This is a genomic window from Ruegeria sp. CE9 (assembly GCF_056537425.1).
The window spans coordinates 1-191340 of the sequence record NZ_JBQFRO010000010.1; the positions used below are offsets into that span (position 1 = coordinate 1).

Below are 191340 nucleotides of genomic sequence, written 5' to 3' on the forward strand. Positions count from 1 at the left end.
CTGCGGTCAGCGTGGTCTTACCATGGTCAACGTGGCCAATCGTGCCGATGTTGACGTGCGGTTTTGTACGCTCAAACTTTTCCTTTGCCATGATGGCCTCCTTTTTCGGTAATGAAGGGAGCCCCTGACCGGAGCTCCCTCAAATCTTCGCTTATGCGTATTTCGCCTGGATCTCGTCCGAGATGTTCTGCGGAACCGGATCGTAGTGGTCGAACTGCATGGTGAACTGGGCACGGCCCGACGACATCGAACGCAAAGTGTTGATGTAGCCGAACATGTTCGCCAGCGGAACGAACGCGTCGATCGCGATCGCGTTGCCGCGCGGTTCCTGACCAGACACCTGGCCACGACGCGAGGTCAGGTCGCCGATGATACCGCCGGTATATTCTTCCGGGGTGATCACTTCGACCTTCATGATCGGTTCCAGCAGCTTCGCGCCAGCTTTGCGCATACCTTCACGCATACACATACGGGCCGCGATTTCGAACGCCAGAACGCTCGAGTCAACGTCGTGGAACTTACCGTCCAGCAGGGCAACCTTGAAGTCGATCACGGGGAAGCCAGCCAGAGGGCCGCTGTCCATGACAGACTGGATGCCTTTTTCAACACCCGGGATGTATTCCTTCGGAACGGCACCACCAACGATGCGGCTTTCGAACGAATACCCTTCGCCCGGCTCGGTCGGAGTGATCTCAAGCTTGACCTCACCGAACTGACCCGAACCACCCGACTGTTTCTTGTGGGTGTAGGTGTGCTCGACCGGCATCGAGATGGTTTCGCGATAGGCCACCTGCGGAGCACCGATGTTCGCTTCAACCTTGAACTCGCGCTTCAGACGGTCAACCAGGATGTCCAGGTGAAGTTCGCCCATGCCCTTCATGATGGTTTGACCGGATTCCAGGTCAGTTTCCACGCGGAAGGACGGGTCTTCAGCGGCCAGACGGGCCAGACCCTGAGACATCTTCTCCTGGTCGCCTTTGGTTTTGGGCTCAACCGCGATCTCGATCACCGGATCAGGGAAGGTCATGGTTTCCAGAACTACCGGATCCTTCGCGTCACACAGGGTGTCACCGGTGGTGGTGTCTTTCAGACCCGCCAGCGCGATGATGTCGCCTGCAAACGCTTCTTCGATCTCTTCCCGGTTGTTCGAGTGCATCATCATCATACGACCGATGCGCTCTTTCTTACCTTTGGTCGAGTTCAGGATCGAGTCACCCTTGTTCATGGTGCCCGAGTAGATCCGGGTAAAGGTCAGCGAGCCAACGAAGGGGTCGTTCATGATTTTGAACGCCAGACCCGAGAAGGCCATGTCGTCATCGGCACGACGTGCGATGTCACGAACTTCTTCCTCGTCGCCGGGTTTGAAGCCCATGTAATCAACAACGTCCAGCGGGCTGGGCAGATAGTCGATCACAGCGTTGAGCAGAGGCTGAACGCCTTTGTTCTTGAACGCCGAACCACCCAGAACCGGTACGAACGCGATTTCCAGAGTACCTTTACGCAGCAGGGCGCGCAGGGTTGGAACGTCGGGCTCATTGCCTTCCAGGTATTCCATCATCGCGTCGTCGTCCATTTCGACGGCCGCTTCGATCATCTTGCCGCGCCATTCGTCAGCCATGTCTTTCAGGCTGTCGCGGATAGGCGCTTTGATCCAGCTTGCGCCCAGATCTTCGCCCTGCCACAGCCACTCTTCCATGGTGACCAGGTCGATCAGGCCTTCAAGCTCGGTCTCTGCACCGATCGGAATACCAACCGGAACGGCGCGTGCGCCGGTGCGGTCTTCGATCATGTTGACGCAGTTGAAGAAGTCAGCGCCGATCTTGTCCATCTTGTTGACGAAAACCATACGCGGAACCTTGTAGCGGTCAGCCTGACGCCACACGGTTTCGGTCTGGGGCTCAACACCGGCGTTTGCGTCCAGAACGCAGACGGCACCGTCGAGAACCGCCAACGAGCGCTCAACTTCGATGGTGAAGTCAACGTGGCCGGGGGTGTCGATGATGTTCAGGCGATGCTTTGGGGTATCGGCGGTCTGACCGTCTTCGGTGCGTTCCCAGAAAGTGGTGGTCGCAGCCGAAGTGATGGTGATACCGCGTTCCTGCTCCTGCTCCATCCAGTCCATGGTGGCTGCACCATCGTGCACCTCACCGATGTTGTGGGATTTACCAGTGTAATACAGGATACGCTCCGAGCAGGTGGTCTTACCTGCGTCGATGTGCGCCATGATACCGAAGTTACGGTATAGTTCGAGCGGATATTCGCGTGCCATTTTTGATAAGCCTCTGGATTACCAACGGTAGTGGCTGAAGGCTTTGTTCGCCTCGGCCATCTTGTGGGTGTCTTCGCGCTTCTTCACGGCCGTACCGCGGGACTGTACAGCGTCCAGCAGTTCGCCGGCGAGGCGTTCTTCCATGGTGTTTTCGTTGCGGCCACGCGCAGCAGTGATCAGCCAGCGGATGGCCAGTGCTTCGCGGCGCTCGGGGCGCACTTCGACCGGAACCTGATAGGTTGCACCACCAACCCGGCGCGAGCGAACCTCGACCGACGGCTTGATGTTGTCGAGCGCTTCGTGGAACACTTCGACAGGAGCGCGCTTTACCTTGTTCTCAACGCGGTCAAATGCGTTGTAAACGATGCGCTCTGCGACCGACTTCTTGCCGTCGATCATCAGGTTGTTCATGAATTTGGTCAGTACCTTGTCGCCAAATTTGGCGTCAGGCAGGACTTCGCGTTTTTCGGCGGCGTGACGACGTGACATATCAGCCTCTCCTTCTTACTTGGGACGCTTCGCGCCGTATTTCGAACGGCGTTGCTTACGGTCTTTGACGCCCTGAGTATCCAGAACACCGCGCAGGATGTGGTAACGCACACCGGGAAGGTCTTTCACACGGCCGCCACGGATCAGAACAACCGAGTGTTCCTGCAGGTTGTGGCTTTCACCGGGGATGTACGAGATGACCTCGAACCCGTTGGTCAGGCGTACCTTGGCAACCTTACGCATCGCCGAGTTCGGCTTTTTCGGTGTGGTGGTGTACACGCGGGTGCAGACGCCGCGTTTCTGCGGGCACTGCTCCAGGTGCATGGACTTCGAGCGTTTTACTTTGGGCTGCCGCGGTTTGCGGATCAGCTGTTGAATAGTTGGCATTCCGGTTTCTTCCCCGTTTTGCAACACACATGACATGCACGCGCGTTGCGTGCGGTTAAATTCGCTGCACTCATGCGTCCACAAGCGCAAAACCCGCGAGCGTTCCCATTCCGAGGTAAACGTCGCGGTTTGTTATCAGAGGGCGCGAACGATAAAAGTGTCCGGGCCTTGACCAGTTCATTACTGAAATCGGTTATGGGGCGGCCCCCGGTACCGAGATGTCGCGCGTATTAAGGGGAGTCGGGCCAAGTGTCAACAGCCCTGCGGGAAAGGCGCGTTGCACATCAAGATATCAGCCGTCTATCAGGATCGGATATCGTATTCCATGGCGCACTTGCATTGCGGCAGGCCTGCTCCGGGTGCATAGTGGCCGCGCTCTGCAATTCATTGGATGACCCATGCAAGTCATTGGCCTGTGCCGATTTTCATTCCCTGCCCTGGGCGATTTCCAGATCGAACATGAGACGATCGAAGACCGGCGCCGCCATTTATACAACCCTGCCCGTCTGGAAGAGCGGTTTCATCTGTTTGAATCCGTAACCCTGCCCAGCTTTCGCGCACAGACCGATGAGGACTTTCTGCTTCTGATCGCCGTCGGAGACTGTCTTCCGAAGGCGGCGTTTGATCGGCTCAAGGACCTGACTGCTGACATCAAGCAGGTTCAGATCATCCAAAGACCCGTCGAACCGAACCAAAAACATCGACAAGTCATGAAGCGTATTTTGCAGGATGCGCGTTTGAGCCCGGATCGGCCCTGTCTTCAGTTTCGCCATGACGACGATGATAGTGTTTCCATTGATTTCGTAGAACGCTTACGTGAGGCTGCAGGTGATGGGGTTGGGTTGATCAGAAAAAACCAGGCCGTCGGCATCGATTTCAACAACGGATATCAGGCCAGTTTTGGACCCGGCGGAGTTCAGGCGGCGCAAGTCTACAAATCTCTGCTTGGGGTGGGTTTGGGCATGCTCATCGCAGGTGGGTGCAGCCATACGATCATAAGTTTCACCCACAACCGGATCGGACGCTTCATGCCGGTTGTCAGCTATCCGGATTGCCCGATGTGGATCAGGTCATTGAACAGTTCAAACGACTCGCCGCGTGCTGAAAAGCAAAAAGCGCAGCTAGCACCGATTACATCCGAGATCAGAAAAGAGTTTGAGACGCGTTTCGCGGTCACCCCGGAATTCTTGCATCACGGTTCATCTTCTGCGTGACGCGACCGCTCTCGAAACAGAGTGAACAGCCCTGCCCCTACAACCAGTGCCGCTCCCAACATGGTGATCGCGTCCGGCCAGTCGCCGAATACCACCCATCCCAGTCCCAACGCCCAAAGCAGGCTGGAATAGCGAAATGGCGCGACAAAGCCGACTTCGCCCACGCGCATTACCATGACACTGAACAGATAGCCCATCAGAACAAACACCGCGGCGCTGGCGACCAGCGCGCCGGACGCGGTCGAGACCGGTACCCATCCCTCAAACGTGGAGGCGATTGTCGCGGCCAACGTGATGGAAAGGGATGTTGCCAGTGTTACCACCATCGAAGGCACTTCGGCTGACATGCGGCGGGTAATCAGGTCGCGAACTGTGACCGAGGCAACCGCAACCAGCGCGTAAATCGCATAGATGCTGAACCCGTCAGGACCGGGCCGAACGATCAGCAACATCCCGACGAACCCCAGTGCGATCGCGGCGATCCGTCTCCATCCAATCACCTCACCAAAGAACAGGGCAGCGCCCAGGGTCACGGTCAACGGCAGTGCCTGCAGAACGGCCGTGACGTTGGCAAGCGGCATGTGCATCAAGGCCGTTAAAAAGAAGAAGGTCGCCGCCAACTCGGCCAGGCAACGGAACGCGATCAGCCATTTGTCATGGCGCGGAAAATTCAGATGGAGCGCCCCGAGGTGACGGGCCAGAATGAACACCAGAACTGTCGCCAAAGCCCCGCGTATGGCAACAAGTTGGAACAGAGGCATATCTTGCCCCACCACCTTCACCAACGCATCATTAACGGTAAAGGCCGCCATGCTACCCATCATCAGCAGCGCGCCTTTCATATTAGGGGTCATCTCGAATTGGTCCGGTCAATAACTTTCAAACATTGGCTTCGTCAGTGGCACGAATGTCAATTGGAAATGGCTGCAAAAGAACTCGAAACACCCGGGACCAGCCGGGTATTGACCGGGCGTCAGAAGCATCCCATGTTTGGCGCATGTCGGTTACGCGCGCGCAAACGAATTTCTACTATTTCCGTTCCTAGTCAGAGCGGCCGATGAATTGAGATTAAATGATGCCGCCACAGTGCGGCATTTGTTTTGCTCCTATGGCCTTTACAGGAGAAAATCAATGCCAGTCAAAGGAACGCCCCCCGCCGTTGAAATACGGGCAGCGGTGCGCTCAGACGCCCCAAGAATTTTGTCGATGGTCGAGGCGCTTGCGCATCACCACAAGGACATCCCGTCTGCCAGCCTTGCATCAATCGAGCGCGATATGTTCGGCGATATACCATGGGTCTACACTCTGGTTGCGAGCATTGCAGGCCGCGCAGTCGGCTATGCTGCGCTATGCCCACTGGTACAGCTTCAGACCGGTCTGCGCGGAATCGATATGCATCATCTATTTGTTGATCAACACTTTCGGGGGGCCGGTATCGGGCGGCAATTGATCAAAGCCTCGATAGAAAAAGCGTGCGACCTGTCATGTTCCTACCTGATGGTTGGAACGCACCCTGAAAATTCTGAAGCACAAGCCGCCTATCTCGCTTGCGGATTTGAACGTCGGGACGGAAGCCAACCAAGGTTTCGTATTTCTGTGTAGGCGCAGACCCAGTCTCGGTCTGCCGCGCACATAAACTTTGCGCGCCCTCGCGCTCGACAAAAAAAGGCCCCGCAAATCTGCGAGGCCTGATTTTTGGTTATGTAAAGTCGCTTACTCGCGGCTTTCCGGTGTTTCCACCAGAACGTCAAGCTCATCACCAACCATGTCGTCGTCGAATGTCGGAGCAGCCAGAGCAGCGGCCGCTTCGGCCTCTTCCCGGCGTGCTTCGATGACCACATTATCACGCGACTGCGCGATGTGGCGGACGGCCTGAGTTGCGCCACCGGTACCGGCAGGGATCAGGCGACCAACGATGACGTTCTCTTTCAGGCCAACCAGTTTGTCCTTCTTGCCCTGAACCGAAGCCTCGGTCAGAACACGGGTGGTTTCCTGGAACGACGCCGCCGAGATGAACGAACGTGTCTGCAGCGAGGCTTTGGTGATCCCCAAGAGGATCGGTTCGCCCTGAGCCGGACGACCGCCGCGCGAGATGGTTTTCTCGTTGGCTGCGTCGAACTCTTGCTTGTCGACATGCTCGCCTTTCAGCAGGGTGGTGTCGCCTGAATCCAGGATCTCCCACTTCTGCAGCATCTGGCGCACGATGACTTCGATGTGCTTGTCGTTGATCTTCACGCCCTGCAGACGATAGACATCCTGCACCTCGTCGATCATGTAATCCGCCAGCGCTTCGACACCCATGATGGACAGGATGTCATGCGGAGCCGGGTTACCGTCCATCAGGTATTCACCCTTCTGGATGAAATCCCCTTCGGCGACCGGGATGTGCTTGCCCTTGGGCACCATGTACTCGATGGTCTCCATGGACTCGTCAGCCGGTTCGATGCTGATGCGGCGCTTGTTCTTATAGTCGCGGCCAAAGCGCACGTAACCATCAGCTTCTGCGATGATCGCGTGGTCTTTCGGACGGCGGGCTTCGAACAGTTCGGCCACACGCGGCAGACCACCGGTGATATCCTTGGTCTTGGCACCTTCACGCGGGATACGCGCAACAACGTCACCAGCTTCGATGGTCTGACCATCTTCGACCGACAGGATCGCGTCCACCGACATCGGATAGTGAACCGGGTTGCCCGCATCGTTGCGGACCGGCTCACCATCTTCGCCGACCAGAATGATCTCGGGCTTGAGGTCGCTGCCTTTGGGGGCCGCGCGCCAGTCGATCACGATCTTCTGGGTCATACCGGTTGCATCGTCGGTCTCATCCCGGACCGCAAGGCCCGAAACAAGGTCGACATATTTCGCGGTACCGGCTTTCTCGGCGATGATCGGCAGGGTGTACGGGTCCCATTCGAACAGCTTGTCGCCACGAGCAACCTTGGTGCCGTCCTTGACGAACAGCTTGGAGCCATAGCCCAGCTTGTGGCTGGCACGCTCTTCGCCGTGTTCGTCGCTGATCACCAGCTTCATGTTCCGGCCCATAACGAGGCTTTCGCCTGCGGCATTGACCAGAATCTGCGGGTTCTCGAAGGAAACGACGCCTTCCTGGCTGGCTTCCTGGAACGACTGCTGACCACCTTGCGCAACACCACCGATGTGGAAAGTACGCATCGTCAGCTGCGTACCAGGTTCACCGATGGACTGGGCGGCGATGATACCGACAGCCTCACCTGTGTTCACCATGGTGCCGCGCGCAAGGTCACGACCGTAGCAGGTGGCGCAGACGCCTTCCTCGGACTCACAGGTCAGAGGCGAGCGGATGCGCATCGACGCAACACCAGCTTCGTCAATGGTGTCCGCCATGCGTTCGTCGATCAGCTGACCAGCGGCCACGATCACCTCATCGGTGCCCGGACGCAGAACATCGTCAGCCGCCACACGGCCCAGCACACGTTCGGCCAGCGAGGCAACAACCTCACCGTCATTCACGGCGGCTTCGGCTGTGATCGCACGCTCAGTACCACAGTCGATCTCGCGAACGATGCAGTCCTGTGCGACGTCCACCAGACGACGGGTCAGGTAACCCGAGTTCGCCGTCTTCAGAGCGGTATCCGACAGACCCTTACGGGCACCGTGGGTCGAGTTGAAGTACTCGAGAACGGTCAGACCTTCTTTAAAGTTCGAGATAATCGGTGTCTCGATGATGTCACCGTTCGGCTTGGCCATCAGGCCACGCATACCGCCCAGCTGTTTCATCTGAGTGACCGAGCCACGCGCACCCGAGTGGGCCATCATGTAGACCGAGTTCGGTTCCTGATCCGACCCGTCTTCGGCCTTGGCAACGTCCGAGATGGTGCTCATCATCGCTTCGGTGACGCGGTCGTTACACTTCGACCAGGCATCGACAACTTTGTTGTACTTTTCGCCCTGAGTGATCAGGCCGTCCATGTACTGCTGTTCAAAGTCCTTCACCTGACCGCGGGTGTCATCAACGATGCCCCACTTGTCATCCGGGATGACCATATCGTCCTTACCGAACGAGATGCCCGCCTTGAACGCTTCTTTGAAGCCCATCGACATGATCTGGTCACAGAAGATAACCGACTCTTTCTGACCGCAGTAACGGTAGACGGTGTCGATCACCTGCTGCACTTCTTTCTTCCGCAGCAGGCGGTTGACCAGCTCGAACGGGGCTTTGTTGTTCATCGGCAGCAATGCACCCAGACGCAGACGGCCCGGAGTGGTTTCATAGCGCTTCTGAACTTCGTTGCCTTCGTCGTCGATCTGCGTGATCCGCGCGGTGATTTTGGTGTGCAGATGCACTTCACCCGCGTCCAGCGCATGCTGAACTTCTTCGATAGATCCAAAGACCTTGCCTTCGCCGGGCATGCCTTCGCGTTCCAGGGTCACATAGTAGAGACCCAGGATCATATCCTGCGACGGAACAATAATGGGCGCGCCGTTTGCAGGCGACAGAACGTTGTTCGTCGACATCATCAGGACACGGGCTTCCAGCTGGGCCTCAAGGCTCAGCGGGACGTGAACGGCCATCTGGTCACCGTCGAAGTCGGCGTTAAAGGCCGAACAGACCAGCGGGTGCAGCTGGATGGCTTTACCTTCGATCAGGACCGGCTCGAACGCCTGAATGCCGAGACGGTGCAGCGTCGGCGCACGGTTCAGCATGACGGGGTGTTCGCGGATCACCTCGTCGAGGATATCCCACACTTCAGGACGCTCTTTCTCGACCAGTTTCTTCGCCTGTTTCACGGTCGAAGACAGACCCTTGGCTTCAAGGCGCGAGTAGATGAACGGCTTGAACAGCTCCAGCGCCATCTTCTTGGGCAGACCACACTGGTGCAGCTTGAGTTCCGGACCAGTCACGATGACCGAACGGCCCGAGAAGTCGACGCGTTTACCCAGAAGGTTCTGACGGAAGCGACCCTGCTTACCTTTCAGCATGTCAGACAGCGATTTCAGCGGACGCTTGTTGGCACCGGTGATCACGCGGCCACGACGGCCGTTGTCGAACAGAGCGTCCACGGATTCCTGCAGCATCCGCTTTTCGTTGCGGACGATGATGTCAGGCGCGCGCAGCTCGATCAGACGCTTCAGACGGTTGTTCCGGTTGATGACGCGGCGATACAGATCGTTCAGATCCGAAGTCGCGAAACGGCCGCCATCCAGCGGAACAAGCGGGCGCAGTTCCGGCGGAATGACCGGGATCACGGTCATAACCATCCACTCAGGGCGGTTGCCCGACTCGAGGAAGCTCTCAACAACCTTCAGACGCTTGATGATCTTCTTGGGCTTCAGTTCGCCTGTTGCTTCGGCCAGATCAGCGCGCAGCTGCTCGGCTTCGGCTTCCAGATCGATCTGGGCCAGCATCTCACGGATGGCTTCGGCACCGATATTCGCGGTGAACGCGTCCATGCCATAGGCATCCTGCGCATCCATGTACTCTTCTTCGGTCAGCATCTGGCCGTAGGTCAGGTCAGTCAGACCGGGCTCGATGACAACGTAGTTTTCAAAGTACAGAACGCGTTCCAGATCGCGCAGCGTCATGTCCAGCATCAGACCGATGCGGGACGGCAGCGATTTCAGGAACCAGATGTGCGCAACGGGTGCGGCCAGTTCGATGTGGCCCATACGCTCGCGGCGGACTTTCTGCAGGGTGACTTCCACACCGCATTTCTCGCAGACAACGCCGCGATATTTCATCCGCTTATATTTGCCGCACAGGCATTCGTAATCTTTGATCGGGCCAAAGATACGCGCGCAGAACAGGCCGTCACGTTCGGGCTTGAACGTCCGGTAGTTGATGGTTTCGGGTTTCTTGATCTCACCATAGGACCAAGACAGGATCCGCTCGGGCGACGCCAGCGCGACCTTGATCTCGTCGAAAACCTTCGGGGGCGTCAGCGGGTTGAACGGGTTGTTGGTGATTTCCTGGTTCATTTGTTACCTCAAATCTTGCGGAAGGGGGGAGAGGGGAGCGGAAACTTCAAAAGTTTCCGCCCAAGAATTTCTTCAAAATTCTTATTCCTCAACCTCCGCATCCAGGAGTTCCATATTCAGGCCGAGGCCACGGACTTCTTTAACCAGAACGTTGAACGATTCAGGTACGCCCGCTTCAAAGTTATCCTCGCCCTTGACGATCGACTCATAGACCTTGGTCCGGCCGGCGACGTCATCCGATTTCACGGTGAGCATCTCCTGCAAGGTATAGGCGGCGCCGTAAGCTTCCAGAGCCCAGACTTCCATCTCACCAAAGCGCTGACCACCGAACTGCGCCTTACCACCCAGCGGCTGCTGGGTAACCAGGCTGTACGGCCCGGTCGAACGCGCGTGGATCTTGTCATCCACCAGGTGATGCAGTTTCAGCAGGTACTTGATGCCCACGGTGACCGGGCGCGCGAATTGCTCGCCGGTGCGACCGTCGAACAGAACCGACTGACCGCTTTCCGAGAAGCCCGCACGCACCAGCGCGTCGTTGACGTCAGCCTCTTTGGCACCGTCAAAGACCGGGGTTGCGATCGGAACACCGCGGGTCACGTTGCCCGCAGCCTCGATCAGGCCATCCTCGTCCAGACCGGTGATGCCTTCTTCGTAGACATTCTCGCCATAGGCCAGCTTCATCGCTTCGCGCACCGGGGTCAGATCGCCGGACCGGTGGTATTCACCCAGAGCGTCGTCGATGTTCAGACCCAGACCGCGCGCGGCCCAACCCATATGGGTTTCAAGAATCTGACCAACGTTCATACGCGAAGGCACACCCAGCGGGTTCAGACAGAAGTCAACCGGCGTACCATCAGCCAGGAACGGCATGTCTTCCATAGGTACAACCTTGGAGATCACACCTTTGTTCCCGTGACGACCGGCCATCTTGTCACCCGGCTGCAGCTTGCGCTTCACGGCGATGAAGACTTTGACCATCTTCATCACGCCCGGCGGCAGGTCGTCGCCACGGCGGACTTTCTCGACCTTGTCTTCAAAACGGGCGTCCAGAGCACGCTTTTGCACTTCGTATTGCTCGTTCAGAGCCTCGACGATCTGTGCGTCCTGCTCGCCCTCCAGCGCCAGCTGCCACCACTGACCACGGGTCAGGGTTTCCAGCAGCTCCTCGGTGATCACCGACCCCGGCTTGACGCCTTTCGGGCCTTTGACAGCGGTTTTACCCAGGATCAGGCCTTGCAGACGCGCATAGATGTTGCGGTCGAGGATCGCCAACTCGTCGTCCCGGTCACGGGCCAGACGTTCGACTTCCTCACGCTCGATCTGCAGCGCACGCTCATCTTTTTCGACGCCGTGACGGTTGAAGACGCGGACCTCAACGACCGTACCGTAGTCACCCGGCTTCACGCGCAGCGAGGTGTCGCGCACGTCAGACGCTTTCTCGCCAAAGATGGCGCGCAGCAGCTTTTCTTCCGGGGTCATCGGGCTTTCGCCCTTCGGAGTGATCTTGCCGACCAGAATATCGCCCGGCTCAACATCCGCGCCGATGTAAACGATGCCCGCCTCGTCGAGGTTGCGCAGCGCTTCTTCACCGACATTCGGGATGTCGCGGGTGATCTCTTCCGGGCCCAGCTTGGTGTCACGGGCGGCGACTTCAAATTCCTCGATATGGACCGAGGTGAATACGTCGTCACGCGCGATACGTTCCGAGATCAGGATCGAGTCTTCGTAGTTGTAACCGTTCCACGGCATGAACGCGACCACCACGTTCTTACCAAGGGCCAATTCACCCATATCGGTCGACGGACCATCGGCAATGACTTCGCCCTTTTGGACGGTGTCACCCACCTTGATCAGCGGACGCTGGTTGATGCAGGTGTTCTGGTTCGAACGCTGGAATTTGCGCAGACGGTAGATGTCAACGCCAGCGTCGCCCAGTTCCAGGTCTTCGGTGGCGCGGATAACGATACGCTGGGCATCGACCTGGTCGATGATACCGGCACGTTTCGCCTGAATCGCTGCGCCCGAGTCGATCGCGACCTTTTCCTCGATCCCGGTACCAACCAGCGGTGCCTCGGCCCGCAGCAGCGGAACCGCCTGACGTTGCATGTTCGAGCCCATCAGAGCGCGGTTTGCGTCGTCATTTTCAAGGAACGGGATCAGCGATGCAGCGACCGATACCAGCTGTTTTGGGCTTACGTCGATCAGATCCACATTCTCGCGCGGGGCGAGGGTGTAGTCACCAGCCTGACGGGTCGATACCAGATCGTTGATGAACTTGCCATCGGCATCCAGCGTTGCGTTCGCCTGCGCCACGGTGTGACGCATTTCCTCGGTCGCGGACATGTAGTGGACCTCATCGGTCACCTCGGCGTCTTTGACGACGCGGTAGGGTGTTTCAATGAAGCCATACTTGTTCACACGAGCAAAGGTGGCCAGCGAGTTGATCAGACCGATGTTCGGACCTTCCGGCGTTTCAATCGGGCACATCCGACCATAGTGGGTCGGGTGTACGTCGCGCACCTCAAAGCCCGCACGCTCACGCGTCAGACCACCCGGGCCAAGCGCCGAAAGACGGCGTTTGTGGGTAACTTCCGACAGCGGGTTGGTCTGGTCCATGAACTGTGACAGCTGCGAGCTGCCGAAGAATTCGCGGACAGCAGCCGCAGCCGGTTTCGCGTTGATCAGGTCTTGCGGCATAACGGTGTCGATCTCGACAGACGACATACGCTCTTTGATCGCGCGCTCCATGCGCAGCAGGCCAACGCGGTATTGGTTTTCCATCAGTTCGCCAACCGAACGCACACGACGGTTGCCGAGGTGGTCGATATCGTCCACGTCGCCTTTGCCGTCACGCAGTTCCACCAGCGCCTTGATGCAGGCCACGATGTCTTCACGGCGCAGGGTGCGCAGGGTGTCCGGCGCGTCCAGAGCCAGACGCATGTTCATCTTCACGCGGCCAACAGCGGACAGGTCGTAACGCTCGCTGTCGAAGAACAGCGTGTCGAACAGGGCAGATGCAGCCTCGACCGTGGGCGGCTCGCCCGGGCGCATGACGCGGTAGATGTCCATCAGCGCGCTTTCGCGGTTCAGGTTTTTGTCCTGAGCCATGGTGTTGCGCATGTAGGGCCCGACATTGACGTTGTCGATGTCCAGAACCGGAATATCGGTGATGCCCGCATCGATCAGCTCTTTTGCGGTGCCGCCGATCAGGTCGCCGTCTTTGTCATATTCCAAGGTCAGCTCATCACCGGCTTCGACATAGATCGCGCCGTTTTCCTCGTTGATGATGTCCTTGGCAACGTACTTGCCGACGATGTTGTCGAACGGAACCAGCAGGTCGGTAACGCTGCCCTCGTCGATCAGTTTTTTGACCGCGCGCGGCGTGACTTTCTTGCCCGCTTCGGCAATCACTTCGCCCGATTTGGCGTCGATCAGATCGTATGTCGGACGGGTGCCGCGCACACGCTCGGGGAAGAATGGAGTGACCCAGCCTTTCTTCTTGTCCAGCTTGTAGGACACGGTGTTGTAATACGCGTCCATGATCGCTTCCTGATCCAGACCCAGCGCATACAGCAGGGTGGTGACAGGCAGTTTGCGGCGACGGTCGATGCGGGCGAACACGATGTCTTTGGCGTCGAACTCAAAGTCCAGCCAGCTGCCGCGATACGGGATGATGCGGCAGGCAAACAGCAGTTTGCCCGAGGAATGGGTCTTGCCCTTGTCGTGATCAAAGAACACACCGGGCGAGCGGTGCATCTGGGACACGATCACACGCTCGGTGCCGTTCACGATGAACGTCCCGTTCGGTGTCATCAGGGGCATATCGCCCATGAACACGTCCTGTTCCTTGATGTCTTTGACCGATTTGGCGCCGGTGTCCTCATCGACATCAAACACGATCAGACGTAGTGTAACCTTCAGCGGCGCGCTGTAGGTCATATCGCGCTGCATGCACTCTTCGACGTCGTATTTGGGTTTTTCCAGATCATATTTCACGAACTCCAGAACGGAGGTTTCGTTGAAATCCTTGATCGGGAAAACCGACTGGAACACACCTTTGATGCCTTCGCCGTCTGTGGGCTGTTCTGCATCGCCGGAGCGCAGGAAAAGATCATAAGAAGATTTCTGGACCTCAATGAGGTTCGGCATCTCCAGCACTTCGCGGATTTTGCCGTAATATTTCCGAAGACGTTTCTGGCCAAGGAACGATTGAGCCATGTCAGATGTCACCTTTCGATGTTCTCAGCGGGCAAAGACACCGTCGGGCCCCGGCATCTTGCACATTCGAGACGACACGTCCGGATCAATTCGTGGCCACCGTCCCGAAGGTGGCCTCCCGATCCGAAAACCGTGTCTTAGAAAACGCCCCTATGGATGAGGCCCTTTCTAAGACAGGTTCGGCTGGACCCGGATTTCTCCGGGCCCAGCCAAATTTTGCGGCGCATCAGCGATGCACCTGTCGGTTGGCTTAGGCCAGCTCGACTTCGGCGCCAGCTGCTTCCAGCTTGGCTTTGACTTCTTCGGCTTCGGCTTTGTCAACGCCTTCTTTGATCTTGCCGCCAGCTTCGACCAGCTCTTTGGCTTCTTTCAGGCCCAGACCGGTGATGCCGCGAACTTCTTTGATCACGTTGATTTTCGAAGCGCCGGCGTTCTTCAGAACGACGTCGAATTCGGTTTTCTCTTCCTCAGCTGCGCCACCGGCGTCGCCACCAGCTGCAACCATTACGGCGCCGCCAGCTGCGGGCTCGATGCCGTATTCGTCTTTGAGGATGGTTTTCAGTTCTTGTGCTTCCAGCAGGGTCAGACCCACGATGCTTTCTGCGAGTGCTTTCAGATCAGCCATTGTATTAGCTCTTTCCGTTTTACAGTGTGTGTTCCAACGTCAGGGTAGATACCCTACGCAGATCATTCAGTGCCAACCGCTTACGCAGCTTCCGCCTTCTCTTCGATGGTGGAAAGGATGCTTGCGATATTGCTTGCAGGTGCGCCAATCGCGCCGGCGATATTCGAAGCAGGTGCGCCAATGCAGCCCACGATCGAAGCAATAAGCTCCTCGCGAGACGGCATTTTCGAAACTGTTTCGACGCCTTTGCGGTCCAGAGCGTTCTCACCCATTGCACCGCCAAGAATTTCGAACTTTTGGTTCTCTTTGGCGTAGTCCTCGGCCACTTTGGCGGCTGCCACAGGGTCTTCGGAATAGGTTAGAACGGTCATCCCTGTCAGCAGGTCGGCCATGCTTTCACACGGCTTACCCTCAAGGGCGATTTTGGCGAGCCTGTTCTTGGCAACACGCACAGACCCACCCGCTTCGCGTGCACGCGCGCGCAGGTCTTGCATTTCGGCAACTGTCAGACCGGCGTAATGGGCAACCACTACGACGCCAGAGCTTTCGAAGATTTGGCCGAGTTCCTCGACCACTTTCTCTTTCTGGGCTCTATCCACAGTTCTCTCCAAGTTTGGGGCGATACCTCACCCCGGCTCATATTTGCCGCAGCTTGCGCTCCGGCGTTCAGGTCCGTTGTTACGGGATGGGCCAAAATTCGCCCGAGGGTGGGACCCCTCAGAATTCTTTGGTCTTACCCGTCTCAGGCAGGGAATTAAGGGGCCAGATGGCACCACCCACCGTCTTGGACGAAACAAAATAAAGCGCACGACGAATCGCACGCTTTATTCCGTGGGTTTACTTAGGACAGATGAGCAGGGTTTCCAAGGGGTAAATTGCGGTTTTCGGCTCGCAAGTAAACAATAGAAACTTGGATATCAGCCGATGGTATTCATGATTTCATGTGCCGCGCATTGCTGAACGCTTTGGTCGATATTCGTCAACATTGAGCGGAAGTCTCGGCCCCACAAGTGCAAGCCAAAGGTCGTCGGCGCCACAAAGTCCGACAATTTAGTCCCTTCCTGCGCCAAGTCGGGCATTTGACGACTGCTAATGTTGTAAAATGCAGTGTTGTCGTGTGCGTAAACACTTTCTCCTGAGATGCTCAAAGCAGCCGTCAAAGCTCGCGGCCCAGTGGAACCCCACCGAAGATGTCCAAATGGCTTTTCCCTTTGTTGTTCAACCGATGCGTTTAGCGCCAATAGAGAACTGGAACTCTCCCATGCAACGGACACTTCTCGGCCCTCTTCAAAGACTTCTTCCATCAGTTCAAGCGCTTTGCTATCAGATGGAAGCCCAAATACCGCGTTGTTAATAAGAGAGTGATAGGATCGGTTCCTCGGTAGATCGGGCAATACACGACCAACACAAAATCCGGCGTGTTCCCGAATGGATTCCCGCAGATCGGCAGCCGGAGCGATCATGTACATATCCGTGTCCAACCAGATCATGCCAGCGTGCTTGACCAAATGGTATCTGAAGACATCTGCATGGATCGCAGGACTTTTGTGCCTAATGTGGCGAATTACCCTGTTTGGCTCATACACCTCTCTTGCATCAACTACCTCCAAACCTTCCGGCAAGTTCTGGATTGGTTCGTAGGTAAACACGACCGGATCGTAACCATTCTCTTGCATGGATTTCAGACAAGCACGCTCGAGCAACCCAGGTGCGCCTCCTAACCAGAGCGTACCAAACCTTTGCTGGTCTTGTTCATCAGCCTGTTTTTTGGAAGGCAGGGAAACGGTGGGCGTTTTCCGCGGCGTTAGGTGCATCCAACGCATCGGATATCCACGACCTTCGGAGGCAAAAAGCCAAGTCAAATCGTCTGGCAGCGCCAATTCAGAACGAAGCTGCAGAAGATCGCGTTTTGTATCGTCGACAAAAGCTACGTCAAACAGCAACTCAGCGTCACGGAGAAGGCGCTCTTCCTTTTCTGCGCCCAACCAAACGCCGTCCGTATGAAGTTCAATCAAAAACTCTGCGGACCTGAATTCGGAAAAGAAATTGAAATCAAGAAGCTCAAACTCACCGCCCTCAATATCGATCAGAAAGAAGAGGTCTTCTGGGCTATGTTCAGACAATACTTTCCGTCGAACTGTCGACGCAGTTGCCAAACCGTTGACAGATACCTTCTCCCTGACACCATTGGACTGCGCAGTCCTTTTGATTACCTGCCGGCCGCCGCGCTTTTGCTCAAAGCACACGCTTCTTTCAAAATACCCGGCCTGAACCAAACCGACGCCCCAATAGCCATCTGCGGCACCCAGATCAACTAATGTGGTTTTTTTGCTCTTAGCAAATATCGAATGGTTTTGTTGCTCATAGATACCGAGAAGTTTGGTAAATACATCTGCCTGCCCCCAACTATTCTCGTCGATCAGGGTAAAACCACGCAAACATCCGCCCTGGACCACACCATTTGTTTCCTGGAAATATTGGCGGCTGGCATCTCTGCGTAGCTGTGAAATCCGACGCCGCAGATCCATCAGGTCCTTCCGAGAGGTATTAAGTTGCATCTGAATTCTCTGACAGCGTTCGACTAATGCCTTTGTTAAGAGATGAAATTTGATTGTGGAACCCATTTGGGAGTTCGTGTGAGCTTGATTGCTACACCAATACAACGCTGAACATATTGAAACCCCGTAAAATGAAAAACCCGGGCGGCAAAAGCCGTCCGGGTCCATAGCTTTTGGCAATCAATTGGGGGCTTATTCGCCCGCAGCAGCCGCCACGTCTAAAGTCACGCCAGGGCCCATGGTCGAGCTCAGCGCGATTTTCTTCATGTAGGTGCCTTTCGCGCCTGTCGGCTTGGCTTTGGCAACAGCCGAAATAAAGGCGCGGACGTTTTCGACCAGTTTGGCTTCGTCGAACGACGCTTTGCCAACACCGGCGTGTACAACACCACCTTTTTCCGCTTTGAACTGAACTTCACCGCCCTTGGCTGCTTCCACGGCCGCTTTCACGTCCATGGTCACGGTGCCAACTTTGGGGTTCGGCATCAGGTTACGGGGGCCCAGGACTTTACCCAGACGGCCAACGATGGGCATCATGTCCGGGGTGGCAATGCAGCGATCGAATTCGATGGTGCCGCCCTGAATGGTTTCCATCAGGTCTTCTGCGCCAACAATATCTGCGCCTGCTTCTTTTGCTTCGTCGGCTTTGGGGCCACGTGCAAAAACAGCAACGCGCATCGCTTTGCCGGTGCCGTTTGGCAGACCGACAACGCCACGAACCATCTGGTCCGCGTGACGGGTGTCAACGCCCAGGTTCAGAGCAATCTCGATGGTCTCATCGAATTTCGAGGTTGCGTTGCCTTTGACCAGGGAAACAGCTTCTTCGACCGACAGGTTTTCCTTGCCGGCGACAGCTTCGCGCGCAGCGCGGGTACGTTTACCGAGTTTTGCCATCTTATTTCACCTCGATGCCCATAGAGCGGGCCGAGCCCAGGATGATCTGCATTGCGCCTTCGACGTCGTTGGCGTTCAGATCTTTCATTTTGGCTTCGGCGATTTCGCGAACCTGCTTCGAGGTCACGGTTGCCACGGTCTCGCGACCTGGGTTTTCCGCGCCACGGGGGCGGTTACGCTTGCCAACCGGCTTCAGACCAGCTGCTTTTTTCAGGTAATAAGACGCGGGCGGCGTCTTGATGTCCATGGTGAAGGACTTGTCCTGATAATAGGTGATCACGGTCGGGCACGGAGCGCCAGGCTCCATGTCTGCAGTCTTGGCGTTGAACGCCTTGCAGAATTCCATGATGTTGATGCCGCGCTGACCCAGCGCCGGACCAACTGGCGGCGACGGGTTCGCCTGACCTGCAGGAACCTGCAGCTTCATTGTACCAGCAAGCTTCTTGGCCATTTGGTTTTCCTTTCAACTCAGTCAGAGCGCGCCCTGACTAGATTATGTTGCGTGGTCCGATCCGGGTTCGCGATCCCTGCAACCTCCCACGAGAGACTCTCGCCCGAAGACGATAGAGGCGGCATGTACAGGGGAACGGTGGTGTTGGCAAGTGGCCTGATCCTCACACGTTCATCGAATCAATGCCGAATGGGTCTCTCGTCGGATCAATGCGCGCAGATCACCATGGTTGGGGCTAGCTGTAAGCCTCTAAGGGACTAATAAAAATGATTATTCTTTTCAGCTTCTTCGTGATGCTCATGTTTCCGCCAACCGCCCCACCACAATGCAAGCAGCTATGCTATACTCCGGAAGATTAGTTGTATTGGTGGAGGTTGATTATGATCATTCGTTTAATTCTTACACTTGGAATCGCGCTGTCTCTTGCCGCGACTTCGCCCCAGACCGCGCGGGCCGACGCGGGTGAGATTTTGGGCGGCGCAGTCGTTGGCGGCGTGATCGGATACGCGATCGGTCGAGATCAGGAGAGGAAACAACAGGCCCGGACAAGATCAACAACAACACGCACGTATCGTCCCGGCATCCCGTCAACCACAGAAGGTGCCCAGACCCAAACCGCGCTAAACTATTTCGGTTACAATGCCGGACGGGTTGATGGACAGGTTGGTCGCGGCACGCGTTCAGCGATCGAGCGCTATCAGGTCTCGATGGGCTATCCGGTGAATGGCCGTGATTTTCAGCCTTATCAGCGCGACTTCCTGATGCAGGCCTATTATTGGGCAACCAGTGGTGGTCAGAACGCAACGCGTCTTTCGGGCCAACCGCTATTGATGGAATACCGGCGGCAGATTCAAACCGGTTCAACTTTGGCTGCCGCACCTCAGGCACCTTTGGTCGCGACACCGCAGGCTCCAGCACAAGCGCAAGCACCGGCCATTCCAGTTGTGGTTCCTCAAGCTGCGGAACCAGCGCCTGAAGCCACCACAGAAACAGCCTCTGCCAGCCTGCCAAGCCTGTTCTCTGGCGGGACCGGTGGCCCATCATTGGCCAATCGCTGTAGTGGGGTGATGCTGCAAACCTCGACCAATGGGGGCTACACGACGTTGTCGAATATGACGGACGCCGATTTCGCCCTTAGCGAACAGTTCTGCCTTGCGCGCAGCTATGCCATGGCGCGCGGTGAGGATCTGATGCAGGACATCCAAGGGCTGACCCCGGATCAGGTGAGCGCCCAGTGCGCCGCGTTTGGCGAAATGCTGGCACCACAGGTTGATGCGCTGTCAATCAGTTCAAAAACCGAGGCTGAAACCCAGGTTCGCAAGCTTGCGCTGGACTCGGGTCTCAGCCCCGCAGATCTTGCCGCGACAAGCAAGGTCTGTCTGGCGATGGGCTACCGTCAGGACGATATGGACACCGCAGTTGGCTCTGCCTTGATGCTGGTCGCAATGGGCGAGCCTGCTTATGGAGAACTGGTTGGCCATCACCTTCGCGAAGGCTTCGGTGTGCAAGAACGCCGTGACCTTGCAATGCAGTGGTATGATGCCAGCCTTTCGGCTTTAGATGCCGGCTCGCAAGCTGTCTTCCTGCCGTCGCAAACCGACCGGCCGCAACTGTTGCGCGCAGCCATGGTGCAAGCGCAGTAGGTCGGAACACACAACAATCTCAGTCCCTACGAGGCTGATCCAAACAACGCCGCGGTGCCCGTTTGCATCGCGGCGTTCTACTACGAGGGTGCCAATATGCCGACCCCTTCGGAACCGTTCTCGGAACAAGATAAGGTCGATGCTTTGATCGAGTGGATGGTTGATGGCGCCCGCCCGGCGGCAAATGCGGTCGACATCATCGAGGGTATATGTACCCGCCTGCTGGACGCAGGTGTGGCCATTGATCGGTTTGGATTGTTCATCTGGACCTTGCACCCCAACCTAACGGGCCGGCGTTTCATTTGGAAAGCAGGCGCAGGTGTTGATCGGTTCGATGCGCCGTCACAACTGTTTTCTACAGCAATCTACACCGATAATCCCCTGCCCCATGTTATAGAGCGTCAGCAATCCATCCGCCGTCATCTGGAAGACCCCAACTGCCCCGAGGACTATATCATCGTGGGCGAGTTGCGCGAACAGGGGTTCACCGACTATCTGGCGCAGCCGCTGATCTATATCAACGACGATACCCATGTTTGTACTTGGTCATGTACCACGCCTGGCGGGTTTTCGGACCGGGATCTGGAAATCCTGAACCGGGTTCGCGGACCGCTGGCGCGCCTGACCGAGACCTACATGCTGCGACTTGATGCGACATACCTTCTGTCAACATATGTTGGCCGCAACAGCGGCGCGCAAATACTGGATGGTAAGGTCCATCGCGGCGACGGCAGCACAATCGATGCCGTTATTCTTTTTGCAGACCTCAAGGGATTCACACATCTTTCAAATTCTGTATCCGGCGATGCACTGGTTGGGCTGCTGAATGACAGCTTTGACTGCCTTGCCCCTTCGGTCATGGACCACGGCGGAGAGATCCTGAAATTCATGGGCGACGGCTTTTTAGCCATCTTCCCTACCAGTAAAGACCTTCCACCACAGGAACAAATCAAAGCCGCCATCGCGGCAGTGTGCGAGGGATTGGCATCGCTGGCCGAAGCCGATTTCCAGCACAAGCTGGGCGTACGGACTGCGATCCATCACGGTCGCTTCCACTATGGCAATATAGGCGGCGGAGACCGGTTGGATTTCACCGCCATAGGTCCGGACGTGAACTTAACGGCCAGACTGGTATCGGCAGCTACAGAGTTGGATTGCGACCATGTCCTGTCCGAAACCGCAGCGGCGTTTTTGCCAGAACTCTGCGAACCGGTCGGAACTGTGGCGCTCAAGGGGTTTGGCGAAGATCAAACCGTTTGGCAGCTGAGCAAACCCCCAACGTAAAAAGGGTGCCCATAGGCACCCAATCAGATCGTTCGATGGAAACCGATTAGCTCTGTTTGGTGACCTGTGTGAAGTCCAACTCGACCGGGGTCTCGCGACCGAAGATCGAAACCGAAACCTTCAGTTTCTGGGCTTCGTCGTCCACACCTTCGACCATGCCGTCGAAATCCTCGAACGGGCCGTCGTTGACCTTGACCTTCTCGCCAACCTCGAAGGTGATCATCAGCTTGGGCGCTTCTTCACCTTCCTGAACGCGGTTGAGGATCTGGTTCACCTCGGCATCGCGCATCGGCATCGGGCGTCCCTGAGGGCCCAGGAAGCCGGTGACGCGGTTGATTGAGTTGATCAGGTGATAGCCCTGATCCGACATTTCCATGTGTACCAGCACGTAACCCGGCATAAAGCGACGTTCGGTGGTGACTTTCTTGCCCCGGCGCACTTCGATCACCTCTTCGGTGGGCACCAGTACCTCGTCGATATCGTCTTCAAGGCCCTGCTCAGCCACCGACGTGCGGATCTGCTCTGCGATCTTCTTTTCGAAATTCGAAAGAACGCTGACCGAATACCACCGTTTCGCCATGAACCTGTCGTCCTTGTTTGCCTTTGGGCTGCGACGCATCGCGCCCTTCGTTGAAATCCTATTGCGTCACCCGGAATAAAAAGCGGCGCGCAGCCCGATTCGCCGCACGCCCATTCCGAATAGTCATGTCACCTACTCTGACACGCCGTGCTGTGCAAGGGGGCAGTCGCGTTTCAGCTTGCCCAAACCGGCTTAGCTGAACGCGCCAAGTACCAGTTGCAGACCGCCGCGAATGCCCAGATCAACCAGCGCAAAGAACACAGCCGTCAGCGCCGCCATGATGAACACCATGACCGTGGTCAACAGAACCTCACGACGGGTCGGCCAGACAACCTTTGCGACTTCGGCGCGGACCTGCTGAATGAACTGGATCGGGTTTAACGTTGCCATGAGGCTTCAATCTCTCTGCTAGCGGATGGGCCGGACATAGCCGGGCATTGCGGCAATTTCAAGGGCTGTTGACGCCCCTGTCAGGGCTTGGGCTTGTCATCCCATTCGTCACTGAGGATACGGCGCGCGTCGCCTTCGGGATCCTCATACTGGTTCGAGCGGACCGTGTAGACAAAGGCAACCAAGCCAACCCCACCTAAAAGCAGGGAAATCGGGATCAGATAGGCAAGCACTTCCATCAGAGTTACCTCAGCCGCAAGGCGTTCAGGGATACCGTAATCGAGGAGGTCGACATCGCCAAGGCCGCGATCAGCGGGGTCGCCAACCCGGCCACAGCAAGCGGGACCGCGATGATGTTATAGACGGTGGCGATGCGGAAATTCTCGCGAATCCGACGCGTCGCTTTAACGGCAGTATCGCAGGCCTCAGCGATCGGGGACAAGTCATAGCCCAGCAGCACGATATCCGATGCCACCCGCGCAGCATCCAAGGCGCTGGCCGGAGAGATCGATACATGCGCCGCCGCCAAGGCCGCTGTGTCGTTCAGACCGTCGCCAACCATCAAGACCTTTCGACCTTGATCGTTAAGCTCTTGCACCTTGGCAGCTTTTTCTTGCGGCAAGGCTTGGGCGATCCAATTTTCAATGCCGAGCTTGCCCGCCAAGGCCTGAACCGCACCTTGCGTATCACCGGAAATTAGAATCACGTCTTTGCCCGCATCACGGAACGCAGCAACGGCTTCGGCGGCGCCTGTACGCAGGCTGTCCGTAAAGGTGAAGCGTGACGGCTGTTGCGATCCGATCGCGAGCCAGGCTGCAGTCTGGTCGCCATCCTCGCCGCCGACCCACGCAGCGCGGCCCAGCCGGACGCGCTGATCACGATAATACCCCTCAGTGCCGTATCCCGGCACTTCGACAATATCGTGCAAAGTGGCAGGTTTGATCCCAGCCTCGCGCGCCGCCTTTGCTAGCGCAACCGACAGTGGGTGCGACGAGGCCTCGGCCAAAGTCAAAGCAATGGCTAGATCAGCGCGTGCATGATCGCCAAGATTGGTCAATTCAGGCGCACCGGATGTGAGCGTGCCGGTTTTGTCGAACACCACCGTATCCACTTCGGCCAAACGCTCCAGCGCGGTCGCGTGTTTGATCAGCATCCCGCTGCGGAACAATCGACCCGAGGCTGCTGTGGTCACTGCCGGAACAGCCAAACCCAACGCGCAGGGGCAGGTGATGATGAGCACAGCCGCTGCGATATTCAGCGCCGTTCGTAGATCGCCGGAATAGATATACCACCCAAGAAAGCTGAGCGCCGACAAGATATGAACCCCCGGCGCGTAGAGCTTGGCCGCCTTGTCCGCAAGCGAGGTATAGCGTGACCGGCCCGATTCCGCGATCGCCACCAAATCCGCCATACGGTGCAGCGAGGTATCCTCACCCACTGCCGTGGCTCGGATGGTCAGCGGGCCGGTCAGGTTGACCTCACCGGCACTGACGCTAAGCCCGGCCTCGGCAAAGACAGGGAGCGTTTCACCGGTTAGCAGTGAGCGGTCCAGCTCGGACAGACCCGAGACAATTTCACCGTCCACAGGCATGCGCCCACCGGGGCGCACCAATACCAGATCGCCGACGCTCAGGCTGGCGACGGCCACTTCCTCCTCGACGCCGTTAACAAGTCGAATAGCCCGGGGAACTTCCAGCGCAGTCAGTTCTTCGGCGGCAGATCGAGCAGCGGCGCGTGTGCGATAATCAAGGTAGCGGCCCGCCAAGAGAAAGAATGTCAGCGTCAGCGCGGCATCGAAATACGCGTGTTCACCGCTGAGCGCGGTTTCCCAAAGCGATGTGATCAGCGCCAGCAGGATCGCCAGAACAATCGGCACATCCATGTTCAAGCGGCGCACGCGCAAGGCGCTCCAGGCATTGGCAAAGAAAGGTTGGGCCGAAAATGCAATCGCAGGCAACGCAATGGCGGCAGAAATCCAATGGAACATGTCACGCGTTGCATCGGTGGCCCCGGACCAGACCGACACCGACAGCAGCATCACATTCATTGACGCAAAGCCCGCAACGGCCAACCGCATCAAAAGATCGCGCCCGGCCTTGTCCGTTTGCGTGGCCGATAACGAACCCGGGTCCAGCTCATGCGCTTCAAAGCCAGCGCTTTCCAACACCGGGATCAAATCAGCGGCACGCGTCTCAGGCGCTGCTTTGATCATCGCGCGCTTGAGCGTCAGGTTGACCCGGGCATCCTCAACACCAGGATGGGCGTTCAACTCACGCTCGACCGTGGCGATACAGGCGGAACAGTGAATTCCTGGTAGGGATAGCGCAATCTGCACATCCTCGGGAATGGGCCGCGCCGGTTCGGTAGGGGCGGCGATGCATCCGGGACAGGCCGCTCTGGCCGGAGTCGCTTGCGCGGTCATGGCATCAACCCTTCACATACAGCGGCACACGCTGCGCAAATTCTGCACCATCCTTGGCCTTGGCCACCAGCCGGATGTTCCAATTGCCCTTACCCAGCGCAGCCGGGGCAGCATAGGCGATACCGTCAAAGGTGAAGTCAGGCGAAAAGTCTTCTTTCACATGGGTGGCACGTCCGACAATCGCCTGTAACTCGGCCACTTCAACAGGTGAGCCGGTCTGATCGGTGATGCGCAACACCAGCAGCCCTCCGGTGAGTTCTGCCGCGATTTCCCAGCCCAGCGCCTGCTGTTCCTTCAAACGCTCGTTGAACTCCTGACTGGCGACATAGGAGTTTTTCACCTCCAACCCCGGGAAGGTCTTAACGGCGTTGTAGGCCAGAACAAGGTTCACCGTGATGATCACACCAAAGGCCGCAACAAATACCGCAAGCGCATGTTTACCTGTGAATTGACGCTCTGCCATTCTCAGTTTCCTCGTCCGTTGAACGTGGTGTCCTTGTAGGCCCGCTCACCGCTTTCCAGATCTTCGACCCAGATGCGGACGGATGTGCTGTCCACAGCAGCAGGCCCGGTGTCTTTAGCAGCAGTGATGTACACCCGCGTTAATTGTGCCGTATCTGCGGTGACATTAACAGTGTCGCCTTCGACGCCCTCGATTTCGACCTGAAGCGACGGATCACCTGCGAGCGTCAGCTTGAAGGGCCGCTCTTCGCCATGCTTGTTGCGCAGGCGCACGTCATAAGTGTTCCGGATGGAGCCATCGGAAAGCGTCACAAATGTCGGGTTGCGGACCGGAGCAACGGTCAGGTCGATATCCGAGCGAATGAACAAGGCAAACAGAAGCGCAAAACCGACCAGCGCCCAAAGTGAGGTATAGAGGATCGTGCGCGGGCGCAGTATATGCTTCCAAATATTTTTGGGTGGATGACCTTCACGCTCACGCGTTTCATCACTCAGCGCCATATAGTCGATCAAACCACGAGGTTTGCCGATCTTGGCCATCATGTCATCACAGGCATCAATGCACAGCGCGCAGGTGATGCATTCCAGTTGCTGACCGTCTCGGATGTCGATGCCAACCGGGCACACATTCACGCAGGCCATACAATCGATGCAATCCCCCAGCTCGCTATCCGCTGTACGTTTACCCTTTCCGCGCGGCTCACCCCGCCATTCGCGATAGCCCACGACCAGAGTATCCTCATCCATCATCGCGGCCTGAATGCGCGGCCACGGACAGGCATAGATACATATCTGCTCGCGCGCGAAACCGCCGAAAAAGAAGGTTGTCGCAGTCAGGATCAGCATTGTGGTGTAGGCCACGGGATGGGCGTTGCCGGTAACCAGATCCCGCGCCAGCGTCGGGGCATCCGCAAAATAGAATACCCAGGCACCGCCGGTTGCCAGCCCGATAAAGAACCAGACCACCCATTTGGTCAGTCGCAGACGTACCTTGCGAAAATCCAGCTTCTTCTGATGGTGCAGGCGCAGGCGCGCGTTGCGGTCGCCTTCGATCCAGCGCTCAACAAGGATATATAGGTCGGTCCATACGGTCTGCGGGCAAGCATATCCGCACCAAACCCGGCCCAACGCCGAGGTGAACAGGAACAGACCAAGCCCGGCCATGATCAGCAGCCCGGCAACGAAATAGAACTCGTGCGGCCATATCTCGATCCAGAAGAAGTAAAAACGCCGGTTCGCCAGATCCAGCAGCACCGCCTGATCCGGCAGGCTTGGGCCCCGATCCCATCTGATCCATGGCGTCACATAATAGATACCCAGCGTTACCGCCATGATGATCCACTTCAGATTCCGGAACGGACCGGATACCCGTCTTGGAAAAATCGGCTCTCGGGCGGCATAGAGGCTGGGGGTCGGGTTGGAATCGCTCACAGGCTGGCTCCGGTACTGGCTCTTCTGAGTGTGTCTTTTTCCAGATCACACGCATAGGAACTTTGACATGGGTCAAAACGCGCATCACACAGACACCTTTTATCAGATTTCGCGCGCCTGTTGCTTAAGCCATTTGATAAACGTCTTCGCGGCAGGTCTAAGTGCTGAATTTCCCGTCACAATATGGTATCCGCGCGTATCGGGTTCGACAAAAAGCTCGACAATGCGACCAGCCGCGATGTCCGCTTCGACGAATTGTCGCACGGTGACAGTGACCCCCTGCCCCGAGCGCAAACCATCCAACATCAGATTGCCCGGCAGTTGGGTACTCCCGGCACCGCGTTCCGGTCCAACCCCACGTTCGGTCAGCCATGTGGTGGCCTCGGTCGTGCCAATTTCTTCCAGCCACGGCAGTTGAGCCAGCTCGGACGGCGACCAATCCGTCTTGTCGCCCAGCAGTGCCGGAGAGGCGACGATCACCATTGGCGTTTGCAACAGCATCTCGGACTGCACACCGGGCCACCCACCCGCGCCGTATCGAATGGCGAGGTCCACGCCGCCGGGGCGCAGCTCGACAACCTCAAAGGTCGGATCAAGGATCAGATTTATCTGGGGATGCGTCGCGCGAAACGTGGGAAGGCGTGGCATCAGCCACGAGGCCGCAAAGGATGACGTCAGCGATACGTGCACCGGGCGATCCCGGCCGGACTTGGCCAAATCGCTGACGGCGACCTCGATCGCGCCGAAACCAAGCAGCAATGCGCGCGCCAGATGCTCTCCTTCAGCGGTCAGTGTCAGCGCTTTGCCTGAACGATCCAACAGGGCTGCACCCAGATGGTTCTCAAGCACACGCAATTGCTGACTGATCGCAGCGTGACTGACATTCAGGGCTGCTCCGGCTTCGACAACATTCCGCTTTTCCGCGAAGGCGGCAAAGGCCTTGAGCGACGCCATAGGAGGCAGGGAAAGCCAATCCATATGTAATCCTGACTTACACAACAGAATGGTAATTGAGTCGCATTCTGCGCGTCAAAGATCAATCTTTATCAGTAGAAGCAACGCTGCACAGGAGCACACCCATGCTGACAATATTTGCCAAATCCTTCATGAACGCAACTCGCATCAATGAGCCCCATGTCTACGAAGCGGCAAAGCCTAAGCATCGCAAGCGCCGCTGGTTACCTGAGAGTCATTGGTGGAGAGAAAGCCCGCGCGACGTGGATCTGAACAATCTTTGATACAGCTTGATGGCCGTATCTGGACCGCCACCCGACGTGGCCCTATTGTTAAAAATCGGCACCGGCTGTTCTGGAAACGCGCGAACAGATGGAACAGCCGGTGCCTCAGCCTTCGGGCGGGAGACCGCCCGGAGGTGTTCTTTGACCGCTATTGACCGCCACCCAACTGGTGAACATAAGCCGTGACGGCGCGGATTTGCGCATCGGTCAGGCGGTTCTCCCACGGAGGCATAACACCAAAGCGGCTGTTGGTGACTGTCTCGATCAATGCTTCTTCGCTGCCGCCATAAAGCCAGATCGCATCAGTCAGGTTGGGCGCGCCTTGTGTGACATCACCCTGACCTTCATCGCCATGGCACACGGCACAGTTATCTTCGAACACAACCTTGCCCGCTTGCGCGGCTGCATCGTCGGTCTGCGCATTGGTCAGCGACATGACGTATTGAACCACCTGAGTGATCTCGTCCTGCTCAAGGATGTCGCCAAAGGCTGGCATCTCGGAATAGCGCGCATCGTCGCTTTCCTCGTTTCGGATGCCATAGGCGACCGAATACTCGATATCCTCAAGTGTACCGCCCCACAGCCATGCGTCGTCGAGCAGGTTCGGGAAACCCGGCGCACCTTGCGCACCCGAACCGTGGCATTGCGCGCACCAGGTCCGGAACACCGCACCACCCGAATTCACAGCATATTGCTGCAACTCGGCATCCGCTGAAATCTGTTCCAGCGGAGTTTCCACCAGCTTGGCATTCCACGGCGCGTTCGCTTCTTCAAACGCCACCAGTTCCTGCTGCACCAGCTCGCGCGAGGACCAGCCCAGCACACCAGCGGTTGCCGATTGAACCAACGGCCATGCTGGATACATGATCGTATAGATCACGCCCCAGAAGATCGTGGCGTAGAAGGTCCACAGCCACCAGCGCGGCATCGGGTTATCGAACTCTTCGATACCGTCCCAGCTGTGACCCGTGGTGTTTGGATCGCCCGGCTGTTTGTCAGGTGTCTTGCTCATTGCCGCGCCTCCTTGGATGTGGCGGGTTTGTCTTCATGACGGAACGGGATGTTGGCTGTGTCCTTGTATTCCTTGCTGGCACCGGGTCGGAAAACCCAGATGACGATGCCGACAAAGAAGGTGAACAACAGCAGTAGCATCCAGCTATCCGCAAACTGTCTGAGGAGAGTGTATTCTTCCATCTTGTCCCTCCTTAGCGGCTTGCATCAGGCGTGAAGGTCGAAAAGTCGACCAACGTGCCCAGCATCTGCAGATAGGCGATCATCGCGTCAGCTTCGGTCAGTTCGGGCTGACCATCGAAGTTCCGCACATTGACCTTCTCGCCGTAGCGTTCCAGCAGACCGTCATAGTCGCTGTCCGGATCGGCCTGCGCGCGGAAGTCCGCGACGGCGTTCTCCAGCATCTCGTCGGTATAGGGTGTTCCGACCAGAGCATTCGCAGCCATGATATCGCCGATATACTCGCCATCGATCTTACGGTTTTCGAGGAAGCCATATTTCGGCATCACCGATTCCGGCACAACCGATTGCGGATCGCGCATGTGATCCACGTGCCACTGATCCGAATAGCGGCCTCCGACGCGCGCCAGATCAGGTCCGGTACGTTTCGATCCCCACTGGAACGGGTGGTCATACATGGACTCTGCCGCCAGCGAGTAATGGCCATAGCGTTCGACCTCGTCCCGCATAGGGCGGATCATCTGGCTGTGGCAGACATAGCAGCCTTCGCGCAGATAGATCTCACGCCCCGCCATCTCGAGTGGGGTGTAGGGCCTCATGCCCTCCACCTTTTCGATGGTGTTCTCAAGGTAGAACAGCGGGGTGATCTGAACGATGCCACCGATGGTTACGACCAGAAAGCTGAAGATCAGCAGGAGGGTCGCGTTGGTCTCGAGGATCTTGTGTTTGTCGAGAATTGCCATTGCTCCGGCCCTCCTTATTCAGCCGGGACCGCAACGGTCAGGCTGGCCTCTTTGGCCGGCGCTTTCCGTACAGTCATCCACAGGTTGTAGCACATGATCACCGAGCCAGCGAGAAACAGAACCCCACCCAGACCGCGCACCACGTACATCGGGAACTTGGCGGCGACGGTGTCGGCGAACGAGTTCACCAAGAAGCCGTTGGCATCCACTTCGCGCCACATCAGGCCTTCCATGATACCGGTGACCCACATCGACGCGGCGTAGAGCACGATGCCGATGGTCGCGAGCCAGAAGTGCCAGCTGACCATTTGCAGTGAGTACAGACGCTCGCGCTTCCACAGGACGGGCACCAGGAAGTACAACGCACCAAAGGTGATCATGCCGTTCCAGCCCAGCGCGCCCGAATGAACGTGGCCAATGGTCCAGTCGGTATAGTGGCTGAGCGAGTTCACAGCGCGGATCGACATCATCGGACCTTCGAATGTGGACATGCCGTAGAAGCCGACCGAGATGACCATCATACGGATGATCGGATCGGTGCGCAGCTTGTCCCAAGCGCCCGACAGGGTCATCAGACCGTTGATCATACCACCCCACGAAGGCATCCAGAGCACGACCGAGAACACCATGCCCAGTGTCGAGGCCCAATCCGGCAGCGCGGTGTAGTGCAGGTGGTGCGGACCGGCCCAGATATACAGGAAGATCAACGCCCAAAAGTGGATAATCGACAGCTTATAGCTAAACACCGGACGTTCGGCCTGTTTCGGGATGAAATAGTACATCATGCCCAGGAAACCCGCAGTGAGGAAGAAGCCCACAGCGTTGTGGCCATACCACCACTGGATCATGGCATCTTGGACGCCCGACCAGACGATGACCGATTTCGAGCCCCAGATGCTGACCGGGATGGTCATGTTGTTGACCAGGTGCAGCATGGCAACGGTCACAATGAACGCCAGATAGAACCAGTTGGCCACATAGATATGAGGTTCTTTCCGTTTGATGATCGTGCCGAGGTAAACGGCCAGATAGGCCACCCAGACAACGGTCAGCCACAGGTCGACATACCACTCGGGCTCTGCGTATTCTTTCGATTGGGTCCCGCCCAGAACATACCCAGTGGCCGCCAATACGATGAACAGCTGGTAGCCCCAGAACACGAACCAGGCCAGATTACCTCCCCACAGACGCGCGGCGCTGGTGCGTTGCACGACATAGAACGAAGTTGCAATCAGGGCGTTGCCGCCAAAGGCAAAGATAACAGCCGATGTGTGCAACGGCCGCAGACGCCCGAAATTCAGATAGCCCTGCGCCCACTCGAAATTCAGCGAAGGAAAGGCCAGCTGGAACGCAATAAAGGTTCCCGCAAGGAACCCGACCACGCCCCAAAAGGCGGTCGCAATCACGCCAAAGCGGATCACGTCATCCATGTATTCCGCCGAGCGATCTACGAGTATATCTGGCTCTTCGGTGTTTCTTAGCGTCCAGATGAACAATCCGGCGGCGATGATCATCACCAGTATTGCGTGCACCTGATACGCCAAATCCCGTGCATAGTTGGACCCGATGGCTGCGAATATCACAACCAGCCCAAGCACGATCAGCTTGATGTAATTTGACATATTGCGTCCCTTTGCCATGCCCCACGCGATTCTTCATGCCACGCGAAACCCTTTTGACTGCTTGTCGTAATGCAGCGATGCCAATTCTACTGCTTTGATCTGCATCAAGACAGGCCTGTGTTTTCTGTGACAGATTTTTTGAAGACTGAGGTGTGCGTTGAGCGCGATGCAGGGCCAGAAACATGAGGGCGATATGGCATATAAATCCCTACTCACCGTAATGACGGAAACCAACTTGGCGCAGAGCGCACTCGAACAGATGGTTGCATTGGCAGAGGGTCAGGATGCACATGCCGAAGCCTTATGCCTTGGTGTTGATCGCAGTCAGACCGGTTACTACTACGCCGGTGCCAATGCATTGATTCTGCAAGAAACGCTGAGCCGCGCCAATGCCGAGGCTGATGAAATTCTCGCCTACGCTAAGGACTATCTGGGCAAGTCCGGTGTGCGCTGGTCGGCCGAGAACGGTGTGGCCCAGATCGCCGACATAGGGCGGCATGTCGCGCGTCGCGCACGGTTTTCAGATCTTGTGATATTGCCTAGACCTTATGGCAAGGATCGTGACGCCGAGGCCGAGCCAATTGTCGAAGCCGCCATGTTTGAAGGCCACGCCCCAGTTTTGCTGGTGCCAGATGAGAATAAACCCATATCTGCCCCCAAAACAGTCATGGTTGGCTGGAACGAAAGTGTCGAAGCAATGCGCGCAATCCGCCGTGCGCTACCATTTCTGAAGCAGGCCGAGCTCACGAGGATTGTGGTGATAGACCCGCCCCGTCATGGGCCAGATCGCTCAGACCCGGGCGGGCTGTTGTCTCAGATGCTGGTACGGCATGGGGTGAAATGCGAAATCGACGTGCTGAGCAAGACCATGACCCGTGTATCAGATATTTTGAACCGGCATGCAGCCGACACCGAAGCCGATATGATCGTGATGGGTGCCTACGGTCACTCGCGTTTTCGCGAAGCGATTTTGGGCGGTGCGACACGAAACATGCTGGAGCAATCAGAGGTGCCGGTTTTTCTGGCCCACTGACATAAACAAAAAGCCGCCTCAGCAGGCGGCTTTTTTTCTAGGCTTTGCGGATCAAGCCGATCAGGAACAGCAAAATCACCGCGCCAATCGTCGCAAAGAAAATCGAGGAAATCAGCCCTCCGCCTATGGCAAAACCCAATGCCGGGAAGATCGTGCCCGCAAGAAACGCACCGACGATTCCAACAATTATGTTTCCGATCAGGCCAAACCCTCGGCCTTCCATGATCTTTCCTGAAAGCCATCCCGCGATTGCGCCGATGAACAACATGGCAAGTACACCGCTGAAACCCATTGTGAACTCCTGATAGTTAGAGGTCGACGCCGCAGAAATCAGGCGTCAGACCAGAAATCCGCCATCCGTATCATCACCCGCCTCTTCCATGAGGCGCCCCATATCGGGGATTGTTACGTGACGTTTGCCTTCCAGCGTAATGACTTGATCTTTCTTAAGGGCAGAGATTTGTCGGCTGACTGTTTCCAACGTCAAGCCAAGATAGTCGGCCATCGCTTCTCGCGTGAGCGGGAGATCAAAGACGATCGGCCCTGCCATACCGGATTGGTGGATCGACGCATCCCTGCGCGCGATGATCGACAACAGGCTTGCAATCTTTTCCCTCGCCGTCTTGCGCCCAAGCACCAACATCCATTCACGGGCTGCATCCAGTTCATCCAGCGTCATTTCCAATAGGCGCTGCGCGATATGCGGCGTTGTGACCATCATCTCTTCGAACGGCTTCTTGCGGAAACAACACATCACCAGATCAGTGGTCGCCACTACGTCGTAGGGTGCGTTTTCTCTCCCGGGTCGGCCCACAAAATCGCTGGGCAGCAACAGGCCCACCATCTGGGTACGCCCGTCTTCCATCGTCTGGGTTAAAGAGGCGATTCCCGATACGACCGAACCGACAAAATTCATCGGATCGCCAGACCATATGATCGTCTGCCCGGCCTCGAAGCTGCGATAGAACTTGATGTTCTCAAGTTCATCCAACTCGTCTTTTTCACAATGCGCGCACACAGCGCGATGCCGGATGGGGCATTCAGCGCAATTGGTGTGATCGAATTGGACCCTGATTGTCATTCGCGTTCCCAATTTGATTTCGGTCAAAGTAACCTGAGACGTCTGATCATAGTCATATCGTTATGACACTGAAACCACAATTGGCACGGCTCGGGCTTTTTGACGCGAAGGTACCGCGTTACACAAGCTATCCAACCGCCCCTCACTTCAGCAATGACGTCAGGGCCGATCTGTTTGGCGACTGGATATCCGGCATTGCTCCGGGCAGTTCCATCTCACTTTACATCCATGTTCCGTTTTGTCGTAGGTTATGCTGGTTCTGCGCCTGTCGGACCCAAGGCACCCAGACGGACAACCCGGTTATCGCCTATGTGGACGTGCTGAAGGCCGAGTTGGACTTACTAGCGGCACGCCTGCCTGAGGGTGTTACTTTGTCGCGGCTTCATTGGGGTGGCGGCACGCCTACTCTGCTGAATGCAGAGCTGATGCGAGATCTGGCCGGACGCATCCTCGAGACTGTCCCGCTGGGACCAAATGCCGAGTTCTCGGTTGAGATCGACCCCAATGAGGTCGACGAAGCGCGACTGGACGCGCTGGCCGAGGCCGGAATGAACCGGGCCTCAATCGGTGTTCAGGACTTCGACGATGAAATTCAAAAAACCATCGGTCGCATTCAAAGCTATGACACCACCAGAGAAGTCGCTGAGATGATCCGCGCGCGCGGCATCTCAAGCCTGAATGCAGATATTCTGTACGGCCTGCCCCATCAGACCAAAGCGCGCATGACTGAAAGCGTGCAGAAGCTGCTGTCGCTGAACCCCGATCGCGTAGCGCTGTACGGATATGCCCACGTACCCTGGATGGCCAAGCGGCAGCAATTAATCCCATCAGATGCCCTGCCCACGCCCGAACAGCGGTTGGCCCTGTTCGAAACCGCGCGTCGGCTGTTCTTGTGGGACAACTACGCCGAGATCGGGATCGACCACTTCGCGACTCAGGATGATGGGCTCACGCACGCGCTGCGTGCCGGTCGCCTGAAACGGAATTTCCAAGGCTACACGGACGATCAGGCTCCGATCCTGATTGGTTTGGGCGCAAGCTCAATTTCGCGCTTCCCACAAGGCTACGCACAGAACGCCCCGGCGACTTCGGCCCATACCAAGGCCATTCGTGAAGGCCGGTTCTCAACCACGCGCGGGCATCTTTTCAAAGGGCAAGATGTTCTGCGGTCCCGCCTGATCGAGGCACTGATGTGCGATTTCCAAATCAATTCGAACGAAATCCTGCGCGACCACGATATCTCTGCAGCTGAGCTTCAGCAGATGTACGCAACGGCGAACGCGGCGTTCGACGGATTACTACGCGTCGACGAAAATGGGTTGTTCATACCACCTGAAGCGCGCGCTTTGACCCGCATGATCGCACGCAGCTTTGACGCGTATGACCTCAGCAAAGCCGGGCACAGTTCGGCGATCTAAGCACTCGTCGGTAGGTCGTTTTCCGCGACTTGCCGTTCCAAACCTGCACGGGGGCTTGACGCATGCCTTCGGTTTTCTCCACACTCTAGGGGTGGAGAGGCCCGCCTCTTCGCAGCCTGAGGCAGGCAAACGCAGACAGTTCTTGCCGACGCGCATGCGTTCGACAACCCTTTTCGTGCAGCCACGTTGCAACTGAAAGAGGGACAGCACTCATGCGCGTTTTCACCGTCCTCGGCCCTAGCCAATCGGGCAAATCTACCCTGGTCGAGGCTATTAGCCGCCTCGACGGGCGGCCAACCACATTTGATATTGCCGGAACCGTGCACATGCACGGTTTTTCTTACTTAGACGAGCCCTGGTGCGCCGTGGACGTGGACGGGGGCAGTGATGCGCTGGCCTATGTCGGCCCCGCCATGGCGATCTCGGATGCAGCGGTTGTCGTCGTGCCGCCCGATCCGGATGCTGCCGTGCTGTGTGCCCCATATCTAAGGTTGGTCGAAGATGCGGGTATTCCTTGTTTCCTCTTCATCAACCGCATGGACAGCCCGAATGGCCGCATCCGCGACATCGTTGCAGCGTTACAAACCTACTGCACCCATCACATCGCTCTGCGGCAAGTTCCGATCCGGGACGGTGACACCATCATCGGCGCGGTCGATCTAATTTCGGAGCGCGCGTGGAAATATCAGGAAGGCCAGCCCTCGGCCCTGATCGAACTGCCGCAGTCGGTTGAGGATCGCGAGCAAGAAGCGCGCACCGAATTGTTGGAGACACTCTCAGATTTCGATGACAAGCTGCTAGAGCAGCTGATCGAAGACAAACAGCCGCCCAGCGAAGAGGTCTATGATCTGGCCGCGCAGGTTCTGCAGAACCATCAGCTTATCCCGGCCTGCCTGGGCGCGGCGAGCCATGGCAACGGCCTGACCCGGCTGATGAAGGCGTTGCGCCATGAGGCACCCGAATTCAACATTGCAGCCGACCGCGATGAGGCCGAAGAAAACGCGCGCGCCATTGCGGGCTTTGCGGATGTGAAGAAACATATCGGCAAGATCACCGTGCTGCGCGGCTTGGGCGACGGGGTCAAAGCGCATGAACCTTTGGGCGGGGAGACCGTTGGAAATCTGACCGGTTTAGATGCCAAGACTCAGATCGGAGCGCTTGAGGCCGGACAGATTGGACTAGCCGTCAAATCCGATCACCTCAATCCCGGTTTCATCTATGACAGTGCGTCGGCAACACCGCTGCCGGAATGGGCCTCATCACACCCTGCCGCGCATCGTCAGGTCGTTTCCCCTGCGCACGAGCGTGACGATGTGCGCCTGTCAAACGCGCTGACCCGGTTGGTAGAAATCGACCCCGGCCTGCATCTGGAACAGGACGATCTGAGTGGCCATTCGATCCTGGGTTCGCAAGGCCCGCAGCACATGCGCCGTGTGTCCGCCAAACTGGCCGAAGATTTCGGGATTGAGATTGAAGCCGAGGCTGCCGGAACAGCCTATCGCGAAACCATCCGTTCAAAGGTCGAACACCGCCACCGCCACCGCAAGCAATCCGGTGGTGCAGGTCAATTTGCAGATGTGGTGATCTCGATCGCGCCGCTGCCGCGCGGATCCGGGTTCCAGTTCGAAGAAATCGTCAAAGGCGGTGCCGTGCCTCGGAACTACATCCCTTCTGTCGAGCATGGGGCCAAAGACGCGCTTGTCGAAGGCCCCGAGGGGTTCCCTGTTGTGGACGTCAAGGTGACGCTAAGCGACGGGAAGCACCACAATGTCGATAGTTCCGACTATGCTTTCCGCACCGCTGGCAAGAACGCAGTACGCGAAGCGCTGCCAGAGGCGAAACCGGTTGTGCTGCAACCGATCCTGAATGCCGAGATCCACCTGCCGTCGACCTTTGTCGGCGACCTCGTCCCGACGATCAGTTCACTGCAAGGGCAGGTTCTGGGCTTTGAGGGCAACCCAAACGCCTCGGGCTGGGAAATCTTCAACGCCCAACTTCCGGCCGTCGCCGAGGATGAACTGCATCGGACACTTGCCAGCGCAACACGCGGCACCGGATGGGTCAAACTGCAATTCGATCACTATGAAGAGTTACGCGGCCCAGTGCCCGCTTCAGCCAAGAACAGAGAAATGGCCTGAGGCCGCAGCTGCGGGCTGGTCCTCAGCCCGCAGCCGCAATCAGTTCGCGGGTATAGTCGGTCTGCGCGTGTTCGAACAGGTCCTCAGCCGCGCCCATCTCGATCACGTCCCCGTTGCGCATGACGATGACGTTATGAGACATTGCGCGCACGACCTTCAGGTCGTGGCTGATGAACAGATAAGCCAGCCCGTATTTCCGTTGCAGGTCGCGAAGCAGGTCCACGATCTGCACCTGCACCGTCATGTCCAGCGCGCTGGTCGGTTCGTCCAGCACCAGCAGCTTAGGCCGCAACACCATGGCCCGCGCGATGGCGATCCGTTGGCGCTGACCGCCTGAGAACTCATGCGGATACCGATCCATGGCCGCGGGATCCAACCCAACCTCTACCATCACTTCGGCCACCAATTCGCGCGGGGCACGATGGGGGTCGACCTTGTGGATGGCCAGCCCCTCGGCAATGATCTGCATACAGGTCATCCGAGGGCTAAGGCTGCCAAACGGGTCCTGAAACACGATCTGCATGTCCTTGCGCAGCCGTCTGAGTTCTCGGGTGGACCAGCGACGCACATCTTGATCGCGGAAAGTGATCCCGCCCTCGGATGCGATCAGACGCATGATGGCCAACGCAAGCGTCGTCTTGCCCGAGCCGCTTTCGCCTACGATCCCAAGTGTTTCACCGGCCCGGACACTAAGCGTGGCGTCATTGACAGCTTTAACATAGCCCACGGTCCGCTTGAGAAATCCGCGCTGGATCGGGAACCAGACCTTCAGGTGATCGGTGCGCGCGACCTCTTCTGCATCGGATGCCACCGGGTCGGGGTGCCCCGACGGTTCAGCCGCCAAAAGCTTGCGCGTATAGGGGTGCTGCGGATTGTCAAAAATCTCGGTTGTCACACCGGCCTCGACAATCTCCCCATCCTTCATCACACAAACCCGGTCGGCGATGCGGCGCACGATGCCCAGATCATGGGTGATGAACAGCATTCCCATATTCTCAGACTTCTGCAACTCAGCCAGCAGCTCCAGAATCTGCGCCTGAATGGTCACGTCCAGCGCGGTCGTCGGTTCATCCGCGATCAGAATGTCTGGCTTGTTGGCCAAGGCCATCGCGATCATCACGCGCTGACGCTGTCCTCCGGACAATTGATGCGGATAACTGTCCAACCGCTCTTCGGGGTCGCGGATGCCGACCTTGTTCAAAAGTTCCACAATCCGCGTGCGCGCCGCGTCGCCCGTAACGCCCTGATGCAGCGCCAGAGATTCCGCCATCTGCTTCTGGATCGTATGCAGCGGGTTGAGCGAGGTCATCGGTTCTTGAAAGATAAAACTGATGTCATTGCCGCGCACATCCATCAGCTTGTCTTCGGGCGCGCCGATCATCTCCTGCCCGTCATAGGTGACCGAGCCTTCGACAATTGCACTGTCACCCAGAAGCGACACGGTGCTGAGTGCGGTTACGGACTTACCCGAGCCAGACTCGCCCACCAACGCTACGGTTTCGCCCCGGTCGACCGTAAAGGACACACCCTTGACCGCCGCGCTCACCTGCCCGTCCTGCCGGAACGAGACCTTGAGGTTGTTCACATCCAGCAGGCTCATGAGAAGGTCTTTCTGGGATCAAACGCATCGCGCACGCCTTCAAAAATGAAGACCAGCAGCGACAGCATGATGGCAAAAGTAAAGAAGGCGGTGAAGGCCAGCCAAGGTGCCTGCAGATTCTGTTTCGCCTGCAAGGTCAACTCGCCCAGCGACGGGGCCGAGGAGGGCAGGCCAAAGCCAAGGAAATCCAGCGAGGCCAGCCCGCCAATTGTTCCGGTTACGATGAACGGCATGAAGGTCAATGTGGCGACCATCGCATTGGGCAACATGTGGCGGAACATGATCGTCATGTTACCCACGCCCAACGCGCGGGCGGCACGGACATATTCCAGATTGCGCGCCCGCAGGAATTCGGCGCGCACAACGCCAACCAAGCCGGTCCAACCAAACAAAATCATCAAAGCGACAAGCAGCCAGAAACTTCGCCCGAGAATGGCGAACATGATGATAATCACATAGAGCGATGGAGTGGACGACCAGATCTCAATAATCCGTTGGAAGATCAGATCGAGCCAGCCGCCGAAAAAGCCCTGAATGGCCCCGGCGAAAATACCGATCAGGCTGGCGGCGCCGGTAACGATCAACGTAAACAGGATCGACAAGCGGAAGCCATAGATCACACGCGCCAACACGTCGCGTTTGGTGTCATCCGTGCCCAGCAGGTTCTGGCCGTTTGGCGGCAAAGGTGCGGCGCCCGGACGGTCCACGCTGGTGTTGAACGAATAAGGGATCAGCGGCCAGATGGCCCAGCCGCGTTCAAAGCCTTCGGCCTCAAACGTGCCGGCCTTGATCTCGTCAATGATCCCTTCGGGGTCGTCAAAGCATTGATCCAGCCCACCGCTGTCGATCAAGCACATGACCTCGGGGTCGCGATAGATCGCTTCGGTCTGGAAATCACCGCCGAATTCGGTTTCGGCATAGAAGTTGAAGACTGGCGTGTAGAACTCGCCGCGGTATTTCACGAGGATCGGTTTGTCATTTGCGATAAATTCGGCGAACAGCGACAGGCCGAACAGCACTGAGAAGATAATCAGCGACCAGAACGCCCGGCCATTACGCCGAAAGTTGCGCCACCGGCGCTGGTTAAGGGGGGAAAGCGCCATTTACCCCTCCCGCTTTTCGAAATCGATGCGCGGGTCGACCAGCACATACATCAAATCGCTGATGATGCCGACGACCAGACCCATCAGACCGAAGATGAAAAGCGTTCCAAAAATCACCGGATAGTCGCGCGCTACGGCGGCTTCAAATCCCAAGCGGCCCAGACCATCCAGCGAGAAGATGGTCTCGATAATGATCGAGCCACCAAAGAACACACCGATGAACACGGCAGGGAAGCCCGCAATCACGATCAGCATCGCGTTGCGGAAGACATGGCCATACAGCACTTTGCGTTCGCTCAGCCCCTTGGCCCGGGCGGTCATGACGTATTGCTTTTTGATCTCATCCAGAAACGAGTTCTTGGTCAGCAACGTCAGCGTCGCAAAGGCCGAGATGGTCAGCGCAATGATCGGCAATGTGATGTGCCAGAAATAGTCGGTGATCTTGCCAAACAGGCTGAGGCTTTCCCAGTTGTCCGAGGTCAGCCCCCGCAGCGGGAAAATCTGCCAGTAGGAGCCACCGGCAAAGAGCACCAGCAGCAAAATAGCGAACAGGAAGCCGGGGATCGCATAAGCCACGATGATTGCACCGCTGGTCCATGTATCGAAACTCGACCCGTCCTTGATTGCCTTGCGGATACCCAGCGGGATCGACACCAGATAAGCGATCAGAGTCGACCACAAGCCCAGTGAGATCGACACCGGCATCTTTTCCAGCACCAGATCAATCACGCTGATCGAGCGGAAATAGCTCTCGCCAAAATCGAGGGTCAGGTAGTTGCCCATCATCGTCAGAAAACGCTCAACGGGAGGCTTGTCGAAGCCAAACTCCTTTTCCAGTTCCTCAATAAATTCCTTGGGTAGCCCGCGCGCGCCGATATAGTCGCTATCCGATCCGAACGTCTCTTCGGCTGGGGCACCATCGCCACCGGCAAACCCGGCAAATACGTCGCCTTCGCCTTGCATCTGGGCGAGAATTTGTTCGATAGGACCACCCGGCACGAATTGAACAAGGGTGAAATTCACCACCATGATGCCAAGCAATGTCGGGATCACCAGCAAAAGCCGGCGAAGAATATATGCGCCCAAAGCTTGTTACCTCACCGCGCCCGCTGCTTTTAGTTTCTGGTACTTCTCATCATTAAACCACCAGAAGTCAAACTGCCCGACAGCCAGCGGGGGCAATTCTTCGGGGTGTTCGAACATATCGTAATAAGCGACCCATGTATCCGATACATAACCAGTTGGAACCTGGATACGCAGATACCGCAGCACGCGGTCTAGAGACTTTAAAGCGGCGACTTCTTCTTCGCGTGATTTCGTTTCCAAAGACGCATCGATAATCGCATCGACCAGCGGGCTCTGCAAAGATTGCGGGTTGTAGGACGACACAACCGCCGTCTCTGCACCATAGGCCTGTTTGAGACCGGTCCCTGCCTCAAGGAAAGGCTGGTTGCGGAAAAAGATCATGTCGAAATCTTTGTCATAATAGCGCTGAATCCATTGCGCACTGTCGATCTTTTCGACTGTCACAGCGATCCCAAAGCTTTCCAGATTTGAGGCGTAGGTCGTCACAATGGCTTCTGCGGTATCAGACGACGACGCATTGAGCATGATCGTGATTGCAAGCGGTTTACCCTCGGCATCTTCTAGCTTGCCGCTGCTTGAAACTGTCCATCCAGCCTCTTCGAACAATTTCAGCGCGGTGCGTTTGTTTCGGCGGTCAACCGTCCTGCTCGGGTTAGAGGTATGGGCGCGCACCGCCTCCTGAGTGAAAATTTCTTCGGGCACCAAATCGCCAAGTGACCGCAAAAAGGCTGTTTCCATCTCATCGGGTAGGCCATCGGCTGCCACCTCTGAGTTCTCAGAGAAGGAATGTCGCTGCTCGGTCAAGTCAAACTGCAGCGATTCAGAGGTCCATTCAAAGTTGAATGCCAGACCCAATGCCTCGCGAACCTTGATGTCGTCAAAGGGCGCGCGCTGCATGTTGAAGATGAAACCGGAAGGCGATGGCGGGGTCATCACGGGAATGCTCTCACGCTTTACATACCCGTTCTGAACAGCGGGGAAATCATAGCCCGTCGCCCATTTCTTAGTGCTTCCTTCTGCGCGGAACGTGTAAATCCCCGCCTTGAACGCTTCGAACTCGGCCGCATCGTCGGCAAAATACTCGACCCGGACCGTTTCAAAATTGTGGCGGCCAACATTGATCGGTAAATGCCAGCCCCAATAATCCGGGTTGCGGCGGTAGACGATGTAGCGGTTTATCTCATAGTCATCCAAGACATATGGGCCACTCCCCATCGGGGTCACAAGGCTTTGCTTGTCCAAGCGTTCGCCGGTCTTTTCGTACCAGGCTTTGGAGAATACGGGCGTCCCGCCGACCTGCGAGATGAGTGACCTGCGCGAGATACCATCAACGAAATTGTACTTGATCGTATGATCATCGATAATCTCATAGCCTTCGATGCGCTGCTTGACGGCGCGGGCGTAGCTTCGGATTCCCTGCTCAAGAAACAGATCATGGGTGAAGGCGGCATCATGAGCTGTAAGAGGCGTTCCATCCGCAAACTGCGCCTCGGGGCGCATGTAGAAAATGCACCATTCCTTGGTGCTTGGGTATTCAACGGATTTCGCAAGCAAACCGTAGGATTCGGTGATTGAATCCGCCGGAGAAGCCGAGCCAAAGGGACTATCGCCGAACATACTTTCCGCGATCAAGCCTGAGTATAACCCCGCTTTGCCCTGCCAGTTAAAGCGATTCATTCCATCAAAGGTTCCGCGCGACGATACCGATATCTCACCGCCAACCGGTGCGTTTGGATTCACATAGGCAAAATGTTTGAAGTCGGGTGGATACTTGAGATCCCCAAAGAACGAGTAACCGTGCGCTTTGATGATTTTACCATTCGCGTCGCCCGCTGCCATCGCACCATTTAGGGGGGGAGCCACCGCGGCTAGCGCGCTTCCGCCTAACAACTGCAGAGCTGTTCTTCGCTTCATACTCGTCAGCGACGATTTGGTGCGGTTATTAGGCATGCCTACCTCTCCTTGAGACCTTCGGACGTCTTAATGTGCGCAAGCCTTGCTAAAAGACCAACACTTACTGTTGCAAGTTTAGAATGCGTGAACGCTTTGTGAAGTTCTTCTCAGACAAAAAATTAAAGCCGCTGCACGAGGCAACGGCTTGAAATCTTGCAAATCTGATCAACAGATCAGTTGCCGATGGTCTGCAGATACGCAATCAGATCGGCGCGTTCTTCTGGTTTTCTCAGCCCGGCAAAGCTCATCGATGTGCCCGAAATATAGGCGTTGGGGCGTTCAAGGAAGGCATCCAGTGCTTCTGGTGTCCAGTTGCCACCATGCGCTTGCATGGCCGGTGAGTAGCCTGTGAATCCCTTAGCTGATGCAACGGGGCGGTCTACAATAGCGTATAGATAAGGGCCCGTGCCGTTTGCACCATCTTCCAGCTTGTGGCAGGCTGTGCATTTGCGGAATACGCGTGCGCCTTTTTCGGGGTCGGCTGCGGCCAACATATCTTCAAAGACCACTTCTTCACCGTCAGCGCTTTCACCCGAGCTTTCGGTTTCGATAATGTAAGAAGCTTCGGCATGGTGGCTATCGCTGCTATACAGGATATCCGCCCCCCATTTTGCCAGAAGCAGCACAAGGAAGGTGCCAAACAGGCCGGCTGCGGCCTTGGTAACTGTCATCGTGTCGAACATTTTGATCGCGAGTCCACTTTAGCTGTCTTGGGGGTGTCTAAGGCTTCCCCTAAGAAGAGGCAAGGTATAGACACCGCGACGAAACGCCCAATTCAAGAACTTGTTGCACGGAAACGACCAAATGACCAATCGCATAGCATTTCAGGGGGAACCCGGCGCTTATAGTCACGAGGCCTGCCGCAATGCGCGCCCGGATATGGATGCCCTACCCTGCCGCACTTTCGAAGATGTGATCGAATCGGTGCGATCCGGCGACGCTGATCTGGCAATGCTTCCGGTGGAAAACACCACTTATGGCCGTGTCGCAGATATTCATCGCCTGCTGCCACACAGCGGGCTGCATATTATCGACGAAGCCTTTGTGCGCGTGCATATCAACCTGCTGGGAGTACCTGGCGCCACGCTGGATGACATCACAGAGGCGCACTCTCACCTTGTCCTTTTGCCGCAATGCGCGGGTTTTTTGAAACAGCACGGCATTCGGGGCCGCGTAAGCCCAGACAACGCCCGTGCGGCGCGTGAAGTGGCCGAAATTGGTGACAAAAATTCCGCAGCTTTGGCGAGCGAACTGGCGGGAGAAATCTATGGCCTGAATGTACTGGCCCGCCACATTGAAGATCATGGTGATAACACAACGCGCTTTCTGGTGATGTCGCGCGAGGCCGATCAAACGCGACGTGGCGAGCACGGCATGATCACCAGCTTTGTTTTTCAGGTGCGGAACATTCCGGCGGCCCTGTACAAGGCGATGGGTGGGTTTGCCACCAACGGTATCAACATGACAAAGCTGGAAAGCTATATGGTTGATGGTTCGTTCACTGCGACCCAGTTTTATGCCGACATCGTAGGCCATCCGGATGATCGAAACGTAAAGCTGGCGATGGACGAGCTTGAGCATTTCACGACCAATGTCGAAGTTCTTGGGGTGTATCCGGCTGCGCAGCCTCGGGGCTAGAGTGTGCAATTGGTTAGCCGCCTCAAGAGAGTGGCCCAGAAAGACTTTACCGCTGTGCTTTTTCTGTGGTGAGATGATCCGCGACCTTTAGAAGGCCTTTTCAGATCGCGTCGGGCTAGAGGCAGATCTAACTGTTCCCCATGCGAAAAACTTTGCAGACCGCGCCGTCCATCCGTCGGTGTCCCTGAAACCCATGGCCTCGTAATAACCAAGCCCCTCTTCGTTTTCGTCCCCGATCGTCGCGTCAATGGCCGGCAATTCCTTTTGCCGAGCTGCCTGCAGAGAGACGTCAAACAACGCGCGGCCAACCCCGCGCCGGGCCGCGGCGGGTTTTATATGTGTCCCAATGATGCCCCAACCGACGGCGACACCGTAAAGGTCGTTTTCGGTGGCAAGTTTCAGGGATTGAAATCCCAACACCTCTCCGTTCGGAGCAACAGCGACGCAGCACCGAATACGTTCGGGATCACTGATGTAGTGCGCCAAAGCAAATGCAGCATCGCTGGGTTTGGTCCGCTTTCCGGCGGCGGCAAGAGTGCTTAGAACCTCGGATATGCCTTCGGCATCTGATTCGACAACATTTCGTATGATAGGTTTCTCAAAGCTGCTCATCAATTAGATCGCTGTTAGACACCGTGCAGGTGCCGCTCTTCCATATCCCGTGCGAATTCGCTGAGACGGGTTTGAAACTGACGCCGAAACCGGGATTGACCCAACTTCAAGGATTGAAGCAATAACCGTGCGGGTAGCGTTTTAGCACCCATTGACGTCTCTATTCGCAAGCGGGTCCGGCGCTGCGACAGGGCCAAAAGCTCGATCACTGTGTCTCCGTTCATTCCCTTGCTGCTTGACTGAAACCGCATCAGGGAAGGCTGATCACATTCTGTCATTTCGATCGTGATCTGGCGAGGTTTCCCGCGTATTTTGAACTCGGTCTCCCAGGTGTTTCCAACCTGCGGCAAAGCAGAGCCCACCACACGCCGCACATCAACCCCGCGCCGCAAGGCCATGCGTTCAAAGCGCTCAAAATCTGACACCATCGCAAAAACCGAGTCGATTGGAACTTCGATATCTTCCTGCGCTGAAAACTGCATGTTTGTATTTCTCTGCCCTAGATGGGGTTCAGTTTCTCGTCAGTCCAATGTGTCTGCAAGCCAGTGTTGCAACAAAAAATGCGCAATCGCACCTTTCCGAGCGGGCAGCAATTTTGGATGATCACCCGCAAAGGCCTGCATCATCTCGGTCCGGGTGACCCACATCGCATCCTCGATCTCTACGGGATCAATCTGAATATCCCGTGAAAGCGCCTCACCAGCACAGCCAAACATCAGCGATGCGGGGAAAGGCCAAGGTTGGCTGGCGAGATAGTGTACTTGGCCCACTGGCACCCCGGCCTCTTCCATCACCTCGCGGCGAACGGCGGCCTCAAGCGTTTCGCCGGGTTCCACAAACCCAGCCAGCAGCGAATACATACCTTCCGGCCAACCCGGAGAGCGCCCCATCAGCACTGAATTACCATGTGTGATCAGCATAATGACCACAGGATCAGTACGTGGGAAATGCTGCCCACCGCACGCCGGACAACTTCGTTGCCACCCACCCTGAGTCATCTCGCTGCGGGCACCGCACCGGGCGCAAAACTTGTGTGTCTCATGCCAGCCGATTACCGCCTTGGCGGTCGCGGCAAACTCCGCATCCCGCGGGCTCAGCCGCGTCATGATGCGCCGCAACTCGGCAAACACATGGCCTTTGGGCAGATCGGGGTGTTGTTGTTCGGTTTGATCCACGAAATTCCCGACGCCGGACAGATCCAACCCCTCAGCCGTCCAATCCGAGATGTCCATCGCGAAAACCGGCGATCCATCCTCGGAGTTTCCAAGCAGAATCGGCGTGCTGATCACGCCCGTCAGGCCCTGCTGAAAGATTCTGTGCTTGAGGGGCAGCAATGCAAGCTTGTCCAGCGCATCGCCCTCAACCAACAGTTTGCCGCGCCAAAGCAACAGACACGTGGCCGCAGGATCGCTGCGGGCCTGTTCCAATTTGTCCGAATCGCCCCGCAACAACCCTGCCCGATCCAATCCCGAGCCACCAAATGTCACCTGTTCTGCGCGTATCATGCCTGTCGTTCCTGAGTGCTGGGCAAAGGGCTGCCACGTCAATCCCGAGGGCGCAACGGGTATTGCTTAAATATTTTTTCCCCTTGCCGCGGAATGACCGCAGCATTGCCCCGGAAAATGCACTAAGTCCACCACATGGTGAAACCGTTACTTCAAAGACTGCCAGAAGTTGAAAATATTGAATTCCAAGCAATTAATGCACCAAAATCTTGATCCCGATGCCGTCACACAGGTTCGGATTCTTGCAACCTCAGACCTACACATGCATCTGACGTCACATGATTACTATTCAGATCGCCCTGCCCCGGCCCTTGGATTGGCGTGCACCGCCAGTCTGATCCACGAGGCACGCAATCAGGCCCAGCGAGAAGGCAAGCTCGTGCTGTTGTTCGACAATGGCGACAGCCTTCAAGGCACACCATTCGGTGAGTGGGCAGCCGAGGCTGCATCTGATGCCCATCCATTGCCTCAGGCGTTCAATGCTTTGGGCTATGACGCGGTTGGATTGGGCAACCACGATTTCGGATTTGGGCTGGACCTCGTCAATAGCGTCGCGAGCCAGAGCATCTGCCCAGTGGTCTGCAGCAATTTGCGGACCCTGGACCTAGCTCAGGGCTGGGAAGCATATTCAATCTTGCAAAGAACCGTCTCGCTGAATGGCCGGAAAGTCCCGATCCGCATCGGGGTATTGTCTGTCTTGCCACCCCAGACAGCTCAATGGGAAGCACATATGCTGCAAGGTCAGGTCGATGTGACCGACATTCTGATCGCGGCAAAACACGCTGCACAGGAGCTTCGCAAAACGGGTTGTGATCTGATCATCGCGCTTGCGCATACCGGATTGGGTTCGGCAAAGGCTGAGCCAGAAATGGAAAACGCGATCATCCCACTTGCCGAGATGCAAGAGATTGATGCGATCGTTGCAGGCCACACCCATTTGACACTCCCCGGCAAGGCGCACGCGGGATATCCGTTTGTCGACAGCGAACAGGGGCTTGTTCATGGGACGCCCGTTGTCATGCCCGGTTGGGCCGGCTCCCATCTGGGAGTCATCGATCTGATGCTTGCGCGGAACAATGAGGATTCATGGCACATCACTTCCAGCCATGTCGAAGCGCGGGCGGTCAAGCAATCAGAAGCGGCAGCGCCCGAATGCCCAAACATCGCAGGTCTTTTTAACAAAGGCCATATCGCGACGCTCAAAAGAGTTGCCAAACCTGTGGGATCAATCCCGCACGCGTTGCACAGCTATCTCTCGTACTGCGTTCCCGATCGGGGGTTGGCGCTGATCGCCGCAGCACAGGCGGCAGCTGTGCGCCCCCATTTGGTCGATACTGATTGGGCAAATCTGCCCGTCCTGTCCGCAGCGGCCCCGGCGAAGTTTGGAGGTCGAGCCGGAAACAAGTATTACACCGACATCCCGGCGGGAGAGATTTCGGTTCGTCACATCGCTGATCTAAGCCTCTTTCCCAATGAACTACGTGCGGTGTTGGCAACGGGTGCTCAGATTCGCGACTGGCTTGAAATGTCAGCTGGGGTATTCAAGCAGCTTTCCTCTGAGCACCTGGTCAATCTTGCTGATGCTCAACGTCCTGGCTTTAACTTCGATGTTTTGCATGGGGTGACGTACCAGATCGATCTTTCTCAATCTGCCCGTTTCGATGTGATTGGGCGGTTGATTGATCCGGCGCATTTCCGGATTCGAAATCTGAACTTTGATGGGCAACCGATCAAGTCAGACCAAAGATTTGTTGTGGCCACCAACAACTATCGTGCCAACGGTGGTGGCCATTTCGCGATCGCTAAAGAGGCCCGAATTATAGACCTGCCACCGCTGAGCATACAAGACATCCTGTGCCAATACGTGGCGGACACCGCACCACCTGATCCTTTGGAAAATGCGCCGCGCCCCTTTACCTTCGCGCCAAATCAAGGGCGAGGTGCGATTTTGACCACGGGACCGGGTGCACGAAACTATCTTGATGAGCTTGCAGAGTATCAACCTCGCGTTCTGCCTGACGATTCGGATGGATTTATGCGTATCCAGTTGGCTTTCTGACGGGTTGCCATTTTCAAGCACTACACCTATATGAGCGGTGAGAGGTTGGCGCGGGCGAGCGCCTCGCCAACCTGGTCAGGTCCGGAAGGAAGCAGCCACAACGAGCCCCGCTTGGGTCGATGTCCAACCTCTCACTTGGAACCTATCAGCCGCAGGAGGGCGTTTATGAGTGTAGCAATGACCCTTCGGGCAGACCGGTTCTGATCCTTTCAGATCGACTGACTGCCTGAACACATCACCAGCGGATGCGCGACCGCCATCCGGTGGGATTGCTGTTTCTGATCACAGGCAGACCTATGTTTCTTTCCTTATCGGACCTCGGATGGTCCTCTCACTTTGCGGCTCAGCACGCGGCTGATCCGTCACTCTTGCCGTTCCGCGTTGCAAGCGTACATCGCGATCGGCTTGTCGGGCTGCGCCCAGAAGGCGAAACGCTGTTGTTATCACCCGATCACTCAACCGGAGCCTATGCTGTCGGAGATTGGGTTTTAGCGGATGAAAGCGCGCGTATAATCCGCACTCTGGACCGGCGCAGCCTTTTGCAGCGTCGAGCCGCAGGCACGGGTGCCTCTGCGCAGCTGATCGCGGCGAATGTCGATGTGCTATTCATCGTCAGTTCGTGTAACGCCGACTTCAGCCTGCCCCGGCTGGAACGCTATCTTGCCTTGGCCCATCAGGCAGGCTGTTATCCGGTGATCGTGCTGACCAAGTCAGACATTTGCGACGATGCGCGTGTTTATGTTGATCAGGCCCAATCGCTTGGCCAATTCCTGACGGTTTTGGCGATCAACGCCTTGGATCGCGCTGATATCGAACAGGTGTTATCCTGGTGCCCGAAGGGGCAAACCAGCGCGTTGGTCGGATCGTCCGGCGTTGGGAAAACGACACTTGCCAACGGCATGACAGGCCGGGATGAGGCGACCGCGGGCATTCGTGAAGATGACGCGCGCGGCAGGCACACGACAACCGCGCGCGCTTTGCACCAAATGCGCAACGGTGGCTGGCTGATCGATACGCCCGGAATGCGCGCGCTGCGATTGCTGGACGCGCAGGAGGGCGTGGACGAGGTGTTCTCGGACATCACGGATCTTAGCCGGAACTGCCGTTTCTCGGATTGTCAGCACGATTCTGAACCCGGCTGCGCGGTACAATCTGCAATCGAAACCGGTGAACTCAATCCCGCGCGGCTAGACCGCTGGCGCAAGCTGCGACGCGAAGACCAGCACAATTCAGCGACCGTCGCTCAGGCGCGCGCACGTGACAAAGCGTTCGGCAAGATGGTTCGCAGCGTGATGACCGAAAAGAAGTCTCGCAAAGGGCTTTGAAAGTCTGGGCACCGGCCTCCGGTGCCCAGTACATTCAGGCGATCAGCCGGGGCCAGACCGCCGCATTGCGCCGTGCGAAGGCGCCGATATGACCAACCTGAGACAGTCCAAATTCACTTGGTGAGAGCAGATGCCGCTGCGCATCGGTCCCGTACAGGTCAGCAAGCCACCAGACCGCTTTGGGCGGCACGACCTGATCATCTACAAAGGCAAACAGATCAACCTGCTTTCCGTATTCTGCCCAACGGTTTGCGGGCAGAGTCGTTCCGATTTCTGGCACATAGCTCTGAGGCGCGGTGCACCACTTGCGCCATTGCCAGTACACTTGCGCTGGCAGGTTTGGGCCAAAACCCACGGCCTTTCCCGGAAGATACCCAAGTGCCTTGACCGCCAAGGGTGCGTGCCCATACCAGAACAGCGCTGCCAACGCGCGGTATGGCCAGGGATGATCCTTGAACGTCACCAGACCAGAACATACACAGATCATCCTGTCGACCTGTTCGATATCGGATTGGAGCGGGCCAAACATACCGCCCAATGAATGACCAATGCTCCAAAGCTTTGCCCGAGGAAACCTGCGCCGCATCTCAGCCCGGGCAGCGGGAATATCGATCAACGCCCAATCGGCCATGGTAACATCCGATCGCTTCTGCGATCCCGATAGCGAGTTTCCGAAATCCCGATAATCATACGTCAGGCACGCCATGGCGTGCTCTTCCGCAAGCCATCGCGCGAAGTGTTGATAGTATTCCCTGGGCACTCCGGTCGCGCTGTTGATGACAACTGCCGTTTCAGGTTCGGCCATCGGGCGGTAAAGCCGAGCCGACAGCATTGCCGGTCCGGACCGAAACTCGAAATCTTCGGTCGCAATTGCCTGCTGAGTGTCCAACATGGTGCCCTCCGAAATCATCTGAACTGATCAGTTCAGCATGAGCCGCCCAAGTCAAGGTTGACGTAGCTGGACCCTGCGTCATGTGCCGGATGCAATCTTCTTGACTCGGGCCCGGCACAGCCGCTAGCGATGACATGATGGTTCTCGCGCCCATTCGGGCCGGGATGAAAAGGGAACACGGTGCGGTTCTGCCCGGAATAACCGGAATGAACCAAGGCCGAGACTGCCCCCGCAACTGTAAGCGGCGAGCGATGTCGAAATGCCACTGGCCATTAAGGCTGGGAAGGTCGGCAAAGCAATGACCCGCAAGTCAGGAGACCTGCCATCAAATGAAACTGAAACTCGGGCGGGGTGTCCGGGCAGGGCCAGACTGCATAATTGCCGTCCCTCCTGACCGTCGCCCCGACCAGCGCGGAGGGCGCATAATGATCTGGAAGACCAACACGCACGAATTCTCGGCAACAATTTGCCAACGGACCGGTAAAAACTGCCCTGCCCTGGCACAAATGGCGCGGGCACTGGCGGCTTCAATGGCAAAAGTCGGTCCAACAACAACGGCAGGATTCGAAATCGAAGGAAGCTGTGATCTGGCACATTGCGCGGGCGGGTGCACGGCGCGTTTTCGCGCTTGTCCAGACGAAATTCGGGTATTCTGCGACGCGGATGCAGACACCTCAATCAAATGTCTTGATGACTATGCTGATTTGCTTTTTGGCAGTGACATCGACTCGGTTCCCGCAAGCCTCATGTCGCACCCACCATGCGCAATGCTTGAGGCGATTGCCCTCACGAATGGGACCCGCGCGCCAGAGGAATTCCGCCCATCGGCCTGAGCGCTAATCGCCCGCCAATACGCTGGCTGGCGCAGTCGCCCAGCGCATCTGCGCGTCCGTCTCAACGGCACATGGACGCAACGCACGAAGCCTTTTTAGTGCTGTATCAGGGTGTTCCCCACACTCGACCATTATGCGCAGTACAGCCATACCCGACCGGCCGCATCCGCCCTTGCAATGAACCAATACCCGCCCGCCGCCAGACAGTGCGTGGCGGGCCGATTTACTGGCCTGTTCCCATCGTTCGCTTACGTCCTGAGTCGGAATACCGTAATCCTCGACCGGCAAGTGAACCCAGCGGCAAGCGCGATCGCGAACATCCGAGCCAAAATCCCGAGCGCCATCAAGGATCATCTCGACCTCGGTCGCCATTGACAGGATCAGACCCGGTTTCCATCCGGCCACAGCATCCAAATCGCCGATATAATCTCCGCCCCGTCCGGGCATTGAGGTTAGCGCAAGAGATCCGCCACCAACCTGTAGTGCATGGATAACCAATTCAGACATTCTACGCTCCCCCCGAAACGCGGATCAGAAAATCTTTTTTGCTGGTCTCAGACCGTACGATATTAACCGGGTCCGCCGACAATCCAAAATGAAAATCGCCTCGGCTTGCTGTGGACGCGGGCGGCGGGGGCCTCTACGCTGCGTCGGAACACGAATCCGACAGAGCAGACATGACCGAAACGCCCAGCCCCGCCTACCAGGTTCTTGCCCGCAAATATCGCCCTGAAACATTCGCCGATCTGGTCGGTCAGGACGCGATGGTGCGCACGCTCAAAAACGCGTTCGAGGCGGACCGGATCGCGCAAGCCTTCATCATGACCGGCATTCGGGGCACCGGTAAGACCACCACTGCCCGGATCATCGCCAAGGGTATGAATTGCATCGGTCCGGACGGAAATGGCAACCCGACAACCGAGCCCTGCGGCCAATGCGAACACTGTGTTTCAATCATGGAAGGCCGCCATGTCGACGTGATGGAGATGGACGCCGCCAGCCGGACCGGCGTAAATGATATCCGCGAGATCATCGATAGCGTCCGCTACCGCGCCGCCTCGGCCCGCTACAAGATTTACATCATCGACGAGGTTCACATGCTCTCGACCAGCGCTTTCAACGCGCTGCTCAAGACGCTGGAAGAACCACCCGAACATGTGAAGTTCATCTTCGCGACCACCGAGATCCGCAAGGTGCCGGTGACCGTCCTGTCGCGCTGTCAGCGCTTCGACCTGCGCCGGATCGAGCCCGAGGATATGATCGGCCTCTTGCGCAAGATCGCCGAGTCGGAAAAAGCTCAGATCGCCGACGACGCACTGGCTCTGATCACCCGCGCCGCCGAAGGATCTGCGCGGGATGCAACGTCACTGCTGGATCAGGCGATCAGTCACGGGGCGGGTGAAACCAGCGCCGATCAGGTGCGCGCTATGTTGGGTCTGGCCGACCGGGGCCGTGTTCTGGATCTGATGGATATGATCCTGCGTGGTGACGCGGCAGGAGCCTTGACCGAGCTTAGCGGGCAATATGCCGAAGGGGCAGACCCATTGGCGGTCCTGCGCGATCTGGCTGAGATCACCCATTGGGTCTCGGTCGTCAAAATCACCCCGAATGCTGCCGAAGACCCTACCGTTTCCCCGGACGAACGCGCCCGGGGTCAGCAAATGGCCGAAGCCCTACCGATGCGCGTTCTGACCCGCATGTGGCAGATGCTGCTAAAGGCTCTGGAAGAGGTCTCGGCCGCGCCAAACGCAATGATGGCTGCAGAAATGGCAGTGATCCGACTGACCCATGTCGCTGATCTGCCTAGCCCGGAAGAGCTGATCAAACGCCTGCAGGATACACCACAGCCACCCGGTGGTGGTCCGGGCAATGGGATTAGCGCGCCCGGTCCGGCAGGCGCGACCCCTCAGGCGTCGACCCGACCAGCCTATGCTTCAACGGCAAGTGGGACGGCAGGCGGGCCAACCGCTGCTCTAGCTCAGGACGTGCAGGCGGCGCTGGCGAGATACCCGACATTTGAACATGTGGTCGAACTGATCCGCGCAAACCGGGACGTGAAACTCTTGGTTGAGGTGGAAAACGGTGTGCGTCTGGTCTCGTACCAGCCTGGCCGGATAGAATTCACGCCCACAGACAATGCCCCGACCGATCTGTCTCAACGGCTGGGCGCATCGCTGCAGCGCTGGACGGGCAACCGCTGGGCCGTTTCGATTGTATCCGACGGCGACGCGCCAACGATTGCCGAGCTTCGCGATGCGGCCGAGTTTGAGCTTAAGGCCGAGGCCGAAAAGCACCCGCTGGTGCAAGCCGTTCTAAGCCATTTTCCGAAAGCCCGGATCAAAAACATCGAAACCCCCGAACAACGCGCGGCCAAAGTCGAGTCCGAGGCGCTGCCTGAGGTCGAAGACGAATGGGACCCGTTCGAGTAGGATTGACGCCCAATTGCAAAACCCAAACCCTCCCGCGCCCGCCACGGGCCATCGGCTGACGCCAATATCCCTGAGCGGTCTTGCCAAAGACCTTGACGACGGGCGGGAGCACTCTGACCTCTTGTGTCACGCAGTTACCCCCCGTATCTAAGCCTCAAACCGAATGACAGGAGAACAATAATGCTCAAAGGACTCGGCGGTCTGGGCGATATGGCCAAGATGATGAAATCCGCGCAGGATTTGCAGACCAAGATGACCGACATGCAGGAAGAGCTTAACACCATCATGGTTGTCGGCGAATCCGGTGCCGGTCTGGTCAAGGCGACAGCGACTGCAAAGGGTGAGTTGAAAGGTCTGGATATCGATCCCTCCATCTTCAACGGCGACGACAAGGAAGTTGTCGAAGATCTCATCCTCGCCGCCATCAAGGACGCTCAGACCAAAGCGGCCGAGCGGTCTCAGGCCGAGATGGCAAAGCTGACCGAAAGCATGGGCCTGCCCGCAGACATCAAGCTGCCGTTCTGATAGACACTCCTGACGACATCAAGGCCGGGCATCCCAGCCCGGCCCATTTGCAGGAGCAAACGCCGTGAGTTCGAACAGCGATATCGACAACCTGATCGATCTGATGGCCAAACTGCCCGGCCTTGGCCCTCGTTCGGCGCGCCGCGCGGTGCTGCACCTGATCCGCAAACGCGCCCTGCTGCTGACGCCTTTGTCGGACGTCATGCAGCAAGTCGCCGCCACCGCCCGTGAATGCCTGAATTGCGGCAACGTGGGCACCACTGATATCTGCGACATTTGCAACAATGAAGCCCGCGCAACCGGAGAGCTGTGCGTGGTCGAAGACGTCGCTGACCTCTGGGCGATGGAGCGCGCAGGCGTGTTCAAAGGCCGCTATCACGTGTTGGGCGGGACGCTGTCGGCACTAGACGGGATCGGCCCGGATGAACTGCGTATTCCCCGATTGAAAGATCGGGTTGTGGCGGAAGGCGTGACCGAGATCATCCTCGCCCTGAACGCCACTGTCGATGGCCAAACAACGGCGCATTACATCGCGGATCAGTTGGAGGGTCAGGTGCGCCTGACTTCGCTGGCGCAGGGTGTGCCGATTGGGGGGGAGTTGGATTATCTGGATGACGGGACCATTACGGCAGCGCTGCGCGCACGGAAAGAGATTTGAGCTAAACGCTAGGGCCGAGCCATCATTCTTTATCGAGAATGTCGTCCAGCTTCTCGAACGCTTGCTTCCATCCACCTTCGCCAGCACTTCCGGCAGGTACACCCCTATGGACCATTGTCATCCGAGTCCTGCCGTCCTGTTCGACTAGATCAATAATCACCTCGGTGATATCCGGACTTCCCTCGGGCATCCCCATATCTTTCGGCGACAGAATATTCCCATCCTCGTCGCACATACTCTCTGTGTAGACCAGCCGGGACGGTTCAAAGATTTCTTTGTATACGCCAGTGAACCACATTCTCATGGTGTTATCCGGCGTTTTCATTTCCATGCAGATCTTTCGTACACCGCCAACACGCAAATCGATTTCTGCTGTTGGCACCGAGAAACCCTTGGGACCATACCATCTCTGAAAAAGCACCGGATCGGTCCACATGCGCCAAACCCTTGTTGCCGGAGTCTGGAAATCATGGACAATGCGTACCCAGTTTTCTGCATCATTCATCTTTCAAATCCTTTATCTCGCTCAGTAGTTTTTCCATCGCTTCAAAACGAACCTCCCAAATGTGACGGTATTGGTCGGTCCAGTTTGCAATCGCTTCCAGAGGCTCAGGGATTAGTCGGCAGGGTCGGAACTGCGCATTTCGAGAACGCTCGATCAGCCCGGCTTCTTCCAAAACACGAAGATGTTTTGAGATTGCCGGCATGCTGACATCAAACGGTTCAGCCAGTTCTTTAACTGTTGCTTCACCTTGCGCCAATCGCGCCAGCATTGCGCGGCGTGCAGGGTGGGCAAGGGCGGCAAACGCAAAGTCTAGTCTTTCATCTTCGGTCATACGTCCACTAATAAACCAATAGGTTAATTAATCAACTGGTAAAATATAAGTGGCGATTGTCGAGCTAGTTGAAATCCTCGAATTCTCTTTGGAAGCGAATGGTTTGCGGTTACTAAGGGTCCGTACCACCCACGATTTGGAATGATCTGATGCACCGCCTGCTCGCCCTCACCTTCGCCGCCTTCACAGCGACCGCCGCCCTGTCGCAGGAACTCATCGACAAAGGTTTTGTCGAGGGCTGGAACATCATGATGGACCCCAATCTCGGAAATGGGTGCCTGATTCAAACGGTTTATCAGGACCTATCGGTCGTGCGGATCGGCTATGACGCGCTCGACAATCGTGGGTATTTCACCGTTTACAACAAGGCCTGGGGCGATATCAAACCGGGGCAGAGCTATCCAATCCGGTTTGAACTGGACGGCAAGAGCTTTGATGCCACCGCCATCGGGTTCAAGCAGGATCGCGTTCCGGGTGCGACGGTATTTTTCACTGACCGGAACTTTGTCACTTCGATTGCGCAGAACAAGACGATGACGGTTTACAACCCCGAGGGTCAGACCGTTATGGCGATCGACCTGAAAGGCACCGCCAAGGCGCTCGACTATGCGCGGGATTGTCAGAACAAAAAACTCTAACGAATCGGATCGAACACGGCGTCTTTGGCTGAGCAGTCTCGGATCACGTCGCGGCCACAGGGCACGGGTGCAAGATCACGGGACAAGCACATTCGGACCTCTTCGATATAGCCCTGCTTGCAAGTGATGGTGATCATATCGGGTTCAAGCGAGGGGTTGGCCTTGAGGAACGCCTCTTCGACCACCGAGGCAGGCAGTCTGACGGTCGCGTCCAGCTTGCGGAATACCTCGGGGCGCGTGACGCCCTTATAGGCCTGCCGCGACAGCGCAAAATAGTCGGCCGCGCTAAGGCCCGAGCAAGTTCCGTGCTTTTTCCATTGGTGCCACGCCAATCCGGACGAGCCTTGAATATCCTCCATTTCCCGGGTCATGCGACGCGTGGGCGGAGCCTCGGACGTGCGGCAATAGGAAGGCCAGCCCTGATGGAATTGCGGCCAGAGCCCATGCAATATCCACCCGTGATCGTGTCGCGCATCGCACTGATCCGAGCCACGCGCATCACCTTCGCGGGCGCACCAATTGGGCGACCAACTGAGCGATAGGACGTAGTAGTCAAACTTACCCGCCTTTTCGCCCTCGGCCATCGCAGCCACGGCGCTCAGCATCCACAAAACCACCCAGCGCATTCGCCTCTTCCCTTCTTACCGTGACGCGACTATATAGGCCCCAAGTTCCCCGACAACGGAAACCTGCCCCAAGACCACGGGGCCGCCGAATTCCGGCGACGGGACAGGTGTATTTAAAGGAGACGGGCTGATGGCAAAACCACTTATGGCCAAAGCAACAGCCGTATGGCTGGTGGACAATACCACGATCAGCTTCAAGCAGATCGCGGATTTCGTAGGCATGCACGAGCTTGAAGTGCAGGGCATTGCAGATGGCGATGTGGCGGCTGGTGTGAAAGGCTTTGACCCGATTGCCAACAACCAGCTGACGCAAGACGAAATCGATACGGCGCAGAACAATCCGCTGCACAAGCTGAAGCTCAAGTTCAACGCCGCTGCGGCGGGCGAGGAAAAGCGTCGGGGTCCGCGTTATACCCCGCTGTCCAAACGTCAGGACCGCCCGAACTCGATCCTGTGGCTGGTCAAGTTCCACCCCGAACTCAGCGATGGTCAGATCGCAAAACTGGTAGGCACGACCAAGCCAACCATCCAGTCGATCCGCGAACGCACCCATTGGAACATCACCAACATGCAGCCGATCGACCCGGTTGCTCTGGGACTGTGCAAACAGTCTGAACTGGATGCCATCGTGCAGAAGGCCGCGGCCAAGAAAGCCGCTGAAGGTGGGGTTATGAGCGATGACGAGCGCCGCAAGCTTGTGTCGACCGAACAGTCGCTCGAGATGGATTCGGCGCCCAAGATCCCGACCGCGATCGAGGGTCTGGAAACCTTCTCGCTGTCTGATGAGCCTGAAGCCAAGGAAGACGATGAGCCCATCATCGATGCGGATAGCTTCTTTAATCTGCCCAAAGGCGGCGGTGACGAAGAAGACGAAGACGATCTGCGTCCCTGATAGGCTGACAGCCTCGGCGCTCTAACGCCGGGGCCTTATCTTGGGAAAGCTGCATGCTTAGCATTCTGTCCACAATATTCGGACCGCATCGTGCCGTTTCGATCTATGTGTTCCTGAAATCCTGGTGGCTGGCCATCACAGGTGCCGTTGTGATGATTGCGATCGTCGCTGGTTTGCTGTTGCTGAATGACGACGGCAAACATGAGCACGAGGCGTTTCTAACCGTCGCGGTTTTGTCTGCCACACCAATCAACGGCGATCTCAAGAACGGGGTCATCGCTTCGGTGCGCTTACCAGATGGGTCTGCGGCGTCAATCAGCTCGACCGAAGGCCCCATTGCTCAAACAGTTGGCACCCAAGCCTGCATCGAGAAACGGGTTTTTGTGGAAAGCGGAGAGCCAAGATATCGGTTCAAACTGCCGCGATACTGCGAAGCAAGTTAAACGACTAAAACCGCCCAGCCATATCACCGGGCGGTTTTTTGTTCAGATCATCTGAAACACGATGCCTGCGATGATGGCCCCGCTAATGCCCAGCCCAAGATAGGTGACAAAGACGCGAGGTTTGACCAGCGACCATACCGCCGCCATCGCGGGGACTGAACTGACCGCCCCGGCCACCATGAAGGACATCGCAGCGCCCGCACTCATCCCCTGCTCCATCAGACCTGCCAAAAGTGGCGGTGCAACGTAAGAGTTCAGATAGGCGGGCATCCCGACCAAAGCGGCGATGACGATTGGCACCACACCTTCTCCGCCGACAACTTGTGCGATCAGGTCCGCCGGGACATAGCTGACCAGCAGCGCTTCGAGCACATAGGCAAAGGCCAGCCATTTGAGCAGGAACAAACCGTTGTGTATAAACTCGGCCCGGAAACGAGTGCGGCGGTCAGGGTCATTCCAGAATTGCCAGACGGGTTTGTCGTCCTTTTTTGGTCCGCATCCACAGCATCCAGCAGGTTTGTATTCGCGTAAGGGCTGCACGAAAGCACCCCCGCGCATTAGGGCACGTACGGCGAACCCACCGAAAAGACCCAATGCAACAGCGGCCACGGCTTTCCCAATCGCAAACGGCCAGCCCAGGGCGCCTGCGGTAATCAGCAGTGTCGGCGGATCGATCAGCGGTGAGCTGAGCCAGAATGCCATTACTGCCGATAGTGGAGCGCCAAGCGCCAAGAGGCCTGCGATGAACGGAATGACTTCGCAGGAACAGAACGGTGCCAGACCGCCAAAGAGCGCAGCGAGAAAGATCATCCGTGTCTCGCGCCCCTCAAATGCACGGGCGACCATCACTTCGGCCCCAGTCGCTTTGAGGTAGGACAGCAGCAATACTGCAAACAAGATGTACTGGCCCGTGTGTGCGAGCGCCTTTGCGGCAAAGCTTACAATTTCGGTCCAGTTGCCTGGGTCAACAATGGCGACAAGCGCCAGAATGACCACGATAAGAGCCCAAGGCGTCTTGATCAGGTCGATCAGACTTCTGGTCAGCGGCTTGGGGTTTTGTGTTAGCTCAGCCATCGTTTGCGGCCTTTCCAACTTCGTCTGCGCAGCATTCACTGAGGATGAACTGCGCCAAATTCCTTAACTCGTCAAAGCACGCCCGGTTGATCGTACTGCGCCCGATCTTCTCTTGTTCAACCACGCCGCCCGCGGCCAGAAACCGCAAGTGATGCGCAAGCGTCGAGGGCGCGATGCCTGTTCGTGACTGGATTTCCCCGACGGTCAGTCCCGCCTGCCCAGCACGGACGAGGGTCTTGAGGACCTTCAGCCGAGCCTCAGAACCCATGGCAGAGAAACCTGCGGCAGCTTCTTCCCACATCTTTTATCTCCATTAAACTAGATTTATAGTTATTTAGTTCAACCCACTTTCCGCGTCAACGGCCCATTTGACCAAAGCTCACCCCATGGAACTACACAGCGATAAGTCCAGATTGCCACCACCTTAAGTCCAACCTATAACCTTGCCATGGGTATTTCAGTCGACACCTTCTTTCTCGAACGGAATGGGCAAGGCACATTGCAGGCGCAGCTTCAACAGCTGATCGCCGAAGGCATCCTGTCAGGGCGATTTCATGTTGGAGAAAAGCTGCCTTCCTCCCGCAAGCTTGCCGCTCATCTGGGTGTCAGCCGAATAACGGTCACGCTTGCCTATACCGAGCTGCTTGCCAACGACTATCTCACGGCAAAAGGTCGGTCGGGATATTACGTTTCGGAAAACGCTCCGGTACCGCCAACCTATACACCGGTGCGACGCGACACCGAAGTCGTAGACTGGGATCGCGCCCTCGCACGTCAATTTTCGGACGGCGATATGTTGGCAAAACCCAGCAACTGGCGCGAGTATCGATATCCCTTTATCTACGGCCAGGTCGACCGGAAGCTGTTCGATCACGCGAATTGGCGACTTTGCGCGGTTCGGGCGCTTGGGCATAAGGACTTTGATTCTCTGACCGGGGATTATGTCGATCAGGACGACCCGCTGCTGATCGAATTCATCGCTCGGCACACCCTTCCGCGCCGGGGCATCGTGGCCCGACCCGAAGAGATTCTGATCACCCTTGGTGCGCAAAACGCCCTTTGGCTGGCCTCGCGGATCTTGCTGAACCGGGACCGAAGGGCTGCCCTCGAAGACCCCTGCTATTACGCCCTTCGCGATCTTTTGATCCACTCCGAGTGCAAACTTTCCTATTTGCCGGTCGACAGAGACGGATTGCCCCCGGACACGATCCCCGACGACACCGATGTGATTTTCACAACGCCCAGCCATCAATCACCGACCACCGCGACCATGCCTGTTGATCGCCGTCATGCCCTGTTGCGCCGGGCGCGTGAGCTGGACGCGATGATCGTCGAGGATGACTATGAGTTCGAGATGTCATTTCTCGGGGCCCCATCACCCGCGCTCAGGTCGATGGACCGGGACGGGCGCGTGATCTATGTAGGCAGCTTTTCAAAGTCGCTGTTTCCAGGGCTTCGCCTTGGCTACATGGTCGGGTCCGAGCCCTTCATCCGCGAAGCACGAGCACTGCGATCGCTGGTCTTGCGCCATCCTCCAGGTCACATGCAGCGCACAGCGGCCTATTTTCTGTCGCTGGGCCATTACGATGCCCAGATCAGGCGCATGTCCAAAACACTGCAGCGCCGCCGCGAAGTAATCGAAGAAGCGATCGGGCAGCATGGCCTGACGGTTGCGGGTCGTGGCATGCTGGGCGGGTCTTCGATCTGGATGCAGGCGCCGCCGCATGTCGATACCGTGAAGCTGACCCGGGACCTACAACGGCAGAGCGTGCATATCGAACCGGGCGAGGCGTTCTTTTCAAGCGAGGCCCGGTCGCGGAACTATTACCGGCTTGGATACTCCTCGATCACAAAAGATCGCATTGAACCGGGAATTCAACTGATTGCAGACGCAATCCGCCGTTTCTGAAATGGACTGGACTTAAACCGCCAGTGGTTCTGGCCCTAACGCCACAGTCACCTGTGAGCCAAAACCGACCAGAAAACTGGGTGCAAAACCCCCGTTCCATCCTTCTATGATTGGAGATTACGCAGATGAAGATGACCACCGAAGAAGCCTTTGTAAAAACACTGCAGATGCATGGCATCGAACATGCGTTCGGAATCATCGGCTCTGCGATGATGCCTATTTCTGACATTTTTGAGAAAGCTGGTATCACTTTTTGGGATTGTGCGCACGAAGGGTCGGGCGGGATGATGGCTGATGGCTATACCCGCGCGACCGGCAAAATGTCGATGATGATCGCCCAGAACGGCCCTGGAATTACCAACTTTGTCACCGCCGTTAAGACTGCCTACTGGAACCACACCCCGCTGCTGCTGGTCACCCCGCAAGCGGCCAACAAGACCATGGGTCAGGGTGGTTTCCAGGAGATGGAGCAGATGCGCATGTTCGCGGACTGCGTCTGCTATCAGGAAGAAGTACGTGACCCCAGCCGCATGGCCGAGGTTCTCAGCCGCGTGATCATGAACGCCAAGCGCGCCTCGGCGCCAGCACAGATCAACGTACCGCGCGACTTCTTCACTCAGGTTGTCGATATCGAACTGCCCGCAGTTGTTGATTTCGAACTGCCTTCGGGTGGTGCAACTGCCGTCGCCGAAGCAGCCGCCCTGCTGTCCGACGCAAAAAACCCCGTCATCCTGAACGGTGCGGGTACCGTTCTGTCCAAAGGCGGGATCGCAGCGTCAAAGGCACTGGCCGAGCGTCTGGATGCCCCGGTCTGCGTTGGCTACCAGCACAACGACGCCTTCCCGGGCTCGCACCCGCTATTCGCTGGGCCACTGGGCTATAATGGCTCGAAAGCTGGTATGCAGCTGATCAAGGAAGCAGACGTTGTTCTGTGCCTCGGCACCCGCTTGAACCCGTTCTCGACCTTGCCGGGTTACGGCATGGAGTACTGGCCCGCAGATGCAAAGATCATTCAGGTCGACATCAACCCCGACCGCATCGGCCTGACCAAGAAGGTCTCGGTTGGTATCGTGGGTGATGCGGCGACCGTTGCCACCAGCATCCTGAACCAACTGTCTGACACGGCCGGTGACGAAGGTCGTGATGCACGCAAAGCGAAGATTGCAGAAACCAAATCGCGCTGGGCGCAAGAGCTGACCTCGATGGACCACGAGCAAGACGATCCGGGCACCACCTGGAACGAACGCGCACGCGCTGCCAAGCCGGATTGGCTGAGCCCGCGCAAAGCATGGCGCGCGATCCAGTCCGCTCTGCCAAAAGAGGCGATCATCTCGTCCGACATCGGCAACAACTGCGCCATCGGCAACGCTTATCCGTCGTTCGAAGAAGGCCGCAAGTATCTGGCCCCTGGCCTGTTCGGCCCCTGTGGCTATGGTTTGCCTTCGGTCATCGGCGCCAAGATCGGCTGCCCGGATGTTCCGGTTGTCGGGTTCTCGGGTGATGGTGCCTTTGGCATTGCTGTCACCGAGCTGACCGCGATTGGCCGCGAAGAGTGGCCTGCCATCACTCAGGTTGTGTTCCGCAACTATCAGTGGGGTGCGGAAAAGCGTAACTCGACCCTGTGGTTCGAAGACAACTTCGTCGGCACCGAGCTGGACACCAAAGTGTCCTATGCCGGTATCGCCAACGCGTGTGGCCTGAAAGGCGTCGTCGCACGTACTCAGGACGAATTGACTGCCGCGCTGGCTCAGGCGATCGAAGACCAAAAGAATGGTATCACCACCCTGATCGAAGCGATGATCAATCAGGAACTGGGTGAACCCTTCCGCCGCGACGCAATGAAGAAGCCGGTCGAAGTTGCCGGGATCAACGCAGCCGACATGCGTCCGCAGCAGGTTTGATCGCTGCCTCACAGCCAAGCTGGACCGGGCTCAACCGGTCCGCTTAATCAATGACAGAGGAAGGGGGTGCCGCACTCTCTTCCTCTGAACGCTTGAGCCCGGCGTCGATACGCTCCAATGTGCTCAACACGTTCAAATGCCAAGGCGATCCGCCATAGGGAGAGAGACAACGTGAACCAACAACCCAACCTCAACCTATCCCCACCTGTGTCGGACGAAATCCGCCGAACCACGTGCTACATGTGCGCGTGCCGCTGCGGCATCAACGTGCACATGAAGGAAGGCAAGGTCGCCTATATCGAGGGCAACAGGGACCACCCGGTAAACAAAGGCGTTCTGTGCGCCAAAGGCAGCGCGGGGATCATGCAGGTGAACGCGCCGTCGCGGCTGCGCAAACCGCTGCGCCGTGTCGGTCCGCGCGGTTCTGGTGAGTTTCGCGAAATCGACTGGGACGAGGCGCTCAGCACCGCCGTCGGCTGGTTGAACGAATTGCACGAAACCGCGCCGCAAAAACTGGCGTTTTTCACTGGCCGGGATCAAAGCCAGAGCTTCACGTCCTTCTGGGCGCAGAATTTCGGCACGCCCAACTATGCAGCTCATGGCGGGTTCTGCTCGGTCAATATGGCAGCGGGCGGCATCTACACGATGGGCGGGGCGTTCTGGGAATTTGGTCAGCCAGATTGGGACCACACAAAGCTGTTCATGCTCTTTGGCGTCGCCGAGGACCACGACAGTAACCCGATCAAGATGGGCATCGGCAAGATCAAGGCGCGCGGTGCGCGGGTGATCGGGGTGAACCCGATCCGCTCGGGCTATAACGCGGTTGCCGATGACTGGGTCGGCATCACACCCGGCACCGATGGTCTGTTCATCCTGTCGCTGATCCACGTGCTGATGAAAGCGGGCAAGATCGATCTGGACTACCTCAGCCGCTATACCAATGCGCCGGTTCTGGTGAATGCCGCCGAAGGCCCGGAAAAGGGCCTGTTCCTGCGCGACGCTGATGGCAAGCCACTGGTGATCGACCGTAGCACCGGCGAACCCACTGCGTTTGACAAACCCGGCGTTCGTCCGGATTTATCGGCAACTTACGAAAAGGATGGCGTCACCCATCGCCCGGTCTTCCATCTGATGGCCGAGAAATATCTGACCGATGAGCACTCCCCCGAGGCCGTCGCTGAGCGCTGCGGCATCCCAGCTCAACGTATCCGTGCCATCGCAGCCGAAATCGCCCGTGTCGCGTTTGACGAGGCGATTGAGCTTGATCATGAATGGACCGACTTCCGGGGCGAAACACATTCCAAGATGGTCGGTCGCCCGGTCAGCTTCCACGCTATGCGCGGGATTTCAGCCCATGCCAATGGTTTCCAAACCTGCCGTTCGTTGCATGTGCTACAAATCCTGCTTGGCACGGTCGAGGTTCCCGGCGGTTTCCGTTTCAAGCCGCCCTATCCTAAGCCGATCGAAGCACACCCCACCCCGCATGGTGACCGCCGCCCGGGCCGTCCTTTGGAAGGCCCCCACCTGGGTTTCCCCCGCGGTCCCGAGGACCTGCTGATTGACGATTGCGGCACGGCACAGCGTATCGACAAGGCCTTTACCTGGGAAAACCCGATGTCGGCGCATGGGCTGATGCATATGGTGATCTCGAACGCCTCCGCTGGCGATCCATACAAGATCGATACGCTGTTCATGTATATGGCGAACATGTCGTGGAATTCGTCGATGAACACCAAAGGCGTGATGGAGATGCTGACCGCCCGCAACGAAGACGGAAAATACGTCATCCCCAAGATCATCTATTCCGATGCCTATTCCTCGGAAATGGTAGCCTATGCTGATCTGATCCTGCCCGACACCACCTATCTTGAAAGGCACGACTGTATCTCATTGTTGGATCGTCCGATATGCGAGGCCGACGCCGCCGCTGATGCGATCCGCTGGCCAGTGATCGAGCCCGACCGCGACGTGCGTGGCTTCCAATCGGTTCTGATCGAGCTCGCCAACCGCATGAGCCTGCCGGGCTTCACCAATGAGGACGGTACGCCCAAGTGGAAGGATTATGCCGACTATATCGTCAACCATCAACGTAAGCCGGGGATTGGCCCGCTGGCTGGATTCAGGGGCGAAAACGGCGACAAGGAAGGGCGCGGAGAGGTCAACCCCAACCAGTTGGACCGCTATATTGAAAATGGTGGCTTTTACGTGGCGCATATCCCTGAAGGTGCAGATTACTATAAGCCTTGGAACATGGGTTATCAGGACTGGGCTGTTGGCATGGGCATCTATGACAGTCCACAACCCTATCTATTCCAGCTTTATTCCGAGCCAATGCGGAAATTCCAGCTGGCCGCCGAAGGTCACGGCGATCGCCAACCGCCCGAACACCTGCGCCAGCGCATCAAGGACACGATGGACCCCCTGCCCATCTGGTATGAAACAGATCAGACCGGCAACGAAGGCTTCACCGTTAACGCTCTGACCCAACGCCCGATGGCGATGTACCACAGCTGGGGCACGCAGAACGCGTGGCTTCGCCAACTGCACGGTCGCAACCCGCTCTACGTGCCGACCAAACTAATGCGCGAACATGGGCTGGAAGATGGCGATTGGGCCAAGGTCAGCTCTCCTCATGGAGAAATCACGGTACCCGTCATGGAAATGGCCGCGCTGAACGACAATACAGTTTGGACTTGGAACGCCATCGGCAAGCGCAAAGGCGCTTGGGCGTTGCAAGAGGACGCACCGGAAGCCACAAAAGGGTTCCTGCTGAACCATCTGATCCACGAGCTGCTGCCGCCCAAGGGCGATGGCCAACGGTGGGCAAACTCTGACCCGATCACAGGTCAAGCCGCGTGGTTCGACCTGAAGGTGAAGATTGAAAAAGCCGACGCCCCAAGTGATGCGGAAAGCCAGCCCGAGTTTAATCCGATCAAGTCGCCGGTCGGACAGGGGCCAAAGGATTTGGCTTGGAAGGTAGGCAAATGAACCGATCCGTACTTCATCTGGCCAAAAATACCTCGGGGTCTGGGGCAGCGCCCCAGCCCACCCTCACCACAATCGCGGAGGCAAGGCAATCATGACCCAGCTCCCCACATCCACCGACCGCAAGATGGGTTTGGTCATCGATCTGGATACCTGCGTCGGGTGCCACGCTTGTGTGATCTCCTGCAAAGGCTGGAATACCGAAAACTACGGCGCACCCCTTTCAGATCAGGACGCCTATGGTTCAAACCCCTCGGGCACCTTCCTGAACCGCGTCCATTCTTACGAGGTGCAGCCGACAGATGGCCACGCGCAGCTGATACATTTCCCGAAATCCTGCCTGCATTGCGAAGACGCGCCTTGCGTCACGGTTTGCCCCACCGGTGCCAGCTATAAGCGTGTCGAGGATGGTATCGTTCTGGTCAACGAGAGCGACTGTATCGGCTGCGGCCTGTGCGCTTGGGCCTGCCCCTATGGCGCGCGCGAGCTGGACGCGACCGAAGGTGTGATGAAGAAATGCACACTTTGTGTTGACCGGATTTACAATGAAAATCTTCCCGAGGTGGATCGCGTCCCATCTTGCGTCCGCACCTGTCCGGCCGGGGCGCGTCACTTTGGAGATCTCGGTGATCCTGACAGCGATGTCAGCAAACTGGTCGCTGAACGCGACGGCATGGACCTGATGCCTGAGATGGGCACCAAACCCGTCAACAAATATCTTCCACCGCGTCCCAAGGACAAGATTGAGGATCAGATCGACATTCTGGCCCCTCTGCTGGCCCCGGTTGCCGAAGAGCCCAAAGGCTTTCTCGGCTGGCTCGACAAGACCTTGGAGAAGCTCTGATGCACCCGGCACCATCTGTTATCGTCTTCACCACACTGTCCGGCCTTGGCTTTGGGCTTTTGTTTTTCTTGGGCCTCGGCATACCTGAAGTCTCGGGTTGGGTCGCTTTTGTATTCTTTGCGATTGCGTATGGCCTATCTGTTGGCGGGCTGTTGGCTTCAACCTTCCATCTCGGCCACCCCGAACGTGCGTGGAAGGCCTTCACCCAATGGCGCTCAAGCTGGCTCAGCCGCGAGGGCTGGTGCGCGGTTATCGCGCTACTCATGATGGGGCTCTATGCCATCGGGGCGGTCTTTCTGGGCCAGCGCTGGGGTTTACTGGGCTGGATCGGCGCGGCGTTCTCACTGGCGACGGTGTTCACCACGTCCATGATTTACACCCAGCTCAAGACCATCCCACGTTGGAACATGAATCTGACACCAGCCATGTTCTTGTCGTTCAGCCTTGCCGGTGGCGCGTTGCTGGCGGGAGCGGAAGCGTTGGCCCCATGGTTGCTCGTCATTGCAGGTGCCGTGCAGCTGGCCTACTGGGCCAAGGGCGACGGTGCACTGACCGGTTCCGGGACCACTTTGGCAACCGCGACAGGGCTTGGGGATCGTGGCGCGGTCCGCGCATTCGAACCACCTCACACCGGAACAAACTATCTGCTGCGTGAGTTTGTGCATGTCGTCGGTCGGAAGCACGCCCAGAAATTGCGGATGATATCCTTTGGTCTGGCATTTGTGCTGCCCTTGTTGCTGATTCTGATCCCCGTCGGCGGTGTTTTGACCAAGCATGTCTTTGCGCTTCTCGCAGTGCTGACGCACCTTGCCGGGGTAGCAGTTTCCCGCTGGTTGTTCTTTGCGCAAGCCGAGCATGTGGTTGGGTTGTACTACGGTAAACGGTAGGGGGCTCTGCCCCGTCGCGGCAAGCCGCGACCCCCCGAGGTATTTTGGCCAGATGAAGTCTGGATCCTGAAAGAAAAAAGGCGGCGCTCGATATTCGAGGCCGCCCTTTTTTTGAGTCGTTTCTTTAACTTCAGATCAGTCCAGCATGTACCATCGCTGCTTCGATGGCGGTTTTGGTGCTGTCTTCCAACTCGGTCAGGGGCGAGCGAACTTCGGTGCTGCACAGGCCAAGTTTGCTGAGCGCGTATTTGGCCCCGACAAGACCGGGTTCGATAAAGATCGCTTCGTGCAGCGGCATCAGGCGGTCCTGATACTCCAGAGCCTTTGCGTAATCACCAGCGAGCGTTGCCTGCTGAAATTCTGCGCAGAGCTTCGGGGCCACGTTCGCGGTGACCGAAATGCAGCCCACTCCGCCATGAGCGTTAAAGCCCAGCGCTGTCGCGTCCTCTCCGGACAATTGGCAGAAATCAGCACCACAGCTTGCGCGTTGCTGGCTGACGCGGGCCAGATCGCCGGTCGCGTCTTTAACGCCGATGATGCGCGGCAGTTTGGCCAACTCACCCATCGTTTCCGGGGTCATGTCGACAATCGAACGGCCCGGGATGTTGTAGATGATGATCGGGATATCGGCGCAGTCATGCAGCGTCTGGAAATGCGTCAACAGGCCCCGCTGGGTGGGCTTGTTGTAATAGGGCGTAACGACAAGTGCCGCATCAGCGCCGATCTTTTGCGCGAACTGGACGAACCGCACAGCCTCAACCGTGTTGTTGGAACCTGCACCGGCTATGACGGGCACGCGACCTGCGGCGGCTTTCACGACCTCGGCAATAACCGTTTCATGTTCTTCATGGCTGAGCGTTGGGCTCTCCCCGGTTGTACCTACGGGAACAAGACCGGTCGAGCCATGCTGAATTTGCCATTCCACCAAGTGTTTGAGCGTATCCAGGTCCAACGCGCCGTTGCTGAACGGGGTGACCAGGGCTGGCATTGAGCCTTTAAACATGGAACGCTCCTTAGGTGTTTTTTGCGCACCGGTCCGTCACGATTAAGGGTTTGTGAGTTGATCCCGGCGGCGCAAGGTTTATCCTGCATGGCTGTATCCTTGGTTTGTTGGAGAATGCAAGGGATGAGACGAATTCTGTCGCTGGGAATCTCAATGATTCTGGTACTTGCGCTGCAGCCGCAGGTTACTCGGGCGGATGCAACGCAGGATCTGCGCGCCGGGCTCTATGAAATGCGCAAGGGCGACTGGAATGCAGCGCTGCGCGTGGCCGGCCAGCGCGGTTCGGTGGCGCGCGACATTATCGTCTGGCACTGGCTACGTGAGGGCTTTGGCAGCTCAGGCGATGTGCTGGTCTTTCTGGACCGGCGTCCCGATTGGCCCGGGCTTGCATGGCTGCGTCGGAAAAGCGAGCCATCCTTTACCGGGGCCGATTCGAACCGGGTTCTGAAATTCTATGAAGGGATGCCCCCGCAAACCGCTGAAGGTGCGTTGAACTATGCCGTGGCGCTAAAGAGCCAAGGCCGCAACGGTGAGGCCGAAGCCGATGTTGTAGCCGCATGGCGGACGATGCCAATGGGGTCGGGTCTGCAAAAAAACTATCTGGAGAACTTTAGTAAACTGCTGAAACCCCATCACGAGGCACGGTTGGATCGGATGCTGTGGGACGGGCATTTGGTCAGCGCGGGGCAGATGTTGCCCCTGGTCGGTGCAGATTATCGCAAATTGGCTGAGGCGCGCATTGCTTTGCAAAAACGCGAGAATGGCGTGGATGGGAAGGTCGCCTCGGTACCGAGTGCGTTGGCCAAGGATCCCGGTCTGGCCTTTGACCGGTTCGTTTGGCGGGACCGCAAGGAACTGGATGACAGCGCCATTGATCTCATGTTGTCGCGCTCGACCGGACCGAAATCACTAGGCGAGCCGGACAAATGGGCGGAAGGACGACGCAGGTTGGCGCGACTCGAGATGCGCACGGGCGATGCTGAACGCGCCTATGCGATTGCCGCCAATCACCATATGACCGCTGAAATGGGCTATGGTTATGCCGATCTGGAGTGGCTCTCGGGCTTTCTCGCGCTGCGCAGGTTGAATGATCCGGCCACGGCGGTGCGGCATTTCCAGAATTTCTCGGAGGCGGTGCAATCGCCGATTTCGAAAGGGCGCGGAGGATATTGGCTGGGTCGTGCTTATGCGGCTCAAGGGGACGCAGACAAGGCGCACGAGGCTTATGCAGAAGGCGCGAACTATCAGACCTCATTCTATGGGCTTCTGGCGGCGGAACAGATCGGCCGCCCATTTGACAGCGAGTTGGCCAACCCGCGCCGTGCCCCGCATTGGAAACAGGCTGCATTTGCAGATTCGAGCGTGCTAGAGGCTGGGTTGCTGTTGCAGCGCGCGGGAGAGGGAAATCTCTCAGAACGGTTCCTGACCCATCTGGTGGAGGGTCTCGATCAAACGCAGGCCGCTCAGCTGGGGGATCTGGTGATTGAGCTGAATGAGCCGCATTTGGCCGTCATGATCGCCAAACGTGCGGCAACAACCGGTGTTGTTTTGCCTGCCGCCTATTATCCGGTACACCCAGTCGCCGATATGGGCCTGCCGATGGCGAAAGAGATGACACTGGCGATCGCCCGACGTGAAAGTGAGTTCGATCCGGTTGTCGTCAGCGGTGCCGGTGCGCGCGGCCTGATGCAGGTCATGCCCGCCACGGCCAAACTTGTGGCACAGGATTTGGGCATTCTGGGCGGCCATAAAACAGCACGCCTGACCTCGGATTGGCAATATAACGCGAAGCTGGGCGCGAATTATCTTGCGACACTGGCCGAAGACTTCAACGGCAATGTCGTGATGATGGCAGCAGGATATAATGCCGGACCACGACGGCCGATCTCTTGGATGGAGCGTTATGGTGACCCACGCAAAGGTCAGGTTGACGTCATCGACTGGATCGAGACAATTCCGTTCAAGGAAACCCGGAACTATGTGATGCGTGTCGCCGAAAGCCTGCCGGTCTATCGTGCTCGGTTAGGGCAGCCAGCTTTGCCGGTGCCGTTTTCGCAGGAACTAACCGGTTCGACCCTTGCGTCGTTCGCGCCATAGGGTGAACAGACCAGCCGCAATCACCAAGGCCGCACCTACAACGACCTCAGAACGCAGCGTTTCGTGGAAGATCGTAATGCCCAGAATTGCGCTCCACATCAGGTGGAAATAGGCGAAGGGTTGCACTGCGCTGGCCTCGGCCATCTCATAACACTTGATGAGCAGCCAATGCCCCAGCGCACCTGTTATGCAGAGCAACCCCATCCATAGCCAATCGCTGCGCGCCATGGGCTCCCAGAACCAGACACCGACGACAGTCATCGCGACCGCACCAGCCACGCCGGTCCAGAAAAAACTGGTCGCGCTGCTGTCGCGCCGCGCAGCGTACCGGGTCAGCAGGCCATAGATCGCGAACATAAATGCCGAGATCAGCGGAATCACCGCCCATGGATTAAACACGCCCGCACCGGGCTGGAGAATAATGAGCACCCCGATACAGCCGACCCCGATCGCGGCCCAGCGGCGCCAGCCGACTTTCTCACCCAGAACCGGACCGCTGAGGGCGGCAATCAGCAGCGGGTAGCAGATGAACACAGCCTGACTTTCAATCAGCCCCAGAATGGTAAAGCTGAAAACGGCCACACAAATTTCTGCGGCCAGCAACACACCCCGGAATATCTGGAGCCCGAGCTGGCTGGTTTGCGCAGCAGCGCGCAGACCTCCGGTTGATCTTGCCGCCAGAGCGATCACGAACGCGGCAAAGAACCAGTACCGGATCATCACGACCATATAAGTGTTGTAGGTTCCGGCCAGATGACGCGAAATCCCATCCTGCAAGGCGAATACAATCGTCGCCCCGATCATAAGCGCAATACCTGCGTTGACGTTGTTCTTCTGGCTCATGGCTTCACCGCTCGGGTCATATGCCGTTTGCGGCCAAAGCCGGGGCTGCGGGTTACGTTAAAGCCCGCATCGGACAGGCCCCGACGCACGAAACCTGCGGCGGTATAGGTAGCCGCTGTGCCGCCTTGGATCGTATGGTCCGCCACCTGTTGCATCAGGTCAGCCCCCCACAGCTCGGGGTTTTTTGCGGGTGAGAAGCCATCCAGAAACCACGCATCTGCCTCGCCATTCCATGTGGGCAAGGTCTGGCGTGCGTCTCCGACCATGACCTCAAGATGCAATGTGTCCAGCACGCATTTCTGCCCATTCCATTTTTCCAGAAAGCGATCGGCCCACGGGGTCATCTCGGGGAAGGCCGCCAAAGCGCGCGCCATATCGTCAGGTGCCATCGGATAGGCCTCGAAGCTGGTGAACCGCAATGGAGTGGTCTGCCCCGCAGCTTCCCACGCCGACCACGCAGTTAACAGGTTCAAGCCGGTGCCAAAACCCAGCTCTGCAATATGAAATCCCGGAGCAAAGCGTGCGGGCAGATCATTGCCCGCCAGAAACACATGCCGTGTTTCCTCCAACCCGTTCTGCAAAGAATAATAGGGGTCATTGAACCGATCCGAGACCGGAATCTGATCCTCTGTCCAAGTGAGTTCGGCACGCTGGTCTGCCATCGGGGAATCCTGTAGCTAAGCGGCGCGACACTGAACAAGGAAAAGGGGATTGGCAATGGTCGATGTGACGGTGCGTGGCGCAGGGATCTTTGGCCTCTCCATCGCCTGGACCTGCGCCCGGCGCGGCGCGAAGGTTCAGATCGTCGATCCCTTTGGTCCGGGTGCGGGTTCCAGCGGAGGGCTGGTTGGCGCACTGGCGCCACATGTGCCGGAAAACTGGAACGCGAAAAAGGCATTTCAGTTCGAAAGTCTGATCATGGCCGAACCGTTCTGGAAACAGGTTGAGACTACAGGCGGGGTGTCACCGGGGTACGCCCGGCTGGGACGCCTGCAACCCTTACCGGACGCGCGCAGTTTGGAGCTGGCCCGCACACGCGAACACACGGCGACGACGCTGTGGCAAGGTCAGGCTGAGTGGAGCGTGAAAGCCGTGGATCGGGTCGGGGCTTGGTGTCCTCCCAGCCCCGTAGGTTTTGTCATTCACGACACACTGAGCGCGCGCATGCATCCCCGGCGAGCCTGCGCCGCGCTGGTTGCCGCACTTAGCGTGATGGGCGTTGAAGTTGTCCGAGAAGCGCCCGACAGGGGGCAGGTCGTTCACGCGACTGGGCTTGCGGGCTTGCAAGAACTCAGCGCCGCGTATGGCAAGACAATTGGAAACGGAGTGAAGGGACAGGCGGCATTGCTGCGGTTCGATGCAGGCGCCGTACCGCAACTATTCGCAGATGCCGTTCACATTGTACCACATGCCGATGGCACATTGGCCATCGGCTCGACCTCTGAACGCGAGTATGATAACCCGACCAGCACCGATAACGCGTTGGACGATGTGCTGGATCGGGCCATGCGGGCTGTTCCGGTTCTTCACGGAGCGGAAGTGATCGAACGTTGGGCTGGCGTTCGCCCGCGCAGCAAAAGCCGCGCGCCGATGCTGGGCGCGCATCCATTGCACCAAGGGCAGTTCATCGCCAACGGCGGCTTCAAGATTGGCTTTGGCATGGCACCGAAGATTGCCGGGGTTATGGCTGACCTGATGCTGGAAGAGCGCAATGCGATCCCGCAAGATTTTCTTCCCGAAGCATCACTCTGATTGCAACACCGCAGTCGCCGTCATGCATTGTCGACCTCCGGGGCCGCGGACCCAGAGCTTATGCCCGTGGCGGCACAGAGTGGCTGTTTCGAAGTGCATCATCGGTGACGACGCGCGAAACGAGAACTCCGCCAATGGTCCCATCGATTCAGTTGCAAACAACATGAGCAACTGAGCCAACAAAGGTCCGTGGACGACCAGCCCGGTATAACCTTCCACCCCGCGCGCGTAGTCAAGATCGTAATGTATCCGGTGCCCGTTGAACGTGAGCGCCGAATAGCGGAACAGCAAGGTTGTATCGAATTCCACCTCACGCCGGTCCACCTCATCCGTTCTGGCTATCGGAGCCTCTGGCGATGGAACTTCGGTCGAGGGATCTTCGCGGTAAACCAGATCCTGCCATTCAGTGATACAAAGCGTATCTTTCTGCCACATCTCGTGGCGCAGCGTGACAAAGGCGAGTGGCCCTGTGCGCCCCGTCTTTGCGGCCACGCTTTCCCGTACTGATCGACGTTCTGCAAAGACTCCCGCAACAAAGGGACGATGAAACTGAAGACGCCCACCTGCCCACATACGCCGCGGCAAACCCATGTCGGGGATAAGCCCTTGACCCACTTGCGGATGTCCGTCGCGCCCCAGCGCATCCGGCAAATGTGGCGACCAGAAATAGAGTTGATGGAAGAAGGGCGGCAACGGCGATCCCGCCTTTATCGTCGGTGCCTGCCCCAACGCCGCTTGCAAAGCGGTAGCTCGGGCCGGGTCCAAGACATCGGCCACGATCTCTGTCGGGTTTTCGTCTTTCATTTGCACAGCCTAAGACCTGCAGCAGAGCGCCACAAGCGGGGCGAGTTAGAACCCGGCCTCGGCCCGCAGCTTCTGCATCAAGGTATGCAAAGTGCGTTCGTACCGCTCATTCGATAACCGGCCTTCGGCATCGAACTCGTTCGAACTGTCGGCCAGATGGATTTCCGGCCCCTGCAGGATCCGGGGCTGGAAAGGCACCATAAACGATCGTAGGATCATCTGCGCCCGCTCACCCCCAGCGCGTCCTGCAGCAGCGGACATCACGGCGACCGGCTTGTCCATCCATGGCTTACCGCTGGTCCGGCTGACCCAGTCCAACGCATTCTTCAGCACGCCCGAGGGGCCTTTGTTGTATTCCGGTGTCGAAATGATTACTGCATCAGCCTGCGCAATCTGATCTGCCAGCAGCTGTACGGCTTCGGGAATACCTTCGCCAACTTCGACATCACCGTCATAGAGGGGCAGGTTCAGGTCAGCCTCGATGAATGTGCCAGGCTCGAACAGACGTGCGGCTTCGCGCAGCAGCTTACGATTGGTCGCATCCCGGCGCAGCGAACCGGACAGGCCAACAAGGATCGGATCAGACATGGGGAAACTCCGCTATGGTGTTTCCCCTTACCTAGCCCGGGATCGCCCCGAGCCAAAGCCCCAGCGACGCGCAGTCACTGTGCGCTAAGCGCGCGATCAGGCGTTGCCGCTTGGTACAACCACAATCTCGACGCGACGATTCTGGGCTTTGCCCTCAGGCGTCAGGTTCGACGCAATCGGGTTGTTCTCACCCTGCCCCACCGTGGTGATACGGGAATAGCTGACACCATTGGCCTGCAGAATATCAGCGACCGCATTTGCACGTCGCTCGGACAGGCCAAGGTTATACGACGCCTCTCCGTCACTGTCAGTATGGCCGATGATCTGGACGTTTGAGTTCGGGTAGTTGACCAGATTCTGCCCCACCTTCACCAAATCAGCCCGCAAGGCTGGACGCACGGTCGAGCTGTCGGTGTCGAAGGTGATGTCATTTGGGACCGTGACGATCAGACGGTCACCTGCATTGACGATGGTAATCCCGTCGTTGGCCAGCTGTCGCCGCAATTCGGCCGCTTGGCGATCAAGCTGATTGCCGATCACACCACCGCCTGCGGCCCCGATCGCTCCACCAGCCAACGCGCCCAGCAGCGGGTCGGAATCATTTGCAATCGCGCCCACGCCCGCGCCAATCAAACCACCCAGCAACGCGCCTTGTTTGGCATTCTGGTTGGGATCGTTTTGCACCGAAAGGGTGCCCGGATCAGTACACGCCCCCAGAAACAGCGCCGAACACAACCCGACTGTCAGTACACATTTGGAAATCGTCATGGAATCACCTTCTGCTCACGCACCCGTTTGCCGGGTTTGCTTCGTTCTGCGCAGTATAACACGGTGAGAACAATGAGCCTCAAGCAACAATTGAGTGAAATAGGCAAATACCCGCCATTCAAGCTGCCCCTGCAGAGCTATCCCAAGTGTTCTGCTCTTGCCAGATCGCACGCAGGGGTTCCCCTTGCCCGCAGAAGTGATCCTCAGTCATTTCGCAGGCCCAAATCCTATCTGTACGGAAGTGGCGAAACCCGTTTCTTAACTCGCACCACGCGGCGAGCATAGTACATTCAATGTGGTAGATAAGGGCGACAGGTCGCACAGTACGCTCGGTACGCTCATCCCTAGAATTCACATAGGTGATGCGTATTTTGCGTTCATCCCGGATTGCTTCGCGATAGTTCACCACAGGTATGCAGCCCTTTTCCGGATCATCCATCGGTGCGCCCCAAGGCGCGACCTGAAGCCAGTCCGCTGGCGCGCGCAAGGCCTCGATCTTACGACATACGCGGTCAGCCGCCTGTTGCAGGGTACTGTCACCTGTACGGGCCAGCATTGATAAGCCAACCCAGAGCGCCTCAACCTCTTCAGCATCGAAATTGAGCGGCGGCAGGTCATAACCGCGTCGCATCAGGTAGCCGACACCCGCTTCGCCCTCGATTGGCGTGCGCTGCGCCTGCAACGCGGCAATATCGCGATACACAGTGCGCACCGAAACCTCGAGCTTGGCGGCCAAAGCCTCAGCTGTGACGGGCGCTTCAGCTGCACGCAAAATCTGAATGATTTCAAAAAGACGGGTCGAACGGCGCATCCGGGTCTCCTTACGATCTGCTGACAACTTAGCACACCCCCCTGACAGGGTGGTGTCAGGAGTGTTGGGCGAAGATTGCTCAATTGCAATTCAGGAGAGCAACCATGCCTTACCTCGACAATCACGTCATGATGACCCTGAAACTGGACCGCTGGTCCCAGGACCACGTTTTGCGCGGATTTGAGATCGAGCGAGAACTCGCTGCGACACGCCAACGCCAGATCGGGCGTCCAGTCAAACGGACCAGGCGGTTTTCGCTGGGAAACCTGAAGACACTCTGGACCAGCAGCGCCTGAATTCAAAACTCGGCGGGGGCCCGGAACTTCATCGAGACCCCGCCCTCGGGATTCTTGAGCCTTAGTTCTTCCGAATGCAGCATCAACCGCGGGAAATCACGTGCTGCACCTTCTGCGTAAAACGGATCGCCCAGGATCGGATGGCCCATTGCCTGCATGTGCACGCGCAATTGATGTGAACGGCCAGTTTTGGGGAATAGACGCACCCGCGTTGCCTCGCCCTCGTACTTGATCACCCGCCAATCAGTGACCGCAGGTTTACCTGTTTCATGGCAAACCATCTGACGCGGACGGTTGGGCCAATCCACGATCAGCGGCAGATCTACGGTGCCGGTTTTGGGCTTAACCGCACCCCATACACGCGCGACATAGGTCTTGCGGGTCTGCCGGTTCTCGAATTGCAGGCCAAGATGTCGTTGTGCATGTGGCGTCTGAGCAAACACCATCACGCCAGATGTGTCGCGATCCAATCGATGCACCAAAAGTGCCTGTGGAAACGCCGCCTGCACGCGGGCAAGCAAGCAGTCCGCCAGATGCGTCCCCCGCCCCGGTACCGACAGCAGCCCAGAGGGCTTGTTCACCACGATCAATTGCGTGTCTTCAAACAGAACATCCAGAGGGGTTTGCGGGGGATCATAGGTCTCACTCATGCCGGCCTGCCTAACTCAGCCCTCTGCTTCCCGCAACGTCGTCCTTGCCGGAATGAAACGATTGAGCAAATCTTGGACCAACAAGAAGGAACGCGGCATGCACCCGACAATCGAACGAATGCAGGAAGTCGTTGCGAAAGGCGATGAAAACCTGATCCATGAATTGCTGGCCGAGGACGTGCGATTTTCGCCACCCACCTATTACAGCACATGGACGGGGCGCGAACCCGTCGCGGCCGTTTTGGGCCATGTGGGGCAGGTCTTTTCGGATTTTCAGTATCGCCGGGTCATGGGCGATGGCAATGATTGGGCATTGGAGTTTCAATGCAAGGTCGGTGTGTTGAATGCCGTGGGCGTCGACCTGATCACGCTGAACGCTGAGGGGCTGATTCAGGAGTTCGAGGTTGTCATGCGCCCGTACAAAACCATTGGTGCACTACGTGAAGCTATGATGGCACGGGTCACGACGGATCCTCGTTTTCTGAAGTTCAAAGAGGCGCTAAACTGAAGGTGCCATTCCCTGTCGCCGCAGATCAAATCCTGAGAATTCCGCTTTTGCCGCTGCTGGCCATTCAAGGCCAATCGGTAAAGCGCAGCGCGCGTTTTCTGCCCGAGCCATCAGGTCCACGCAACGGGCGCGCTGGACGCGGTCCGAGGCTGCGCCTTTTGATCGCTGGCGACAGCTCTGCGGCTGGAGTAGGAGCTGGAACCCAAAGTCAGGCGCTTTCGGGGCAGTTGGTCACCCAGTTGACCAAACGCTATTCTGTTGAGTGGAGGCTCGAGGCAACCACAGGGTACACCACACGAGACACGATCCAGCGGCTGCAAAGTATCTCAGAGAACTTTGACGTTGTCGTAACCGCGCTGGGTGTCAACGACGTGACCCGCGCGGTTACGCGCCGAGCCTTTGAGCGCCGCCAAGCGCAGTTGTTGGAGCTGTTGACCGGTCCAATCGGGGCAAGGCATGTTGTTGTAACCGCTGTCCCCCAGATGGCACGCTTTCCTGAATTGCCCCAACCGCTAGCCTGGTTTTTGGGCAAGCAAGCGGAAAGGCTGGATCACGGGTTGCAAAAGGTGGCCGCTGGATTTCCGCAAGCCTCGCATCTGGCGCTAGACTTACCCGATGACCCGGCGCTCGCCGCACCAGATGGATATCATCCCAGTCCCAAGACCTATGCGATTTGGGCCAAAGAAATTGCTCGGATTATCCGCTAGGTCTGAGAGCGAATTTGCCTGATCATCGGGATCGAATACACCACCAACGCAGCCCAGATCAGGGGAAATGCAATCATTCTTGCCCGATCAATATGTTCGCCGAACAAGGTAATCGCGGTGATGAAAATCATCGTGGGCGCGATGTATTGCAAGATACCCATCGTCGACAGCCGCACCAGTTTGGCCCCATTGGCGTACAGCAACAGTGGAATTGCGGTAACCAGCCCCGCCCCCGCCAGAAGCGCCGTGTCGGACGTGGCTGCACCAAAATGTGCGGTCCCAGTGAACCCCAGCCAAGTGGTGTATGCCAGGGCTGGGATCAGCAGGATGAGCACTTCAAGCAAAAAGCCCTGATTGGGTCCGATCGGAAGTGAGCGTTTGAAGAATGCATAGAACCCCCAACTGATCATCAAGCCCAGGGCGGCCCAGGGTAGGCTTCCTGCCTGAAACACCAAAACCAGCACCCCCAAAGCGGCCAGCCCGACCGCAATCAGTTGCGTCCGGGTCAAGGGTTCGCGCAGCAATATCGCTCCCAGCGCGATACTGAACAAAGGGTTGATATAATACCCCAGTGCAGCGTCGAGCGCATGGCCTGACGAGATCGCCCAGACATAGATCGCCCAATTCACAGAAACCAGAGCAGCCGTAATCGCCGCCATTCCCAGCATCTTGGGATTTCTCAACGCAGCTTTCAGATCACCGGTTCGCCCAAGTGCAATCAGTAACAGCCCGGCCACCGGAATCGACCAAACAACCCGATGAGCGACAATTTCGATCGGACCAATATGCTCCATCGCTTTCATGTAAAGCGGAAGAAACCCCCAAAGAAGATACGCAGACACGGCCAGAACCAGCCCTTTGGGCGTGTCCATGTTGTTTTGTGGGATGGGGGTGTCTGCCACAGTGAGCCTCCGACTGATACCGTGTTTCTTTACGGCAAGTCAGACAGGCTTGGGAACCTTCAAAACCGTGAAGCGCATCATCAGGAATTTTGATACGTCACGCCTGGGTCGAGGGGCTTTAAGAATAGAACCGGGGCGCCGAAACGCCCCGTCAATTTGATTACACTTTGACGCGTTCGGATTTCGGGTCGTACATCGGTTTCAGCGAAACCTCGGCTTTCACCTTTACGCCACACACATCAATCTCGTAGGTCGAGGCAAGGACATCTGCCGCCTTTTCACCTTCGGACGGGACATAACCCAACCCAATAGCACCACCCAAAGTGTGACCATAGTTGCCCGACGTCAGGTAGCCCACATATTCGCCATCGCGAATGATCGGTTCGTTGTGGAACAGCAGCGGTTCAGCATCTGTCAGCTTGAACTGAACCAGACGGCTCTGGGGTCCGCTTTCCTTGCGGGCAATCACCGCTTCGCGCCCGATGAAATCGCTGCCCTTGTCGACTTTGACAGCAAAGCCCAGCCCGGCATCGACGACATGATCTTCACAGGTGATGTCGTGTCCGAAATGGCGGAATCCCTTTTCGATCCGCGCGCTGTCCATCATATGCATGCCGCAGAGTTTCAGGCCCATGTCCTGCCCGGCCTCATACAGGGTTTCAAATACATGGCTCGCCATGTCCGAAGACACATAGATCTCCCAACCCAGCTCACCTACATAGGTCACGCGGTGAGCCCGGGCGAGGCCCATGCCGATCTCAATGTCCTGCGCTGTTCCGAACGGATTGGTCGCGTTTGTAAAATCAGCCGGTGAAACCTTTTCCAGCAACGCGCGGGCATTCGGACCCATGACCGCCAGAACACCTTCCCCTGCGGTGACATCTGTGATGACCACATTGAAATTGCCTGCATGGCGCATCATCCAGGTCTGATCGGCCTGACGGGTCGCGGCCGGGGTGACGACCAGATAGGCGGTCTCGGTCAGGCGCGTAACCGTGACATCAGCTTCGATCCCGCCTGCGCGGTTCAGGAATTGGGTATAAACGATCTTGCCGTTCGGCACCGAGTAATCGCCGCCGCCGATATAGTTCATGAACTTCTCGGCATCCGGCCCTTCAACGCGGATCTTGCCGAAGGATGACATGTCATACATGCCCACATTCTCGCGCACGGCGCAGTGTTCTGCGGCCGAGTTCTCAAACCAGTTCTGGCGTTTCCAGCTATACTGATATTCGCGCGCTTGCCCGTCATTGGCAAACCAGTTGGCGCGTTCCCAACCCGCCAGTTCGCCCATTACCGCACCCTGTTCCAGCAGGTGGTGATGGAACGGTGTCCGGCGTACACCACGCGCGGTCGCCTTTTGGCGATACGGGAAGTGATCGGCATAGAGCAGGCCCAGCGTCTCTTTCGAGCGCTCAAACAAGTACTGCTTGTTGCCCTGAAATGGCTGCATGCGGCCGATATCCACATCACCCAGATCGAATGGCTTCTCGCCGGAATCCATCCATTCTGCCAGCGCCATTCCAGCACCGCCTGCGGATTGAATACCAATCGAGTTGAACCCTGCCGCAACCCAGACATTGTCCATCTCGGGCGCAAGACCCAGATGATAGGCGTCATCGGGCGTAAAGGATTCAGGACCATTAAAGAAGGTATGAATACCAGCTTCGGCCAACAGCGGAACGCGCTCAACGGCTTTTTCCAGAATCGGCTCGAAGTGGTCGAAATCTTCCTGAAGCTGGTCGAATTCAAAGGTATCCGGGATACCGTTCATCGCCCATGGTTTCGATTCCGGCTCGAACGCGCCCAAAAGGATTTTACCCGCGTCTTCCTTGTAATACGCGTATTCATCCGGCACGCGCAACACCGGCAGCTGGGTCATGCCGTCAATGTTTTCTGTTACGATATAGAAGTGTTCGCAGGCGTGAAGCGGCACATTAACACCGGCCATACGGCCAACTTCATGACCCCACATACCGGCACAGTTCACCACCATATCGCATTCGATGTGACCCGAGGCGCTGCCATCATCTGCAACCCAATCGACGCCAGTGACCGTGCGTCCCTGCTTGACGATGTCAGTTACCTTTACGCGTTCTTTGACGATTCCACCGCGCTGCCGTGCACCTTTGGCCAATGCAAGCGCGATGTTTGCAGGATCGCCCTGTCCATCCAGCGGCAGGTAGACCGCGCCCTTTATCCCATCAAGATTGATGTGCGGGTAAAGCTCTTGCACACGCTCATTTGAAATCTCTTCAACCTCAACCCCGAAGGCGCGGGCCATTGCGGCCTGGCGATAGATTTCTTCCTTACGCTCTTCTGTCAAAGCAACCGTGATCGACCCGCAACGCTTGAAGCCCGTCGCAACACCGGTTTCTTCTTCAAGCGAGCCATAAAGCTCCTGGCTATACTTTGCCAGCTTGGTCATGTTTTTGGTTGCGCGAAGCTGCGCGATCAGACCCGCTGCATGCCACGTCGTACCGCTGGTCAGTTGCTTGCGTTCCAGCAAAACAACATCGGTCCAACCTTTCTTGGTTAGATGGTACGCGACCGAGCATCCGATGACGCCGCCGCCGATGATGACCACTCGGGCCTTGGTGGGAAGATCAACCATGTTGATGACTCCGATGTCTCAGGTTTGGCGCAAATTGCCATGATGGAGCGACAAAGAAAGCGTCAAAAGCGTCAACTCGATTGCAAAAATCACCGATATTCAACGCCCCTTTTTTTACGCCTTAGGACAAAGGGTGTGACGCCAAAAAAGCTTTTATACACAGATGAAAATCCGTTTGGAAAACCGCAAACCAGTCCGATCTCCCGGACACTCATAGTGGTGTTCAAAAGCAGGTTGTTGGCCTTGGCCAATCGCATCTCACGATAAAAGCCGTTCGGCGTGGTTCCGAAAACGGCCTTGAACTTGCGTTCGAGCGAACGGTTTGACACGTGCAACATGTCGACGATCTGATTGATCGGCAAAGGCTCTTCGATATTGGCCTGCATCAACTTGATGCACTGATCCAGCTTTTCGTCGCCCGTGGCCGTTTTTCGGGCCCCTGAAAATGGCTGCATCGACGAAAAATCCCGAATGCTCTCATGCAGCATGATGTCGGCGACGGTCATCTTGGCTGCGCCCGAGATATGCCGCCCGATCACCGCCAGTGCGACATCTGTCGTTGCCTCCATTCCCGCACAGGTCACAACAGCGCCCTGCTCGGTCGCGATTGAAAGCTTGGCTTCGAACCGTGCCCCGCGTTCACGCAAAAAAGAAGCGTTCTCCCAATGGGTTGCCATGTGATCTGCGCCGTTTTCATCGATGTACCGGCTTGCTGCTTCGGCCAGCAGAAAGACCTGAGCACCGCGATATGTGTAGTCTGACACGACACGCCCCAAGGAAAGCTCTGGCTGATCCGGATCAGAGTTTCCAATGACGAACAGGTAATCTGCCTTGGTCTGTGCTGGTATGGATTCGGTGGAAACGGTCGCACCGCTGCTGCTTTCAACCGGCCCGCCCTTGCGGGATCGATAGGTGAATGTGAACGGGGGATGCGTGCATACCCGGTTCGCTATGCGCAACACGTCGACCAGCGAGGCCAGTTCCAGCAGTACGTAACCCGGCGCAACCAGAATATCAAAGTGGCGCTGACTGCTGTCTTGCAATTGTCCCGATTTGGCACGGACCGACATCTGAGGTCCCCTTAGACAATCTTGTGCCCGGCCGCGCGCAAACGATCGGCAAGTGTTTTGATGTGATCAGGTCCGACTTCGCAGCAACCGCCAACGATTGTAGCACCCTGCGCCACCCAGTCCATTGCATGTTGCGCATAGGCTTCAGGGCCCAGATCCGTGCGGCTTTCTAACGCGTCAACCGTTGGGGCATCCTTCAGGAAGCCATCCTTTATACCCGTAAATCCGTTGGCATAAGCGCCATATGGGCAACCCATATCTGCGATAATCCCCAATGCCGCAGGAATAGCCTCGGGCCGGGCGCAATTGATCAGAACCGCTTCGGGGGCAAATTGCTCGACCAGTGGGGCAATATCCCCCAAAGCTTCACCCGACCGCAAACGAGTGCCGTCCTCATCCATCACCGACAAGGCCAACCAGACGGGTTTGCCGCACTTCTCTGTGCCGCGTAGCGCACCTTCGGCTTCCAACACCGAAGATACTGTTTCGATCAGGAACAGATCGACCCGGTTTGCCATCATTCCAGCCAACTCGGCGAATTTTTCTGCCGCGTCTTGCGGATCCGGATTCAGGTCGGGCCGGTAGCTGGCCAAGAGCGGTCCAAGCGCACCCGCAATGCGCCCGCCAGTGTCATGACGGGCCTGTTCGGCGCGGGTTAGGGCCGTTTCAATCAGCAAAGGCATCTGATCTTCGATCCCCTCGCGCACCAGACGCGAACGGTGAATGGCGTAGGTGTTCGTTGTGGCAATCGTTGCACCACTTTGGAAATAGGCGGCATGGACTTCGGTTAACAAGTCAGGCTTGTCGATCATCACCCGTGTCGACCACAGCGGCGTGGGCCGGTCGCCACTGCGTTTCACCAGTTCCTGACCGATTGAGCCGTCCAATAGCGTTATGTCAGCCATTCGCTCCCCCTTTTTTAAGGAACCAATACCAGCTTTCCAGGCAAGGTCTTGGACAAAAAGTCCTCTTGAGCCTGTATGATGTCACGCAATGGGTAGGTCTTGGAGACCAAAGGCTTGATCCGCCCCGCATTCATAAGCGCCACGAGCCGACCAAATACCTCGGGCGTCTGCTGCGTGCAGCCATGGATTGTGATGTCGCGCAGATAGATATCGCGTAAGTCGGCAGTGACCATTGGGCCTGCAATCGCGCCGGATACAGCATAGTGCCCACCGGGTTTCAAAGCCAAAATAAGGTCTGGCCATGCCGCACCGCCAACGACATCAATGACGACATCAAACATATCTTTTGGGACCGGGGCGTTGCGGTCATACGTATCTGTTGCACCCTGCGACTTGACCACATCCGCCTTGGTCTCGCTAGTTACCCCCCAAACCTGAGCCCCGCGAAGCGCTGCGAGTTGGACTGCAGCAAGGCCCACTCCGCCTGAGGCCCCTGTGATCAGCACATTCTGACCCGCCGTAACGCCAGCACGGGTCAACAGGTTTTCAGCCGTTCCAAAGGCACAAGGGATGGCTGCAATTTCGACATCACTCAAGGGCGAGTCTGTCACGTCATAGAGATCATTGCTGTCGACCAAACAATACTGCGCAAAGGCCCCATCAATTTCCGAGCCAAGCGCGATGAACCCTGCCGGATTATTTGGTCCGGGGCGTGGTAAGTTGATCGGGCAGGTCACGCGTTGGCCGGGTTTGAATCCGGTTGTCGGATCAGCCAGTTCGACGATCCCGCACAAATCACCGCCCTGTATGCGCGGGAACTGTAACGCCCCGCCCCAACCTCCGGCCTGCACATCCTGATCGACGGCATCTGTTGCCCCGGTCACGTCCGAGGAATACCAACCGACACGCGTATTGATATCCGTGTTGTTCACCCCAGCCGCTGCGACCCGAACCAGCACCTGACCGGGGCCGGGTTTTGGCACGGGTATGTCTTCGCGCCACTCCAGCGCGTCTGACCCGCCATGGCGGGTCAGATAAACACCATGCATCAAGCTGGGCACGCCCATGGATCAGGCCCGCAGCCTTTCGTTGGAAGGATCCCAAAGGGGTTGATCTTCCTGCACGACCGCCGGGAACTTCTGACCGTAAATCTCGACCTCCAAAGCGGTTCCGGGGTTGGCGAGTTCAGCTTTGACCATGCCCAATGCGATGGATTTACCTACGCGGTAACCCCAAGCACCCGAGGTTGTCTCCCCGACGATCTCGCCATTCTGCCAGATGCAAGACATATAAGGCGCATCGCAGTCACCCGCATCCACGGTCAGAGTAACGAAGGCTTTCTTCACACCTTGCTGCTTTTCATTCAGAATCGCGGCCTTGCCCGGGAAGTCCTGCGGCTTGTCGAGTTTGACGAACCGTCCCAGTCCGCCTTCCAACAGCGAGTAATCGGTCGACAGGTCGCCTTTCCACGCGCGGTATCCTTTTTCGATTCGCAGCGAGTTTAGCGCATACATGCCAAATGGCTTGGCACCAGCGTCGAGAATTGCGTCGTAGATTGCGGGCATATGCTCGTTCAGCGCGTGAACCTCCCAACCCAGCTCACCAGCAAAGGAAACTCGGATCAGATAGGCCGGTTGCCCAGCCACGGTTGCTGCCTGATGGGTCAGCCAACCCAGCGACAAGTCTGCATCCGTCAAGTTAGAAAGGATTTCACGAGATTTCGGGCCAGTGACGATCAGCGTGTCGCGGGTCGTGGTGACGTCCTCAACAGACACGCCTTCGGGCATTACGGCCATCAGCAGGTCACGGTCATGCCACTGAGCGGTAGCTGCAGTGATCATCACGAACTCATCTTCGCCCAACCGCAGACAGGACATCTCGGTCAAGATACGGCCCCGATCATCCGAGATGTAGACCAGATTGATGCGTCCGACTTTGGGTAGACCCCCAGTGACCAACCCGCGCAGAGCCTCGGCCGCGCCATCACCCTTGACCATGAAACGCGAAAAGCCGGGCAGGTCGAGCACACCACAATGATCGCGTACGGCTTCACATTCTTCTTTGACCCGCTGCTCCCACGGGCCGGACCGGCCCCAGGTGTGGGTGGCTTCCAGCGATGTGTCGTCGCCCGGTTGCGCGAACCAATTGGCACGTTCCCAACCGTTGTATACCCCCATGACGCCGCCCAGTTCCTTGACCTTGGCGTGCACTGGCGAGACCTTTTTGTCGCGCGCGGCGGGCCATTCGTGATGGGGGAAGTGCATGGCATATTCGTTGCCATAGACTTCCATGCCCTTCTGATTGCAATAGTCCTGATCGGTGTAGTCAGTATAGCGACGCGGATCGACGGCCCACATGTCCCACTCGGTATGTCCATCGACGATCCATTCGGCCAGCACCTTGCCTGCACCACCACCTTGTGCGATGCCGAAGGTAAAGGAGTGGGCCTCAAACGCGTTTCTAACGCCAGGCATCGGGCCGATCAGCGGTAGACCATCGGGTGCATAAGGGATCGGGCCATTGATCACGCGGCCAACACCCGAGGTTGCCATCAAAGGCACACGCTCCATCGCGTCGGTGACGATGTCCTCGATACGGTCCAGATCGTCATTCCAAAGCTGGAAGCTGAAATCCTCAGGCATCGGATCATCTTCGGTCATCCAGTGGCCTTTGCAGGTGGGCTCGTAAGGACCAAGGTTAAAGCCATTCTTCTCCTGCCGCAGATAGTAAGAGATATCGACGTCGCGCAGCAAAGGCAGCTTGCCGCCGTGTTCCTTTGACCATGCCTCAACTTCGGGCACTTCATCGGTCAGTAGATACTGATGGCTCATAACCATGGCCGGGACGGTACGGCCACCGAAGGGCTTGAACATCTCACCAACGCGCTGCGCGTAATATCCGGCGGCATTGACGACATAGTCACAGGCGATGTCACCTTTTTCAGTATGCACTGTCCAAGTGCCATCATCATGCTGGGTCACATTGGTTGCCGGGCAGAAGCGGACAATCTTTTGCCCCATATCCCGCGCACCCTTGGCAAAAGCCTGCGTCAGCTGCGCCGGGTCGATGTCACCGTCCGTTGGATCATAAAGCACGCCTTCTAGGTCGTGGATTTCCAGGAAAGGATAGTGTTCTTTCGCCTGCTCGGGGGTCCACATCTCCATCGGGATGCCCTGATAGCGGCCCATCGACATGGCATGTTCGAATTCCTGCATCCGCTCTTTGCTGTGCGCCAGACGGATCGAACCCGAGACATGGTAGTTCATGGGATAGTCGACCTCATCCGCGAGGCGCGAATACAGCTCGGTCGAATAGCGCTGCATGTTCATGATTGCCCAGGAATTCGAGAATGTCGGAACGTTGCCCGCGGCATGCCAGGTCGAGCCTGCCGTCAGCTCGTTCTTCTCCAGCAGGACACAATCGGTCCAGCCCTTCTTTGCCAGATGATAAAGCGACGAACAGCCGATGACACCGCCACCGATGATGACCACACGGGCCTTGGTTGGAAAATCACTCATGTGTTTGGTTCCCTATTAATGTGCCCGCTGGGGCAGGTCGTCTTTGATGTCATAGTAATCGCCCTTATCCGCCACAAAGATGTGCTGGGCGAGTTTCAACCCGGTGGGTTCGTCTAACGAACCCACGGAAATTGCGATCGTGTCCTCTTCATTGTGCTGCCAAAAGAGAAACGAACCACAAGCGCGGCAAAATCCGCGCTTGGCAATGTCAGAAGCGCGATACCAGCCTAACGTTTCGCTGCTGATAAAGCTCAGATTGTCTTGATGTGTCACAGTTGACGCCCACAGATGCCCCGACTGTTTGCGGCACTGGCCGCAATGGCAGGCATTGGGTGGGGTGGGGTGAGCTCACCATCGATGGCAAAAGCGACAGAACCGCAGAGACAGGAACCCTTATGCATAGCTTTACCCTCTCGCTGTGGGCGTTGAGCTGGCTCCCAGCAAAACGCCATAAACAATGAAACAAGTCGCCATCACGCGGCGCACCCAGATATTGAACACTGCACCCAATGCGGCCTTGCCCATCAACGCACCCAGCAGGGTGAAACCGGTATAGCTGAGCGTGGTGATGACCAGAGCGGTGGGCATGATCACGACCATCTGCTGCCAAATCGGAACATCCGGCTGCACGAACTGCGAAAATGCAGCGAGGTATCCGGCCACGCTTTTTGGATTTATCGTGGCGACGGCCAACGCGTGCAAATAGACATGCCGCGCCGGGCGCTCCGACGCCGGAGCCGGTTTTGCTGCGTTCATCCAACCGCGAATGCCCATCCAGATCAAAAACCCTGCCCCGACCAACTTGGCCAGAAAGAACCCCGTTGGCGAGGCCGCAATCAACGCTGTGATCCCAACGGCCGACAGGATCAGGAACGCACCTGCCTGCGTCAGAATAGCCAGCACACCCAACATCGCTTTGGGAAACGGCAGGCTCATCCCGTTAGAGATGCAGTTGACCGCGTTCGGCCCTGGGGTGGTTACGAAAACCACCCAGAACAGCGCAAATATGGTCCACGCCTCAAAACTCATCAGTACACCGGAGGTGCGATGACCCAAACAGCAACCGCGGGTTCATCAAATGGGTTGGACCATGTGTAGGGTTCGTGCTTGATCCGGAAGCTGTCGCCGGGACCAACGCGAAAACTACGCGTGCCGATCGTCAGGTCCAGACAACCCGAAACCATATAGCCCACTTCTTGCGTTGGCCGGTTCGCCGGTGTTTGCATCTGCGAGCGCGGCTCGAATGTGGAATGAACCATCTCAAAATCGTCGGTCAGATCGGGCGAAAGCAGTTCTTCGATCAGCCCTTCTTCGCCTGATCCCATTGGGCGGCGCGTTCCGGCCCGAACCACGTACCCCTGCTCTTCTGCCGGTGCGGCGGAATGGGCAAACAGCATCGACATCGGTACGCCCAAACACTCGGCGATCTGGCGCAGGTCCGAAATCGAAGGCTCAGACATGTCTCTTTCGACTTGGCTAAGCCAGCCGACGGACCGATCCAATCGATTGGCGATTTCGGTCAGAGTCAGCCCACGCGCCTTGCGCAATGCACGCAGGTCAGCACCTAGTGATGCACTGTGGGGGGCTTGCGAGTTCAATCTGAGCTCCGAGTCGGCGTGAAAATTTACTTTACTTTTTCACGGTGCCCTGAATCGGTGAAATTTCCAAGTATTTTTTCACTTGGGCCCGGAAATTTTGTTCGCTATTCACGACCCATGTGGATTGCCGTCATCTACCTTTGGACCATCAACACCCTGACGTTACTGGCCTTTGGCTGGGACAAGTTGCATGCACGCCGCAGAAAACGGCGCATCCCTGAACGTCGCTTGTTGTGGATGGCGGCGCTGGGGGGCAGCATGGCCGCGCTACTGGGGCGTTGGATCTTCGGGCACAAGACACGCAAACGCAGTTTCTCGGCGTGGCTCTATGCCATCACAGCGACTCATGCAGGGCTTTGCTATTTGATGGTTTCCCACGATCTTGGAACACTGCTGCGATAGGAGCAAATCCCTTAGCGCGCGAATACATCCGCAAGGATCGCCCCCAATGCACTCGCATCAGCCTGGGTAAAGGCATCGGGCTTATCGCTGTCGATATCGAAGACCGCGATCACGTTTCCGTCCGCATCCCAAACCGGCAATACCAGTTCAGACTTTGTGGAAGTAGCACATGCGATATGGCCGGGGAACGCGTCCACGTCCGGGACCAACTGCGTTTGTCCCGTGCGGGCAGCCGCGCCACAAACTCCACGCTCGAAAGGGATCACAAGGCAGCCGTGCCCCCCTTGATACGGTCCGATTTTCAGCACTTCGGGTTCTGTCACACGGTAAAACCCTGTCCAGTCGAAACGGTCATCGGAATGATGCACTTCGCATGCAATCGTGGCCATCAGCGCAATCTCATCGGTTTCGCCTTCGGTCAGAGCTGCAATGGTTTTGGCAAGTGAGTCGTAGTCGGCTGTCATCTAGGTAGACCTTGCATCCGGAGAGTTGAGGGCGCAGCCCACAAATCCCCGAAGTATTGGCAAAACGAAGGGGCGTCAAACCCGTTCTATCGCGATGGCAGTGCCCTCTCCGCCGCCGATGCAGATTGCCGCCACGCCGCGCTTGAGGTTCCGTTTCTCCAGTGCATTGAGCAGAGTGACCATGATCCGCGCCCCGGAGGCGCCGATCGGATGCCCAAGCGCACATGCCCCCCCATTCACGTTTACGATGTCACGCGACAGGCCCATTTCATGCATGAAAGCCATTGGCACAACGGCAAAGGCTTCGTTAACCTCCCACAGATCGACATCCTCTTTCTTCCAGCCGATACGATCCAGCAATTTCTGCGCCGCAGGGACCGGGGCAGTCGTGAATAGATCAGGCGCTTGCGCATGGCTGGCATGACCAAGAATTCGTGCACGCACAGTCAAGTTCTGCTGCTTCGCCGCCTCTGCCGAGGCAAGCACAAGCGCCGCTGCGCCATCCGAGATCGAAGAAGAATTGGCCGCCGTGACCGTTCCGTCTTTGCGGAATGCTGGTTTCAGCGTGGGTATTTTCTCGGGCCGTGCTGATTTTGGTTGCTCATCTGCCTCCAGCACAACCTCGCCTTTACGGGTCTGGATCTTGACCGGTGTAATCTCGCGATCAAAGGCGCTGGCGTCCTGCGCGGAAAGCGCGTTGGAGAGCGATCGCAGAGCGTATTCGTCCTGTGCCTCGCGCGTGAACTGATAGGATTCGGCGCAATCTTCAGCAAAAGTGCCCATCAGTCGGCCCTTGTCGTAGGCATCCTCGAGCCCGTCGAGAAACATGTGGTCAACCACCTGGCCATGACCGATACGGGCACCACCACGCATCTTGGGCAGCAGATAGGGCGCATTGGTCATACTCTCCATCCCGCCTACAACCATGGTTTGGGCATGGCCCAACGCGATCTGGTCAAACGCGATCATTGCGGCCTTCATGCCCGAGCCACACATTTTGTTGAGTGTCGTGGCGGGCACGTCTTCTCCCAAACCGGCGGCGAACCCGGCCTGACGCGCCGGTGCCTGCCCTTGACCAGCAGGTAGGACGCAGCCCATCAGCACCTCATCAACTGTCTGGGCACCCGCACCCTCCAGCGCGGCACGGATAGCAGCACCGCCCAAATCCGCGGCAGCGACGCCGTCGAACATGCCCTGAAAACCTCCCATCGGCGTACGCGCGGCCCCTGCTATCACAACCTCGTTCATCCGAAATCTCCCTATACTTCCCAGACCATGGATACCGAATGGTAAGAATTACCGTCTAGCGTATTTCTACCATCAAATTGCTACGCGAAGGGCGGTTGATCATGGGGCTCAGCAGCGACATGTCCGGCGAGACACAAGTAATATCCGTTAATTGCGAACGGATCGATGCCGCAATGGCGATTCAATTCAAAGAAGACATGCGTGCAGCGACTCAAACCGACGCAAAACGGGTGGTGCTGGATTTATCAGCGGTAGAATTCATCGATTCCAGCGGATTGGGGGCGATTGTCGCCTCGATGAAGCAGTTGGGCGAAGGGCGCCGATTGGATCTGGCCGGACTGCGCCCGATCGTCGAAAAAGTGTTTCGCCTGACCCGTATGGATACCGTGTTCATGCTGTTTGCATCGCTGGATGAGGCGATGCGCGCAGACGCAGACTGACGACCAGCAAGGGTAGATCGCTGTGGGCTCCGATTGCAAACAAGACCGCCTGGAGGTGAGCTTTCCCGCAACGCAGGCGCACGCCAGCGCTGGTATCGCGTCGTTAAGCGCAAGACTGGCGGCCCATGGCCTGCCGGAAGGCAAAGCGGATGATGTAAAAATCGCGCTCGCCGAAGCCATCAACAATGTGGTTGAACACGCTTATGTCGGGAGAGCGCCCGCCGGCATTCAAATTGATTGCTCACTTTGCGAAAAAACCTTGGTGATCCGGATCAGTGACACTGGCGACCCAATGCCCCACCTGCGGATTCCAGGTGGCACCCCGCCGCCTGTCGATACAACTTTGTCCGATCTTCCCGAAGGTGGTTTCGGCTGGCACCTTATTCATCAGCTTACCAGCGACATTCAGTATGAGCGCAAAGATGGTGGAAACTTGCTTAGCCTGCGGTTCGATTTTGATCAGATGCCATAATACGCATTAAATGGCCACAATAACGCCCAGATCGAACCATTGTCGCGCCGCAAACAAAAGCCAAAAACAAGGGGTAGCTCAGATAGCTTCCCTCGGCGCCTAGCGTCACAGCCCCCACCCAGTGAACGGCGCCGAGGACCTCCTCCCACTGAAAGCAATGGACAATTCCCGACTGCGGCTTAGTGTCTGCGTGTTTGTAGAAGGAAGACTCCATGCGCGATTTTCACAAGGCTGGCCGCTCGGCAGTTTTGGCGACCGAAGGGATGTGCGCAACATCTCATCCCCTGGCCGCCAAAGTTGCGTTGGATATTCTGCAACGCGGAGGCAATGCGATGGATGCAGCCATTGCGGGCGCCGTGCTTTTGGGAATTTGCGAACCGCAGATGACCGGCTTAGGCGGAGATTGCTTTGTTCTCTTCAATCGCGCCGGTGAGCAGACCGTTCACGCGCTGAACGGCTCAGGACGAGCCGCCGCTGCAGCCGATGCGCAGACATTACGGGATCGCGGCCTTAGTTCTGTTCCCCTGACCACCCCAGATGCAGTGACAATACCGGGCGCGGTCGAGGCGTTTTGTCGACTATCTGAATCTGAAGGACGCCTGGGCCTGGACGCCATCTTGCAGCCTGCCATCCATTACGCCGAGCTTGGCGTTCCGGTTGCCCCACGCGTTGCCTTTGATTGGGAAAACAGTGCGGCGACCCTGCAGGGCGCGGCCCGTAAACACTACCTGATGGATGGCAAACCTCTGAAAACTGGTCAGATCTTTCGTGCACCGGGCCAAGCAGAGGTTCTGCGACGCGTCGCCCAACATGGGCATGAGGCTTTCTATTCGGGAGAGATTGCCGAAGACATGATTGCGTCCCTAACCGAATTGGGGGGCGTGCAGACCAAACAAGATTTCGAGACTGTAGCAAGTGACGAGACGGTACCCGTCAGCGGAGACTACGGTGGCATAGAACTGGTTGAGCACCCGCCAAACGGCCAAGGTGCGACGGCAATCCTGTTGTTGAACATCCTGAAACACTTCGATCTCGCCGCGATGGAGCCCTCGGGCGCGGAGCGTGTGCATATTGAAGCCGAAGCCAGCAAACTAGCCTACGACGCCCGCAACCGCTTTATCGCTGACCCGGATCACAGCGCCCGAATGGCTCAGTTTCTTGCGCCCGAAACTGCAGCCAATCTGGCGGCACTCATCGATCCGAAACGTGCCATGGAAGCTGCGGCACCGCTCACCGAGTCTGTTCACAAAGACACTGTCTACATCACCGTAGTCGACCGGGATCGCATGGCAGTTTCTTTGATCTATTCGATCTACCATGGGTTTGGGTCAGGAATCGCGTCAGAAAAATTCGGAATCTTGCTGCAGAACCGTGGGGCTGGATTCACCCTTGAACCCGGCCATCCAAATGAGCTGGCAGGTGGAAAGCGGCCGATGCACACAATCATACCGGGAATGCTGCGCGAGCAAGGCCGAGTGACAATGCCCTTTGGTGTCATGGGGGGGGCGTATCAACCAACCGGACACGCGCGGCTTCTGTCAAATCTGGTGGACTTTGACGTTGAGTTTCAGCAGGCCGTAGATGCGCCCCGCGCATTTGCTGATGCTGGGGTTCTCAAAATCGAACGTGGCTATCCAGATGCAGTTTTGCAACAATTGACCGACATGGGGCATACTATCCAAATTCCGGAAACACCACTGGGCGGCGCTCAGGCTATTCGAATCTGTTCAACCGGAGTTTTAGAGGGCGCGAGCGATCCGCGTAAGGATGGATGCGCATTAGGCTACTGACACGGGCCAGTGCACCTGCAAAAGATCAGTTCAGCTGAAAATGCAAAGGATAGGATCCATCCTGAAAGGGGCCGAACATGTTGGGGATATCAGGGTGGTCGACGGGCTCACCCGATTGGTCCTCAACCAGATTTTGTTCTGAAACATAAGCGACATAGAAGGATTGATCGTTCTCAGCAAGCAGATGATAGAACGGCTGATCCTTCAGTGGGCGGCTATCTTCGGGGATGGCTTGATACCATTCCTCAGAGTTCGAAAATTCCGGATCGACATCAAAAATAACCCCTCGAAAAGGGTGTCTTCGGTGTCGAACCACCTGTCCCAGACGGTACTTGGCTTGTGTCTTTAGCATTGTTTCAGCCCCCAAAGCATTTACTACATCTTTTTGGACAGAAATGCCAATCATTGAGCTGAAAATCGGGGAAACAGTCTGTGAACCTACTACTTACAGTGTTCGAAATCGTGGCTCCGGTATTCCTATTGGCAGGGGTCGGTTTTACCTGGGTTAAGCTCGGGTTTGAGTACCGGATGCAATTTGTGACCCGCTTTGCAGTCAATCTGGCGGTTCCCAGCCTGATCTTTGTCGCCTTGATGCAAACCGAGATTCCAGGCGGCGAATTGACCGTTTTCACTCTCGCCGCGATTGCATCGCATCTGGCGCTTGCGGTTGCATTCTGGGTCTTTGTGCGTGTCTCAGGCTTGGAACAGCGCACCTACCTTTCGCCGCTTATCTTCGGGAATACAGGAAATCTTGGCCTGCCCTTGTGTATCTTTGCCTTCGGTCAGGCCGGGTTGGGGTTTGCAGTGATCTTCCTTGCCGTCACTGCACTATTTTCTTTCACCTACGGGATTTATCTGGTTGCAGGTCGGGGCGCCTTTGGCAAGGTCCTGCGCGAACCGATGGTCTGGGCAACGTTACTTGGCGCGTTGTTCCTGTGGCGCGGATGGGAGACGCCCCTGTTTCTGACCAACACTTTGGATTTGCTGGGCCAGATGGCCGTGCCCATGATGCTAATCACGCTCGGGGTCGCAATCGCGCGTCTGACAACACAAAAGCTGCAACAGGCGGTATGGCTGTCCCTTCTGAAACTCGTAGTGTGCTTTGGATTGGGTTGGACCATAGCCGTTGGGTTTGAACTTGGGCCCATCGCATTCGGAGTTCTGGTTTTGCAGATGTGCACACCCGTTGCCGTCACTTCTTACTTGCTGGCCGAGCGGTTTGAGGCGGACTCCGACGCGGTTGCAGGCATGGTCATGGTCTCGACCGTGTTGTCTGTTGCAGCACTACCGATAATTCTCGCTATTATTCTGTAACGATTGTGATTTCCTAAAAGCTCAATCTGCGCTAGAATAAAGAAAAAAGGCACGAGGCACATGAGCAGATTTCTTATCGTACTCTTCGGGGTGCTGCTTTTGGCATCCTGTGGTGGTGGGTCCAAACAACCCCCAAGCAGACTGAATGACGCGTGCAGTATTGCGCGCGAAAAGCCCGACTATATCAAGGCCTTCAAAAGCACCGAGCGTAAATGGGGCGTACCGGTCCATGTTCAAATGGCTACGATTTATCAGGAAAGCCGCTATCGGCACGACGCGCGGACGCCGCATAAATACGTACTTGGTGTCATTCCGATGGGTCGTCAAAGCAGCGCCTATGGCTATGGCCAGGCGCTTGATGGCACATGGGAACAGTACCAGCGCGAAACCGGTAAACGCCGCGCCAAGCGTGATCGCATCCGCGATGCATCGGACTTTATCGGCTGGTACATGAACAAAAGCTACGAACGGAACGGCATCCACCCCAGCGACACGCGCAACCAGTATCTGGCCTATCACGAAGGCCATACCGGTTACGCACGCGGCAGCTATAACAGCAAGTCCTGGTTGCTGAACGTGGCGAGCGATGTGGACGCCCGCGCGCAACTATACCAAGCACAGCTGGCGAACTGTCGTTACTAAGATCCTATCAGGTCAGCGATCGTCTGACCTGATACGCGTTTTGCTGGAAAATACGCTGGAGTCGAGGTTTCCGCCTTCAGTCAGCGGCCCTAATAATACGGTCGTCTGACTGCCAGCGTTATCGTGGATCACCCATTTGCGCAGCTCAACCGGATCTGATGTAAACATCAGTTCGATCCGCCCGCTTTCCGGGTTTTTGGGATCCTGTGCGGTGACAACCGTCGCGGTGCCGTCAAAATCGTGACCAACGACCATATTGGCCTGTCCCAAATTGACATTGCGCGCCAGTACCAATGACAACGGAGTGCGCTTCAGCGGGTACTGCTCGGGCGGCTGGTTGGATTTCGGGTCAAAGATCTGCACCGTCCCCGACCGCGCCAAGACAACCGCGCTGTTGGGCGGATCATATTCGAACCGCATTTTCCCGGGCCGCTGGAGCCACAGCTTACCGGTGCTGAGCGATCCGTCATCATTCACCTGCGTGAACGTGGTCTGAACCGTTTTCATCTGGTTCAGATAGTTGGAAATCTGTGACAATGGCAGCTTCTCAGCCGCCCAGGCGGCAGGTGCGGCCAGTGTCAGAGCAAGGGCAAAAGCAATCTGTTTCATACGTCCCAGATAAGTGTTCCGCCCTTGTTATTAAATATCTTACTGCTCGGGGACGAGGATTTCCCGCTTACCGACGTGATTTGCCGAAGAAACAACGCCTTCATCTTCCATCTGCTCAACCAGTCGCGCGGCTTTGTTGTAACCAATGGCAAGTTTCCGCTGGATATAAGAGGTCGAGCATTTGCGATCCTTGATCACAATCGCCACCGCCTGATCATATAGCGCATCTTCGCCATTGGTGTTGCCACCAGTGTTCAGCCCCAAAACGGCGTCGATATTGTCAGCCTTTTCCTCAGCCGGTCCATCAACCACACCGCTCATATAATCCGGTGGGCCGAACTGTTTCAGGTGGTTGACGATCTCTTCGACCTCTTCGTCCGAAACGAACGGACCGTGGCAGCGGGTAATCTTGGCTCCGCCTGCCATATAGAGCATATCGCCCTGCCCCAGCAGTTGCTCGGCGCCCATTTCACCCAGAATGGTGCGGCTGTCGACTTTGGAGGTCACCTGAAACGAAATCCGGGTCGGGAAGTTCGCCTTGATCGTACCTGTGATCACGTCAACCGATGGGCGCTGAGTGGCCATGATCAAGTGAATACCCGAAGCCCGCGCCATCTGTGCCAAGCGTTGAATACAGGCTTCGATCTCTTTGCCCGCGACCATCATCAGGTCGGCCATCTCGTCGACGATAACGACAATATAGGGCATCGCTTCAGGCGCGAATTCCTCGGTCTCAAACATCGGTTCACCGGTTTCATCATCGAACCCGGTTTGAACCGTACGGCTGAACAGCTCGCCTTTGGCCAATGCATCTTTCACACGACCGTTGTAGCCTGAGATGTTGCGCACGCCCATTTTGGACATCTTGCGATAGCGATCCTCCATCTCGCCCACGACCCATTTCAGGGCCACGACCGCCTTTTTCGGGTCGGTCACAACAGGGGACAGCAGATGCGGGATACCGTCATAGACGGACAATTCCAGCATCTTGGGATCGATCATGATCAGGCGACATTCATCCGGCGTCAGTTTGTAAAGCAGCGACAGGATCATTGTGTTGATCGCCACCGATTTACCGGACCCCGTGGTCCCCGCGATCAGCAGGTGAGGCATCTTGGCCAGGTTCGCCACAACGGATTCACCGCCGATATCCTTGCCCAGCGCCAGTGGCAGCGCATGGTTGCCATCGCCAAAGTCCCGGCTCGCAAGGATTTCGCGCAGCACCACCATCTCGCGGTTTTCGTTGGGCAGTTCGATACCGATCACAGAGCGGCCCGGCAGAGTTGAAACGCGTGCGGACAGCGCTGACATCGACCGGGCGATATCGTCGGCCAAACCAATTACGCGACTGGCTTTCAGGCCCGGTGCAGGCTCTAGCTCGTACATAGTGACGACCGGACCGGGGCGAACGCTGACGATTTCGCCTTTCACGCCGTAATCATCCAAAACGTTTTCCAGCATCCGGGCGTTTTCTTCCAGCGCCTCATCGCTCAGATGGTGGCGTTGAATGCTGGCCGGGTTGGACAGCAAGCCCAGCGGCGGCAGTTCAAAATCGGAATGCCGTTCTTCGAAGGAAAGCGTCGGCTGTGCTTCGGCCTGCGCCCGACGCGACGGCGGGAGCGAGCGGCGAACAGGTTGGGCAACTACCGGTTTGCGCGGCTCGGCAACCGGAATCTTTACAGCTTGCTGCGGTTGGGGTGCGGGTTCGTAGGCATCCTCGAACACGGCTGCATCATCATAATCCGGTTCAGCGATGTAGTCGTGCTGCATCTCAAACTCGGCCTCGGAACCAGCCGTCAGGGGTGGCTCAGGCGGCAAGCCAGCAGATGTCATCGGAGGTTCGGGCGGCAACGCATCAGCCGTACCAGAATTCAGGATAAGCGGGTCCGGCCCCCTGCCCCGTCCTTTGGTTAGCGGCAGGTTGGGATCAGGTTCGGGCGTCATTTCACCTGCGGCCACCTTGCGATTACGCACGGCAGCAGAAATCTTAGAGCGGATGCGATCTTCGCCCGGCATGTCATAATAGCCCTCGACCGCGACGTTTTCGACCAACTCAGGCTCGGGCATTGGATCAGGGCGACGGATCAATGATGGCATCCGGGCCAGAAGGCCGGTCTTGGCCGCTGGTTCGGGTTCAGGTTCTTCAAAGATCGGATCGGCGTAGGCGAGATCATCGTCAAAATCGGCTTGTACGGGAACTGCGCGTTCCGCCTTGCGCTCGGCCCATTGCGCCTTGCGATCCCGCGCCGCTTGGGCTGTTGCACTGGCGCCGCGTCCCAGCGCGTTCATCAACAGGTCATAGGCCATGACCAGACCCAACAAAAACGCACGGAAGCCCTTCCGCACATCCGCTTTGCTGAAGCCCAGCACAAACACACCCAATGCCAGCATTCCAACCGCCATCATAAGCGACATCAGCTTAACCAGGAAATGAGATGAGATCGGCAACAATGTCAGAAACGCGCCCATAACAGTATCGCCAAACAGGCCGCCTAGCCCGTAGCTATGGGTCGCCCGCCATTCGGCACCCGGTACCAGCGTGGCCGCATATACGGCAAGAACGGCGATCCAGATCGGTGCAAAAATCAGGCGGGCGATGGCACGATCTTCGCTCAGATGCCCTGCAAACCGCACACCCCAGGTGACCAGCACAAGAGCGACCCCGAGACTTCCCCAGCCTACAATCATGAACAACGGTGCCGCGATCGAGGCACCCACGCGCCCCATCCAGTTCTGCACGGGCGCGTCGGTTGACACCATCCAATTCGGATCCTCAGGCGTATAGGACCAGATCATCGCGGCAGCTGCGAGTCCCAGCAGGATCAGGGCAATCCCGATCAGCTCTTTGCTGCGCCGCTCGAGGGCGGCCTGTGTGGTGCTATCCAACAGTGGATCGCGGTTGCGCGCGTTATATGATGCCATTTTACCCTCGTACCTCACGAATAGATGCAGTCGCGCAGCGTAATCAGCCCGCGCTTCATCTCTGTTTTTGGGGCCACCATGGCGACCCGGATAAATTGCTCGCCCGGGTTTTGCCCCGGATCACCTTGAGAAAGATATGCACCCGGCAGAACCCGAACGCCGGTTTCCTGCCAAAGCTTCAATGCGGTTTCTTCACCGTTTTCGACGGGCAGCCACAGGAAGAACCCGGCCTCGGGCGGCATGTAGCCCTGCACACCTGCAAAGACCTCATCCGCGATGGTGTATTTTTTCTGATACAGCGCGCGGTTTTCCTGCACATGCGCTTCGTCCGCCCAAACCTTGGCGGCGGCGGCCTGTAGCGGGGCAGGCAAGGGGGCACCGGCATAGCTGCGCAACAGTTTGACACGGCTGATTGTCTCAGGCCCACCCGCGATCAGTCCCGACCTCAAACCAGCCAGATTTGAGCGTTTGGACAGAGAGTTAAACAGTGTGACCCGCTCGGGGTCCGCACCCAATTCCTGCGCGACCGTCAAAGCACCAACCGGAGCCTCGTTGCGGTAGATTTCCGAATAGCACTCATCCGCGAAAATGCGGAAATCATATTTCTCAGCCAATTGGATCAGTTCGGCCCAGTAATCGCGCGAGGCGACAGCACCTTGGGGGTTTGCGGGCGAACAGATGTAGGCCACAGCGGTGCGGTTGAGCACCTCTTCGGGCAATCCGGCATAGTCCGGCAGATGGCCCGTTGCAGCTGTTGCTGGCACAAAATAGGGCTGCGCGCCGACCGAGATCGAGGCGACCATATAGACCTGATAGAACGGGTTCGGGCACAGAATGATCGGCTGCTGGCCGTTCTTTTGCTCGGGGCACAGCGCCATCGCGGCATTGTAAAGCCCCTCGCGTGTCCCGTTCAGGGCCATCACATTGGCATCGGCATCCATCGATACGCCGTAGCGTCGATTAACCCAGCCCGCGATAGCATTTCGCAAGGCGGGCGAGCCTTCGTTCGGGGGATAGCCCTGAAATCCGGCGGCGTTTTCCATGATGACATCGGTCACCCAAGGCGGGAAATCGTGCTTGGGCTCGCCAATGGTCATGTGAACGATATCGCCACCCGGTTGATGATGATCCAACAGGGCGCGCAGACGCGGGAATGCATATTCCGGTAGGTTCGAAAACCGCTCGGGGAAATTCATAATACTGCCTCAATTTCGGGGTCATTTTGCGCCCCGTTTTTTGGCAGATTACAGATCGACCCGGGTCTCGTCCAGACAAAGAGGTTCCGAATCAGGGGATTGTGGCATTCAGGTCAAAGCGCTTTCGGCGGCTGAGCCGAGCCTCAGCAAGGCCTCTTCCGACCCCGGATAGCCCAGCATCATCAACCCGCAACCGGGTGTTCCTGTGGGTAAAGTCAGCGCTGCAAGACCCATCAGATTCCCGATCCGGGTGTTGCGCAGGGCCAATAGATTCTCGGTGACATAGTAATCATGATCACTCATCAGCCGGTCCAGATTGGGCGGAAGTATGGGCGCTGTCGGGGCAAGCACCGCGTCAAAACCAGCGGTCGCTGCGTCCCAGGCCTGACGGCAGGCGGTCAGTTTCGACCATGCCGCCACGTAATCCGGGCCGGAATAAGCCTTGCCCATTCGAAACCTTTCAAGGATTTCAGGATACATCGCCTCGGGGTTCGCTTCGATCACATCGCGCCACAGGCCATAGGCTTCGGTCGTATACAGAACACCCGACAGGCTCATCGCGTCATTCAACTCGGGCACTTCAAGCGGGACAATCTCGGCCCCGACCTCTTCCAGACGTACCAGCGCGTCATCATAGGCCTTGGATGGTGCCTCGCGCAGGTCATCTTTGGCCACATTCTGTAAATCAGCAAAGCGGCGGCCCTTCAAAGAGGCTCCACGCAGATCAGCCGGAGATGTGCCTTCAAGTGCGGCCAGCATATGTGCCGCGTCCTCGACCGACCGTGCCAAAGGCCCGACCGTGTCGAATTTCAGGCACAGTGGCACGGCACCCTCAAGACTTAGGCGACCAGCCGTGGTTTTCAGTCCAACCAGATCATTCCAGGCCGAAGGAATTCGCACAGAGCCACCCGTGTCCGAGCCAATGCCGCCGGCAGCAAGCCCCCACGCGACCGATGCGCCTGCCCCTGAAGACGACCCTCCGGGCACGGCGTTTTCGTCATTCACACATGGAGGTGTCGCCGTCACTGGGTTCAGGCCAAGACCCGAAAACGCCAGTTCGCTCATATGCGTTTTGCCAAGACAGACCGTGCCCATGGCGCTTGCGTTCCGCAGCACCTGCGCATCGGCTTCGGGGACGCGGCCTTTCAACAGGGCTGAACCGGCCTCGGTTCCAACGCCCGCAGTATCAAACAAATCTTTCCAGCTGATCGGAACACCATCCAGCAAAGACCGACGCAGGCCAAGCTTGGCGCGCTCATGTGCGGCCAGGGCCTCGGCACGGGCGCGGTCATGGGTGACACGGGCATAGATCCGGTCCCGATACGGATGAGAATCAATCGCGCTTAGATAGGTTTCCGTCAGCTCAACCGGATCAATCTGCCCCATTCCGATGCCACGGCCCAAATCACAGGCCGTCATGGTCAGCCAGTCTTGCATCCGGTCCCCTCCCAAGTAATTCCGTGCACGGAAGGTAGCGACAGGACCGCACATGGACAATCCCGAAAGGGCACGCATATTGCAGCATATGGAACACAGATCCGACATCCTGATCGTCGGCGGCGGCCTGAACGGTCCCGCACTTGCGCTGGCTCTGGCCCAAACGGGGCACTCGATTACGGTAATCGATGCCCTGGCCGAAAAAGTGCGCCAGAATGCGGCCTTTGACGGTCGTTCCTATGCACTTGCGCTGGCCTCACAACGCCTGCTGCACGCGATTGGCGTTTGGGAGCGTGTGGAAAAACACGCCCAGCCGATGCTGGAGATCAAGGTTTCCGATGGCCATGCAGGTGCAGGCCCGTCGCCATTTATTATGCATTTCGACCATGCCGAGATCGAAGAAGGCCCGATGGGGTATATGGTCGAAGACCGCCACCTGCGGCGGGCCTTTCTGGACGCCATGGCCGAACAGGATATGATCACCGAAGTCAGCGGCAAAACCGTTGTGTCACAGAACATCGCGACACAAGGGGCAGAGCTTACGCTGGATGACGGATCGAGCTTGTCCGGCAGCCTGCTGGTCGGCTGCGACGGACGCCGCAGCAGCACCGCAGAGCGCGCCGGGATCAAGCGGACCGGCTGGGACTATGGCCAGACAGCTTTGGTCTGCGCCATCGAGCATGACTTGCCCCATAATGGTATCGCGCATCAATTCTTCATGCCCCCCGGACCGTTGGCAATTCTACCACTGACCGGCAATCGCAGCTCAATCGTGTGGAGCGAGCGCACAGAGACGGCCAAACAAATCAATACCTTGCCCGAGGCGGACTACCTGCAGGTTCTGCGCCCGCGCTTTGGTGATTTCCTAGGCGATATCCGCCTGCAGGGGGACCGGTTCACCTATCCGCTGAACCTGACGATCGCCAATTCCTTCATCGCTGATCGTTTGGCCTTGGTCGGAGACGCCGCCCACGGCATGCACCCAATCGCCGGACAGGGCCTGAATGCAGGTCTGCGGGATGTGGGCGCTTTGGCCGAGGTGCTGACCCTCGCAGGTCGGCGTGGCGAGGATATCGGATCTACGCTGGTGCTTGAGCGCTATCAAGAATGGCGTCGGTTCGACACCGCCTCGCTTGCAATGGCGACAGATGTGTTCAACAAGCTGTTTTCGAACGACAATCCCTTGCTACGTATCGGTCGGGATATCGGAATGGGCATCGTCGGGTCGCTGCCCGGACTACGCCGGGGCTTTGTACGCGAGGCCGCAGGCCTGACCGGTGACCTGCCCAAACTGCTGCAAGGGCGCGTGATCTAGTCCAGTTCGCGCGCCTCATCCACCAGCATGACCGGGATGCCGTTGCGGATAGGAAAGGCGAGACCGGCAGCTTTGGAAACGAGCTCTTGCCGCTCGGCGTCGTAGTGCAGGGTTGTATGGGATTGCGGGCAAATCAACGCTTCAAGCATGTGACGGTCAAAAGCGTGTTCAGGTGTGCTCATTGCAAGTGTTCCTCATTCGATCCGCCACGCATTGCGAATTCGATCAATGTCACCAAGGTCTCGCGCCGGGTGCGCAGACACGGCGCCTCAAGCAAAGCTTGCTTTTCCTCCGGATCAAACTCCAGCATCATCGACAGGGAATTCACCAGAAGCTCATCATCGGCATCTTTCATCGTATCCCAATCGGTCGACAATTGGCGCGATGAAAAGAACCGCTCCAACAGCTTCAGGAACTTGTTCCGGTCAAAGCCATCATCCACTTCGGCCTTGCCCAAATCACGGTCGAACCCGTCCCATGACGCGGAAACCCGGCGATAAGGGGTAAAGCTGTCGAGCTCAGATTTCACCCGAAACCGCGAAATGCCCGTCAAAGTAATCAAATACCTGCCATCCTCGGTTTCTGAAAACTGAGTGACCCGCCCAGCGCAGCCGATTTGGTGCAGTTTGGTTTCGTCCCCCTGACAGGTGTTCGGCTGGACCATCCCGATCAGACGTTCCGGCGTTTTCAGCGCATCATCCAGCATCTGCAGATAGCGTGGCTCGAAAATATGCAGAGGCAACCGAGACCGGGGCAGCAGAAGTGCTCCGGGCAATGGAAACACGGAAACGGTTTCCGGCAAATCAGCGGGGTGCATCATACAATCGAGTGTAGCCCTGATCAGACTTTAGGCAAATATCATCGAGCTGAGTTTGCGTCGGCCGTTCAAAACAATCGGATCGTTGGGCTTGAGCGCGTCAAAGATCGTGAACAGTTGTGCCTTGGCTGCCCCCTCATTCCACTCGCGATCGCGACGGAACAGTTCCAGCAGTTGATCAACAGCTTCCTCGACATCGCCATTGGCATGCAGGGCCTGCGCCAGATCGAACCGGGCCTGATGGTTGTCGGGTTCCGCCTCAACCGTTGCCGTCAGTTCACCCACCGGGCCTGCATCCGCAGCCTGTTTGGCCAGTTCCAACTGCGCATGTGCCGCTTCGACTTCGGGCGAAGTAGAAATCTCGGCGGGGGCACCGTTGAGGATCGCCTCGGCCTGATCCAGATCACCTAGCGCGATATGCGCGCGCACCAGACCACCATAGGCACCAGCGTGGTTGGCGTCTTCGCCCAGAATAGCAGCAAACGTTTGCGCCGCGTCCACAGCGGCACCTTCGGTCAGCATCTCTTCAGCTGCCTGAACCGCATCTTCCAGCTGGCCACCGGGGCTTTCACCCCCAGCAGCTTCGATCACTCGGTCGATGAAAGCCTTGATCTCCGAGCCCGGCAATGCGCCCTGGAACCCGTCAATCGGCTGCCCCTTATGAAATGCGTAAACGGTTGGAATCGACTGGATACGCAGTTGACCCGCGATCATCTGCGCCTCGTCCACGTTGATCTTGACCATCTTGACCGCGCCTTTGGCGGCGGTCACGGCTTCTTCCAATGCCGGCCCCAGCGTCTTACAAGGGCCACACCACGGCGCCCAGAAATCGACGATAATCGGCATCTCTTGCGAGGCTTCGACCACATCGGCCATGAAACTGGCCTCGGTCCCGTCCTTGATCAGATCGGTGGTGTCAGCGCCGGCTGCGCCATTCAGAATGTCCATGGCTAATACTCTCTGGTTCGTCTTTGCGCCCTATATGCAGCCCCACGGTTCAGAAACCAAGGGCTGAGTCGGGCATTTTTGCATCAATCAGACGTCGAACGCCGCAAAAACAGGCGCATGGTCGCTGGGTTTCTCCCATCCGCGTGCATCACGCAATACGCGACTTGAATGACCCGCGTTCGAGATATCGGGCGTGGCCCAGACATGATCCAGCCTGCGCCCCTTATCCGCCGCATCCCAATCGCGCGCGCGGTAGGACCACCAACTATAAAGCTGCCCTTCGGGGATGTCCTGACGAGTAATATCAACCCAACCGCCCGCCTCCTGGGTCTCGGCCAGTGCTTCGACTTCAATCGGCGTGTGCGAGACAACTTTGAGTAATTGCTTGTGCGACCACACGTCATCTTCGCGTGGGGCGATATTCAGATCACCCACCAAAATCGACTTTTCGGGCTTTTCCGCATGGAACCAATCACGCATGTCGGCAAGGTAATCCAGCTTCTGCCCGAACTTTTCGTTTACTTCGCGATCAGGCACATCTCCGCCGGCAGGAACATAAAAGTTGTGGATCGTTACGCCGTTTTCCAATCGCCCTGCGATGTGACGGGCGTGACCCAGACCTGCAAAATCCTTGTCGCCGACTTCTTCCATCGGAAGCCGAGACAGGATCGCAACACCGTTATAGCCCTTCTGCCCACGCGCAATCATGTGCGTATACCCAAGCTCGGCGAAGCCTTCGGTCGGGATCTTGTCCACTGGAGATTTACACTCTTGCAAGCACAGGACATCCGGGGCCTCTTCCTGCAACAATTTCAGCACGATAGGCTCCCGCAGACGAACCGAGTTGATGTTCCAGGTGGCAAGGGTGAAAGGCATTGTAGGAGATTCCTTTGTCGCGATTGGCGCAGGTTAGCGTGGCACCACCCGAGGTACCATCGAAAAAGGAAACTCTATATCTCAAGCCTCTCGATAACGGAAACTTTGAAAGTTTCCGTCCCGATTTCATTGCATGAAATCGTTGTCTTCTTATGGATAACACAAAAAAAGCCGGGCCATCAGGCCCGGCAGTCCAACAGGGAGGTGCATGTCATAACCCGGACATGCGCGGGTTGGGAGAAATCTTATGATACCTACAGGGTATCACTTTGATCCAAGTCAATCCACCATTAGTCAAGCAACAAGGCGATATCCGCCCGATTCTGTGACCAAAAGGCGAGCATTTGATGGATCCGGCTCGATCTTCTGACGCAGGCGGTAGATGTGAGTTTCAAGCGTGTGCGTTGTGACACCTGCATTGTAACCCCAGACCTCGTGCAACAAGACATCACGTGCGACGACACCATCGGTAGACCGATAGAGGAACTTGAGAATATTGGTCTCTTTCTCCGTCAGGCGTATCTTGCGATCATCTTCGGTCATCAGCATCTTCATTGCAGGCTTGAATGTGTATGGCCCCAGGACAAAGACTGCATCCTCGGATTGTTCATGCTGACGCAACTGCGCGCGGATGCGAGCCAGCAGGACAGGGAATTTGAACGGCTTGCTCACATAGTCATTTGCGCCAGCATCCAGGCCAAGGATCGTATCAGCATCGCTGTCGTGACCGGTCAGCATCAAAACCGGGCTTTTCACACCCTGCTTGCGCATCAGGCGGCACAGCTCTCGCCCATCGGTATCCGGGAGGCCCACGTCGAGAATGACCAGATCGTAAATCGCCTCACGCGCCCGCTCCATCGCGGACGCCCCGTCAGACGCTTCGAACACGTCAAAATCTTCGGTCATCACAAGTTGCTCGCTGAGCGCCTCGCGCAGGTCTTCGTCGTCATCCACCAGCAGGATTTTCTTGAGCTGAGCCATGTGCGGTCCTCCTAAGCCTTTTCCATCACTTGCGTATGAAGAATGCAATCAGCAAGAATTACTGCAATGGTCTCACGCCCTCGTGTCTGATGCAGAGGAATTGTTTCACATTTCCCGGTGATCGGGGTAGGAGAAGGCCTGATCGCTTCTAGGTAATATGCATGAGTCTCACTCCCGACATCACGGAATTGCTGGCACGGGCGCGTGCTGACCTACGCATGGGCGTTCCCGTGGTTCTGACAGACGAATTGGGGTTTGGTGTGCTGGGGTTCGCCGCCGAGACGCTGAGCCCTCAGAGGCTTGCTGATCTACGCGGCTTGGGTGGAAACCCCGTTGTCGCCATCACGGTTCGGCGTGCTGAAACTCTGAAGGCGCGTGCATATGATGGCGATCTGGCGCGGGTCATGATCCCGGAGGACGCTGGGCTGAGCTGGGTGCAGGCGGTGGCAGATCCCTCAGATGATCTGAACGCGCCGATGAAAGGCCCGTTGATGACCGAACGACAGGGAAGTGCAAATCTGCACCGGATCGCAATAGCGTTGGCCAAATCGGCACATTTGCTACCAGCCGCAGTGGTTGCCCCTATCAAAGACGGCAGGGCATTTGCTTCAACACACGGGTTGACCTGCATCGACCATGCAAGCGCTGCGCCCTATTTGACCGATCGTAGCCCCCTGCACCCGGTTGTTGCCGCGCGCCTGCCCATGGAGGTGTCCGAGGCTGGTCGGCTACATGTTTTCCGGCCTGAAGACGGCGGGGAAGAACACTACGCAGTGGAAATCGGCCGACCCGAGCGCGACAAACCCGTCCTTGCCCGCCTGCATTCGGCCTGTTTCACCGGAGACCTTATGGGCAGCCTAAAGTGTGACTGCGGCCCGCAATTGCGCGGAGCTCTTGCACAGATGGGGGAAGAAGGCACAGGCGTTCTGCTTTATCTAAACCAGGAAGGGCGTGGGATTGGGCTTGCCAACAAAATGCGCGCCTATTTTCTGCAGGATCAGGGATTTGATACGGTTGAGGCCAATCACCGGCTTGGGTTTGAAGACGATGAGCGGGATTTTCGGCTTGGATCGGACATCCTGAAATCACTGGGGTTCAATTCGGTACGCCTGCTGACCAACAATCCCGCAAAGATTGCGATGATGGAACGAACCGGTATCGCTGTGGCCGAACGTGTCCCATTGAAGGTCGGCGAAACCGACTTTAACCGCGCCTATCTCGCAACCAAAGCTGCAAAGTCAGGCCACCTGTTGTGACACCGGACGATCTGGTTCTGACCCCACGCGGTGTTCGATTTCTCGGACGCACATTCCCCTGCGCCATAGGCAAAGGGGGCGTAAGTCGAACCAAGCAGGAAGGAGATGGGGCGACCCCGGTCGGAGTGCATCGCATCGTGGCAATGCTCTATCGAGCGGATCGGATGCAACGCCCGGCTCGTTGGGCACGACCTATCGGACCGCGTGATCTATGGTCTGACGATTTGGAGGACGCCGCCTATAACCATCTGGTTCGCGCACCTCATAGCTTTAGCCACGAAAAGCTGCGCCGTGCAGATCCGCTTTATGACATAGTATTGATTACCGATTGGAACTATCCCGATGCAATACTTGGCAAGGGATCCGCGATCTTCTTGCACCAATGGCGGCGACCAAGATATTCAACCGAGGGCTGCGTAGCTTTCCGACGCGATCATCTACGATGGATCGCAAGGACAATAGTGCCAGGCACACGGCTGATTATCCCTGAGGTTTGACGCGCTCTCCAAAGATGGCGGATCCAACACGAACATGAGTGGCCCCTAGGGCAATCGCCGATTCGAAATCACTGCTCATGCCCATGGACAGCCCTTCCAACCCGTTCCGCCCGGCTATCTTTGCAAGCAGCGCGAAATGCAAAGCAGGTTCTTCATCGACTGGGGGGATGCACATCAATCCTCTGACGGACAGGTCTAAACCTCGGCATTCGGCAACGAACGCATCCGCATCTTCAGGGAGAACGCCTGCCTTCTGGTCTTCTTGGCCAGTGTTAACTTGGATGAAAAGATCGGGACACTTGCCCATCTCTTGCGCCAATCGCGCCAGTGTTTTGGCGAGTTTTGGACGATCGACTGAATGGATCGCATTGCAAAGCTCGATGGCCTGCCGTGCTTTGTTGGTTTGCAAAGGGCCTATGAGATGCAGATCGACATCCGGGAAGGCCTCCTGAAATGCGGGCCATTTGCCTGCGGCTTCCTGAACACGGTTTTCCCCGAAACACCGGTGGCCCTGCTTCAACACGGCTTCGACCCGGTCGTTTGGTTGCACCTTGGAAACCGCGATCAATTGCACCGAACCCTTGGTGCGTCCTGCCGCCGATTCAGCTTTGGCGATACGGTTAGTGATATCTTGCAGCGACATGGGCCCTCTCGTTCTGCGTTTGCCGCAGCAAAACACCATGTTGAAGCAAAAGAAAAGGGCAGGTCCGAAGACCTGCCCTTGAACCGTGTGGTTCAGATCAACTTAGAAGTTGAACTGAGCACCGAAGTCGGCGCGAACACGACCGTCGCCGTCACCGGCTTTCGAGTTGCCGATACCACCGCGCAGCGATGCACCGCCACCCAGGTCGTAGATGGCACCAATGCCGTACTGCTGGGTGTCACCGTCGCCCGAACCGTCGCCGTAAGCGAAGGTCAGAGTGGTTGCAGCACCCAGGTTGTAAGCCAGCGACAGACCATATGCGGTACCGTTCAGAGCTTCGTCGTTCACGTCGTCGTCAGCAACAAACAGAGTACCCGAGAAGTCACCGAATTCTGCACCCAGGGTCAGAACGGTCAGGGTTTCTTTGTCAGCACCGTCAACATCGGTTTGACCGTAGGCCAGAGCCGCGGTCACGTTGCCGAAGGTGTAAGTTGCGCTGATGTCCCAGCGGTCTGCTTCAACAGATTCAACGTCAAGCAGTACAGTGTCGCTACCTACGGTCGCAACGTCGATTACTGTGCTTACGTTGTCGCGCTGGTCATACGATGCGCCAAATGCGAAGTCGCCAACTGCGTACTGGAAGAACACAGCGTTCGAACCCGAACCGGTCGACGAATAACCCAGGAAGTCATAGTTGACGCCCGAGTACTGACCGATGAAGTTTTCCAGACCAGGCTCGTTACCGTAGTAGTTGGCCAAGTTGTCGATCGCACCTGCAACGTTGCCCGCGTCAACACGCAGACCACCGAAGATGACCGAGAAGCGTGCGCCGTTCAGGCCAGCCGAATCGGCTTCGCCGCTGCCGGCATCTTCGTCAGCCTGCAGACGAACACGACCTTCAAAGCGAACGCCACCGTCGGTTTCAACGATACCGTCGATGTTCAAGCGGAAACGCGAGACCAGAATGGTGCTCGGGCCTTCGCGAGTGGCGGTAGCTGTTACAGTTTCACCAGTTGCGGTATCGATGAAAGTGGTGCTTTCAGATTCGCTACGGTCTTCTTGGTAGCCAATACCAAAGCGGCCGTAACCGCTAAACTTAACTTCGGCCGCTGCAACGCTTGCGGTTGCGATCAGGGCGGTCGATGCGAAGAGAATTTTTTTCATCTTGCTTCCCTCGGTTTCAAAGATTTTCTACTCGACACATGCAAAGCACGCGTCTCAGCACGGACACCGTTTCGCTTTTTTTCCCCCCTTTGCGCAAGCTTGCCATAAACGCTCTGGCCTCATTCGACCCCGATTGGTGCAAGGATGCCACAGTCGATTTCAGCCAGATCCATCCCATCGCTCATCAACGTTAGATAAAGAATTGGCTTGTTGCAGCCGGGGTCCTTGTCTAGGAGTGTCACCCGAACAGTACAAAACAAGTGATACAGGACCTTCCACCGATGCGCCTGCTAACGATTTTGGGTATGATATTGATGACTGCAGCGGTTGCAGGATGCGGGCGTCCACCTCCGGGTGATGCAAGCGTGCTGACCTCCGATGGTAGCTCTACAGAAGAACGTGAGCTGAATGATGCGAATCGTTCGACCATCTGGGATGTTTTCGGGCCGAATACGTCCGAACAGGTTACCCAGGTGAATCGTTACCTCTGGACAGCATCGCTGGATGTGCTGAATTTCCTGCCTATACAGGAGGTTGATCCGTTTACCGGTGTGATTGTAACAGGTTATGGCACTCCGCCGGGCGGTGGACGCTCTTATCGGGCAACGGTTCACATTAGTGATCCTGCGCTGGAAGCGCGCTCTCTTTCTGTTGCACTACAGACCAGTGGTGGTGCTCCGGTCAGCGCTGCAACGTCGCGCGCGGTCGAAGATGCCATTCTATCTCGAGCGCGCCAGCTGCGTATTGCTGATAACAAGTTCTAGAAACCCGCCTAAATTCACATTATTACCACGCCGGGTTCCTACCCGGCGTTTTCATTCACGAAGGACCGCAAAATGTCTCGCTACTCGGCCACCGAAATCGAAGCAAAATGGCAAGAGGCCTGGGATAATGCCGGAATCTTCACCGCCAATCACAAGGCGGACAAGCCGAAATACTATGTGCTCGAGATGTTCCCTTATCCTTCTGGTCGTATCCACATGGGGCATGTGCGCAACTACACGATGGGCGACGTGATTGCCCGCCACAAGCTGGCAACCGGACATAACGTATTGCATCCGATGGGTTGGGACGCATTTGGCATGCCCGCGGAAAACGCCGCCATGGCCAGCGGCGGCCACCCAAAGGATTGGACCTACGGCAATATCGCCGATATGCGCGGCCAGATGAAACCGCTAGGCCTGTCGATCGACTGGTCCCGTGAATTCGCCACCTGCGACCCGGAATATTACGGCCAGCAGCAGGCTTTGTTCCTGGATATGCTCGAGGCCGGGCTGGTTTACCGCAAGAACGCCGTGGTGAACTGGGACCCGGTTGATATGACCGTTCTGGCCAACGAACAGGTGGAAAACGGGCGCGGTTGGCGCTCGGGCGCGTTGGTCGAACGGCGCGAGCTGACCCAGTGGTTCTTCAAAATTTCCGACTATTCCGAGGAATTGCTCGACGCGCTCGATACGCTCGACAACTGGCCCGCCAAGGTGCGCCTGATGCAGGAGAACTGGATCGGCAAGTCCCGCGGCCTGCAATTTGGCTTTGAGCGCATCGACGGAGGTGAGCCGATCACCGTATACACGACGCGCCCCGACACGCTGTTGGGGGCGTCTTTTGTCGGAATCTCACCGGATCATCCGATTGCCAAGGAACTGGAAGCCAACAACCCTGAAGTGGCTGAATTTGTTGCCGAATGCCGTAAGGGTGGAACCACCGAAGAGGCTATCGAGACGGCTGAGAAGCTGGGCTACGACACGGGTATCCGCGTCAAGCACCCGCTGGACCCGAATTGGGAACTGCCGGTCTGGATCGCCAACTTCATTCTGATGGATTACGGCACCGGTGCAATCTTTGCCTGCCCGGCACATGACCAACGTGACCTCGATTTCTGCCGTAAATACGGTCTGCCAGTAGTCGATACCTTCTTTGCGATGGACGATGAGACACCTGTCGACAAAATCGCATTCGTCCCGCCGAAGTCTGAAAAGGTCCGCTGGGTAAACCATTTCGCAGGTCTGACCGAAGCCACGGGCGAAGAGGCCATCAATGCCACAGTTGATTTCGCGGAAAAGGCTGGCTGGGGCGAGGGCGTTACCAAATACCGCCTGCGTGACTGGGGCCTGAGCCGCCAGCGCTATTGGGGTTGCCCGATCCCCGTTGTCCACTGCGAAAAATGCGGCACCGTGCCCGAGAAGAAAGAGAATCTGCCGATCGAGTTGCCTTATGATGATGGCAACGGCAAACCCATCGACTTTTCCATCCCCGGCAACCCGCTGGATCGTCACCCCAGTTGGCGCGATGCGCCATGCCCATCATGCGGAGCGCCTGCCAAGCGCGAAACCGACACGATGGACACATTCGTCGATTCGTCATGGTACTTTGCCCGATTCACCGCTCCGCGCGCCGAAACGCCTACCGATCTGACCGAAGCCGAATACTGGATGAATGTCGACCAGTATATCGGCGGGATCGAGCATGCGATTCTGCACCTGCTCTATTCCCGGTTCTTCGCGCGGGCTATGAACATCACCGGCCATTTGCCGAAGAAAGCGATCGAGCCGTTCGATGCTCTATTCACGCAAGGCATGGTGACGCATGAAATTTATCAGACACGCGACACCAACGACCGCCCGGTCTATCACCTGCCCGAAGATGTGACCGATGGCAAACTTGCCGATGGCACCGAGGTTGAAATCATCCCCTCGGCCAAGATGTCGAAGTCAAAAAAGAACGTCGTGGACCCGGTCAGCATCATCTCGGCCTTCGGCGCAGACACCGCACGCTGGTTTGTGCTGTCCGATTCTCCACCCGAGCGCGACGTGGAATGGACCGCTTCGGGTGCTGAGGCTGCATTTAAACACCTCAGCCGCGTGCACCGCATCGTTTCGGAAATCGCCGAATCGGATGCACCTGCCAACACAGATGACGAAACGCTGCTGCGCGAAATGCACAAAGCCATCCACGACGTCACGGGCGGGGTAGAATCCTTTGGCTTTAACGCCTCGATCGCCAAGCTGTATGCCTTTACCAACACGTTGGCTAAGTCCAAAGCAGGCGCAGTGGCCAAGCGCGAGGCGGCAAAGACGTTGGCTCAACTGATGTCGCCGATGACACCCCACTTGTCCGAAGAGCTTTGGCAATTGTTGGGTGGTGTAGGTCTCGTCGCGACAGCACCTTGGCCTATGGCTGACGAAGCAATGCTGGTCGATGACACCGTCACCCTGCCAATCCAGATCAACGGCAAGCGCCGCGCTGAAATCAGCGTGGCCAAGGATCTGGACAAGGCAGAGGTTGAAAAAATCGCACTCAGCACCGAAGCTGTGCAAAAGGCGCTGGACGGTGCCGCCCCGAAGAAAGTGATCGTTGTTCCAGGCCGGATCGTAAATGTCGTCGTTTGATCGCAGAACCCTGTTACTGATGCCGCTCGCGCTTGCCGCGTGTGGTTTCGAGCCGGTCTACGCACCCGGTGGATCGGGTTCGGCGCTGGATGGCAGGGTCGAGGTTTCGGCCCCGAATACGGTCGAAAGCTTCCTGCTGGTTCAGAATCTGGAGCGCAAGTTGGGTCGCAGCGCGACCTCGGGCAAAGACTACAAGCTGGAGGTCGGGGTTTCGACGACCACGCGCAGGGCGTCGATCACCACGGCGAACGAAACCAATCGCTATACCATCGACGGCAACGCATCCTACGCGTTGAAATCCAACGCGACCGGGCAAATCATCGCTTCGGGCAATGTTGCCGAATTTGTCGGTTATTCCGCTGCAGGTTCAACGGTGTCGACGCTGGCGGATGAACGCGATGCGACCGAGCGTCTGATGGTGATTCTGGCTGATCAGATCGTAAACCGCCTCTACGCCACACCGGGCCTGTCCACATGAAGCTGAGCCCGCGCGAGGCTGATGGGTATTTTGCCAAGCCGGACGCGGACAAAGCCGGGCTGTTGATCTACGGGGCGGACGCGATGCGCGTTGCCTTAAAGCGTCAGCAAGTTCTGGCGGCTTTGTTGGGACCCGGCGCTGAAGAGGAAATGCGCCTGACCCGCATCCCCGGAAGTGACTTGCGCGGCGACCCAGCGCTTTTGCTGGACGCAGTTAAGGCTGTTGGGTTTTTCCCCGGCCCCCGCGCTGTCTTTGTCGAGGACGCCACCGAGGTTGCCGCGCCGGCAATACTCGCGGCGCTGGAAGACTGGGATCATGGTGATGCGCAGATCGTCGTGACGGCGGGTCAGCTCAAGCCCAGTTCAAAAATCCGCAAAGCGTTCGAAGCAAACCCGGCGGTCTACGCCGTAGGCATCTACGATGACCCGCCTTCACGTGCCGAGGTTGAACGGATTCTCGCACAGGCAGGGTTGCAGAATATCCCGCGCGATTCGATGTCGGCGCTTGGCGAGCTGGCTTTGGCGTTAAGCCCCGGCGATTTCACACAAACGGTTGAGAAACTTTCGCTCTACAAGCGTGGCGATGCAGCCGAACTGACAATCGACGACATCGAGGCTTGCGCTCCGCGGTCAACCGAGGCGGCGCTGGACGATGTGCTGAACGTCGTGGCCGAGGGCCGGGCGCAAGAAATCGGGCCTCTGATCCGCCGACTGCAAGCGCAAGGCACCAATGGCGTAACCCTATGCATCGGCACGACACGGCATTTTCGCACCCTCTATGCCTGCGCTTCCGATCCCGGTGGCGCGGCGCAGGGGATCGGCAAACTGCGCCCTCCGGTCTACGGCAAGCGGCGCGATCGGATCTTGCGTCAGGCACAGGGCTGGGGGGCACCTAAACTGCAGACCGCATTGACGGTTCTGACCGACACGGATCTGTCATTGCGCTCGGCCAATCAGACCGCGCCTGCCATGTCGCTGGTGGAACGCGCCATGATCCGTCTGGCGATGCTGGCGCGATCAGGCTGATACCTAGCGGTCCAACCACGCTGCGGCCGACTGTCCAGCCCAGCGTCCTGTCGCCAGACAGGCGGTCAGAAGATAGCCACCCGTTGGGGCCTCCCAATCCAGCATCTCACCCGCGCAGAACACGCCCGGAAGTGCGGTCAGCATCAAACGATTGTTCAGAGCGTCCTGAGCGACACCACCCGCAGTCGAGATCGCTTCATCCATTGGTCGCAGTCCAGAATGGCGTATAGGCAGGTTCTTTATCGCGCCGATCCAGTCTGATTGCGCCAATACGTGGCCCTTTGTCATCTCATGGAACAGCGCCACCTTCTGCGACGGCAACCTTAGACCGTTCTTCAGCCAATGCGTCAAAGTTGCTTTGGGCTTCTTCGCATCCAATCGCGCGCGCATCCCTTCGACCGTGACGTCTGGGATAAGGTCCAGAAACAGTGGCGCACCCGCGCGCAGCGCCGGGGTCAAGGGATATAGCCCGCCACCTTCCAGCCCTCTTGCGGAAATCGTGGCTTCGCCCCGGCTTTCCACCGCACCCGACATCCAACGCACTGATTTCACTGCCGCCCCAAAGTGTGGCTGCATAAAACGGCTCCAATCGACCGACAGCGCTCCATTTGAGGGCGCAAACGGCGCCAAAGCCACGCCTTTGTCGGCAAGCCACGGCGCCCATGCGCCATCCGATCCCAACCGCGCCCAACTGGCACCGCCCAACGCCAGAACCGTCGCATCGGGTTTGCGCAGTTGTTCGCCATCTGGGGTCTGAAACACCAAAGCATCCTCACGCCAGCCTTGCCAGTGCCAGCGGGTCTTGATCTGGACTCCAACCTGATCCAACCGCGCAAGCCAATCCCGCAGCAAGGGCGAGGCCTTCATGACCGTCGGGAAAACGCGACCGGTCGAACCCGTAAACATCTCTTGCCCAAGATCGCTAGCCCAAGCCATGACGGCCTGTGCGTCAAACGCGCTGATCATGGGGTGCAGCCAATCCGTGGCCTCGGCATATGCACTCATAAACGTCTCAAACGGTTCGTCTTTGGTCAGGTTCAGACCAGACTTTCCCGCCATCAGAAACTTGCGCGCGACCGAGGGCTTGGCTTCGGCCACAACAACCTCGTGCCCGGCCGCAGCAAGCTGCTCTGCCGCCATAAGACCTGCAGGCCCCGCCCCAATAACTATGGTTTGCGCCATTGTATCCCTCTTGCCCTGCGCACGTTTCAGCACGAGTTTAGGTTATGGCAAACACCGAACCTATCTGCCCACTCTGTGACCGCCCTATTCCTGAGGGCGGAGGCAGCCTGCACCATCTGATCCCAAAGCTCAAAGGAGGCAAGGGCGGGCCCACTGTTTTGTTGCATCAGATTTGCCACAAGGAGATCCACGCAACGCTGACCGAGGCCGAGCTTGCGCGCGAGTTCAACACGGTTGATGCGCTTCGCGCGCATCCGAGGTTGGATAAGTTCCTGCAATGGGTCCGTAAACGCCCTCCGGGATTTCGCTCAAAAGTGCCGGGCAAGCGGCGCGGGCGTTGATCAGGTCGGAAGCCACGGATCGCCAGACGCATCCGTTTTAGGATCAGCCAACCCTTCAACTTCAATCCCACGAAATTCGGGCACCGAAGCAAACCGAGCGCTGGGAATATGTTGGAATTCCAGCGTTGTATAAGGGCGTTTCCAAAGCCATTCCCGATTTTCGACCGCCCAAAGATCTGGGTTTGGCGGCGTGTCTTCTGTGAATGCGTAGAAATGCAAATCAAAGCCATAGGGTTCCACACCCTGCATCGACAACAAGGACATACCCTGAGATCGACAGAATGCATCCTCGGCGGCGATATCTCCGGTGCGCAATGTGATCTGGCCGATACAAGCCCCTGCAAATGGCGCATCCGAACTGGCGGCATCGCCCGGCCGGTTTCCTTCGAATTCGTGTTGCAGCAGCTCGATTACAAAGCCCTCTGGATCGCTCAGATGGCACATATAGCCAATATCCAGAAACTGCCGCGGTGCGCTGACCGTAACGCCCATCTGGCACGGGTGATCTGCGGCAAGATCAACATTCGGCAGGGTGATCCCGATTTTCCAGTATCTTTGCCCTCGGTCATGGTGGTAACCACCACCGCCCGGCATCAGCAAAAGATCGGCATCTTGTCCGGGGTATCCTACGCGTCGATTTGCACCTTCGACCTGAACACGCATGCCAAGCGCGTCGTGATAAAACGCCGCCAAAGCATCGGGGTTTGCGACCCGCAATCGCAGCGCGGCCAACCTCATGGGCACAATCCGGCAATGCCTAAGGCTATCGATCGCTCTGCAGACAGACTGTCAGCCACTAACTCTCGTGCCGTGGGCATTAACTGATCAGGCTCGACCACCCGGTCCACCAAACCAAACGCATAGGCTTCTTCTGCGGTAATCTTTTGTCCGGCCATCAATATCATCTTGGTTCGGGACGGCCCTATCAGCGCCGCCATACGTTTGGGATCAGACGGCTGCGGCAGAAAGCCCAGCTTCATCACCGGATAGAAAAACTTGGCTGCGGGAACCGCAATGCGCAGATCACATGCCAGAACCATGCCGTTCGCTCCGCCCGCCAGGGTACCGTTAAGAGCCGCCACCGTCAGGCAGGGTAAGTCGGCTATCGCGCCAGATAGCCGTTCCCAAAAGTCCGAAGTCGCAAGACCCGCCCGCGCTTCTTCAAGATCAGCACCAGCGCTGAACACGCGACCCGCACCGGTTAGAATCAGGGCGCGTGCTTCAGTTGCCGCTTCGGCGATACGAACCAATTCGCCCAGCATCGAAGCGGTCAACGCATTGGCTTTATCAGGATTATTCAGCGTAACCGTCCAAAGCCCGTCGTCTTGCGTCAGCTCAATCACGTCAGCCCGACCCTTTTTCGGATATCTTCATTGCGCAACGAAATCTCTGTCCCCAAGAACTCATCCGCGTCCGGCGAGCACATCCACATCAGCGCCTTTGCTGGCCAGTCTGCCGGGATATGATCGTCCCAATCCAACTGACTAACCGGGTTGATACCGCTGGCTTTGATCACGCGCTGCATGTCAGTCGCGACGGTACCTGGTGACAGACCCATGGCGCGGATGCCATGGTGCGCCTCTTCCAGATGCAGACACTCGGTCAGCATCTTTGCCCCCGCTTTTGAGGTGCAATAGTGGCTCCAGGCTTCAACCGGATTGGACGCAGCACCGGACGAGACGGTCAGAACAGTCCCCCCACCTGTCGCCCGCATAATGGGCAGTGCAGCGCGCATTCCATAAAAAACACCCTTCAGATTGATATCGATTGCATGGCTCCAAGCCTGTGTATCAGCATTGGAAAGATGAAAGATCGGATCGATCACACCTGCATTCCCGATCAGAACGTCCAGCGAGCCAAACCGATCGATACAATCAGCAACCGTCTGTTCTACCTGACCAAAATCACTGACATCACAGCCCAATGCGATGGCGTTGTCGCCCAGCGCTGCCGCCAATGCTTCAATCTGATCACGGCTGCGCGCGGCCAACGCCACGTTCGCCCCGGCTGCGGCAAAAACGCGCCCAGCTTCCGCTCCGATACCTCGGCTAGCGCCTGTAATCAGTACAGTTTTTCCTTGCATTTGCATCGTTTAAATCCCTGCATTTGAAATTGTGTTAACTCGTACCCCGCAAATGGGGAATTGGTCCAGCCCTTCCCCCTTGACGCTGGCCGCCGCAGGCACGACCATGCGCGCAAATTGATCAAGAAGGGTTCTCTTATGACTGTTTTCCTTCGCCGCAGTTGCGGTGCAGCTTTGGCCTATGCTGTCGCAACGAACGGCGCTTTTGCGGATGTTACCGCCAATGATGTCTGGGCCGATTGGCAAGCTTACTTGGGCGGCATGGGTTATGATGTGACCGGTGAACAAAGCGTTTCCGGAAATGTGACAACAATTTCGAACATGACAATGGCCATGGCCATTCCGGATACCGAAGGCACTTTCGACATGGTCATCCCTCAGATGACTTTGATCGAGAATGGGGACGGTACAGTCAACATCGGCTTCCCCGACAGTTTTCCGATGACCATCTCGGGCGAAGCCGAGGGCGAAACCTTCTCGGCCGATCTGGTATATTCGCATGATGCTCTGGAAATGGTTGTGTCCGGCACGCCCGAAAACATGACCTATGATTATTCGGCCAACAGTCTGAACCTTGCACTGGATTCGATCGATTTTGACGGTGAAACCGTGCCGAACGATATGCTGGCGCTGAACGTTCAGATGGACCAGATTGCAGGTTCTTCCCAGATGGAGATCGGCGAGATGCGCGACATCGCGCAGCAGTTCACCGCTGACAGCCTCACCTACGACGTGGCCTTCAACGAGCCTGAAAGCGAAGATACGGGCCGGATCAGCGGCACGCTGGGCGATCTGAAGTTCGAAGGTGATACGATCATCCCGCCTGATTTCGATGTTTCCAACGTACAAGATATTTATGAGGCCGGATTTGCTGCGTCAGGCACATTCACCTATGCCTCGGGTAACACCGAAGTGGCGGGCACGGCTGAAGGTCAGCCCTTCTCGCTCAGCAGCAGTTCCGAAGGCGGCAGCTTTACCGGCAGTATCGATGCGCAGCGGCTTGTCTACGACCTTGCGCAAAACAGCACGAAACTGGCCGTCACGACATCCGATCTTCCGTTCCCAATCGAAATTGCGATGGCCAATGCGGGGATGAAATTCGAACTTCCGGTGCAGGCTTCGGAAGAAATCCAACCCTTTGGATTTGGTATGAACCTGACAGATTTCACGATGTCCGATGTGTTGTGGAGCATGTTCGACCCTGCAAGTGCGCTGCCCCGCGATCCGGCGACCATCACACTGGACGCAACCGGTACCGCCAAAGTTCTGGTCGACTTCATGGATCCCGAAGCGGTCGAAGAGCTTGAGACATCGGATATTGTTCCGGGCGAATTGCATTCGTTGAAGATCAACGAATTGCTTGTATCGCTGGTCGGCGCAGAATTGACCGGTGACGGAGATTTCACATTCGACAATTCCAACACGGAAGAGTTTGATGGCCTGCCTGCTCCGTCAGGTGTCGCCAATCTGAAGCTTGTTGGCGCCAACGCTCTGCTCGACACGCTGATCGGCATGGGCTTTGTCTCGGAGAATGACGCGTTGGGCGCACGTATGATGATGGGTCTGATGGCTGTTCCGGGTGAAGAACCTGATACACTGAACTCGAAGATCGAGTTCACCGAGGATGGTCAGATTCTGGCCAACGGTCAGCGCATCAAGTGATCAAATCATCAGGAAAGGCCGCATTGGTGGCCTTTCCTGGCTGAGGCACATAAAGCGATTGGGCTGCAGGCCTTGCGGGACGGACGGTCCAAGGCTAGGTCCAGTACAACAAGACCGGAGGCCTCATGACCCGAACACCTCAGAACATCAGTGAAGAGCTGCTGGCTGCAGCCCGCAAAGCTGGCGCCGAAGAGGCAGATGCCATTGTTATTGATGGCTCATCCGTCTCTGTCGAGGTGCGCGGCGGCGCGTTGGAACATGCCGAACGCTCGGAAGCCACTGATCTGGGACTAAGGGTCTTCCTGGGCAAGCGGCAAGCAATCGTATCCAGTTCAGACAGCCGTCCTGAGACGCTTGCAGCGATGGCCGAACGCGCCGTTGCAATGGCCAGCGAAGCCCCCGAAGATCCGTTCACTGGATTGGCCGCGCGCGATCAATTGATCACCAATTGGGATATCAACGCGCTGGAACTGTTTGATCCAAGTCCGGAACCAAGTGCCGAGGCCTTGATGCAGGACGCGCTGGCTGCCGAAGCGGCAGCGTTGGGTGTTACGGGCGTCTCACAAGTTTCCGACGCCGCCGCGGCTTATGGTACACACCAAGTCCATCTGGCAGCTACGAACGGGTTTTCTGGTGGATATAAGCGCAGCAGTCGCTCGACCTCATGTGTTGCCATTTCCGGCGAAGGCACGGGGATGGAGCGTGACTATGATGGCGACAGTCGCACATTTCAGGCAGACCTGCGCAGCCCTTCCGAGATTGGTCGCACAGCTGGTGAACGCGCAGTTCAGATCGTTGGCGCACGCAAACCCCAGACAGGCAGCTTCCCGGTTGTGTTCGACGAACGTATCTCGTCGTCGCTGATCGGCCACCTGCTGGCCGCAAGCAATGGCGCTGCGATTGCCCGCGGTGCCTCGTGGCTGAAAGAAAGCTTGGGTCAACAGGTTCTGCCCTCCCATCTGTCTCTGATCGAAGACCCTCATCGCCCGCGCATTTCGGGCTCGCGCCCGTTCGATGCCGAAGGGCTGGCAACGCGGCGCAGGGCGATTATTGAAGATGGTGTTCTGACCGGTTGGACGCTGGATCTGTCCAGCGCCCGAAAGCTGGAAATGACCTCGACCGGCAATGCAACACGCGGCGTATCGGGACCTCCATCGCCCAGCAACTGGAACCTCAGCCTGACGCAAAGTAACAAAACCCGAGCAGAGCTTCTGCGCGACATGGGAACCGGGCTGTTGGTCACTTCGATGATCGGGTCGACGATAAACCCGAACACTGGCGACTATTCCCGTGGGGCGTCAGGGTTTTGGGTCGAGAACGGTGAGATCGCCTATCCTGTCAATGAATGCACAATTGCGGGCAATCTTCGCGACATGCTGATGCGGATCATTCCGGCAAATGATGCACGGCCTTACCTGTCGCGCGTTGTGCCGTCTTTGTTGATCGAAGGGATGACACTTGCCGGCACCTGACCTGTCCTTGCTGATCGACGCCGCGCTAGAAGCTGGAAAGATCGCTACGCGCTATTCAGGCCCTGATGCGCAACGCTGGGACAAACCTGAAGGCGCGGGGCCTGTGACCGAGGCCGATCTGGCCGTGAACGCAATGCTAGAGCGCGACTTGCACGGCGCACGTCCGAACTATGGCTGGCTGAGCGAAGAGAGCGAGGATTCCGACGACCGTCTGACCTGTGATCAGGTCTTTGTCATCGATCCTATCGACGGCACCCGCAGTTTCGCCGAAGGATCCCGCACATGGGCGCACTCGCTGGCCGTTGCCGAGAACGGAGAGGTTACGGCTGCAGTTATATACCTACCAATGCGAGATCTGCTTTACGCGGCTGCGAAAGGACAAGGAGCTACGCTGAACGACGAACCCATCTTCGTTTCGGGGCAAGCGCACTTGCCTGAGGCTGAGATATTGGCGGCAAAACCCAATCTGAACCCACGGCATTGGCAATCGGGTGCCGTGCCCGACTTTCGCCGCGTCTACCGCCCTTCGCTGGCCTATCGAATGGCGCTGGTTGCCCAAGGACGCTTTGACGGAATGCTGACACTCCGCCCCAGTTGGGAGTGGGACATCGCCGCAGGTGATCTGATCATGCGTGAGGCGGGTGGAATATGCACGGACCGTTTGGGGCAACCTCTGCAGTTCAACAACACCGACCCGCGCTTGAATGGTGTGGTAGCGGCAGGCACCGAAATCCATGAACATCTTCATGCTCTGCTTGACCCAAACGGGGCCGGTATACCCGCATGAGCATGCCTCGTTCTCTTAGCCTTGCTGCCTATCGCGTTCTGTCTTGGGGTGTGCCGCAAAGCTCGGGCTTCACGGACATGGCGCGCCCTGATGGCGAAGTCCTTTGGGTGCATATCAGTACACCCGATCGGCTGCGCGCTGTTGATGACTTCTGTCGCCGTCTGACCTCGGTGCGGCCCGGCTTGTCGCTGCTGCTAACCGTTCCTCCGGATATCGACCTGGAGGAATGGGACGAATGTAGCGCGCCAATCGTGACATTGCCTGCCGAACACACCGGCGCTGCCCGCACTTTTCTGAATCATTGGCGCCCGGACATGGGGCTTTGGTTTGGGGGCGGGTTGATGCCCAATATCATTACCCGAGCGCAGGAACGGGCAATTCCATTGGTATTGATCGAGGCGATGGTCGACGTGAAAACCGCCCGCGGTGGGCGCTGGCTGCCGGACATCACGCGATACACGCTAGACTGTTTTACGACGATCCTTGCCCCCAATGATGAGATCGCGCGCCAGATCCGCAGGTTGGGTGTGAATTCGGCAAAAATATCAGTTGCGCCTGCACTGCATATCAGCCCCAATCCTGATCCCTGGCCCGAGGATGAATTGATCGAGACCAACCATACTCTGGCCGGTCGCCCGGTCTGGTTGGCCGCTTGGGTGCAGGACAAAGAGTTTATCTCGGTCCTGACAGCGCATCGGCAGGCCTTGCGGATGCTGCCGCGTCTGGCCTTGGTTCTGCACGTGGCGGATATGTCCGAGTCCGCCCCCTTGCACAAACGGCTTGAGGCAATGGATTTGCGATGCGCCAACTGGGATGAAGGAGATGCGATCGAAGACACCACACAGGTGATCCTATCGGCTGAACCCGAAGACCTTGGACTGTGGCATCGTGTGTCCGCGGTTACGTTCATGGGAAGTTCGTTAGAGCGCGGTTCGGGCGGCCACGACCCATTGATCGCCGTTGCCTTAGGTTCAGCGGTAATCCATGGCCCTCATGTCAGCAACTACCACAATCTGTATGACAGGTTGGGGCGGGAAAAAGCTGCTATGCGGATTCGAACCGCGACGGAGCTTGGCGATGGAGTGGTCGAGCTTTTGGCCCCGGACCGCACGGCTGACATGGCCTTGGCCGGATGGCAGATCGTCACCGAAGGCGCGCCACAGGCGGACCAATTGATTGAAATGGTGCAAGATACACTGGACCGGCGGAGAGCCTACAATGCGCGCACCTGACTTCTGGAACACGGACCCTGATCGATTGGACCTGCGTGCCCGGCTGCTGTCGCCGCTCGGGTCCCTCTATGCCTCGGCGACCGCCCGTCGTTTGGCGCGTGGGCAAGGACTCTCGGTGGATGTACCGGTCATTTGCGTTGGCAATCTGAATGCGGGTGGAACTGGCAAAACGCCCACCGCAATCTGGGTTTTGGATTACCTCAGGGGCGCTTGGCATCAGCCTCACGTCGTCACCCGAGGTCACGGCGGTTCGCTGGAAGGCCCGGTGCAGGTCGATCCGCGCAAACACACCGCAGCTCAGGTCGGGGATGAACCCCTGCTGCTTGCCGCGTTTGCCGAAGTTTGGGTTGCCAAAGATCGTGCCGCAGGCGCACAGGCGGCGGTGGCTGCAGGGGCGACGGCAATCGTACTGGACGACGGATTTCAAAACCCTGCCGTCGCCAAGGATTTCTCGATCATCGTGGTAGATGCCGGGCGCGGGTTCGGCAATGGGCTTTGCTTGCCCGCCGGTCCCTTGAGGGAACCCGTAGCTGTTGGGTTGAAACGGGCCGATCTCGTGCTTTCGCTTGGGAGTGCCGAAGCACAATTAGTGTTTTCAGAAAAATGGGGGCCTGCCCTTACAGTCCCACACGTCATCGGCGAAGTGCGTCCACTACAAACCGGCATGGATTGGAGCGGCACACCCGTTCTGGCCGTTGCGGGTATCGGATACCCAGATAAGTTTTTTGAGACTCTGCGGCAGCAAGGCGCGACGCTGGTGCGCGCCGAAGCATTAGACGACCACCAACCGCTGACCTCAGCGCTGATGACGCGTCTGGAAAACGAAGCCAAGGCGCTGGGCGCTCAACTGGTGACAACCGAGAAAGACGCGGTGCGGCTACCTGCGAAGTTCAGAAGCAAGGTTCTGACGCTCCCGGTTCGATTGCAGATCGATCAGGATGATAAGGTCAAAGAGATGCTGGCCCAGGTCGCGCCTTCACCCTAAGCGCTTGGCCAGCCCAAGCCAGGCTGGCCAAGCTGGATTTAGCTGCCAAGCTCGTCTTCGATCAGCTTTTTGAAATCGTCATAAGACTGGTTGTCGACCTTTTTGCCGTTCACGACGAACGACGGGGTTGCCTGAATCCCATCGCGCTCGGCATTTTCCTGATACCAGGCGACCAGAGTCTGCGCACGGGTTCCGTCCTGCAAGCAGGCCTCAAGCTGATCATTGTCGATACCGGCAAGGCGACCGATCTTGCGCAGCTCGTCAACGATTTCGGCCGGGCCTCCGGCACGGGTCCATTCCGACTGGCCTTCGTACAACAGATCGGTGATACCAAAGAACTTATCAGGCCCCGCACAGCGCGCCACCATCGATGCCCACAGACCATAGCGATCGAAATACACTTCGCGGTATGTGAACTTGACCTTGCCCGTATCAATGAAATCCTTCTTGAGCTGCTTATAGGCACCCTGATGGAAGTTCGCGCAATGCGGACAGGTGTATGATGCATATTCGATGATCTCGACGGGCGCATCTTCAGCCCCCTGTACCATCTCGACGATGGTCGACGTGTCCAGATCAGCCTCTTGCGCCTCGGCGGCGCCAATCAGCGGGTTGGCAGGTGTGGTGGTATTCGACAATGTCAGCCAATAGCCGCCTGCGGCCACGGCGACAGCCGCACATATAACGGTTGCAATCCGGCTCATTCCTCAGCCCTTTCTTAGCGTTTCTGTCTGGATAAAACGTTGCGGCCCAAACGTTCAAGGGCCGCGCGCAAATCTTCATCATGAACCGCGCGTGACACTTTGTCGGCCTCGGCGGCTATTTCAGGCGCAATGGCTTGTTTCGCCTTTTTCGGCTTGTGGTCGAAACTGGCCTGACCTTCTGCAAAACCGGTGGGTGCGGTTTGGGTGATGCGAATGCGATTGATGGCGTTGTAGCCATAGACCGCGTTCACCTTGTCACGCAGTTGTTCTTTTTGCATCTCCAGCATCGGGGCCTGCGGTCCCGTGGTCAGCACCGTCAGTGTCGCCCCAAATCCACCTTTGGCGTATCCCACATTCACGGGCCGGGCGATCGAAGCTATTTCCTGACCAACAATCTCAGCCCAATGAGTCAACAAGCGCGAAACGGCAAAGCCCCGGCTTTCCCCGGCCTGTCTGATCCGGTCATTCAGCAAAGTGGCGGTACGTTTGAACCCGCGGGTCGAAGAACGTCTGCGTTGCATCTGGTTTCCAACTCTTGCGCGGCTATTGTAATAAGCTGCGACCCATGCGCCAGCGAAACCCGACAGGGAGTTACATAAAACTTGCGTGACTGCACCGAATCTGACCTGAGCAAGGCTCTGCTGGACTGGTACGACCGCCACGCGCGGGAAATGCCATGGCGCGTTAGCCCTTCTGATCGCGCGGCAGGAATGATGCCTGATCCCTACCGCGTCTGGCTGTCCGAGGTGATGCTGCAGCAGACAACCGTAGCCGCGGTGCGCGACTACTTCCTTCGCTTCACGACGCGCTGGCCAACTGTAGAATCACTGGCAGCCGCCGAAGACGGGCAAGTTATGGGCGAGTGGGCTGGTCTTGGTTATTACGCCCGCGCGCGAAATCTATTGAAATGTGCCCGTGTCGTAGCCTCAGAGTATGATGGGCGTTTCCCAGATAGCTACGATGCGCTGCTGCTACTTCCCGGAGTTGGGCCCTACACGGCGGCGGCGATCGCAGCGATTGCATTTGATCGCCCGGAAACAGTGCTGGATGGCAATGTCGAACGCGTGATGGCGCGGCTCTATGACATTCACGATCCCCTGCCCGGGTCAAAACCGCTGTTGAAAGAGAAAGCAGCGTACCTGACCCCGCCCAATCGGCCCGGAGATTATGCACAGGCCGTAATGGATTTGGGCGCAACGATCTGCACGCCAAAATCGCCAGCCTGCGGCATCTGCCCAGTCTATGCGCCCTGTTATGCGCGTGCAGCTGGAACGCAGGCTGAGCTTCCGAAAAAAACACCGAAGAAGCCCAAGCCAACGAGGCTGGGCCACATATACATCGCGCAACGCAGTGATGGCGCGCTGCTACTGGAACGCCGACCTGACAAAGGCCTGCTGGGCGGCATGTTAGGCTGGCCCGGATCAGATTGGTCTGAGGCACCCTCAGAACGCCCTCCGTTTGGTGCAGAATGGCAGGAAATCCCGGGCGAGGTGCGCCACACCTTCACTCATTTCCATTTGATCCTGCGAATTTGGGCGGTCGAATTGCCCAATGGGATGGAACCTGTCGATCTCGAATTCATGGACAAACACGCGTTCAAGCCCAGCGACTTGCCCACCGTCATGCGCAAGGCTTATGACCTGTGGCGCGGCCATTAGACCGATGTGCAAGGCCATACAGGCAGTCTAGTGTTCTGCCAAGATTTTCGGAGCCCAAAGATGATTGCGTCTGATACTCTTTCCCGTTGGCAATCCGCCCTTCCATTTTGGGCCTCTTATCTACTGATCCCGATGATCTGGATCGCGACCTTTGCAGGCGGTTGGTGGGTCTTGCTGGTGCCGCTCTCAACATGGTGGGCCTTTGCTGTGCTGGATCGATTGACGGGCCTTAACTTGGAAAACGCCGATCCGGATACGCCAGACGTTTCGCTAAACTGGTACATCTGGCTGACCAAGGCTTGGGCTCCAGTGCAATTCCTCACGCTTTACGGGCTGATCTGGTACACCACCCGCACCGCTGACCTGTCTTCGATCGAAAAGATCGGCGTGTTCATTGGCATGGGCGTGATATCCGGAACGATCGGGATCAACTACAGCCACGAGTTGATGCACCAAAAAGGCAAATTTGAACGCTGGATGGGTGATATCCTTTTGGCGATGGTCCTTTATTCGCATTTCCGCTCTGAACACCTACTGGTGCACCACCGCTATATTGGCACCCCACGTGATCCGGTGACTGCGCGCTATAATGAGGGCTTCCATCGGTTCTACCCCCGCGTTCTACGTCAAAGCCTGATCTCTGCCTTCCGGGCCGAACGCGAAAAACTGGCCCGCAAAGATCGTTTCTGGACCGATCCGGCAAACCCATTCTGGCGCTATTGGGCCTTGCAAGGGATTATGCTGCTATTAGCGGTTCTGATAGGCGGATGGTCAGGGCTTGGCTTGTTTCTGGTGCAAGCAGGCACAGCGATCTGGCAACTTGAACTCGTCAACTATGTCGAGCACTACGGCCTGACGCGCAAATATTTGGGTGACGGCAAATACGAACATGTCCGCCCGCGCCACTCGTGGAACGCGTCACAAAAAGCCTCGAACTGGCTGTTGATCAACCTGCAACGTCACTCGGATCACCACTACAAACCAAACCGCCGGTTCCCGCTGCTACAACACCATTCACAGGATGCAGCACCCCAACTGCCACATGGCTATCCGGTCATGACCATAGCAGCGATGATCCCCCCCTTGTGGCGGCGCATCATGAATCCCAGAGTGCGCGCATGGCGGCGGCAATATTACCCCGAGATCACCAACTGGCAGCCCTATAACAAAGCGCAAAACCCTGCGCCCCGGAGTTGACCGCAGCGCGCACCAGCGCGCTGCCTGGCCCAACGGGAGGGATCGCATCTTTGATGCGGTGCTGACAGGCGGGAGCCTTGGTTTCTACATCACCCAGATATCCATCGGAGCAGCGACCCCTCTTACAGGTTGACCTGCCCGCTGTTCGAATCCAGCCATCATAGTTTGGGCATTTGGCGTCTCACTTAAGGCCTTGGCGCGCAACGCCTCACTCACAATAATGTGCGCCTGAAAATCTCGCGTCAGAGCTTCCAGCTTTGCGGCAACATTCACCGCATCACCGATCACCGCAAATTCCAACCGGTTTGCTCCAATATCCCCAAGGACAACCGAGCCATAGTGGACTCCAACACCGATCTGAATCTCTTGCTCACCCGCCCGCCTGCGATCCAAATTCCAACGGTCGATCATTTCAACCATAGACCGGGCACAGGCCAGCGCATTGCTCGCATCAAGCTCTCCGGGAACCGGCGTGCCAAACGTAGCCATCAACCCGTCACCCAAGTACTTGTCGAGCGTTCCGTGATGCCGAAACACTTCGGTTTCCATTCGGGCGTGAAATCCGCGCAGGACTTCGATGACTTCATATGGATCACGGCCAGCCGAAAACTTGGTGAACCCGACGATATCGATGAACAGGACCGCAATATCCTCTTTGCGTATCTGTTTGAGAGGCTCATCATTCTGGCTCAGCTCGTCAACCACGTTCGGTGAGAAGTAACGCGATAGATTTGCCCGCTCACGTTCAAGTCCGGCGTTTGACATCAGCAATCGACTGAGGCGGCGCATCGAAACCCCAAGCGTCACCGCGACCATTACAAAAACAATCACCTGCTGGATACGAAAGGTTGGCATGAAACTGTTGGGATCCATGAGCTCGGCCACATCCGGATATTCTGATAGGGCTTCGGCCACCCGTTCGCTGATTCCGGGGATCGGGGTTGCGACCCACCATGCGATCACCCAACCAACTGTCCACATGATTGCAGTCCACCATCCGATCGCGATGACGGTGCGCCAGGAATAAGCAAGCGTTCCCGCCGCTAGAATGATGAAGAAATACTGAAAATTGTCGAATCGATATTGCATCGCCAACGGCCGCACATCGTCGCTGAACGGGTTGGGCACAATCATCCCCAACGTCATGATCAGCAGATCGACAAAGATCAACAGAAGCTCGGTCCGGGATTGCCCGACGCGACCGGCGCGGCGGATCAACCAACCATTGGCGCAGATCAGCAGCAGGATGAAATGATACCAAAGAACCTCCCAATGCGGGTTCAGGTAGATCAGCAACACTCCGGTCATCGCCATCGCAATCCAGCGCGCCCGAACGGCAAGCTCCAGGCCTTCGCGCTTGTTTCGCTCCAGCGCGGCCTCGGCGTATTTGTTGTCCAGATCGAAGTTGTCCGGTTGCGTGACAAAGAATCGGCTAAGGCGGGATTGGCTGGCGGTGGTCTCGGTCATGGCATCCGTCTCCCATATGCGCGTTCAGGGGCTGCCCTATGCAATCACCTCAGGGCCAAAAACAAAAGACCCCGCCGGGAACGGCGGGGCAAGGCTTAGTGCCTTGTGTCAGGCCACAGGCACCGGCGGTATTCAGTTATGCAGTTCAGCCCTGATCTGCTGGCGCAGAACGTCAATCGGCACGGTCTTGCCATCGCGTTTGAAACACCAATAGGTCCAGCCATTGCAAGATGGCGCGTTTTCCAGATGCGCACCCACCTGATGGATCGAACCCTTGACGTTGTCGCCAACCAACGTTCCATCGGCACGAACCTTGGCCTTATGGCGCTGGTTCATGGAATAGAGTTCCTCACCCGGGCGCAGCATACCGCGTTCAACCAGTTGGCCAAAGGGCACGCGCGGCTCAGCACGTTTGCTGGCGCTGACTTCCAAAGCTTCGCGGTCGAACTTGCGGATTTTGGCAATGCGCTTTTCGGCCACCTTGCGATAGCTTTCCTCGCGCTCGATCCCGATGAACTCACGACCCAGCATCTTGGCGACAGCGCCGGTTGTGCCGGTGCCGAAGAAGGGGTCGAGCACCACATCACCCGGATTGGTCGACCCAATCAGCACGCGGTGCAACAGGGATTCCGGCTTCTGCGTCGGGTGCGCCTTATCGCCATTTTCGTCCTTCAGGCGTTCATGGCCGGTGCAGATCGGCAGCACCCAATCGCTGCGCATCTGCACGCCTTCATTCAGGGCCTTCAGCGCCTCATAGTTGAAGGTGTACTTCGCACCCTCACGCTTGGACGCCCAGATCATCGTCTCATGCGCGTTGGTGAAACGCTTGCCCCGGAAATTCGGCATCGGGTTCGATTTGCGCCACACGACGTCATTCAGAATCCAATAGCCCGCATCCTGCAAAGCCGACCCCACGCGGAAAATGTTGTGATAGGACCCAATCACCCAGATCGCACCATTGGGTTTCAGCAGCCGGTGCGCTGCCTTCAACCATTCGCGTGTGAACTGATCATAAGCTCCAAAGCTCGAAAATTGATCCCAGTGATCATCGACCGCATCCACCTGAGAGTTGTCGGGCCGATGCAGTTGACCTTTCAGCTGCAAATTATACGGCGGGTCCGCAAAAATCAGGTCAACCGACGCCTCGGGCAGACTGTTCATCACATCGATGCAGTCCCCGGATAGAATCGTGTTTAAAGGGAGCGCGGTTGCGCCCTTTGTCTTGATTGTGGTCATATCACTGCCTCAGTTCCACGGCGCTTTTGCGCTCATTTGGTTGAGACAAGGATGAGTCAAAGATGATTCGCCGTCAATTTCTTTTTTGAATCAGCGGCTTACGATTTACTCTTGATACAAGATATTGTGGACCGGTTTAAACGAACGCCTATGGTGTGGGGTCACGCCAAGATTTCGCAACGCCTCGCGGTGTTGTTTTGTCGGATAACCTGCGTTTGCCTCCCACCCATATCCCGGATGCTGTTGCGCCAAATCCACCATCAACTGATCACGCCAGGTTTTCGCGATGATTGAAGCCGCCGCAATCGAGACTGAGCGCGCATCTCCTTTCACCACCGCCTGCGAAAGCAATTTCATGCCGCGTGGTATCATATTGCCATCAATCAGCAGAAAATCCGGCGCCGGGTCCAGCGCCGCGACCGCGCGTATCATCGCCAGATGCGAGGCGCGCAGGATGTTGTGTTCATCGATCTCGGCAACCGAAGCTTCGGCAACGGCAACTTGCGCCCGCTCTCGCAGCTCTGCGTCCAAACCTGCTCGGCGCTTGGCGGTCAGTTTCTTGGAATCATTCAGCCCATCTGGGATGTCATCCGGGTTCAGGACCACGGCGGCCGCAACTACAGGCCCCGCCAACGGGCCGCGCCCGACCTCATCCACACCCGCAATTCGGGGGTATCCACGCGCCAACAAGGCCGTCTCGAGCTCAAAATCAGGTGTCGCCATGCCACTGGCAAATCGCGTTTCAGCGCCCAGCGCAAGAAAAAAGAAGAGGGCAGCTTGCGCCACCCTCTCCCGCGCGGCGCTTCTTTGGCGCCACTCCTGCTCGAAACCGGTTACTGGTAAACGACACGGTATCCTTTCTGGCGCAGGCAGGCGGGTTCGTATGCCCGTTTTACCTTTTTACCATTCCAGAAACCAACCTTGCATTGGTGAGGCAGGCTATCGGCATGTTTGTAGTGCTTCTTGAGGCAGTTCGGCCCAAGCAGCGGACGTGTGTTCGAATAGGCATTGAATGTGCGCAAGCAGCGCTGTGGAATATCATAGCGGGCAACGCGATTGGGCAAAGGACGGACGGGATGCTTTTGCGCCTTTTTCTTTGCTTGCTTTTTCTTATGCTTGTGGCGGCGCGCCTTTTCTTCCTCGCGTTTTTCATCCTGATAATGGTGCACTGCCGCACCGATAATGGCGAGCGCTGCCAGCCCGCCAAGAATATTCCGCGCATCCGCGGCGCGCGCTTGTGAGGCCGATATCCCGGTGATGGCAATGGCAGTTGCGATGATCAGAGCGATAAATTTCCGATGCATGATGCGTGTCCTTTCGGATGATGGGGCAGGCCCGCAACGGACCCCGTATTTGATGAACCGACCCTGCGATCACCCCTGTCAGACAAGCAATAACGCCAAACTGTTATCCAATATCAGCACCTCAAACCCCCTGAGGTTATTGAATATCCGCCCAACCCATGCGCAGGATGCAGCCCATGAAACAGATCCTCTCTTCTCTGGCTCTGACGGCCCTGATATCGGTTGGGTCGCAGGCCATCGCGGCAGATTGCTATGCCGACTACAAGGCCAAGCAGGACAATCCCTTGCGCCTGCACTATGGCGTCATGCAGGTCTCAAGCTGCAATAAAGGGTCAGCCCAGAAAGAGGTCGCGAAGCGGCTGAAATCAAACGGCTGGACCTTGCTGAACGTGATGACCGTTTTTGAGTCGGATGGGTTGGATCAAAGGAAGGCCAATGCCGGAAAATTCTATCTCCGTTACTGAAGCGCGTCGTTCGGGGGTTCGGCTGGTTGGTCTGGGAATTGCGGCAATCGTTGCGATTCTGGTGACGGCAGCAGTCTTCCTGTTTTGGACCCTGCCGGACGCAAATGCCTTCAACGCGCGCGTTGAGCGTTTGTTTGTCGAGGCTGATCTGACCTCACAATCCGAAATCCGCCTGCTTGAGATTCTGGCCCAGTCCGGCACCGCCTTTGCCGATACGCTGTCCAGCTATCGCATGGTCATTTTTGTGTTGCTGGTCTTTGCCAGCGCCATGCTGATCGCTGCGCTTGTGTTTCTGGTGATGCTGGTGCTGCTGAACCGCCGCATGGCCCAGATTGAGCGTACCGGAATACAGGTGACCTCGTTGCTGATCAGCCGTGAAGAGAACACCGTCTACCTCAACAACATGGATTTCAAGCTGACCCCGGCCGCGATGGAAACGCTGTCTGTCCTGGCAGAATCCCGGTTGGATGACGAGGTTCTTTCAGGCGCTCAGATCGAAGCGATGATTTCTGGCAAACACGCCTCAGATTGTGATGAGGCCGCGGGGGCCACCCGGATCAAACGTCTGCGCGATGCCTTGGGCAACCAGATGGTGAGTGAACTGCTGGTTAAAAATATTGCTAAAAAGGGCTATATGCTGTCGATCGAGAAAGACGTTATTCAGATGGTCTGACACTGCATTTACGGTAAAATCAGCAGACACATCTTGGAATCCTCACCCCGAAGGCCCATCATATGATGGCTTGGCAAAGGGAGGTTGCAGATGAACGTCCACGCCACACCAAAGGTCAAAGGCTATGGGATTTCGGTTGAACCGCTGGTGGGGCGGATCGCAATATACCGGGGTGATATCCTGCTGGCCGAAAGCCACAACGCAAAAGTCATGTACGAAACGCGACTGCCCCCCGCGATCTATGTCCCTCGCGAAGACGTCTGCGTTGAACTCGGGCCCGAAACCGAATTGCAGACCTTTTGCCCCTTCAAGGGCACCGCTACCTACCACGATATCAGCCTGCCCGAAGAGCGTCTGACGAACTCGATCTGGGCTTATGAAGATGCCTTTCCCGAAAGCGCCGCCATTCAGGGACATATCGGGTTCATGCCAAATACCGCGACACGGATCGATCTTGGCCAGAACCAACTGCGCGAGGCTGACGACGGCAATATCAGCGGTCCTTTGATCGACTGGCTCATGCGCGGTGCCTCGGAAAGTGACACGGCAGATGCGTTCACCAAGGCGCTGGCCGAGAAAATGCTGGAACATGGTATCGCGATTCAGCGCCTCAGCATTCTGGTCTGGTCTCTGCATCCGATGATCGCGGGCAAACACTATATTTGGGAGAAAGACGCGGCGGAAATCTCAACGCATACCCCATCTTACGAGATCCACGATCATCCTGCCTTTACCAATAGCCCCTTGCGACACGTCTCGAATGGGCTGGGTGGTGTGCGCCAACGCCTGAATAACGACAACCCACATAATAGTTTTCCAATCATCGAAGATCTGCGAGCGAAAGGTGCAACGGATTACGTCGCCATGCCGCTGCCCTTCTCAGATGGGCGGATAAATGTCCTGACTTTGACTTGTGACCACCCCAATGGGTTCACAACAGAAAATCTTGGCCTGGTCTTTGAGTGCTCATCCGTAATTGCGCGTTTTTACGAAGTCTTCATGCAGCGCGAAAACGCACAGGCTCTGCTGGAAACATATGTGGGCAAACGGTCCGGTGCTCGGGTTTTGGGGGGAGAGATTCGTCGCGGTGATGGAGATGACATCGACGCCGCCATCATGTTCTGCGATCTGCGCAACTCGACCGCGTTGGAGGAAAAACTGGGCCGCGATGAATATATCGACCTTTTGAACGCGTTTTTCGAAACGGTCTCCGGAATTGTACACGACCATGATGGGGAGGTTCTTAAATTCATCGGCGACGCTGTGCTCGCAGTCTTTCCGGCAGGCGACGATGCCGTAAAAGCCCGATCAAACGCGCAGCTCTCTGCGATTGAAATCGTGGAGAAGCTGGCTGAAATGCGCAGCGGCGAAAGTGAGCACCATTGCGACTGTTCGATTGGCGTTGCTTATGGGCGCGTCACTTACGGCAATGTCGGCTCTCGTGAGAGGCTCGACTTTACAGTGATTGGACAGGCGGCCAATGTTGCGGCCAGATTGGGCGAGTTTGGTAAAACCGTCGGTCACAGAATTGTAGTCTCGCAGGATATCGAACCTGCCTGCAAACAAGCCGTCCCGTTGGGGGCGATCAAGCTGCATAATGTTTCTAAACCAATCAAGTCATTTGCTCTGCAAACTTCTGCGGATGTCTTGCTTGATGCAGGGCAAGAATGAGGCTGAACGCTTTTCAGCAGTGGCGCGTCTTGTTTCACAGAAACATGGCTTACTTGCCTAACTGGTTTGCTGACTCAGCCCAAGTAATCGATTGGCGAATATCAAAGTCGGAGATCTGATTAGATCTAACCACCGCCGCCAAGCAAGATCAGAGCTGTCTGCGCTGGTGACGTGACCTGCTGAAACTGAGCAATTTGATTGCGCGCCATATAGGTGTCTGTCAGTTTTTCGATTGCCTCGGCTTCAGTGAATTGGGCCAAGTCGGACGAGCCTGTGACACGCTGCAGCCGCTCTTTGAACACCTCAAGTTGCTTATCGATATCGAGCTGAGCAAAAGCCGTAGGCAATCCCAATGCAGTTTCCATCATACTGCGCAGAGGTGGTAGGCCCATCAGGTCAAACCATTTCCTGTTCACGCTCCCTTCTTGTGACGCCAGATCGCGCAACGCGTGCTGGGCGTATAAGGCGATCCGCATGGAGTCATCGGATTCACCAACTGAAATCTCGAACCGAGCCACCAAATTATCCTGCGCGATCTTTTCCATCGAACTGGCGAAGCCGGTCTTGCGTATGTCTCCCGGCCCCAAGCCAAACGCATTTGCAAATTCACGATACCGTCCATCGGCCAATCTGTTCGCCAGTGCATCATCCGCCTGCGTGCCATCCGACAGAATCTTTTGGATGAAAAACCGATTGTCCAGATCACCCTCCAGACCAAATGCACCCAATGCCACTTGCAGTAATCGTCTGTCCGCAACCAGATCCTCGACGGATTGAACCTTTCCGATGTTTTCGAGAAAGTACTTTGTTTCCCGTTCGTTGATCCCAGATGCCGAATAACTTTGGAACTGCGCATCATACGTGCGCTGCAGAAAACGCCAGCCCACCAGACCGCCCGTAGGTATGACCGGCTGAAACGTCACTGTTGATACGCCATCAAGCGCTCTTCGCGCGGCAACAGCGAGCGCAAAGATTTCAGACACTTGTAGTATTGCTCTGCCACCAGCGCCTCTGTGGCATCAGCCAGCACCCGGCGACTATCGGCATCGGTGAAGACCTGACTCAGCTCTTCCACGCGACGCAACAACTGTTGTCTGGCTTGATCGGGTTCAGTATCGCCCGAAAGGACCAATTGAGCGGCATAACAGACCCGGCGTACCGGCGTATTCACCTCTTCCGGGTGGATGGCATCGCGCAGGCGCAGAACATTCGCCTGTGGTGTCATGATTGAAAACCTGCTGCGTCGATCCCCGTTTTCGATCACAACGCCATTTATCAGCACCCGTTCTTTGGGGGCGAGTTTCAACACAAGACCACTCATCAATTACCCCTCACCTGGCGAAGCCCACGCAGAACAGCCATGTTGATCTCAAGCAGCGGTTCAACGGTCGCTTTATTCCCCAGTACCTGACTACTGTGCTGTTCGGTGAATTCAGCCAAATAGAATATCCGGGCCCGCAAATTGTTTGGAAGTGCGTTATCCGCGTCTGCTACATCGGTTGCCAGAACACTCCACAGCCGGCGGTTCTCGTGCAGAGCTTGTACAAACCCTCCAAAGTCCGATGCCTTCTTTGCTGCAGCGGCCTTCAACCTGTGCGTAATTTTGGAAATCGCCTCGTACTCGGTATCCCGTGGTGTTCGCGTCGGTGCAGAAGATTGCGCATAAGCGCGTTGAGCGAGCGTTTGGGGTGTCACTTGAAATCCTTCCAATTGTCCTTCAGCGGGCAGTTAAATCCGGGGCACGACAAGCGTGCCCCGGATCAGTTCCTAAATTAACGGAACAGCGACAGGATGGACTGTGGCGCCTGGTTTGCGATCGACAGCGATTGGGTGGCCAACTGCTGCTGCACCTGCAACGCCTGCAGTCGGGCCGACGTTTCTTCCATGTCGGCGTCAACCAATGAGCCGATACCGGATTTGAACGAGTCAGACAGGTTCGAGATGAACTCTTTCTGAGTCTCGATGCGACCCTGCGCCGAACCAAAAGCCGCCGAGGCATCAATCGCGGTATCGATCAGGCCTTCAATCGCTCCAAGTGCGGCTGATGCACCCGCCGAGGTCGATACGTCAATCGAGGCCAGAGCTCCTAGACCACCGGAATTCGCATTTGCATATTGACCACTGATCTGCAGCGAGTCCGATCCTTCGTTGGTGATATCCAGCTGTGCCGCGTTTGTTCCCGGATCATAGACGACCGAAACGTTGGCATCCGACGCTTCGATTGCCGCCTTCAGCCCCGCTGCAATGATCTCTTCCGGTGCGTTGCCTGCGGCGATGTCTTCCGCCCGGACCGTATAAGATGCGACATCATCGCCTAGTCGAACTGTGAAAGTATCGCCCGCTGATAATGTACCGGGATCAGCAATCACGATGCTGCCATCATCATCGCTTCCGCCATTGCCATCTAACGAAAATCCGAAGGCATCAGCGGTATCGGCCGTGACCCCATCAGTGCCAGTAAAGACATCCGCCGCTGTATAACCTCCAGTCGAGAGGTTCTGGGCTGAAACGCTGATGGAGGACGCTGTTACGTTACCTGCGTTATCTCGGTCCAACGAGGACAGGATATTTGCACCTGCTCCACCGTTTACCAAATTGAGGCCGTTGAACTGGGCAGCCCCAACAACAGATTCAATCTGATCTCTAAGTGCCGCTACATCGGTGTTGATCTTGGCGCGATCAACGTTGTCTTCTTGCGCCGCAACGATCTTGCCTTTCATCTGATTCAACAGATCAGTCACTGTCTCAGAAGCGTTTCGTGCCACCGCAACGGTCGATTCACCCAGCGCAAGGCTATCCTTGATCGCGTTGAACCCGTTGACGTCCGATTCCATCACCTTGGAGATCGCCCAAACGGCCGAGTTGTCTTTGGCGGTGGCTACATCCTTACCGGTCGAAATCGCATTTTGCGTCGACGCGAGGTTCTTGTTGACCGATTTAAGGGTTTGCAGCGCAACCATGGCGCCATTGTTTGTCAGAATGCTGGACATATTAGTCATCCTCTTAGCGTTCGGGCGCATTTGACGCCCATGTTGGACCCACCGTATCGGCAGGCATTCTGTCGTTCTGACCTGTGCGTCGCGCCTAAGGGCCTTCGCGCCACCTGTTATTCCAGGTGCATCGCCACATTTGCCGGTGATCCCCTAACGGAGTGCTAAGACGGGCGGCTCCAAAATCTAGGATTTGAATAAAACCGGGATCTAGGCCCGCTTTTCCAGCTTGGCTTGCAATCGCAAAGCAAACCCACTGCGCTGACCCGAGGCGTCATAAGTGCTGAATTCCTGCCTAACGCGGTTCAGTTCCGTCATCCGGTCTGCCACCGCCCGAATGCCTTCTGCCGCGCTGTTCAAAAGGGCCTGATTTCGTGCAGCTTTTTTCTGAACACGAATCAGATCATCGCTTTCCAACACCTGCAGTTCGTGAATCGCGCCAATCAGGCTTTCCTTTTCAGGTGTCAAACGACCAAGATCAGTCAAATCCCCCTGGACTAACGCGTTACGTTCAAGGTCTAACAGGTCTTCCAAAGCCTGAATCGGGTCATTATCCATCGGACTTCTCCATCATTGCATTAAGCAGAATCTCGGAAAGACCGATCCCCCCTGCCCTGGCTATTTGCTGCGCCTGTTGCTTTACCAGAAATGAAGAAAACTGATCTTCGCCTGCACCGCCCCCGAATGAGCTTCGCGCCTTGCCAAAGCCTGCAGACTTAAGCATTTCGGAAAGAAACGCTGCCTCCAATTCCACGGATGCTGCTTTCAGTTTCTGAGGGATCTGAGGGGACTGCGAGCTTGCGCCAGTCAGAGTAATCGTCATCGGTTTCTCCGAAAATTGCTTCGAACTTTCACGATCAAAGAGGAGAGCAGTTAAAATAAACGTAACTTCCTAGGGGCACTGTGCGGTTCAGACAATCGGAGCCAGAGCCAGATATGCCCAATCCGCTAGCAATCATGACAGCCGTTCAACCCATGAGCAGCAAAGCTGAGACACATCCGGAAAAAGGACATGGTTTAAAGGGCGACGTTGTTTTTGAAGACGTCTTGAATGCGGATGGCGAGTATCCAGAAGTGGAAGCGGTTGAAGTTATGATTTCCGACATCGAGGAGCGCACTGAGCAATCAGACAGCGAGATTTCTGAGGATGGCGCCTCTGAGGATACGAGCAAAATCGACGAAGCGCTCCTAGCCCTGCCGCTGACGACCACGCGCGATGCGCTGACACCAGGCAATCGTCCGGCAAAGGTATCGCTGGATGTAAATCCTACTGCTCTCGCGCCAGAAACCACGGCAAATAGACCGAATTCAGAGGCGATCGCATCGCCCCAAACACCAAATACAGCAATGATTGAGCCGGTGGTTCATCCTCTGGAACAGAGCGTTCCGTCGCGTGCCGTCCCTGATCAAATAGCTCACGATGGGCCGAAACGCATACGCCAGCAAACGCTGGACCCAACCATGTTGAGCTTGCCCCCTACTATGAATGTGAGCCCGAAACAGGAACTCCGCAAAGCCGATACCGAGATGCGATTTGGTATTGGTCTGAGCGGCGCACCAGTCGAGCAAGCAAATCAACAGGTCAATCCGCCTAGCTCGTTCACCTCGCAGCCACTGGCTCAACCTTTAGCACCCACGCCTGTCAATGCGTCCTTTGACCTCGACAACAGCCCTGAAACTGAGGACATGTTCAGGCCCAAAGACCTAGCGGCGGGGCAAACACTACGCGAGTCAACGCAAACGATGCCCATCTCAACAGCACGCGCCGAGGTAGCACGCGCAGTTGCAGGGCAACTGGCCGCAGCGATTTCTACCCGGCCAAGCGCCGGAGGCGTCGAGATTGCCCTGAACCCCGAAGAGCTTGGCCGCGTATCGATCACGTTGAACGGTCGAGAAGACGGATTTTATCTGACCATCGCCGCCGAACGGCCCGAGACTCTTGACCTAATGCGGCGGCACATCGCGATCCTGTCCGCCGAGTTCGAAAGGCTGGGTTATGGGGATTTGTCACTGGATCTTGGACTGTCGGGCGACACCGCTCAGCGAGATGCACCGCCAGATCACACGGCTTCCGCAAATGCAATTGACGGGGCCGATAACAATGGCGCTCCCGCACCAACGATTCAAATCGGCCCTCGACGGGGCCTTGATATGAGGCTTTAACCCATGATCACAGCTACCAGTTCAGCGGCCGCGACAACCGCGACCGCAAACAATCCCCAACGTTCAGCTTTAACATCAGACTTTGAAACTTTCCTGCGCATGCTGACAGTTCAGGCACGAAACCAGGATCCTCTGGAACCATTGGATGCATCGGAATACGCGTCGCAACTGGCGCAGTTTTCCATGGTTGAACAACAGGTTAAAGCCAATGAAATCTTATCGGATCTGGCGCTGTCAATGGGGGCCGTCAATCTGAATCAGCTAAGTGGCTGGGTTGGGATGAACGTTCAAACCACCGGACCCTTTAGATTTGAGGATCAGCCAGTTGCTATTCAAGCACAGGCCGAGCCGACCGCTGATCGAGCCGAATTGGTCATCCGTGATGAGCAGGGAATCATGGTTAGCCGCATTCCCGTTCCCACTGACGAGGCCGAATTCGAGTGGGCAGGGGTGAATAGCGGTGGTGATCCATTGCCCGCTGGCGTTTACACGGCGGCTCTGGAGAGCTTTCAAAACGGTGAATTGCTATCCAGTACTCCAGCATCCACCTTTGGCAGGGTGGTCGAGGCGCAAGTTAGCGAAGGTGCAATCGTCTTGAAACTTGATAGCGGTGCTGAGGTTCCTGCCGACATAGTCACTCAAATTCGAACGGGCGCTTGATCTGAATGGCGAGGCGGGCCAAACCTTGGCACACAACGACTCGCCACACCAACTTCGGAAACTCACCTGTCTGATCATAGTCACCCCCCCTCTGGACTTGTTGCGCTGTTGCATGCTCAGGGACTGATCCATCCCGATGCAAGTTTTGAGGCGCTATATGGCGGGCGAACCAATCGGGTTTGGAAAGTGTTATCCGGCGATGACGGTTCAGTTCTGAAACTGTATAGCACCCAGTTTCAAAACCCCTTGTTCCGCAACGATGCCCGGCTTGAGGCGGAATGCCTGCACGCGCTCAAAAGCACCGGATTCGTCCCGAAACTAAAAGCGACAGGTTCCTTCGAGAATGAAAGCTGGGTTTATTATGACCACGCACCGGGAACCACCTGGCGCACCGGAATCGAAGACGTGGCCCATCTGCTTAGAAGCCTCCACCAGTTGCCGATCCGACTGAGCCTGCCCAAAGGCTGCAACGGCAGCGACGAACTGCAAGACCATGCGCATCGAATTCTGACGGGCTGCCGGTCAGAAAAACAGAAAGTATTGCTTGCAAAGAAACCTTGGACACAAGTTCCCCCGCTGCCCGAGCCAAGCCTTATCCATGGCGATCCTGTTGCCGGAAACATCCTGCAATCTGCGGACAGCTTGACGCTTATCGATTGGCAGTGCCCCGCTATTGGCGACCCCTGCGAAGATTTGGCGATGTTCCTTTCGCCTGCGATGCAACAGCTCTATCGCGGCGCGCCCTTGTCAGAGGTCGAAGTGGCGCAGTTCCTTGTTGCGTATGATCAACCCGATGTAACCAGGCGCTATCAGGCGCTACAGCCTTGGTATGCATGGCGTATGGCGGCCTATTGTCTTTGGCGGGTTGAGAACGGCGCACCTGACTACGCAAAGGGGTTCGAGCTTGAGATTGCAGCGCTATAAATCCGACAAACCCAAATAGGCATAGGCAGGTGGCATCACAGCACGGCGCCAGCGACCAAAGGGAAACCGACCCGGCAGAGTGGCGATGGGAGGGGGGAGTTCAGAAGGTTGCCCCAACACCAGCCGCGCCAGCGCGCGCCCGCTATAAGTTCCCATTGCAACACCATTACCGTGATATGCGAACCCCGCATACATACCCTCTTGCCCCGAAACCGGCCCGACAAAGGGCACAAGATTACGGGCAAGGCAGACCATACCTGACCACATATGCGTGATGTCCACCGTATCCCAAGCAGGGAACATGCGCTTGAAATCCTGGACTACCTTTCGCCGAATATGCGCCTCGGCTCGGGGTGAGGACAACAGCCCCCCTCTCATCCCAAACAGAAACCGTCGATCCGGCATCATCCTGAAATAATGCAGCAGATTGCGCGTGTCATAAGCCATCTGACCGGATGTCCATCCTTGCGCCTGTAGCTCTGTTTCGCTCAGCGAGCGTGTAACCAGGACTGTCGATTGCGCCGGCATATAACGTGCAGCCATCCATGGCGGGAGGTCTTCGCTTGAATAACCATTTGTGCAAATGAGGACATTCGATGCGCGGATATTTCCCGTTTGAGATGACAGTACGAAGCCTGAAGCACTCTTTTTGATCTGGGTGATCGCGCTGTTCTGGAATAGTATTGCCCCCTTGGTCTGGGCCGCTTCTGCAAGACCAAACAGGTATTTCCGTGGGTTCAGGCCAAAACCGACCGGCGTTGTGTACCCGCCAAAGAATGCACCACCTAACCCGAGGCCCTGCAACTCATGACCTTCATGCAGTTGCCCGTTCGGCTCGGCTGTTCGGCGCAGGCGTTCCATGGCCCGTTTTGAATGGGCCAGCTGGGTTTCACCCTTGGAATGCGTATCCGCTTGGATCCGGTGACCAGACAACAGGTTGGCCACCAGCGATACTGCATCTTCCTCAGCTTCATTGTAAGCCCGCGTCGCCGCTTCGCCATAGTAGCGCATTAGGCTTGCTTGGCTCAACTTCGAACCGCCCAGACAACAGAACCCCCCGTTTCGACCAGACGCACCCCAACCCGGTGTTTCTGCTTCGAAGACAGCGACCGACACCCCAGCCTCGGACAGATGCAACGCGGCGGACTGGCCAGTAAATCCGCCGCCGATAATGGCGACATCAATGCTGAGATCACCATCCAATTTAGGCCAATTCGGCGTCGCAATCGTTTCGTCCCACCAACACCCGGCCCTGGGTGCTGGGCTATAGGCATAATCCGGAAAGATACGCTTCATTCGGTCTGCGCCGCAGCCAGTTCATCCTGCTTCTGTCGAACCATCGCGCGTTTCGTCACCAGTGACGCGGTGATGACACCTACAGTGACGACCGCGATCATCAACGTGGACAGAGCGTTGATCTCTGGGCTGACGCCCAGACGTACAGCCGAGAAAATCTTGATCGGCAAAGTGGTGGCAGAAGGCCCAGATGTAAACGAGGCAATCACCAGGTCATCCAGCGATAGAGTGAAAGCCAGCAGCCATCCCGAAATCACTGCAGGCGCGATGATTGGCAGGGTGACCAGACGAAACGCCTGCGCCGGAGAGCAGCCCAGATCCAGCGCCGCCTCTTCCAGTGACCGGTCAAAGGTAACAAGACGCGAGGATACGACGACCGAGACGAAGCACATCGAAAAGGTGGTATGCGCCAGAACGATGGTCAAGATACCTCGGTCCAAGCCAATCCCAATGAACAGCAGCAGCAGCGACAAGCCTGTGATCACTTCGGGCATCACCAGCGGGGCATAGATCATCCCGGAAAACAGCGTTCGCCCAAAGAACCGCCCACCGCGTACCAGAACATAGGCCGCTGCGGTGCCCAGAATCGTTGCCAGCGTTGATGAGAATACGGCAACGCGTAGCGTGACCCAGGCTGCATCAAGGAAGGCTTCGTTCTGCATCAATTCGCCGTACCATTTGGTCGAGAACCCGGCCCAAACGGTGACAAGTTTGCTTTCGTTGAAGCTGAAGATGATCAGGATGATCATCGGAATATACAGAAAGGCAAATCCCAGCGTCAGTGAGACAGTGTTGAACCAGCTCAGCCTGTTCATTGTTCAGCCTCCGTCTGCTTTTGCTGGTTGCGCTGGAACAGCACAATCGGGATCACGAGGATGAGCAACAGAACCACGGCCACCGCGCTGGCGACCGGCCAATCGCGGTTCGAGAAGAACTCTTCCCACAACACCTTACCGATCATCAAGGTCCCCGATCCGCCCAGTAGCGAGGGGATTACGAATTCCCCAATCACCGGAATCATCACGAGGAAGCAGCCTGCGATAATACCGGGGCGCGACAAGGGGATTGTGATCAACCAGAATGCCTGCAGGCGTGAGCATCCAAGGTCTTCGGCCGCCTCGATCAGCGACCCGTCCATGCGCTCAAGCGACGAATAAATCGGCAGGATCATGAAAGGCAGGTAGGTATAGACGATGCCAATATACACCGCAGTATTGGTGTTCAGAATGGTCAGTGGCGCTGAGATGATGCCTGTCCAAAGCAATAGCTGGTTCAGATAGCCTTCGTTGCTGAGGATGCCCATCCACGCGTAAACCCGGATCAGAAACGAGGTCCAGAATGGAAGGATGACCAGCATCATAAGCGTTGGTCGCCATTCTTCCGGTGCGCGAGCCATCGCATAAGCGACCGGGTAGCCCACAAGCAATGTCAGGATCGTCGAGATCAGCGCAATCTTCACGCTAGACAGGTAAGCCTTCCAGTACAGATCGTCCTCGGTCAGCCAGATGAAATTCTCAAGATCAAGTTGGCTGAAGAAATCCTTGATACCAGCCCAACCTGCGGACAGGTCAAGGGTCGGGGTGTAGGGTGGAATGGCAAGTGCGGTGTCTGATACCGAAATCTTCAGGACGATGAAGAAGGGCACCAGAAAAAGCGCCAGCAGCCAGACATAGGGAATGGCGATCAGGACAGCGCGGCGCATCAGTTTTCCAGCAGAACCGCGGCAGTCGCTGTCCAGGACAGCCAAACCGGGTCTTCCCAGGTGAACGAACGGCGCGAGATGCGACGGGTATTCGCCGTTTGCGCCTTGATGATCGTGCCGTTTGGCAGTTCGACGTGATAGGTCGACAGGTTGCCCAGATAGGCGATGTCATGCACCTTTCCCTGAATGGCGTTGATCGCATCAACTGGGCGCTCGGCTGAAATCGCCACTTTCTCGGGCCGAATGGCCAGATGGCAGCTCTGCCCATTAGTTAGTTGGGTCGCGGAAGAGGCCGTAAGCGGAGGCTGCCCTTCTGCCCAATCGATCTGATAGGTTTCGTCGCCCTGGCTGGTCGCGCGCCCTTCGATGATGTTCACATCACCAATGAAATCAGCGACATAGACCGAATTCGGTGTCTCATAGATGCGATCCGGGGTTGCCACTTGCATCAATTTGCCCTGATCCATCACAGCCACTCGACTGGCGACGGTCATCGCCTCTTCCTGATCGTGGGTCACGATAACAAAGGTTGTGCCGGTCTTTTCCTGTATGTCCATCAACTCGAACTGAGTGTCTTGGCGAAGTTTCTTATCCAGAGCACCCAAAGGTTCGTCGAGCAACAGCAGTTTCGGTGCCTTTGCCAACGATCGGGCGAGTGCCACACGCTGGCGTTGACCACCCGAAATCTGGTGCGGCTTGCGGCGTGCGAATTGCTCGAGCCGAGTCAATCGCAGCATCTCTTCGACCCGCTCCTCCAAGTCGTGCTTGGGCATATTGTCCCGGCGCAAGCCAAATGCGATGTTGTCCCAGATGCTCAGATGCGGAAACAGCGCGTAGGACTGAAACATCATGTTCACCGCCCGCTTGTTCGGCGGAATCGGGTCGATATCCTGTCCGCCCAGAAGGATGTGACCTTCGGTTGGGGTTTCGAAACCGGCCAGCATTCGCATCATCGTGGTCTTGCCGCAGCCAGATGGCCCTAGCAGAGCAAAAAACTCGCGCTCGTAGATATCCAATGACAAATTATCGATTGCCGTGAAGCCGCCAAAGCGTTTGGTGACGTTTTGGAACTGGATCAAGGGTTTCGCCAGCGGGTCATCCCACGGCGCAAAAACTTCAGAATTCAAGGCGGCCCCCGTCTATCGGTCAGGATAAAAAAGGCGCAAGGCAGAGGGTCCGCCTTGCGCCGAAATCAGATCAGGTGCCTGATTTCACTTTGGTCCAGAGACGCGTCACCACCCGCTGTGTCTTTGCCGGATAGGGTGTGGTGATGTAGAGGTTTTGCATGGTCGTATCATCCGGATAGATCGCCGGATCACCGATAACGTCCTCTTCAAGGAACTCCTGCGAGGCCTTGTTGCCGTTGGCGTAATACACATAGTTCGACGCCGCGGCCATATTGTTGGCATCCAGAATAAAGTTCAGGAACTGATGCGCGCCTTCGGGGTTTGGCGCATCGACCGGAATAGCCATTTGGTCGAACCACATCAGCGAACCTTCCGCAAAGGGATGGTATTCGATGACCACACCGTTATCGGCTTCGGCCGCGCGGTCGCGTGCCTGCAAGATATCGCCTGACCAACCCACAGCCACGCAGATATCACCATTGGCGAGCGCATTGATGTATTCCGAGCTATGGAATTTCTGAATGTGCGGGCGCACGCTGGTCAGAACCTCTTCGGTCTTCCCAATCACATCCGTGTCGTGGCTGTCCGGATCTTCACCGATATACTGCAGTACCATCGGAATGATCTCAGCTGGCGCGTCCAGGAAATGTACGCCGCACGAAGCCAGCTTTTCCATATTCTCGGGTTTTAGCACCAGGTCCATGCTGTTAAGCGCGACGTCATCGCCAAGCACTTCTTTGACCTTGTCGACATTCAGCCCGATACCAGTCGTGCCCCACATATAATTGATCGAGTAGGCATTGTTGGGGTCATACCCTGCGGTACGCTCCTGAATCACATCCCATAAGTTAGTCGCATTCGACAATTTGGCAGCGTCCAGCTCTTGGAAGGCGCCCGCCTGAATCTGGCGCTGCAGGAATGTGCCTGAAGGCACAACCACATCATAGCCTGACCCACCCGCCAGCATTTTAGTTTCCAGAACTTCGTTGCTGTCGAAGACATCGTAGATCAGGGTCAGCCCTGTCTCTTGTTCGAATTTGCTCAGCAGATCTTCGTCAATATAGTCGGACCAGTTATAGACGCGCACTTCTTCGGCAAACGCGGCCGAAGTCCCCAATGCGACGATCGCTGTCATCCCCAGCGTTTTCAGTTTCATATTTTTCTCCCTGCAACTGTGCGGCCATTTTGACCTTTTTTTGGATTTGATCAAGTTTTGCGTTTCACGGTGCTTTCACCTATGGTTGAAGCAGGTCCAGATTCTGGCAAGATAGAAACACTCAGATTAAGGTAAACCTTTTGGATTTGATCAAAAATAAAGCAGTTGCACCCTTAGCAGCTGAAGAAAAACGCCCGGCGCATGAACAGGTTTATCGCACATTAAAATCGCAGATTCTGTTTGGCGATCTTGTGCCCGGACAGCCGGTTACGATTCAGGGTCTGACCGATTCGCTTGGTGTCGGCATGACCCCGGTACGCGAGGCGATACGTCGTCTGATTTCAGATGGCGCATTGATCTTTCAGGGTAATCGTCGCGTAAGCGTACCGCTGCTTTCAGCCAATGATATCGAGCAGATGATTTTCGCAAGAATATCAATAGAAACAGAGCTTTCCAGGCGATCCGCCAGAAATATCACCTCAACCGATATCGACCATCTTGAACAGTTGGATCAGCGGTTGGACAACATGATCGCAGATGGAGATGTAGGGGGTTACCTACGTCTGAACCATGCTTTTCATCAGTCTTTGTATTCCCATGCTGACGCTCCGATCCTTGTTGATCTGGCCGAGAGGCTTTGGTTGCGATTCGGCCCTTCATTGCGCATCGTTTGCGGCCGCTTTGGAACACAAAGCTTGCCCGACAGGCACAAAGACATCATCGCCGCGTTACGCGGGCGAGATGCAGAAAAGGCCGCATTGGCAACGGCACAGGACATTGTACAGGGTATGGGAATGATGGGCGATGCCTTGCCCAGCGCCTAGAAAACAGCGATTCGATTGACAGTATAAAATTTGATCATATTCTGTTCGGCAACAATGCTTGCTGGAGAATCCTCGATGTCCACCATCACCAATCACATGCCCACTGCCGAATTGCAGGCACTGGACGCAGCGCACCATCTGCATCCGTTCTCAACCAATGAAGCGTTGGGTGCCGAAGGTGTCCGGGTCATCACCCGCGCCAAGGGCGTATATCTGACCGATAGTGAAGGGCACGACATTCTGGATGGGATGGCCGGATTGTGGTGCGTAAATATCGGGTATGGCCGCGACGAACTGGCCGAGGCCGCCGCACGTCAAATGCGCGAGCTGCCCTACTACAATACTTTCTTCAAGACGACCCACACACCTGCCATCGCTTTGGCCGCGAAACTGGCCGAACTTGCGCCAGGCGATCTGAACCACGTCTTCTTTGCAGGCAGCGGGTCCGAGGCCAACGACACCAATATCCGCTTGGTCCGCACCTATTGGGCTGAAAAAGGTCAGCCCGACAAGAACATCATCATCAGCCGCAAGAATGCCTATCACGGCTCATCCGTGGGATCAGCGTCGTTGGGTGGCATGGCAGGAATGCATGCGCAGGGTGGCATTCCGATCCCGAATGTCCACCATATCAACCAGCCGAACTGGTGGGCGGAAGGCGGCGATATGACCCCTGAGGAATTCGGCCTTGCCCGCGCGCGCGAACTCGAAGAGGCCATTCAGGAACTGGGCGAGGATCGCGTTGCAGCCTTCATCGCCGAGCCTGTACAGGGTGCAGGCGGCGTGATCATCGCGCCCGACACTTATTGGCCGGAAATTCAGCGTATCTGCGACAAGTACGATATCCTACTGATCGCGGATGAGGTGATCTGCGGCTTTGGCCGCACCGGCAACTGGTTCGGCTCACAAACCGTTGGGATCAAACCGCATATCATGACAATCGCCAAAGGACTTAGCTCGGGCTATGCGCCTATCGGTGGTTCGATGGTGTGCGACGAGGTGGCAAAGGTCATCAGTGCCACCGAGTTCAACCATGGCTATACCTATTCCGGTCACCCGGTTGCGGCGGCGGTGGCTCTTGAGAATTTGCGTATCCTTGAGGAAGAGAACGTCCTCGACCACGTGCGCAACGTGGCCGCGCCTTACATGAAAGAGAAATGGGAGGCGCTGGTCGAGCACCCGCTGGTCGGAGAGGCGAAGATCGCAGGTCTAATGGGGTCCATTGCGTTAACACCCGAAAAAGCCAGCCGGGCCAAGTTCGCCTCAGACCCAGGAACAATCGGGTATATCTGCCGCGAACATTGTTTCAAAAACAACTTGATCATGCGGCATGTGGATGACCGGCTTGTGATTTCTCCGCCATTGGTCATCACGCCGGCCGAGATTGACGAAATGTTTGAACGTATTCACAAATCGCTGGATGGAGCATTGGTCGAGATCAACGAAAAAGGCCTGATGAAGCCCGCGTCTTGACTGAAAGATCACAGGCGGCCCAGATGGGCCGTCCTGACGCTCATCGCATTCTCTCCAGCAGGCTGATCGAGGGGTATCCATCCGGGACCAGCCCCTGCGCAACCTGAAATGCGCGCACCGCATTGATCGTATTTGGCCCAGTCCGCCCGTCGATCCCTTGCGTATCGAAGCCTGCCTGCGTCAACCGGCGCTGCAACTCCTTCTTTTCGCTAAAGCTCAGGACGCGATCCCCGCGCGGCCATTCAGTCTGAAACGGAACGCCACCGGCAAGCCGATCAGACAGATGTCCTATCCCGATCACATAAGCATCGGCGCCGTTATACGCCTCAATCACCTTGAAATTGTCAAAGATCATGAGGGCCACACCCCGACCACCCGCCGGTAGCAGGATCGCTGCTTGGCCGTGATCAGCCACTGCCTTGCCCGAGAATGTCAGAACCCCACGCGCGGCCCACTCCGATGGCATCAGTGTAAAATCGCGCCGCGCATTGGCGTAGTCAAAGTCGGAAGGCAACCGCACCTCGACGCCCCAGGGCTGGCCCTTGGTCCAACCATGTTTTGCCAGATACGCAGCGGCTGATGCCAAGGCATCGGTTGGATCGTCCGACCAGATATCGCGCCGCCCATCACCGTCGAAATCAACCGCGTGATCTAGAAATGAGGTCGGCATAAACTGAGTGTGACCCATCGCCCCGGCCCAACTGCCGACCATATTGGCGGTATCTACATCCCCTGCCTGCAGGATCTGTAGCGCGGCGATCAGCTGTGCCTCAAAAAAGCGCGCCCGCCGCGCATCAAAGGCCAGCGTCGCCAGCGACCGGATGGTTTGCTTGCTGCCCCGATAGGTTCCGAACGAGGTCTCGAGGCCCCAGATCGCTGTAACAACTTCTTTTTCAACACCATATTGCGCCTCAATACGGGTCAGGGTCTGGCGATGCTGCTCCAAACCCGCGCGCCCATTCGCAACACGCGTTTTGGAAACAGCAGAATCCAGATACTCCCAAATCGGTTTGGAAAATTCCGCCTGATTGCGATCTCGTTTGATGATGTCGCTGTCATAGGTCACCCCTGCCAGAGCACGATCCAGCGTGCGGGCTGAGATACCTTGCTCCTGCGCCCTCTCGCGAAACGCACCCAGCCAAGCCTGGAAGCGGGCATTCCCTTCTGCTGAGATCCGATGCACACCAACGCTAGGGCGCAATACCGGCCGCACCGAGACGGTTACATCCGCCGAAGCCAGTTGCACATTTTCGACCAAAGGTCGGGCCAAAGGCCGAATTGACTTGTCTGTTGTATCCGCCTGCACGATGGATGCCCATAATGCGGCGGTCATGACGCCACCTACGCACTTACGCATTCCGTTTTTTCCTGATTACTGCTCAGGACCGATGATAGCGCAGAATTGCGATTTCTCAAAACGCCGAACGCTAGGTTTCGTGTTCCTGTGCCTCTCGGTCAGCACGGATACGGGCGATCGCCTCGCGCAACAGCGAAACGCGATTGGGTCGAAAGCTTTCCTCGGTCACATCCATGCTCTGCATACGATCCAACCGAAATACGCGAAAATCCGTTCGCAGGTGACACCAGCTAAGCAAAACACTGGCGCGGTCCATATAGACGATGCTTAGCGGACTGACCCGGCGTCGGGTATCCGCGCCTTTGGCATCGGTATAGGCAAACTCGACAACCCGTTCGTCCCACGCAGCTTGGCGTAGCACAGCGACATCGATGGTTGGCACGGCGGGCCGGTCGAACCGCGTCGCAGTCAGGACCGCGTGGCTCAGCCGATGTGACTGGCGCTGCGGCAACCGACCCTGCAGTTTGCGCAAGGCCGCACTTGCCGCATCGGACAGGGCCGGATCCCCGATCAGTTGCACTTCACGCAGGCCCAAAACCAACGCCTCAAGCTCGTCATTGGTGAATCCCAAGGGCGGTAGAGTCGCATCCTCGATCAGGGTGAACCCAAATCCAGCCTCTCCGTCGATTACCGCCCCAAGGCCGCGCAATGAATCGATATCGCGATGCACTGTGCGCGGTGAGACGCCCAGATCCTGCGCCAACTGAACCGACGTCCTGGGCGAAGGGCCAGAACGCAAGGCTTGCATCAACTGAAACAGACGGGCGGTGCGAGACATAGTGCACACTAACCTAAACCTAATGTCAGAAACTGTCATCAGTACAGCATATCCATCGGGAATCCCAATCATGGAGCTGATAATGCTGACCCTTCTCACCTTCCCCTCTGCCTTCGGCCTATTCAGTGCCAGCCCGTTCTGCGTTAAAACAGCCCTGATGCTTCAAAGCGCAGGCCAGCAATGGCAACGATCCGATATGTTGGACCCGCGCAAGATGCCGCACCAAAAGCTGCCGGTCTTGCGCACGCCCGAGCGTCTAATTCCAGACAGTGACCTGATCCGAGACTGGCTCGAGGCAAAGGGGGCTAATTTTGATGCTGGCCTGACTGACCTGCAAAAGGCCCAATCCCGAACTCTGATCCGAATGGCCGAGGAACACTTGTACTTCCATATCGTGCAGGATCGCTGGGCCAATGATGACGTCTGGCCAATCCTGCGCGATACGTTCTTCACGGTCATTCCCGCGCTGATCCGCACACCGGTTTCGAACTCGGTCCGCAAATCTGTTCTCAAGGGGCTCGCATTTCAGGGCGTTTCCCGCTTTTCGCCCGCCGAAAGGCGGGACCGGCTGGAACATGATCTTGAGGCGATCTCGGCTTACCTTTGGCAATCGCCTTACCTTTTGGGCGAGCACCCAACTTCGGCAGACATGAGTGTCGGCCCGATGCTTGCTGCCATGCGCGCCTCGCCGTCAGACACCCCCCTGACCCGCCGGATCAAACAGGATAAGCTGCTAAGCAGTTATGTCGACCGAATGGAACAGGCGATCCCACTGTCATGACACCTTTTGAGGACGAGAAAGTGGCCGCAGCCTTCGAAGCGTTGCCAGAAGAGACGCGCAGCGGGGTACTTGCATTGCGTGAGCTGATCTTTGAGACCGCGGCCACTCTACCAAGCGCCCAGCCATTGGAAGAAGCGTTGCGGTGGGGTCAACCCGCTTATCTGGCGCCCAAGGGATCAACGATCCGCTTGGGCGGGCACAAGTCTGCCAAGTTTGCTTTGTTTGTACATTGCCAAAGCCGATTGATAGGAGACTTTACGTCCGCCTTTCCCGGCGAGGATCAGATCGAAGGCAGCCGTGCAGTGCTGTTTGAATCCGTCGATCAAATTGACCCAACGCGCCACGGCTGGCTGATCGCGCGTGCGCTGACCTATCACCTCTGACGGCGTTTGCGTTCCACCTTGCGCTTGATCTTGTCTTTTTTGCGCTTGGTGCTGACAGCTTTGCGCCGAGACCCACGCTTGGCAGGACCACGTCCGCGCGGCAGGGCCTGATCGTCGATGGACAACAGCTCAAGCTCAAGCCCGCCTGTCACCGGCGTCGCCTCGGTCAGGCGCACGGTCACACGCTGGCCAATGGCGATGATCAACCCGGTATCCGAGCCCATAAGCGTTCCCGCCTCACGATCGAAATGAAAGAACTCTCGCCCTAGTGAGCGCACGGGCACCAAGCCGTCCGCACCCGTTTCATCCATCTTCACGAAAGCGCCGAACCGGGCGACACCGCTGATGCGCCCGGAGAACTCGTTGCCCACGCGCTCACTGAGGTAGGCAGCCAAATAACGGTCGGTGGTATCGCGTTCAGCCATCATCGAGCGGCGCTCAGTGTCCGAGATATGGGTTGCGGTCTCCTCTAGCCGAGCAATCTCATCCTCGGTCAGCCCGTCCTTGCCCCAGCCATGGGCCGTGATCAGCGCGCGGTGCACGATCAGGTCGGCGTAGCGCCGGATGGGTGAGGTGAAATGCGCATAGTTCCGCAAGGCCAGTCCGAAATGACCGAAGTTTTCGGGGTTGTAATAGGCCTGTGCCATCGACCGCAAAGTCGTCAAGTTGATCAGCTCGGCATCCTCAGTCCCGGCGGCGGCATTCAACAGCGCATTGAGATGCCGTGTTTGCAGCACCTGTCCCTTTGCCAGATTCAAACCTGCCGCCTGCGCGGTTTCCCGAAGGCTTTCCAGCTTTTCCGGCGCGGGTTCTTCGTGCACACGAAACAGGAGCGGGCGTCGCTTGGCGATCAGCGTCTCGGCAGCGGCGACATTGGCGAGGATCATGAATTCTTCAATCAGCTTATGCGCATCCAGCCGGTCGCGGAACGCCACGCTGGTCACTTCGCCTGTATCGGACAGGACAATCTTGCGCTCCGGCAGGTCCAGTTCCAGCGGCTGCCGCACGTCCCGCGCTTTTTTCATCGCGGCATAGGCTGCATAGAGCGGTTTCAGCACCGTCTCCAACAAAGGCCCGGTACGGTCGTTCGGTGTGCCATCAATGGCCTCTTGCACCTCGGCATAATTTAGCGAGGCGGCAGAGCGCATCAGGCCGCGTACAAATCGGTGGCCGATCTTGTTGCCTTCGGCGTCGATCTGCATCCGAACCGCAATGCAGGCGCGCGGAACGCCTTCGTGCAGCGAGCACAGATCGCCCGATAGACGATCCGGCAGCATCGGAACCACACGATCGGGAAAATAGCTGGAATTGCCGCGTTTGCGCGCCTCGCGGTCCAGAGCGGTACCGGGCTGCACATAGGCGGCCACGTCAGCGATAGCGACCCAGATCACATGCCCACCCGGGTTTTTCGGGTCGTCATCTGAGTGCGCGTAACAGGCATCGTCATGATCCCGCGCATCCGAGGGGTCAATGGTCAGCAAAGGCATATCGCGCAGGTCTTCACGCCCTTTCAAACCAACGGGTTTGGCCTTGTCGGCCTCGTCGATCACCTTGTCGGGGAAATCGTCCGGGATACCATGTTGGTGGATCGCGATCAGCGACACAGCCTTGGGCGCGGTCGGATCACCCAGCCGCTCGACAATGCGCGCCCGCGGCAGGCCCATGCGGTTCTTGGGACCGGCCTGTTCGGCCTCGACCAGCTCACCGTCCTTTGCCCCCAGAACGGCCCCGTCCGCGACCAGCCATTCGGTGGACCCGGCCTTGTCGATAGGTACGATCCGGCCCCCCTCGGCCCCTTTGCGGAATATGCCAACGATCTTGCGCGGGTTGGTGCCAATGCGGCGGATCAGGCGGGCCTCGTAGTTGTGGTCTTCCTCATGCACGACCGTCAGCCGAGCCAGAATACGGTCGCCCTCGCCCAGTGCCGGGTCGCTCGCGCGGGTGATCAGCAGAACGACCGGCTCAACCCCTTCGCCATGCCATTCCAAGGGACGTGCAAACAAGTCACCATCAACATTCGGCGCCTTCACCTGCAATACGCTAACCGGCGGCAGGCGATCTGGATCACGATAGCTGCGCTTGCGCTTCTCCAGATGCCCCTCGGCCTCAAGCTCCTTAAGGATACGCTTCAGGTCGATCCGATCCGCCCCCTTGATCCCAAAGGCCTTGGCGATATCGCGTTTCGAAGTCAGGGTGGGGTTCGCAGAGATCCAGTCGAGGACCTCCTGCTTGGTCGGAATGCGTGTCATAGGTTCGGCCTAACACGGGCATGCGACCGCGTCATGACCAAAAATCGGCGCATCAGGTCAGCAATGCAGATCGGCCACGGTATCCACATCGCGCAGATGATCCAGCATTGCCACACGACACCCCGGGATTGACGCCAAAGTGTCAGCCAGCGCGTGCTCCGTCGACCAGCGCACATCATGAAACAGCCCTGAAGGTAACGCGCCAAAACGCTGCGCCCCGACCAGCCAATAGCCGCCATCCGGCGCAGGCCCGAACACAATCTGGGCCCGGCCCAACGCGCCAAATGCGCGCGCGATGTGACCGCGCGTGATCCCTGGGATATCGGCGCCAATCAGGCAGACGGGCCCTTTCGGGGCTTTGCGAAGCATCCGGCCCATGCGATCCCCCAAATCTCCGCCTCCCTGTGCCGCGCGCGGTAAGTCAATTGGCCAAACCCGGCTATTTAACCCTTCCCGGTCGGGCGAAATCGCCAGAACAATCTGCCAGCGCGGGTCACGCAAGCGCCGGATCAGTGCGCGCGTCTGATGCCGAAACCACCAGGCCGCCCCAACCATGCCAATATCGCGACCCAAACGGGTTTTGACCCGGCCCGGGCGCGGTTCTTTCACCATGATGATCAGCGTTCTTTGCATGGATCAGGCAAAGTAATCCGTCAAAATACGCGTATATATCGCCTTGAGCTGGTGGATTTGCGCCACCTCGACGCATTCATCAACCTGATGCATGGTGCGCCCGACCAGACCGAACTCAACCACCGGGCAGTGGTTCTTGATAAAGCGGGCATCCGACGTGCCACCCGTCGTCGATAGCTCAGGACGCGTGTTGGTTTCGGCCTCGACAGCTTGCGCCACCAAATCGGATAGCGGTCCGGGTGGGGTCAGAAAACTCTCGCCCGAGATTTTGATTCTGGTTTCGACCTCGACTCCGAACGCCTTAGCAACGGCATCCGCTTCGGATTTCAACCACTCGCTCAGGCTTGCGCCTGAGTGCAGGTCATTGAAACGGATATTCACTGTTCCCGCGCATTGCGCCGGGATGACATTTGTCGCCGGGTTGCCCGTATCCATCGTCACCACCGCCAAAGTAGAGGCGTCGAAATGATCGGTCCCCTGATCCAGTTCATGACTGGCCAGCCGGTCCATCAGCCGCGCCATCGCTGGCAACGGGTTCTTGGCCCGGTGCGGATACGCCGAATGCCCCTGTACTCCTGTCACAGTGAACCAAGCAGACATCGAGCCACGTCGGCCGATCTTCATCATCTCGCCCATCGTACTGGGGCAAGTCGGTTCACCCACCAAACAAACCGACATCCGCTCATCCGCGGCATCCATGTAATCGAGCAAAGCGACTGTGCCGTCCAGCGCATCTCCCTCTTCATCCCCGGTGACCGTCAGGATCACCGCCCCGTCCGGAGGAGTGTCGCGCACAAAGTCAATGGCCGCGGCAGCAAAGGCCGCCACACCCGACTTCATGTCTGTCGTCCCACGGCCATACATCACACCATCGCGGACTTCCGCGCCAAACGGGGCCATGGTCCATGCCGCCTCGTCACCAACCGGTACAACATCCGTGTGACCATTGAAGCCAAAGCTACGTGCGTGCCCTTTCCGCCCCCAGCGCGCAAACAGATTGCTGATGCCCGCGCGATCCACACGGGTGCATTCAAACCCTGCATCTTCAAGCACATCTTGCAGCAGAACCAATGCTCCGCCCTCTTCGGGTGTGACCGAAGGGCAACGGATCAGGTCTGCTGTCAGCTCTACTGGATCGGTCATATTGGGCCTCTTGTCCAAAGGGGTTCCTGTGTTCGTGCACAGATTCAACGAATTGCCCGGATTGCCAACCCCGAATAAGCGAAATCCCAGCCTGAAAGCACCAGCACCTTGATTTTGCACCTCAGCAAAACATGAGCGTTGACCCAGCGGCTGCCTTGCCGCGTGGCCCCGAAGTGCGATAGAGCGCCGCGAAACAGGTGATTCAACATGAAACGCGTCTTTTTCGCATTGATCTGCCTGACTTTCGCTACTTTCGTGCAGCAAAGCCAGGCCCAGACCCTTACGGTTACAACGGTAACCCGCCCTCCGTTTTCTTTTGTCGAAGACGGGGTCCAGACCGGCTTTTCGATGGACCTGCTGGCCGCACTCTCAGAATCGCTTGGCTGGGAATACACCGTGAACAGGGTCGAGAATTTTAGCGAGATGCTCGGCGCGGTGCAGGACGGCACTGCCGATCTGGCGATCGCGAACATTTCGATCACCGCCTCGCGCGAAACCCAGATGGATTTCACGCAACCCATCTTCGAAGCCGGTTTGCAGATCATGGTGCCGTCCGAGGCTGCGCGCCAGCCGTCACTGCTGCACGCCCTTCTGTCGCGTGAACTATTCATCGCAATTGGCCTGGCTTTTGCAATATTGCTTGGCGGCGGGATGCTGATGTGGAGTTTCGAGAAACGCGCGCAACCCTATTTCGATCGCAAGCTGAACGAAGCGTGGTTCCCATCGTTCTGGTGGGCCCTCAACCTTGTGGTTAATGGCGGGTTTGAAGAGCGGATGCCGCGTACGCCGTTTGGACGCCTTTTGGGTGTTGTGCTGGTTGTGTCTTCCTTGTTCATCGTCTCGGTTTTCACTGCCCGCATCACCTCGGTGATGACGGTGGATGCAATCACCGGAAGTGTAAATTCGGTCAATGACCTATACGGGAAACAGGTCGGCACCATCTCAGACTCAACCGCTGCCAGTTTCCTTAACCGGCGCGAGATTGAATTCGCTGGCTACAGCGATCTGCAGAACATGCTTACGGCGTTCGAGAACAAGGATCTGGATGCCGTTGTCTTTGATGCACCGATCCTGTCCTACTATGCCAGCCATGAAGGGCGCAGAATTGCGACAATGACCGGAGGCGTATTCCTGCGCGAAAACTACGGCATGGCGTTCCCAAGCGGCTCGCCCCTAGTCGAAGATGTCAATCAGGCGCTGCTGTCGCTGCGCGAAGATGGCACCTATGACGAAATTTATCGCAAGTGGTTCGGCGCGCGGAACTAAGCGGTTTCCTCATCCCCGAAGAATGGCGTCATCTGCGCGACGATTACGGCGTTTTCATCCAGCGCGCGCTGCATCAGCGACCGCTCATCCGGGTCGATATCATGTCCTTGCGCCTCTCGTTCGGCCAAGGTGCCATATCCTGTGACATCCAGCGGGGCGGTGTCGGCCTGTTTCAGGATCGCAACCGTTTCACGCACCGCCTCGGCCTCGTCAACACCACTTGCAAAACACATCAGCGCCGCTCCGGTTGCACCGTCGGGCAGCCCGTCGCCTTCCTTGCGGCCAATCTGAACCAACAGCGTATAGACCTGCTGGCGCGAAGGTTTCTTCTGCTTTTCCATGTTGCCCGCAATACGCGGGGACGGTGAGACGGTCAACTCAATCGCAGTTTGGACCAAGCAGATGATCCAGCAATATCAGAGCAGCGCTGCGCTGCGTGTCACGCCAACCCACACGCGGTTTCAGCGGCATCACCGCATCCGTGTTGAAATAGATTGCGGACACTCCCGCCGCAACGGCCTGGACCTTTTGAAGATCGGCCTTTGGCCGTTCTTGCAAGATTTCCGCGGCGATCCTGTCCTCGAAGTCATAGACAAACCCAAGCAGAGGTTCCCGCAATCCCTCATACTGCTCTGATGTCGCGACCAATGCGGCGAATACCGCCGCACCTTCCGAGGAATAGCTGCCGCGCCCGAACAGGGCCTCAGTCATCGCATCTATCCGGCCCGAAGGTGGTAAAACATGAAACAACTCTTCCACACGCTCGGCGAAAACCTTCAGAACGTGATCTAACAGCTTGCGCACCATCTCATCCCGGTTACCCAGGTAATGACGCAACAAGGGCCGCCCGACCCCAGCCTCTTCAGCAATGCGCGCCTGAGTCGAGCCATCCAACCCATACCGTGCAACGCAGCGCATGAAGGCGTTCAGAATTTGCTCGGACCTTGCGTCTTTCAGGCTGGGGCGCGGCATCAGAAACCAGTCATCAAGGGCGGGAAGAAATCGGCCACAACATAAAGAAGGCCCAGTCCGATCCACAGAACAACCAAAAGCCAGAAGACAACGGGATTTTCAGACCATTCAATCGACTCAATTAGAAAGGCCTGCCCTGAACGCATGGCCAATAGACCCCAAAAGATGAACAAACCCCCCCAGACGGCGTAGAATCCAGAAAGGGTTGAAACAAGAAGGACCAACAGCACAAAAAATGTCAGCCATTTTTGATGCCTCAAGCTTTGAACAAAACTCATCCTGCCTCCATGCGGCGGTTGAAAAACCTTAAGATCAAATCTGGACATTCGGCGGTTTACTGTCAATATTGATAATTATCATTTTTGACAATAAATGGAACTGACGATGCCGCCGCTAACTGCCCTTCCAGTTCACCCGCAACAACGCCTCCCGCGTGAGGCCTATGTCTCGGACAGCTGGTTTGAGGCCGAACAGAAATCCCTGTTCAGCAATTGCTGGACGTTTGCCGGGGTAACCATGGATTTTGCCGAACCCGGTGATTTCAGAACGGTCCAAGTCGGGGCCTTCGCGCTCATCGTCATTCGGGACGCCGCTGGTGAACTGCGGGCATTCCACAATCAATGCCGCCATCGTGGAACCGAGTTGTTGGAAGGCTGTGGCAACGCAGGCAAAACCATTGTCTGCCCTTATCACAACTGGGCCTACAATCTGGATGGCGCATTGCGTGGAATCCCAGCCCAGCGCGAATGCTTTCCAGACATCGACAAAAAGGCAACTGCGTTATTCGGCGCTTCGGTTGGGGTTTTTTGCAACCTCGTCTTTGTACATCCCGAGCCTGACCAGAGTTTTGACACATGGATCGGTGATCTGGATCAGGTCCCATGGCCTCATGACCTTGCGTCCAGCGATCTGCAGGAAAATCCGGACGATGTGATCTACGAAATCAAGTGCAACTGGAAAGTTTTCTTCGAAAACGCCGTCGACGGCTATCACTTGGCCTACCTGCACAAAGATACACTGGGCGGCCCAACCCATGACAAAAACCTTTGGGAGGTTTTCGGGCATAACTTGGTTTGGTGGTCGACCGAGGGTGAAGGTGTCAAACACCGCATCCCGCAATTCGTCGAGAACTCGGCCAAAGGATCCGGCATGAAGATGGTTCGGGGCGCAGAAACACCGGGCTATGGCGGTGTTTATATGTTGTTTCCAACCACGATCCTAACGCCGAATCCCTGGGGGTTTTCGATCTCGGTGATGGAGCCGATAGACGCCAATACAACGCTGCTGCGGGTCAGAAACTGGTCACCGAAAGGCTGGTTCACCTACACTCACCGCGCTGCGGACATCCCCGGTTATGACGCGGAAAGCGGCCGGATCAAATCTTCTCATTGGACCCAGCACCCGCTGGAGACCGGGGATTTCCAGACCGAAGATGTATGGGTTTGCGAAAAGATGCAGCGCGCACTTCAATCGCCCAGATACCAGGTTGGAACGTTGGCCAAGGGGGCAGGCGGTGAAGCGGCGATTGAGTTTTTCCAGCAAACGGTGCTGGAATTCATGCCAAAATAGCAAAAGGCCGCAGAGCCTGCGCTCTGCGGCCTTTTCAAACAGAATTCGATTGGATCAGTCGCGCAGCAACTCGTTGATCCCGGTTTTCGAACGGGTCTTTTCATCAACGCGCTTCACGATCACCGCGCAATACAGGCTGACATTGTTCTTCGAGGGCATCGAGCCTGCAACAACAACCGAATAAGGCGGAACCTCACCATACATGACCTCACCGGTTTCGCGGTCAACGATCTTGGTCGACTTGCCAATGAACACACCCATGCCCAAAACCGAACCCTCGCGGACGATGCAGCCTTCAACTACCTCGGACCGCGCGCCGATAAAGCAGTTGTCCTCGATGATGGTCGGGCCAGCTTGCATCGGCTCCAACACGCCGCCGATCCCGACACCACCCGACAGGTGGACGTTCTTGCCGATCTGCGCGCATGAACCAACGGTAGCCCAGGTGTCAACCATCGTGCCTTCGTCAACATAAGCGCCCAGGTTCACGAATGACGGCATCAGCACGACGCCCGGAGCGATATAAGCGGACTTGCGGACCACGCAGTTCGGAACGGCGCGGAACCCGGCCGAGCGCCACTGGTTCTCGCCCCAACCGGCAAACTTGCTGTCCACCTTGTCCCACCAGCCACCGTCTTGCGGGCCACCTGTTTGAATTTCCATATCCTTGATGCGGAAGCCCAACAGAACTGCTTTCTTTGCCCACTGGTTTACATGCCAATCACCGCTGTCCAGCTTTTCCGCAACCCGCAGTGACCCGCTGTCCAGCGCGTTCAGCGTGTCTTCGATCGCTTCACGCTGCTCACCGGTGGTCGCGGGCGTGATTGTGTCACGTGCCTCCCAGGCGGCTTCGATGGCGGCTTCCAGTTGCGCATTGGACATGGGGCGTCTCCCTAGAGAATCTGTTCACGTTGGTGTGGCCTATACGCAAGCAGGACCCATGGCGCAATGCGACGCAGGTCCCCTTGTTTGCGTCAATCTTCTGTTAGGGCCGCCATCGCAACAAACATGTTCTGGTCATTTTGCGTTCCTGCATTGGGTGCTGTCAGCAAGACATCACCGTAAAAAACCGAATTTGCCCCGGCCAGAAAGCACAATGCCTGCTCGGCAGTCGAAAAGTCTGAGCGACCGGCTGACAGGCGCACGCGTGCCCGTGGCATGGCGATCCGTGCGGTCGCGACCATGCGCACCAGATCAAAGATGCTTACCTTTTCCTGATGCTCCAACGGGGTACCCTTGATCGGAATCAAAGCATTAATCGGCACGCTTTCTGGGTGCGGATCGAAATTCGCTAGCACTTGCAACAGCGATGCGCGATCCCGCAAAGACTCGCCCATGCCGATGATACCGCCACAGCACAAATCGATGCCTTCATCCCGGCAATAGCTGAGGGTTTCAAGACGATCCTGATAGGTGCGTGTGCCGATGATCTCACCATAGAACTCAGGTGAGGTATCGAGGTTGTGGTTATACGCCGTCAGCCCTGCCTCGGCCAAGCGCTTGGCCTGATGCGGTTTGAGCATGCCAAGCGTTACGCACGCCTCCATCCCCAGATCTCGCACGCCGCGCACCATGTCTAACACGTTGTCGAATTCTTCGCCGTCCCGCACCTGACGCCACGCGGCACCCATGCAAAACCGTTCCGCCCCCGCATCCCGCGCCCGTTTGGCAAGCGAGATGACATGCGCAGGATTCATCAGCTTTTCTTTGGTCAGCTCGACCTCACGATGATGCGCTGATTGCGGGCAATACGCGCAGTCTTCCGGGCAGCTGCCGGTTTTGATCGACAACAGGCTCGCTTTCTGTATGTCGTTCGGGTCGTGATGCGTACGATGAACAGCATTTGCCCTTCCTACGAGGTTCAGCAAAGGAAGGCGCAGCAGCGCCTCCACTTCGTCAACGGTCCAGTCGCTGCGGATATCCTGTCCGGCATCAAGCATCTGATCGCGATCCGCGAATTTTCTGCATCAGACCTGCCGGCAGGCCGATCACCAAGACAGCCGCCAAGGCGATTTTGACAAGATCGCCCGCGATGAAGGGGATAAAGCCAAAGGCCAGCACCTTGTCAGCAGGTACAAACTGGGCCAACCAGCCCAAACCCAACGCGTAAATAACCGCAAGGCCGACAAGCATGGCGGGGACCAGATACAGTTTACGAAGATTATCCGCCGCCCAGCCAACAATGAATGCCGCAACAACAAAGCCCAGCAGATAGCCGCCGGTTCCGCCCATCATATAGGCCAGCCCGATGCCTTTTTCTGGCGTCCCGGCGAACACTGGCAGACCCACCGCGCCAGCAACCATGTAGCCAATCACGGTCGCAGACCCGAGCCGCATCCCGAAGGTCGCAGCAATCGCCATGACCGCCGCAACCTGAAGGGTCATCGGCACGGGCCAGAAAGGCACTTGTATTTTCGCACTTGCGGTCAGCAACAGGATACCTGCCACGACCCGAATGATCTGCCCCGTAAGGCCTAACGCGCCTGCAGCGGGCAAGTTGGATTGAAGGGTGGTTTTCATTGGCTTTCCTTTTTATAGATAATTTTTACCTGATTCACAGATCAGCATCTATTTTATCTATTATAAAGCAAGCGAAATCTGTTACGCCCTTGCAATCTAGTATTAAACTGCCTGAAATTATCAGCTGGCGCGCCGAATATGACGCACAAGTATCGATGTTGCAGCTGCTACATCTTTGCTCTTGAGCGCCTGAATGATAGCTGCATGATCTGTATCAACACGCTGCACCCATTTGGGCCGCCAATGCGCAAACAGGTGCCGTGCGCTTGCAATGTGCAAATCATCAATGGCATGCAGCAGACGTGGTAACCCGCATGGGGTCAGGATCGCACGGTGAAAGACCCTGTTCCGCGCTTCCCACAGCGGCATGCTATCAGCGTCATCGCACGCCTTTCTTGCGTCATCGGCTGCTTTCAATGCTGTAGGCGTCATATTTTGGGCGGAATGCTGCATCGCCAGCGTCTCCAACGCGACGCGCATCTCGATCACTTCGCGCACCTCGGCAGGATCCAACGCGGTCACACGCATGCCTTTGTGCGGCTCACTATTGGCCAACCCATGTGCCTCGAGCCTCAGCAATGCCTCTCGCACCGGCACATGGCTAGTCTCAAAGGCGCGGGCAATGTGGTCTTGTCGCAGCTTCTCACCTGCAGCCAGATCACCGGTGATGATTTGCTGGCTAAGAGATTGATATATCGTGTTCGCGATGGTTGCCGTCATGAATTATAGATAAAATTCACAACCTGCATCCACAAGCGGTATTTTCAACTCGTCAGAGGGTCTGGCGCAATGTTCCCTCCGCAAACCAGCACGGCCACACGCTCATCCGGCTCAGGTTGATAGGCACCAGATGTCAAAGCTGCCAAAGCCGCCGCCCCTGCCGGTTCAACCAGAATACGATGGGCCTGCCACAGGGAGATTTGGGCTTGTGATATCGCGTCGTCAGAAACCAGAACCGAGGTCATCCCCTGAGACAGCCCAAAGCAGATGTCACCAATTCGTCTGGCGCCCAGCGCATTTGCCGCAATGCCCGAGACAGACACATCAATCGGCTCACCCGCAGTCAGTGCCGCATTCAGCGCGCACGATGTTTCCGGCTCGACCGCCACAACCTTGCGCGCACCCTGGAACCAGGCCAGCGCTCCGGCAATCAGGCCACCACCACCCACAGCCACCAGCACGGTATCAGCTTGTAGACCCTGAGCGTCCCATTCCGCAAAGCACGTCCCCTGCCCTGCCACCGTTGCGGGCGCATCATAGGCGTGGATTTGCATAGCGCCGGTGCTCTCCTCATGCGCCTGCGCCATGGTCAGAGCATTGGCATATTCCCCCGGAACCACGCTCAGATCAGCTCCGATCCGTTCAATCAGGGCGATTTTGGATGGCCCAGCAAGCTCAGGGACAAAAATTTTCGCAGGGTAGCCCAATGCTTTTGCTGCATATGCCGCGGCCGCACCATGATTGCCGCCTGATGCCGCCACCACGCCCGCGGCAGGTACATCCATGCTAAGCAAGGTATTGAACGCGCCGCGCGCTTTGAAGCTACCGGTGTGCTGCATGTGCTCCAGCTTCAGCTCGACCGGATAGCCCAGCGCGTTACTCTGCATCACCGGCGTGATTTGCGCGTGTCCGGCAATGCGATCCCGCGCAACTAATATTTCACTTTTCCAATCCATTCTTGTCTTTCCGTGACTGGCACTCTGCCCGCGAACCCTATAGCTGTTTTGAAAACACGCAAGCAGGGAACCCCGTTTATGAGAGAAGATCGCCTCAGCCCTTTCCGCGATGCCCAAACCGACCGCTCGACCGCGAGCGAGGTGCCGGATACGCCGCAAACGCGGTCTCCGGCTTATCGCCTTGCCTTCGCTGATGATGATTTCCTGTGTCGGGATGAGCTGCGCCCAGTTCGCCTACAGCTCGAACTGCTGAAGCCCGAGATGATCATGACCGAGCGCGAGATCACCTCGACCATCGTCATGTTCGGTGGTGCCCGCATCCCGGAACCCGCTCAGAAACACACCGCCCGCACCGAGACCTTGGCTGGCTTGTCGAAATACTATGATGAGGCACAGGAATTTGCGCGTCTGATGACGGAGAAATCAAATCAGACGGGTTGCCGCGAGAACGTGATCGTCACGGGTGGCGGCCCCGGCGTGATGGAAGCGGGTAACCGTGGTGCACAGGATGCGGGTGGCTGTTCCATCGGCCTGAACATCGTGCTGCCGCACGAGCAGGCACCGAACATGTATGTAACGCCTGATCTCAGCTTCAACTTCCACTATTTCGCCATCCGCAAGATGCACTTCCTGATGCGCGCCCGCGCCATCACCATATTTCCCGGTGGTTTCGGTACGATGGATGAGCTGTTCGAATCCCTGACCCTGATCCAGACCGGCCGAATGGACCGCGTCCCCTTCCTGCTGTTCGGACGTGAGTTCTGGGAGAAGGTGATCAACTGGGAGGCGCTGGCCGATGCAGGCACCATCTCGGACGAAGATCTTGACCTGTTCCGCTTTGTCGACACCGCGCAAGAGGCGGTGGATATCATCGAAAACTGGGAGCCCGCGCCCCCACGCGATGAAATTCCGGGGCGCTGAGCCATGAGCCCGAAGGCCGGAGAAATGTTGCACCTTCGCGGGAACGCCCTGAACAAGGGCGAGCCTGTGGCCCTGCCGCTGACCCAAAGCAGCATGTACCATCTGCCGGGCGCGCCGGATGGGCACGCCAGCTATGGCCGGGTCGACAACCCGACCTGGGTGCATCTGGAACACGTTCTGTCGCATCTCGAAGATGCGCCCTGCCTCAGCTTTCCCTCGGGTATGGGCGCGATTTCGGCGGCCCTGTTTGCGACGGTCAAAGCCGGATCTCGGCTGCTGATCCCGTCTGACGGGTATTATGTGACCCGTCTTCTTGCTGATCGGTTCCTGTCAAATCTGGGCGTCTCGGTCGTCGAGCGCCCAACCACCGCCTTTGCCGAAGGTGGCTTTGATGGATTCGATGTGGTGTTTTTGGAAAGCCCCTCGAATCCCGGTCTGGACATGCTTGACCTGCCAGAAATTGCAGGGGCCGTGCGCGAGACCGGTGGCATCACTATCGCTGACAATACAACGATGACACCTTTGGGCCAACGCCCACTGGACCTTGGCGTCGATGTGGTGGTGAGTTCAGACACCAAAGCAATGGGCGGGCATTCAGACCTGCTCATGGGCCATGTGGCCAGCCGTAATGCACAGATTATGGAACGCGTTGAGGAATGGCGCCGTGTCTCTGGTGCAATTCCAGGACCGCATGAGGCGTGGCTGCTGCATCGCGGACTCGAAACGCTTGACGTGCGGTTTGACCGGATGTGCCGCTCGGCGCAAGTTCTGGCCGAACGGCTGGCCGCGCATGCCGCCGTGAAACACATCCGTTATCCCGGTCTGCCCGATGATCCGGCGCACGCATTGGCCACAGCACAAACCAAGCGATTTGGGTTCTTGCTGAGCCTGACGCTTGAAACCGAGGCCAAAGCCGAACAGTTCATCAACACCTGCCCCTTGCTACGCCCGGCCACTTCCTTTGGCGGCGTCCACAGCTCGGCCGAGCGGCGTGCTCGTTGGGGGGATGCTGTCGATCCTGCTTTCATCCGCTTGTCTGTTGGGTGTGAACCGGTTGACGAACTATGGCTGGCCTTTGAGACCAGTTTGGACGCACTGTGATTATTTCTTAGTCTCGCGCAGCTCGGGAAACACATAGATTGGCAGCACAATACTGCCGATCAGGGCGCCCAACCAAACCAGCAGTGTTGCGGCCAACAGGTTCGAAATACCGCCAATCGTCAGCCCGGACGTGATGAGGTCGGTGACCAATAGGCCAACAAAGGTCACGATCAAGGCAATCCCGCCTTTCAGCGCCGGTGCCTTCTTTTCCCCCAGCTTCAGGATTAGGGGCTCAGCTATGACCTGAACCAGAGTGAATACGATCACCACCACTATGAACGAGATTGGCCGGATCGCAAACTCCGACAACAGCAAACTGGCCAACAAGAGCCCGATGGCGTTCCCCGCCAGCAAAGCCAGCACTGATTTGAGCCTGCGCGTCATGGGTGATCTCCGTCAATGAACACTCTGAAACATCTCGATATTAGCAGAGCATGAAAGATTTACGAGACAATTTAACCGCCTCTTCTTTTTGACCTGTTGAAATCAATTGATAAAATACCTTCATCAAGGCCAAACCCTACATCGACGAGAGGCAAGATGAGCGACGATCCCTATTCCGTTCTTGGCGTCGCCAAAGATGCCAGCGATGCAGAAATCAAGAAAGCCTATCGGAAGATCGCCAAGGAGTGTCACCCGGACCTCAAGCCAGGCGATACCGAGGCTGAAGCAAAGTTCAAAGCCGCCGCCGCCGCTTACGATCTGCTGAAAGATCCAGAGACGCGCAAAAGCTATGACAACGGCGAGATTGATGCCTCGGGACAGGAACGTCCACAGCAGCAATATTATCGGGACTATGCCGAGGCCGCAGGCAACCCCTATCGCGGGTATTCGGCCGAACAAGACGACATGTCCGATATCTTTGCCGAATTCATGCGCGGGCGGGGCGGATACGGCCAGCGGAGCCAAGAGTTCCACGCGCCGGGCCACAATCTGAACTATTCTCTGCAGATCAGTTTTCTGGACGCCGTTTTCGGAGCCAGCCAGAAATTGACCCTGCCGGATGGAAACCGGATTGAGGTAAAGATACCCGCCGGCATCACCACTGGGCAAACCATCCGCCTGCGCGGCAAAGGCGCTCCGGGATATGGTGAAGGGCCACCCGGCGATGCGCTGGTCACCATTTCGGTCGCCGATCATCCTGTGTTTGACCGTCAAGGCGATGACATCCACATCACGTTGCCGATCACGATCGACGAGGCAGTTCTGGGTGGCAAGGTTCCCGCGCCCACCATCGACGGGGGCGTCAATGTCAGCGTTCCCGCAGGCACCAGCAGCGGCAAGACCCTGCGTCTGCGTGGCAAGGGAGTTAAGAAACGCGGTTCGTCCAACCGGGGAGATCAGTTCATAGAACTGACTGTCGCAATGCCAGAGAAGGTGGATGATGAGTTAAAGCAATTCATGGAGACATGGCGCGAAACCCACAGCTATGATCCGCGCAAAGGAATGCCGTCATGAGCCGTACATTGAACGAAGCCGAACTGATCGACGCCATTGCCCGCCTGACCTCGGATCGCTTGACCGAATACCTGGCAGCCGAGATCGTAATCCCCGAGCAATCGGAGCAAGGTCTGCGCTATCAGCGCATCGACGTTGCCCGGCTGGAACTGGCCTGCGAGTTGCATGACCAGTACGATATGGAGCCAGATGCATTGTCGATGATGATCTCTCTGATCGACCAGATGCATGGGCTGCGGGCCGAGCTGCGAGAGGTTCTGAACGCGGTTGAGGCGCAACCAGAACCTGTTCGCCAAAAACTTATCGAGGTCATAGGCACAGCGCGTTTCCGTCGCAGCTAGCGGGGTTTTGGGCATAAGGATTTTGGCGTAGAAGGCCGGCTTGATCCTTTGCCCGGTAGTCCCATGACCCAGACCCGATCCGAATTGCTGATGCCTGCAGGCAATCTGCGCAAGTTGAAACTCGCCATCCTCTATGGCGCAGATGCGGTCTATTTGGGCACGCCTGATATGTCGCTGCGCACAAAATCCGAGTTCTCGCTGGAAGAAGTGATCGAAGGGGTCGAATTCTGCCACCAACATGGCCGACGCGCCTATCTGACGCTGAACCTGTTTTCGCACAACAAGGACATCCCGAAGCTGGACGAATACATCGAAACGGTTCGCAAGGTGGAACCCGACGGGTTGATCATTGCCGACCCGGGTGTGTTCCAATATGTCCGCGAACGCGCGCCGGAACTGCCGCTTCATATCTCGACCCAAGCAAATATCTGTTCCTGGCTATCGGTGAAGTTCTGGCAGGATCAGGGGGCGGAGCTTGTGGTTCTGGCGCGCGAAGTCTCGTACCCCGAACTGGTCGAAATCCGCGAGAAGTGCCCGGACATCAAGATTGAGGCCTTCGTCCATGGCGCCATGTGCATGACCTATTCGGGTCGCTGTTTGCTGTCGAATTTCATGGCCGAGCGCGGCGCGAACCAAGGCAACTGCGCCAATTCCTGCCGCTGGAACTATGGTGTGAAACTGCGCCTCAAGGATGGCACCCATCAGGAGCTGCGCATCACCGACGAAAACGCCGATCTGTTCGAATTTCTGCTGGAAGAAGGCTGCCGCCCCGGTGATCTGATGCCCATTGAAGAGGATGATCGCGGCTCGTACATCCTCAATTCCCGCGATCTGTGCATCATGCCCAAGCTGGATGAATATCTGAAGATTGGCGTCGACAGCCTTAAGGTTGAAGGCCGCGGTAAGTCGGAATACTACGCCGCAATCGTCGCGCGCGCTTATCGCATGGCAATCGATGACTATCATGCGAACCCTGAGGGCTGGGATCCTAAGCCTTACATGCGCGAACTCGAAACAGTTGGAAACCGGGGATACACTCTGGCCTTCCACGAAGGGCGGTTGACCAACTACGCACATGACTATGAGCACACGGCGTCAATCGCGCAGTGGGAATATGCCGGGATAGTCACTGATGTGACCGACGATGCCTTTTTAGTCGAGGTAAAAACAAGCTGGAACCGGGCGATGTTCTGGACTTCGTGTCGCCGATTTCGCGCGATACCGTGCTGCTGCGGGTCTACGATTTCGAACGTGCATCCGACGGCAAACGACTGGACTTGGTTCATGGCAGCTCGAAAACCGTAATCCGCCTGCCCTTCACTTTGTTCGACCACGAAGATATCGACGATCTGCGCGCCCGCTTCCCGGTTTACTCGGTCCTGCGCAAGGAACGCGCCCTGACCGACGAGCATTGGAGCCGCATTCGCTTTGACAAACTGGTGCAGGGGCTGGAAGCCACGGGCCGCGACAACCCCGAAGCTTATGCCCGTCGTAGGAATGAGCTGGTCGAGAAGATTGGCGAGGACGGCAACGAACGCCGCTTCAAAACCAACCGGATCGGCACCGAAGGCTGTTGCGGCAAAGGCTGCAACGGCTGCCTGATCTTCTGGCAGGACGACAAATATGCCCGTGCTCGCGAGGCTCTATCCAAACGCAAACAGGGCGAGCAGCTTAGCCGTCAAGAAGCATCCGAACTGAAACTGCCCGATCTAGAAACCTGAGCCTCACTCAGTAACACGAAACTCTTCTGGCACGTAAAACGTATAGTCGCGGTCGGCGACGGCCTCGTGACACACATGGCAATATTCAACCTCTGAGGCGCGAAACCCCATCGTATCGCCAAACAATGAACCATCGGGCATCACCATAATGTATCGCCAATCCGCGGTCTCAGGATTCGTTCCTGCCGGGAGCTTCTCCATCACGAACAGTGCGCCGGGATGGATATTACCCTCATCGGTGACGGTCATGCTGTCTTTGGCAAGCACGGAGCCCACAGGCAGCACTTCTCCTTCCTGCATGGTTCCGTAGTTATGCGCCATACGGTTGGCATAGCTGTTGACGTAGCGCTCACCATGCGTTGCTGAAATATACGGCGCATCGTTGAACAACGGCCAGTTTTGATAGTTGCGGATCAAATCCAGCTGCGCAGCGGCATAGCCCCGCGACATACGCCGCATCAATGACTTATAGTGCTTTTGCGCCTCGTCCTTGTTCAGGTCGGCTGGGTTCTCAATCGCAAGGTGCGCATCCTGATCTGTAGTTTGCGCATAAGCTGCATGTAACGCAAACCCCGAAATCGCAGTAACCGCTGCGATGCCCAGAATTTGCCAGTGACTTACAATCATATTATGGCCTCCCTGACTGATCAGTTCGCCTAAATGCCGCTTTGATCCTGAAAAATGGTAGCGGCCTTTAATGGTGTTGCCAGCACCGCACTGGCAATCTCACCACCTTGTGTAAGCCGGTGAAATCCCCCATCCAGAGCGGATACGGGTCAAACATACCAAATTTTGAATGCGGGAACAGCCGCCAATTCATTAAGTTTTGCAAGGGACGGCTAGTCTTCAGCCCTTAGTGGTTCAGCCCTGCCTCAGCCTCGATCTGTTTGCGCGATTTCCTGGCGCGCTCGGTGGCGGATTTGAGCTGACCACAGGCGGCCATGATGTCTTCTCCGCGCGTTTTGCGAATGGGTGAGGCATAACCTGCCTGATAGATGATATTTGCAAAGGCCCGGATACGGTTGTTCGAGCTGCGCTTATACGGCGCGCCCGGCCATTCGTTGAACGGGATCAGGTTGATCTTGGCCGGGATTTTGTGACGTTTGATATGGTCGATCAGACGGTGCGCGTCTTCATCGCTGTCGTTCACACCATCCAGCATCACGTATTCGAACGTAATCCGCTCGGAGTTCGAGGCATTGGGATAGCTGGCCAATGCCTGCAACAACTCTTCGATATTCCAACGCTTGTTGATCGGGACCAGCACATCACGGGTCTCATCCGTGGTCGCGTGGAATGAGATCGCCAGCAGACAGCCGATTTCTTCAGCCGTACGCGCAATCTCAGGTACCACGCCAGAGGTCGAGAGCGTGATCCGGCGACGCGACAGAGAAATCCCTTCGGGGTCCATGGCGATCTTCATCGCGTCACGGACGTTTTCAAAGTTATAAAGCGGCTCACCCATGCCCATCAGAACGATGTTCGACAGCAGGCGGGTTTCATCCTTGGGTGCGCCGGGGATCGGCCATTCTTCAAGATCGTCGCGGGCCATCATGACCTGCCCGACGATCTCGGCGGCCGTCAGGTTACGAACCAGTTTCTGTGTGCCGGTATGACAGAACGAACAGGTCAACGTACAACCCACCTGAGACGAAATACACAGCGTACCGCGATCCTCTTCGGGGATATATACCACCTCGACCTCGTGTCCGCCTGCGATACGGCACAAGTATTTACGCGTGCCGTCTTCGGACACCTGCCGCGTCACAACCTCGGGGATTTCGATCACGAAATGCTCGGCCAATTGCGCGCGATAGGCTTTTGCCAGATTGGTCATTTCGGCAAAGTCGCGCACACCCCATTGGTAGATCCACTGCCAGATCTGTCCGGTCCGCATCTTGGCCTGCTTTTCCGGCGTACCGTGTTCAATCAACGCTGCGCGCAATTGATCGCGGGTCAAACCGACAAGGTTGATCTTCCCCTCGGGCAGTTTGCGAGGGATGGTCATGACGTCTTGAGTGATCGGCGCTTTGGGCGACATGTGGCGTATCTCGATGGATTCTGGCTTGGGATGCGCCTCTATATAGGAACGAGTGCAAAGATCAAAAGAATTCGTGCTTCAATTTGCAAAGCGCAGCAATTCATCGACCCGGGCTCGACCAAGATCAACCCTGCAAGCCGTGATGGCTATGCCCGTTCCCGATCCTCCGCCATAGGAAGCACCCACCGCTTCGCACTGAGTATCGCGATAGGCGATCCATGTATTTTGCGAGGCCTCCAGAGCGGGGACGGCCACAACACGCTCGGTGACCCCATCCAGTTCTTTGGCGGCCTCCATCGCGAGCGCATAGCTAGCTGTTATGGCCCCGTCCACACGCGCCTCCATCTCCGAGACACAGGCCCCTATTTCGACCTGCGATCCGGCGTCGTCGCATTCCATCGTCGGATCTGCCAACGCGGCAAACGGGAACAAGATCAGGACCCAGCGCATCAATTGCCTCCTTTAGTGACGCAAGCTCTCGACTAGTATCTAGCACAAAGCTCCAGCTGACAAAAAAAGGCCCGAAACGAAAAACCCCGCCATCAGGCGGGGTTTGGAGTCCAATCGGTGTCTCACTTAGTTCGTGCAGCGTGTTTCCGCGTCTTCGATCGCTGCGGTAAAACCAAGCAAGGAAAACGTATCTTTGGTCTGCGTCCCGCGTTCCGAACGGGCGGTCAGCACGGCTTCGCTGCCGCGTTTCATCGCTGTCACAATCTTGGCGTCGTCCGAAGCTGTTGCCGGCCACGCCCATTCGCCATCGGTAAACAGCTCAAACTCGCTGCCATCGACAACCAGATTCACCGTCGACCCAGAAGCAAACGGATAGCCGCCAGTAAAGGTCACTTGCCCTTTGACCTCGGCATTCGGGCGGTAGAACACGAACAGCAGGATATCGCTGCGCCGCACGGAAACGACCCGGCCACCTCGTGTGTTCACCGTCTCTTTTGGGGCAGAAACACTCCAGCATTCGGTGGGGTCTTCTTCGACAAACACGCTCCAATCGGTCTTTGCCGCGACGCGGTTTGTGCTGGTCGCCTGCTGAGCGAGCGCCGTTGTCGCCATTCCTGCCACACACAGGCCCGCAATCACGCGGACGAGCTTTAATCCCATCTGTCCAGCCTCCTAGCCCGACCTAATACCTCATACCCATCGGAGATGCGTGCGAACTCTGCCGGTTCGTCTGTTCAGTTGCGTATTCCGATGATTGTCGACATACACACACTAACGCAGGTTTCGCCACAGGCGAAAGGGCGATTGGCAGATTTTTGCGCATGATGAAGAGGGTATCCATGACACATGCCGTTCCAATGACAGAACTCTGGCGCGGATCGCTTTTGGAAAGCCTGCATTTTGGTCACGCGGTGATCTGTGACGACAGTGGTCAGATTGTGCGCAGCTGGGGGGATTCGAACGCGATAATCTACCCTCGGTCCTCGGCCAAGATGATCCAGGCGCTGCCTTTGATCACCTCGGGCGCGGCCGCAAAATACGGTTTGAACAGTGAACATTTGGCCTTGGCCTGTGCGTCGCATAACGGGGCACATATCCATACGGATCGCGTGACTGCATGGTTGGACCACCTCGGTCTGTCCGAGCCCGATCTTCGCTGCGGTCCGCAGGAGCCAGCTGACATGGCAGCCCGAGATGGCCTGATACTGGCAGACGACACCCCTTGCCAGATTCACAACAATTGCTCGGGCAAGCACTGCGGGTTTTTGACTTTGACACAGCACATGGGGGCCGGACCCGAATATCTTGAGATTGATCACCCGGTTCAGCAGGCCTGCCTGTCTGCCATAGAAGAAACCACCGGCGAGACCAGCCCAACTTACGGGATTGATGGATGCTCTGCCCCGAACTTCGCAACGTCGCTGGTCGGGCTCGCTCGTTCAATGGCATGGTTTGCCTCGGCCGCCGATCGGTCAGACCGATCCAGTGAAGCGGCGGCGCGGTTGACGGCAGCTATGGTTACGCACCCCGAACTGGTCGCAGGTGAGACTCGCGCTTGCACCGAACTGATGCGTGCAATGGATGGCCGCGTGGCGATCAAAACAGGTGCCGAAGCTGTTTTCGTCGCCATCATCCCCGAAAAGCGGATGGGCGTTGCACTGAAAATCACCGATGGCACAACCCGCGCAAGCGAATGCGCCATTGCCGCGATACTTGTTCATTTGGGCGTGCTGGAGGCCGATCACCCGGCCACCCGCAAATTCATGAACGCCACGCAATACAGCCGCCGCGGGCTGGAATGTGGTGTGATCAAACCCGCGCCGGGCTTTCCCGGCTGAGGCTTACATCTCGATCTCGTGAACCTCGGCCACTTCGACCGAGCCCGAGCCATTCACGACCATCGGGCAGCCTTTGGCCATCTCGGTTGCGGCCTCAATGCTGTCGGCCTTTACCACCGTGAAACCCGAAGCCGGGTTTGCTCCACCATTGTCTTCGACCCCGCCGCTGCTGACCGTGTAGGATTGGCCCACGGGATTCCCCGGAATTTCCAAAGACCCACCGATGTCCTGAAACCACGCGCCCCAGGCGGCCATGGTCGCCTCAATCTCGGCGGGGTCGGTTGGGGTATGACCCCCGTGATACACAAACAAATACTGGGGCATATTGCTCCTCCCTGATGAAAACCTATTTGCAAAGCGCTTCGAGCTTACGCAGCGAAGATGTCCAACCTTCGTTGTGGTTCGTGGCCGATTCAGCATCGACAAGCTCACGATGATCGACCACCAATCGCGATCCGCTGGCGGTCGCGGTGACCGAAAAGGTCACATGGCTTTCCGCACCACGTTGATCCTGATCGTCGTGCCACGCCCACGTAAACCCGACCGACTTTGGCCGGTCGATATGGGTGACATGCCCTGAGACCTTGAATTGCTGGCCCTCACCGTTCTGCATCACCGAATACCACGGACCCAGCCGTGAAAAATCAAGGTCGTATTCCGGTACATGCAAGCCCTCGGGACCCCACCACTGCAACAATTTTGCACCATCGCTGACCCAAGCGAACAAGTCTTCAGGGCTTACCGGGAATTCCCGCTCAAGTTTCAGGTCGGCCATGAATTTTCCCTTTCGATAATATCGCTAAGTCGGTCGAGGCTGGTTTCCCAGAACTCACGTTTTGAAATGGTCCAGTCGGCAATGGCGCGCAGACCTTCGGGCCGGATCGAATAGATCCGCTGCGTGCCCTGAACACGCTGTTGAATAAGCCCGGCTTCGCGCAGAAGCTTCAAATGGCGCGAGATTGCAGCACCAGACATGCCGCGCCCATCAATCAGATCACCGGCGGACAGTTCACCGTCCTGCATCAATTGCTCGACGATCGAGAACCTCGTGGCATCCGACAACGCGGAAAATGTGGTCAGAAGTGTATTCATGACCACTGTTTAACATTTGCGTTAAATAAAGAGAAGCCCCGATCGTTCAGACCTTGGCAAAGTCGGGCCGAGCATAGCCTTGCAAATACAGCAGAGCTGTTAAATCTCCGTGGTTTACGCGAACATCGCACTGCGCTGCAACCGAAGGCTTGGCATGTAGCGCCACGCCGGTTCCGGCCCGCCCAAGCATTCCCAGATCATTGGCACCGTCGCCGACTGCGATCACATCCGATTCGGCAAGGCCCAACCGCGCTGTGATCTGCTCTAACGCATCTACCTTGGCCTGACGTCCCAGAATGGGTCTCTGAACATCGCCTGTCAGCTTGCCACCCGCAGCCAACAATATGTTGGCCCGGTTCTCATCAAACCCAAGTTCCGCGCCGACCTTAGCCGTGAAGGCAGTGAACCCGCCCGACACCAACGCGGCATAGCCATCATTCGCGCGCATCGTTCCCACCAATTCCGGCCCCCCCGGCATCAATGTGATGCGTTCAGCCAGCACCTTGTCGATCACGTTTTCGTCCAGCCCTTTCAACAGGCCGACACGCTCGGTCAGCGCCCCTTCGAAATCCAGCTCGCCATTCATCGCCCGCGCGGTGATGTCCTTGACCCGATCGCCCACACCGGCCTCGTCAGCCAGCTCGTCGATACATTCCTGCTGGATCATAGTGCTGTCCATATCGGCCAACAGCATCTTCTTGCGCCGCCCTTCGGCGGGCTGGACAACAAGATCAACGCCCATGTTCTGCAGGTCTGCCCAGACATCCCATTGATTGTCCGGAATATCAGTCAGCGAAAACTCGACCGCCTCATCCGGGCTGAGCCATTGCACATCTCCGCCGCCCCAAGCGTTCCGCAAGGACTCGACCAGCGTCGCCTCAAGCGAAGGGACCGCCGGGTTGGTCAGCAGAGTGGCTATGTACATGTCGGGCCTCCGGTTAGCGCACCTGCGAGATATCGCAGGTGCAGCATTTTCACCAGAGGCAGTTTGGCCTAGCCCAGAATACCCGGCAGCCGCAGCCCATGTTCGCGGGCGCAGTCTTTGGCGATCTCATACCCTGCATCCGCGTGACGCCAGACACCCGAGGCCGGGTCGTTCCAGAGTACACGCTCTAACCGCCGCGCTGCGTCTTCGGTCCCATCCGCGCAGATCACCACACCGGCGTGCTGGCTGAAGCCCATGCCAACCCCGCCGCCATGATGCAGCGAGACCCAAGTCGCACCGCTGGCTGTGTTGATCAGCGCATTCAACAGCGGCCAGTCCGAAACCGCGTCCGAACCATCCAGCATCGCCTCGGTCTCGCGATTGGGGCTGGCGACCGAACCCGAATCCAAGTGGTCGCGCCCGATCACAACCGGGGCTTTAAGCTCACCATTGGCAACCATTTCGTTGAACGCCAATCCGGCGCGATGGCGATCGCCAAGACCGATCCAGCAAATACGCGCAGGCAGACCCTGAAACGCGATGCGTTCTTGCGCCATGTCCAGCCAGCGATGCAGGTGCTCGTTCTCGGGGAACAGCTCTTTCATCTTGGCGTCGGTCTTGTGGATATCCTCGGGGTCACCCGACAGGGCACACCAGCGGAACGGGCCGATGCCCTTGCAAAACAGCGGGCGAATATAAGCGGGCACAAAGCCGGGGAAGGCAAAGGCATTCTCCAAGCCTTCATCCTGCGCCACCTGCCGGATGTTGTTGCCGTAATCCAGCGTCGGAACGCCCGCATTCCAGAAGTCGACCATCGCCGCCACGTGTTGCTTCATCGAGGCGCAAGCAGCTTTTTCTACTGCTTTAGGGTCGGATTCCCGCTTGTCACGCCACTCTGCCATGCTCCATCCAATCGGCAGATACCCGTTGATCGGATCGTGGGCGCTTGTTTGGTCAGTCACGATATCGGGGCGCATTCCACCGGCCTGCATCCGGGCATAAATCTCGGGAAACACCTCCGCCGCATTGCCCAGCAGACCCACAGATTTCGCCTCGCCCGCCTTTGTCCAGCGGTCGATCATCTCAAGCGCTTCGTCCAGCGTTTCAGCTTTTTCGTCGAGGTACTTGGTGCGCAGCCGGAAATCGATCGAGTCCGGGTTGCATTCCACCGCCAGACAAGAGGCCCCGGCAAACACTGCCGCCAATGGCTGTGCGCCGCCCATACCGCCCAGCCCACCGGTCAGAATCCACTTGCCGGTCAGATCGCCGCCATAATGCTGGCGGCCCGCCTCGGCAAAGGTCTCATAGGTACCCTGCACGATGCCTTGTGTGCCGATATAGATCCACGACCCAGCCGTCATCTGGCCATACATCATCAGACCCTTCTTATCGAGCTCGTTGAAATGATCCCAATTGGCCCAGTGCGGCACGATATTCGAATTGGCGATCAGAACGCGGGGCGCATCTTTGTGAGTACGAATGATCGCCACCGGTTTGCCCGACTGGACGATTAGGGTTTCGTCCTCTTCTAGATCCTTCAGCCCCGCGACGATCCGGTCGAAATCATCCCATGTCCGCGCCGCGCGCCCGATGCCGCCATAGACCACCAACTCATGAGGATTTTCGGCGACATCGGGGTGCAGGTTGTTCATCAACATCCGTAGCGGGGCTTCGGTCACCCAGCTTTTGGCATTCAGCTCGGGGCCTGTCGGCGGATAGACGTCACGGGTGTTTTTACGAGGATCGGTCATGGTCAAAGCTCCAATGCGGTATCTTGGATGGCGTCGAGGATATCCACCAACCAGCGACGCAGGCGATTGGCCTTAGCCTCGTCCAACGCCCATCGCGGGGTTTCGGTGGACAGATAGGTGGATTGCGCCAGCTCCATCTGGATCGCGTGCTGGCCTTCATCGGGGCGGCCATAGTGACGGGTCGTCCAGCCCCCTCGGAATCGCCCGTTCAGGACGGTGCTGTAGGGGGAGGAATGAGAGAATTCGTAGGCCGCGGCCTCGATGCTGGGGGCACAGGTCACGCCACCATCAGTGCCGATGTTCATATCCGGCAGAGTGCCCTCGAAGAGGAACGGGATCTTGCTGCGGATCGAGTGGCAGTCGAACAGGATCGCAACCCCGTGTTTTGCCCGCACCCTTTCAAGCTCTTGCTCCAGCGCGTTGTGATAAGGCGCGTGGTAGGCGGTTCGGCGCGCCTCAATCTCGTCGGCTGATGGGTCTTGCCCTTCTTCCCAGATCGGCTGACCGTCAAAGTCGGTCAAAGGCACCAGTGTTGTCGTATTCTGCCCCGGATACAGCGAAGCGCCCGCCGGGTCTCTGTTCGCGTCGATGACATAGCGGTGGATATGGGATTGCACGACCGTCGCGTTGGCCAGTAGCCCGTCATAGAGCTGGTTTATATGCCAATCTGTGTCTGCCAGAACCTGCCCATTCTTATTCAGCCGTGCGGCAATATTGTCGGGTACAAAAGTGCCGCCATGTGGCTGCCCCAAAACAATGGGTCCATCGCCATGCTGAACGCTGAACACCTGCATCATGACAGCTCCGGCATGGACTGTGCAGCCGCCCGCAGAATGGCCCCGCTTTCAACCAGCGACTTCGCGGTTTCCAGTTCCGGTGCCAGATAACGGTCATCGCCTAGTGAAGGGATGTCTTCGCGCAAACGCCCCACGACGCTGGTCAGCGCCTCGCTGGTTGAAAGGGGCGCGCGAAACTCGATACCTTGTGCGGCGCAGAGCAGTTCGATCCCCAGAATATAGTTCAGATTGTCAACCATCCGGCTGAGACGCCGCGCGCCATGGGCGGCCATGGACACATGGTCTTCCTGATTGGCCGATGTGGGCGTGCTGTCGGTCACGCAGGGATTGGCCAGATGTTTGTTTTCGCTCATCAACGCAGCGGTTGTGACCTCAGCAATCATCAGGCCCGAGTTCAGCCCCGGCTCTGGCGTCAGAAAGGGCGGCAGATCAAAGCTGAGCGCGGGATCTACCATCAAAGCGATGCGCCGTTGGGCGATGGCCCCAATTTCGGACAGGGCCAGCGCAATCATATCGGCGGCAAACCCCACCGGCTCGGCATGGAAGTTTCCGCCCGAGACGATGGCATCCGGGTCGGTCAGAACCAGCGGGTTGTCGGTGGCCGCGTTGGCCTCAACCACAAGAGTTGCGGCCGCCTGCCGGATCACATCCATCGCCGCACCCGTCACTTGAGGCTGGCAGCGGATGCAATATGGATCCTGCACCCGCGTATCCCCGTCGCGATGGCTTTCACGAATTTCAGAGCCGTCCAAAGTGGCCCGCATCGCGGCGGCTGCTTCGATTTGCCCGCGATGCCCACGCAGCGCATGAATCTCAGGCTGCAGCGGGGCGGTGGAGCCCATAATCGCATCCGTCGAAGCGGCTGAAATCACCAGTGCATTTTGTGCCGAACGCCATCCTTCAAACAGACCTGCCAAAGCATAGGCCGTTGAAAACTGTGTCCCGTTGATGAAGGCCAGACCTTCCTTTGGGCCAAGCTGAATCGGCTCTAATCCGGCTATTTTCAGGGCCTCTGCACCCGGCCTGACCGTTCCATCCACCTCGGCCTCACCCTCGCCGATTACGACTGCGGTCATATGGGCCAGCGGCGCCAGATCGCCTGATGCGCCGACCGAACCCTGTGCAGGGATCACAGGCGTCACTCCACGCGCCAGCATCTGCTGCAGCAACTCGACAAGTTCCCAGCGGACCCCAGACGCCCCGCGCCCAAAGGACAGAAGCTTCAAAGACATCATCAATCGCGCCAGGCGTCGCGGCACAGCAAGGCCCACACCGCAACAATGGCTAAGGATCAGGTTGCTCTGCAGGGTCGAGGTGTCCTTGGCCGCAATCTTATGGCTCGCCAGCTTACCGAAGCCGGTATTCACGCCATAGACAGGCTCAGTCCCTTCGGCAGCCTGCGCTATACGGGCCGCAGCGGCATCGACCTTTGGTCGGCAAGTATGCTCCAGCGAGATCGCGGCCTCGGTCCAATAAATCTCCGCCAACTGATCCAACGATACCTGACCTGGGATGAGCGATAGGGGAGTCATTCCTGGCCTCCGAAAATACGTTTGTGCAGCGGGTTGAAACCGATGCGATAGGACAGTTCGGCGGGATGCGAGACGTCCCAAATGGCCAGATCAGCGCGCAGCCCGGCTGCGATCATCCCTGTATCTTCCAGACCCAAAGCGCGGGCCGCGACGCGGGTGACACCTGCCAGAGCTTCTTCGGGCGTCATGCGAAACAGGGTGCATCCCATATTCATTGTCAAAAGCAGTGAAGTCAGCGGTGATGAGCCCGGATTACAATCGGTTGCAAGCGCCATTGGCACTTTCTGCTGGCGTAGCAGTTCAACTGGTGGGGCCTGAGTCTCGTGCAGCGTGTAAAACGCGCCAGGCAGCAGAACCGCAACCGTTCCGGCGGCGGACATCGCGGCAACACCTTCAGCGTCCAGATATTCAATATGGTCAGCGGACAGGGCCCCATAAACCGCTGCCAGCTTGGCCCCGCCGAGGTTAGACAACTGCTCGGCGTGCAGCTTTACCTGCAATCCAAGCTCTTGCGCGACAACAAAAACCCGTTCGATCTGGGCGGTATCAAAGGCAATTCCTTCGCAGAACCCATCCACCGCGTCCACGAGCCCCTCGGCATGGGCCGCCCGCAAGGCCGGTATGCAAACCTCATCGATATAGGCATCATCCCGGCCCGAATATTCCGGCGGAGTGGCATGTGCACCCAGAAAACTGGTTTTAACCCGAACAGGACGCTCCTGCGCAATGCGCCGCGCGGTGCGCAGCATGCGCAGTTCGGTTTCGGTATCCAGCCCATAACCAGACTTCACTTCGATGCAGGACACACCTTCTGCCAGCAAGGCATCCACGCGTGGCAAAGCGCCCTGAAGCAACTCATCTTCCGAGGCCGCCCGCGTACCGTTAACGGTCGACAGGATCCCGCCGCCCGCGCGGGCGATTTCCTCGTAGGAGGCTCCGTTCAGGCGCATTTCAAACTCAACCGCACGGTTGCCGCCGAATACTACATGCGTATGGCAATCGATCAGCCCGGGCGTGATCAGTCGGTCACCATAGTCGATGTGCTGCCATTCAGAATAGGTCTCTGGAAGCTCGGACTGACGGCCCACCCAGACTATCTGCGATCCTTCAACGCCAATCGCGCCATCCTCGATCACCCCATAAGGACGGTCACCCCCCATGGTGGCCACCCGCTTGCTGCAAAGTACGGTTTTTTTCGTCATGGCGATTCTTTTGGGCTCCCCCTGCGCTTGATTTTTTCGTATACGGGTAAAAAGATAAAGTCTACACAAAATGGAAATGCGATGACGGTTCATGCCAAAACCGCCTTGGTGGGGTCAGAATGGGTCAGCGATCTGAGGGTCGAAATCGAGCACGGCCGGATCATCAAACTGGAGCAAGGTGCAGATGCTCAACCTGGTGACACGCGTGTCGATGTGCTGCTGCCCGCCTTGGCCAACCTGCACAGCCATGCCTTTCAACGTGCCATGGCCGGTATGACCGAGTTTCGCGCCGCGGGTCGCGAAAGCTTTTGGACCTGGCGTACCCTGATGTATCGCTTTCTGGATCGCCTCACCCCAGAGCAGATCGAAGCCATCGCAACGCTGGTTTTCATGGAAATGCAGGAGGCCGGATATGCCTCGGTCGGGGAATTCCACTACGTCCACCACCAACCCGGCGGCACGCCTTATGTACAGCTATCCGAACTGAGCCAACGCATCTTCTCCGCAGCGACCCAAACCGGGATTGGCCTGACGCATCTGCCGGTGCTCTACACCTATGGCGGCGTCAAACAAGAGCCCTTGGAGGGCGGCCAGCTGCGGTTCGGAAATGATGTGGGTCGGTTTTTGCAGCTCGTCGAAGACTGCAAACCTTTCCTGCCGCATTCGGATAGCCAGATTGGAATCGCGCCGCATTCCTTGCGAGCAACTTCACCAGATGATCTGCATCAGGTGCTTAAGGCGACCCCGAACGGTCCAGTACACATCCATATCTCGGAACAAGAGAAAGAGGTCGCAGATGTTGAGGCTGCTCTGGGTCAGCGCCCGGTGAATTGGTTGTTGAACAATGCGGAGGTCAACGCGCGTTGGTGTCTGATCCATGCGACCCACATGACCGATGACGAAACCCGCGCCCTCGCACGATCCGGGGCCGTGGCTGGTCTCTGCCCGATTACCGAGGCCAATCTTGGGGATGGCATCTTCAACGGCGCCGTCTACATCGACGCCAATGGTGCATTTGGTGTCGGATCGGACTCGAATGTACGTATTTCATTGCCCGAGGAACTGCGGACACTGGAGTATTCTCAACGCTTACGCGACAGAGCCCGCACGGTTCTGGTACAGGGCGAGGGTTCAGTTGGCCATGCGCTTTATTCCGGGGCCGCGCGGGGCGGTGCGCAGGCCTTGGGGCGCGCAGCTGGATCGATAGCAGAGGGTCAATTGGCTGATCTGGTCGCGATTGATCGTACCCATCCGACGCTTTGCAGTTTGCGTAATGATCAGTTGCTTGACGGGCTTTGCTTTGCGGCTCCAGACGGAATCGTGACTGATCTGTGGTCTGCTGGACGACATCAAGTACAAGGCGGGCGGCATATCGCACGCGATGCGATCCTTAGTAATTACCGGGCCGCGATGGCTGAGCTGCTGGCGGATCTTTGAAACATGGCTCAGTCAAGCGACACCACCAGTTACAAGGATATCAAGCAGACTGTCCTGCGGCGCATCCGCTCGGGCGAGTGGCAACCCGATGCGCTGCTGCCGAACGAACAGGAGCTGGCTGTTGAGTTCTCGTGCACCCGCACAACGGTCAACCGCGCGCTGCGGGAACTAGCCGATGAAGGGTTTCTGGAAAGGCGCAGAAAGGCGGGAACGCGTGTTCTCAGCGCGCCGCAGCGACAGGCGCGTTTCACTATCCCCCTTGTCCGCGACGAGGTTGAGGCGGCAGGGGGTACCTACCGCTATGCTTTGGTATCGCGCGAAACGCAGACTGCCCCCGATTGGCTGACGGCGCGACTGGCCCTGCGCGCGGATCAGGCTGTGCTGCATGTGCGTTGCATGCATTTTTCCGGCAACACACCTTTTCAGTTCGAGGACCGCTGGATCGTGATCGACAGCGTACCGCAAGTGAAACAGGCCGATTTCTCAAGCATCGGACCGAATGACTGGCTTGTGCAAACAGTCCCTTTCACCAATGTCGAGCTGACCTTTCTGGCCAGCCGCGCCGATACCACGCTGGCCGGGTTTCTGGACGTATCCGAAGGAGAGCCCGTCTTTACCGCCGAGCGCATCACATGGCTGCAAGGTCAGCCAGTGACCTTTGCCAAGATGTATTTCGCAGCTGGCTACAGAATGACCACCGAATTCTGATATTCCGGTCTTTACCCTCTGACATTTCCAATACAGATTTGCGGCAACATGTCCGCGTCGAATGGAAAGGATATCGGGATGGGCAACCCGCTCTATGATCGTTTGTTTGGCATCCATGCGGGCAAGGACACGCCGTTTCTGCATCTCGCCGATGGTCAGACACTGACCCATGCTGCGTTTCTGGACATGGCAGCCAGACTTGCGAACGCCCTGACTGGTCTTGAGCAGGAGCCGGGTGATCGCGTGGCTGTGCAGGTAGAGAAGTCCGTCGAAGCACTGGCGCTATATGCCGCCTGCGCCCAAGCCGGGCTGATCTTTCTTCCGCTGAACACGGGCTATACGACGCTAGAGCTGAGCTATTTCATCGAAAACAGCGGCGCATCTCTGGTGGTCTGTGACGCGGCCAACGAGGCTGGGCTTGCTGATATCGCACAAAAACACAACGCACGGTTAGAGACGCTGAACGCGGACGGTTCAGGCAGCCTGACGCGGCGCGCCTTAGGCATGCTCCCCGCCTTTGAACCGGTCCACCGCTCCGAGGATGATCTGGCTGCATTTCTCTATACGTCTGGCACAACGGGACGCTCGAAAGGGGCGATGCTGACGCAAGCCAATCTGCTGTCTAACGCGGAAACGTTGGTGCAGGAATGGCGGTTTACCAACAGCGACGTATTGCTGCATGCGCTGCCGATTTTTCACACACATGGGCTGTTTGTTGCAACCAATGTGGTGCTTGCCTCGGGCGGGTCAATGATCTTTCTGCCGAAATTCGATCTGGACAACATGGTTCGCCTGATGCCTCAGGCGACAACGATGATGGGCGTGCCTACCTTCTACACCCGGCTGCTAAGCGACGACCGGTTCACGCGCGATCTGACCCAAGACCTGCGGTTGTTCATTTCAGGTTCCGCCCCCTTGCTCGCAGAAACGCATGTCCAGTTCGAAGACCGAACGGGCCATCGCATTCTGGAACGCTATGGCATGACCGAGACGAATATGAACACTTCAAACCCTTATGACGGCGAGCGTCGCGCAGGGACCGTTGGATTTCCTTTGCCAGATGTCGAATTGAAGGTAACGGACCCTGACACGGGAGAAACACTGCCGGATGGCGAGATCGGCATCATCGAAGTACGCGGCCCGAACGTGTTTCAGGGCTATTGGCAAATGCCCGAAAAGACGGCCGCAGAACTGCGCGAAGACGGGTTCTTCATCACCGGTGATCTGGGGCGGATCGATGAAGATGGCTATGTCCATATCGTCGGGCGTGGCAAAGACCTGATCATCTCGGGCGGGTACAACATTTACCCCAAAGAGATCGAGTTGCTGCTGGACGAACAGCCCGGCGTGTTGGAGAGCGCAGTGATTGGCGCCCCGCATCCCGACTTCGGAGAGTGCCCAGTTGGCATTCTGGTTCCTGCCCCCGGCCAGACACCCGATATCGAGGCGATCAAGGACGCGGTCCAAAATTCTTTGGCCCGCTTCAAACATCCTCGCCAGTTGATCTTAATGGACGAGCTGCCGCGCAACACGATGGGCAAGGTGCAAAAGAACATCCTGCGGGACCGCTGCAAGCACCTGTTCACCCAATCCTGATTGTCAGGGCAAAAGCGCAACGCGCCCCTTGTCCGTCAACAACCAGCAATCCAGTCCTTCGAACACCGCGACGCCAACCGGGCGGCCATACCCTGCGCCACTATCCAGATTGATGCGATTGCCGTAGTGGGTCGCTTGATCAACCGGCGTATGCCCATGGACGATCAGTTTCGGATGCGTGGCCCGATGGTTGTGAAATGCCTGCCTGATCCAGACCAGATCATTTTCCTTTTGCTCACTCAGCGGAATGCCGGGCCGAATGCCAGCGTGCACAAACGCGAGTTCTGGCGTTTGGTGCATGGCGACCAGTCTTTGCAGAAATACCCGATGCGCCTCCGGAACCGCACCTCGCGCGATGGCATGCAGATCCTCCAGCCGCGTCTGCTGGTCGAAAAACACGCCATAGCTTTTCAGAGTCTCAACGCCACCCAACCGTTCATGCAGCCAATGATAACCGACCAACAGATGCGGGTCATGACGCGGTACATTTTCAAGAAACCATGAGAACATCCGGTCATGGTTGCCCAGCAAAGTAACCCATCGCTTGCCCGCATCTCGCCCTGCGATCAACCGGTCCAGAACGCCTCGGCTGTCAGGACCCCGATCGACATAGTCGCCCAAGAACACAATCTCGGCCTCGGAACCTCCATCATCTGCAATCAGCGACAGCGCGCGTTCGAATTCATCGACACGTCCATGCAAATCTCCAATTGCGTAGATCGGATTGGTCATCGGGTTCCCCTCGGGTATTTACGACTGCTGCACTTCTGGCGCAAATTCAGTGCTTTGAAAAGATGACGCCCGCGCTATTGACCGGCGCGGGCATCGATCTTTCACAAAAGATCAGAGAACATGATCAGGCCACGTCAAACTCCAACGGTTTGATCTGGGTGAACAGGCCTGTTTCTGCAAGTTTCGCGCGTGCCTCAGCGGGAACCGGTTCGTCGACGTAAAGCAAAGCAATCGCCTCACCGCCAGCTTCGGAACGCCCCAAAGTAAAGTTCGCGATGTTCACATCATTCTCACCCATGGTCTGCCCCAATGCACCGATGATGCCGGGTACATCCTCGTTAGTGGTGTAAAGCATATGCGCCCCGATCTCGGCATCGATGTTGATGCCCTTGATCTGGATGAACCGCGGCTTGCCGTCGCTGAACACCGTGCCCCCGATCGAACGTTCGCGCTTATCCGTCACAACGGTAACTTTGATATAACCCTCAAACGCACCCGATTTGTCCTGATTTGTGGTCGAGATTTGAATGCCCCGTTCTCTGGCCACAACCGGGGCCGAGACCATGTTCACCTCGGGGTTGAACTTCTTCATGATCCCCGCCACGGCGGAACAGTTCAATGCCGCCAGATTCATCTCAGCCGCGACACCGTCATAGAGGATGTTGATCGCCTTGATCGGCTCATCCGTCATCTGGCCAATGAAGCTGCCCAAATGACCTGCCAGCTTGATCCAGGGGCCCATGACTTTAGCTTCTTCGGCGGTGACGCTGGGCATATTCAGCGCGTTTTCGACCGCACCGGTCAGCAGATAATTCGAAATCTGCTCGGCCACCTGAAGCGCCACGTTTTCCTGTGCTTCCGTCGTGGCCGCACCAAGATGAGGCGTGCAAACCACATTCGGCAGGTTGAACAGTGCGTTCTCCTTGGCCGGTTCTTCGCTGAACACATCAAAGGCCGCTCCGGCCACTTGACCCGACTGCAATGCTTCGGCCAAAGCCGTCTCGTCGACCAGGCCACCACGCGCACAGTTGATGATGCGCACACCATTCTTGGTCTTAGCCAGATTCTCGCGGCTCAGAATATTCCGCGTCTGGTCGGTTAACGGCACATGCAGCGTGATGAAATCGGCGCGCGACAGCAGCTCGTCCAGCTCAACTTTTTCAACACCCATCTTTGCGGCTTTCTCTTCGCCCAAGTAGGGGTCGTAGGCGACGACTTTCATCTTCAAGCCCAAGGCACGTTCGCAGACGATGCCTCCAATATTACCCGCGCCAATGACACCCAAGGTCTTGTTCGTCAGCTCGATCCCCATGAACTTGGACTTTTCCCATTTGCCCGCATGGGTCGAGGTGCTGGCCTCGGGAATTTGACGCGCCACGGCAAACATCATCGCAATGGCGTGCTCGGCCGTTGTGATCATGTTGCCGAATGGCGTGTTCATCACGATCACACCTTTTTTTGAGGCCGCTTCCTTGTCGATATTATCGGTGCCAATACCGGCGCGCCCGATAACTTTTAGCTTGTCGGCCTTCTCCAAAATGGTCGGGGTGACCTTGGTGGCCGAGCGGATGGCAAGGCCGTCATACTGGCCGATCACCTCGGCCAGCTTGTCTTTGTCCTTACCCAGATCGGGCATGAAATCCACATCGATGCCGCGATCACGAAAGATCTGCACGGCGGTTTCGCTGAGCTTGTCAGATACGAGTACTTTGGGGGCCATATCTCTGGTCCTTGATATATTGGGAGAAAACCGGGCCACAGGAGGCCCAGAATTTTCGTCGAAAATTCTTGTCAGGCAGCGGCCGTTTGCGCTTCGATTTCGGCGTGGAATGCCCAGTCCAACCAAGGCAGCATCGCTTCGATATCCGAGGTCTCAACCGTGCCGCCGCACCAGATGCGCAAACCCGCAGGTGCGTCGCGGTACGCTCCGATATCCAGCGCGATGTTCTCGGTCTCCAGCCGTTTGGCCACGGCTTTGGCGAATACTGCACCGTCCTGAATGCGTGCATCGGTGAATTTCAGGCAGACCGACGTATTGGACTGAGTGGCGTCATCCTCAGCCAAATTTGCGATCCAATCATTTTGCGCACAAAACGCATGTACCGCTCCGGCGTTGGCATCGGCACGCGCAATCAGACCCTTCAGGCCCCCAACCGAGCGCGCCCAGTCCATCGCGAACAGGTAGTCCTCAACAGCAAGCATCGAGGGCGTGTTGATCGTCGCCCCAGTGAATATGCCTTCAATCAGCTTACCACCCTTGGTCAGGCGGAAAATCTTGGGCAGGGGCCATGCGGGCGTGTAGCTCTCCAAGCGTTCGACAGCACGAGGGCTGAGGATCAGCATCCCATGAGCCGCTTCACCACCCAGCACTTTCTGCCAACTAAACGTGGTCACATCCAGCTTGTCCCATGGCAGGTCCATCGCAAAAGCAGCCGAGGTTGCGTCGCAAATCGTCAGACCCTGACGGTCGTCCGCAATCCAGTCGCCATTGGGAACCCTTACGCCCGAGGTCGTGCCGTTCCATGTAAAGACCACATCATTCTGGAAATCGACCGAGGACAGATCAACAATCTGTCCGTAATCCGCTGTCTTCACTTCAGCATCAATCTTTAGCTGCTTGACCACATCGGTCACCCAGCCCGCACCAAAGCTCTCCCAGGCGAGCATCTCGACCTTACGCACGCCCAGCAGCGACCACAGAGCCATCTCAACCGCGCCAGTGTCCGAGGCAGGAACGATGCCGATCTTGTAGTCTGCCGGAATACCCAACACCTCACGCGTGCCTTCAACGGCCGCCTTTAACTTATTCTTGCCAACAGCGGCACGATGCGAACGACCCAAGGCCGCATCAGCCAGTTTGGACAATTCGAATGTAGGGGGTTTGGCACAAGGGCCCGAGGAAAAACGCGGATTGGCCGGCCGCGTCGCCGGTTGTTCAATGCTCATCTGTATTACCCTTCCAGATACACGCCCCTCGTTGGGGAGGGGTGTCCCACGGACAGAGCTATTGGGCGCGCGCATTCGCAGCAAGCGAAAAAGACGCTTGAATGGTTAAAAACGACGTATGGAAGGGGCTCAAATCAGAACATGAGTTTCCGATTGGCTTCAACCCCCACCTTATTTGGTGGGGGTTTAGTGTTTGTTTGTGTTTATTCGGCGGCGTCTGCGTATTCTGACATGGGGGGGCATGTG

The 191340-nt window shown here is 57.2% G+C and carries 191 protein-coding genes, 1 other RNA gene and 1 riboswitch; of the genes, 72 read left to right on the top strand and 120 right to left on the bottom strand.

What is annotated here, in order from left to right:
• From ACR0B3_RS17245 to rpsL, 4 genes are all read right to left on the bottom strand, one after another.
• The coding region (locus ACR0B3_RS17245; RefSeq protein ID WP_215675807.1) for a GTP-binding protein at nt 1-91 on the bottom strand (91 nt) is incomplete at its 3' end.
• Between the two features lie 60 nt (nt 92-151).
• Nucleotides 152-2269, bottom strand: coding sequence for an elongation factor G (gene fusA, locus ACR0B3_RS17250; RefSeq protein ID WP_170687059.1), 2118 nt, complete (start codon nt 2267-2269; stop codon nt 152-154).
• An 18-nt stretch (nt 2270-2287) separates the two neighbouring features.
• On the bottom strand, nt 2288-2758 hold the full coding sequence (rpsG, locus tag ACR0B3_RS17255) for a 30S ribosomal protein S7 (RefSeq protein WP_010441203.1): 471 nt from the start codon (nt 2756-2758) through the stop codon (nt 2288-2290).
• A 15-nt stretch (nt 2759-2773) separates the two neighbouring features.
• A complete protein-coding gene (rpsL, locus tag ACR0B3_RS17260) occupies nt 2774-3145 on the bottom strand; it encodes a 30S ribosomal protein S12 (RefSeq protein WP_005621086.1) in 372 nt (123 codons plus the stop codon).
• Nucleotides 3146-3543: 398 nt separating this feature from the next.
• On the opposite strand from rpsL, the gene ACR0B3_RS17265 reads away from it, so the two are divergent.
• On the top strand, nt 3544-4359 hold the full coding sequence (locus ACR0B3_RS17265; RefSeq protein ID WP_480810142.1) for a putative rhamnosyl transferase: 816 nt from the start codon (nt 3544-3546) through the stop codon (nt 4357-4359).
• On the opposite strand, the gene ACR0B3_RS17270 is transcribed toward ACR0B3_RS17265, so the two are convergent.
• Nucleotides 4338-5213: a DMT family transporter gene (locus ACR0B3_RS17270; RefSeq protein ID WP_480810143.1), complete on the bottom strand. Its 876-nt coding sequence runs from the start codon at nt 5211-5213 to the stop codon at nt 4338-4340. The two genes, ACR0B3_RS17265 and ACR0B3_RS17270, sit on opposite strands and share 22 nt — an antisense overlap.
• Nucleotides 5214-5490: 277 nt before the next feature.
• Between ACR0B3_RS17270 and ACR0B3_RS17275 the strand changes: the two genes are divergently transcribed.
• The gene (locus ACR0B3_RS17275; RefSeq protein WP_480810144.1) at nt 5491-5961 is read left to right on the top strand and encodes an N-acetyltransferase family protein; all 471 of its coding nucleotides are present in this window, start codon (nt 5491-5493) and stop codon (nt 5959-5961) included.
• A gap of 111 nt (nt 5962-6072) precedes the next feature.
• Here ACR0B3_RS17275 and rpoC read toward each other — a convergent pair whose 3' ends face one another.
• The 7 genes from rpoC to rplK all read right to left on the bottom strand — a co-directional run bounded on the left by rpoC (nt 6073) and on the right by rplK (nt 19057).
• Nucleotides 6073-10314, bottom strand: coding sequence for a DNA-directed RNA polymerase subunit beta' (gene rpoC / locus ACR0B3_RS17280; protein ID WP_480810145.1), 4242 nt, complete (start codon nt 10312-10314; stop codon nt 6073-6075).
• An 81-nt stretch (nt 10315-10395) separates the two neighbouring features.
• A complete protein-coding gene (gene rpoB / locus ACR0B3_RS17285) occupies nt 10396-14532 on the bottom strand; it encodes a DNA-directed RNA polymerase subunit beta (RefSeq protein ID WP_480810146.1) in 4137 nt (1378 codons plus the stop codon).
• A 250-nt stretch (nt 14533-14782) separates the two neighbouring features.
• Nucleotides 14783-15157, bottom strand: a complete 375-nt coding sequence (gene rplL, locus ACR0B3_RS17290; protein ID WP_480697906.1) for a 50S ribosomal protein L7/L12 — start codon at nt 15155-15157, stop codon at nt 14783-14785.
• Nucleotides 15158-15237: 80 nt separating this feature from the next.
• Nucleotides 15238-15756: a 50S ribosomal protein L10 gene (gene rplJ, locus ACR0B3_RS17295; protein ID WP_170687053.1), complete on the bottom strand. Its 519-nt coding sequence runs from the start codon at nt 15754-15756 to the stop codon at nt 15238-15240.
• A gap of 318 nt (nt 15757-16074) precedes the next feature.
• Nucleotides 16075-17685, bottom strand: coding sequence for a glycosyltransferase family 32 protein (locus ACR0B3_RS17300; RefSeq protein ID WP_480810147.1), 1611 nt, complete (start codon nt 17683-17685; stop codon nt 16075-16077).
• Nucleotides 17686-17907: 222 nt separating this feature from the next.
• Nucleotides 17908-18606 (bottom strand): 50S ribosomal protein L1, encoded by a 699-nt coding sequence (rplA, locus tag ACR0B3_RS17305; protein ID WP_480810148.1) that lies wholly within the window; start codon nt 18604-18606, stop codon nt 17908-17910.
• Between the two features lies 1 nt (nt 18607).
• Complete coding sequence (gene rplK, locus ACR0B3_RS17310; RefSeq protein ID WP_010440985.1) at nt 18608-19057, bottom strand: 50S ribosomal protein L11; 450 nt, start codon at nt 19055-19057, stop codon at nt 18608-18610.
• Between the two features lie 380 nt (nt 19058-19437).
• On the opposite strand from rplK, the gene ACR0B3_RS17315 reads away from it, so the two are divergent.
• Nucleotides 19438-20700 carry a peptidoglycan-binding domain-containing protein gene (locus ACR0B3_RS17315; protein ID WP_480810149.1) on the top strand — a complete coding sequence of 421 codons (1263 nt, stop codon included), beginning with the start codon at nt 19438-19440 and terminating at the stop codon, nt 20698-20700.
• Between the two features lie 96 nt (nt 20701-20796).
• Nucleotides 20797-21984, top strand: coding sequence for an adenylate/guanylate cyclase domain-containing protein (locus ACR0B3_RS17320; protein ID WP_480810150.1), 1188 nt, complete (start codon nt 20797-20799; stop codon nt 21982-21984).
• 46 nt (nt 21985-22030) lie between these two features.
• Here the strand turns inward: ACR0B3_RS17320 and nusG are convergent, their stop codons facing one another.
• From nusG to ACR0B3_RS17355, 7 genes are all read right to left on the bottom strand, one after another.
• A complete protein-coding gene (gene nusG, locus ACR0B3_RS17325) occupies nt 22031-22564 on the bottom strand; it encodes a transcription termination/antitermination protein NusG (RefSeq protein ID WP_170533167.1) in 534 nt (177 codons plus the stop codon).
• A gap of 192 nt (nt 22565-22756) precedes the next feature.
• The gene (gene secE / locus ACR0B3_RS17330) at nt 22757-22954 is read right to left on the bottom strand and encodes a preprotein translocase subunit SecE (protein ID WP_170398600.1); all 198 of its coding nucleotides are present in this window, start codon (nt 22952-22954) and stop codon (nt 22757-22759) included.
• Between the two features lie 80 nt (nt 22955-23034).
• Nucleotides 23035-23193, bottom strand: coding sequence for a cbb3-type cytochrome oxidase assembly protein CcoS (gene ccoS / locus ACR0B3_RS17335; protein WP_170596844.1), 159 nt, complete (start codon nt 23191-23193; stop codon nt 23035-23037).
• 5 nt (nt 23194-23198) lie between these two features.
• Nucleotides 23199-25376 (bottom strand): heavy metal translocating P-type ATPase, encoded by a 2178-nt coding sequence (locus tag ACR0B3_RS17340; RefSeq protein WP_480810151.1) that lies wholly within the window; start codon nt 25374-25376, stop codon nt 23199-23201.
• Nucleotides 25377-25380: 4 nt separating this feature from the next.
• On the bottom strand, nt 25381-25839 hold the full coding sequence (locus ACR0B3_RS17345) for a FixH family protein (RefSeq protein ID WP_170687047.1): 459 nt from the start codon (nt 25837-25839) through the stop codon (nt 25381-25383).
• Nucleotides 25840-25841: 2 nt separating this feature from the next.
• Nucleotides 25842-27269, bottom strand: a complete 1428-nt coding sequence (ccoG, locus tag ACR0B3_RS17350) for a cytochrome c oxidase accessory protein CcoG (protein WP_480810152.1) — start codon at nt 27267-27269, stop codon at nt 25842-25844.
• Nucleotides 27270-27371: 102 nt separating this feature from the next.
• The gene (locus tag ACR0B3_RS17355) at nt 27372-28247 is read right to left on the bottom strand and encodes a LysR family transcriptional regulator (protein WP_480810153.1); all 876 of its coding nucleotides are present in this window, start codon (nt 28245-28247) and stop codon (nt 27372-27374) included.
• Between the two features lie 101 nt (nt 28248-28348).
• Here ACR0B3_RS17355 and ACR0B3_RS17360 point away from each other — a divergent pair, with 101 nt between their 5' ends.
• A complete protein-coding gene (locus tag ACR0B3_RS17360) occupies nt 28349-28507 on the top strand; it encodes a hypothetical protein (RefSeq protein WP_480810154.1) in 159 nt (52 codons plus the stop codon).
• Nucleotides 28508-28655: 148 nt separating this feature from the next.
• Here ACR0B3_RS17360 and ccoP read toward each other — a convergent pair whose 3' ends face one another.
• The 4 genes from ccoP to ccoN are packed head-to-tail and all read right to left on the bottom strand — an operon-like array spanning nt 28656 to nt 32063.
• A complete protein-coding gene (ccoP, locus tag ACR0B3_RS17365; protein ID WP_480810155.1) occupies nt 28656-29519 on the bottom strand; it encodes a cytochrome-c oxidase, cbb3-type subunit III in 864 nt (287 codons plus the stop codon).
• On the bottom strand, nt 29516-29701 hold the full coding sequence (locus ACR0B3_RS17370) for a cbb3-type cytochrome c oxidase subunit 3 (RefSeq protein ID WP_170687042.1): 186 nt from the start codon (nt 29699-29701) through the stop codon (nt 29516-29518). The genes ccoP and ACR0B3_RS17370 overlap by 4 nt, the downstream gene beginning before the upstream one ends.
• Nucleotides 29702-29712: 11 nt before the next feature.
• Nucleotides 29713-30441, bottom strand: a complete 729-nt coding sequence (ccoO, locus tag ACR0B3_RS17375) for a cytochrome-c oxidase, cbb3-type subunit II (protein WP_170761366.1) — start codon at nt 30439-30441, stop codon at nt 29713-29715.
• 14 nt (nt 30442-30455) lie between these two features.
• Nucleotides 30456-32063 carry a cytochrome-c oxidase, cbb3-type subunit I gene (ccoN, locus tag ACR0B3_RS17380; protein ID WP_480810156.1) on the bottom strand — a complete coding sequence of 536 codons (1608 nt, stop codon included), beginning with the start codon at nt 32061-32063 and terminating at the stop codon, nt 30456-30458.
• A 193-nt stretch (nt 32064-32256) separates the two neighbouring features.
• Here ccoN and ACR0B3_RS17385 point away from each other — a divergent pair, with 193 nt between their 5' ends.
• The gene (locus ACR0B3_RS17385; protein ID WP_480810157.1) at nt 32257-33096 is read left to right on the top strand and encodes a universal stress protein; all 840 of its coding nucleotides are present in this window, start codon (nt 32257-32259) and stop codon (nt 33094-33096) included.
• 37 nt (nt 33097-33133) lie between these two features.
• Here ACR0B3_RS17385 and ACR0B3_RS17390 read toward each other — a convergent pair whose 3' ends face one another.
• Both ACR0B3_RS17390 and fnrL read right to left on the bottom strand, forming a co-directional pair.
• Nucleotides 33134-33388, bottom strand: a complete 255-nt coding sequence (locus ACR0B3_RS17390) for a GlsB/YeaQ/YmgE family stress response membrane protein (RefSeq protein WP_170687038.1) — start codon at nt 33386-33388, stop codon at nt 33134-33136.
• 45 nt (nt 33389-33433) lie between these two features.
• On the bottom strand, nt 33434-34177 hold the full coding sequence (gene fnrL / locus ACR0B3_RS17395) for a transcriptional regulator FnrL (RefSeq protein WP_480810158.1): 744 nt from the start codon (nt 34175-34177) through the stop codon (nt 33434-33436).
• A gap of 62 nt (nt 34178-34239) precedes the next feature.
• On the opposite strand from fnrL, the gene hemN reads away from it, so the two are divergent.
• Both hemN and ACR0B3_RS17405 read left to right on the top strand, forming a co-directional pair.
• Entirely contained in the window at nt 34240-35595 is a 1356-nt protein-coding gene (gene hemN / locus ACR0B3_RS17400) for an oxygen-independent coproporphyrinogen III oxidase (RefSeq protein WP_480810159.1), read from the top strand.
• Between the two features lie 212 nt (nt 35596-35807).
• Nucleotides 35808-37733: an elongation factor G gene (locus ACR0B3_RS17405; RefSeq protein WP_480810160.1), complete on the top strand. Its 1926-nt coding sequence runs from the start codon at nt 35808-35810 to the stop codon at nt 37731-37733.
• Nucleotides 37734-37755: 22 nt separating this feature from the next.
• Here the strand turns inward: ACR0B3_RS17405 and ACR0B3_RS17410 are convergent, their stop codons facing one another.
• From ACR0B3_RS17410 to ACR0B3_RS17430, 5 genes are all read right to left on the bottom strand, one after another.
• Nucleotides 37756-39333 carry an ABC transporter ATP-binding protein gene (locus tag ACR0B3_RS17410; RefSeq protein ID WP_480810161.1) on the bottom strand — a complete coding sequence of 526 codons (1578 nt, stop codon included), beginning with the start codon at nt 39331-39333 and terminating at the stop codon, nt 37756-37758.
• Entirely contained in the window at nt 39330-40436 is a 1107-nt protein-coding gene (locus ACR0B3_RS17415) for an ABC transporter permease (protein WP_170687033.1), read from the bottom strand. The genes ACR0B3_RS17410 and ACR0B3_RS17415 overlap by 4 nt, the downstream gene beginning before the upstream one ends.
• Complete coding sequence (locus ACR0B3_RS17420; protein WP_170725087.1) at nt 40437-41522, bottom strand: microcin C ABC transporter permease YejB; 1086 nt, start codon at nt 41520-41522, stop codon at nt 40437-40439.
• Between the two features lie 6 nt (nt 41523-41528).
• The gene (locus ACR0B3_RS17425) at nt 41529-43472 is read right to left on the bottom strand and encodes an extracellular solute-binding protein (protein ID WP_480810162.1); all 1944 of its coding nucleotides are present in this window, start codon (nt 43470-43472) and stop codon (nt 41529-41531) included.
• A 176-nt stretch (nt 43473-43648) separates the two neighbouring features.
• Nucleotides 43649-44158 (bottom strand): c-type cytochrome, encoded by a 510-nt coding sequence (locus ACR0B3_RS17430; RefSeq protein WP_170687030.1) that lies wholly within the window; start codon nt 44156-44158, stop codon nt 43649-43651.
• A gap of 121 nt (nt 44159-44279) precedes the next feature.
• Between ACR0B3_RS17430 and ACR0B3_RS17435 the strand changes: the two genes are divergently transcribed.
• Nucleotides 44280-45113, top strand: a complete 834-nt coding sequence (locus tag ACR0B3_RS17435; RefSeq protein WP_480810163.1) for a prephenate dehydratase — start codon at nt 44280-44282, stop codon at nt 45111-45113.
• Nucleotides 45114-45200: 87 nt separating this feature from the next.
• Here the strand turns inward: ACR0B3_RS17435 and ACR0B3_RS17440 are convergent, their stop codons facing one another.
• Genes ACR0B3_RS17440 through nudC form a run of 3 tightly spaced genes read right to left on the bottom strand, consistent with a single transcriptional unit; the run spans nt 45201 to nt 47230 of the window.
• Nucleotides 45201-45725 carry an N-acetyltransferase family protein gene (locus ACR0B3_RS17440; RefSeq protein ID WP_480810164.1) on the bottom strand — a complete coding sequence of 175 codons (525 nt, stop codon included), beginning with the start codon at nt 45723-45725 and terminating at the stop codon, nt 45201-45203.
• Nucleotides 45726-45739: 14 nt separating this feature from the next.
• The gene (locus tag ACR0B3_RS17445; protein ID WP_480810165.1) at nt 45740-46207 is read right to left on the bottom strand and encodes an SRPBCC family protein; all 468 of its coding nucleotides are present in this window, start codon (nt 46205-46207) and stop codon (nt 45740-45742) included.
• 39 nt (nt 46208-46246) lie between these two features.
• Nucleotides 46247-47230: an NAD(+) diphosphatase gene (nudC, locus tag ACR0B3_RS17450; RefSeq protein ID WP_480810166.1), complete on the bottom strand. Its 984-nt coding sequence runs from the start codon at nt 47228-47230 to the stop codon at nt 46247-46249.
• 196 nt (nt 47231-47426) lie between these two features.
• On the opposite strand from nudC, the gene ACR0B3_RS17455 reads away from it, so the two are divergent.
• From ACR0B3_RS17455 to rsgA, 3 genes are all read left to right on the top strand, one after another.
• On the top strand, nt 47427-49289 hold the full coding sequence (locus ACR0B3_RS17455; protein WP_480810167.1) for a bifunctional 2',3'-cyclic-nucleotide 2'-phosphodiesterase/3'-nucleotidase: 1863 nt from the start codon (nt 47427-47429) through the stop codon (nt 49287-49289).
• 38 nt (nt 49290-49327) lie between these two features.
• An RNA gene (gene ffs / locus ACR0B3_RS17460) (signal recognition particle sRNA small type) lies at nt 49328-49426 on the top strand.
• A gap of 159 nt (nt 49427-49585) precedes the next feature.
• Nucleotides 49586-50614, top strand: coding sequence for a ribosome small subunit-dependent GTPase A (gene rsgA, locus ACR0B3_RS17465; protein WP_480810168.1), 1029 nt, complete (start codon nt 49586-49588; stop codon nt 50612-50614).
• Nucleotides 50615-50648: 34 nt separating this feature from the next.
• Here rsgA and ACR0B3_RS17470 read toward each other — a convergent pair whose 3' ends face one another.
• On the bottom strand, nt 50649-51506 hold the full coding sequence (locus tag ACR0B3_RS17470) for an alpha/beta hydrolase family protein (protein WP_480810169.1): 858 nt from the start codon (nt 51504-51506) through the stop codon (nt 50649-50651).
• A 121-nt stretch (nt 51507-51627) separates the two neighbouring features.
• A riboswitch (cobalamin riboswitch) is annotated at nt 51628-51847 on the top strand.
• An 84-nt stretch (nt 51848-51931) separates the two neighbouring features.
• Here ACR0B3_RS17470 and ACR0B3_RS17475 point away from each other — a divergent pair.
• Nucleotides 51932-52339 (top strand): hypothetical protein, encoded by a 408-nt coding sequence (locus tag ACR0B3_RS17475; RefSeq protein WP_480810170.1) that lies wholly within the window; start codon nt 51932-51934, stop codon nt 52337-52339.
• 3 nt (nt 52340-52342) lie between these two features.
• On the opposite strand, the gene ACR0B3_RS17480 is transcribed toward ACR0B3_RS17475, so the two are convergent.
• Nucleotides 52343-52846, bottom strand: coding sequence for a phosphatase domain-containing protein (locus ACR0B3_RS17480; RefSeq protein ID WP_170687022.1), 504 nt, complete (start codon nt 52844-52846; stop codon nt 52343-52345).
• A 170-nt stretch (nt 52847-53016) separates the two neighbouring features.
• On the opposite strand from ACR0B3_RS17480, the gene ACR0B3_RS17485 reads away from it, so the two are divergent.
• The 3 genes from ACR0B3_RS17485 to recR all read left to right on the top strand — a co-directional run bounded on the left by ACR0B3_RS17485 (nt 53017) and on the right by recR (nt 55951).
• Nucleotides 53017-54768: a DNA polymerase III subunit gamma/tau gene (locus ACR0B3_RS17485; protein ID WP_480810171.1), complete on the top strand. Its 1752-nt coding sequence runs from the start codon at nt 53017-53019 to the stop codon at nt 54766-54768.
• A gap of 180 nt (nt 54769-54948) precedes the next feature.
• The gene (locus tag ACR0B3_RS17490) at nt 54949-55293 is read left to right on the top strand and encodes a YbaB/EbfC family nucleoid-associated protein (RefSeq protein ID WP_039529126.1); all 345 of its coding nucleotides are present in this window, start codon (nt 54949-54951) and stop codon (nt 55291-55293) included.
• Nucleotides 55294-55357: 64 nt separating this feature from the next.
• Nucleotides 55358-55951: a recombination mediator RecR gene (gene recR, locus ACR0B3_RS17495; RefSeq protein ID WP_480810172.1), complete on the top strand. Its 594-nt coding sequence runs from the start codon at nt 55358-55360 to the stop codon at nt 55949-55951.
• Between the two features lie 22 nt (nt 55952-55973).
• Here the strand turns inward: recR and ACR0B3_RS17500 are convergent, their stop codons facing one another.
• Nucleotides 55974-56456: an SRPBCC family protein gene (locus tag ACR0B3_RS17500; protein WP_480810173.1), complete on the bottom strand. Its 483-nt coding sequence runs from the start codon at nt 56454-56456 to the stop codon at nt 55974-55976.
• Nucleotides 56449-56787, bottom strand: coding sequence for an ArsR/SmtB family transcription factor (locus tag ACR0B3_RS17505; RefSeq protein ID WP_480810174.1), 339 nt, complete (start codon nt 56785-56787; stop codon nt 56449-56451). Before ACR0B3_RS17505 ends, ACR0B3_RS17500 begins: the two co-directional genes overlap by 8 nt.
• A 149-nt stretch (nt 56788-56936) precedes the next feature.
• Between ACR0B3_RS17505 and ACR0B3_RS17510 the strand changes: the two genes are divergently transcribed.
• Nucleotides 56937-57425 carry a hypothetical protein gene (locus ACR0B3_RS17510; protein WP_480810175.1) on the top strand — a complete coding sequence of 163 codons (489 nt, stop codon included), beginning with the start codon at nt 56937-56939 and terminating at the stop codon, nt 57423-57425.
• Here the strand turns inward: ACR0B3_RS17510 and ACR0B3_RS17515 are convergent.
• On the bottom strand, nt 57422-58051 hold the full coding sequence (locus tag ACR0B3_RS17515; protein WP_480810176.1) for a ribonuclease T2 family protein: 630 nt from the start codon (nt 58049-58051) through the stop codon (nt 57422-57424). The genes ACR0B3_RS17510 and ACR0B3_RS17515 overlap by 4 nt on opposite strands.
• 130 nt (nt 58052-58181) lie before the next feature.
• Between ACR0B3_RS17515 and ACR0B3_RS17520 the strand changes: the two genes are divergently transcribed.
• The gene (locus tag ACR0B3_RS17520; protein WP_170687016.1) at nt 58182-58943 is read left to right on the top strand and encodes a DUF1013 domain-containing protein; all 762 of its coding nucleotides are present in this window, start codon (nt 58182-58184) and stop codon (nt 58941-58943) included.
• Between the two features lie 53 nt (nt 58944-58996).
• Nucleotides 58997-59386: a hypothetical protein gene (locus tag ACR0B3_RS17525; protein ID WP_170725070.1), complete on the top strand. Its 390-nt coding sequence runs from the start codon at nt 58997-58999 to the stop codon at nt 59384-59386.
• A gap of 42 nt (nt 59387-59428) precedes the next feature.
• Here the strand turns inward: ACR0B3_RS17525 and ACR0B3_RS17530 are convergent, their stop codons facing one another.
• Nucleotides 59429-60460 (bottom strand): permease, encoded by a 1032-nt coding sequence (locus ACR0B3_RS17530; protein WP_480810177.1) that lies wholly within the window; start codon nt 60458-60460, stop codon nt 59429-59431.
• Entirely contained in the window at nt 60453-60761 is a 309-nt protein-coding gene (locus ACR0B3_RS17535) for a winged helix-turn-helix domain-containing protein (RefSeq protein WP_170687013.1), read from the bottom strand. The genes ACR0B3_RS17530 and ACR0B3_RS17535 overlap by 8 nt, the downstream gene beginning before the upstream one ends.
• A gap of 147 nt (nt 60762-60908) precedes the next feature.
• Here ACR0B3_RS17535 and pdxR point away from each other — a divergent pair, with 147 nt between their 5' ends.
• From pdxR to ACR0B3_RS17560, 5 genes are all read left to right on the top strand, one after another.
• Nucleotides 60909-62369, top strand: a complete 1461-nt coding sequence (gene pdxR, locus ACR0B3_RS17540; RefSeq protein ID WP_170687012.1) for a MocR-like pyridoxine biosynthesis transcription factor PdxR — start codon at nt 60909-60911, stop codon at nt 62367-62369.
• A 125-nt stretch (nt 62370-62494) separates the two neighbouring features.
• Nucleotides 62495-64270 (top strand): sulfoacetaldehyde acetyltransferase, encoded by a 1776-nt coding sequence (xsc, locus tag ACR0B3_RS17545; RefSeq protein ID WP_480810178.1) that lies wholly within the window; start codon nt 62495-62497, stop codon nt 64268-64270.
• 171 nt (nt 64271-64441) lie between these two features.
• Entirely contained in the window at nt 64442-67258 is a 2817-nt protein-coding gene (locus tag ACR0B3_RS17550; protein ID WP_480810179.1) for a molybdopterin oxidoreductase family protein, read from the top strand.
• Nucleotides 67259-67349: 91 nt separating this feature from the next.
• Nucleotides 67350-68099 (top strand): 4Fe-4S dicluster domain-containing protein, encoded by a 750-nt coding sequence (locus ACR0B3_RS17555; protein WP_480810180.1) that lies wholly within the window; start codon nt 67350-67352, stop codon nt 68097-68099.
• On the top strand, nt 68099-68986 hold the full coding sequence (locus ACR0B3_RS17560) for a dimethyl sulfoxide reductase anchor subunit family protein (protein WP_480810181.1): 888 nt from the start codon (nt 68099-68101) through the stop codon (nt 68984-68986). Before ACR0B3_RS17555 ends, ACR0B3_RS17560 begins: the two co-directional genes overlap by 1 nt.
• A gap of 130 nt (nt 68987-69116) precedes the next feature.
• On the opposite strand, the gene dapA is transcribed toward ACR0B3_RS17560, so the two are convergent.
• Nucleotides 69117-69989 (bottom strand): 4-hydroxy-tetrahydrodipicolinate synthase, encoded by an 873-nt coding sequence (gene dapA / locus ACR0B3_RS17565; protein WP_480810182.1) that lies wholly within the window; start codon nt 69987-69989, stop codon nt 69117-69119.
• A gap of 123 nt (nt 69990-70112) precedes the next feature.
• On the opposite strand from dapA, the gene ACR0B3_RS17570 reads away from it, so the two are divergent.
• Nucleotides 70113-72086, top strand: coding sequence for a lytic transglycosylase domain-containing protein (locus ACR0B3_RS17570; protein WP_480810183.1), 1974 nt, complete (start codon nt 70113-70115; stop codon nt 72084-72086).
• On the opposite strand, the gene ACR0B3_RS17575 is transcribed toward ACR0B3_RS17570, so the two are convergent.
• Both ACR0B3_RS17575 and mnmC2 read right to left on the bottom strand, forming a co-directional pair.
• The gene (locus ACR0B3_RS17575; RefSeq protein WP_480810184.1) at nt 72051-72929 is read right to left on the bottom strand and encodes a DMT family transporter; all 879 of its coding nucleotides are present in this window, start codon (nt 72927-72929) and stop codon (nt 72051-72053) included. The two genes, ACR0B3_RS17570 and ACR0B3_RS17575, sit on opposite strands and share 36 nt — an antisense overlap.
• Entirely contained in the window at nt 72926-73591 is a 666-nt protein-coding gene (mnmC2, locus tag ACR0B3_RS17580) for a tRNA (5-methylaminomethyl-2-thiouridine)(34)-methyltransferase MnmC2 (protein WP_480810185.1), read from the bottom strand. Before mnmC2 ends, ACR0B3_RS17575 begins: the two co-directional genes overlap by 4 nt.
• A gap of 55 nt (nt 73592-73646) precedes the next feature.
• On the opposite strand from mnmC2, the gene ACR0B3_RS17585 reads away from it, so the two are divergent.
• The gene (locus ACR0B3_RS17585; protein WP_480810186.1) at nt 73647-74681 is read left to right on the top strand and encodes an NAD(P)/FAD-dependent oxidoreductase; all 1035 of its coding nucleotides are present in this window, start codon (nt 73647-73649) and stop codon (nt 74679-74681) included.
• Here the strand turns inward: ACR0B3_RS17585 and ACR0B3_RS17590 are convergent.
• From ACR0B3_RS17590 to ACR0B3_RS17605, 4 genes are all read right to left on the bottom strand, one after another.
• Nucleotides 74673-75485 carry an HTD2 family dehydratase gene (locus tag ACR0B3_RS17590; protein WP_480810187.1) on the bottom strand — a complete coding sequence of 271 codons (813 nt, stop codon included), beginning with the start codon at nt 75483-75485 and terminating at the stop codon, nt 74673-74675. The genes ACR0B3_RS17585 and ACR0B3_RS17590 overlap by 9 nt on opposite strands.
• A 45-nt stretch (nt 75486-75530) precedes the next feature.
• The gene (locus tag ACR0B3_RS17595) at nt 75531-76073 is read right to left on the bottom strand and encodes an NAD(P)H-dependent oxidoreductase (RefSeq protein ID WP_170725057.1); all 543 of its coding nucleotides are present in this window, start codon (nt 76071-76073) and stop codon (nt 75531-75533) included.
• A 96-nt stretch (nt 76074-76169) separates the two neighbouring features.
• Nucleotides 76170-76841: a YiaD family glycine zipper/OmpA-like lipoprotein gene (locus tag ACR0B3_RS17600; protein ID WP_480810188.1), complete on the bottom strand. Its 672-nt coding sequence runs from the start codon at nt 76839-76841 to the stop codon at nt 76170-76172.
• A gap of 118 nt (nt 76842-76959) precedes the next feature.
• Nucleotides 76960-77652 (bottom strand): helix-turn-helix transcriptional regulator, encoded by a 693-nt coding sequence (locus ACR0B3_RS17605; protein ID WP_480810189.1) that lies wholly within the window; start codon nt 77650-77652, stop codon nt 76960-76962.
• Nucleotides 77653-77756: 104 nt separating this feature from the next.
• Between ACR0B3_RS17605 and ACR0B3_RS17610 the strand changes: the two genes are divergently transcribed.
• A complete protein-coding gene (locus ACR0B3_RS17610; RefSeq protein WP_480810190.1) occupies nt 77757-77948 on the top strand; it encodes a hypothetical protein in 192 nt (63 codons plus the stop codon).
• A gap of 2 nt (nt 77949-77950) precedes the next feature.
• Here ACR0B3_RS17610 and ACR0B3_RS17615 read toward each other — a convergent pair whose 3' ends face one another.
• On the bottom strand, nt 77951-78598 hold the full coding sequence (locus ACR0B3_RS17615; protein WP_480810191.1) for an RluA family pseudouridine synthase: 648 nt from the start codon (nt 78596-78598) through the stop codon (nt 77951-77953).
• A gap of 97 nt (nt 78599-78695) precedes the next feature.
• On the opposite strand from ACR0B3_RS17615, the gene ACR0B3_RS17620 reads away from it, so the two are divergent.
• Nucleotides 78696-79106 (top strand): nuclear transport factor 2 family protein, encoded by a 411-nt coding sequence (locus tag ACR0B3_RS17620; protein ID WP_480810192.1) that lies wholly within the window; start codon nt 78696-78698, stop codon nt 79104-79106.
• A gap of 2 nt (nt 79107-79108) precedes the next feature.
• On the top strand, nt 79109-79813 hold the full coding sequence (locus ACR0B3_RS17625; protein WP_480810193.1) for an SGNH/GDSL hydrolase family protein: 705 nt from the start codon (nt 79109-79111) through the stop codon (nt 79811-79813).
• Here ACR0B3_RS17625 and rarD read toward each other — a convergent pair.
• From rarD to ACR0B3_RS17670, 9 genes are all read right to left on the bottom strand, one after another.
• The gene (gene rarD, locus ACR0B3_RS17630; RefSeq protein WP_480810289.1) at nt 79810-80685 is read right to left on the bottom strand and encodes an EamA family transporter RarD; all 876 of its coding nucleotides are present in this window, start codon (nt 80683-80685) and stop codon (nt 79810-79812) included. The genes ACR0B3_RS17625 and rarD overlap by 4 nt on opposite strands.
• Nucleotides 80686-80875: 190 nt before the next feature.
• Nucleotides 80876-83329: a GcvT family protein gene (locus ACR0B3_RS17635; protein ID WP_480810194.1), complete on the bottom strand. Its 2454-nt coding sequence runs from the start codon at nt 83327-83329 to the stop codon at nt 80876-80878.
• A gap of 89 nt (nt 83330-83418) precedes the next feature.
• On the bottom strand, nt 83419-84399 hold the full coding sequence (locus tag ACR0B3_RS17640; RefSeq protein ID WP_480810195.1) for a GlxA family transcriptional regulator: 981 nt from the start codon (nt 84397-84399) through the stop codon (nt 83419-83421).
• 11 nt (nt 84400-84410) lie between these two features.
• The gene (locus tag ACR0B3_RS17645) at nt 84411-85304 is read right to left on the bottom strand and encodes a homocysteine S-methyltransferase family protein (protein WP_170761291.1); all 894 of its coding nucleotides are present in this window, start codon (nt 85302-85304) and stop codon (nt 84411-84413) included.
• Nucleotides 85305-85318: 14 nt separating this feature from the next.
• Nucleotides 85319-86371, bottom strand: a complete 1053-nt coding sequence (locus ACR0B3_RS17650; protein WP_480810196.1) for an alcohol dehydrogenase family protein — start codon at nt 86369-86371, stop codon at nt 85319-85321.
• 3 nt (nt 86372-86374) lie between these two features.
• Nucleotides 86375-88822, bottom strand: coding sequence for a GcvT family protein (locus ACR0B3_RS17655; RefSeq protein WP_480810197.1), 2448 nt, complete (start codon nt 88820-88822; stop codon nt 86375-86377).
• A 15-nt stretch (nt 88823-88837) separates the two neighbouring features.
• Nucleotides 88838-89095, bottom strand: coding sequence for a GFA family protein (locus ACR0B3_RS17660; protein WP_480810198.1), 258 nt, complete (start codon nt 89093-89095; stop codon nt 88838-88840).
• A 132-nt stretch (nt 89096-89227) separates the two neighbouring features.
• Entirely contained in the window at nt 89228-89851 is a 624-nt protein-coding gene (locus ACR0B3_RS17665) for a LysE family translocator (protein ID WP_480810199.1), read from the bottom strand.
• Nucleotides 89851-90420, bottom strand: a complete 570-nt coding sequence (locus ACR0B3_RS17670; protein ID WP_480810200.1) for a helix-turn-helix domain-containing protein — start codon at nt 90418-90420, stop codon at nt 89851-89853. The genes ACR0B3_RS17665 and ACR0B3_RS17670 overlap by 1 nt, the downstream gene beginning before the upstream one ends.
• Before the next feature lie 117 nt (nt 90421-90537).
• On the opposite strand from ACR0B3_RS17670, the gene ACR0B3_RS17675 reads away from it, so the two are divergent.
• Nucleotides 90538-90822 carry a DUF1294 domain-containing protein gene (locus tag ACR0B3_RS17675; RefSeq protein WP_480810201.1) on the top strand — a complete coding sequence of 95 codons (285 nt, stop codon included), beginning with the start codon at nt 90538-90540 and terminating at the stop codon, nt 90820-90822.
• Between the two features lie 11 nt (nt 90823-90833).
• Here ACR0B3_RS17675 and ACR0B3_RS17680 read toward each other — a convergent pair whose 3' ends face one another.
• The gene (locus ACR0B3_RS17680) at nt 90834-91286 is read right to left on the bottom strand and encodes a GAF domain-containing protein (RefSeq protein WP_480810202.1); all 453 of its coding nucleotides are present in this window, start codon (nt 91284-91286) and stop codon (nt 90834-90836) included.
• A 75-nt stretch (nt 91287-91361) separates the two neighbouring features.
• Nucleotides 91362-92534, bottom strand: a complete 1173-nt coding sequence (locus ACR0B3_RS17685) for a thiolase family protein (RefSeq protein ID WP_480810203.1) — start codon at nt 92532-92534, stop codon at nt 91362-91364.
• A 101-nt stretch (nt 92535-92635) separates the two neighbouring features.
• Here ACR0B3_RS17685 and ACR0B3_RS17690 point away from each other — a divergent pair, with 101 nt between their 5' ends.
• The 3 genes from ACR0B3_RS17690 (at nt 92636) to ggt (ending at nt 95236) form a co-directional block, all read left to right on the top strand.
• Nucleotides 92636-92974: an STAS domain-containing protein gene (locus ACR0B3_RS17690; protein ID WP_480810204.1), complete on the top strand. Its 339-nt coding sequence runs from the start codon at nt 92636-92638 to the stop codon at nt 92972-92974.
• 55 nt (nt 92975-93029) lie between these two features.
• Nucleotides 93030-93446, top strand: coding sequence for an ATP-binding protein (locus ACR0B3_RS17695; RefSeq protein WP_480810205.1), 417 nt, complete (start codon nt 93030-93032; stop codon nt 93444-93446).
• A gap of 212 nt (nt 93447-93658) precedes the next feature.
• Nucleotides 93659-95236 (top strand): gamma-glutamyltransferase, encoded by a 1578-nt coding sequence (gene ggt, locus ACR0B3_RS17700; protein ID WP_480810206.1) that lies wholly within the window; start codon nt 93659-93661, stop codon nt 95234-95236.
• Between the two features lie 25 nt (nt 95237-95261).
• On the opposite strand, the gene hspQ is transcribed toward ggt, so the two are convergent.
• Nucleotides 95262-95588 carry a heat shock protein HspQ gene (hspQ, locus tag ACR0B3_RS17705; protein ID WP_170398818.1) on the bottom strand — a complete coding sequence of 109 codons (327 nt, stop codon included), beginning with the start codon at nt 95586-95588 and terminating at the stop codon, nt 95262-95264.
• An 80-nt stretch (nt 95589-95668) separates the two neighbouring features.
• Here hspQ and ACR0B3_RS17710 point away from each other — a divergent pair, with 80 nt between their 5' ends.
• Together ACR0B3_RS17710 and ACR0B3_RS17715 are read left to right on the top strand one after the other, a co-directional pair.
• Nucleotides 95669-96550, top strand: a complete 882-nt coding sequence (locus tag ACR0B3_RS17710) for an AEC family transporter (RefSeq protein ID WP_480810207.1) — start codon at nt 95669-95671, stop codon at nt 96548-96550.
• A 60-nt stretch (nt 96551-96610) separates the two neighbouring features.
• On the top strand, nt 96611-97192 hold the full coding sequence (locus ACR0B3_RS17715; RefSeq protein WP_170761273.1) for a transglycosylase SLT domain-containing protein: 582 nt from the start codon (nt 96611-96613) through the stop codon (nt 97190-97192).
• A 12-nt stretch (nt 97193-97204) separates the two neighbouring features.
• Here ACR0B3_RS17715 and ACR0B3_RS17720 read toward each other — a convergent pair whose 3' ends face one another.
• The 4 genes from ACR0B3_RS17720 to ACR0B3_RS17735 all read right to left on the bottom strand — a co-directional run bounded on the left by ACR0B3_RS17720 (nt 97205) and on the right by ACR0B3_RS17735 (nt 103356).
• Nucleotides 97205-97801 (bottom strand): outer membrane lipoprotein carrier protein LolA, encoded by a 597-nt coding sequence (locus ACR0B3_RS17720; protein WP_170686980.1) that lies wholly within the window; start codon nt 97799-97801, stop codon nt 97205-97207.
• Nucleotides 97802-97840: 39 nt separating this feature from the next.
• Nucleotides 97841-100723, bottom strand: coding sequence for a DNA translocase FtsK (locus tag ACR0B3_RS17725; RefSeq protein ID WP_480810208.1), 2883 nt, complete (start codon nt 100721-100723; stop codon nt 97841-97843).
• 14 nt (nt 100724-100737) lie between these two features.
• Nucleotides 100738-101919, bottom strand: coding sequence for an aminotransferase class I/II-fold pyridoxal phosphate-dependent enzyme (locus tag ACR0B3_RS17730; RefSeq protein ID WP_480810209.1), 1182 nt, complete (start codon nt 101917-101919; stop codon nt 100738-100740).
• A 108-nt stretch (nt 101920-102027) separates the two neighbouring features.
• Nucleotides 102028-103356 (bottom strand): amidase, encoded by a 1329-nt coding sequence (locus ACR0B3_RS17735; protein ID WP_480810210.1) that lies wholly within the window; start codon nt 103354-103356, stop codon nt 102028-102030.
• Between the two features lie 52 nt (nt 103357-103408).
• Between ACR0B3_RS17735 and ACR0B3_RS17740 the strand changes: the two genes are divergently transcribed.
• Entirely contained in the window at nt 103409-104671 is a 1263-nt protein-coding gene (locus ACR0B3_RS17740) for an FAD-dependent monooxygenase (RefSeq protein ID WP_480810211.1), read from the top strand.
• Here ACR0B3_RS17740 and ACR0B3_RS17745 read toward each other — a convergent pair.
• The 5 genes from ACR0B3_RS17745 to ACR0B3_RS17765 form a co-directional block, all read right to left on the bottom strand.
• A complete protein-coding gene (locus ACR0B3_RS17745) occupies nt 104668-104853 on the bottom strand; it encodes a Trm112 family protein (RefSeq protein ID WP_480810212.1) in 186 nt (61 codons plus the stop codon). The two genes, ACR0B3_RS17740 and ACR0B3_RS17745, sit on opposite strands and share 4 nt — an antisense overlap.
• Nucleotides 104850-105491, bottom strand: a complete 642-nt coding sequence (locus tag ACR0B3_RS17750) for an LON peptidase substrate-binding domain-containing protein (protein WP_170686974.1) — start codon at nt 105489-105491, stop codon at nt 104850-104852. Before ACR0B3_RS17750 ends, ACR0B3_RS17745 begins: the two co-directional genes overlap by 4 nt.
• A gap of 27 nt (nt 105492-105518) precedes the next feature.
• Nucleotides 105519-106436, bottom strand: a complete 918-nt coding sequence (locus tag ACR0B3_RS17755; protein ID WP_480810213.1) for a tetratricopeptide repeat protein — start codon at nt 106434-106436, stop codon at nt 105519-105521.
• 87 nt (nt 106437-106523) lie between these two features.
• Nucleotides 106524-107312 carry an exodeoxyribonuclease III gene (locus ACR0B3_RS17760; protein ID WP_480810214.1) on the bottom strand — a complete coding sequence of 263 codons (789 nt, stop codon included), beginning with the start codon at nt 107310-107312 and terminating at the stop codon, nt 106524-106526.
• Nucleotides 107313-107606: 294 nt separating this feature from the next.
• On the bottom strand, nt 107607-108293 hold the full coding sequence (locus ACR0B3_RS17765) for a response regulator transcription factor (RefSeq protein WP_170398869.1): 687 nt from the start codon (nt 108291-108293) through the stop codon (nt 107607-107609).
• Nucleotides 108294-108454: 161 nt separating this feature from the next.
• Here ACR0B3_RS17765 and ribA point away from each other — a divergent pair, with 161 nt between their 5' ends.
• Both ribA and ACR0B3_RS17775 read left to right on the top strand, forming a co-directional pair.
• On the top strand, nt 108455-109549 hold the full coding sequence (gene ribA, locus ACR0B3_RS17770) for a GTP cyclohydrolase II (RefSeq protein ID WP_480810215.1): 1095 nt from the start codon (nt 108455-108457) through the stop codon (nt 109547-109549).
• Complete coding sequence (locus ACR0B3_RS17775; RefSeq protein ID WP_480810216.1) at nt 109546-110046, top strand: L,D-transpeptidase family protein; 501 nt, start codon at nt 109546-109548, stop codon at nt 110044-110046. The genes ribA and ACR0B3_RS17775 overlap by 4 nt, the downstream gene beginning before the upstream one ends.
• Here the strand turns inward: ACR0B3_RS17775 and ACR0B3_RS17780 are convergent.
• Together ACR0B3_RS17780 and ACR0B3_RS17785 are read right to left on the bottom strand one after the other, a co-directional pair.
• A complete protein-coding gene (locus ACR0B3_RS17780) occupies nt 110030-110689 on the bottom strand; it encodes a YggS family pyridoxal phosphate-dependent enzyme (RefSeq protein ID WP_480810217.1) in 660 nt (219 codons plus the stop codon). The two genes, ACR0B3_RS17775 and ACR0B3_RS17780, sit on opposite strands and share 17 nt — an antisense overlap.
• A 102-nt stretch (nt 110690-110791) precedes the next feature.
• Nucleotides 110792-111853, bottom strand: coding sequence for a porin (locus ACR0B3_RS17785; protein ID WP_480810218.1), 1062 nt, complete (start codon nt 111851-111853; stop codon nt 110792-110794).
• Between the two features lie 281 nt (nt 111854-112134).
• On the opposite strand from ACR0B3_RS17785, the gene ACR0B3_RS17790 reads away from it, so the two are divergent.
• The 4 genes from ACR0B3_RS17790 to holA all read left to right on the top strand — a co-directional run bounded on the left by ACR0B3_RS17790 (nt 112135) and on the right by holA (nt 116745).
• Nucleotides 112135-112617: a DUF3576 domain-containing protein gene (locus tag ACR0B3_RS17790; protein WP_480810219.1), complete on the top strand. Its 483-nt coding sequence runs from the start codon at nt 112135-112137 to the stop codon at nt 112615-112617.
• A 72-nt stretch (nt 112618-112689) separates the two neighbouring features.
• The gene (gene leuS / locus ACR0B3_RS17795; RefSeq protein ID WP_480810220.1) at nt 112690-115242 is read left to right on the top strand and encodes a leucine--tRNA ligase; all 2553 of its coding nucleotides are present in this window, start codon (nt 112690-112692) and stop codon (nt 115240-115242) included.
• Complete coding sequence (lptE, locus tag ACR0B3_RS17800) at nt 115229-115720, top strand: LPS assembly lipoprotein LptE (protein WP_170686964.1); 492 nt, start codon at nt 115229-115231, stop codon at nt 115718-115720. The genes leuS and lptE overlap by 14 nt, the downstream gene beginning before the upstream one ends.
• Complete coding sequence (gene holA / locus ACR0B3_RS17805; protein WP_480810221.1) at nt 115717-116745, top strand: DNA polymerase III subunit delta; 1029 nt, start codon at nt 115717-115719, stop codon at nt 116743-116745. The genes lptE and holA overlap by 4 nt, the downstream gene beginning before the upstream one ends.
• Nucleotides 116746-116748: 3 nt before the next feature.
• Here the strand turns inward: holA and ACR0B3_RS17810 are convergent, their stop codons facing one another.
• Entirely contained in the window at nt 116749-117927 is a 1179-nt protein-coding gene (locus ACR0B3_RS17810; RefSeq protein ID WP_480810222.1) for a TIGR03862 family flavoprotein, read from the bottom strand.
• A 44-nt stretch (nt 117928-117971) separates the two neighbouring features.
• On the opposite strand from ACR0B3_RS17810, the gene ACR0B3_RS17815 reads away from it, so the two are divergent.
• Nucleotides 117972-118268 carry an HNH endonuclease gene (locus tag ACR0B3_RS17815; RefSeq protein WP_480810223.1) on the top strand — a complete coding sequence of 99 codons (297 nt, stop codon included), beginning with the start codon at nt 117972-117974 and terminating at the stop codon, nt 118266-118268.
• Here the strand turns inward: ACR0B3_RS17815 and ACR0B3_RS17820 are convergent, their stop codons facing one another.
• The 3 genes from ACR0B3_RS17820 to ACR0B3_RS17830 are packed head-to-tail and all read right to left on the bottom strand — an operon-like array spanning nt 118269 to nt 120357.
• Nucleotides 118269-119006: a VOC family protein gene (locus tag ACR0B3_RS17820; RefSeq protein ID WP_480810224.1), complete on the bottom strand. Its 738-nt coding sequence runs from the start codon at nt 119004-119006 to the stop codon at nt 118269-118271.
• Nucleotides 119003-119611: an enoyl-CoA hydratase/isomerase family protein gene (locus ACR0B3_RS17825; RefSeq protein WP_480810225.1), complete on the bottom strand. Its 609-nt coding sequence runs from the start codon at nt 119609-119611 to the stop codon at nt 119003-119005. The genes ACR0B3_RS17820 and ACR0B3_RS17825 overlap by 4 nt, the downstream gene beginning before the upstream one ends.
• Nucleotides 119608-120357: an SDR family oxidoreductase gene (locus ACR0B3_RS17830; protein WP_480810226.1), complete on the bottom strand. Its 750-nt coding sequence runs from the start codon at nt 120355-120357 to the stop codon at nt 119608-119610. Before ACR0B3_RS17830 ends, ACR0B3_RS17825 begins: the two co-directional genes overlap by 4 nt.
• 132 nt (nt 120358-120489) lie before the next feature.
• Here ACR0B3_RS17830 and ACR0B3_RS17835 point away from each other — a divergent pair, with 132 nt between their 5' ends.
• From ACR0B3_RS17835 to lpxK, 5 genes are all read left to right on the top strand, one after another.
• A complete protein-coding gene (locus tag ACR0B3_RS17835; protein ID WP_480810227.1) occupies nt 120490-122013 on the top strand; it encodes a DUF2125 domain-containing protein in 1524 nt (507 codons plus the stop codon).
• Nucleotides 122014-122138: 125 nt separating this feature from the next.
• Nucleotides 122139-123485, top strand: a complete 1347-nt coding sequence (locus tag ACR0B3_RS17840) for a TldD/PmbA family protein (RefSeq protein ID WP_480810228.1) — start codon at nt 122139-122141, stop codon at nt 123483-123485.
• On the top strand, nt 123472-124272 hold the full coding sequence (locus ACR0B3_RS17845) for an inositol monophosphatase family protein (RefSeq protein WP_480810229.1): 801 nt from the start codon (nt 123472-123474) through the stop codon (nt 124270-124272). Before ACR0B3_RS17840 ends, ACR0B3_RS17845 begins: the two co-directional genes overlap by 14 nt.
• Entirely contained in the window at nt 124269-125504 is a 1236-nt protein-coding gene (locus ACR0B3_RS17850; protein WP_480810230.1) for a 3-deoxy-D-manno-octulosonic acid transferase, read from the top strand. The genes ACR0B3_RS17845 and ACR0B3_RS17850 overlap by 4 nt, the downstream gene beginning before the upstream one ends.
• Complete coding sequence (gene lpxK, locus ACR0B3_RS17855; protein WP_480810231.1) at nt 125491-126489, top strand: tetraacyldisaccharide 4'-kinase; 999 nt, start codon at nt 125491-125493, stop codon at nt 126487-126489. Before ACR0B3_RS17850 ends, lpxK begins: the two co-directional genes overlap by 14 nt.
• 38 nt (nt 126490-126527) lie before the next feature.
• Here the strand turns inward: lpxK and ACR0B3_RS17860 are convergent, their stop codons facing one another.
• Complete coding sequence (locus ACR0B3_RS17860) at nt 126528-127193, bottom strand: DsbA family protein (protein WP_170686952.1); 666 nt, start codon at nt 127191-127193, stop codon at nt 126528-126530.
• Between the two features lie 14 nt (nt 127194-127207).
• The gene (locus ACR0B3_RS17865; protein WP_480810232.1) at nt 127208-127714 is read right to left on the bottom strand and encodes a DUF721 domain-containing protein; all 507 of its coding nucleotides are present in this window, start codon (nt 127712-127714) and stop codon (nt 127208-127210) included.
• An 81-nt stretch (nt 127715-127795) separates the two neighbouring features.
• Between ACR0B3_RS17865 and mutY the strand changes: the two genes are divergently transcribed.
• Together mutY and ACR0B3_RS17875 are read left to right on the top strand one after the other, a co-directional pair.
• Entirely contained in the window at nt 127796-128851 is a 1056-nt protein-coding gene (gene mutY, locus ACR0B3_RS17870) for an A/G-specific adenine glycosylase (protein ID WP_480810233.1), read from the top strand.
• 60 nt (nt 128852-128911) lie between these two features.
• Nucleotides 128912-130048 (top strand): alkane 1-monooxygenase, encoded by a 1137-nt coding sequence (locus tag ACR0B3_RS17875; RefSeq protein ID WP_480810234.1) that lies wholly within the window; start codon nt 128912-128914, stop codon nt 130046-130048.
• Nucleotides 130049-130132: 84 nt separating this feature from the next.
• On the opposite strand, the gene ACR0B3_RS17880 is transcribed toward ACR0B3_RS17875, so the two are convergent.
• The 4 genes from ACR0B3_RS17880 to ACR0B3_RS17895 form a co-directional block, all read right to left on the bottom strand.
• Nucleotides 130133-131515 (bottom strand): adenylate/guanylate cyclase domain-containing protein, encoded by a 1383-nt coding sequence (locus ACR0B3_RS17880; RefSeq protein ID WP_480810235.1) that lies wholly within the window; start codon nt 131513-131515, stop codon nt 130133-130135.
• Nucleotides 131516-131647: 132 nt separating this feature from the next.
• A complete protein-coding gene (locus ACR0B3_RS17885; RefSeq protein WP_480810236.1) occupies nt 131648-132751 on the bottom strand; it encodes a DNA methyltransferase in 1104 nt (367 codons plus the stop codon).
• 105 nt (nt 132752-132856) lie between these two features.
• Nucleotides 132857-133474, bottom strand: coding sequence for a ribonuclease HII (locus ACR0B3_RS17890; RefSeq protein WP_480810290.1), 618 nt, complete (start codon nt 133472-133474; stop codon nt 132857-132859).
• 110 nt (nt 133475-133584) lie between these two features.
• Entirely contained in the window at nt 133585-134055 is a 471-nt protein-coding gene (locus ACR0B3_RS17895; RefSeq protein WP_480810237.1) for a hypothetical protein, read from the bottom strand.
• A 176-nt stretch (nt 134056-134231) separates the two neighbouring features.
• Between ACR0B3_RS17895 and ACR0B3_RS17900 the strand changes: the two genes are divergently transcribed.
• From ACR0B3_RS17900 to ACR0B3_RS17910, 3 genes are all read left to right on the top strand, one after another.
• A complete protein-coding gene (locus ACR0B3_RS17900) occupies nt 134232-134519 on the top strand; it encodes a hypothetical protein (protein WP_480810238.1) in 288 nt (95 codons plus the stop codon).
• A complete protein-coding gene (locus ACR0B3_RS17905; protein WP_480810239.1) occupies nt 134491-135192 on the top strand; it encodes a winged helix-turn-helix domain-containing protein in 702 nt (233 codons plus the stop codon). Before ACR0B3_RS17900 ends, ACR0B3_RS17905 begins: the two co-directional genes overlap by 29 nt.
• 90 nt (nt 135193-135282) lie before the next feature.
• Nucleotides 135283-136863, top strand: coding sequence for a DUF427 domain-containing protein (locus ACR0B3_RS17910; RefSeq protein WP_480810240.1), 1581 nt, complete (start codon nt 135283-135285; stop codon nt 136861-136863).
• A gap of 125 nt (nt 136864-136988) precedes the next feature.
• Here the strand turns inward: ACR0B3_RS17910 and ACR0B3_RS17915 are convergent, their stop codons facing one another.
• The 6 genes from ACR0B3_RS17915 to ACR0B3_RS17940 form a co-directional block, all read right to left on the bottom strand.
• Nucleotides 136989-137846: a DUF1217 domain-containing protein gene (locus ACR0B3_RS17915; protein WP_480810241.1), complete on the bottom strand. Its 858-nt coding sequence runs from the start codon at nt 137844-137846 to the stop codon at nt 136989-136991.
• Nucleotides 137783-138184 (bottom strand): flagellar biosynthesis repressor FlbT, encoded by a 402-nt coding sequence (gene flbT, locus ACR0B3_RS17920; protein WP_170725006.1) that lies wholly within the window; start codon nt 138182-138184, stop codon nt 137783-137785. Before flbT ends, ACR0B3_RS17915 begins: the two co-directional genes overlap by 64 nt.
• Complete coding sequence (flaF, locus tag ACR0B3_RS17925; RefSeq protein ID WP_480810242.1) at nt 138184-138558, bottom strand: flagellar biosynthesis regulator FlaF; 375 nt, start codon at nt 138556-138558, stop codon at nt 138184-138186. Before flaF ends, flbT begins: the two co-directional genes overlap by 1 nt.
• A 77-nt stretch (nt 138559-138635) precedes the next feature.
• Nucleotides 138636-139853 (bottom strand): flagellin N-terminal helical domain-containing protein, encoded by a 1218-nt coding sequence (locus ACR0B3_RS17930; RefSeq protein ID WP_170686939.1) that lies wholly within the window; start codon nt 139851-139853, stop codon nt 138636-138638.
• Between the two features lie 210 nt (nt 139854-140063).
• A complete protein-coding gene (locus ACR0B3_RS17935) occupies nt 140064-140411 on the bottom strand; it encodes a flagellar biosynthesis protein FlgN (protein ID WP_480810243.1) in 348 nt (115 codons plus the stop codon).
• Nucleotides 140404-140676, bottom strand: coding sequence for a rod-binding protein (locus ACR0B3_RS17940; protein WP_480810244.1), 273 nt, complete (start codon nt 140674-140676; stop codon nt 140404-140406). The genes ACR0B3_RS17935 and ACR0B3_RS17940 overlap by 8 nt, the downstream gene beginning before the upstream one ends.
• A 113-nt stretch (nt 140677-140789) precedes the next feature.
• Between ACR0B3_RS17940 and fliK the strand changes: the two genes are divergently transcribed.
• The 3 genes from fliK to ACR0B3_RS17955 all read left to right on the top strand — a co-directional run bounded on the left by fliK (nt 140790) and on the right by ACR0B3_RS17955 (nt 143600).
• Complete coding sequence (gene fliK / locus ACR0B3_RS17945) at nt 140790-142016, top strand: flagellar hook-length control protein FliK (protein WP_480810245.1); 1227 nt, start codon at nt 140790-140792, stop codon at nt 142014-142016.
• 3 nt (nt 142017-142019) lie between these two features.
• Nucleotides 142020-142676 (top strand): flagellar hook capping FlgD N-terminal domain-containing protein, encoded by a 657-nt coding sequence (locus tag ACR0B3_RS17950; protein ID WP_480810246.1) that lies wholly within the window; start codon nt 142020-142022, stop codon nt 142674-142676.
• A 108-nt stretch (nt 142677-142784) separates the two neighbouring features.
• On the top strand, nt 142785-143600 hold the full coding sequence (locus tag ACR0B3_RS17955; protein WP_480685065.1) for a phosphotransferase: 816 nt from the start codon (nt 142785-142787) through the stop codon (nt 143598-143600).
• Here ACR0B3_RS17955 and ACR0B3_RS17960 read toward each other — a convergent pair.
• The 5 genes from ACR0B3_RS17960 to ACR0B3_RS17980 all read right to left on the bottom strand — a co-directional run bounded on the left by ACR0B3_RS17960 (nt 143595) and on the right by ACR0B3_RS17980 (nt 148881).
• On the bottom strand, nt 143595-144896 hold the full coding sequence (locus ACR0B3_RS17960) for an NAD(P)/FAD-dependent oxidoreductase (RefSeq protein WP_480810247.1): 1302 nt from the start codon (nt 144894-144896) through the stop codon (nt 143595-143597). The two genes, ACR0B3_RS17955 and ACR0B3_RS17960, sit on opposite strands and share 6 nt — an antisense overlap.
• Nucleotides 144893-145711: an ABC transporter permease gene (locus ACR0B3_RS17965; RefSeq protein ID WP_170761198.1), complete on the bottom strand. Its 819-nt coding sequence runs from the start codon at nt 145709-145711 to the stop codon at nt 144893-144895. The genes ACR0B3_RS17960 and ACR0B3_RS17965 overlap by 4 nt, the downstream gene beginning before the upstream one ends.
• The gene (locus ACR0B3_RS17970) at nt 145708-146598 is read right to left on the bottom strand and encodes an ABC transporter permease subunit (protein WP_170761196.1); all 891 of its coding nucleotides are present in this window, start codon (nt 146596-146598) and stop codon (nt 145708-145710) included. Before ACR0B3_RS17970 ends, ACR0B3_RS17965 begins: the two co-directional genes overlap by 4 nt.
• Nucleotides 146598-147725: an ABC transporter ATP-binding protein gene (locus ACR0B3_RS17975; RefSeq protein ID WP_480810248.1), complete on the bottom strand. Its 1128-nt coding sequence runs from the start codon at nt 147723-147725 to the stop codon at nt 146598-146600. The genes ACR0B3_RS17970 and ACR0B3_RS17975 overlap by 1 nt, the downstream gene beginning before the upstream one ends.
• Before the next feature lie 70 nt (nt 147726-147795).
• Nucleotides 147796-148881 (bottom strand): polyamine ABC transporter substrate-binding protein, encoded by a 1086-nt coding sequence (locus tag ACR0B3_RS17980; protein ID WP_170724995.1) that lies wholly within the window; start codon nt 148879-148881, stop codon nt 147796-147798.
• Between the two features lie 140 nt (nt 148882-149021).
• On the opposite strand from ACR0B3_RS17980, the gene ACR0B3_RS17985 reads away from it, so the two are divergent.
• Both ACR0B3_RS17985 and ACR0B3_RS17990 read left to right on the top strand, forming a co-directional pair.
• The gene (locus tag ACR0B3_RS17985; RefSeq protein ID WP_480810249.1) at nt 149022-149705 is read left to right on the top strand and encodes a GntR family transcriptional regulator; all 684 of its coding nucleotides are present in this window, start codon (nt 149022-149024) and stop codon (nt 149703-149705) included.
• 75 nt (nt 149706-149780) lie between these two features.
• Nucleotides 149781-151178: an aspartate aminotransferase family protein gene (locus ACR0B3_RS17990; protein ID WP_480810250.1), complete on the top strand. Its 1398-nt coding sequence runs from the start codon at nt 149781-149783 to the stop codon at nt 151176-151178.
• 40 nt (nt 151179-151218) lie between these two features.
• Here ACR0B3_RS17990 and ACR0B3_RS17995 read toward each other — a convergent pair whose 3' ends face one another.
• Nucleotides 151219-152535, bottom strand: coding sequence for a lytic murein transglycosylase (locus ACR0B3_RS17995; RefSeq protein WP_480810251.1), 1317 nt, complete (start codon nt 152533-152535; stop codon nt 151219-151221).
• Nucleotides 152536-152605: 70 nt separating this feature from the next.
• Nucleotides 152606-153313, bottom strand: coding sequence for a helix-turn-helix transcriptional regulator (locus ACR0B3_RS18000; RefSeq protein ID WP_170686926.1), 708 nt, complete (start codon nt 153311-153313; stop codon nt 152606-152608).
• A gap of 82 nt (nt 153314-153395) precedes the next feature.
• Between ACR0B3_RS18000 and ACR0B3_RS18005 the strand changes: the two genes are divergently transcribed.
• Both ACR0B3_RS18005 and ACR0B3_RS18010 read left to right on the top strand, forming a co-directional pair.
• The gene (locus ACR0B3_RS18005; protein WP_480810252.1) at nt 153396-154094 is read left to right on the top strand and encodes a glutathione S-transferase family protein; all 699 of its coding nucleotides are present in this window, start codon (nt 153396-153398) and stop codon (nt 154092-154094) included.
• Nucleotides 154091-154477, top strand: coding sequence for a DUF1801 domain-containing protein (locus ACR0B3_RS18010; protein WP_480810253.1), 387 nt, complete (start codon nt 154091-154093; stop codon nt 154475-154477). The genes ACR0B3_RS18005 and ACR0B3_RS18010 overlap by 4 nt, the downstream gene beginning before the upstream one ends.
• Here ACR0B3_RS18010 and rnr read toward each other — a convergent pair.
• From rnr to dapE, 3 genes are read right to left on the bottom strand one after another with little or no spacing between them, the layout of a single operon-like run.
• Complete coding sequence (gene rnr, locus ACR0B3_RS18015) at nt 154468-156726, bottom strand: ribonuclease R (RefSeq protein WP_480810254.1); 2259 nt, start codon at nt 156724-156726, stop codon at nt 154468-154470. The genes ACR0B3_RS18010 and rnr overlap by 10 nt on opposite strands.
• Nucleotides 156727-156783: 57 nt before the next feature.
• Nucleotides 156784-157359 carry a TIGR04282 family arsenosugar biosynthesis glycosyltransferase gene (locus tag ACR0B3_RS18020; protein ID WP_480810255.1) on the bottom strand — a complete coding sequence of 192 codons (576 nt, stop codon included), beginning with the start codon at nt 157357-157359 and terminating at the stop codon, nt 156784-156786.
• Nucleotides 157360-157362: 3 nt separating this feature from the next.
• Entirely contained in the window at nt 157363-158502 is a 1140-nt protein-coding gene (gene dapE / locus ACR0B3_RS18025) for a succinyl-diaminopimelate desuccinylase (protein WP_480810256.1), read from the bottom strand.
• A 207-nt stretch (nt 158503-158709) separates the two neighbouring features.
• Here dapE and ACR0B3_RS18030 point away from each other — a divergent pair, with 207 nt between their 5' ends.
• A complete protein-coding gene (locus ACR0B3_RS18030) occupies nt 158710-159768 on the top strand; it encodes a transporter substrate-binding domain-containing protein (protein WP_480810257.1) in 1059 nt (352 codons plus the stop codon).
• Here ACR0B3_RS18030 and ACR0B3_RS18035 read toward each other — a convergent pair.
• Complete coding sequence (locus tag ACR0B3_RS18035; protein ID WP_480810258.1) at nt 159765-160109, bottom strand: hypothetical protein; 345 nt, start codon at nt 160107-160109, stop codon at nt 159765-159767. The genes ACR0B3_RS18030 and ACR0B3_RS18035 overlap by 4 nt on opposite strands.
• A gap of 37 nt (nt 160110-160146) precedes the next feature.
• Nucleotides 160147-160740 carry a TetR/AcrR family transcriptional regulator gene (locus ACR0B3_RS18040; RefSeq protein ID WP_480810259.1) on the bottom strand — a complete coding sequence of 198 codons (594 nt, stop codon included), beginning with the start codon at nt 160738-160740 and terminating at the stop codon, nt 160147-160149.
• 372 nt (nt 160741-161112) lie between these two features.
• On the opposite strand from ACR0B3_RS18040, the gene ACR0B3_RS18045 reads away from it, so the two are divergent.
• Complete coding sequence (locus ACR0B3_RS18045) at nt 161113-162309, top strand: aromatic ring-hydroxylating oxygenase subunit alpha (protein WP_480810260.1); 1197 nt, start codon at nt 161113-161115, stop codon at nt 162307-162309.
• A gap of 54 nt (nt 162310-162363) precedes the next feature.
• On the opposite strand, the gene dapD is transcribed toward ACR0B3_RS18045, so the two are convergent.
• From dapD to ACR0B3_RS18070, 5 genes are all read right to left on the bottom strand, one after another.
• Nucleotides 162364-163191 carry a 2,3,4,5-tetrahydropyridine-2,6-dicarboxylate N-succinyltransferase gene (gene dapD / locus ACR0B3_RS18050; protein WP_480810261.1) on the bottom strand — a complete coding sequence of 276 codons (828 nt, stop codon included), beginning with the start codon at nt 163189-163191 and terminating at the stop codon, nt 162364-162366.
• A 92-nt stretch (nt 163192-163283) separates the two neighbouring features.
• Complete coding sequence (gene bioB / locus ACR0B3_RS18055) at nt 163284-164249, bottom strand: biotin synthase BioB (RefSeq protein ID WP_480810262.1); 966 nt, start codon at nt 164247-164249, stop codon at nt 163284-163286.
• Nucleotides 164242-164829 (bottom strand): biotin transporter BioY, encoded by a 588-nt coding sequence (locus ACR0B3_RS18060; protein WP_480810263.1) that lies wholly within the window; start codon nt 164827-164829, stop codon nt 164242-164244. Before ACR0B3_RS18060 ends, bioB begins: the two co-directional genes overlap by 8 nt.
• 120 nt (nt 164830-164949) lie before the next feature.
• Nucleotides 164950-165549, bottom strand: a complete 600-nt coding sequence (locus tag ACR0B3_RS18065; protein ID WP_480810264.1) for a GntR family transcriptional regulator — start codon at nt 165547-165549, stop codon at nt 164950-164952.
• Nucleotides 165550-165593: 44 nt separating this feature from the next.
• Complete coding sequence (locus tag ACR0B3_RS18070) at nt 165594-166505, bottom strand: threonine/serine dehydratase (RefSeq protein WP_480810265.1); 912 nt, start codon at nt 166503-166505, stop codon at nt 165594-165596.
• Between the two features lie 78 nt (nt 166506-166583).
• Between ACR0B3_RS18070 and ACR0B3_RS18075 the strand changes: the two genes are divergently transcribed.
• Nucleotides 166584-167426 (top strand): LOG family protein, encoded by an 843-nt coding sequence (locus ACR0B3_RS18075; protein ID WP_480810266.1) that lies wholly within the window; start codon nt 166584-166586, stop codon nt 167424-167426.
• Nucleotides 167427-167429: 3 nt separating this feature from the next.
• A complete protein-coding gene (locus tag ACR0B3_RS18080; RefSeq protein ID WP_480810267.1) occupies nt 167430-168527 on the top strand; it encodes a cystathionine gamma-lyase in 1098 nt (365 codons plus the stop codon).
• Here ACR0B3_RS18080 and ACR0B3_RS18085 read toward each other — a convergent pair whose 3' ends face one another.
• Nucleotides 168528-168911 (bottom strand): hypothetical protein, encoded by a 384-nt coding sequence (locus ACR0B3_RS18085; RefSeq protein ID WP_170686911.1) that lies wholly within the window; start codon nt 168909-168911, stop codon nt 168528-168530. It abuts the gene before it with no gap.
• 156 nt (nt 168912-169067) lie between these two features.
• Between ACR0B3_RS18085 and ACR0B3_RS18090 the strand changes: the two genes are divergently transcribed.
• From ACR0B3_RS18090 to ACR0B3_RS18105, 4 genes are all read left to right on the top strand, one after another.
• Complete coding sequence (locus ACR0B3_RS18090; protein ID WP_480810268.1) at nt 169068-169985, top strand: DnaJ C-terminal domain-containing protein; 918 nt, start codon at nt 169068-169070, stop codon at nt 169983-169985.
• Nucleotides 169982-170326, top strand: coding sequence for a hypothetical protein (locus tag ACR0B3_RS18095; RefSeq protein ID WP_480810269.1), 345 nt, complete (start codon nt 169982-169984; stop codon nt 170324-170326). Before ACR0B3_RS18090 ends, ACR0B3_RS18095 begins: the two co-directional genes overlap by 4 nt.
• Nucleotides 170327-170389: 63 nt before the next feature.
• A complete protein-coding gene (locus tag ACR0B3_RS18100) occupies nt 170390-171631 on the top strand; it encodes a peptidase U32 family protein (RefSeq protein WP_480810270.1) in 1242 nt (413 codons plus the stop codon).
• Nucleotides 171604-172047, top strand: a complete 444-nt coding sequence (locus ACR0B3_RS18105) for a hypothetical protein (RefSeq protein WP_480810271.1) — start codon at nt 171604-171606, stop codon at nt 172045-172047. The genes ACR0B3_RS18100 and ACR0B3_RS18105 overlap by 28 nt, the downstream gene beginning before the upstream one ends.
• 3 nt (nt 172048-172050) lie before the next feature.
• On the opposite strand, the gene ACR0B3_RS18110 is transcribed toward ACR0B3_RS18105, so the two are convergent.
• The 4 genes from ACR0B3_RS18110 to ACR0B3_RS18125 form a co-directional block, all read right to left on the bottom strand.
• A complete protein-coding gene (locus ACR0B3_RS18110) occupies nt 172051-172674 on the bottom strand; it encodes a cytochrome P460 family protein (RefSeq protein ID WP_480810272.1) in 624 nt (207 codons plus the stop codon).
• Nucleotides 172675-172900: 226 nt separating this feature from the next.
• Nucleotides 172901-174088 (bottom strand): dual-specificity RNA methyltransferase RlmN, encoded by a 1188-nt coding sequence (rlmN, locus tag ACR0B3_RS18115; RefSeq protein WP_480810273.1) that lies wholly within the window; start codon nt 174086-174088, stop codon nt 172901-172903.
• 78 nt (nt 174089-174166) lie between these two features.
• On the bottom strand, nt 174167-174538 hold the full coding sequence (locus tag ACR0B3_RS18120; protein WP_480810274.1) for a lysozyme inhibitor LprI family protein: 372 nt from the start codon (nt 174536-174538) through the stop codon (nt 174167-174169).
• A gap of 126 nt (nt 174539-174664) precedes the next feature.
• Entirely contained in the window at nt 174665-175198 is a 534-nt protein-coding gene (locus ACR0B3_RS18125) for an invasion associated locus B family protein (RefSeq protein WP_480810275.1), read from the bottom strand.
• Between the two features lie 179 nt (nt 175199-175377).
• Here ACR0B3_RS18125 and ACR0B3_RS18130 point away from each other — a divergent pair, with 179 nt between their 5' ends.
• Nucleotides 175378-176376, top strand: a complete 999-nt coding sequence (locus ACR0B3_RS18130) for an asparaginase (protein ID WP_480810276.1) — start codon at nt 175378-175380, stop codon at nt 176374-176376.
• A 3-nt stretch (nt 176377-176379) separates the two neighbouring features.
• On the opposite strand, the gene ACR0B3_RS18135 is transcribed toward ACR0B3_RS18130, so the two are convergent.
• From ACR0B3_RS18135 to hutI, 8 genes are all read right to left on the bottom strand, one after another.
• Nucleotides 176380-176700, bottom strand: coding sequence for a YciI family protein (locus tag ACR0B3_RS18135; protein ID WP_480810277.1), 321 nt, complete (start codon nt 176698-176700; stop codon nt 176380-176382).
• 22 nt (nt 176701-176722) lie between these two features.
• A complete protein-coding gene (locus tag ACR0B3_RS18140) occupies nt 176723-177151 on the bottom strand; it encodes an SRPBCC family protein (protein WP_480810278.1) in 429 nt (142 codons plus the stop codon).
• Nucleotides 177139-177468 (bottom strand): metalloregulator ArsR/SmtB family transcription factor, encoded by a 330-nt coding sequence (locus ACR0B3_RS18145; protein WP_170686901.1) that lies wholly within the window; start codon nt 177466-177468, stop codon nt 177139-177141. Before ACR0B3_RS18145 ends, ACR0B3_RS18140 begins: the two co-directional genes overlap by 13 nt.
• Nucleotides 177469-177514: 46 nt before the next feature.
• Nucleotides 177515-178393: a phosphoserine phosphatase SerB gene (gene serB, locus ACR0B3_RS18150; protein ID WP_480810279.1), complete on the bottom strand. Its 879-nt coding sequence runs from the start codon at nt 178391-178393 to the stop codon at nt 177515-177517.
• Between the two features lie 68 nt (nt 178394-178461).
• Nucleotides 178462-180144, bottom strand: a complete 1683-nt coding sequence (gene hutU, locus ACR0B3_RS18155; protein WP_480810280.1) for a urocanate hydratase — start codon at nt 180142-180144, stop codon at nt 178462-178464.
• 2 nt (nt 180145-180146) lie between these two features.
• Nucleotides 180147-180938 carry an N-formylglutamate deformylase gene (gene hutG, locus ACR0B3_RS18160; protein ID WP_480810291.1) on the bottom strand — a complete coding sequence of 264 codons (792 nt, stop codon included), beginning with the start codon at nt 180936-180938 and terminating at the stop codon, nt 180147-180149.
• Nucleotides 180938-182473 carry a histidine ammonia-lyase gene (hutH, locus tag ACR0B3_RS18165; RefSeq protein ID WP_480810281.1) on the bottom strand — a complete coding sequence of 512 codons (1536 nt, stop codon included), beginning with the start codon at nt 182471-182473 and terminating at the stop codon, nt 180938-180940. Before hutH ends, hutG begins: the two co-directional genes overlap by 1 nt.
• Nucleotides 182470-183675 (bottom strand): imidazolonepropionase, encoded by a 1206-nt coding sequence (hutI, locus tag ACR0B3_RS18170; protein ID WP_480810282.1) that lies wholly within the window; start codon nt 183673-183675, stop codon nt 182470-182472. Before hutI ends, hutH begins: the two co-directional genes overlap by 4 nt.
• Nucleotides 183676-183756: 81 nt before the next feature.
• Between hutI and ACR0B3_RS18175 the strand changes: the two genes are divergently transcribed.
• From ACR0B3_RS18175 to ACR0B3_RS18185, 3 genes are all read left to right on the top strand, one after another.
• Nucleotides 183757-185112: a formimidoylglutamate deiminase gene (locus tag ACR0B3_RS18175; protein WP_480810283.1), complete on the top strand. Its 1356-nt coding sequence runs from the start codon at nt 183757-183759 to the stop codon at nt 185110-185112.
• A gap of 3 nt (nt 185113-185115) precedes the next feature.
• Nucleotides 185116-185820 carry a GntR family transcriptional regulator gene (locus tag ACR0B3_RS18180; RefSeq protein ID WP_480810284.1) on the top strand — a complete coding sequence of 235 codons (705 nt, stop codon included), beginning with the start codon at nt 185116-185118 and terminating at the stop codon, nt 185818-185820.
• A 78-nt stretch (nt 185821-185898) separates the two neighbouring features.
• Nucleotides 185899-187416 carry a malonate--CoA ligase gene (locus ACR0B3_RS18185; protein WP_480810285.1) on the top strand — a complete coding sequence of 506 codons (1518 nt, stop codon included), beginning with the start codon at nt 185899-185901 and terminating at the stop codon, nt 187414-187416.
• Nucleotides 187417-187419: 3 nt separating this feature from the next.
• On the opposite strand, the gene ACR0B3_RS18190 is transcribed toward ACR0B3_RS18185, so the two are convergent.
• From ACR0B3_RS18190 to ACR0B3_RS18200, 3 genes are all read right to left on the bottom strand, one after another.
• A complete protein-coding gene (locus ACR0B3_RS18190) occupies nt 187420-188148 on the bottom strand; it encodes a metallophosphoesterase family protein (RefSeq protein WP_480810286.1) in 729 nt (242 codons plus the stop codon).
• A 124-nt stretch (nt 188149-188272) separates the two neighbouring features.
• The gene (serA, locus tag ACR0B3_RS18195) at nt 188273-189868 is read right to left on the bottom strand and encodes a phosphoglycerate dehydrogenase (protein WP_480810287.1); all 1596 of its coding nucleotides are present in this window, start codon (nt 189866-189868) and stop codon (nt 188273-188275) included.
• A gap of 71 nt (nt 189869-189939) precedes the next feature.
• On the bottom strand, nt 189940-191094 hold the full coding sequence (locus ACR0B3_RS18200; RefSeq protein WP_480810288.1) for a phosphoserine transaminase: 1155 nt from the start codon (nt 191092-191094) through the stop codon (nt 189940-189942).
• Nucleotides 191095-191340: the final 246 nt, after the last annotated feature.

Coding starts and splice junctions, on each gene's coding strand:
- ACR0B3_RS17780 (WP_480810217.1), bottom strand. CDS start 110,689: ATGTCGCTGCAAGATATCACTAACCGTATCGCCAAAGCTGAATCGGCG.
- dapD (WP_480810261.1), bottom strand. CDS start 163,191: ATGTCCAATGCGCAACTGGAAGCCGCCATCGAAGCCGCCTGGGAGGCA.
- ACR0B3_RS17275 (WP_480810144.1), top strand. CDS start 5,491: ATGCCAGTCAAAGGAACGCCCCCCGCCGTTGAAATACGGGCAGCGGTG.
- ACR0B3_RS17995 (WP_480810251.1), bottom strand. CDS start 152,535: ATGCGTAAGTGCGTAGGTGGCGTCATGACCGCCGCATTATGGGCATCC.
- ACR0B3_RS17455 (WP_480810167.1), top strand. CDS start 47,427: ATGCACCAAAATCTTGATCCCGATGCCGTCACACAGGTTCGGATTCTT.
- ACR0B3_RS17750 (WP_170686974.1), bottom strand. CDS start 105,491: ATGATGCACCCCGCTGATTTGCCGGAAACCGTTTCCGTGTTTCCATTG.
- dapE (WP_480810256.1), bottom strand. CDS start 158,502: ATGACCGATCCAGTAGAGCTGACAGCAGACCTGATCCGTTGCCCTTCG.
- nudC (WP_480810166.1), bottom strand. CDS start 47,230: ATGATACGCGCAGAACAGGTGACATTTGGTGGCTCGGGATTGGATCGG.
- ACR0B3_RS17530 (WP_480810177.1), bottom strand. CDS start 60,460: ATGGCTGAGCTAACACAAAACCCCAAGCCGCTGACCAGAAGTCTGATC.
- serB (WP_480810279.1), bottom strand. CDS start 178,393: ATGTACATAGCCACTCTGCTGACCAACCCGGCGGTCCCTTCGCTTGAG.
- hspQ (WP_170398818.1), bottom strand. CDS start 95,588: ATGCTAAAGACACAAGCCAAGTACCGTCTGGGACAGGTGGTTCGACAC.
- fusA (WP_170687059.1), bottom strand. CDS start 2,269: ATGGCACGCGAATATCCGCTCGAACTATACCGTAACTTCGGTATCATG.
- ACR0B3_RS17680 (WP_480810202.1), bottom strand. CDS start 91,286: ATGACAGCCGACTACGACTCACTTGCCAAAACCATTGCAGCTCTGACC.
- ACR0B3_RS17885 (WP_480810236.1), bottom strand. CDS start 132,751: ATGACCACAATCAAGACAAAGGGCGCAACCGCGCTCCCTTTAAACACG.
- ACR0B3_RS17675 (WP_480810201.1), top strand. CDS start 90,538: ATGTGGATTGCCGTCATCTACCTTTGGACCATCAACACCCTGACGTTA.
- ACR0B3_RS18180 (WP_480810284.1), top strand. CDS start 185,116: ATGGCTCAGTCAAGCGACACCACCAGTTACAAGGATATCAAGCAGACT.
- ACR0B3_RS17835 (WP_480810227.1), top strand. CDS start 120,490: ATGACTGTTTTCCTTCGCCGCAGTTGCGGTGCAGCTTTGGCCTATGCT.
- ACR0B3_RS18000 (WP_170686926.1), bottom strand. CDS start 153,313: ATGTCTCGCACCGCCCGTCTGTTTCAGTTGATGCAAGCCTTGCGTTCT.
- ACR0B3_RS18035 (WP_480810258.1), bottom strand. CDS start 160,109: ATGGAAAAGCAGAAGAAACCTTCGCGCCAGCAGGTCTATACGCTGTTG.
- ACR0B3_RS18065 (WP_480810264.1), bottom strand. CDS start 165,549: ATGACGGCAACCATCGCGAACACGATATATCAATCTCTTAGCCAGCAA.
- ACR0B3_RS17815 (WP_480810223.1), top strand. CDS start 117,972: ATGGCAAACACCGAACCTATCTGCCCACTCTGTGACCGCCCTATTCCT.
- ACR0B3_RS17965 (WP_170761198.1), bottom strand. CDS start 145,711: ATGAACAGGCTGAGCTGGTTCAACACTGTCTCACTGACGCTGGGATTT.
- ACR0B3_RS17605 (WP_480810189.1), bottom strand. CDS start 77,652: ATGCGCCGTTCGACCCGTCTTTTTGAAATCATTCAGATTTTGCGTGCA.
- rpsL (WP_005621086.1), bottom strand. CDS start 3,145: ATGCCAACTATTCAACAGCTGATCCGCAAACCGCGGCAGCCCAAAGTA.
- ACR0B3_RS17665 (WP_480810199.1), bottom strand. CDS start 89,851: ATGAGTTTTGAGGCGTGGACCATATTTGCGCTGTTCTGGGTGGTTTTC.
- holA (WP_480810221.1), top strand. CDS start 115,717: ATGAAGCTGAGCCCGCGCGAGGCTGATGGGTATTTTGCCAAGCCGGAC.
- ACR0B3_RS17435 (WP_480810163.1), top strand. CDS start 44,280: ATGACCAATCGCATAGCATTTCAGGGGGAACCCGGCGCTTATAGTCAC.
- ccoP (WP_480810155.1), bottom strand. CDS start 29,519: ATGAGCAAGACACCTGACAAACAGCCGGGCGATCCAAACACCACGGGT.
- bioB (WP_480810262.1), bottom strand. CDS start 164,249: ATGCTTGATGCCGGACAGGATATCCGCAGCGACTGGACCGTTGACGAA.
- ACR0B3_RS17810 (WP_480810222.1), bottom strand. CDS start 117,927: ATGGCGCAAACCATAGTTATTGGGGCGGGGCCTGCAGGTCTTATGGCG.
- rpsG (WP_010441203.1), bottom strand. CDS start 2,758: ATGTCACGTCGTCACGCCGCCGAAAAACGCGAAGTCCTGCCTGACGCC.
- ACR0B3_RS17500 (WP_480810173.1), bottom strand. CDS start 56,456: ATGAATGATGCAGAAAACTGGGTACGCATTGTCCATGATTTCCAGACT.
- rlmN (WP_480810273.1), bottom strand. CDS start 174,088: ATGTCGCCCAAAGCGCCGATCACTCAAGACGTCATGACCATCCCTCGC.
- dapA (WP_480810182.1), bottom strand. CDS start 69,989: ATGTTTAAAGGCTCAATGCCAGCCCTGGTCACCCCGTTCAGCAACGGC.
- ACR0B3_RS18085 (WP_170686911.1), bottom strand. CDS start 168,911: ATGACGCGCAGGCTCAAATCAGTGCTGGCTTTGCTGGCGGGGAACGCC.
- rplL (WP_480697906.1), bottom strand. CDS start 15,157: ATGGCTGATCTGAAAGCACTCGCAGAAAGCATCGTGGGTCTGACCCTG.
- ACR0B3_RS17760 (WP_480810214.1), bottom strand. CDS start 107,312: ATGCCTTTCACCCTTGCCACCTGGAACATCAACTCGGTTCGTCTGCGG.
- ACR0B3_RS17720 (WP_170686980.1), bottom strand. CDS start 97,801: ATGAAACAGATTGCTTTTGCCCTTGCTCTGACACTGGCCGCACCTGCC.
- ACR0B3_RS17355 (WP_480810153.1), bottom strand. CDS start 28,247: ATGGATTGGCTTTCCCTGCCTCCTATGGCGTCGCTCAAGGCCTTTGCC.
- ACR0B3_RS17730 (WP_480810209.1), bottom strand. CDS start 101,919: ATGAATTTCCCCGAGCGGTTTTCGAACCTACCGGAATATGCATTCCCG.
- ACR0B3_RS17490 (WP_039529126.1), top strand. CDS start 54,949: ATGCTCAAAGGACTCGGCGGTCTGGGCGATATGGCCAAGATGATGAAA.
- ACR0B3_RS17360 (WP_480810154.1), top strand. CDS start 28,349: ATGCTGACAATATTTGCCAAATCCTTCATGAACGCAACTCGCATCAAT.
- ACR0B3_RS17385 (WP_480810157.1), top strand. CDS start 32,257: ATGGCATATAAATCCCTACTCACCGTAATGACGGAAACCAACTTGGCG.
- ACR0B3_RS18190 (WP_480810286.1), bottom strand. CDS start 188,148: ATGACCAATCCGATCTACGCAATTGGAGATTTGCATGGACGTGTCGAT.
- ACR0B3_RS17725 (WP_480810208.1), bottom strand. CDS start 100,723: ATGGCATCATATAACGCGCGCAACCGCGATCCACTGTTGGATAGCACC.
- ACR0B3_RS17905 (WP_480810239.1), top strand. CDS start 134,491: ATGCCGGAAAATTCTATCTCCGTTACTGAAGCGCGTCGTTCGGGGGTT.
- ACR0B3_RS17445 (WP_480810165.1), bottom strand. CDS start 46,207: ATGCAGTTTTCAGCGCAGGAAGATATCGAAGTTCCAATCGACTCGGTT.
- ACR0B3_RS18045 (WP_480810260.1), top strand. CDS start 161,113: ATGGAACTGACGATGCCGCCGCTAACTGCCCTTCCAGTTCACCCGCAA.
- ACR0B3_RS18070 (WP_480810265.1), bottom strand. CDS start 166,505: ATGGATTGGAAAAGTGAAATATTAGTTGCGCGGGATCGCATTGCCGGA.
- ACR0B3_RS17745 (WP_480810212.1), bottom strand. CDS start 104,853: ATGAGCACACCTGAACACGCTTTTGACCGTCACATGCTTGAAGCGTTG.
- ACR0B3_RS17895 (WP_480810237.1), bottom strand. CDS start 134,055: ATGCATCGGAAATTTATCGCTCTGATCATCGCAACTGCCATTGCCATC.
- hutU (WP_480810280.1), bottom strand. CDS start 180,144: ATGACCGATCCTCGTAAAAACACCCGTGACGTCTATCCGCCGACAGGC.
- ACR0B3_RS18090 (WP_480810268.1), top strand. CDS start 169,068: ATGAGCGACGATCCCTATTCCGTTCTTGGCGTCGCCAAAGATGCCAGC.
- fliK (WP_480810245.1), top strand. CDS start 140,790: ATGCCCAATCCGCTAGCAATCATGACAGCCGTTCAACCCATGAGCAGC.
- ACR0B3_RS17875 (WP_480810234.1), top strand. CDS start 128,912: ATGATTGCGTCTGATACTCTTTCCCGTTGGCAATCCGCCCTTCCATTT.
- ACR0B3_RS17535 (WP_170687013.1), bottom strand. CDS start 60,761: ATGTGGGAAGAAGCTGCCGCAGGTTTCTCTGCCATGGGTTCTGAGGCT.
- ACR0B3_RS17970 (WP_170761196.1), bottom strand. CDS start 146,598: ATGCGCCGCGCTGTCCTGATCGCCATTCCCTATGTCTGGCTGCTGGCG.
- ACR0B3_RS17595 (WP_170725057.1), bottom strand. CDS start 76,073: ATGTCTGATCCGATCCTTGTTGGCCTGTCCGGTTCGCTGCGCCGGGAT.
- ACR0B3_RS18075 (WP_480810266.1), top strand. CDS start 166,584: ATGAGAGAAGATCGCCTCAGCCCTTTCCGCGATGCCCAAACCGACCGC.
- ccoS (WP_170596844.1), bottom strand. CDS start 23,193: ATGGAAGTGCTTGCCTATCTGATCCCGATTTCCCTGCTTTTAGGTGGG.
- ACR0B3_RS18005 (WP_480810252.1), top strand. CDS start 153,396: ATGCTGACCCTTCTCACCTTCCCCTCTGCCTTCGGCCTATTCAGTGCC.
- ACR0B3_RS17650 (WP_480810196.1), bottom strand. CDS start 86,371: ATGGGCGTGCCCAGCTTGATGCATGGTGTTTATCTGACCCGCCATGGC.
- rnr (WP_480810254.1), bottom strand. CDS start 156,726: ATGACACGCATTCCGACCAAGCAGGAGGTCCTCGACTGGATCTCTGCG.
- flbT (WP_170725006.1), bottom strand. CDS start 138,184: ATGAGTGGTCTTGTGTTGAAACTCGCCCCCAAAGAACGGGTGCTGATA.
- ACR0B3_RS17715 (WP_170761273.1), top strand. CDS start 96,611: ATGAGCAGATTTCTTATCGTACTCTTCGGGGTGCTGCTTTTGGCATCC.
- ACR0B3_RS17570 (WP_480810183.1), top strand. CDS start 70,113: ATGAGACGAATTCTGTCGCTGGGAATCTCAATGATTCTGGTACTTGCG.
- ACR0B3_RS17990 (WP_480810250.1), top strand. CDS start 149,781: ATGTCCACCATCACCAATCACATGCCCACTGCCGAATTGCAGGCACTG.
- ACR0B3_RS17900 (WP_480810238.1), top strand. CDS start 134,232: ATGAAACAGATCCTCTCTTCTCTGGCTCTGACGGCCCTGATATCGGTT.
- ACR0B3_RS18060 (WP_480810263.1), bottom strand. CDS start 164,829: ATGAAAACCACCCTTCAATCCAACTTGCCCGCTGCAGGCGCGTTAGGC.
- nusG (WP_170533167.1), bottom strand. CDS start 22,564: ATGGCGAAACGGTGGTATTCGGTCAGCGTTCTTTCGAATTTCGAAAAG.
- ACR0B3_RS17615 (WP_480810191.1), bottom strand. CDS start 78,598: ATGAGTGAGACCTATGATCCCCCGCAAACCCCTCTGGATGTTCTGTTT.
- ACR0B3_RS17415 (WP_170687033.1), bottom strand. CDS start 40,436: ATGGCGCTTTCCCCCCTTAACCAGCGCCGGTGGCGCAACTTTCGGCGT.
- ACR0B3_RS18200 (WP_480810288.1), bottom strand. CDS start 191,094: ATGAGCATTGAACAACCGGCGACGCGGCCGGCCAATCCGCGTTTTTCC.
- ACR0B3_RS18040 (WP_480810259.1), bottom strand. CDS start 160,740: ATGCCGCGCCCCAGCCTGAAAGACGCAAGGTCCGAGCAAATTCTGAAC.
- ACR0B3_RS17575 (WP_480810184.1), bottom strand. CDS start 72,929: ATGAGCCAGAAGAACAACGTCAACGCAGGTATTGCGCTTATGATCGGG.
- ACR0B3_RS17820 (WP_480810224.1), bottom strand. CDS start 119,006: ATGAGGTTGGCCGCGCTGCGATTGCGGGTCGCAAACCCCGATGCTTTG.
- ACR0B3_RS17470 (WP_480810169.1), bottom strand. CDS start 51,506: ATGTTGGACACTCAGCAGGCAATTGCGACCGAAGATTTCGAGTTTCGG.
- ACR0B3_RS17520 (WP_170687016.1), top strand. CDS start 58,182: ATGGCAAAACCACTTATGGCCAAAGCAACAGCCGTATGGCTGGTGGAC.
- ACR0B3_RS17525 (WP_170725070.1), top strand. CDS start 58,997: ATGCTTAGCATTCTGTCCACAATATTCGGACCGCATCGTGCCGTTTCG.
- lpxK (WP_480810231.1), top strand. CDS start 125,491: ATGCGCGCACCTGACTTCTGGAACACGGACCCTGATCGATTGGACCTG.
- hutH (WP_480810281.1), bottom strand. CDS start 182,473: ATGACTCCCCTATCGCTCATCCCAGGTCAGGTATCGTTGGATCAGTTG.
- ccoN (WP_480810156.1), bottom strand. CDS start 32,063: ATGTCAAATTACATCAAGCTGATCGTGCTTGGGCTGGTTGTGATATTC.
- ACR0B3_RS17585 (WP_480810186.1), top strand. CDS start 73,647: ATGGTCGATGTGACGGTGCGTGGCGCAGGGATCTTTGGCCTCTCCATC.
- ACR0B3_RS18100 (WP_480810270.1), top strand. CDS start 170,390: ATGACCCAGACCCGATCCGAATTGCTGATGCCTGCAGGCAATCTGCGC.
- ACR0B3_RS17935 (WP_480810243.1), bottom strand. CDS start 140,411: ATGGATAATGACCCGATTCAGGCTTTGGAAGACCTGTTAGACCTTGAA.
- rarD (WP_480810289.1), bottom strand. CDS start 80,685: ATGGACACGCCCAAAGGGCTGGTTCTGGCCGTGTCTGCGTATCTTCTT.
- ACR0B3_RS17910 (WP_480810240.1), top strand. CDS start 135,283: ATGAACGTCCACGCCACACCAAAGGTCAAAGGCTATGGGATTTCGGTT.
- ACR0B3_RS17515 (WP_480810176.1), bottom strand. CDS start 58,051: ATGCGCTGGGTGGTTTTGTGGATGCTGAGCGCCGTGGCTGCGATGGCC.
- ACR0B3_RS17475 (WP_480810170.1), top strand. CDS start 51,932: ATGATCTGGAAGACCAACACGCACGAATTCTCGGCAACAATTTGCCAA.
- ACR0B3_RS17300 (WP_480810147.1), bottom strand. CDS start 17,685: ATGGATCTGCGGCGTCGGATTTCACAGCTACGCAGAGATGCCAGCCGC.
- ACR0B3_RS17440 (WP_480810164.1), bottom strand. CDS start 45,725: ATGAGCAGCTTTGAGAAACCTATCATACGAAATGTTGTCGAATCAGAT.
- ACR0B3_RS17390 (WP_170687038.1), bottom strand. CDS start 33,388: ATGGGTTTCAGCGGTGTACTTGCCATGTTGTTCATCGGCGCAATCGCG.
- ACR0B3_RS18120 (WP_480810274.1), bottom strand. CDS start 174,538: ATGCGCTGGGTCCTGATCTTGTTCCCGTTTGCCGCGTTGGCAGATCCG.
- lptE (WP_170686964.1), top strand. CDS start 115,229: ATGTCGTCGTTTGATCGCAGAACCCTGTTACTGATGCCGCTCGCGCTT.
- ACR0B3_RS17860 (WP_170686952.1), bottom strand. CDS start 127,193: ATGAGCCGGATTGCAACCGTTATATGTGCGGCTGTCGCCGTGGCCGCA.
- pdxR (WP_170687012.1), top strand. CDS start 60,909: ATGGGTATTTCAGTCGACACCTTCTTTCTCGAACGGAATGGGCAAGGC.
- ACR0B3_RS17940 (WP_480810244.1), bottom strand. CDS start 140,676: ATGACGATTACTCTGACTGGCGCAAGCTCGCAGTCCCCTCAGATCCCT.
- ACR0B3_RS18020 (WP_480810255.1), bottom strand. CDS start 157,359: ATGCAAAGAACGCTGATCATCATGGTGAAAGAACCGCGCCCGGGCCGG.
- ACR0B3_RS17685 (WP_480810203.1), bottom strand. CDS start 92,534: ATGAACGAGGTTGTGATAGCAGGGGCCGCGCGTACGCCGATGGGAGGT.
- ACR0B3_RS18185 (WP_480810285.1), top strand. CDS start 185,899: ATGGGCAACCCGCTCTATGATCGTTTGTTTGGCATCCATGCGGGCAAG.
- ACR0B3_RS17690 (WP_480810204.1), top strand. CDS start 92,636: ATGGGGCTCAGCAGCGACATGTCCGGCGAGACACAAGTAATATCCGTT.
- ACR0B3_RS18030 (WP_480810257.1), top strand. CDS start 158,710: ATGAAACGCGTCTTTTTCGCATTGATCTGCCTGACTTTCGCTACTTTC.
- serA (WP_480810287.1), bottom strand. CDS start 189,868: ATGGCCCCCAAAGTACTCGTATCTGACAAGCTCAGCGAAACCGCCGTG.
- ACR0B3_RS17620 (WP_480810192.1), top strand. CDS start 78,696: ATGCACCCGACAATCGAACGAATGCAGGAAGTCGTTGCGAAAGGCGAT.
- ACR0B3_RS17930 (WP_170686939.1), bottom strand. CDS start 139,853: ATGTCCAGCATTCTGACAAACAATGGCGCCATGGTTGCGCTGCAAACC.
- ACR0B3_RS17320 (WP_480810150.1), top strand. CDS start 20,797: ATGCCGACCCCTTCGGAACCGTTCTCGGAACAAGATAAGGTCGATGCT.
- rsgA (WP_480810168.1), top strand. CDS start 49,586: ATGTTTCTTTCCTTATCGGACCTCGGATGGTCCTCTCACTTTGCGGCT.
- ACR0B3_RS17560 (WP_480810181.1), top strand. CDS start 68,099: ATGCACCCGGCACCATCTGTTATCGTCTTCACCACACTGTCCGGCCTT.
- ACR0B3_RS17430 (WP_170687030.1), bottom strand. CDS start 44,158: ATGTTCGACACGATGACAGTTACCAAGGCCGCAGCCGGCCTGTTTGGC.
- ACR0B3_RS17785 (WP_480810218.1), bottom strand. CDS start 111,853: ATGAAAAAAATTCTCTTCGCATCGACCGCCCTGATCGCAACCGCAAGC.
- ACR0B3_RS17950 (WP_480810246.1), top strand. CDS start 142,020: ATGATCACAGCTACCAGTTCAGCGGCCGCGACAACCGCGACCGCAAAC.
- ACR0B3_RS17850 (WP_480810230.1), top strand. CDS start 124,269: ATGAGCATGCCTCGTTCTCTTAGCCTTGCTGCCTATCGCGTTCTGTCT.
- ACR0B3_RS17765 (WP_170398869.1), bottom strand. CDS start 108,293: ATGGCTCAGCTCAAGAAAATCCTGCTGGTGGATGACGACGAAGACCTG.
- ACR0B3_RS18125 (WP_480810275.1), bottom strand. CDS start 175,198: ATGGGATTAAAGCTCGTCCGCGTGATTGCGGGCCTGTGTGTGGCAGGA.
- ACR0B3_RS17485 (WP_480810171.1), top strand. CDS start 53,017: ATGACCGAAACGCCCAGCCCCGCCTACCAGGTTCTTGCCCGCAAATAT.
- ACR0B3_RS17270 (WP_480810143.1), bottom strand. CDS start 5,213: ATGACCCCTAATATGAAAGGCGCGCTGCTGATGATGGGTAGCATGGCG.
- ribA (WP_480810215.1), top strand. CDS start 108,455: ATGAGTCTCACTCCCGACATCACGGAATTGCTGGCACGGGCGCGTGCT.
- ACR0B3_RS17880 (WP_480810235.1), bottom strand. CDS start 131,515: ATGACCGAGACCACCGCCAGCCAATCCCGCCTTAGCCGATTCTTTGTC.
- ACR0B3_RS17755 (WP_480810213.1), bottom strand. CDS start 106,436: ATGGACATTCTGAATGGCGCAGCCGGCGCTGACACCACCGATCTGATC.
- ACR0B3_RS17790 (WP_480810219.1), top strand. CDS start 112,135: ATGCGCCTGCTAACGATTTTGGGTATGATATTGATGACTGCAGCGGTT.
- ACR0B3_RS17370 (WP_170687042.1), bottom strand. CDS start 29,701: ATGGAAGAATACACTCTCCTCAGACAGTTTGCGGATAGCTGGATGCTA.
- ACR0B3_RS17655 (WP_480810197.1), bottom strand. CDS start 88,822: ATGAGTGATTTTCCAACCAAGGCCCGTGTGGTCATCATCGGTGGCGGT.
- ACR0B3_RS17315 (WP_480810149.1), top strand. CDS start 19,438: ATGATCATTCGTTTAATTCTTACACTTGGAATCGCGCTGTCTCTTGCC.
- rpoC (WP_480810145.1), bottom strand. CDS start 10,314: ATGAACCAGGAAATCACCAACAACCCGTTCAACCCGCTGACGCCCCCG.
- ACR0B3_RS18010 (WP_480810253.1), top strand. CDS start 154,091: ATGACACCTTTTGAGGACGAGAAAGTGGCCGCAGCCTTCGAAGCGTTG.
- ACR0B3_RS17865 (WP_480810232.1), bottom strand. CDS start 127,714: ATGCAACGCAGACGTTCTTCGACCCGCGGGTTCAAACGTACCGCCACT.
- ACR0B3_RS17480 (WP_170687022.1), bottom strand. CDS start 52,846: ATGTCTGAATTGGTTATCCATGCACTACAGGTTGGTGGCGGATCTCTT.
- ACR0B3_RS18110 (WP_480810272.1), bottom strand. CDS start 172,674: ATGATTGTAAGTCACTGGCAAATTCTGGGCATCGCAGCGGTTACTGCG.
- ACR0B3_RS17960 (WP_480810247.1), bottom strand. CDS start 144,896: ATGAAGCGTATCTTTCCGGATTATGCCTATAGCCCAGCACCCAGGGCC.
- leuS (WP_480810220.1), top strand. CDS start 112,690: ATGTCTCGCTACTCGGCCACCGAAATCGAAGCAAAATGGCAAGAGGCC.
- fnrL (WP_480810158.1), bottom strand. CDS start 34,177: ATGACAATCAGGGTCCAATTCGATCACACCAATTGCGCTGAATGCCCC.
- ACR0B3_RS18130 (WP_480810276.1), top strand. CDS start 175,378: ATGACACATGCCGTTCCAATGACAGAACTCTGGCGCGGATCGCTTTTG.
- ggt (WP_480810206.1), top strand. CDS start 93,659: ATGCGCGATTTTCACAAGGCTGGCCGCTCGGCAGTTTTGGCGACCGAA.
- ACR0B3_RS17640 (WP_480810195.1), bottom strand. CDS start 84,399: ATGTCGGTCCGTGCCAAATCGGGACAATTGCAAGACAGCAGTCAGCGC.
- hutG (WP_480810291.1), bottom strand. CDS start 180,938: ATGCAGGTGTTCAGCGTTCAGCATGGCGATGGACCCATTGTTTTGGGG.
- ACR0B3_RS18095 (WP_480810269.1), top strand. CDS start 169,982: ATGAGCCGTACATTGAACGAAGCCGAACTGATCGACGCCATTGCCCGC.
- ACR0B3_RS17590 (WP_480810187.1), bottom strand. CDS start 75,485: ATGAAAGACGAAAACCCGACAGAGATCGTGGCCGATGTCTTGGACCCG.
- xsc (WP_480810178.1), top strand. CDS start 62,495: ATGAAGATGACCACCGAAGAAGCCTTTGTAAAAACACTGCAGATGCAT.
- ACR0B3_RS17510 (WP_480810175.1), top strand. CDS start 56,937: ATGCACCGCCTGCTCGCCCTCACCTTCGCCGCCTTCACAGCGACCGCC.
- ACR0B3_RS17740 (WP_480810211.1), top strand. CDS start 103,409: ATGGACAATCCCGAAAGGGCACGCATATTGCAGCATATGGAACACAGA.
- ACR0B3_RS17505 (WP_480810174.1), bottom strand. CDS start 56,787: ATGACCGAAGATGAAAGACTAGACTTTGCGTTTGCCGCCCTTGCCCAC.
- ACR0B3_RS17635 (WP_480810194.1), bottom strand. CDS start 83,329: ATGGTTGATCTTCCCACCAAGGCCCGAGTGGTCATCATCGGCGGCGGC.
- ACR0B3_RS17645 (WP_170761291.1), bottom strand. CDS start 85,304: ATGGCTGACATAACGCTATTGGACGGCTCAATCGGTCAGGAACTGGTG.
- ACR0B3_RS17600 (WP_480810188.1), bottom strand. CDS start 76,841: ATGACGATTTCCAAATGTGTACTGACAGTCGGGTTGTGTTCGGCGCTG.
- hemN (WP_480810159.1), top strand. CDS start 34,240: ATGACACTGAAACCACAATTGGCACGGCTCGGGCTTTTTGACGCGAAG.
- ACR0B3_RS17555 (WP_480810180.1), top strand. CDS start 67,350: ATGACCCAGCTCCCCACATCCACCGACCGCAAGATGGGTTTGGTCATC.
- ACR0B3_RS17830 (WP_480810226.1), bottom strand. CDS start 120,357: ATGCAAATGCAAGGAAAAACTGTACTGATTACAGGCGCTAGCCGAGGT.
- ACR0B3_RS18140 (WP_480810278.1), bottom strand. CDS start 177,151: ATGGCCGACCTGAAACTTGAGCGGGAATTCCCGGTAAGCCCTGAAGAC.
- rplK (WP_010440985.1), bottom strand. CDS start 19,057: ATGGCCAAGAAGCTTGCTGGTACAATGAAGCTGCAGGTTCCTGCAGGT.
- ACR0B3_RS18080 (WP_480810267.1), top strand. CDS start 167,430: ATGAGCCCGAAGGCCGGAGAAATGTTGCACCTTCGCGGGAACGCCCTG.
- ACR0B3_RS17890 (WP_480810290.1), bottom strand. CDS start 133,474: ATGGCGACACCTGATTTTGAGCTCGAGACGGCCTTGTTGGCGCGTGGA.
- ACR0B3_RS17735 (WP_480810210.1), bottom strand. CDS start 103,356: ATGCAAGACTGGCTGACCATGACGGCCTGTGATTTGGGCCGTGGCATC.
- ACR0B3_RS17980 (WP_170724995.1), bottom strand. CDS start 148,881: ATGAAACTGAAAACGCTGGGGATGACAGCGATCGTCGCATTGGGGACT.
- ACR0B3_RS17345 (WP_170687047.1), bottom strand. CDS start 25,839: ATGGCAGAGCGTCAATTCACAGGTAAACATGCGCTTGCGGTATTTGTT.
- secE (WP_170398600.1), bottom strand. CDS start 22,954: ATGGCAACGTTAAACCCGATCCAGTTCATTCAGCAGGTCCGCGCCGAA.
- ACR0B3_RS17610 (WP_480810190.1), top strand. CDS start 77,757: ATGCCTTACCTCGACAATCACGTCATGATGACCCTGAAACTGGACCGC.
- rplA (WP_480810148.1), bottom strand. CDS start 18,606: ATGGCAAAACTCGGTAAACGTACCCGCGCTGCGCGCGAAGCTGTCGCC.
- ACR0B3_RS17405 (WP_480810160.1), top strand. CDS start 35,808: ATGCGCGTTTTCACCGTCCTCGGCCCTAGCCAATCGGGCAAATCTACC.
- ACR0B3_RS17410 (WP_480810161.1), bottom strand. CDS start 39,333: ATGAGCCTGCTGGATGTGAACAACCTCAAGGTCTCGTTCCGGCAGGAC.
- ACR0B3_RS18175 (WP_480810283.1), top strand. CDS start 183,757: ATGACGGTTCATGCCAAAACCGCCTTGGTGGGGTCAGAATGGGTCAGC.
- rpoB (WP_480810146.1), bottom strand. CDS start 14,532: ATGGCTCAATCGTTCCTTGGCCAGAAACGTCTTCGGAAATATTACGGC.
- ACR0B3_RS17340 (WP_480810151.1), bottom strand. CDS start 25,376: ATGACCGCGCAAGCGACTCCGGCCAGAGCGGCCTGTCCCGGATGCATC.
- ACR0B3_RS17265 (WP_480810142.1), top strand. CDS start 3,544: ATGCAAGTCATTGGCCTGTGCCGATTTTCATTCCCTGCCCTGGGCGAT.
- ACR0B3_RS17840 (WP_480810228.1), top strand. CDS start 122,139: ATGACCCGAACACCTCAGAACATCAGTGAAGAGCTGCTGGCTGCAGCC.
- ACR0B3_RS18145 (WP_170686901.1), bottom strand. CDS start 177,468: ATGAATACACTTCTGACCACATTTTCCGCGTTGTCGGATGCCACGAGG.
- mnmC2 (WP_480810185.1), bottom strand. CDS start 73,591: ATGGCAGACCAGCGTGCCGAACTCACTTGGACAGAGGATCAGATTCCG.
- hutI (WP_480810282.1), bottom strand. CDS start 183,675: ATGACGAAAAAAACCGTACTTTGCAGCAAGCGGGTGGCCACCATGGGG.
- ACR0B3_RS17425 (WP_480810162.1), bottom strand. CDS start 43,472: ATGCCTAATAACCGCACCAAATCGTCGCTGACGAGTATGAAGCGAAGA.
- ACR0B3_RS18135 (WP_480810277.1), bottom strand. CDS start 176,700: ATGCCCCAGTATTTGTTTGTGTATCACGGGGGTCATACCCCAACCGAC.
- ccoO (WP_170761366.1), bottom strand. CDS start 30,441: ATGGCAATTCTCGACAAACACAAGATCCTCGAGACCAACGCGACCCTC.